Annotated in this window: 219 protein-coding genes and 1 tRNA gene; 138 read left to right on the top strand and 82 right to left on the bottom strand. The window is 70.0% G+C overall.

Annotated features, from left to right (window positions below):
- Positions 1-360: 360 nt before the first annotated feature.
- Both DMC61_RS09220 and DMC61_RS09215 read right to left on the bottom strand, forming a co-directional pair.
- A complete protein-coding gene (locus DMC61_RS09220) occupies positions 361-1,278 on the bottom strand; it encodes a DUF4097 family beta strand repeat-containing protein (protein ID WP_125688445.1) in 918 nt (305 codons plus the stop codon).
- A gap of 11 nt (positions 1,279-1,289) precedes the next feature.
- Positions 1,290-1,820, bottom strand: coding sequence for a toxin-antitoxin system HicB family antitoxin (locus tag DMC61_RS09215; protein ID WP_125688443.1), 531 nt, complete (start codon positions 1,818-1,820; stop codon positions 1,290-1,292).
- A gap of 133 nt (positions 1,821-1,953) precedes the next feature.
- Between DMC61_RS09215 and thyX the strand changes: the two genes are divergently transcribed.
- The 6 genes from thyX (at position 1,954) to DMC61_RS09185 (ending at position 9,396) form a co-directional block, all read left to right on the top strand.
- Positions 1,954-2,706 (top strand): FAD-dependent thymidylate synthase, encoded by a 753-nt coding sequence (gene thyX, locus DMC61_RS09210; protein ID WP_125688441.1) that lies wholly within the window; start codon positions 1,954-1,956, stop codon positions 2,704-2,706.
- Complete coding sequence (locus DMC61_RS09205) at positions 2,706-3,098, top strand: ACT domain-containing protein (protein WP_016332627.1); 393 nt, start codon at positions 2,706-2,708, stop codon at positions 3,096-3,098. Before thyX ends, DMC61_RS09205 begins: the two co-directional genes overlap by 1 nt.
- A gap of 82 nt (positions 3,099-3,180) precedes the next feature.
- Positions 3,181-4,683, top strand: coding sequence for a serine/threonine-protein kinase (locus tag DMC61_RS09200; protein WP_125688439.1), 1,503 nt, complete (start codon positions 3,181-3,183; stop codon positions 4,681-4,683).
- 110 nt (positions 4,684-4,793) lie between these two features.
- On the top strand, positions 4,794-5,807 hold the full coding sequence (gene dapA / locus DMC61_RS09195) for a 4-hydroxy-tetrahydrodipicolinate synthase (RefSeq protein WP_043847989.1): 1,014 nt from the start codon (positions 4,794-4,796) through the stop codon (positions 5,805-5,807).
- Positions 5,804-7,501 carry a ribonuclease J gene (locus tag DMC61_RS09190; RefSeq protein ID WP_043847990.1) on the top strand — a complete coding sequence of 566 codons (1,698 nt, stop codon included), beginning with the start codon at positions 5,804-5,806 and terminating at the stop codon, positions 7,499-7,501. Before dapA ends, DMC61_RS09190 begins: the two co-directional genes overlap by 4 nt.
- A 335-nt stretch (positions 7,502-7,836) precedes the next feature.
- Positions 7,837-9,396 (top strand): substrate-binding domain-containing protein, encoded by a 1,560-nt coding sequence (locus DMC61_RS09185; RefSeq protein WP_125688437.1) that lies wholly within the window; start codon positions 7,837-7,839, stop codon positions 9,394-9,396.
- Here DMC61_RS09185 and DMC61_RS09180 read toward each other — a convergent pair.
- Entirely contained in the window at positions 9,326-10,735 is a 1,410-nt protein-coding gene (locus tag DMC61_RS09180) for an amino acid permease (protein WP_125688435.1), read from the bottom strand. The genes DMC61_RS09185 and DMC61_RS09180 overlap by 71 nt on opposite strands.
- A gap of 153 nt (positions 10,736-10,888) precedes the next feature.
- Between DMC61_RS09180 and DMC61_RS09175 the strand changes: the two genes are divergently transcribed.
- On the top strand, positions 10,889-11,479 hold the full coding sequence (locus tag DMC61_RS09175; RefSeq protein ID WP_016332632.1) for a DUF305 domain-containing protein: 591 nt from the start codon (positions 10,889-10,891) through the stop codon (positions 11,477-11,479).
- On the opposite strand, the gene DMC61_RS09170 is transcribed toward DMC61_RS09175, so the two are convergent.
- The 6 genes from DMC61_RS09170 to DMC61_RS09145 form a co-directional block, all read right to left on the bottom strand.
- On the bottom strand, positions 11,456-12,427 hold the full coding sequence (locus DMC61_RS09170; protein ID WP_125688433.1) for a DMT family transporter: 972 nt from the start codon (positions 12,425-12,427) through the stop codon (positions 11,456-11,458). The two genes, DMC61_RS09175 and DMC61_RS09170, sit on opposite strands and share 24 nt — an antisense overlap.
- A gap of 562 nt (positions 12,428-12,989) precedes the next feature.
- Positions 12,990-13,538 carry a hypothetical protein gene (locus tag DMC61_RS09165; protein ID WP_125688431.1) on the bottom strand — a complete coding sequence of 183 codons (549 nt, stop codon included), beginning with the start codon at positions 13,536-13,538 and terminating at the stop codon, positions 12,990-12,992.
- Positions 13,539-13,603: 65 nt separating this feature from the next.
- A complete protein-coding gene (locus DMC61_RS09160) occupies positions 13,604-15,139 on the bottom strand; it encodes an alpha/beta hydrolase (RefSeq protein WP_125688429.1) in 1,536 nt (511 codons plus the stop codon).
- Entirely contained in the window at positions 15,139-15,429 is a 291-nt protein-coding gene (locus DMC61_RS09155) for a hypothetical protein (RefSeq protein ID WP_125688427.1), read from the bottom strand. The genes DMC61_RS09160 and DMC61_RS09155 overlap by 1 nt, the downstream gene beginning before the upstream one ends.
- Before the next feature lie 70 nt (positions 15,430-15,499).
- On the bottom strand, positions 15,500-16,114 hold the full coding sequence (gene wrbA, locus DMC61_RS09150) for an NAD(P)H:quinone oxidoreductase (RefSeq protein ID WP_125688425.1): 615 nt from the start codon (positions 16,112-16,114) through the stop codon (positions 15,500-15,502).
- Positions 16,115-16,162: 48 nt separating this feature from the next.
- Positions 16,163-16,972 carry a 1-acyl-sn-glycerol-3-phosphate acyltransferase gene (locus DMC61_RS09145; RefSeq protein WP_199749942.1) on the bottom strand — a complete coding sequence of 270 codons (810 nt, stop codon included), beginning with the start codon at positions 16,970-16,972 and terminating at the stop codon, positions 16,163-16,165.
- Positions 16,973-17,099: 127 nt separating this feature from the next.
- On the opposite strand from DMC61_RS09145, the gene DMC61_RS09140 reads away from it, so the two are divergent.
- Together DMC61_RS09140 and DMC61_RS09135 are read left to right on the top strand one after the other, a co-directional pair.
- Positions 17,100-19,598 carry a DNA translocase FtsK gene (locus DMC61_RS09140; protein ID WP_123798355.1) on the top strand — a complete coding sequence of 833 codons (2,499 nt, stop codon included), beginning with the start codon at positions 17,100-17,102 and terminating at the stop codon, positions 19,596-19,598.
- 57 nt (positions 19,599-19,655) lie between these two features.
- Entirely contained in the window at positions 19,656-20,114 is a 459-nt protein-coding gene (locus DMC61_RS09135; protein ID WP_125688421.1) for a hypothetical protein, read from the top strand.
- On the opposite strand, the gene DMC61_RS09130 is transcribed toward DMC61_RS09135, so the two are convergent.
- Positions 20,111-20,752, bottom strand: a complete 642-nt coding sequence (locus tag DMC61_RS09130) for a nitroreductase family protein (RefSeq protein WP_125688419.1) — start codon at positions 20,750-20,752, stop codon at positions 20,111-20,113. The two genes, DMC61_RS09135 and DMC61_RS09130, sit on opposite strands and share 4 nt — an antisense overlap.
- An 11-nt stretch (positions 20,753-20,763) precedes the next feature.
- On the bottom strand, positions 20,764-21,609 hold the full coding sequence (locus DMC61_RS09125; RefSeq protein ID WP_125688417.1) for an alpha/beta fold hydrolase: 846 nt from the start codon (positions 21,607-21,609) through the stop codon (positions 20,764-20,766).
- A 58-nt stretch (positions 21,610-21,667) separates the two neighbouring features.
- On the opposite strand from DMC61_RS09125, the gene DMC61_RS09120 reads away from it, so the two are divergent.
- Positions 21,668-22,195, top strand: coding sequence for an ABATE domain-containing protein (locus tag DMC61_RS09120; RefSeq protein WP_125688415.1), 528 nt, complete (start codon positions 21,668-21,670; stop codon positions 22,193-22,195).
- Here DMC61_RS09120 and DMC61_RS09115 read toward each other — a convergent pair.
- Positions 22,192-22,719, bottom strand: coding sequence for an amino-acid N-acetyltransferase (locus DMC61_RS09115; RefSeq protein ID WP_016332644.1), 528 nt, complete (start codon positions 22,717-22,719; stop codon positions 22,192-22,194). The genes DMC61_RS09120 and DMC61_RS09115 overlap by 4 nt on opposite strands.
- An 88-nt stretch (positions 22,720-22,807) precedes the next feature.
- On the opposite strand from DMC61_RS09115, the gene rimO reads away from it, so the two are divergent.
- The 4 genes from rimO (at position 22,808) to DMC61_RS09095 (ending at position 25,903) form a co-directional block, all read left to right on the top strand.
- Positions 22,808-24,256 (top strand): 30S ribosomal protein S12 methylthiotransferase RimO, encoded by a 1,449-nt coding sequence (gene rimO, locus DMC61_RS09110; RefSeq protein ID WP_125688413.1) that lies wholly within the window; start codon positions 22,808-22,810, stop codon positions 24,254-24,256.
- Entirely contained in the window at positions 24,253-24,894 is a 642-nt protein-coding gene (gene pgsA / locus DMC61_RS09105) for a CDP-diacylglycerol--glycerol-3-phosphate 3-phosphatidyltransferase (protein WP_016332646.1), read from the top strand. The genes rimO and pgsA overlap by 4 nt, the downstream gene beginning before the upstream one ends.
- Positions 24,891-25,352, top strand: a complete 462-nt coding sequence (locus DMC61_RS09100; protein ID WP_125688411.1) for a CinA family protein — start codon at positions 24,891-24,893, stop codon at positions 25,350-25,352. The genes pgsA and DMC61_RS09100 overlap by 4 nt, the downstream gene beginning before the upstream one ends.
- A 101-nt stretch (positions 25,353-25,453) precedes the next feature.
- Positions 25,454-25,903, top strand: a complete 450-nt coding sequence (locus DMC61_RS09095; protein WP_043847994.1) for a helix-turn-helix domain-containing protein — start codon at positions 25,454-25,456, stop codon at positions 25,901-25,903.
- Positions 25,904-25,957: 54 nt separating this feature from the next.
- Here DMC61_RS09095 and DMC61_RS09090 read toward each other — a convergent pair whose 3' ends face one another.
- Positions 25,958-26,437 (bottom strand): carboxymuconolactone decarboxylase family protein, encoded by a 480-nt coding sequence (locus DMC61_RS09090; RefSeq protein WP_125688409.1) that lies wholly within the window; start codon positions 26,435-26,437, stop codon positions 25,958-25,960.
- A gap of 174 nt (positions 26,438-26,611) precedes the next feature.
- Here DMC61_RS09090 and DMC61_RS09085 point away from each other — a divergent pair, with 174 nt between their 5' ends.
- The 4 genes from DMC61_RS09085 to DMC61_RS09070 all read left to right on the top strand — a co-directional run bounded on the left by DMC61_RS09085 (position 26,612) and on the right by DMC61_RS09070 (position 31,609).
- On the top strand, positions 26,612-27,493 hold the full coding sequence (locus tag DMC61_RS09085) for an RNA polymerase sigma-70 factor (RefSeq protein ID WP_125688407.1): 882 nt from the start codon (positions 26,612-26,614) through the stop codon (positions 27,491-27,493).
- A 194-nt stretch (positions 27,494-27,687) separates the two neighbouring features.
- Positions 27,688-28,530, top strand: coding sequence for a PspA/IM30 family protein (locus DMC61_RS09080; protein WP_007029352.1), 843 nt, complete (start codon positions 27,688-27,690; stop codon positions 28,528-28,530).
- Positions 28,531-28,603: 73 nt separating this feature from the next.
- Positions 28,604-29,578, top strand: coding sequence for a hypothetical protein (locus DMC61_RS09075; protein ID WP_125688405.1), 975 nt, complete (start codon positions 28,604-28,606; stop codon positions 29,576-29,578).
- A gap of 396 nt (positions 29,579-29,974) precedes the next feature.
- Positions 29,975-31,609, top strand: a complete 1,635-nt coding sequence (locus DMC61_RS09070) for an amidase family protein (RefSeq protein ID WP_125688403.1) — start codon at positions 29,975-29,977, stop codon at positions 31,607-31,609.
- Here the strand turns inward: DMC61_RS09070 and DMC61_RS09065 are convergent.
- The 5 genes from DMC61_RS09065 to DMC61_RS09045 all read right to left on the bottom strand — a co-directional run bounded on the left by DMC61_RS09065 (position 31,569) and on the right by DMC61_RS09045 (position 36,414).
- Positions 31,569-32,618, bottom strand: a complete 1,050-nt coding sequence (locus tag DMC61_RS09065) for a quinone-dependent dihydroorotate dehydrogenase (RefSeq protein WP_125688401.1) — start codon at positions 32,616-32,618, stop codon at positions 31,569-31,571. The two genes, DMC61_RS09070 and DMC61_RS09065, sit on opposite strands and share 41 nt — an antisense overlap.
- Before the next feature lie 23 nt (positions 32,619-32,641).
- Positions 32,642-33,202, bottom strand: a complete 561-nt coding sequence (locus DMC61_RS09060) for a GNAT family N-acetyltransferase (RefSeq protein WP_125688399.1) — start codon at positions 33,200-33,202, stop codon at positions 32,642-32,644.
- Positions 33,203-33,563: 361 nt separating this feature from the next.
- On the bottom strand, positions 33,564-34,613 hold the full coding sequence (gene add / locus DMC61_RS09055) for an adenosine deaminase (protein WP_125688397.1): 1,050 nt from the start codon (positions 34,611-34,613) through the stop codon (positions 33,564-33,566).
- 124 nt (positions 34,614-34,737) lie between these two features.
- On the bottom strand, positions 34,738-35,541 hold the full coding sequence (locus tag DMC61_RS09050; RefSeq protein ID WP_125688395.1) for a DNA-formamidopyrimidine glycosylase family protein: 804 nt from the start codon (positions 35,539-35,541) through the stop codon (positions 34,738-34,740).
- Between the two features lie 6 nt (positions 35,542-35,547).
- Positions 35,548-36,414 (bottom strand): ParA family protein, encoded by an 867-nt coding sequence (locus tag DMC61_RS09045; protein ID WP_125688393.1) that lies wholly within the window; start codon positions 36,412-36,414, stop codon positions 35,548-35,550.
- A 109-nt stretch (positions 36,415-36,523) separates the two neighbouring features.
- Between DMC61_RS09045 and DMC61_RS09040 the strand changes: the two genes are divergently transcribed.
- From DMC61_RS09040 to DMC61_RS09030, 3 genes are all read left to right on the top strand, one after another.
- Entirely contained in the window at positions 36,524-37,258 is a 735-nt protein-coding gene (locus DMC61_RS09040) for a methyltransferase domain-containing protein (RefSeq protein ID WP_125688391.1), read from the top strand.
- Between the two features lie 73 nt (positions 37,259-37,331).
- On the top strand, positions 37,332-38,549 hold the full coding sequence (gene dinB / locus DMC61_RS09035) for a DNA polymerase IV (RefSeq protein WP_125688463.1): 1,218 nt from the start codon (positions 37,332-37,334) through the stop codon (positions 38,547-38,549).
- A gap of 197 nt (positions 38,550-38,746) precedes the next feature.
- The gene (locus tag DMC61_RS09030) at positions 38,747-39,163 is read left to right on the top strand and encodes a DUF3040 domain-containing protein (RefSeq protein ID WP_016332659.1); all 417 of its coding nucleotides are present in this window, start codon (positions 38,747-38,749) and stop codon (positions 39,161-39,163) included.
- A gap of 142 nt (positions 39,164-39,305) precedes the next feature.
- Here the strand turns inward: DMC61_RS09030 and DMC61_RS09025 are convergent, their stop codons facing one another.
- From DMC61_RS09025 to DMC61_RS09015, 3 genes are read right to left on the bottom strand one after another with little or no spacing between them, the layout of a single operon-like run.
- Positions 39,306-41,816 (bottom strand): DUF3488 and transglutaminase-like domain-containing protein, encoded by a 2,511-nt coding sequence (locus DMC61_RS09025; RefSeq protein ID WP_125688389.1) that lies wholly within the window; start codon positions 41,814-41,816, stop codon positions 39,306-39,308.
- Positions 41,813-43,087 carry a DUF58 domain-containing protein gene (locus tag DMC61_RS09020; RefSeq protein ID WP_125688387.1) on the bottom strand — a complete coding sequence of 425 codons (1,275 nt, stop codon included), beginning with the start codon at positions 43,085-43,087 and terminating at the stop codon, positions 41,813-41,815. Before DMC61_RS09020 ends, DMC61_RS09025 begins: the two co-directional genes overlap by 4 nt.
- Positions 43,088-43,105: 18 nt before the next feature.
- On the bottom strand, positions 43,106-44,182 hold the full coding sequence (locus tag DMC61_RS09015) for a MoxR family ATPase (RefSeq protein ID WP_016332662.1): 1,077 nt from the start codon (positions 44,180-44,182) through the stop codon (positions 43,106-43,108).
- 285 nt (positions 44,183-44,467) lie between these two features.
- Here DMC61_RS09015 and DMC61_RS09010 point away from each other — a divergent pair, with 285 nt between their 5' ends.
- The 16 genes from DMC61_RS09010 to DMC61_RS08935 all read left to right on the top strand — a co-directional run bounded on the left by DMC61_RS09010 (position 44,468) and on the right by DMC61_RS08935 (position 62,425).
- Entirely contained in the window at positions 44,468-44,821 is a 354-nt protein-coding gene (locus tag DMC61_RS09010; protein WP_125688385.1) for a hypothetical protein, read from the top strand.
- A gap of 4 nt (positions 44,822-44,825) precedes the next feature.
- A complete protein-coding gene (locus tag DMC61_RS09005) occupies positions 44,826-45,359 on the top strand; it encodes a DUF3558 family protein (RefSeq protein WP_370456394.1) in 534 nt (177 codons plus the stop codon).
- Between the two features lie 8 nt (positions 45,360-45,367).
- Entirely contained in the window at positions 45,368-45,946 is a 579-nt protein-coding gene (locus DMC61_RS09000; RefSeq protein ID WP_125688383.1) for a PPE domain-containing protein, read from the top strand.
- On the top strand, positions 45,943-46,695 hold the full coding sequence (locus DMC61_RS08995) for an ESX secretion-associated protein EspG (RefSeq protein WP_125688381.1): 753 nt from the start codon (positions 45,943-45,945) through the stop codon (positions 46,693-46,695). Before DMC61_RS09000 ends, DMC61_RS08995 begins: the two co-directional genes overlap by 4 nt.
- A 532-nt stretch (positions 46,696-47,227) precedes the next feature.
- Positions 47,228-47,659: a division/cell wall cluster transcriptional repressor MraZ gene (mraZ, locus tag DMC61_RS08990; RefSeq protein ID WP_005156436.1), complete on the top strand. Its 432-nt coding sequence runs from the start codon at positions 47,228-47,230 to the stop codon at positions 47,657-47,659.
- A 204-nt stretch (positions 47,660-47,863) separates the two neighbouring features.
- The gene (gene rsmH, locus DMC61_RS08985; protein ID WP_125688379.1) at positions 47,864-48,823 is read left to right on the top strand and encodes a 16S rRNA (cytosine(1402)-N(4))-methyltransferase RsmH; all 960 of its coding nucleotides are present in this window, start codon (positions 47,864-47,866) and stop codon (positions 48,821-48,823) included.
- Positions 48,820-49,527, top strand: a complete 708-nt coding sequence (locus DMC61_RS08980) for a hypothetical protein (protein WP_125688378.1) — start codon at positions 48,820-48,822, stop codon at positions 49,525-49,527. Before rsmH ends, DMC61_RS08980 begins: the two co-directional genes overlap by 4 nt.
- Positions 49,527-51,455, top strand: a complete 1,929-nt coding sequence (locus DMC61_RS08975) for a penicillin-binding protein 2 (RefSeq protein ID WP_125688376.1) — start codon at positions 49,527-49,529, stop codon at positions 51,453-51,455. Before DMC61_RS08980 ends, DMC61_RS08975 begins: the two co-directional genes overlap by 1 nt.
- A 592-nt stretch (positions 51,456-52,047) precedes the next feature.
- Positions 52,048-53,553, top strand: a complete 1,506-nt coding sequence (locus DMC61_RS08970; protein ID WP_125688461.1) for a UDP-N-acetylmuramoyl-L-alanyl-D-glutamate--2,6-diaminopimelate ligase — start codon at positions 52,048-52,050, stop codon at positions 53,551-53,553.
- Complete coding sequence (gene murF, locus DMC61_RS08965; protein ID WP_125688374.1) at positions 53,550-55,082, top strand: UDP-N-acetylmuramoyl-tripeptide--D-alanyl-D-alanine ligase; 1,533 nt, start codon at positions 53,550-53,552, stop codon at positions 55,080-55,082. Before DMC61_RS08970 ends, murF begins: the two co-directional genes overlap by 4 nt.
- Positions 55,079-56,164 carry a phospho-N-acetylmuramoyl-pentapeptide-transferase gene (gene mraY, locus DMC61_RS08960; protein ID WP_125688372.1) on the top strand — a complete coding sequence of 362 codons (1,086 nt, stop codon included), beginning with the start codon at positions 55,079-55,081 and terminating at the stop codon, positions 56,162-56,164. The genes murF and mraY overlap by 4 nt, the downstream gene beginning before the upstream one ends.
- 3 nt (positions 56,165-56,167) lie before the next feature.
- Positions 56,168-57,571 (top strand): UDP-N-acetylmuramoyl-L-alanine--D-glutamate ligase, encoded by a 1,404-nt coding sequence (gene murD, locus DMC61_RS08955; RefSeq protein WP_125688370.1) that lies wholly within the window; start codon positions 56,168-56,170, stop codon positions 57,569-57,571.
- Positions 57,558-59,036 carry a putative lipid II flippase FtsW gene (gene ftsW, locus DMC61_RS08950; RefSeq protein ID WP_016332675.1) on the top strand — a complete coding sequence of 493 codons (1,479 nt, stop codon included), beginning with the start codon at positions 57,558-57,560 and terminating at the stop codon, positions 59,034-59,036. Before murD ends, ftsW begins: the two co-directional genes overlap by 14 nt.
- On the top strand, positions 59,033-60,160 hold the full coding sequence (gene murG / locus DMC61_RS08945) for an undecaprenyldiphospho-muramoylpentapeptide beta-N-acetylglucosaminyltransferase (protein WP_125688368.1): 1,128 nt from the start codon (positions 59,033-59,035) through the stop codon (positions 60,158-60,160). Before ftsW ends, murG begins: the two co-directional genes overlap by 4 nt.
- Positions 60,153-61,562, top strand: a complete 1,410-nt coding sequence (gene murC / locus DMC61_RS08940; protein WP_125688366.1) for a UDP-N-acetylmuramate--L-alanine ligase — start codon at positions 60,153-60,155, stop codon at positions 61,560-61,562. Before murG ends, murC begins: the two co-directional genes overlap by 8 nt.
- Before the next feature lie 26 nt (positions 61,563-61,588).
- Entirely contained in the window at positions 61,589-62,425 is an 837-nt protein-coding gene (locus tag DMC61_RS08935) for a cell division protein FtsQ/DivIB (protein WP_125688364.1), read from the top strand.
- Between the two features lie 29 nt (positions 62,426-62,454).
- On the opposite strand, the gene DMC61_RS08930 is transcribed toward DMC61_RS08935, so the two are convergent.
- Positions 62,455-63,204: a TetR/AcrR family transcriptional regulator gene (locus DMC61_RS08930; RefSeq protein WP_125688362.1), complete on the bottom strand. Its 750-nt coding sequence runs from the start codon at positions 63,202-63,204 to the stop codon at positions 62,455-62,457.
- Between the two features lie 95 nt (positions 63,205-63,299).
- Here DMC61_RS08930 and DMC61_RS08925 point away from each other — a divergent pair, with 95 nt between their 5' ends.
- Positions 63,300-64,133, top strand: a complete 834-nt coding sequence (locus tag DMC61_RS08925; protein ID WP_125688360.1) for an NAD(P)H-binding protein — start codon at positions 63,300-63,302, stop codon at positions 64,131-64,133.
- Between the two features lie 58 nt (positions 64,134-64,191).
- Here the strand turns inward: DMC61_RS08925 and DMC61_RS08920 are convergent, their stop codons facing one another.
- Both DMC61_RS08920 and pknB read right to left on the bottom strand, forming a co-directional pair.
- A complete protein-coding gene (locus DMC61_RS08920; protein WP_016332681.1) occupies positions 64,192-64,956 on the bottom strand; it encodes a hypothetical protein in 765 nt (254 codons plus the stop codon).
- 123 nt (positions 64,957-65,079) lie between these two features.
- Positions 65,080-67,137, bottom strand: a complete 2,058-nt coding sequence (gene pknB / locus DMC61_RS08915) for a Stk1 family PASTA domain-containing Ser/Thr kinase (protein ID WP_125688358.1) — start codon at positions 67,135-67,137, stop codon at positions 65,080-65,082.
- A 185-nt stretch (positions 67,138-67,322) separates the two neighbouring features.
- Between pknB and DMC61_RS08910 the strand changes: the two genes are divergently transcribed.
- Entirely contained in the window at positions 67,323-67,691 is a 369-nt protein-coding gene (locus DMC61_RS08910) for an Rv2175c family DNA-binding protein (RefSeq protein WP_016332683.1), read from the top strand.
- Here DMC61_RS08910 and DMC61_RS08905 read toward each other — a convergent pair.
- Positions 67,660-68,826 carry an MFS transporter gene (locus DMC61_RS08905; protein ID WP_125688356.1) on the bottom strand — a complete coding sequence of 389 codons (1,167 nt, stop codon included), beginning with the start codon at positions 68,824-68,826 and terminating at the stop codon, positions 67,660-67,662. The two genes, DMC61_RS08910 and DMC61_RS08905, sit on opposite strands and share 32 nt — an antisense overlap.
- A 22-nt stretch (positions 68,827-68,848) precedes the next feature.
- Here DMC61_RS08905 and DMC61_RS08900 point away from each other — a divergent pair, with 22 nt between their 5' ends.
- Positions 68,849-69,409: a CGNR zinc finger domain-containing protein gene (locus DMC61_RS08900; protein WP_125688354.1), complete on the top strand. Its 561-nt coding sequence runs from the start codon at positions 68,849-68,851 to the stop codon at positions 69,407-69,409.
- A gap of 59 nt (positions 69,410-69,468) precedes the next feature.
- Here DMC61_RS08900 and DMC61_RS08895 read toward each other — a convergent pair whose 3' ends face one another.
- From DMC61_RS08895 to DMC61_RS08875, 5 genes are all read right to left on the bottom strand, one after another.
- On the bottom strand, positions 69,469-70,257 hold the full coding sequence (locus DMC61_RS08895; RefSeq protein ID WP_125688352.1) for an LLM class F420-dependent oxidoreductase: 789 nt from the start codon (positions 70,255-70,257) through the stop codon (positions 69,469-69,471).
- On the bottom strand, positions 70,254-71,183 hold the full coding sequence (locus DMC61_RS08890; RefSeq protein WP_125688350.1) for a phytoene/squalene synthase family protein: 930 nt from the start codon (positions 71,181-71,183) through the stop codon (positions 70,254-70,256). The genes DMC61_RS08895 and DMC61_RS08890 overlap by 4 nt, the downstream gene beginning before the upstream one ends.
- A complete protein-coding gene (gene crtI, locus DMC61_RS08885) occupies positions 71,180-72,655 on the bottom strand; it encodes a phytoene desaturase family protein (protein ID WP_125688348.1) in 1,476 nt (491 codons plus the stop codon). The genes DMC61_RS08890 and crtI overlap by 4 nt, the downstream gene beginning before the upstream one ends.
- The gene (locus DMC61_RS08880) at positions 72,655-73,746 is read right to left on the bottom strand and encodes a polyprenyl synthetase family protein (protein ID WP_125688346.1); all 1,092 of its coding nucleotides are present in this window, start codon (positions 73,744-73,746) and stop codon (positions 72,655-72,657) included. Before DMC61_RS08880 ends, crtI begins: the two co-directional genes overlap by 1 nt.
- Positions 73,747-73,868: 122 nt before the next feature.
- Positions 73,869-74,417, bottom strand: a complete 549-nt coding sequence (locus DMC61_RS08875) for a CGNR zinc finger domain-containing protein (protein WP_125688344.1) — start codon at positions 74,415-74,417, stop codon at positions 73,869-73,871.
- 47 nt (positions 74,418-74,464) lie between these two features.
- Here DMC61_RS08875 and DMC61_RS08870 point away from each other — a divergent pair, with 47 nt between their 5' ends.
- Both DMC61_RS08870 and DMC61_RS08865 read left to right on the top strand, forming a co-directional pair.
- A complete protein-coding gene (locus DMC61_RS08870) occupies positions 74,465-75,133 on the top strand; it encodes an AzlC family ABC transporter permease (RefSeq protein ID WP_125688342.1) in 669 nt (222 codons plus the stop codon).
- Positions 75,130-75,435 carry an AzlD domain-containing protein gene (locus DMC61_RS08865; protein ID WP_125688340.1) on the top strand — a complete coding sequence of 102 codons (306 nt, stop codon included), beginning with the start codon at positions 75,130-75,132 and terminating at the stop codon, positions 75,433-75,435. Before DMC61_RS08870 ends, DMC61_RS08865 begins: the two co-directional genes overlap by 4 nt.
- Here DMC61_RS08865 and merB read toward each other — a convergent pair.
- Positions 75,432-76,109, bottom strand: a complete 678-nt coding sequence (gene merB / locus DMC61_RS08860; RefSeq protein ID WP_125688338.1) for an organomercurial lyase — start codon at positions 76,107-76,109, stop codon at positions 75,432-75,434. The two genes, DMC61_RS08865 and merB, sit on opposite strands and share 4 nt — an antisense overlap.
- Before the next feature lie 136 nt (positions 76,110-76,245).
- On the opposite strand from merB, the gene DMC61_RS08855 reads away from it, so the two are divergent.
- The 3 genes from DMC61_RS08855 to DMC61_RS08845 all read left to right on the top strand — a co-directional run bounded on the left by DMC61_RS08855 (position 76,246) and on the right by DMC61_RS08845 (position 80,034).
- Positions 76,246-77,130: a methylenetetrahydrofolate reductase gene (locus DMC61_RS08855; protein WP_125688336.1), complete on the top strand. Its 885-nt coding sequence runs from the start codon at positions 76,246-76,248 to the stop codon at positions 77,128-77,130.
- 42 nt (positions 77,131-77,172) lie between these two features.
- Entirely contained in the window at positions 77,173-78,858 is a 1,686-nt protein-coding gene (locus DMC61_RS08850; protein WP_199749941.1) for a DUF885 domain-containing protein, read from the top strand.
- Positions 78,859-79,152: 294 nt separating this feature from the next.
- Positions 79,153-80,034, top strand: coding sequence for a DMT family transporter (locus DMC61_RS08845; RefSeq protein ID WP_125688332.1), 882 nt, complete (start codon positions 79,153-79,155; stop codon positions 80,032-80,034).
- Here DMC61_RS08845 and DMC61_RS08840 read toward each other — a convergent pair.
- Together DMC61_RS08840 and DMC61_RS08835 are read right to left on the bottom strand one after the other, a co-directional pair.
- Entirely contained in the window at positions 80,031-80,594 is a 564-nt protein-coding gene (locus DMC61_RS08840) for an N-acetyltransferase (RefSeq protein WP_016332697.1), read from the bottom strand. The genes DMC61_RS08845 and DMC61_RS08840 overlap by 4 nt on opposite strands.
- Positions 80,591-81,112 carry a YbaK/EbsC family protein gene (locus tag DMC61_RS08835; RefSeq protein WP_125688330.1) on the bottom strand — a complete coding sequence of 174 codons (522 nt, stop codon included), beginning with the start codon at positions 81,110-81,112 and terminating at the stop codon, positions 80,591-80,593. The genes DMC61_RS08840 and DMC61_RS08835 overlap by 4 nt, the downstream gene beginning before the upstream one ends.
- 221 nt (positions 81,113-81,333) lie before the next feature.
- Between DMC61_RS08835 and DMC61_RS08830 the strand changes: the two genes are divergently transcribed.
- The 4 genes from DMC61_RS08830 (at position 81,334) to DMC61_RS08815 (ending at position 84,623) form a co-directional block, all read left to right on the top strand.
- Positions 81,334-81,816: an SAV_6107 family HEPN domain-containing protein gene (locus DMC61_RS08830; RefSeq protein ID WP_016332699.1), complete on the top strand. Its 483-nt coding sequence runs from the start codon at positions 81,334-81,336 to the stop codon at positions 81,814-81,816.
- Between the two features lie 24 nt (positions 81,817-81,840).
- Positions 81,841-82,605: a maleylpyruvate isomerase family mycothiol-dependent enzyme gene (locus tag DMC61_RS08825; RefSeq protein WP_125688328.1), complete on the top strand. Its 765-nt coding sequence runs from the start codon at positions 81,841-81,843 to the stop codon at positions 82,603-82,605.
- 153 nt (positions 82,606-82,758) lie between these two features.
- Positions 82,759-83,442, top strand: coding sequence for a VOC family protein (locus DMC61_RS08820; RefSeq protein ID WP_125688460.1), 684 nt, complete (start codon positions 82,759-82,761; stop codon positions 83,440-83,442).
- 95 nt (positions 83,443-83,537) lie between these two features.
- A complete protein-coding gene (locus DMC61_RS08815; protein ID WP_125688326.1) occupies positions 83,538-84,623 on the top strand; it encodes a GNAT family N-acetyltransferase in 1,086 nt (361 codons plus the stop codon).
- Between the two features lie 18 nt (positions 84,624-84,641).
- Here the strand turns inward: DMC61_RS08815 and def are convergent, their stop codons facing one another.
- Together def and DMC61_RS08805 are read right to left on the bottom strand one after the other, a co-directional pair.
- A complete protein-coding gene (gene def / locus DMC61_RS08810) occupies positions 84,642-85,145 on the bottom strand; it encodes a peptide deformylase (RefSeq protein WP_016332703.1) in 504 nt (167 codons plus the stop codon).
- 37 nt (positions 85,146-85,182) lie between these two features.
- Complete coding sequence (locus DMC61_RS08805) at positions 85,183-89,805, bottom strand: ATP-dependent helicase (RefSeq protein ID WP_199749943.1); 4,623 nt, start codon at positions 89,803-89,805, stop codon at positions 85,183-85,185.
- Between the two features lie 171 nt (positions 89,806-89,976).
- On the opposite strand from DMC61_RS08805, the gene DMC61_RS08800 reads away from it, so the two are divergent.
- The 7 genes from DMC61_RS08800 to DMC61_RS08770 all read left to right on the top strand — a co-directional run bounded on the left by DMC61_RS08800 (position 89,977) and on the right by DMC61_RS08770 (position 96,001).
- Entirely contained in the window at positions 89,977-91,887 is a 1,911-nt protein-coding gene (locus DMC61_RS08800; protein ID WP_125688324.1) for an Hsp70 family protein, read from the top strand.
- Between the two features lie 46 nt (positions 91,888-91,933).
- A complete protein-coding gene (locus DMC61_RS08795; RefSeq protein ID WP_016332706.1) occupies positions 91,934-92,128 on the top strand; it encodes a DUF3046 domain-containing protein in 195 nt (64 codons plus the stop codon).
- 207 nt (positions 92,129-92,335) lie between these two features.
- Complete coding sequence (recA, locus tag DMC61_RS08790) at positions 92,336-93,376, top strand: recombinase RecA (RefSeq protein WP_125688322.1); 1,041 nt, start codon at positions 92,336-92,338, stop codon at positions 93,374-93,376.
- Between the two features lie 79 nt (positions 93,377-93,455).
- The gene (locus DMC61_RS08785) at positions 93,456-93,983 is read left to right on the top strand and encodes a regulatory protein RecX (RefSeq protein WP_125688458.1); all 528 of its coding nucleotides are present in this window, start codon (positions 93,456-93,458) and stop codon (positions 93,981-93,983) included.
- A 376-nt stretch (positions 93,984-94,359) separates the two neighbouring features.
- Complete coding sequence (locus DMC61_RS08780; RefSeq protein WP_125688320.1) at positions 94,360-94,983, top strand: glyoxalase; 624 nt, start codon at positions 94,360-94,362, stop codon at positions 94,981-94,983.
- A 50-nt stretch (positions 94,984-95,033) separates the two neighbouring features.
- A complete protein-coding gene (locus tag DMC61_RS08775) occupies positions 95,034-95,474 on the top strand; it encodes an iron chaperone (RefSeq protein WP_125688318.1) in 441 nt (146 codons plus the stop codon).
- Positions 95,475-95,563: 89 nt separating this feature from the next.
- Positions 95,564-96,001: a GNAT family N-acetyltransferase gene (locus DMC61_RS08770; RefSeq protein WP_125688316.1), complete on the top strand. Its 438-nt coding sequence runs from the start codon at positions 95,564-95,566 to the stop codon at positions 95,999-96,001.
- A 45-nt stretch (positions 96,002-96,046) separates the two neighbouring features.
- On the opposite strand, the gene eda is transcribed toward DMC61_RS08770, so the two are convergent.
- On the bottom strand, positions 96,047-96,667 hold the full coding sequence (gene eda / locus DMC61_RS08765) for a bifunctional 4-hydroxy-2-oxoglutarate aldolase/2-dehydro-3-deoxy-phosphogluconate aldolase (RefSeq protein ID WP_016332712.1): 621 nt from the start codon (positions 96,665-96,667) through the stop codon (positions 96,047-96,049).
- Entirely contained in the window at positions 96,664-98,553 is a 1,890-nt protein-coding gene (edd, locus tag DMC61_RS08760) for a phosphogluconate dehydratase (protein WP_125688314.1), read from the bottom strand. The genes eda and edd overlap by 4 nt, the downstream gene beginning before the upstream one ends.
- 264 nt (positions 98,554-98,817) lie before the next feature.
- Between edd and DMC61_RS08755 the strand changes: the two genes are divergently transcribed.
- From DMC61_RS08755 to DMC61_RS08735, 5 genes are all read left to right on the top strand, one after another.
- A complete protein-coding gene (locus tag DMC61_RS08755) occupies positions 98,818-99,105 on the top strand; it encodes a hypothetical protein (protein WP_016332714.1) in 288 nt (95 codons plus the stop codon).
- Entirely contained in the window at positions 99,102-99,932 is an 831-nt protein-coding gene (locus tag DMC61_RS08750) for a hypothetical protein (RefSeq protein ID WP_125688312.1), read from the top strand. Before DMC61_RS08755 ends, DMC61_RS08750 begins: the two co-directional genes overlap by 4 nt.
- Before the next feature lie 51 nt (positions 99,933-99,983).
- Positions 99,984-101,900: a fumarate reductase/succinate dehydrogenase flavoprotein subunit gene (locus DMC61_RS08745; protein ID WP_125688311.1), complete on the top strand. Its 1,917-nt coding sequence runs from the start codon at positions 99,984-99,986 to the stop codon at positions 101,898-101,900.
- A complete protein-coding gene (locus DMC61_RS08740) occupies positions 101,897-102,649 on the top strand; it encodes a succinate dehydrogenase/fumarate reductase iron-sulfur subunit (RefSeq protein ID WP_005164720.1) in 753 nt (250 codons plus the stop codon). The genes DMC61_RS08745 and DMC61_RS08740 overlap by 4 nt, the downstream gene beginning before the upstream one ends.
- A 306-nt stretch (positions 102,650-102,955) precedes the next feature.
- Positions 102,956-103,027: transfer RNA gene (locus tag DMC61_RS08735), tRNA-Glu, on the top strand.
- 147 nt (positions 103,028-103,174) lie between these two features.
- On the opposite strand, the gene DMC61_RS08730 is transcribed toward DMC61_RS08735, so the two are convergent.
- The 6 genes from DMC61_RS08730 to DMC61_RS08705 form a co-directional block, all read right to left on the bottom strand.
- The gene (locus tag DMC61_RS08730; RefSeq protein ID WP_125688309.1) at positions 103,175-103,618 is read right to left on the bottom strand and encodes a class I SAM-dependent methyltransferase; all 444 of its coding nucleotides are present in this window, start codon (positions 103,616-103,618) and stop codon (positions 103,175-103,177) included.
- A gap of 101 nt (positions 103,619-103,719) precedes the next feature.
- Positions 103,720-104,073, bottom strand: a complete 354-nt coding sequence (locus DMC61_RS08725) for a hypothetical protein (RefSeq protein WP_125688307.1) — start codon at positions 104,071-104,073, stop codon at positions 103,720-103,722.
- A gap of 754 nt (positions 104,074-104,827) precedes the next feature.
- The gene (locus tag DMC61_RS08720; RefSeq protein WP_125688304.1) at positions 104,828-105,697 is read right to left on the bottom strand and encodes an amino acid ABC transporter permease; all 870 of its coding nucleotides are present in this window, start codon (positions 105,695-105,697) and stop codon (positions 104,828-104,830) included.
- The gene (locus tag DMC61_RS08715; protein WP_072028053.1) at positions 105,694-106,341 is read right to left on the bottom strand and encodes an amino acid ABC transporter permease; all 648 of its coding nucleotides are present in this window, start codon (positions 106,339-106,341) and stop codon (positions 105,694-105,696) included. Before DMC61_RS08715 ends, DMC61_RS08720 begins: the two co-directional genes overlap by 4 nt.
- Positions 106,342-106,425: 84 nt before the next feature.
- Positions 106,426-107,343, bottom strand: coding sequence for a glutamate ABC transporter substrate-binding protein (locus DMC61_RS08710; protein ID WP_125688302.1), 918 nt, complete (start codon positions 107,341-107,343; stop codon positions 106,426-106,428).
- 56 nt (positions 107,344-107,399) lie between these two features.
- Positions 107,400-108,128 carry an amino acid ABC transporter ATP-binding protein gene (locus tag DMC61_RS08705; RefSeq protein WP_007029281.1) on the bottom strand — a complete coding sequence of 243 codons (729 nt, stop codon included), beginning with the start codon at positions 108,126-108,128 and terminating at the stop codon, positions 107,400-107,402.
- A gap of 396 nt (positions 108,129-108,524) precedes the next feature.
- On the opposite strand from DMC61_RS08705, the gene DMC61_RS08700 reads away from it, so the two are divergent.
- A complete protein-coding gene (locus DMC61_RS08700; protein ID WP_125688300.1) occupies positions 108,525-109,214 on the top strand; it encodes a response regulator transcription factor in 690 nt (229 codons plus the stop codon).
- A 4-nt stretch (positions 109,215-109,218) separates the two neighbouring features.
- Positions 109,219-110,619: a HAMP domain-containing sensor histidine kinase gene (locus tag DMC61_RS08695; RefSeq protein ID WP_125688298.1), complete on the top strand. Its 1,401-nt coding sequence runs from the start codon at positions 109,219-109,221 to the stop codon at positions 110,617-110,619.
- Here DMC61_RS08695 and DMC61_RS08690 read toward each other — a convergent pair.
- The gene (locus tag DMC61_RS08690) at positions 110,605-111,516 is read right to left on the bottom strand and encodes a TAXI family TRAP transporter solute-binding subunit (protein ID WP_125688296.1); all 912 of its coding nucleotides are present in this window, start codon (positions 111,514-111,516) and stop codon (positions 110,605-110,607) included. The genes DMC61_RS08695 and DMC61_RS08690 overlap by 15 nt on opposite strands.
- A gap of 16 nt (positions 111,517-111,532) precedes the next feature.
- Here DMC61_RS08690 and miaB point away from each other — a divergent pair, with 16 nt between their 5' ends.
- Complete coding sequence (gene miaB, locus DMC61_RS08685; RefSeq protein WP_016332724.1) at positions 111,533-113,047, top strand: tRNA (N6-isopentenyl adenosine(37)-C2)-methylthiotransferase MiaB; 1,515 nt, start codon at positions 111,533-111,535, stop codon at positions 113,045-113,047.
- Positions 113,044-113,505 carry a hypothetical protein gene (locus DMC61_RS08680; RefSeq protein ID WP_063275009.1) on the top strand — a complete coding sequence of 154 codons (462 nt, stop codon included), beginning with the start codon at positions 113,044-113,046 and terminating at the stop codon, positions 113,503-113,505. The genes miaB and DMC61_RS08680 overlap by 4 nt, the downstream gene beginning before the upstream one ends.
- On the opposite strand, the gene DMC61_RS08675 is transcribed toward DMC61_RS08680, so the two are convergent.
- On the bottom strand, positions 113,502-113,954 hold the full coding sequence (locus tag DMC61_RS08675) for a hypothetical protein (RefSeq protein ID WP_125688294.1): 453 nt from the start codon (positions 113,952-113,954) through the stop codon (positions 113,502-113,504). The two genes, DMC61_RS08680 and DMC61_RS08675, sit on opposite strands and share 4 nt — an antisense overlap.
- A gap of 173 nt (positions 113,955-114,127) precedes the next feature.
- Positions 114,128-115,441 (bottom strand): DUF349 domain-containing protein, encoded by a 1,314-nt coding sequence (locus DMC61_RS08670; protein ID WP_063275011.1) that lies wholly within the window; start codon positions 115,439-115,441, stop codon positions 114,128-114,130.
- A 235-nt stretch (positions 115,442-115,676) separates the two neighbouring features.
- Between DMC61_RS08670 and DMC61_RS08665 the strand changes: the two genes are divergently transcribed.
- Genes DMC61_RS08665 through dapF form a run of 3 tightly spaced genes read left to right on the top strand, consistent with a single transcriptional unit; the run spans position 115,677 to position 118,097 of the window.
- A complete protein-coding gene (locus tag DMC61_RS08665) occupies positions 115,677-116,363 on the top strand; it encodes a class III extradiol dioxygenase subunit B-like domain-containing protein (RefSeq protein WP_125688292.1) in 687 nt (228 codons plus the stop codon).
- Positions 116,360-117,262, top strand: a complete 903-nt coding sequence (gene miaA, locus DMC61_RS08660; RefSeq protein WP_125688290.1) for a tRNA (adenosine(37)-N6)-dimethylallyltransferase MiaA — start codon at positions 116,360-116,362, stop codon at positions 117,260-117,262. The genes DMC61_RS08665 and miaA overlap by 4 nt, the downstream gene beginning before the upstream one ends.
- Before the next feature lie 10 nt (positions 117,263-117,272).
- Positions 117,273-118,097: a diaminopimelate epimerase gene (gene dapF, locus DMC61_RS08655; RefSeq protein ID WP_125688288.1), complete on the top strand. Its 825-nt coding sequence runs from the start codon at positions 117,273-117,275 to the stop codon at positions 118,095-118,097.
- On the opposite strand, the gene DMC61_RS08650 is transcribed toward dapF, so the two are convergent.
- Positions 118,094-119,338 (bottom strand): MFS transporter, encoded by a 1,245-nt coding sequence (locus DMC61_RS08650; RefSeq protein WP_125688286.1) that lies wholly within the window; start codon positions 119,336-119,338, stop codon positions 118,094-118,096. The genes dapF and DMC61_RS08650 overlap by 4 nt on opposite strands.
- Positions 119,339-119,399: 61 nt before the next feature.
- Between DMC61_RS08650 and DMC61_RS08645 the strand changes: the two genes are divergently transcribed.
- The 3 genes from DMC61_RS08645 to DMC61_RS08635 all read left to right on the top strand — a co-directional run bounded on the left by DMC61_RS08645 (position 119,400) and on the right by DMC61_RS08635 (position 122,592).
- Positions 119,400-119,897, top strand: a complete 498-nt coding sequence (locus DMC61_RS08645; RefSeq protein ID WP_016332732.1) for a transcriptional regulator — start codon at positions 119,400-119,402, stop codon at positions 119,895-119,897.
- 43 nt (positions 119,898-119,940) lie between these two features.
- Positions 119,941-121,374, top strand: coding sequence for a GTPase HflX (gene hflX / locus DMC61_RS08640; protein ID WP_016332733.1), 1,434 nt, complete (start codon positions 119,941-119,943; stop codon positions 121,372-121,374).
- A 204-nt stretch (positions 121,375-121,578) separates the two neighbouring features.
- Positions 121,579-122,592, top strand: a complete 1,014-nt coding sequence (locus tag DMC61_RS08635; protein ID WP_125688284.1) for a hypothetical protein — start codon at positions 121,579-121,581, stop codon at positions 122,590-122,592.
- A gap of 186 nt (positions 122,593-122,778) precedes the next feature.
- Here DMC61_RS08635 and lexA read toward each other — a convergent pair whose 3' ends face one another.
- Positions 122,779-123,495, bottom strand: a complete 717-nt coding sequence (lexA, locus tag DMC61_RS08630) for a transcriptional repressor LexA (protein ID WP_037343289.1) — start codon at positions 123,493-123,495, stop codon at positions 122,779-122,781.
- A 318-nt stretch (positions 123,496-123,813) separates the two neighbouring features.
- Between lexA and DMC61_RS41575 the strand changes: the two genes are divergently transcribed.
- The 4 genes from DMC61_RS41575 to DMC61_RS08610 all read left to right on the top strand — a co-directional run bounded on the left by DMC61_RS41575 (position 123,814) and on the right by DMC61_RS08610 (position 128,680).
- On the top strand, positions 123,814-124,308 hold the full coding sequence (locus DMC61_RS41575) for a LysM peptidoglycan-binding domain-containing protein (protein ID WP_233594736.1): 495 nt from the start codon (positions 123,814-123,816) through the stop codon (positions 124,306-124,308).
- 301 nt (positions 124,309-124,609) lie between these two features.
- On the top strand, positions 124,610-125,098 hold the full coding sequence (gene nrdR / locus DMC61_RS08620; protein ID WP_034311932.1) for a transcriptional regulator NrdR: 489 nt from the start codon (positions 124,610-124,612) through the stop codon (positions 125,096-125,098).
- Positions 125,099-125,132: 34 nt separating this feature from the next.
- On the top strand, positions 125,133-127,949 hold the full coding sequence (locus DMC61_RS08615) for a vitamin B12-dependent ribonucleotide reductase (RefSeq protein WP_125688282.1): 2,817 nt from the start codon (positions 125,133-125,135) through the stop codon (positions 127,947-127,949).
- Between the two features lie 80 nt (positions 127,950-128,029).
- Entirely contained in the window at positions 128,030-128,680 is a 651-nt protein-coding gene (locus tag DMC61_RS08610; RefSeq protein WP_125688280.1) for a hypothetical protein, read from the top strand.
- On the opposite strand, the gene DMC61_RS08605 is transcribed toward DMC61_RS08610, so the two are convergent.
- From DMC61_RS08605 to DMC61_RS08595, 3 genes are read right to left on the bottom strand one after another with little or no spacing between them, the layout of a single operon-like run.
- On the bottom strand, positions 128,668-129,024 hold the full coding sequence (locus tag DMC61_RS08605) for a DoxX family protein (protein ID WP_125688278.1): 357 nt from the start codon (positions 129,022-129,024) through the stop codon (positions 128,668-128,670). The two genes, DMC61_RS08610 and DMC61_RS08605, sit on opposite strands and share 13 nt — an antisense overlap.
- Before the next feature lie 39 nt (positions 129,025-129,063).
- Positions 129,064-130,113: a DUF2293 domain-containing protein gene (locus DMC61_RS08600; protein WP_125688276.1), complete on the bottom strand. Its 1,050-nt coding sequence runs from the start codon at positions 130,111-130,113 to the stop codon at positions 129,064-129,066.
- A gap of 18 nt (positions 130,114-130,131) precedes the next feature.
- Positions 130,132-130,731, bottom strand: coding sequence for an ABATE domain-containing protein (locus DMC61_RS08595; protein ID WP_125688274.1), 600 nt, complete (start codon positions 130,729-130,731; stop codon positions 130,132-130,134).
- Between the two features lie 55 nt (positions 130,732-130,786).
- Here DMC61_RS08595 and DMC61_RS08590 point away from each other — a divergent pair, with 55 nt between their 5' ends.
- On the top strand, positions 130,787-131,185 hold the full coding sequence (locus DMC61_RS08590) for an SRPBCC domain-containing protein (protein ID WP_125688272.1): 399 nt from the start codon (positions 130,787-130,789) through the stop codon (positions 131,183-131,185).
- Here the strand turns inward: DMC61_RS08590 and DMC61_RS08585 are convergent, their stop codons facing one another.
- On the bottom strand, positions 131,186-131,770 hold the full coding sequence (locus tag DMC61_RS08585; RefSeq protein WP_125688270.1) for a TetR/AcrR family transcriptional regulator: 585 nt from the start codon (positions 131,768-131,770) through the stop codon (positions 131,186-131,188).
- Between the two features lie 94 nt (positions 131,771-131,864).
- Here DMC61_RS08585 and DMC61_RS08580 point away from each other — a divergent pair, with 94 nt between their 5' ends.
- Both DMC61_RS08580 and DMC61_RS08575 read left to right on the top strand, forming a co-directional pair.
- Positions 131,865-132,512, top strand: coding sequence for an FMN-dependent NADH-azoreductase (locus tag DMC61_RS08580; protein WP_125688268.1), 648 nt, complete (start codon positions 131,865-131,867; stop codon positions 132,510-132,512).
- Positions 132,512-132,826 carry a multidrug efflux SMR transporter gene (locus DMC61_RS08575; protein WP_125688266.1) on the top strand — a complete coding sequence of 105 codons (315 nt, stop codon included), beginning with the start codon at positions 132,512-132,514 and terminating at the stop codon, positions 132,824-132,826. The genes DMC61_RS08580 and DMC61_RS08575 overlap by 1 nt, the downstream gene beginning before the upstream one ends.
- A 65-nt stretch (positions 132,827-132,891) precedes the next feature.
- Here the strand turns inward: DMC61_RS08575 and DMC61_RS08570 are convergent, their stop codons facing one another.
- On the bottom strand, positions 132,892-134,898 hold the full coding sequence (locus DMC61_RS08570; protein ID WP_125688264.1) for a prolyl oligopeptidase family protein: 2,007 nt from the start codon (positions 134,896-134,898) through the stop codon (positions 132,892-132,894).
- Between the two features lie 85 nt (positions 134,899-134,983).
- On the opposite strand from DMC61_RS08570, the gene DMC61_RS08565 reads away from it, so the two are divergent.
- The 3 genes from DMC61_RS08565 to DMC61_RS08555 are packed head-to-tail and all read left to right on the top strand — an operon-like array spanning position 134,984 to position 136,862.
- Complete coding sequence (locus DMC61_RS08565; protein WP_125688262.1) at positions 134,984-135,904, top strand: neutral zinc metallopeptidase; 921 nt, start codon at positions 134,984-134,986, stop codon at positions 135,902-135,904.
- Positions 135,901-136,383, top strand: coding sequence for a hypothetical protein (locus tag DMC61_RS08560; protein ID WP_125688260.1), 483 nt, complete (start codon positions 135,901-135,903; stop codon positions 136,381-136,383). Before DMC61_RS08565 ends, DMC61_RS08560 begins: the two co-directional genes overlap by 4 nt.
- Positions 136,384-136,430: 47 nt before the next feature.
- Positions 136,431-136,862, top strand: coding sequence for a CBS domain-containing protein (locus DMC61_RS08555; RefSeq protein ID WP_016332748.1), 432 nt, complete (start codon positions 136,431-136,433; stop codon positions 136,860-136,862).
- Positions 136,863-136,943: 81 nt separating this feature from the next.
- Here DMC61_RS08555 and DMC61_RS08550 read toward each other — a convergent pair whose 3' ends face one another.
- Entirely contained in the window at positions 136,944-138,509 is a 1,566-nt protein-coding gene (locus DMC61_RS08550; RefSeq protein WP_125688258.1) for a DUF4139 domain-containing protein, read from the bottom strand.
- Positions 138,510-138,592: 83 nt separating this feature from the next.
- Between DMC61_RS08550 and DMC61_RS08545 the strand changes: the two genes are divergently transcribed.
- The 3 genes from DMC61_RS08545 (at position 138,593) to DMC61_RS08535 (ending at position 142,614) form a co-directional block, all read left to right on the top strand.
- Complete coding sequence (locus DMC61_RS08545) at positions 138,593-140,404, top strand: Xaa-Pro dipeptidyl-peptidase (protein WP_125688256.1); 1,812 nt, start codon at positions 138,593-138,595, stop codon at positions 140,402-140,404.
- A gap of 156 nt (positions 140,405-140,560) precedes the next feature.
- Entirely contained in the window at positions 140,561-141,415 is an 855-nt protein-coding gene (locus DMC61_RS08540) for a M23 family metallopeptidase (RefSeq protein ID WP_125688254.1), read from the top strand.
- A 149-nt stretch (positions 141,416-141,564) separates the two neighbouring features.
- Positions 141,565-142,614 (top strand): DUF4192 domain-containing protein, encoded by a 1,050-nt coding sequence (locus DMC61_RS08535; protein WP_125688252.1) that lies wholly within the window; start codon positions 141,565-141,567, stop codon positions 142,612-142,614.
- Positions 142,615-142,778: 164 nt separating this feature from the next.
- Here the strand turns inward: DMC61_RS08535 and galE are convergent, their stop codons facing one another.
- The 3 genes from galE to DMC61_RS08520 all read right to left on the bottom strand — a co-directional run bounded on the left by galE (position 142,779) and on the right by DMC61_RS08520 (position 145,747).
- Positions 142,779-143,732 (bottom strand): UDP-glucose 4-epimerase GalE, encoded by a 954-nt coding sequence (gene galE, locus DMC61_RS08530; protein ID WP_125688456.1) that lies wholly within the window; start codon positions 143,730-143,732, stop codon positions 142,779-142,781.
- A gap of 117 nt (positions 143,733-143,849) precedes the next feature.
- Complete coding sequence (galK, locus tag DMC61_RS08525) at positions 143,850-145,031, bottom strand: galactokinase (RefSeq protein ID WP_125688250.1); 1,182 nt, start codon at positions 145,029-145,031, stop codon at positions 143,850-143,852.
- Complete coding sequence (locus DMC61_RS08520; RefSeq protein ID WP_016332755.1) at positions 145,028-145,747, bottom strand: metal-dependent transcriptional regulator; 720 nt, start codon at positions 145,745-145,747, stop codon at positions 145,028-145,030. The genes galK and DMC61_RS08520 overlap by 4 nt, the downstream gene beginning before the upstream one ends.
- Positions 145,748-145,855: 108 nt before the next feature.
- Here DMC61_RS08520 and DMC61_RS08515 point away from each other — a divergent pair, with 108 nt between their 5' ends.
- From DMC61_RS08515 to DMC61_RS08505, 3 genes are read left to right on the top strand one after another with little or no spacing between them, the layout of a single operon-like run.
- Positions 145,856-146,704 carry a sulfurtransferase gene (locus DMC61_RS08515; RefSeq protein ID WP_125688248.1) on the top strand — a complete coding sequence of 283 codons (849 nt, stop codon included), beginning with the start codon at positions 145,856-145,858 and terminating at the stop codon, positions 146,702-146,704.
- A 47-nt stretch (positions 146,705-146,751) separates the two neighbouring features.
- Positions 146,752-147,924: an acetoin utilization protein AcuC gene (locus tag DMC61_RS08510; protein WP_125688246.1), complete on the top strand. Its 1,173-nt coding sequence runs from the start codon at positions 146,752-146,754 to the stop codon at positions 147,922-147,924.
- 2 nt (positions 147,925-147,926) lie between these two features.
- Complete coding sequence (locus tag DMC61_RS08505) at positions 147,927-150,620, top strand: bifunctional GNAT family N-acetyltransferase/acetate--CoA ligase family protein (protein WP_125688244.1); 2,694 nt, start codon at positions 147,927-147,929, stop codon at positions 150,618-150,620.
- Here DMC61_RS08505 and DMC61_RS08500 read toward each other — a convergent pair.
- Positions 150,604-151,041: an SgcJ/EcaC family oxidoreductase gene (locus tag DMC61_RS08500; protein ID WP_125688242.1), complete on the bottom strand. Its 438-nt coding sequence runs from the start codon at positions 151,039-151,041 to the stop codon at positions 150,604-150,606. The two genes, DMC61_RS08505 and DMC61_RS08500, sit on opposite strands and share 17 nt — an antisense overlap.
- Before the next feature lie 63 nt (positions 151,042-151,104).
- Between DMC61_RS08500 and DMC61_RS08495 the strand changes: the two genes are divergently transcribed.
- Positions 151,105-151,710 (top strand): TetR/AcrR family transcriptional regulator, encoded by a 606-nt coding sequence (locus tag DMC61_RS08495; protein WP_125688240.1) that lies wholly within the window; start codon positions 151,105-151,107, stop codon positions 151,708-151,710.
- Here DMC61_RS08495 and DMC61_RS08490 read toward each other — a convergent pair.
- The 4 genes from DMC61_RS08490 to DMC61_RS08475 all read right to left on the bottom strand — a co-directional run bounded on the left by DMC61_RS08490 (position 151,662) and on the right by DMC61_RS08475 (position 156,673).
- Complete coding sequence (locus DMC61_RS08490; protein ID WP_125688238.1) at positions 151,662-152,759, bottom strand: alpha/beta hydrolase; 1,098 nt, start codon at positions 152,757-152,759, stop codon at positions 151,662-151,664. The two genes, DMC61_RS08495 and DMC61_RS08490, sit on opposite strands and share 49 nt — an antisense overlap.
- Positions 152,760-152,900: 141 nt before the next feature.
- Positions 152,901-154,412 (bottom strand): long-chain-fatty-acid--CoA ligase, encoded by a 1,512-nt coding sequence (locus DMC61_RS08485; protein WP_125688236.1) that lies wholly within the window; start codon positions 154,410-154,412, stop codon positions 152,901-152,903.
- Entirely contained in the window at positions 154,409-155,482 is a 1,074-nt protein-coding gene (locus DMC61_RS08480; protein WP_125688234.1) for an acyl-CoA dehydrogenase family protein, read from the bottom strand. Before DMC61_RS08480 ends, DMC61_RS08485 begins: the two co-directional genes overlap by 4 nt.
- 9 nt (positions 155,483-155,491) lie before the next feature.
- Complete coding sequence (locus DMC61_RS08475) at positions 155,492-156,673, bottom strand: acyl-CoA dehydrogenase family protein (protein ID WP_125688232.1); 1,182 nt, start codon at positions 156,671-156,673, stop codon at positions 155,492-155,494.
- Between the two features lie 103 nt (positions 156,674-156,776).
- Here DMC61_RS08475 and DMC61_RS08470 point away from each other — a divergent pair, with 103 nt between their 5' ends.
- From DMC61_RS08470 to DMC61_RS08410, 13 genes are all read left to right on the top strand, one after another.
- Complete coding sequence (locus DMC61_RS08470; protein WP_063275041.1) at positions 156,777-156,968, top strand: ferredoxin; 192 nt, start codon at positions 156,777-156,779, stop codon at positions 156,966-156,968.
- A 71-nt stretch (positions 156,969-157,039) separates the two neighbouring features.
- Complete coding sequence (locus DMC61_RS08465) at positions 157,040-157,924, top strand: 3-oxoacyl-ACP reductase (RefSeq protein ID WP_125688230.1); 885 nt, start codon at positions 157,040-157,042, stop codon at positions 157,922-157,924.
- Between the two features lie 16 nt (positions 157,925-157,940).
- Entirely contained in the window at positions 157,941-158,702 is a 762-nt protein-coding gene (locus DMC61_RS08460; protein ID WP_125688228.1) for a glucose 1-dehydrogenase, read from the top strand.
- 91 nt (positions 158,703-158,793) lie between these two features.
- On the top strand, positions 158,794-159,579 hold the full coding sequence (locus tag DMC61_RS08455) for an ABC transporter permease (protein ID WP_125688226.1): 786 nt from the start codon (positions 158,794-158,796) through the stop codon (positions 159,577-159,579).
- Between the two features lies 1 nt (position 159,580).
- Positions 159,581-160,429 carry an ABC transporter permease gene (locus DMC61_RS08450; protein ID WP_016332769.1) on the top strand — a complete coding sequence of 283 codons (849 nt, stop codon included), beginning with the start codon at positions 159,581-159,583 and terminating at the stop codon, positions 160,427-160,429.
- Between the two features lie 8 nt (positions 160,430-160,437).
- Positions 160,438-161,760, top strand: a complete 1,323-nt coding sequence (locus tag DMC61_RS08445) for an MCE family protein (RefSeq protein ID WP_125688455.1) — start codon at positions 160,438-160,440, stop codon at positions 161,758-161,760.
- A gap of 109 nt (positions 161,761-161,869) precedes the next feature.
- Positions 161,870-162,907, top strand: a complete 1,038-nt coding sequence (locus DMC61_RS08440) for an MCE family protein (RefSeq protein ID WP_125688224.1) — start codon at positions 161,870-161,872, stop codon at positions 162,905-162,907.
- Positions 162,904-163,935 (top strand): MCE family protein, encoded by a 1,032-nt coding sequence (locus DMC61_RS08435; protein WP_199749939.1) that lies wholly within the window; start codon positions 162,904-162,906, stop codon positions 163,933-163,935. Before DMC61_RS08440 ends, DMC61_RS08435 begins: the two co-directional genes overlap by 4 nt.
- Positions 163,932-165,167 carry an MCE family protein gene (locus tag DMC61_RS08430; RefSeq protein ID WP_233594735.1) on the top strand — a complete coding sequence of 412 codons (1,236 nt, stop codon included), beginning with the start codon at positions 163,932-163,934 and terminating at the stop codon, positions 165,165-165,167. The genes DMC61_RS08435 and DMC61_RS08430 overlap by 4 nt, the downstream gene beginning before the upstream one ends.
- The gene (locus DMC61_RS08425; RefSeq protein ID WP_125688220.1) at positions 165,164-166,366 is read left to right on the top strand and encodes an MCE family protein; all 1,203 of its coding nucleotides are present in this window, start codon (positions 165,164-165,166) and stop codon (positions 166,364-166,366) included. Before DMC61_RS08430 ends, DMC61_RS08425 begins: the two co-directional genes overlap by 4 nt.
- A complete protein-coding gene (locus tag DMC61_RS08420) occupies positions 166,363-167,598 on the top strand; it encodes an MCE family protein (RefSeq protein ID WP_199749938.1) in 1,236 nt (411 codons plus the stop codon). The genes DMC61_RS08425 and DMC61_RS08420 overlap by 4 nt, the downstream gene beginning before the upstream one ends.
- The gene (locus tag DMC61_RS08415; protein WP_125688218.1) at positions 167,598-168,086 is read left to right on the top strand and encodes a hypothetical protein; all 489 of its coding nucleotides are present in this window, start codon (positions 167,598-167,600) and stop codon (positions 168,084-168,086) included. Before DMC61_RS08420 ends, DMC61_RS08415 begins: the two co-directional genes overlap by 1 nt.
- A complete protein-coding gene (locus DMC61_RS08410; protein ID WP_125688216.1) occupies positions 168,083-168,577 on the top strand; it encodes a hypothetical protein in 495 nt (164 codons plus the stop codon). The genes DMC61_RS08415 and DMC61_RS08410 overlap by 4 nt, the downstream gene beginning before the upstream one ends.
- Here the strand turns inward: DMC61_RS08410 and DMC61_RS08405 are convergent.
- A complete protein-coding gene (locus tag DMC61_RS08405; protein ID WP_125688214.1) occupies positions 168,574-169,044 on the bottom strand; it encodes a hypothetical protein in 471 nt (156 codons plus the stop codon). The two genes, DMC61_RS08410 and DMC61_RS08405, sit on opposite strands and share 4 nt — an antisense overlap.
- Positions 169,045-169,219: 175 nt before the next feature.
- Here DMC61_RS08405 and DMC61_RS08400 point away from each other — a divergent pair, with 175 nt between their 5' ends.
- From DMC61_RS08400 to DMC61_RS08385, 4 genes are all read left to right on the top strand, one after another.
- Positions 169,220-170,464 (top strand): aminotransferase class I/II-fold pyridoxal phosphate-dependent enzyme, encoded by a 1,245-nt coding sequence (locus tag DMC61_RS08400; RefSeq protein ID WP_016332779.1) that lies wholly within the window; start codon positions 169,220-169,222, stop codon positions 170,462-170,464.
- Positions 170,465-170,551: 87 nt separating this feature from the next.
- Complete coding sequence (locus tag DMC61_RS08395) at positions 170,552-171,502, top strand: ferritin-like domain-containing protein (protein ID WP_125688212.1); 951 nt, start codon at positions 170,552-170,554, stop codon at positions 171,500-171,502.
- 66 nt (positions 171,503-171,568) lie between these two features.
- Entirely contained in the window at positions 171,569-172,666 is a 1,098-nt protein-coding gene (locus DMC61_RS08390; RefSeq protein WP_125688210.1) for an NAD(P)/FAD-dependent oxidoreductase, read from the top strand.
- 106 nt (positions 172,667-172,772) lie between these two features.
- On the top strand, positions 172,773-173,153 hold the full coding sequence (locus DMC61_RS08385; RefSeq protein ID WP_016332782.1) for a hypothetical protein: 381 nt from the start codon (positions 172,773-172,775) through the stop codon (positions 173,151-173,153).
- A gap of 67 nt (positions 173,154-173,220) precedes the next feature.
- Here the strand turns inward: DMC61_RS08385 and DMC61_RS08380 are convergent, their stop codons facing one another.
- Complete coding sequence (locus tag DMC61_RS08380) at positions 173,221-175,011, bottom strand: long-chain fatty acid--CoA ligase (protein ID WP_125688208.1); 1,791 nt, start codon at positions 175,009-175,011, stop codon at positions 173,221-173,223.
- Between the two features lie 125 nt (positions 175,012-175,136).
- Between DMC61_RS08380 and DMC61_RS08375 the strand changes: the two genes are divergently transcribed.
- Genes DMC61_RS08375 through DMC61_RS08345 form a run of 7 tightly spaced genes read left to right on the top strand, consistent with a single transcriptional unit; the run spans position 175,137 to position 180,237 of the window.
- Complete coding sequence (locus DMC61_RS08375) at positions 175,137-175,547, top strand: polyketide cyclase / dehydrase and lipid transport (RefSeq protein ID WP_072028015.1); 411 nt, start codon at positions 175,137-175,139, stop codon at positions 175,545-175,547.
- 8 nt (positions 175,548-175,555) lie between these two features.
- Positions 175,556-176,344: a metallophosphoesterase gene (locus DMC61_RS08370; protein ID WP_125688206.1), complete on the top strand. Its 789-nt coding sequence runs from the start codon at positions 175,556-175,558 to the stop codon at positions 176,342-176,344.
- Between the two features lie 26 nt (positions 176,345-176,370).
- Positions 176,371-176,811 (top strand): SRPBCC family protein, encoded by a 441-nt coding sequence (locus DMC61_RS08365; RefSeq protein WP_125688204.1) that lies wholly within the window; start codon positions 176,371-176,373, stop codon positions 176,809-176,811.
- A gap of 14 nt (positions 176,812-176,825) precedes the next feature.
- Positions 176,826-177,968, top strand: a complete 1,143-nt coding sequence (locus DMC61_RS08360; protein WP_125688202.1) for an ArsA family ATPase — start codon at positions 176,826-176,828, stop codon at positions 177,966-177,968.
- Positions 177,965-178,384, top strand: coding sequence for a hypothetical protein (locus DMC61_RS08355; protein ID WP_016332788.1), 420 nt, complete (start codon positions 177,965-177,967; stop codon positions 178,382-178,384). Before DMC61_RS08360 ends, DMC61_RS08355 begins: the two co-directional genes overlap by 4 nt.
- 16 nt (positions 178,385-178,400) lie before the next feature.
- Entirely contained in the window at positions 178,401-179,360 is a 960-nt protein-coding gene (locus DMC61_RS08350; protein ID WP_016332789.1) for an ROK family protein, read from the top strand.
- Between the two features lie 4 nt (positions 179,361-179,364).
- Positions 179,365-180,237, top strand: a complete 873-nt coding sequence (locus DMC61_RS08345) for an NUDIX domain-containing protein (protein ID WP_125688200.1) — start codon at positions 179,365-179,367, stop codon at positions 180,235-180,237.
- A 20-nt stretch (positions 180,238-180,257) separates the two neighbouring features.
- Here DMC61_RS08345 and DMC61_RS08340 read toward each other — a convergent pair whose 3' ends face one another.
- The 3 genes from DMC61_RS08340 to DMC61_RS08330 are packed head-to-tail and all read right to left on the bottom strand — an operon-like array spanning position 180,258 to position 182,691.
- Positions 180,258-181,400, bottom strand: a complete 1,143-nt coding sequence (locus DMC61_RS08340) for a glutamate--cysteine ligase (RefSeq protein ID WP_125688198.1) — start codon at positions 181,398-181,400, stop codon at positions 180,258-180,260.
- A 20-nt stretch (positions 181,401-181,420) separates the two neighbouring features.
- Positions 181,421-181,924, bottom strand: a complete 504-nt coding sequence (locus DMC61_RS08335) for a hypothetical protein (protein ID WP_125688197.1) — start codon at positions 181,922-181,924, stop codon at positions 181,421-181,423.
- Positions 181,921-182,691 (bottom strand): carboxylesterase, encoded by a 771-nt coding sequence (locus DMC61_RS08330; RefSeq protein WP_125688195.1) that lies wholly within the window; start codon positions 182,689-182,691, stop codon positions 181,921-181,923. Before DMC61_RS08330 ends, DMC61_RS08335 begins: the two co-directional genes overlap by 4 nt.
- A gap of 214 nt (positions 182,692-182,905) precedes the next feature.
- Between DMC61_RS08330 and DMC61_RS08325 the strand changes: the two genes are divergently transcribed.
- Both DMC61_RS08325 and DMC61_RS08320 read left to right on the top strand, forming a co-directional pair.
- Positions 182,906-183,667, top strand: coding sequence for a 1-acyl-sn-glycerol-3-phosphate acyltransferase (locus DMC61_RS08325; protein ID WP_016332794.1), 762 nt, complete (start codon positions 182,906-182,908; stop codon positions 183,665-183,667).
- A gap of 20 nt (positions 183,668-183,687) precedes the next feature.
- Positions 183,688-184,173 carry a polyadenylate-specific 3'-exoribonuclease AS gene (locus tag DMC61_RS08320; RefSeq protein WP_016332795.1) on the top strand — a complete coding sequence of 162 codons (486 nt, stop codon included), beginning with the start codon at positions 183,688-183,690 and terminating at the stop codon, positions 184,171-184,173.
- 184 nt (positions 184,174-184,357) lie between these two features.
- On the opposite strand, the gene DMC61_RS08315 is transcribed toward DMC61_RS08320, so the two are convergent.
- On the bottom strand, positions 184,358-185,434 hold the full coding sequence (locus DMC61_RS08315) for a 3-deoxy-7-phosphoheptulonate synthase (protein ID WP_125688193.1): 1,077 nt from the start codon (positions 185,432-185,434) through the stop codon (positions 184,358-184,360).
- A gap of 283 nt (positions 185,435-185,717) precedes the next feature.
- On the opposite strand from DMC61_RS08315, the gene DMC61_RS08310 reads away from it, so the two are divergent.
- The gene (locus tag DMC61_RS08310) at positions 185,718-186,743 is read left to right on the top strand and encodes a 6-phosphofructokinase (RefSeq protein ID WP_125688191.1); all 1,026 of its coding nucleotides are present in this window, start codon (positions 185,718-185,720) and stop codon (positions 186,741-186,743) included.
- Positions 186,744-186,877: 134 nt separating this feature from the next.
- Positions 186,878-188,380 carry an amidohydrolase family protein gene (locus DMC61_RS08305; RefSeq protein WP_125688189.1) on the top strand — a complete coding sequence of 501 codons (1,503 nt, stop codon included), beginning with the start codon at positions 186,878-186,880 and terminating at the stop codon, positions 188,378-188,380.
- Between the two features lie 74 nt (positions 188,381-188,454).
- Here the strand turns inward: DMC61_RS08305 and DMC61_RS08300 are convergent, their stop codons facing one another.
- Both DMC61_RS08300 and DMC61_RS08295 read right to left on the bottom strand, forming a co-directional pair.
- Positions 188,455-189,897, bottom strand: coding sequence for an aromatic amino acid ammonia-lyase (locus tag DMC61_RS08300; RefSeq protein ID WP_016332799.1), 1,443 nt, complete (start codon positions 189,895-189,897; stop codon positions 188,455-188,457).
- Between the two features lie 38 nt (positions 189,898-189,935).
- Positions 189,936-190,406: a group II truncated hemoglobin gene (locus tag DMC61_RS08295; protein WP_016332800.1), complete on the bottom strand. Its 471-nt coding sequence runs from the start codon at positions 190,404-190,406 to the stop codon at positions 189,936-189,938.
- A gap of 105 nt (positions 190,407-190,511) precedes the next feature.
- On the opposite strand from DMC61_RS08295, the gene DMC61_RS08290 reads away from it, so the two are divergent.
- Positions 190,512-190,853, top strand: a complete 342-nt coding sequence (locus DMC61_RS08290; RefSeq protein ID WP_125688187.1) for a helix-turn-helix domain-containing protein — start codon at positions 190,512-190,514, stop codon at positions 190,851-190,853.
- On the opposite strand, the gene DMC61_RS08285 is transcribed toward DMC61_RS08290, so the two are convergent.
- Positions 190,847-191,155, bottom strand: coding sequence for a metalloregulator ArsR/SmtB family transcription factor (locus tag DMC61_RS08285; RefSeq protein ID WP_016332802.1), 309 nt, complete (start codon positions 191,153-191,155; stop codon positions 190,847-190,849). The two genes, DMC61_RS08290 and DMC61_RS08285, sit on opposite strands and share 7 nt — an antisense overlap.
- Positions 191,156-191,319: 164 nt before the next feature.
- Between DMC61_RS08285 and DMC61_RS08280 the strand changes: the two genes are divergently transcribed.
- The 8 genes from DMC61_RS08280 (at position 191,320) to DMC61_RS08245 (ending at position 201,015) form a co-directional block, all read left to right on the top strand.
- Positions 191,320-192,540, top strand: coding sequence for a glycoside hydrolase family 18 protein (locus DMC61_RS08280; RefSeq protein WP_125688185.1), 1,221 nt, complete (start codon positions 191,320-191,322; stop codon positions 192,538-192,540).
- A gap of 71 nt (positions 192,541-192,611) precedes the next feature.
- Complete coding sequence (locus tag DMC61_RS08275; RefSeq protein ID WP_005166098.1) at positions 192,612-193,277, top strand: DUF2461 domain-containing protein; 666 nt, start codon at positions 192,612-192,614, stop codon at positions 193,275-193,277.
- Between the two features lie 111 nt (positions 193,278-193,388).
- Complete coding sequence (gene pyk / locus DMC61_RS08270) at positions 193,389-194,813, top strand: pyruvate kinase (RefSeq protein ID WP_043848002.1); 1,425 nt, start codon at positions 193,389-193,391, stop codon at positions 194,811-194,813.
- Between the two features lie 289 nt (positions 194,814-195,102).
- Complete coding sequence (locus DMC61_RS08265; protein ID WP_043848003.1) at positions 195,103-196,002, top strand: acyl-CoA thioesterase II; 900 nt, start codon at positions 195,103-195,105, stop codon at positions 196,000-196,002.
- Between the two features lie 441 nt (positions 196,003-196,443).
- Positions 196,444-197,358, top strand: coding sequence for a helix-turn-helix transcriptional regulator (locus DMC61_RS08260; protein ID WP_125688183.1), 915 nt, complete (start codon positions 196,444-196,446; stop codon positions 197,356-197,358).
- Entirely contained in the window at positions 197,342-197,551 is a 210-nt protein-coding gene (locus tag DMC61_RS08255; protein ID WP_125688181.1) for a DUF397 domain-containing protein, read from the top strand. Before DMC61_RS08260 ends, DMC61_RS08255 begins: the two co-directional genes overlap by 17 nt.
- Before the next feature lie 161 nt (positions 197,552-197,712).
- The gene (locus DMC61_RS08250; protein WP_125688179.1) at positions 197,713-197,925 is read left to right on the top strand and encodes a hypothetical protein; all 213 of its coding nucleotides are present in this window, start codon (positions 197,713-197,715) and stop codon (positions 197,923-197,925) included.
- Between the two features lie 63 nt (positions 197,926-197,988).
- A complete protein-coding gene (locus DMC61_RS08245; RefSeq protein WP_125688177.1) occupies positions 197,989-201,015 on the top strand; it encodes a LuxR family transcriptional regulator in 3,027 nt (1,008 codons plus the stop codon).
- Positions 201,016-201,063: 48 nt separating this feature from the next.
- Here DMC61_RS08245 and DMC61_RS08240 read toward each other — a convergent pair whose 3' ends face one another.
- The 3 genes from DMC61_RS08240 to DMC61_RS08230 form a co-directional block, all read right to left on the bottom strand.
- On the bottom strand, positions 201,064-202,677 hold the full coding sequence (locus tag DMC61_RS08240; RefSeq protein WP_125688175.1) for a succinic semialdehyde dehydrogenase: 1,614 nt from the start codon (positions 202,675-202,677) through the stop codon (positions 201,064-201,066).
- A gap of 118 nt (positions 202,678-202,795) precedes the next feature.
- A complete protein-coding gene (locus DMC61_RS08235; RefSeq protein ID WP_125688173.1) occupies positions 202,796-203,608 on the bottom strand; it encodes a hypothetical protein in 813 nt (270 codons plus the stop codon).
- Positions 203,609-203,711: 103 nt separating this feature from the next.
- The gene (locus DMC61_RS08230; protein WP_063275095.1) at positions 203,712-204,326 is read right to left on the bottom strand and encodes a TetR/AcrR family transcriptional regulator; all 615 of its coding nucleotides are present in this window, start codon (positions 204,324-204,326) and stop codon (positions 203,712-203,714) included.
- A gap of 104 nt (positions 204,327-204,430) precedes the next feature.
- On the opposite strand from DMC61_RS08230, the gene DMC61_RS08225 reads away from it, so the two are divergent.
- Both DMC61_RS08225 and DMC61_RS08220 read left to right on the top strand, forming a co-directional pair.
- Positions 204,431-205,582: an acyl-CoA dehydrogenase family protein gene (locus DMC61_RS08225; protein WP_043848699.1), complete on the top strand. Its 1,152-nt coding sequence runs from the start codon at positions 204,431-204,433 to the stop codon at positions 205,580-205,582.
- Between the two features lie 26 nt (positions 205,583-205,608).
- Complete coding sequence (locus DMC61_RS08220) at positions 205,609-206,757, top strand: CaiB/BaiF CoA-transferase family protein (RefSeq protein WP_063275096.1); 1,149 nt, start codon at positions 205,609-205,611, stop codon at positions 206,755-206,757.
- A gap of 260 nt (positions 206,758-207,017) precedes the next feature.
- Here the strand turns inward: DMC61_RS08220 and DMC61_RS08215 are convergent, their stop codons facing one another.
- On the bottom strand, positions 207,018-207,542 hold the full coding sequence (locus DMC61_RS08215; protein ID WP_125688171.1) for a GNAT family N-acetyltransferase: 525 nt from the start codon (positions 207,540-207,542) through the stop codon (positions 207,018-207,020).
- 10 nt (positions 207,543-207,552) lie between these two features.
- Positions 207,553-208,338: a crotonase/enoyl-CoA hydratase family protein gene (locus DMC61_RS08210; RefSeq protein WP_125688169.1), complete on the bottom strand. Its 786-nt coding sequence runs from the start codon at positions 208,336-208,338 to the stop codon at positions 207,553-207,555.
- A 133-nt stretch (positions 208,339-208,471) separates the two neighbouring features.
- On the opposite strand from DMC61_RS08210, the gene DMC61_RS41375 reads away from it, so the two are divergent.
- The 5 genes from DMC61_RS41375 (at position 208,472) to DMC61_RS08190 (ending at position 211,319) form a co-directional block, all read left to right on the top strand.
- Positions 208,472-208,627: a hypothetical protein gene (locus tag DMC61_RS41375; RefSeq protein ID WP_162182762.1), complete on the top strand. Its 156-nt coding sequence runs from the start codon at positions 208,472-208,474 to the stop codon at positions 208,625-208,627.
- A gap of 354 nt (positions 208,628-208,981) precedes the next feature.
- Positions 208,982-209,464: a hypothetical protein gene (locus DMC61_RS08205; RefSeq protein ID WP_016332819.1), complete on the top strand. Its 483-nt coding sequence runs from the start codon at positions 208,982-208,984 to the stop codon at positions 209,462-209,464.
- Positions 209,465-209,595: 131 nt separating this feature from the next.
- The gene (locus tag DMC61_RS08200) at positions 209,596-210,480 is read left to right on the top strand and encodes a lytic transglycosylase domain-containing protein (RefSeq protein ID WP_016332820.1); all 885 of its coding nucleotides are present in this window, start codon (positions 209,596-209,598) and stop codon (positions 210,478-210,480) included.
- 94 nt (positions 210,481-210,574) lie between these two features.
- Positions 210,575-210,943 carry a hypothetical protein gene (locus DMC61_RS08195; RefSeq protein ID WP_125688167.1) on the top strand — a complete coding sequence of 123 codons (369 nt, stop codon included), beginning with the start codon at positions 210,575-210,577 and terminating at the stop codon, positions 210,941-210,943.
- Positions 210,944-210,965: 22 nt separating this feature from the next.
- On the top strand, positions 210,966-211,319 hold the full coding sequence (locus DMC61_RS08190; protein WP_016332822.1) for a DUF3817 domain-containing protein: 354 nt from the start codon (positions 210,966-210,968) through the stop codon (positions 211,317-211,319).
- Here the strand turns inward: DMC61_RS08190 and DMC61_RS08185 are convergent.
- Positions 211,316-212,737 carry an MFS transporter gene (locus DMC61_RS08185; RefSeq protein WP_125688166.1) on the bottom strand — a complete coding sequence of 474 codons (1,422 nt, stop codon included), beginning with the start codon at positions 212,735-212,737 and terminating at the stop codon, positions 211,316-211,318. The two genes, DMC61_RS08190 and DMC61_RS08185, sit on opposite strands and share 4 nt — an antisense overlap.
- Positions 212,738-212,874: 137 nt before the next feature.
- Here DMC61_RS08185 and DMC61_RS08180 point away from each other — a divergent pair, with 137 nt between their 5' ends.
- Complete coding sequence (locus DMC61_RS08180; RefSeq protein WP_063271422.1) at positions 212,875-213,444, top strand: TetR/AcrR family transcriptional regulator; 570 nt, start codon at positions 212,875-212,877, stop codon at positions 213,442-213,444.
- 53 nt (positions 213,445-213,497) lie between these two features.
- Here the strand turns inward: DMC61_RS08180 and DMC61_RS08175 are convergent, their stop codons facing one another.
- On the bottom strand, positions 213,498-215,072 hold the full coding sequence (locus DMC61_RS08175; protein ID WP_125688164.1) for a cation acetate symporter: 1,575 nt from the start codon (positions 215,070-215,072) through the stop codon (positions 213,498-213,500).
- On the bottom strand, positions 215,069-215,494 hold the full coding sequence (locus DMC61_RS08170) for a DUF485 domain-containing protein (protein WP_125688162.1): 426 nt from the start codon (positions 215,492-215,494) through the stop codon (positions 215,069-215,071). The genes DMC61_RS08175 and DMC61_RS08170 overlap by 4 nt, the downstream gene beginning before the upstream one ends.
- Before the next feature lie 978 nt (positions 215,495-216,472).
- Between DMC61_RS08170 and DMC61_RS08165 the strand changes: the two genes are divergently transcribed.
- Genes DMC61_RS08165 through DMC61_RS08150 form a run of 4 tightly spaced genes read left to right on the top strand, consistent with a single transcriptional unit; the run spans position 216,473 to position 221,675 of the window.
- Positions 216,473-219,880, top strand: a complete 3,408-nt coding sequence (locus DMC61_RS08165) for a nitrate- and nitrite sensing domain-containing protein (RefSeq protein WP_125688449.1) — start codon at positions 216,473-216,475, stop codon at positions 219,878-219,880.
- Positions 219,877-220,329 (top strand): roadblock/LC7 domain-containing protein, encoded by a 453-nt coding sequence (locus DMC61_RS08160; RefSeq protein WP_005166055.1) that lies wholly within the window; start codon positions 219,877-219,879, stop codon positions 220,327-220,329. Before DMC61_RS08165 ends, DMC61_RS08160 begins: the two co-directional genes overlap by 4 nt.
- A 7-nt stretch (positions 220,330-220,336) precedes the next feature.
- Positions 220,337-221,083 carry a DUF742 domain-containing protein gene (locus DMC61_RS41370; protein ID WP_199749937.1) on the top strand — a complete coding sequence of 249 codons (747 nt, stop codon included), beginning with the start codon at positions 220,337-220,339 and terminating at the stop codon, positions 221,081-221,083.
- 28 nt (positions 221,084-221,111) lie between these two features.
- Positions 221,112-221,675 carry an ATP/GTP-binding protein gene (locus DMC61_RS08150; protein WP_007033694.1) on the top strand — a complete coding sequence of 188 codons (564 nt, stop codon included), beginning with the start codon at positions 221,112-221,114 and terminating at the stop codon, positions 221,673-221,675.
- Between the two features lie 37 nt (positions 221,676-221,712).
- On the opposite strand, the gene DMC61_RS08145 is transcribed toward DMC61_RS08150, so the two are convergent.
- The 3 genes from DMC61_RS08145 to DMC61_RS08135 form a co-directional block, all read right to left on the bottom strand.
- Positions 221,713-222,270 (bottom strand): dihydrofolate reductase family protein, encoded by a 558-nt coding sequence (locus DMC61_RS08145; RefSeq protein WP_125688160.1) that lies wholly within the window; start codon positions 222,268-222,270, stop codon positions 221,713-221,715.
- 110 nt (positions 222,271-222,380) lie between these two features.
- Positions 222,381-223,034 carry a DUF899 domain-containing protein gene (locus tag DMC61_RS08140; protein ID WP_125688158.1) on the bottom strand — a complete coding sequence of 218 codons (654 nt, stop codon included), beginning with the start codon at positions 223,032-223,034 and terminating at the stop codon, positions 222,381-222,383.
- Positions 223,027-223,365, bottom strand: a complete 339-nt coding sequence (locus DMC61_RS08135; RefSeq protein WP_125688156.1) for a helix-turn-helix transcriptional regulator — start codon at positions 223,363-223,365, stop codon at positions 223,027-223,029. Before DMC61_RS08135 ends, DMC61_RS08140 begins: the two co-directional genes overlap by 8 nt.
- 135 nt (positions 223,366-223,500) lie before the next feature.
- On the opposite strand from DMC61_RS08135, the gene DMC61_RS08130 reads away from it, so the two are divergent.
- A partial coding sequence (locus tag DMC61_RS08130) for a cobalamin-dependent protein (RefSeq protein ID WP_199749936.1) occupies positions 223,501-223,863 on the top strand: 363 nt, incomplete at its 3' end.

Raw genomic sequence — 223,863 nt, 5'->3', positions numbered from 1 at the left:
CGCATCGCCACCGAACTCAACGAACGCCCCCGCCAAACCCTCAACTGGCACACACCCACCGAAGCCCTCGAAGCACTACTGTTCAACCAACAAACAATGCGTGTTGCAACCACCACGTGAATCCGCCAGGCCTTCACGGACCGGAGCCGGAGCGACCGAAGCCGGACTTCACGGAGGTAGCGCCCGCCCCTCCGCCGAGGTTGCGAAAGTGGCTTTCGCAACGCGCCGCCTGAGGGTCACGCCTCGGCGGCGACCGGTCAGGGCGGCGGGACATCCACGTGAAATGAGCAAGGGACCTTTGCTCCCACCCCCGTGGAAAAGTGCGAGCAAAGGTCCCTCGATCCCCCTGCGGTCCGCGGCTCAGCCGGCCGCGCTGGTCACCACCGCGTCGCCGGTGCCGGTGCGCGCCCGCACCTTCAGCGAGACCTCCGAAGGCGCGCTGTCCGCGACCTCCAGTTCGCTCGACACCGAACCGGTCGTCGACGAGAGGTCGATCTCGGCCTGGACACCGCCGCGGATGGCGACCCGGACCTCACCCGATCCGGTGGTCAGCTCCAGCGTCCCGGAGGCGGCGTCCGCCACCGAGAGGGAGCCGCTGCCGGTGCGCGCCAGGACCTCGCCCGCGACCTCGCCGAGCCAGACGTCACCCGTGCCGGTCGCGACCGTGGCCGAACCGTTCACCGAGGCCGCCTCGACCGAACCGCTGCCGGTGCGCAGTTGCAGGCCCGACAGGGTCGGCCCGAGTTTGATGTCGCCGGTGCCGGTGCGGACGATCGCCGAACCGTCGGCCCGCTCCAGGCCGACCTTGCCGGCGCCGGTCATGATGTCGGCTCGCCCCGCGATACCGGTCACCGTGACGTCGGCCGCCCCGGCCCGCACCTCCAGATGCGAACCGGCGGGCGCCCGGACGGTCACTGCGAGCGGGACGTTTTTCAGCTGCCAGGCCTTCGGCGCCTGGACGACCAGCCGGTTGCCGACCTTCTCGATCCGCGTCTGCGCCACGGCATCACCCACGGAGCCCGGCGACCCCACCGGTGAGCCGCCGAGCTGGTCGCCGAAACGTTCCCCGACCCAGCTGAGCAGGCTCGTCATCCCGTCGACCCACGGCTGCTGTTCGCCGCCGTCCCGGCGGACCTCGGTGTGGACCCCGTTCTCGTCGGTCAGTTCGATGGTCACCCGGCCGATGGCCACGCTCACGTCGACCTCGATGGGGCCTTCGGCCTCGAAGTCCTCGACGCGCACGGTCTCTTCACCGGCGGGAGTGCTTTCCTCGGTCATTTCCGTCCCCCTCAGCCCTGGACCCAGCCGTGCAGGTGCGAACCGGCACCGCCGCCCGGCTTCTGCTTGTGCTGCCAGTGCTCGCTCCCGCTCTTGCCCAGCGCGCCCTGGACGGCCTGCGAGACGAACGTGTTCAGCGAAACCCCCTGCGAGGCGGCCGCGGCTTCGGCCTGGCCCTTGACCTGCTCGAACAGGCGCAGCGTGATGCGGGTGATGTCGCCCGTGTCCACCTTGGGCGCGCGCGGGGTCTCCCGCGGCGGCTCCTGGCGGGGCGCGGACCGCTCGGCGCCCTCCGCGGAGCCGGAGCCGGTGACGACGACGCGCACGTCGCGGCCGTCGAGACGGACGTCGACGACGTGCCCCGGCAGCGCCGAAGTCACTTCGGCGGCGAGGTCGGCGAGGGCGTTCATGATGGTCAGGCGGGCGGCGGGCTCCAGCGCCGACGACAGCAGCGCGGCAGCGCGCCGCGTCTGCTCGTCGCCGGCCGAAGCCGTGTTCGCGAGGTCCTCGCGAAGGCTTGTGATGTACGGCGTCAGATCCATGACACCACTATGACGTCACTTGTGGTGTCAGTCAAGGAAGCCATGACGTCACCGTGATGTCGCCCCGGCGTCAAAGTCGCTTGCGGTTACGCTGCCCGGAGTCGTGGAGCAGGGGTCGAAAAGGAGTGCGAACGTGGCCGAGACCGTGTCACCCAAGGTTCAACTGATCGCGAAGACGGAGTTCTTCCCGCCGTCCGACGTACCGTGGTCGACCGATGCCGACGGTGGTGAGGCGCTGGCCGAATTCGCGGGCCGGGCCTGCTACCAGTCCTGGAAGAAGCCGAACCCGAAGACGGCGACCAACGCGGGCTACCTCGAGCACATCATCGACGTCGGCCACCTTTCGGTGCTGGAGCACGGCTCCGTCAGCTTCTACATCACCGGCATCTCCCGGTCGCTGACGCACGAGCTGATCCGCCACCGCCACTTCTCCTACTCGCAGCTTTCGCAGCGCTACGTGCCGGAGCGCGACGCCGCGTTCGTCGAGCCCGACGTCATCGCGCAGGACCCGGAGCTGCACGCGAAGTTCCTCGCCGCCTCGCAGGCCGCCGTCGACGCCTACACCGAACTGCTCGCCGGGCTGGAGGAGAAGTTCGCCGACGTGCCGAGCGCCACCCTGCGCCGCAAGCAGGCCCGCCAGGCCGCCCGCGCCGTGCTGCCGAACGCGACCGAGACCCGCATCGTGGTCACCGGCAACTACCGCGCCTGGCGGCACTTCATCGCGATGCGCGCCACCGAGCACGCCGACGTCGAGATCCGCGCCCTGGCCATCGAGTGCCTGCGCGAGCTGCAGAAGGCCGCCGGCAACGTCTTCGCGGACTTCACCATCTCCGCGCTGCCCGACGGCACCGAGGTCGCGTCCAGCCCGAAGGTTCTCGAGGGCTGATGCGGCGCCTCGCGATCGACGTCCGGCCCGGCGAGTACGCGGTCGCCCGCCTCGCCCCGGACGCGCCGGTTCCGGCGAATCTGCTCGACCCCGGCGAGCCCGTGCTGATCTCCCTCACGCGGACGCCGGAGGAGCTGTCGGTGATCTGCCCGGCCGGTCTCGCGCCGGCCGGGGCCACCGTCGAGGACGGCTGGCGGCTGCTGTCGGTCCGCGGACCGCTCGCGTTCACGCTGACCGGCATCATCGCGGCGTTGTCGAGCGAGCTCGCCGCCGCCGGCGTGGCGCTGTTCTCGATGTCCACGTTCGACACCGACCACGTGCTGGTCCGTGCCGCCGAACTGGAGCGCGCGGTGAAGGCGCTCCGGGAGGCCGGGCACGAGGTCACGGTCTGATTCACCGGCCGGGCGAAGGAACCTTTCGGGACGCGAACGGGTCCGAGTTAGCATCCTGCGCGAACCGAAGGAGCACCGAACCTTGACCGACGAACAGACCCGTCCGTACGGGCCGCCCCAGCAGACGCAGCAGGCCACCGGCGCGCGGATCGTCGCCGGCCGATACGCCCTGCTGGGCGAGCTCGGCCGCGGCGGGATGGGCATCGTCTGGCGTGCGCAGGATCAGGTGATCGGCCGCCAGGTGGCGATCAAGGAGCTCAAGTTCCCGAACGCCCCCGAGGACGCCTCGGTGCTGTCGGAGCGGATGCTGCGCGAGGTCCGCTCCGGTGGCCGCCTCAACGACCCGGCCGTCGTCACCGTGTACGACGTCGTCACCGAGAACGGCGCCACCTACATCGTGATGGAGCTGGTCGAGGCGCCGACGCTGGCCGATCTGGTGCGCGAACGCGGGCCGCTGCCCGCCCAGCAGGTCGCGCTGGTGGGGGAGCGGGTGCTGTCCGCGCTGCGGGCCGCGCACGCCGCCGGGATCGTGCACCGCGACGTCAAACCCGCGAACATCATGGTCGCGCCGGACGGCCGGGTGAAGCTCACCGACTTCGGCATCGCGCACGCCGCCGACGACCCGCGCCTGACCACCAGCGGCATGATCGTCGGCTCGCCCGCGTTCATGGCGCCGGAACGGGTCGAGGGCCGCGACGCGATGCCCGAATCCGACCTCTGGTCGCTGGGCACGACGCTGTTCTTCGCCGCGGAAGGCATCGTCGCGTTCGAACGGTCGACCACCGCGGCGACCCTGCACGCGATCATGACCGAGGCGCCGTACCTGACCCGGGTCCAGGGCCCGCTGGCCGCCGCGATCCTCGGCCTGCTGGTCACCAAACCCGAGGCGCGGATGTCGTATGACCAGGTGCGCAGCCTGCTCGCGGCCGCGCAGGGTGTGCAGGCCCAGCCGACGCCGCCCTCGGGTGGCACGGCGATGATGCCGCAGTCCGGCCAGCCGATGACCCGGCTCGCCCCGGCCCCGGCGAAGCGCAACCTGCGCCCGCTGTGGCTGAGCCTCGTCGCGGTCGCCGTGATCGGCGCCCTGGTCGGCGGGATCTTCCTCGGCCGCTGGATGGCCGCGCCCGAGGGGAATGCGCAGGCGCAGCCGACGCTGACGTACGGCATCGACGGCCAGGTCAAGCTCGGTTCGTCGGGGGACTGCTACAACGTGCCGCTCAAAGAGGGCATCAACCTGAACGACGGGGTCAGCTGCGACAAGGACCACCTGCTGGAGATCTTCGCCAAGCGGGCCCTGCTCGAAGTCGAGTCCTCCAGCGACGACGACGCGCAGATCGTCGACTATCCAGGAGTGGAAACGGTCAACCGGATCGCCGAGGCGACCTGCTCGGCGACCTTCAACTCGAAGGTCGTGCCCGCGGCGCAGCGGGCCTCGCTGACCTGGCGGGCCCTCGTCCCGACCGAGGCGGAATGGAAGCGGCCGCCCAACGAGGAGGTCCGCGACTATTCGCGGGGCTACTACTGCCTGCTCGCCAAGACCGACGGGAGCCAGATCCCCTCGCAGATCACGACCAAGGTCAAATAGCTCACAGAGAGTTTGCGCCGAGTTCGCCCTCATCGCGGAAAATCTCCCGCATTCGGCGGGAACGACCACGTCGGCAAGGGTTCGGCGCTCGCAGGAGGTACCTTCACAGCATGTCCACTCCACCCACCGCAGCGCCGGGAAGACCGTTCGGGCGCGTGCTCACCGCGATGGCCACCCCCTTCGACGCCGACGGGGCGCTGGACCTGAAGCGAGCCCAGGAGCTGGCCGAACACCTCGTGGAACTGGGCAACGACGGTCTCGTCGTGAACGGCACTACGGGGGAGAGCCCCACCACCACCGACGCCGAGAAGGCCGAGCTGGTCCGCGCCGTCGTCGAGGCCGTCGGCGACCGCGCGACGATCGTCGCCGGGGCGGGCACGAACAACACCGCGCACAGCATCGAGCAGGCGAAGCAGGCCGAAGCGGCAGGCGCCCACGGCATCCTCGTCGTCACGCCGTACTACTCGCGGCCCAGCCAGGCCGGGCTCTACGCGCACTTCACCACGGTCGCCGACGCTTCCGGCCTGCCCGTGATGCTCTACGACATCCCGCCGCGCTCGATCGTGCCCATCGAGGTCGACACGCTGCTGCGGCTCGCCGAGCACCCGCGCATCCTCGCGGTCAAGGACGCCAAGGGCGACCTGATCGCCGGCTCCGAGGTCATCGCGAACTCGCAGCTCGCCTACTACTCCGGTGACGACGGCCTCAACCTGCCGTGGGTCTCGGTCGGCGGCGCGGGTGTGGTCAGCGTGATCGGGCACGTCGTGGCGGGCCGGATCCGCGGCATGATGGACGCCTACGAATCCGGCGACACCTCCACCGCGCGCACCAACCACCGCGGCATGCTGCCGGTCCTGCGGGCGATGTCCCGCGTCGGCGGGGTCGCGTTCTCGAAGGCGGCGCTGAAGCTGCGCGGATTCGACATCGGCGACCCGCGGCTGCCCATCGTGGCCGCGAACGACGAGCAGCTCCAGGCGATTTCCGCGGATCTCGCCCAGGGGGGCGTGCCGCTCGGGGAAAGCGCGGCCAGTGACTGGCATGGTGCACGGGTGGCACAAGCAGATTCAGCGGCGGCCTACACGGCGCCGACCTCACATACCAGCGTAGGGACCATGCCTCGGTGAGTTCATTGCCAACCGGACCCGGACCGACCACCCCACCGCCCGCGCTGCCCGAAGGCGCCTTGCGCGTGGTCGCGCTCGGCGGGATCGGCGAAGTCGGCCGCAACATGACCGTCTTCGAATTCGACGGCCGTCTGCTGATCGTCGACTGCGGGGTTCTCTTCCCCGAGGACGACCAGCCCGGCGTCGACCTGATCCTGCCCGACTTCCGCGCGATCGAAGACCGCCTCGAGGACATCGACGGTCTCGTCCTCACCCACGGGCACGAGGACCACATCGGCGCGGTCCCGTTCCTGCTGCGGCTCGTGCCGGACCTGAAGATCTACGGTTCCCGGTTCACGAACGCGCTGCTCGCGGCCAAGGCCAAGGAGCACCGCCAGCGGCCGAACCTGATCGAGGTCCGCGAGGGCGAGCGGCGCAAGGTCGGCGAGTTCGACCTGGAGTTCTTCGCGGTCAACCACTCGATCCCGGACGCGCTCGCGGTGGCCATCCGCACGCCGGCCGGCGTCGTGCTGCACACCGGCGACATCAAGCTCGACCAGCTCCCGCTCGACGGCAGGCTGACCGACCTCGCCGGGTTCTCCCGGCTCGGCGACGAGGGCGTGGACCTGTTCTGCGTCGACTCGACCAACGCCGAGGTGCCCGGTTTCGTCATGCCGGAACGCGACATCGGCCCGGTGCTCGACGATGTCGTCCGCAAGGTCGGCCAGCGCGTCATCGTGGCCTGTTTCGCGAGCCACGTGCACCGGGTCCAGCAGGTGCTCGACGCCGCCGTGCGGCACGGGCGCCGGGTCGCGTTCGTCGGCCGTTCGATGGTCCGGAACATGGGCATCGCGGCCGAGCTCGGCCTGCTGAACGTGCCCGACGGTCTGCTGGTCAACCTCGACCAGGCCAGTGACCTGCCCGAGGGCAAGGTGCTGTTCGTGTCGACCGGTTCGCAGGGCGAGCCGCTGTCGGCGCTGTCGCGGATGGCGCGCGGCGAGCACCGGCAGATCTCGATCCGCGCCGGCGACACCGTCGTCCTGGCCAGCTCGATGATCCCGGGCAACGAGACCGCGGTCTTCGGGGTCGTCAACGGCCTCACCCGGCTCGGCGCGAACGTCGTGCACCAGGGCAACGCCAAGGTGCACGTGTCCGGGCACGCGTCCGCGGGCGAGCTGCTGTACCTGTACAACGCGGTGCGCCCCAGCAACGTCATGCCGGTGCACGGCGAGTGGAAACACTTGCGCGCCAACGGAGAGCTGGCCGTGCGCACCGGTGTCGCCCCGGAGAACGTGGTGATCGCCGAAGACGGCGTCGTGGTCGACCTCGTCGACGGCAAGGCCACGCGGACCGGCCGGGTCGAGGTCGGGCACGTGTACGTCGACGGCCTCTCGGTCGGTGACGTCGGGGAGTCGACCCTGTCCGACCGGCTCGTGCTCGGCGAGGGCGGGTTCATCGCCATCACCGTCGCCGTGGACACCAGCACCGGCCGCGCGGTGACGCGGCCGACGGTGTCCGGACGCGGGTTCTCCGACGACCCGAAGGCGCTCGACGCCGTGGTCCCGATGGTGGAGATGGAACTCGCCAGGACCGAGGCCGAGGGCATCACCGACACGCACCGCATCGCCCAGGCCGTGCGCCGCGTCGTCGGCCGTTGGGTCGCCGACACCTACCGGCGCCGCCCGATGATCGTGCCGACGGTCATCCCCGTCTAGTCCCGAACGCGCGTGAAGGCCCCCTTCACTCGGCTGAGCCGAGGGAAGGGGGCCTTCACGCGCGAGTGGCGGCAGCGAGCAGCAGCGCGAAGGCGACCGTGATCGCCTGACCGAAGAGGGCGTTGCGTGCTTTGCGCTGTTCCGCACGGGTGGGCCGGTTCATCACGAATTCCCCCGGTTTCGAGTGCTTTCCTTACCCGGCAAGTGTTTCGCGAGCCGCGTCGGCGCACCTCCCGCCTCGGTAGGGTTTCTCTACGCCGAAAGTCGTAGCCTTCCCCTAGGGGGGCTCTCGGCGTACCCTCGGACGCTCCTCGAGCCCCATGCCGGGAGAGCCGATGGGACGCCACGCCACCACCCGGACCCGAAGACGGATACTGGTGCCGCTGCTGGCGCTCGCGCTGGCGGCCGTGCTCGGCGCGGCTATCTGGGTCGCCGTGGCCATGGAGCGATCCGAACCCGACTGCGAGCCCGAGCGGGTGGTCGTCGCGGCGTCGCCCGACATCGCCCCCGCCGTCGAGGGGGCGGCGGGCGCCCTCCAACTCGCGTGTGTCACGTTCGATGTCCAGCCCAGGGAATCGCTCCAGCTGGCGGACGAGCTGGCCGGAACCGCGCCCGAGCCCCAGGTCTGGATCCCGTCGTCGACGCTGTTCTTGAGGCGCGCCAAGGGGGTTCCCGCCTCCGGGCCGTCGATCGCCAGTTCGCCCGTGGTGCTCGCGGTCGCGGAACCGGTCGCGCAGGCGCTCGGCTGGCCGCGCAAGCCGCTGACGTGGCCGGAGGTACTCGGCGGAGCCGGTGTCGTCGCCGGGATGCCGGACCCGGTACGCGATCCCGCCGGTGTTTCCGCGCTGCTGGCGCTCCGAGAGGTCACGAAGGACGCGCCGGATCCCGCCGCCGCGTACGTCGCCCTGCTCCGGAAGTTCTCCGCCACGACAACGGGTGCGACGGTTTTCCCGGCGTCGGAGAACGCGGTGCTGCGGCACAATTCCGCGCTTTCCGAAGGCGAGACCGCGCTGGTGGCCGCGTACTCGCCCGCGGCTCCGGCGCTCGACTACCCGTTCGTCGAGATCGCGGGGGCGACCCCGCGGCAGGCCGAGGCGGTCGCCGGACTGAAACGTGTCCTTCTCTACGGCGCCGCGACCGGCCCGCGGTCCGAACTGCGTGCTCCGGGCGGACAAGCGTTGCGGCTAGCCGAAACCGATCGGCGCGTCGAGTCGCACGGGCAGCGCAGTACCGAGATCCCGGCGGCCGCCGAAGTCGACAAGGCGCTCAGCCAGTGGGCCGGAGTGAACGCGAGCGCCCGGGTCCAGGTGCTGATCGACGTGTCCGGATCGATGAGCGCGCCGGTCCCGGGAACCGGGAAGTCCCGCCTGGCGATCACGCTGGAGGCGGCGGAGAACGCCCTGCACTTGTTCAAACCCACGTCACAGGTCCGTTTCCTGGCTTTCGCGACCAAAGTGGACGGTGAGCGGGACTACCGGGAGATCCTGCCGATGGCGCCGGTCGGGCGGCAGCTGGCGGCGGTCGGCCGGTTGCGCGCCGTCCGCGCCGTGCCGGACGGGCAGACCGGGCTCTACGACAGCGTCCTCGACGTCCAACGGCTGGCGCACAGGGAATTCGAGCGGGGGAAGCTGAACCTCGTCATCGTGATGACCGACGGCCGCAACACCGATCCTGGCGGGATCAGCCGCGAGAACCTGGTGGCCGAGCTGGGAAAGCTGCGTGACCGGGAGCGTCCGGTGCCGTTGATCGCCATCGGGATCGGCCCGGACGCCGACGAGACCGAACTCGGGCAGCTCGTCGCGCCCGCCGGTGGCCAGGCCTTCCTCAGCCGTGATCCCGCGAAGATCGAAGAGGTGTTCTACGGGGCTCTCGGCCGGATCGCCGGCGCTGGATGAAGTAGACGGCGAGGATCACCGCCAGGCTGATCAGGCTCAGGTAGAGCTGGGCCCGCGTGTCGTCGTCCACGAACAACATCGACGCGACCACGGCCAGCGTTCCGGCGAGGGTGAGCCAGCTCAGCCAGGGGTAGCCCCACATGCGGAGTTTCAGCCGTTCCGGCGCTTCGGCCTCCAGGCGGCGCCGCATCCGCAGCTGCGATCCGGCGATGATCGCGTACACGAACAACGCGACCGCGCCGGCGGAGTTGATGATGAAGTAGAAGATCTTGTCCGGGGACACGAAGTTCATCACCACGGCCACGTAACCGACCGAGGTGGACACCAGGATCGCCTTCCATGGAACGCCGCGCCGGTTCGTGTCCGCGATCCACTTCGGCGCCCAGCCGTTGCCGCGCAACGCGAACAGCATCCGGGAAGCCGTGTACAGCCCCGAATTCAGCACCGACAGCACGGCCGTCAGCACCACCGCGCTGACGACGGTCTCGGCGGCGGGGATGCCGAACCGGCCGAACGCGGCGGCGAACGGGCTGGTCGTGGTCGGGATGTCACGCCAGCCGGTGATCATCACCAGCAGGGTCACGGAGCCGACGTAGAACACGATGACCCGCCACACGATCGACGAGGTCGCCTTGCGCACGGCGGTCTCGGGCTCCCGCGATTCGGCGGCGGCGATGGTGACGATCTCCGCGCCGAAGTAGGAGAAGATCACGATCACCACCCCGTGCACCACCGAGAACGGGCCGTTGGCGAGGAAACCGTCCTGCGCGATGTTGCCGACCGAGAACGATCCGCCGGGCCAGGCGCCGAGTACGAACAGGATGCCCACCACCAGGAACACCACGATCGTGGCGATCTTGACCGAAGCGAGCCAGAACTCCGTCTCCCCGAACGAACGGGCGGAGGCGAGGTTCGTCGCGGTCAGCAGCAGCATCAGCACCAGCGAGAAGATCCATTGCGGCACAACGGGAATCCAGGTCTGGAGGATCTTCGCGCCGGCGACGGCCTCGAACGCGACCACGCCGACCCAGAAGTACCAGTACAGCCAGCCGACGGTGAAGCCCGCCCAGCCGCCGAGCGACGTCCGCGCGTACTCCATGAAGGATCCTTGCGACGGCGAGGCGGTCGCCATCTCGCCGAGCATCCGCATCACCAGCACGACGATGAGGCCGCCGATGGCGTAGGAGAGGACGGCCGCCGGGCCGACGGTGTGGATGACCGCGCCGCTGCCGATGAACAGGCTCGCGCCGATGATGCCGCCGAGGGCGATCATCCGGACGTGGCGTTGCCGCAGGTCCGGGCGCAGACCCGGCCGTTCGCGCGTGGTTTCGGAGTCCATGTCGCGGTTACCTCCTGTCGGAGCGGCGGCGGATCGCGGGATTGTCGCACCGTGGGCCGGGGAGGAAAAGTGTTTGCGCAACCCCAGGTGAACCGGCCGATGTGGACTCTGCCAACCTAGGCACCTCCACCGCGCGTTCCGAGGAGCTCTTCGATGCCGCACGCCGTCCTCCGGTTCCTGCCCGCCGTCGCCCTGGCCGCCGTCGTGCTCGCGGGCTGCTCGGACGAGGCGCCCCAGTCACAGACGGCGCCTCCCGGGTCGTCCCCGGTGGCACAGCAGGCCGCCGTTCCGTTCAACGACGCGGATCTCGCCTTCGCGCGGCAGGCCCTCGCGCACCACCAGCAGGGCATGGATCTGGCTTCCCTGGCCGAATCCCGCGCGGCGAACGATCAGCTGAAGGCGCTCGCGAAGCGGATCATCGACACGCACGAACCGGAGATCGCGCGGCTCTCCAAGCTCATCGAGGCGTGGGGGCAGCCCGCGCCGGACGACCCGAACCTCGAACACGTCCAGCGCGACGGATACGTCAGCCCCGGCGACATGGCGCAACTGGCCGGACTGTCCGGAAAGGACTTCGACCGCCAGTTCGTCGCGCGGTTGCTGCGCCAGCGCGAGGCCGGCGTCCGCATCGCCGACACCGAGACCCAGCACGGCCGCAACCCCGACGCCCGCGATCTCGCCGCGACGACTTCGCGTTCGCAGCAGCAGGAGATCGGCGAACTACGGGGCTTCCAGCAGGGTTGAGTCCGTCTGGACCACGTTCGAATTCAGCTGGACGATGTACGCGCCGGTCAGCAGCACCACCGCGCCGGCGGCCTGGATCCAGCTGAGCGCCTCGCCCAGCAACAGCCAGGCCGCGGCGGCGGCGATCAACGGCTCGACCAGCCCGACGACGCTCGCCACCGACGCCGGAAGATGACGCAGCGCCGCCATACCCGTCGCGTAGGCGAGGACGGTCGCGATCAGGACCAGCGCGATCAGCAACGACCACACCGGCGGCTCCCACGGCCCGAACGTCGTCGGCGCGCCGAGGACACCCCACGGGATCGTCCACGGCGGGGCGACCGCGCACACCAGGACCGCGCCGATCGTCATCCCCCAGGTGACCATGCCGAGCGGATCCCGGTCCGCGACGCCGCGCTCGCCGAGGAGGAAGTAACCCGCCGAACAGACGGCCGCGCCGAGCCCGGCGAGCAACCCGAGGACGTCCAGGCTGAGCCCCTCCCAGACCTGGGCGACCAGCACGAGCCCCGTCATCGCCAGCGCGATCCCCGCCCACATCGCCCTCGGCAGCCGCACGCGGCGCACGAACCGCACCCACAGCGCGATCAGCACCGGCGAGGTGAACTCGAGCAGGATCGCGATCCCGACCGGGATCCGGCCCGCCGCCAGGAAGTACATGAGCTGGACGCCCGCGACCCCGAGGGAGCCGTACGCGAGCAGCAGCGGCCACTCGTTCTTCGTGACTTTGAGGAGCTTCGGCCGGAAAACGGCGACCAGGGCGAGCAACACGATCGCCGACAGCCCGATGCGGATCGCCGCGACCTGCTCCGGCGACATCCCGGCCTGCATCGCCGGTTTGCCCAGCACACCCGAGGTGCCGAAGAAGAGCGCGGCGAGCAGGATCAGCGTGATGCCCCGGCCGCGGTGCGCGACGTGCTGGCTGGGGGCGGCGGCGAGTTCGGCGGTCACGGCCGGAGGGTAGAGGCCGGGTGACGGCGGGGCGACCCGTTTTCCCAACCGCTGGTCTCCGGCCGGGCCCACGGGCGTGGCGTGAGGGAAGGCGTGACTCGCGTGATCAGGGACGTGACTCGCGTGATTGGAGGCCGCACTCGCGTGTTCCGCCGCTGATCACGCGAGTTTCGCCTTCGATCACGTGAGTGCCGCCTTCGATCACGCGAGTGCCGTTCCACGTCCTAGTGAGTGGCGATTCGGGTTCCGCGGCTGCCGGGCGCGACGATGGAGGATTTGGGACGTTCAACGTCCCAAATCCTCCATCGTCGCCGGGGAGGCCGGTCTTGGACCTTGACCAACGGAAGGTTCGGGACACTCGACGTCCCCGATCCTCCGTTGATCAAGGTCGCGCCAGGCGCGACCGGTGGCAGACGAGGTGACGGGGGAAGATTCCGGACGTTCAACGGCCGGAATCTTCCCCCGTCGACCACCAATCACCCCAGTGGTTAGGTAAATACGAGTCCGTTAGGGCCGTCTTTGCCACCTATATGCATCAGCAGTCACAGCGGCAAGGGGACGGTCAGAAGGAGGTACCGCCGTCGGTCCAGTTCGTCTGGGCGAAGTCCTCGTCGTCCACGGGGGCGCGACGCGGTTTGCGCACGGGTTCCGGCTCCGGGGGAGCGGCGACCGGCTGGTCGGGCTCGGTGGCTTCGAGGGCCTGGGGTTCGGGGGTGCCGTTCGGCCAGACGCAGGGGGAAGTGGCGCCGACGTAGAACTTGCCCAGGTCGTTCGCCTGCACGGTCATGTCGAATGCGTCCGTCTTGTTCCTGACGAACACGTATTGATCCTTGGGCCGCGAATCCGTCAGGACCGCGAAGTCGTGAGCCGACCACCATTGGACGATCGCGTCGAAGTACTCGCCGAACCGTGCGGCTTCGAGACCGGTCACTTCGTAGGTCGCGGAAATCTCGTAGCGCCCTTGCGGGCCGTCATCGGTCGGGTCTGTGCACTCCGACCTGTGCTGGGTGAACGGTTTCCGTTCCGCGGTGCCGGGAAGTGCGGAGAGCGCACCCTCGATGTACCGCTCGACCCTGTCTTTCGCCTCGTGTTCGGTGATGGTCGGTTTCATGGCGTCTCCACCTCCGGGGGAACAAGCGGACAAAAGCACGAGAAGAGCGGTCAGAAGCGGGAGTTTCACGACGAGGGTTTCCCGGCGATGATCAAGCCGAGGTTCCGGAGCGACGGGTTGTTGTCTTCCCAGTATTCGCTGTGCGCTTCCTTGCTGTACCCACCCCATCCGTCCGTGCCCGGCGCCGACGTGAACACCTGCCCGCCGAAGTCCGCGTCGGCCGGGTCCTGGCCGAGGATCGGGTCGTACCCGGCGATCTCGAGGTTCGCCAGGTTGATCATGTCGTGTTCGGCCACCGTCGCGTGCACGTGCTTGCCGATCTCGTCCTGATTCACCCCGTCGAGATGCAGTTCGCTCACGTCGTGCGCGCCGACGCCGGGGCTCGCCACGAAGACGAGTTCGTCCGCGGCGAGGCCGCCGTCGACGGCGGCGTGCCCGACGACGGTGGTCCCGTAGCTGTGCCCCATCACCGTGTTGTGCGAGGGCGCTCCTTGATGCGTTTCCCGGAGCCCATCTTGGAATTGCGCGAGGGCCGCCTTGCCGCCGTCGGCGTACTTGGGGCTCGCGGCGTCGGTGATCTCGTTCGGCGCGTCGTAGCCGAGCCAGGTGATCACGGCCGTCGAGGGGGAGCCCGACGTGGTCGCCGCGGCCCACATCTTGTCGGACCGGTTGAGGTCGCCGCCGATCTTCGACAGCTCCGAGCCGGTCCCCGGCACGTACGTCGCCACGTTCACCGCGGTGTCGGGATTTCCCGCGGAGACGATCGCCTTCCCGTCGCCGCCGGTGTCCAGCCCCAGCAGGAACGCCTGCGGGTCCGACCGGTCCAGCCGCTGTTGGATCGCTTCCAGACCCCGGAGTTTGGGATCGCCTTGGAGCCGCGCGATCTCGCGGGCGAGGACGGCGCGGTTGGCGGCGTCGCGGTCGGCCGCCGGGATACCGTCGAGATTCCCGATGAGGCCAGGATTTCCTTGCAGCAGAGCGACTTTCGCCGTGTCCGACAGGCTCGCCCACCACGCCTTGTTGTCGCCGGGCGTGCCGTTCTCCGGTGGGCCGATGATCGACAGTCCGCTTTGCGCGGCTCCGGCGTCGGCCGCTTGGGCGAGCGTGCCGCCACCCTGTTCGGTGATCTCGCCGCGAAGGGCCCGCCGCAGGATCTCGGCGAAATCGGCGTCGACGTCGGTCGCGCGGCGCAGGCCCTGTTCGACCCTGCCCGCCAGTTCCGCCAGCACGCGGGGCTGATCGGGCGACGGGACACCCGCCGGCGTGATCTCGCCGCCGGGACCGATGGCCAGTCCGTTCCGCCGCGCCAGTTCGTCGGTCTCCCGCACGAACGCGACGATCCGGTCCAGCGCGATCTGCACCTCGTGCGCGCCCCGCCGGACCGCGGCCGCCTGGGCGACGAGCCCCTCCAAGGTGGAGGTCAGCGATGCGCCCCGCGTCGACGCGGCGATGGCCGCGTCACCGGTCCAGCCGGTGAAGCGCGCCATGGCATCGACGTCGTCGTTCGCGGCGATGATCCGGGTGCAGCCGTCGTTGAGCGCGTCGGCGACCTGGCCGATCGCGGCCGGATCCCACCGGCGCACCTCGCCCCAGGTGAGCATCAGACGGCGAGTTCCCGTGACGCCGCCAGTTCGTTGGCGCGGTAGCGGACGGCCGCCGCGTCGAGCCGTTCGGCGTAGTCCGCGGTGTTCCGCGCCCACCCGGGCACCGCGCGCCCCCAGGCGTCCGCGAGCAGCCGGGCCGCTTCACCGGAGACGCCACCCGGCAAGCTTGCCGCGACACCGGCGAGCGTGGCCGCGAGGTCGACCTTCCCGACGTCGGCCGAAGCCCGTTTCGCCGCGCCTGACGCCGCGCCGATCGACGCCAAGGCCACCTCGTACCCGCCGGTCATCCCGCTTCCTCCCCGTAGCGTGACGCTGTGTGACCACCCTACGACGCGGGAGACGGACGCGCGGTTCCCTTCACCCGTCCTTGAAAAGCCCGTCGGCGATGTAGCGCGAGACGGTGGCGAGCCGTCGCCCCTGCAGACGGAGGGCGTCCAGGGCGAGGTCGTCGGGTTCGGCGGACTTGCGCGAGACGAACGAGCCGCCGTACGGATTGCCCGATTCGAGCAGGTGGGGATCGGTGTAGCCGAGCGGCAGGACGATGGCGCCCCAGTGGTAGAAGATGTTGTTCGTCGCCAGCACGGTCGATTCGAGCCCGCCGTGCGCGGTGGACGCGGTGGTGAACGACGTCGCGACCTTGTTCACGAGCTTTCCCTTGGCCCACAGGCCACCGGTGCTGTCCAAAAAGGACTTCAGTTGCGCGGCAGGGCCGCCGAACCGGGTCGGGCTGCCCGCGGCGAAACCGTCGGCCCACTCCAGGTCTTCCAGCGTCGCCGTCTCGTGGTGCGGCCCCGCGTCCACCCACGCCTGCCAGCGCGGATTGCTCGCCACCGCACCGGGCGGGGCGGTTTCGGGAACCGTGCGGACGCGGACGTCGGCTCCGGCCTCGCGGGCGCCGTCGGCCAGCGCCGACGCCAGTTTCGCGGTGTTGCCGGTCGCGCTGTAGTAGACGACGAGGATGCGGGTGCTCACGTCCGCCGACCCTAGGCGAGCGTGAGCCCCCGTCTCAGGATTCGGGACTCAGTGCTTCTTCCAGGGGCTGACGGTGTCCGTCGGCCGCGTCGGGTCGTGGAATCGGGGCTTGTCCAGTTCGTCGCGGCGCAGCGGGACCAGGCCGTCGGTGATCGCCTGCATGATCTTGGCGTGCGCGCGGACCCCGGCGCCCGGCCGCTCCGGCTCGACCTCCGACAGGTCCACCGGCTCGCCGAAATGCACCTTGAACCGCGGTCGCCGCATGGGCGCGCTCAGCCCGGACTTGGCGAGCGGCACCAGATCGGCGGGGCCGTTGACGGTCTCCGTCCCCCAGTAGACGGCTTCGTGCGCGCCCCACTGGCTGATCGGGATCACCGGCACCCCGGCGGCCAGCGCCAGCCGCGCCGCGCCGGTCTTGCCGCGCTCCGGCCACAGGCCGGGATCGTGGCTGATCCGGCCCTCGGGGTAGACGATCAGCGGGTCGCGGGTGGTCCGCAGCGCTTCGGCGGCCTCGGCGAACTGGCCGATGGCCGTCGACGCCTCTTTGCGGTCGACCCGCAGGTGACCGCTGACCCGCAGCGCCGGCCCGATGACCGGCGCGTCGAGGATGCCGCCCGCCAGCATGAACCGCGGGTTGATGCCGATCCGTTTGCAGGCCGCCATCAGCACGAACGCGTCGAACACGCCGATGTGGTTGGCCGTCATGAGCAGGGGCTGCCGTCGCAGTTCCGCCGAAACACCGCCGGTCACGGTCAGTTTGCCGACGAAGTTGACCAGCCCCCGGTCGATGTTCAGCATCGTGCGCCAGATGGCCGGGGCGCGGCGAGCCGAATTCTCATCCTGATGCAGCGCGAACATGGGGCAGAGCATGTCATGAACCGCTTTTCACCCGGATGGCCGCTCAAGCTGTGACCTGAGACGAATGTTCCGGATGTGCTCCGAGTGGCGGCCGGGGCTGGAGGGTCGAGGCGGTTACCGTGGAGACATGGCTAGCGGGTCGACGACCAGGAAGCGGAGTACGGCGCGAAGCGGCGGCAGCAAGGGGCCGGCGCGCAAGCCGCGTACCCCGGCGAAGCCCAGGTCAACGGCTGCGAGGAAGCCCGCTCCACGACGTCCCGCGCCGCGGAAGCGCTCGTCCGGCACGTTCGCCAAGGGCGTGCGCGGCACCTGGAACCTGCTCGCGAAGGGCCTCGGCACCCTCGCGCGGACGGTCGGCCGCGGCCGCGAACTGGAACCCGAGCACCGGCGCGACGGTCTCGCCCTCGGTCTCATCGCGCTGGCGCTGGTGATCGCGTTCGGCGTGTGGTGGCGGGCCGCCGGCCCGATCGGCGGCTGGGTGGAGGTCGGCACCCGCTCGCTGCTGGGCGCCGGAGCGGTGACGCTCCCGCTGGTGCTCACCGTGGTGGCCGTGGCGCTGATGCGGTCGGAACCGGTGCCCGAGGCCCGGCCGCGGATGGTCATCGGCACCCTGCTGGTGGTGCTGGCGGTTCTCGGCCTGCTGCACATCTTCACCGCGCTGCCCGAGACCAACGACGGCCGCATGTACGCCGGTGGCGTGATCGGCGCGTTCTCCGGCGGCCTGCTGACCATGGGGGTCACCACCTGGGTCGCCGTACCGCTGCTGGTGCTGGCGCTGCTGTTCGGCACGCTCGTATTCACCGGGACCCCGGTCCGGGAGATCCCGCACCGCCTGCGCACCTGGGGCCTCGACCCCGAGGAGATCGAGGAAGCCGAGGCCGAGCGCAAGGCCATCCACGAGGAACGCGACGCCGTCACCGAAGCCGACCCGAAATCGGTCCGCCTGCGGAAGCCGTCGCGGCGCCGCCAGGCCACGGGCGACCACGAGGGCGAGCAACTCGACATCGAAGCCGCGCTGGCCGAAGCGCCCACGCCGCTGCGTGCGCCGAAGCCCGCACCCAAGCCTGTCGAGGAGAAGAAGCCGAAGAAGGCCGAGGCTCCGCTGTCGGTCACCAGGACCGTCGAAGGCGACTACAAACTCCCGCCGCCGGACCTGCTGAAGCTCGGCGACGCCCCGAAGTCCCGCAGCAAGGCCAACGACGCCATGATCGAGGCGATCACCGGCGTGCTGGAGCAGTTCAACGTCGACGCGCAGGTCACCGGCTTCACGCGGGGGCCGACGGTCACCCGGTACGAGGTCGAACTCGGCCCCGGCGTGAAGGTCGAGAAGATCACCGCGCTGACCAAGAACATCGCCTACGCGGTGGCGACCGACAACGTCCGGCTGCTGGCGCCGATCCCCGGCAAATCCGCGGTCGGCATCGAGGTGCCGAACTCCGACCGCGAGATGGTGCGCCTCGGCGACGTGCTGCGCGCGCCGTCGACGGTCAAGGACAACCACCCGATGGTCATCGGGCTCGGCAAGGACATCGAAGGCCACTTCGTCACCGCGAACCTGACGAAGATGCCGCATCTGCTGGTGGCGGGGTCCACCGGTTCCGGTAAGTCGAGCTTCGTGAACTCGATGCTGGTGTCGCTGCTCGCGCGGTCGACGCCCGACGAGTGCCGGATGATCCTGATCGACCCGAAGATGGTCGAGCTGACCCCGTACGAGGGCATCCCGCACCTGATCACGCCCATCATCACCCAGCCGAAGAAGGCCGCCGCCGCGCTGGCCTGGCTGGTGGAGGAGATGGAGCAGCGGTATCAGGACATGCAGGTCAACAAGGTCCGGCACATCGACGACTACAACAAGAAGGTGCGCTCGGGCGAGATCACCGCGCCGCCGGGCAGCGAGCGCGTGTACGCGCCGTACCCGTACATCATGGCGATCGTCGACGAGCTCGCCGACCTGATGATGACCGCCCCGCGCGACGTAGAGGACGCGATCGTCCGGATCACCCAGAAGGCGCGTGCCGCCGGTATCCACCTGGTGCTGGCGACGCAGCGCCCGTCGGTCGACGTCGTGACCGGCCTGATCAAGACCAACGTGCCGTCGCGGCTGGCGTTCGCGACGTCGTCGCTCACCGACTCGCGGGTCATCCTCGACCAGCCGGGCGCGGAGAAGCTCATCGGTATGGGTGACGCGCTGTACCTGCCGATGGGTGCCGGGAAACCGGTCCGCATCCAGGGCGCCTTCGTCGGCGACGAGGAGATCGCCGCGGTGGTGAACTTCGCCAAGGAGCAGGCGCAGCCGGACTACACCGACGGCGTCACCGCGGCGAAGGCGGGCGAGAAGAAGGAGATCGACTCCGACATCGGCGACGACCTCGACGTGCTGTTGCAGGCCGCCGAGCTGATCGTCACCTCGCAGTTCGGTTCGACGTCGATGCTGCAGCGGAAGCTGCGGGTCGGCTTCGCCAAGGCCGGGCGCCTGATGGACCTGCTGGAAAGCCGGGGGGTCGTGGGTCCTTCGGAAGGCTCGAAGGCGCGGGACGTGCTGATCAAGCCGGAGGAGCTGGAGTCGGTGCTGTTCATGATCCGCGGCGGCGGGGACGCGAACGGCGGCGACGTCTCCGACGACTGAACCGGCTTTTCGGAAGACCGGTGCAACGGACCGGAGCCTCCGCTACGTCCATGACCCGTGGACCTCAAGAAGCTGCTCGTCGTCCTCTGCGCACTGCTCGGCCTCGCCTGCGGGGCCGGTAGCTCCGCCGCGCGCGAACAACCTGCACCGGCCCAGCCCGCGCCGGTGCAACGGCCTCAGCCCGCCCGCGACGCCCAGACCAGCGTCGAGCTGGGGGAGACCGTCGTCCTCAAGGCCGGTGACACGACCGAGGTCGCGTCGAAGGACGTCAGCATCCGCTTCGCTCGCCTGGTGTCCGATTCCCGCTGCGCCACGGGAATGGTCTGCGTCTGGGAAGGGGAGGCCGTGGTCGAGCTGACCCTGGCCGAACCGGGACGCGGCGAGCGGACGACGGCGGCCCTCGCCTCCACCGGACGTGGTGGCAGGCAGTCCGCCGAGTTCGCCGCCTGCCGGGTGGACCTGGTCGCCGTGAGTTCGGGGGGCGACCAGGTCACCCTGCGGGTGTCCAAGGCTTAGAGCGGGTTGCCCCACCCGTCGAGATACGCGACTTCGGACAGCGGCACCCGCGCCGCGGGTTTGAAGTCCGGCACCGTCGTGTAGGCGACCGGCAGCAGCCCGACCTGCGTGACGTTGGCGGGGATGCCGAGGATTTCGGCCGCCTCCGCCTCGTGGGTCAGGTGGTACGTCGTGAGTGTCGAGCCGAGGCCGCGTGACCGCAGCGCCAGCTGGAAGTTCCACACCGCCGGGAAGATCCCGCCGTAGAAGGCGGCGTCGGTCGCGTTGTCGCCGCTCGGCCTGCCGGTCAGGCAGGGGATGACGAACACGGGCACCCGGTCGATCACGTCGATCAGGTGCTGTCCCGAAGCGAACGCCCGCGCCACCGAGGGCTCGGTGATCGCCTCGCCCAGCGCCGCCGCGTTCGTCTCCAGGTATGCCTTCCCGACCCGCCGGAACAGCTCGGACAGCCGGTCCTTCACGCCCTGATCCCGCACGACTAGCCACCGCCACGCCTGCTGGTTGCCCGGCGTGGGCGCCTGCAGCGCGAGCCGCAGGCACTCGTCGAGCACCTCGGGCTCGACCGGCCGGTCCAGGTCGAGCTTGCGGCGGACCGCTCGCGTCGTGCTGAGCAGATGATCGGTGACCGAGGTGTCCATATGCCGCCCTTCTACAGATGCTTCGCCAGGAAGCGGTCGATCAGCTCGCTGATCGGTTCGAGATCCTCTTCCAGCGCGAAATGCCCGGTGTCGAAGAGGTGAACCTCCGCCGAGGGGACATCATTCCGGAAAGCCTCGGCCCCCGCCGGGACGAAGAACGGGTCGTTGCGACCCCAGACGGCGAGCACGGGCGGCTGGGCTTCACGCAGCCACGCCTGGAACTTCGGATACGCGGGCGGGTTGTTCCGGTAGTCCCAGAACAGGTCCAGCATCGCCTCCGCCCGGCCGGGCAGGCCGAGGAAGTACTCGTCCAGCAGGTAGTTCGCGGGATCGATGGTCTCCGGATCGCGTGCGCCGGTGTACTGGTAGCGGATCTGTTCCGGTTCGAGGATCGCCTCGAATCCCCGCCGTGCCTCGGTTTCGTCGGTCAGGGAAGGGAAGTCCGGCATCGCCGGGCCGAGCCCCTCGACGTAGGCGTTGCCGTTCTGCGTGATCAGCGCCGTGATCTGGGACGGCCGCGAGACGGCCAGCCGCAGGCCCGTCGGGGCGCCGAAATCGAAGACGTAGAGCGCGTACCGCCGCAGTTCCAGCGCGTCCACGAAGTCTCCGACGACCTCCGCGAGCCGGTCGAAGGTGAACGTGAAGCCCTCGGGAGTGACGGTCTGCCCGAAGCCGGGCAGGTCCGGGGCGATGAGCCGCCAGCGTCCGGCGAGACGGCGCATCAGCCGCACGAACTGGTGCGAAGACGTCGGGTAGCCGTGCAGCAGGAGCAGCACGGGCGCGTCGGGGTCGCCGGCTTCGCGATAGAAGACCTCGACGTCGCCGAGCTTGACGGAACGGTGCCGGATGGTCGCCATGAGCACTCCCTAATGGTTAAAACTGTCTCGAACCATTAGTACCTGATAGTGTCAAGGCATGCTCGATCTCGACTCGCTTCCCGGTGACGATCTCGCGGTGAACCTCGCCGACACGGTCATGCTGGCCGTCTCGCCGTCGATCGACCTGCTCGACGACGGGCACGCGAAGTTCTGGGCGACTCAAGCCTTGCCCGAAGGCGCCCGGGCACCGTCGGCCGAGCAGACGAGGCGCCTGCGTTCGGCGGTGCGTGAGCTGCTGGAGGCGGTCGTGGCGAAGCGGGAGCCCGAGGCGTGGGCGGTGGAGCGGGTGAACGCGGCCGCGGCCGCCGTCCCGACCAGCCCGCGGCTGATCGACGGGCGAGCGGAGACGTGCTGGCACGGCGAGGACGGCGGCGAGATAGCGCTCGCCGCGGTCGCGGTCGCGGCGATCGACCTCGTGTCCGGGCCGCGCGCGGCTCAGCTGCGGCGATGCGGCGCGCACGACTGCTCGATGCTGTTCGTGGCGGCCAACAGCCGCCGGGTGTGGTGCACGCCGTCGCTGTGCGGCAACCGCGTCCGGGTCGCGCGCCACGCGGCGAAGGGTTAAAGCTCCAGCAGCATCCGGCTGTTGCCCAAGGTGTTCGGCTTCACGTACGGCAGGTCCAGGAACTCCGCGACACCCGGATCCGCCGAGCGCCGCATCTCCTCGTAGACCTCCTGGGTCACCGGCGTCCCGTCGATCTCGACGAACCCGTGCCCGGCGAAGAAGTGGGTCTCGAAGGTCAGCACGAACAGCCGCTTCAGCCCGATCTCGCGCGCGAAGTCGATCAGCTGCCCCACCAGCGCGTGCCCGATGCCGCGCCCCCGGGAGTCCTTGTCGACCGCGATGGTGCGCAGCTCGGCGATGTCCTCCCACAGCACGTGGAGCGCGCCGCAGCCGAGCACGTCGTCGCCGTCCTCGACCACCCAGAACTCCTGGACGCTCTCGTAGAGGGTGACGAGTTCCTTCTCCAGCAGCACCGTCCCGGCGTCGGAGTCGACCAGCGCCTTGATCTTGCGGACGTCCGCGATCCGCGCCCGGCGGACGGTGGGGCGGCGGTGCGGGAGAGGGTCTGAGGGCACGTCCACCATTAAGCCATCCCCGGCGCCCGGCCCGGTCGAGGGCTCGCCCGAGCGAGCGATCGCCGACCCCGCGAACAGGCCAGCTACCCTAAGGCACGTGCCTTCTCCCACCACTGATCCTGTCGCCACCCGTCGCGTTTCCTTGTTGACCCTCGGTTGCGCCCGCAACGAGGTCGATTCCGAGGAACTCGCCGGACGGCTGGCGGCGGGCGGCTGGGAGCTCGCCGCCGAGCCCGAGGACTCCGACGTCGTGGTCGTCAACACCTGCGGCTTCGTCGAGTCCGCGAAGAAGGACTCCGTCGACACGCTGCTCGCGGCCTCCGACACCGGCAAGAAGGTCGTCGCCGTCGGCTGCATGGCCGAGCGCTACGGCAACGAGCTGGCAGAGAGCCTGCCCGAGGCCGACGCGGTCCTGGGCTTCGATCACTACGCGGACCTCGCGGAGCGTCTCGACGACGTCGTGGCCGGCCGCAAGGTCGAGTCGCACACGCCCTCCGACCGCCGCAAGCTGCTGCCGATCAGCCCGGTCCAGCGCCCGACCGCCGCCGAGTCGGTCGAGGTGCCGGGGCACGCGCAGCACGGCTGGGGTCCGCGCGTGCTGCGGACGCGGCTCGACACCTCGCCGGTGGCCGCGCTGAAGATCGCCTCCGGCTGTGACCGTCGCTGCTCGTTCTGCGCGATCCCGTCCTTCCGCGGTTCCTTCGTGTCGCGGCAGCCGGACGAGATCGTCGCCGAGGCCATGTGGCTCGCGGAGAACGGGGTCAAGGAGGTCTTCCTCGTCTCGGAGAACTCCACCTCCTACGGCAAGGACTTCGGCCGCGATGGCGCCCGCGCGCTGGAGCTGCTGGTGCCGCGCCTGGCCGCGGTGCCGGGCATCGAACGCGTCCGCGTCTCGTACCTGCAGCCCGCCGAGACGCGCCCCGGCCTGGTCAAGGCCATCGCGACCACCCCGGGCGTCGCCGACTACTTCGACCTGTCCTTCCAGCACTCCAGCGAGACCGTGCTGCGCCGCATGCGCCGCTTCGGCTCCACGGACTCGTTCCTCGCGCTGTGCGACCAGATCCGGGAGTTCTCGCCCAACGCCGGCATCCGCACCAACGTCATCGTCGGGTTCCCCGGCGAGACCGAGGAGGACCTCGCCGAGCTGGAGCGCTTCCTCACCGGCGCGCGGCTCGACGCGGTGGGCGTCTTCGGGTACTCCGACGAAGACGGCACCGAGGCCGAGACCTTCGACGGCAAACTCGACGGGGCCGTGGTCGCCGAGCGGGTCGCGCGGATCTCCGCGCTGGTCGAGGAGCTGACCTCGCAGCGGGCCGAAGACCGGATCGGCGACTTCGTCGACGTCCTGATCGAGCAGGCGGAGGACGGCGAGGACCCGATCGGCCGCGCCGCGCACCAGGCCCCCGAGGTCGACGGCGAATGCGTCCTCGTCGAGACCGAAGACCTGCCCAAGCTCGCGGTGGGCGACTTCGTCCGCTGCGAGGTCGTCGACTCCGAGGGCGTCGACCTGATCGTGCGGCCCGCGCCGCCCGAGGCCGACCGGTGAATGCCGCCCCGAGCGACGCCGGGGCCGGTGAGGGGACGGGCGGTGAGTCCGCCCGGGTACCCGAGGCCACCCCGGTCCCGACCCTGAACCTGGCGAACCTGCTGACGATGTCGCGGCTGGTGCTGGTGCCGCTGTTCGTGATGGCGCTGTTCGCCGGGGACGGGGAGGACACGTTCTGGCGGGCGATCGCCACCGCGCTGTTCGCGATCGCGTCGTTCACCGACCAGGTCGACGGCTGGGTCGCGCGCAAGTACGGGTTGATCACCGACTTCGGCAAGATCGCCGACCCGATCGCGGACAAGGCGCTGATCGGCGCCGCGCTGATCGGGCTGAGCGTGCTCGGCGAACTGGGCTGGTGGGTCACCATCGTCATCGCGGTCCGCGAGATCGGCGTGACGCTGCTGCGGTTCTGGGTGATCCGGCACGGCGTCATCCCGGCCAGCCGGGGCGGCAAGGCGAAGACGCTCGCGCAGATCGCGGCCATCACCGCGTACCTGCTGCCCCTGCCCGCGTCGGCCGAGCCGGTGCGCTGGGTGCTGATGGGGCTCGCGCTCGTGCTGACCGTCGTGACCGGACTCGACTACGTCGTGCGCGCGGTCCGGCTGCGCGCGGCCGGAAGGCGTGCCGCGGGCGCATGAAGGCTGAGACCTTGATCACTCACCTGATCGAGCGTGGGGAGACGGTGGCGACGGCCGAGTCGCTGACCGCCGGTCTGGTCTGCGCGACGCTGACCGAGGTCCCCGGATCGAGTGCCGTCGTGCGAGGCGGGCTGGTGGTCTACGCCACCGACCTCAAGGCGAAACTGGCCGGGGTCGACGAAGACCTCCTCGCCTCCCACGGCGCCGTGCATCCCGAGGTCGCGGCGCAGTTGGCCGCCGGCGCGAGGGATCGGTGCGGCGCCACGTGGGGCCTCGGGCTGACCGGCGTCGCGGGCCCGGACGGACAGGACGGCGTCGCGCCCGGCGTCGTCCACGTCGGCCTCGCCGGGCCGGACACGCTCACCGTCCGTACGCTGGGCTTGAGCGGTGATCGGGCCTCGGTCAGGGCGGGTGCCGTCTCCGGCGCGTTCGCCCTGCTGGGGGAACATCTCGCATGATCGCCGCGTTCGCCCTTGGCGTATTGCCGTGTCAACACCTGCGCCCAGGGCACCGCTCTGGGTAACGTAGGGGGTAGTCAGTCCTGGAAGGGAGGCGCGTGATGACCGTGCTGTTGCGCGAGGCGATCGGCGACCGGCTCCGACACGCCCGCACGAACCAGCGTCGAACGCTGCGGGACATCTCCCGCGCCGCCAGGGTGAGCCTCGGTTACCTGTCCGAGGTCGAGCGCGGGCAGAAGGAGGCGTCCAGCGAGCTGCTGGCGTCCATTTGCGAGGCCCTGGACCTTCCGCTGGGCGAACTCCTGCACAAGGTCGCGGCGGACGTCTCGGCGATGGACAACGTCGAGGTCGCCCCGGTGGACGAGAAGGTCGAAGCGGGCAAGAGGCGCGCTCCGGAGCGGGAAAGCGCCGAAGCGGGCGAGCTCGAAGGCGGCCGTCTGGTGTCCGAGCTGATCGGCAACGATCTGGCCGACCTGCGGATCTCGCCGCCGCCGCGGATGAGTCCCACGCTGCGGACGACGATCTCCGCACCGAAGATGGTCGCCGCCTAGCAAAGGTCGTGAACGGGAGAGGCCCCAGGCAGTCCGCCTGGGGCCTCTTCGGCGTCAGTTCGCGTCGAACGTGCCCGCCCGGTAGGAGCCGCCCTTGGTGTGCGTGATCACGAGCAGCCGGTTGGCGGCGTTGATCATCGCGACCAGGTAGACCAGTGCGGCGACCTGATCGTCGTCGTAGTGCTTCCGCACCAGCGCCCAGGTCTCGTCGGAGACACCAGGGTGCGCGTCGGCGATCCGGCTGCCCTCCTCCGCGAGCGCCAGCGCGGCCTGCTCGGCCTCGGTGAACACCGTCGACTCGCGCCAGGCGGCGACCAGGTTAACCCGGACCGCGGGTTCCCCGGCGGCCGCCAGGTCCTTGGCGTGGGCGTCGACGCAGAACCCGCAGCCGTTGAGCTGGCTGGCCCGCAGCGAAACCAGTTCCTGGGTGACCTTGGGCAGGGCCGAACCCTTGATGCCCACACTCACGTTGGCGAAGCGCTTGCCGAGCTTGGCGCCGAGGTCGGTGCCGTTCAGGTCGAAACGGGAATCCATGATCGCGTCCTCTTTCGTGGTCGTGTGCCGAACTTGACGACCACCAGATGCCGGCGGTCCGGCCGCGCTGACAGGCCCGGCGCGTGACGAGCGCCACGGCGTGGACGTGTCAGAAAGCGACGGGACGCGGCGTCTGGTGTGGACCACGCCGTCGCCGAGAACAGGAGCGAGTCCATGTCCGACACCGCCACGGAGGCGTTCGTCGCCCACCGGAACCTGCTGTTCACCGTCGCCTACGAGATGCTCGGTTCGGCCGCGGACGCGGAGGACGTCCTCCAGGAGACCTGGCTGCGCTGGTCGGGTGTCGACCTCGGCACCGTGGAGAACCCGCGCGCGTACCTCGTCCGCGTCACCACCCGCCAGGCGCTCGGCAGGCTGCGCACGCTCGGCCGCCGCAAGGAGTCCTACGTCGGTCCTTGGCTGCCCGAACCCCTGCTCACCAGCCCCGACGTGGCCGACGACGTCGAGCTGGCCGACAGCGTGTCGATGGCGATGCTGCTGGTGCTGGAGACCCTCACCCCGACCGAGCGCGCGGTCTTCGTGCTGCGTGAGGTGTTCGACGTGCCCTACGGCGAGATCGCCGAAGCCGTCGGCAAGACCCAGGCGGCGGTCCACCAGATCGCCCACCGGGCGCGGGCGCACGTCGCCGCCCGGCGGCCGCGTGGTGCCGCGTCCCCCGGCGAGACCAAGGACGTGCTCGACGCGTTCCACCGCGCGGTCCGGACCGGTGACCTGCAGGGACTGCTCGACGTGTTGTCCCCGGACGTCGTCTTCCTCGGCGACGGCGGCGGAATGGTGCAGGCCGTGCTGGAGCCGGTGGTGGGTGCCGCGCTGGTCGCGCCGCTGCTGGCCGCGAGCCGTCCGGTCCGCGACGAGGCGGCGACGATGGCCACGGCGCAGGTCAACGGCCATCCCGCGCTGATCCTCCGGCTCGGTGGGGAGGTCGACACGGTCGTCGCGCTGCGCGTGGAGGACGGACTCGTCACCGGGCTCTACGCGGTGCGCAATCCCGAGAAGTTGTCACGCATGCGCGAGGAGACCGCGCTGCGCCGCTGACGGAGGGTGAACCCGAAACGTCGTGGACATCACAGTCAGGGGGATCCCTGAATTCCGTCGGGGTCGCCTGGAACGCGGGACGCCGACCTGACACGATGGAACTCAACGCCGGGGTCGGGACGTTGCAACATCACAGAGGGGACGCCCCACCTCGAGGTAACAGCCCGTGGGATGCGAGAAGGCAGGCGGAGGAGATGGCCAACCCGTTCGTGAAGTTCTGGAAGTACATGATGGCGGCGTTCTCGTCGAAGATCGACGAGCACGCCGACCCGAAGGTACAGATCCAGCAGGCCATCGAGGAGGCGCAGCGCAACCACCAGGCGCTGACCCAGCAGGCCGCCTCGGTGATCGGTAACCAGCGCCAGCTGGAGATGAAGCTGAACCGCCAGCTCGGCGACGTGGAGAAGCTGCAGGCTTCGACCCGCCAGGCGCTGGTGCTCGCCGACGAGGCGCGTGCCAAGGGCGACGAGCAGAAGGCGACCGAGTTCGAGAACGCGGCGGAGAGCTTCGCCGCGCAGCTCGTCACCGCCGAGCAGAGCATCGAGGACCTCAAGACCCTGCACGACCAGTCGCTTCAGGCGGCGGAGCAGGCGAAGAAGGCCGTCGAGCGCAACGCGACCATGCTGCAGCAGAAGCTGGCCGAGCGCACCAAGCTGCTCTCGCAGCTGGAGCAGGCGAAGATGCAGGAGCAGGTCTCCGCTTCGCTGAACCAGATGAGCCAGCTGGCCGCGCCGGGCAACACCCCGTCGCTGGAAGACGTTCGCGACAAGATCGAGAAGCGCTACACCACCGCGCTCGGCTCGGCCGAACTCGCACAGAACTCCGTCCAGGGCCGGATGATGGAGGTCCAGGCCTCCACGACGCAGCTCGCGGGGCACTCGCGGCTGGAGCAGATCCGCGCGTCCATGAAGGGTGACTCCGTCGCTCAGGTGACCGACGGCAAGACCGCCGCCGCGCCGAAGGCGTCGAGCTCCGCGGACATCCAGCGTGAGATCCAGGCACGGGTTCAGGCCGAACAGGGCAAGAACCCCGCCTGACACACCACCGGGAGCCGGTCCCGCACCCCGCGCGGGTGCGGGACCGGTCTCACCAGAAGACAGGGGAGAGGGCATGGGGCAGGGCAGGCGCAAGGACTTCGGGGAGTTCACCGCCAAGCTTGAGAAGCACATCGAGAAGCTGCCCGACTACGCCCAGCGCGCGCAGGAGAAGCTGCAGCGCTACATCCCGCCCTCCGAGCAGGGTTCCTCGCGGCCCGCTCAGCCGGCGCCGCCGCGGCCCCGCCCGCAGGTGCCCGCCATGCCGAAGATCTCGCAGCAGCTGACGTCGATGGCCGCGGGACAGATCCCGGTCGTGGCCGACGCGAAGGCCAAATGGGCGCGCTGGAACGAACCCGCCGCCAAACTGGAGCGACGCAAACGCCGGGCCTCGCGGGCACTGACGTTCTGGATCCTCCTCACCTTCCTTTGTGGACTGTTCGCCGTCGTCGCGGGCACCGGCCTGTTGAAGGACGGTCAGGCCGACGTCCTCCAGGCCCTCGCGGGCGGCGCCTTCGCCGTCATCTTCGGGACTTTCGGGGTGAAGTCGGGGCTGCGGCTGCGGACGCTCAATCGCACCGTGCTGCCCGCCGCCCCCGCCACTCCGCCGCCGCTGCCCCCGGCACGGTCGGTCGCGCGGGAGCCGATGGAGCGCCTCGCCGAGAGCGAGGCTTCGCTGGCGGAGCTGCTTCGCCAGCTTTCGCAGCCGACGTCGCTCGGCACCATGCCGGTCTCGGAGATCGCCGTCGCGGACGCTCGCACCACCGCCGCCGAGGCGGCGCAGGCCCTGCGCGGGCTGGCCGGCCGGATCCAGGCCATCGAACGCGGCCGCGACGCCGCGCCCGAGCGGGAACGCGGCGCCCTCGACGCCGCCATCAAGCAACTGCGCGAGCAACTCGAAGACGGCCTCGACGGCTACGGCGGTCTCGTCGCGGCCGCCGGGCACACCGTCGCGGCGAGCTCGGACGGCATGACGTCGTCCAAGGAGCAGCTCTCCGACGCGACCGACAAGCTCGCCGGCCTCGCGATGGCCCTGCGCGAACTCTCCTGAACCCGGAACTCGCGTGATTGAAGGCGTAACTTGCGTGATTGGAGGCGCATCATGGAGTTTCGCCTCCAATCACGCGAGTTCGGCGTTCGATCACGCGAGTCGCGCCCAGCCGCACGGCGCCTGAGCAGGCGCTTTCCTGGACCATCGTCTCATTCGTCGTCGCTAATACTCCATTGCGTAACGACATGCTCACTGTGTGGTACCGAAACGCTCGCGTGACCCGAATCCGCTGGTGACGGCGACCCGCGATGCTTAACGTTTCCTACATGCACGCAGTGCTCATCCCAGCCCGGGCCTGAACCCAGCCCGCGTGAGCGGGCGTCCCAGGGTGGCGGACCGGACACAGTGGATCTCGCGCAGTGGTCTTTCTCGTCCCCACCGAGGAAAGGACGCCCAGTGACGACGCTCCCCCCGGAACCAGAGCCGACCCCCGTCCCGCCTCCCAGCTCGTACCAGCGCGTCATAGCCGCCTACGACCGGATTTCCGAAGTCGACCGCCCCGACGTCTGGATCACCCTCCGCCCGGTGGAAGACGCCCTCGTGGACGCGAAAGCCGTCGACGAGCGGCTGCGCGCGGGCGCGGACCTGCCGCTCGCGGGCACCTTGGTGGCGGTCGCGGACGTGGTCGACGTCGCCGGTCTTCCCATGGCGGGGGAAGAGGTCCGCGCCACCGGCGCCACCGCCGTGTCCCGGCTGACCGCGGCCGGGGCGGTCGTGCTCGGCAAGACCAACTGCGACCGGTTCGGCGGCGACCTCGAGCACACCCGCAGCCCGTACGGCGCCGTGAGCGCGGCGCTGAACACCGACAGGGTCTCCGGGAGCGCGAGCAGCGGTGCGGCCGTCGCCGTCGCGCTCGGCCTCGTCGATCTGGGCGTCGGCACGGACACGGCGGGCGCGGGCCGGATTCCCGCTTCGCTCAACGGGATCGTCGGGCTGAAGCCGACGCTGGGTCTCGTGCCGAAGACCGGTGCCGCGCCATGCGGCGGGATCGCTCTGTTCGCCCGCAGCCTCACCCTGGGGCAACGCGCGCTGGGCCTGATGACCGGTCCCGACGGGATCGACCCGCTCGCCCGTGACTGGCCTCCGGACGTCCGGCTGTCGGCGGGCGACCGGCCCCGGGTGGCGATCCCGGGCTCCGACACGCTCACCGGCCTTTCGCTGCAATCCCGATCCGCTTTCCTCGGCGCGGTTTCGGCGCTGAGGGCGTCCGGTGCCCTCGTGGAGACCGTGGAGGTCTCGGCTCTGCTGAAAGTGGGCGAACTGATCCACGACGACGGCTTCACCGCCGACAGGCACCGTGTCGCCGAAGCCGGGATGCTCGCGCTCCGGATGCTGTCCGAGTACGACGCCCTCGTGCTCCCGACCGTCGCGGACCATCCCGACGTCGCCGAGGCGTTGTCCGATCCGGACGGTGTCTCGAAGCGGCTGGAACGCTTCACGGCGTTCGTCAACCTGCTCGACCTCGCCGCCGTCACGGTTCCGGCGTCGCCGTCGGATCTCGGGCCGTACGGGGTTTCGGTGGTGGTGCGGCCGTTCGACGACCAGGTCGCCATCGACCTCGCCGCCGTGCTTACCGACGAACAGGCCGATTTCCCTTATCCCGCACCGGGTGCGGATCTCGTGGTGTTCGGCGCGCATCTGCGCGGGCAGCCGTTGAACGGCAGCCTGGTCCGGGCCGGGGCGCGGTTCACCGGGCCGGTCCAGACCGGCGAGGGCTACCGGATGGTGTTGCTGCCCACCGATCCGCCCCAGCCGGGGGTGGTGCCGGTGAGCGCCACGGGCGAGCACACGATGCTTTCGGGTGAACGCTGGCGGCTCTCGCCCGCCGCTCTCGGTGCCTTCGCCGCCACGCTGCCCGCCCCGTTCGTCCTGGGCCGGATCCGGCTGGAGAACGGGGAAACGCCGCTGGCCGTCCTGTGCGACCAGGCCGCCACGGCGACGGCGACGGAGCTGACGCGATACCAGTGCTGGCGTGCCTACCTCAGGTTCGTCAGTACGGCCGGGCCGCGAGACCTCGGGCGACCCGCTTGACCAGACCGGGACCGTGCAGGGCGAACCCGGTGTAGAGCTGGACGAGACCGGCGCCGGCGTCGAGCATCCGCGCGGCGGCGCCGGCGTCGAAGATCCCGCCGACGCCGATGATCGGCAGCTTGCCGCCGGTTTCGCCGTGCACGAACCGCACCACCTCGACCGAGCGCGCGGTGAGCGGGCGGCCGGACAACCCGCCCGCCTGCTCGCCGATCGCGGCCTCGGGCGGGGCGATCCCTTCGCGCGACAGCGTCGTGTTGGTCGCGATCAGCCCGGCGACGCCGTGGTCGAGGCAGACCTCCAGCAGTTCCGCGAGGGCTTCGTCGGTGAGGTCGGGGGCGACCTTCACCAGCACCGGCGTCGGCTTCGCGTCGCCGGCGAGCTCGGCCGAGGTCTCGCGCAGCTCGGCGAGAAGTTCGGCCAGCGCGGACTTGTCCTGCAGCGCGCGCAACCCCGGGGTGTTCGGGGAGCTGACGTTGATCGCGAAGTAGTCGGCGTACGGGTACAAGGCGCGCAGCGAGAACCGGTAGTCCTCGACGGCTTCGTCGAGCGGCGTCACCTTGGACTTGCCGATGCTGACGCCGAGCGGCACCGGCGGCTTCCCGGTCGCGGCGAGCCGGGCGGCGAGCGCTTCGGCGCCTTCGTTGTTGAAGCCCATCCGGTTGATCACCGCGTCGGTCTCGGCGAGGGTGAACAGCCGCGGTTTGTCGTTGCCCGGCTGCGGATACCGGGTGACCGTGCCGACCTCGACGAAGCCGAAGCCCAGCGCGGGCCAGGCGTGCAGCGCGCGGCCGTTCTTGTCCATCCCGGCGGCGAGGCCGACCCGGTTCGGGAAGCGCAGCCCGAGGAAGGTGACCGGATCGTCCGTCCGGTAGACGCGGCCGAGCGCGGCGAGCGCGGGGGAGACCCGGCTCAGCCTGGCGAGCGAACCGATGGTGCGTTCGTGCACGGTTTCGGGGTCGCTGCCGGAGACCCGGTAGAGAGCGGGGCGGACGATCTTGTCGAAGAGCACGGCCCCATCATGCCTGGTGAGCTCTAGCGCCTCGCCTTCCACTCGTCTTCGAGCATCGCGAAGACGAGTTCGTCACACCACTCGCCCTTCACGATCTCGTTCTGCCGCAGATGCGCCTCCTTCTTCATGCCGAGACGCTCCATCAGCGCGGCGGACGAGGTGTTGCGCCCGTCACAGCGGCCGATGATCCGGTGCAGGCCGAGGTCCTCGAACCCGAGCCGCAGGACTTCGACCGCGGCCTCCGCGGCGAAACCCTTCCCGTGGTGATCGGGATGGAAGACGAACCCGATCTCGCCCTGGCGGTGCTCGCTGCTGAGGTACTCGAGGTTCAGGTCGCCGATCAGCTGACCGGTCTCGGTCAGTTCCGCCGCCACTGCGAGGAACTGGCCTTCCTTGGACAGGGTGCTGCTGTGCACCCGTTTGGCGAGCGCGGCGGCGGATTCGGCCCGGCTGCGCGGGCCCCAGTAGAGGTAGCGGGCGACGTCGGCGCGGGACTGGAACGAGTTGAGTTCGTCGAGATCCGCGGAAGTGAAGGCGCGGAGGGTCAGTCGCTGGGTGATGATCGGGAAATCGGGCCTCAGCATGGCGACAGGCTATCCAGTTCGCGGGGTTCCCGGGGGCGGAACTGCGGCGGACGGTCCTTCGGGGCGGCGGATGGTCCGCCCGCCCCGGAAACAGGGGTACCCCCGAGGCGGCTCCCGGACGCCGGGAATCGGCGTCCGGGCCCGAGCCGGACCGGTGCTCGGGAACCTCGGGGGCCCGGTGACTGCCTGGTATTCGCTAGCAGGCATCACGCGAAGCAGAGACGACGAGCCGAAGGTGGCTCCAACTTGCGTTGTATCGCTGCTCTGAAGTCCTACGCGTGGGGTCCGCTAGCGGACAGCCACCTCACGAGTCCTGTTGGAATACAACTTTGGACCACCTCCTCTCTCGTGTACCGCCACGCTATGCGAGGAGTTCGGGGTCCTGCAACAAGATTTCGTCGATCTCCCGCAGCAGGATGGTCTTGTCCGCCGAGGGCAGAAAAGAGGCGTCCACGGCGTTCTTCGCGAACAGGGCGATTTCGGCCGCCGTGAGCCCGAGAGTCTCGGCCACCGCCACGTACTCGCCGTCGAGGGTGGCGCCGAACATCGGCGGATCGTCGGTGTTGAGCGTGACCGTCACGCCGTGGTCGAGCAGCCGCCGCACGGGATGCGCCGCGATCGAGGGGAACTGCCCGGTCCGCAGATTCGACGTGGGGCAGACCTCCAGCGGGATCCGTTGCACGGCAAGGTATTCCAGCAGTGCCGGATCGGTGTGCGCGCCGACGCCGTGCCCGATCCGCTCCGCGCCGAGATCGTGCACCGCCGACCAGACGGTGGCGGGCCCGGTGGTCTCGCCGGCGTGCGGGACGCTGTGCAGCCCCGCCTCCCTCGCCGCGGTGAAGAAGGGCGCGAACTGCGCACGGCCGACACCGACCTCGGGGCCGCCGAGGCCGAAGGACACCAGCCCTTCGGGGCGTTCGCGCAGCGCGAACACGACCGTCTCGCGGCCGGCGACGACTCCTTTCTCGCCGGGAATGTCGAAGCACCAGGCCAGTTCCACGCCGTGGTCCGCCCGCGCGGCCGCCCGTCCGGTGGCGAGCCCGGTGAGGAGATCGTCGGCCGGCATGCCGTCGAGGACGTGGTTGTACGGCGTCACGGTCACCTCGGCGTAGCGGGCGTTCTGCGTGGCCAGGTCGGCCGCCAGCCCGGTGACGAGGGTGTGGATGTCGCGGGCGTCGCGCACGAGCGACGTCACCGCCAGGTAGTTGCGGAGGAAATGCGGGAAATCGCGGAAGGTGAAGAACTCGGCGAGCGCCGCGGGTTCGGTGGGCACGCCCGCGGACGGGCGGCGGCGGGCCAGCTCCAGCACCGTGGGCAGGCTCGCCGAGCCGACGAGGTGGACGTGCAGTTCGACCTTGGGCAGGGCGTGCACGAACGCGCGCAGCGCCTCGCCCGTGAGGATTCCGGGCATGACAAAGCTCCCTGGGAGAAGTGAAGGGTGACGTGCGGAGGGAGCGGGCGGCTCAGGGAGCGAGGTCGCCGCGTTCGGTGTCGGCCCCGTAGAGCGGGAGCTTGAACAGCGTCACGGGTCCAGCTTAGCCGCCGGGAGCGGGCCCGGACTGGCATTTCGGGCAGAACCAGGTCGGCCTCGCCTGGTACCCGTCGCCCTGGGGCGCGACCTTCAGCCGCCCGCCGCACCGGAAGCAGCCTTGTTTGGTCCGTTCGTAGACCCAGTGCTCGCGGCCGCGCCGCAGATCGCCGGTGGTGGTCTGCGAGGTGCGCCAGGCGTTGCTCTTCAGCAGTTTGCGGCCGAGCGCGACCGCTTTCGCCGTGTCCACTTCGGACACCGGTGTCCACGGGGTGACACCGAGCAGGAAGCACATCTCGACCTTGTACATGTTCCCGATCCCGGCCATGATCCGCTGATCCAGCAGGGCGTCGCCCAGTTCGCGCTCCGGATCCGCGGCCAGCGCGGCCGCCGCCCGCCCCGCCAGTTCGTCCGTCCACTGTGGATCGAGCAGATCCGGGCCGAGATGGCCGACCAGGCGGTCTTCCTCGTCCGTGGGCACGAGTTCGAGGTCGTGCACGCGGAAGCCGATCGCCTGCAGGTCCTCGGTGGCCAGGATGACCCGCGCGTGATGCGCCGGATGCCGCCAGCGCGCTCCCGCCCGGTAGACGTCCCACTTGCCGTCCATCCGCAGATGGCTGTGCAGCGTCAGATCGCCGGAGAGACGGGTCAGCAGATGTTTGCCGACCGTGCCGACGCCGAGCACGTCACGTCCGGCGAGATCCGTCGTGGCCAGCTGGGGGACCCGGAACTCGCCGCGCAGCAAGGTCTTGCCCGCCAACGCCTTGTCGAGGACCTTGCCGGCGAGGAAGACGGTGTCGCCTTCGGGCATCGGCGCCTATCCCGTGCCGGTGTCGCTCAGCTTGGCGGGCGCCTCGGTGGTCTCGGGCTCTTCTTCGCCGCGGACGCGATGCCGCCCGGCCCGGCTCGACCGCAGGACCTTCGCGAGCACCATGTTGAAGGTGAGCGCGATCTCCTGCGCGCCGGGGGAGTGCCATTCGTGGATCGGGCTGCACGCGCCCTGCGCCTGCTGCACGGCGAGCCGGTCCGGGATGGCCGTCGGCATCACCAGCGGGCCGAAGTTCTCCCGCAGCTCGGCCACCCGGAACTGGTGCTCGTAGGAGCGCACGCGGAGCTTGTTGACCACGACGCCGATCGGCCGCAGCCCCGGGTTCTGCTCCTCGCGGATCTTCTCGATCGCGTCGAGCGCGCGGCGGGCGCCGGAGACGGCGTACATCGTGGGCTCGGTGACGATCAGGGCGCTGTCCGCGGCCACCAGCGCGGAGCGGGTCAGCCTGCCCAGCGACGGCGGGCAGTCGAGGATCACCAGTTCGTAGGGTTCCTCGCGCAGCGGGTTCGTGTGCAGCTCGTCGAGCGCCCGGGAGAGGTTCTCCAGGCGACGGCTGTCGGCGTCGGGCTCGTTGAGCATCTCCAGCTCTTCGGCGCCGACGAGGACGTCGATCTGGTCGCTCCACACGCTGGGCGCGATCGCGCGTTCGAGCACCGAACGCGCCGGCGTCTCGAGGACGTCGGCCAGCGTGCGATCGGTGAAGGGCGGGTCCAGCGAGGTGGTGGCGTTGCCTTGCGGGTCGAGGTCGGCCACGAGGGTCCGGGCGCCCCTACGCAGCGCGGCGGACGCGACACCGAGGGCGACCGTCGTTTTACCGACGCCACCCTTCAGGCTGAGAACAGCGACCGTGTGCACTCGATACAGCCTACGGGCAGTCGGCGGGGCAGCCCCGTGGCAAGGTGTCGAACACCGCATCGGACTACACCCGACGGGCCGGCGAAGGCGGGCATTACCCTGTGCGTTTATGAAGACGGACACCGTGGCCACGCGGGGATCGGGGGCGGTTCGCCGGGTTCTCGAAGCAGAACTCCGGGCCGCACGGGCGCGAGGCGCACAACAGCCGCACGTCGTCGACGTCGGCGGCGGCAGCGGCGGCTGGGCGGTGCCGCTGGCCTCGGCGGGCTGCCTGGTGACCGTGGTCGAACCGAATCCCAACGCGCTGGCGACCCTGCGCCGCCGCGCCGAGGAGGAGGGCGTCTCCGGCAGCATCACGGTGATCGCCGACGACTCCGACGCGCTCGGCGCCCACGTCGCCGCCGGATCGGCCGACCTCGTCCTCGCGCACGGCCTGCTGGAAGTCGTCGACGACCCGGCGCTCGTGCTCGCCGCGCTGGCCACCGCGGTCAAACCCGGCGGCGCGGTCTCGGTGCTGGTGGCGAACCGGAACGCCGCGATCCTGCAGCGTGCGCTGGCCGGACGCCTCGGCGAGGCGCGGGAGCTGCTCGCGGCCGAAAGCGGCGTGCTCGGCGGTGGCCGGGAGACCGTGCTGCGGCGCTTCGACGCCGAGGCCCTGCGCGCCCAGCTGATCGAGGTGGGCCTCGAGGTGACCTTGCTGCAGGGCGACGGCGTCGTCGCCGACTTCGTGCCCGGCGGGGTGCGGGAAGACGACCTGGCCGAGTTCGAGCTGGCGGCGGCGTCGGTCCCGCCGTTGCGGGACATCTCAAGCCGGCTGCACCTGCTGGCCCACCGGCCCGCCTGACCGCGCGGCCGGAATTGTCGGTGGGCCGGGCTAGCGTCTGCCCGTGGGACGAAACGCCGAACTGCCCGGAGGGATGGCCCGCTACCGCGTGACGACCGGGGCCACCACCTGGCCCGACGACACCGGCTGCGGCCTGCTGCACGTCGACATGGACGCCTTCTTCGTGTCCTGTGAGCTGCGCACCCGCCCGGAGCTTGCGGGCAAGCCGGTGGTCGTCTCCGGTGGCGGCCCGAGGTCGGTCGTCGCGGCCGCGAGCTACGCGGCGCGCGAGTTCGGCGTCCGGTCGGCCATGCCGTTCTCGACGGCGAAACGGCTCTGCCCGCAGCTGATCTGCATCACCCCGACGCCGGGGCTCTACGGCGAGGTGTCCCAGGGCGTCATGGGGATCTTCCGCGAGCTGACGCCACTGGTGGAGCCGCTGAGCCTGGACGAGGCCTTCCTGGACGTCAGCGGGGCGCTCAAACGGCTGGACTCCTCGCCCGCACGGCTCGGGGCCCGGATCCGGGAGCGGGTGTTCGCCGACTTCGGCATCAGCTGCTCGGTCGGCGTCGCGAAGGTCAAGTTCGTCGCGAAGCTGGCGTCCGGGATGGCGAAACCGGACGGCATGGTCGTCGTCCCGGCGGCCGAGACACTCGCGTTCCTGCACCCGCTGCCCGTCTCGGCGCTGTGGGGCGTCGGCAAGCGCACCGAGGAGCACCTGCGGCAACAGGGGCTCCACACCATCGCCGACGTCGCCGCCGCTCCACTGGCGAGGCTGAGGCGGTCGCTCGGGCGGGCGCTGGGGGAGCACCTGTACGCGCTCGCGAACGGGCACGACGACCGCAAGGTCGTCCCGGAGTCACCGGACAAGTCGATAGGCGCCGAAGTGACCTTCGACGTCGACCTCCACGACCGCGCGGCGCTCGGGCTGGAGCTGCTCCGGCTGTCGGAGCGCGTTGCCGCCACCCTGCGCCGACGGGGCCTTCGCGGGCGGACGGTGTCGATCAAGGTCCGGTTCGCGGACTTCAAGACCATCACCCGCGCGAGGACAACCGCCGTAGGAGTGGACGTGGCCCGCGACATCCACCGCACGGCCGTCGAACTCCTCGCCGAGCACGCGCCGACGGGCGCAGTCCGCCTGATCGGCGTAAGAGTCGAAGGGTTGGACACGGAGAGTAGTGGAGAACAACTGCTTTTCGCATCTTCCGAACCCCGTTGGCGGGATGCGGAAGTCGCCGCCGACGTCGCGCGGTCGAAGTTCGGTGCCGCCGCGGTGCGGCCCGCGTCACTGCTGACCCCTCGTGACCAGTGACATCGCCCGCTCGGTCGTCTTCGAGAGAGCCGAGTCGGGTGGTTTCGGCCAATTCGATCCCTTCTGGATACGGGATCGGGTAGTCGGACGAGCGCGGGGCTCGTATCCTGGACAGAGACACCCCGCCTGGGGTTGTCTGTTGGGTCCATGACGTTGCGCGGCCCGGCGCCCGCGACAGCTGTGCCGGAGGAGGAAAGATGCCACTCTCCGAGCATGAGCAGCGGCTGCTCGATCAGATCGAGCGCGAGCTCTATGCCGAGGACCCCAAGTTCGCATCCACGGTGCGAGGCACCCGGTTGCGCCGCCCCGCCCGCCGACGGCGTTTGCAGGGCATCGCCCTGTTCGTAGTGGGCGTCGCACTGTTGGTGCTCGGCGTGGTGGTCAACATCCGGGTGGCCGAGATCCCAGTGATCAGCGTGCTCGGGTTCCTCGTGATGTTCTTCGGAGTCATGATGGCCGTCACATCGATTCGGCAAGGAGCCGAAGCGGAGGGCGGTAAGGACAGCGGTGGCCCGGGGGCCGGCGGGGGTGGCGGCGGCAAGTCGTCCACGCGCCGGAGCTCGTTCACCCAGCGCATGGAAGAGCGCTTCCGCCAGCGCTTCGAGGAGCAATAGCTCTCACACACGCGAACATGCCGGCAGGGCGACGCCCTGCCGGCATGTTCGCGTTGTCCTGCCCCGGCAGGTGCTCTAGCGCGTGAAGGCCCCCTTCCCTCGGCTCAGCCGAGGGAAGGAGGCCTTCACGCGCACACGAGCGCTACTTGTCCCGACGCCGCAGCGACCGCGGGAACAGGCGGCCCTTCCACGACATCGGCGCGTTCCGCTTCAGGCTCTTGCGGACCTCGTCGAAGGCCGGGCCCAGCGTCGGATCGTCCGCGGGCTTGTCCGAGTACCAGGACCGCTCCACGACACCGATGACCGTCCGCAGGCCGGAACGGCCCTCCTCGTCCAGCCGGTGCTTCTCGACGACCTTCCGGCCGGCCACGCGCACCGTGTCGCCGCCGGACAGCGGCAGGCCGCGGTCCGCGCACTCGTCCATCAGCTCACGCCACGCCGCGTCGGCCGCGGCGGGGGAGCGGGACGCGATCTTCTGCAGCCTCAGCCGTCGCTTGATCTCCCGGATCGCCGTCGGCGTGCCGAGCCCGCCGAGGACGACCACCAGCGCCAGCGCGAACCACCACGACACCCACGCCGCGAGGAACGCGAACGCCGCCACCCACAGGGCGATCGCGATCAGCGGCAGCCAGTTCGTCACGTTCTGGTTGTCCAGGAACCCGTGTTCCGGTGCGGGCGAATCCGGGGAAGAGGACGACCGCATGAGCGCCCGGTATCTCAACCGCGACCGCACGATCGCGACCACGGTCAGCGCGGCCGCCAGCCCGCCGAGGATCCCGGCGAGGATCGCGGGCCACAGCGGCTCTTCCTCCTGCTGGCCGGTGCCGCCGTCGGCACCGAGGTCCTCGCCCTGGTCGCGGGGGGTACCGGTGGCGGGGGCGCTCGACGCGGGCGCGCTCGGCACCTCCTGGGTGTCGTTGGTCGTGGAGCTGCCCGCGTCGTTCTGCAGGTACGGCGGGACGACCGCGCGGCCGTCGACCAGCGGGGTCGGGTCGAAGCTGACCCAGCCCTTCGTCTGGAAGTAGACCTCGACCCACGCGTGCGCGTCTTCGGAGCTGATCGAGACGTGATCGCCCTTCGGCGTCCCGGAGGTGAAGCCGATGGCGACCCGCGACGGGATGCCGACCGACCGCAGCATCACGGCCATCGCGGACGCGAACTGCTCGCAGAACCCGCGTTTGCCCTTGAGGATGAAGTCGGCGAGCGCGTCGGAGTCGGTGGCGTCGGCGGTCTTGGTGTCGTAGACGAAGCCGTGCTGCGCGGTGAAGAACGACCAGAGCGCCTGCGCCTTGTCGAAGTTGTTGGACTCGTTCTCCGTCAGCTGCTTGGCCTTCGCGACCACGCGGGGATCGACGCGGTCGACCTGGGTGAACTGCGGCGGCACCTCGGCCAGACGGGCGTCGTCGAGGCGGAGTTCGTCCTTCGACGGTTCCTTGATGGACGCGGTCTCGGTGTAGGCGGGTGCGTTCTGCTTCGTCGTGGTGAACACGGCACCGCCGACCGGGTCGTACAGCCAGTTGTCGGCCAGCCCGGTGAGCGCCCTCGGCGCGCCGTAGATCGGCAGCCAGTTGTCGACCCAGTTCGTCGGCTCGATCCGGATCTCGCGTCCGGGCCCGGCGCCGTCGTCACCGGGAGCGGGCGGAAGCCCCTTGTTGGCCTGCACCCCCTGCTGGGCGCGGCCGTTCTGCGCCAGCCCCCAGCCCTTGTTCGGGGTGTAGGTGTCCAGGGTGAACGCGCGCAACAGCCGCTTGTCCGCGCCCAGCCCGTAGACCTTGAACAGCTCCACGTTCTCGCCCTGGTCGAGCAGGCCACGCAGCTGGGTGAACGGCTCGACGCCGAAGCCGCCCGCGCCACCGCGGCCCGAACCCTGGCCGCCGGGAAGGCTGCCGACGGTGCCGACACCGGTGACGGCGGTGCCGATCACCAGGCCCATCGCGATCGCGGCGGCCACCACGCCGACGGGGGCCGACAGCGTGCTCGCCGAGTTGCCCAGCCCGGGCGCGTCCCGGTTGCGCCAGCGGCGATGAGGGTGGTTGCCGTCGACGGCGAGCAGCCCGGCGAACGCGGCCGCGCCGAGCAGGAACGTCCACCACGGCAGCATGTCCTCGGCCAGCGCGGCCGGGACGGCGTACACGCACAGCAGGACCAGTCCGGTCGCGGCGGGCGCGGCGGCGGCCACGGCCAGCGTGTCGACCAGCACCGCGACCAGGCCGATCGCGATGGTGATCAGGCAGAGGATCGGCGGGGTGCCCTCGACCGGGGGCAGGCCGACGCGGATCTGCTCGGCCGCCGCGGCGAGGACACCGCGCAGTTCTTCGAGCGCGTCCGGGCCGGGGAAGATCTTCAGGAACCCGCTGGTGGTGAACGCCCCGGTGATCAGGAACAGCAGCACCAGCAGCTGCGCCAGCCCGACGACGATGGTCGGCGCGCGCAGCGACCGCAGGGCCAGCCCGGTCGAGGCGATCAGCACGACGGCGACCAGCAGATAGCCGAACCACGCCCAGCCGGAGACCACGCCGGTGAGCGAGGTCGAAGCGAACAACGTCGCGAGCCCGGCGGCGACCGGCGCGAGCACGCTGCTCGTCCAGACGGGCGGCGGGGCGGCGGGACGCGGTTTGGGGGTGTGCGGCAGGGGCGGCGCGGTCGCGGTCACAGGCCGCCTCCGATCAGCGTGCCCCGGCGGGTGGCCGTCTGGCAGAGCTCGGCCCAGACCTGCGGCATGGGCGAACCGGGACCGGCGACGACGACGCCCCAGCCCGCGGCTCGCAGCAGCGCCACCGATTCCTCGGTGGCGGCGGCCCGGTTCTCGGGACGGTTGACGCCGGACGACCAGCCGGGGGTGTCGAGCAGCACGGCGAGGCTCCGGATCCCGCGGGGGCGGTACCGGGACAGCTCGTGCACGGATTCGTTGCTGACGGTGCCGAGCACCGCGATGAGTTCCTGTCCCTCGGCCGGGTCGTGGCCGAGGGTGATGTCGCGCTGGTGCGCGGGCTGGAGCGCGGCGAGGCCGTCGAGCACGACGTTGTCGTAGTGCTCGCCACCCTCGCCGGGGGTGTCGGCCAGGGTCTGGCCGTGTTCGGTGATCAGGCGGACCCGGTGCCCGGAGCGGCGCAGGTGCAGCGCCACGGAAGCGGCGAACGAGACGGCCCATTCGAGGCTCGCCGCGGGGCCGGTGCCGTGATGCGCCGCCGCGCGGTGGTCCAGCAGCACCGTGGTGCCGCCGCGCCACGGCCGCTCCTCGACGCGGACCATGATCTCGTCGCGGCGGGCGGTCGAGCGCCAGTGGACCTTCCGCAGGTCGTCGCCCTGGCGGTACTGCCGGACGATCACGTCCGACTCGCCCTGCCCGGCGTGCAGTCGGATGCTGCCGTCGTCGCCCGCGCCGATCCCGGCGCCGCTGGGCAGGCCCCAGAGGCCCGCCACCTTCGGCACGACGACCAGCCGGGAATGCCCGATCAGCTCACGTTCGAACTCGCACAGCCCGAACGGGTCGGTGATCGTCGCCCGCAGCGGGCCGACCTGCTGGATCCCGCGCAGCACCGGCTGCAGCGGATACCGCAGCGCGACGCGGCGGTCGTGGGGGAGACGTTCGACGACGAACCGCGGCCGCGAGCCGAGCGCGTAGGGCACGCCGTCTTCGAGTAGCACCTCGCCTGCCGGGAGCCTGCCGTTGCGCCAGAGTTCGAGCTGGACCTCGCCCGGCGAGCCGACCGAGACCCGTTCGGGGCGGAGCGAGCGGGCCGCGCCCAGCCGCAGCCGGGTCGCCGAGATGAAGAAGGCGACCAGCAGCGGCAGGGCGATCACGAACACCGCGACCCGCAGCAGATCCCGTTCGTTGAGCACGAACGAGCACGCCGCCGCGGCGACGCCGGCGGCGAGGAGGCAGCGGCCGCGTGTGGTCAGGCCGGACAGAGCACGCAGCATGGCGCTATTCCTCGTGTGTCAGCGGTTCGAGCCCTGCGGAACGGGAACGCGGTGCAGGATCGCGCGGACCACGTCGGTGGCCGACCGGCGGGCGGCGTGCGCCTCGGTGGTGAGCACCATGCGGTGGGCCAGCACCGGGACCGCGACCGTGTGCAGGTCGTCCGGGACGACGAACTCGCGGCCGGACAGCGCGGCCTGCGCGCGGGCGGCGCGGACGAGTTGCAGGGTCGCGCGCGGCGAGGCGCCGAGGCGGATCTCCGGCATCTGGCGGGTCGCGGCCACCAGGTCGACGGCGTACCGGCGGATCTCCGGCGACATGTGCACCGAGCGCACCGTCTCGATCAGCCGCTGCACCGACTCGCGGTCGGAGACGGGTTCGAGATCGGCCAGCGGGTTGTGCCCGGCGTGTTCGTCGACCATGGCCAGCTCGGCCTGCTGGTCGGGGTAGCCGATGGACACCCGCGCGGTGAACCGGTCCCGCTGGGCCTCGGGCAGCGCGTAGGTGCCCTCCATCTCGATGGGGTTCTGGGTGGCGATCACCATGAACGGCTCTTCGAGGTGGTACGTCGAGGTGTCGACGGTGACCTGGTGCTCTTCCATGCATTCGAGCAGGGCCGACTGCGTCTTCGGCGAGGCGCGGTTGATCTCGTCGCCGACCACGATGTTCGCGAACACCGGGCCGGGGCGGAATTCGAACTCGCCGCTCTGCCGGTTGTAGATGGACACCCCGGTGACGTCGCTGGGCAACAGGTCGGGGGTGAACTGGATCCGGCTGACGGTGCAGTCGATCGAGCGGGCCAGCGCCTTCGCCAGCGAGGTCTTGCCGACCCCGGGGACGTCTTCGACGAGGAGGTGGCCTTCGGCGAGCAGGGTCACGAGCGCGATGCGGATGACGTCGGGTTTGCCGACCAGTACCCGCTCCACGTTGGCGGCGATCCGCCGCGCGGTCTCGTGCAGTTCGTCCAGCGACGCTCTGGCCTCTCGGCCGTTCTGCCGACCGCTGACCGAGCCGGCGTCCGTGGGGTACGGCGCTTGCCCGGTTGCCTGCTCGCCCTGGTGTTCGCCAGGCGTCGCAGACTGGATTCTCGACGTCACTCGACCTCCTGATGCCGCGTGGCTGGATGTCCGCTGGATCCTGCTGAAGGTCAGCTTTCAAGGCCCGAGCAGTCCCCCGGGTAGCGGTCAGCCTCCCACGAAGTGTGTCAAACTCGGGCGAACTCGTGGGGGGAACCCCGCCAACCCCAGTCGATGACTCTGTGCAACCAGAGACCTTACCTCGATCGGGTGAGGTGAGCGCGTTTTCGGGTGCTCCCGCTGACGCCTTGTTTTGTCGTATGCTCCGGTGCGAGGTCGCTCGACTACGGAGAGGCGTAATCGCATATGAGCGAGGTGAGCACCGCCAAACCCCGGTTCGATCTGAGCGGGTTCGCGGTCGCGGCGGCGCTGGCCGCCGACGCCCACGTGAAGATCTCCGCCCTGCAGGACGTGGTCGGCCAGATGGTCCGCGAGGCCAAGGTACTCGGCCGCACGGTTCCCCTCGGCGGGGGATACGCGGACGAGGTCGGCAAGTTCATGGCGCAGTACGGGATCGGCGCCGAAGGCTCCGCGGTCGAGGCGCTCACCGCGTTCGGCAAGGAACTCGAGGCGCTCAAGAACCGGATCGAGAAGGCGCTGGCGAAGTACACCCGACAGGATGAACAAGCGGCGGCGGACGTGGACTGTGTCGGCGGCTGACCCGGTGAAATCCCGCCTTGTCGCGCTCGGTCTCCTCGGCGTCCTCGCGGTGTCCGCCTGCGGGCAAGGAGCCGCCGGGCAGGCGCGGATTCCGGCCGCCGACGGCCCGGCTCCCGCGCCTTCGTCTTCGGCGGCCGCGCCGGATCGCGGCGTGGATCCATGCTCGCTGCTCGACCCGAACGACCGGTCGACCGCGGGGATCACCGTGCTCGGCGTGGCGAAGGAGATCAACGGCGCCCGCGCCTGCGACTGGACGGTGCCCGCGACCTTCGGCGTCACCATCACCGTGGACGAGAAGAACGGCTTGGCCGATCTCGAGGTCGCGCGCAAGACCGCCACCAGGACCAAGGTCGGCGGCCGGGACGCGCTCAAGGTCGCCGACAAGAAGGCCGCCGACGGGACCTGCGCGGTCCTGCTCGGCATGGGGGAGAAGGCGAGCGTCCAGATCGACGTGAGCAACACGAACTTCACCGACACCCCGCTCGCCTGCGAGCGCGCGGTGACGGTGGCGGGATTGGCCGAACCCAAACTGCCTTAGGAGAAACAGTGCCTGAAGGAGAGACGCCGGGTCGCGAGGTCCCGGTCGCGGCCACGCGATACGAGGCGTACAGCCACGAAGCGCTGGCAGCCGAGGTCGAAGCGGGCAACGACCCCGAGGCCGCGGGCGGTATCGGCGCCGGCTGGGACGCGCTCGCGCGGCGCATGCAGGACGCGACGGCCGAACTGGCCGGGCTGGTCGGCAGCAGCGAAGAGAACTGGCGCGGGGAAGCGGGCGACGCGCTCCGCGGGGTGCTGACCACCGCGTCCGGCTGGCTGGCCTGGTCAGCCGACCTCTCGTCCTCCCTTGGGAAGGCCGTGTCCGGGCAAGCCGAGGCGGCGGCGCGGGCCCGTGCCGACATGCCGCCGCCGGTGGACTACGACCCGGGCGCGATGATCCGCGGCGCCGCGGCGGGCGGGAACCTCGCGCTCCTCGCCGCGCTCGCCGACGAGATGGAGGCCAAGCACGCGGAAGCCGAAGAGGCCCGCCGCAAGGCCGTCGACGTCATGAACACCCGCGATGCCTCCCTGCGTTCGCTGACCCCGCGGGTCTCCTTCGGGAAGCCGCCCGAGCTGGGGCGGTCTTGATCCGCGTTTCCGCGTCGGCGTTCGACGTCCTCTGGTCCGATCTGGGACACGCGGCCCCGCCGTGGCCGCTGTCCGTGCGCAGCGTCGGCGTCACGGAAGCGGAACGCGCCGAGATCCGCGACGCGGTCTACGAAAACCTCGCCGAACGAGGCCTTTATGACGGGGACCGGCTCGACGCCGCCCTGGAAGCACGGCTGGACCTGCTCGCGCGAGCCGAGGTCTACGTCGAATGCGAGGCGCTGGCCGACATGACGGCTCAATCCCCGTTCCGCGCGGTCGCGGCCGCGCGGGGGCGGCACGGTGTGCTGGCCACACAGCCCGAGCAGACCATCGCGCTCTCCGGGATCGGCGACGGCGAGGTGTTCGCCGCGATCGTCGACGTCCTGCCGGAACTGCGGCCCGGTCCCGGTTACGGCATCAGCCTGCCCGCGGCGCGGTTCGGCGACGCCCTGGAGGATCCGGTGTTCGGCGACGGCGGGCGATCGTCGGCTTCGGACAGTCAGCTGCGCGAGGTGCTCGCGATCCAGGCGCGGCCGGTCTACAGCGCGGGCCAGTTCACCGTGCGGACCCGCGACCGCGACGGCCGGGCGCACCGGGCAGGCGGGCTGACCTGGTTCGACACCGACGTCGGCGCGTACTGCGCGGCGCGGACCGAGGGGCGCGGCGGGCAGGCGTGGGTGAACGTGTCCCCTGTGGACGGTCCCCGGCTGGCCGCGCGGCTGGCTTCGCTGCTGGACCCGGACCGCTAGGTGCCGGTGAGCGCCGGCGTCGTGAGTGGCGATTCGTGTTCTAACCCGAAACGCCACTCACGAGGACGGCACTTGTGATCAGACGGACGACACTCGTGTCTGGGCGGACGGCACCGGTCGTCCTCGTCACCCACGAGGGACGGGAGTCCTTTGTCGACACGGGTCATGGGATGACCCGACGTCACCCTCCACAGTGTCCTGAGTTCTCCCCACCCGCCCCCACCGGATTCCCCACTTTCACCCCCACATCGCCCCACAGCAGGGTTCCGGCGGCCGATATCCGGACGTGTCAGGCATGGATGAGGTTGCTTCGATACCCGCCCAGGGGGATCTTGGCCACCGTCCCCCACCGAGCCCCCACCAGGCCCCACCTGGCTGACCAGCGAAAACGCCTGACACGACGGAGTGGTCGCGGCTTTTGCCGCGTTGACTGTGGTGAAAAGTGGGGTACGGTGGTGCGCAGTGGGGCAGAAGGGAGCCCCGTGGCCGGGCTTGGTTGTTCGCAGCCAGGATCGGTAGGGAGGTGGAGCCGGTGTTCCTCGGCACCCACACCCCGAAACTGGATGACAAGGGGCGGCTCACGCTGCCCGCGAAGTTCCGCGACGCGCTCGCCGGTGGGCTGATGGTCACCAAGGGACAGGACCACTGTCTCTTCGTCTTTCCCCGGGCCGAGTTCGAGCAGATGGCGAGGAAGGTCGCCGACGCCCCGTTCACGAACGAGGCGGTCCGGGCCTATCAGCGTTATCTCTTCGCCGGGACGGACGAACAACGCCCGGACGGGCAAGGACGTATCGCGATCGCGTCCGAGCTCCGGCGCTACGCCGGGCTGAACAAGGAGTGCGTGGTGATCGGGGCGATCACCAGGCTGGAGATCTGGGACGCCCAAGCGTGGCAGGGCTACCTGGACGAACACGAGGACAGCTACGCGAAGGCTCGAGAGGAAGTTCTGCCGGGCGTCTTCTAGACGTGGCCGAGGAAGCACCCACGCCGTCGGGGGGCGCGGGTTCACGCTTCGGGCACGCCGGGAACCGTCCACACGGATGCCGTGAGGCCTCTGTCCGCTCAGTGGCCCTGGTACACCTTCCCCGGTACCAGGTCAGCAGGCGGGCGGACAGGGACCTGACGGCATCCGGCATCTTCCCCGGCACTACAGGAAAGGGGGGAAGACATGGCAGACGAACACGAGCACGTCCCGGTGCTGCTGGAGCGCATCGTCGAACTGTTCGCGCCGGTCTTCTCCGACCGCGAGGCCGTGCTGGTCGACGCGACCGTCGGGCTCGGCGGTCATTCCGACGCGCTGCTCACCGCGTTCCCCTCGCTGCGCCTGGTCGCCCTCGACCGTGACCCCAACGCGCTGGAACTCTCCGCGAAACGGCTTGCGCGGCACGGTGATCGTGTCGACTTCGTGCACGCCGTCTACGACGAGATGCCGTCCGCGCTGGCGGGCCTCGGACTGTCCAGAGTGGACGGAATCCTGTTCGACCTCGGGGTCTCCTCGATGCAGCTCGACCGTGCCGAGCGCGGTTTCGCCTATTCCAAGGACTCCCCGCTCGACATGCGGATGGATCCGACCACCGGATTCACCGCGGCCGACGTGCTCAACACCTACGCCCCCGGTGAGCTGATCCGGATCCTGCGCGACTACGGCGAGGAACGCTTCGCCCAGCGGATCGTCAAAGCCGTTGTGGCGGAACGGGAGAAGGAACCCTTCACGCGCAGCGGGCGGCTGGTGGAACTGCTGTACGACGCGGTCCCCGCGGCGAGCAGGCGCACCGGCGGGCATCCGGCGAAGCGCACCTTCCAGGCGCTGCGGATCGAGGTCAACGGCGAACTGGAGGTGCTGCGGCGCGCGATGCCGAGGGCGCTGTCCTGTCTCGCCGTCGGCGGCCGCATCGTCGTGGAGTCCTATCAGTCCCTCGAAGACAGGCTGGTCAAGCAGGCCTTCGCGGAACTGGCGAAATCCCGGACGCCGGAAGGGCTTCCGGTGGAACTGCCGGGCCACGGCCCGGAACTGAAACTGCTCACCAGAGGGGCCGAGAAGGCCGGCGAGGCGGAGACCGAACAGAACACGCGGGCCGCCTCCGTGCGGCTACGGGCCGCCGAACGGATCGGAGACCGAGCACGATGACCGCTCCCGCGAAGTCCCGCGGCCGCCGGACACCGCCGCCCGGACGGCGTGCCCGTGCGACCGCCACGGCCGACCAGGCACCCGACACCACCGAGACCACGACGTCCCGCGCCTCCCGCGGCCGGACGTCGGCGGCCGAGCGTGCCTACGCCCGCCGTGCCCAGCGCGCCGACCTGCTGCAGCGAGACCAGCAGCGCAACCGTCCCGACGCGGAAGGCGGCGCGGGCAAGGAAGAGCCGAAGAAGAAGCTCAAGCTGCGCTGGCCGCGTTCGCGTGCGTCGTTCGTGCTGATGATGATGGGCATGCTGGCCGTCGGCGTGGCGTGCACGCTGTGGCTGACCACGCAGGCCATCGCCGATTCGTACCGGCTAGAACAACTCCGCACGACCAACGCCGGGCTCGCCGAGGCGAAGGAGCGGCTGCAGCGCGAGGTCGCGAAGGCCGAGTCGCCCGCTTCGCTGGCGCCCAAGGCCAGGGAACTGGGCATGGTGCCCGGCGGCGACCCCGCGCATATCGTGGTCGGCCCGGATGGACAGTCCACTGTGGTCGGTGAGCCGAAGAAGGCCGAAGCCGAGGCGCCCGCCGCCCCGGCCGAATCGACGGCGCCCCCGCCCGCCGAGGGCACGCAGCAGGGCACGCCGTACGAGGGCGACCAGCCCGCGGTGCCCCAGGAGAACACGGCCCCGGCGCAGGGAGGTCAGTGATGTCACCCGGCCGCCCGGCGCAGGCCAGGGCCCGGTCGGCGGGGAGCGCGCGGCGGACCTACGCCGCCGGGACCCGCCGTGCCACCGCCCGCCGGGGCAACGGCGGGAACCGGAGCCGGTTCACCGGCGTCCGGATCCTGCTGATCGTCGTGATGGTGCTCGCCGGCCTCAAACTGGTGCAGGTGCAGTGGTTCGAGGCCGGCGCGCTGTCCGAGGCGGCGGAACGGCAGCGGACGTCGGTGATCGAAAGTCCCGCGCAGCGCGGCTCCATCCTGGACCGCAACGGGACGAAGATCGCGTTCAGCGTCGAAGTGCGGACGCTCGCGGTGAGCCTGAACTGGCTCCACAAGACGATGGACGACTTCGCCGCGAAGAACCCGGCCAAGGGCAAGAACTTCGAGTCCGAGGTGGCGGGCGCGGCGAAACTGATCGCGGCCAAGCTGCCCGGGGTGATCACCGAGCAGGAACTGCTGGACAAGTTCCACAAGCCGGACGGCTTCACCTACCTCGTCCACGACATCGAACCGTCGGTCGCCGAGGCGATCGTCAAGGAATACCCGTGGATCAGCGTCGAGAAGCGCTCGAAGCGCGAGTATCCCGGTGACTCGGTCGGCGCGAACATCGTCGGCTACGCGAACTGGCGCACCGACGACAAGGACGTGTCCAAGCACAACCTGCACGGTGGCTACGGTCTCGAAGCCTCGCGGGACAACGACCTCGCCGGAACGCCGGGCCGCAAGATCGTCAACACCCGGAACGGCAACGACAACCTCGTCATCCCGGGTACCGAACGGGACATCCAGAACGCCGTCCCCGGTTCGGATCTGCAGCTCACGATCGACACCGACCTGCAGTACGAACTGCAGCGGCAGCTGAGCGAGTACGTCGCCAAGTCGAAGGCCAAGGGCGGCCAGGCGGTCATCCTGGACTCGAAGACCGGCGAGGTCTACGCGCTGGCCAACGACAAGACCGTCAACCTCAACGACCCCGCTTCGCGCAGCGAGACGGAGAACCTGAACAACCGTGCGGTGACCACGCCGTTCGAACCCGGCTCGGTGAACAAGATCGTCACCGCCGCGGGCGCGATCGACGCGGGTATCACCACGCCGGAGGCCTCCCTGCCGGTGCCGGGTTCGTTGCAGGTCGCGGACAAGATCGTCAAGGACGCCTGGCACCACGGCACCCAGCAGTTCACCACCACCGGCATCTTCGCGAAGTCGTCGAACGTCGGCACCCTGTTGCTGGCGCAGAAACTCGGCGAGGACCGGTACGCGGATCTGCTGAAGAAGTTCGGTCTCGGCCAGCGGACGGGGCTCGGCCTCCCCGGTGAGAGCCCGGGTGTCGTGCCGCCGCGCAACCAGTGGTCGGCCACGACCTTCGGAAACCTGCCGATCGGGCAAGGCCTTTCGATGACGGTCGTGCAGATGGCGGGGATGTACCAGGCCATCGCGAACGACGGGCTGCGGGTGGAACCCCGGGTGGTCAAGGCGAAGGTCAACCCGGACGGGACCCTCGTCCCGGAGCCGGCGCCGAAGACCGTGCAGGTCATCAGCCCGCAGGCGGCGAAGACCGTACGCGAGATGATGCGCGCGGTGACGCAGAAGGGCCGCGGGCAGCAGAGCGGCACCGGGCCGAAGGCGGCGCTGGAGGGCTACCAGATCTCGGGCAAGACGGGCACCGGCCAGCAGGTCGACCCGCAGACGAAGACGTACAGCAACCACCTGTACAACATCACCTTCGCCGGGATCCTGCCCGCCGACAACCCGCGTTTCGTGGTCGGCATCCGCCTCGACGCGCCGGACGCGACCCTGCAGCAAGGACTCTCGGCCGCGCCGCTGTTCCACTCGGTGGCCGCATACCTGGCGCAGCGGTTCCAGATCCCGCTGTCGGACGGTCCGTCGCCTCAGGTGCCGCTGGTGCTTTCCTGACGTAACACGCGTGTCTGGAGCCGGAACTCGCGTGATCGAAGGCGTAACTCGCGTGCTTGAAGGCGTAACTCGGTCATGCGCACGGAGACACGCGAGTTACGGCTTCAATCACGCCAGTTACGGCCCCGGGCACGTGAGTTCCGGCTCCGGGCACGCCGGTCGAGCGGCCTCGGTACCCGCGTTGCGAAAGCCACTTTCGCAACCTTGAACGTTGCGAAAGTGGCTTTCGCTTCATCGGGCACCGCGCCGGACCGTAGTCGTCGCTGTGCGTGAACGGGTCTGCGCGCCGGGCGCCGTCCGGAAATGCCGGTCCGGCGGGGTCCGAAGTCCTCAAGCGACAGTCGGAAGCCCTTGTGTGCCAAGGGGAGCCCGCGAAACCCATTACCACGAGCATGATCGCCGCGCTCACACCCCGCACCGCTTCAGTCACCCGAATGCCGCGCCGGTAACCTCCTTGGCTGTGTCGGTGCCTACTTCAGATCCCCGCAGCGGTCCCGCCGTCGAAAGCGGGTCCGGCGCGACGGCTGCCCAGGTCCCGGACAGCCCGGTCAAGGCCGTCGCCGCACCCCCTCGTCCGGCCAGGATCGAGCCGATGCCGCTGGGCACGCTGCTCGCCAGGGCGGGCGCCCGGCTCGTGGTGGGTGGCGACGACTACCCGGCCGCGGCCGAGCTGACGGTCACGGGCAGCACGCTCCGCGCCCAGCACGTCCTCCCCGGTGACCTCTTCGCCGCGCTTCCCGGCGCCCGTGCCCACGGCGCGGACTTCAGCGACCAGGCCATCGCGGCCGGCGCGGCCGCCGTGCTCACCGACGAGGCCGGTGCCGAGCGTCCGGTGCTCCGCGACGCCGGCGTGCCGATCCTGGTGCACCCCGACCCGCGGGCCGCCCTCGGCGAGATCGCCGCCTGGATCTACGGGGAGCCGTCGCTGGAGCTGTCCGTCCTCGGCATCACCGGGACGTCCGGCAAGACCACGACGTCGTACCTGGTCGACGCCGGGCTCAAGGCCGCCGGGCTCACCACCGGGCTGATCGGCACGGTCGAGACCCGGATCGCGGGCGAGCGCCTCGCCAGCGGGTTCACCACCCCCGAGGCGCCGGATCTGCAGGCGCTCCTGGCGGTGATGGTGGAACGCGGCGTCACGCACGTCCCGATGGAGGTCTCCAGCCACGCGCTGTCGCTGGGCCGGGTCAACGGCACGCGTTTCGCGGTCGGGGCCTTCACCAACCTTTCCCAGGACCACCTGGACTTCCACAAGGACATGGAGGAGTACTTCGCCGCCAAGTCGCTGCTGTTCGACGGCCGGTCCACCGCCGAGGTGGTCGTCGTCGACAGCGCCTGGGGCCAGGCACTCCTCACCCCGCACACGGTGACCGTGTCCACCGAGCCGGGGACGGACGCGCTGTGGCGCGCCACCGACCTCAGCCCCACCCCGGCCGGCGAGCAGACCTTCACCCTGCACGGTCCCGAGGGCCTCACCGCCGCGGCCAAGATCCCGCTGCCGGGTGAGTTCAACGTGGCCAACGCCGTGCTCGCGGCCGCGATCCTCAACACCGCCGGTGTCCCGCTCGACGCCATCGCCGACGGGCTCGCCGCGGTCGAGGTGCCAGGCCGGATGGAGCGGGTCTACCTCGGCCAGCCGTTCACCGCGGTGGTCGACTACGCGCACAAACCCGCCGCGGTCGCGCAGGGGCTCGACGCGCTGCGTGCCCGCACCGAGGGCCGGATCATCACCGTCCTCGGCTGCGGCGGGGACCGCGACACCGCCAAGCGCCCGGTCATGGGCGAGGCGGCGGTCCGCCGCAGCGAGGTCCTGATCGTGACCGACGACAACCCGCGGTCGGAGGATCCGGCCGCGATCCGGGCGGCGATGCTGGCCGGTGCCCGCAACGCCGGGCCGGCCCTGGGTGGCGAGATCATCGAGATCGCCGACCGCCGGGAAGCCATCGTCCACGCGGTCGAGCTGGCCCAGCCCGGCGACATCGTGCTCATCGCGGGCAAGGGCCACGAGACCGGCCAGGAGGTCCAGGGTGTCGTGCACCCGTTCTCCGACGCCGAAGAGCTGGCCGCAGCCATCCGCAGACGTCTGGAGACAGTGTGATCGTGCTCAGCCTGGCCGAGATCGCCGCCATCGTCGGCGGGCGGCTGCATCGGACCGACGGGACCGCCGAGGTCACCGGAAGCGTCGAATTCGACACCCGTGAGGTCACTCCCGGCGGTCTGTTCATCGCGCTGCCCGGCGCGAAGGTCGACGGCCACCACTTCGCCGCGCGGGCCGTCGAGGCGGGCGCCGTCGCGGTGCTCGCGGCCCGCGAGGTCGACGCACCGGCCGTGATCGTGCCGCCGCTGGCGGCCGGCGAGGGGCACGAGCGGGCGTTCGCGCTGGTCTCGGACAAGGACGGCGCGGGCGCCGCGGTGCTGGCCGCGCTGGCCAAGCTCGCCCGGCACGTCATCCAGAAGCTCGCGGGTGACCATCTGACCGTCGTCGGGGTCACCGGTTCGGCGGGCAAGACCTCGACCAAGGACATCATCGCCCAGCTGCTGGAGCCGCTCGGCCCGACGGTGGCGCCGCCGGGCTCGTTCAACAACGAGCTGGGCCACCCCTGGACGGCGCTGCGGGCCGACGACTCGACGCGGCAGCTCGTGCTGGAGCTCTCCGCCCGCGGACCCGGCCACATCGCCGAGCTGGCGGCCATCGCGCCGCCGCGGATCGGGGTCGTGCTCAACGTCGGCACCGCGCACGTCGGCGAGTTCGGCTCCCGCGAGGGCATCGCCAAGGGCAAGGGCGAACTCGTCGAGGCGCTGCCGAGCGCGGAGGACGGCGGTGTCGCGGTCCTGAACCTCGACGACCCGTACGTCGCGGCCATGGCGAGCCGGACGAAGGCCCGCGTGGTGTTCGTCGGCGAGAGCGAGTCCGCGCAGGTCCGCGCCGCCGACATCACCCTCGACGGGGAAGCGCGCGCGTCGTTCCGCCTGGTCACCCCGGACGGCGAAGCGCCGGTGAAGCTGCCGCTCTACGGCGAGCACCAGGTCGGCAACGCGCTCAGCGCGGCCGCGGTGGCCCTGGAGATGGGCTCGACGGTCGAAGAGGTCGCCGCCCGCCTGTCGGGCCTCGAACGGCGCTCCGAACGCCGCATGGAGGTCACCACGCGGGCCGATGGCGTCACGGTCCTCAACGACTCCTTCAACGCCAGCCCCGAGTCGATGCGGGCCGCGCTCAAGGCGCTCGCGTCGATGAGCGCGAACCGCCGCTCCTGGGCCGTGCTCGGCGTGATGGGCGACCTCGGCGAGAACTCGGTCGAGGCGCACGACGGCATGGGCAGGCTCGTCGTCCGGCTCAACATCGACAAGCTCGTGGTCATCGGCCAGGCCGCCGCGGCCGCCCATCAGGGCGCCCAGCACGAGGGTTCCTGGGGCGAGGAGTCGGTACTGGTACCCGACGTCGACGCCGCCATCGCCCTGCTGCATGATCAGCTCCGCGCGGGAGACGTGGTGCTGGTGAAGGCGTCCAAGGCCGCCGCTCTGTGGCGGGTGGCCGATGCCGTGCTCGCCGCTCCCGTAACCGACGCTGAATCCCCTGTAGTAGCCCCTTCCCCCTCTCACGAACGCTCGAACGGTGGTGACGCGTGATCAGCATCCTGATCGCGGCCGCGGCGGGCCTGCTGGTCTCCATCCTCCTCACTCCCTATCTGATCCGGGTGTTCTCCCGGCAGGGCTTCGGCCAGGAGATCCGGGAGGAAGGACCGCAGGGACACAAATCCAAACGCGGTACCCCGACGATGGGTGGTGTCGCGATCATCGTCGCGATGGTCGTCGGGTATTTCGTGGCGCATCTGATCAGCGCGCTCAGCGGCGGCAACGGCACCGGCGGCCCGTCCGCCTCGGGGCTGCTGGTCCTCCTGCTGGCCGTCGGCCTCGGGCTCGTCGGGTTCCTCGACGACTTCATCAAGATCCGCAAGCAGCGCAACCTCGGGCTGAACAAGACCGCGAAACTGGTCGGCCAGCTCGTGGTCACGATCGCCTTCGCGATCCTGGCGCTGCAGTTCGCCGACGAGCGCGGGCTGACCCCGGCGTCGGAAAGCCTGTCCTACGTGCGGGACCTCGCGCTGATCACCTTCCCGTCGGTGTTCTTCGTGATCTTCTGCTACATCGTCATCTCGGGCTGGTCGAACGCGGTGAACTTCACCGACGGCCTCCAGGGGCTCGCCGGCGGCACCGCGGCGATGGTGCTGGCGACCTACGTCGTCATCGCCTTCTGGCAGACCCGCCTCTCGTGCGCGGTCACCCCGCAGGCCGCCTGCTACGACGTCCGCGACCCGCTGGACCTGGCCGTGGTGGCCGCCGCGGCGACCGGCGCCTGTGTCGGCTTCCTGTGGTGGAACGCCGCCCCGGCGAAGATCTTCATGGGTGACACCGGTTCGCTGGCCCTCGGTGGCCTCGTCGCCGGGCTGTCGATGACCACCCGCACCGAACTGCTCGCCATCGTCATCGGCGGTCTGTTCATGGTCGAGATGATCTCGGTGGTCGCGCAGATCGCCGTGTTCCGCACGACCAGGCGGCGGCTGTTCCGGATGGCGCCGTTCCATCACCACTTCGAGCTCGCGGGCTGGGCCGAAACCACCGTCATCATCCGCTTCTGGCTGCTTTCGGCCATCTGCTGCATGTTCGGTCTCGGCCTGTTCTACAGCGAGCAGCTCGGTCTCGGGGGTTAAGCGGTGGAGCTGGCCGGGCGTCACGTCCTCGTCGCCGGTGCCGGGGTCACCGGCAAGTCCATCGTCCCGGTCCTGAAGGACCTGGGCGCGCGGGTCACCGTCACCGACGGCAACGCCGAGCGGCTGGCGGAGCTCGAAGGGCTCGGCGCCGACCTGGTGCCGGGCCTGACCGAGCCGCCCGGAGACGTCGAGCTGGTCGTCACCAGCCCCGGCTGGAAGCCGACGTCGCCGCTGCTGGTGGCGGCGGCCGAAGCCGGTGTCGAGGTGATCGGCGACGTCGAGCTGGCGTGGCGCGTCGGACAGCTGCGCGACAAGCCGCCGGTGTGGCTCGCGATCACCGGCACCAACGGCAAGACGACCACGGTCGGGATGCTGGAGTCGATCCTGCGTTCCGCCGGGGTGGACGCCGTGGCCTGCGGAAATGTCGGTTTCGCGGTACTCGACGCGGTGCGCGCCGGGCACGAGGTGCTCGCCGTGGAGCTGTCGAGCTTCCAGCTGCACTGGTCGTCGACGCTGGCCCCGCTCGCGTCGGTGGTGCTGAACCTGGCCGAGGACCACCTCGACTGGCACGGCTCGATGGAGGAGTACGCGGCCGCGAAGGGCCGGGTCCACACCCACTCCCGCACCGTCGTGCACAACCTCCACGAAGAGTGGTCCGCCCGCCTCGCCGACGAACACGCGCCCGCCGACGCCCGCCGCGTCGCCTTCGGGATGGACACCCCGCGCCCCGGCGAACTCGGGATCGTGGAAGACCTGCTGGTCGATCGCGCCTTCGTGGCCGATCCGGCGACCAGCGCCGACGAACTCGGCACGCTGGCCGACGTGCGTCCCGCCGGCCCGCACAACGTCTCCAACGCGCTCGCCGCGGCGGCGCTGGCCCGCGCGTACGGCGTCACCGGCGAGGACGTCGCCAAGGGCCTGCGCGAGTACCGGCCCGCCCCGCACCGGGCCGAGGAGATCGGCGAGATCGACGGCGTCCGCTACATCAACGACTCCAAGGCGACCAACCCGCACGCGGCGAGCGGATCGCTGCGCGCGCATCTGAACGTCGTCTGGATCGCCGGCGGCCAGCTCAAGGGCGCTTCCGTGGACGAACTCGTCGGCTCGATCGCCGGAAGGCTGCGCGGAGTCGTGCTGTTCGGCGTGGATTCACCCGTGATCGCCGCCGCTGTCGCGCGACACGCGCCGGATGTCCCGGTGAACAGCCTCCCTTCGGGTGACGATGACACCATGACTGCGGCGGTGAAGGCGGCCCGCGCCCTGGCGCGCCCTGGAGATGTGGTGCTGCTGGCCCCCGCCGCGGCGTCGTTGGACATGTACTCGAGCTACGGCGCACGCGGCGACGCGTTCGCGAGCGCGGTCCGTGTCCTGCGCGACGGTGCGGGGGAGACCAGTGACGGCGGTTGAGGAAAGAAAACGCGAGCCCGCGCAGCGCAAACGGCGTGAACGCAAGGAAAGCCCGTTCGTCGCCTTCCGCACCGCGCTGACGGCCTGGCTTTCCCGGCCGCTGGCTTCGTTCCACCTGGTCCTGGCGCTCACCGGCGTGCTGACCGTGATCGGCATCGTGATGGTGCTGTCCGCGTCTTCGGTCGCCTCGTACAACCCCAAGACCGGCACCGGCGTGTACGCCCAGTTCAGCAAGCACCTCATGTTCGTCGCGATCGGCGCGGTGGTGTTCTGGATCGGGCTGCGGGTGCCGCTGGAACGCGTCCGGCGGTTGTCGGCGACGGCGACGGTGGTGTGCCTCGGGCTGCTCGTGCTGGTGCTGACCCCGCTCGGCTCCGAGGTCAACGGCTCGCAGGGCTGGTTCCGGCTCGGCGGGTTCGCCTTCCAGCCGGTCGAGGCGGCGAAGGTCGCGCTGGCCTTCTGGGGCGCGCACATCCTGGTGATCAAGTACAACATCATCAACCAGTGGCGCCATCTGCTCGTGCCGGTCGTGCCGATCGCGCTGCTGATGTTCGCGCTGGTCATGATGCAGCCCGACCTCGGCGGCACGATCACCCTCGCGGTCGTGCTGATGGCCCTGCTGTGGTTCGCGGGCGCGCCGAAACGGCTGTTCGGCGTCATCCTCGCGGGTGGCCTGGCCGGGATCCTGGTGCTGGCCATCATCGCCCCGTACCGGCTGGCGCGGGTCATGTCGTTCGTCTCCGGCGACCCGGACACCAGCGCGGACGGCTTCCAGGCCAACCAGGCGAAACTCGCGCTCGCCGACGGCGGGTTCCTCGGCAAGGGCCTCGGCCAGGGCCAGTCCAACTGGGGCTACCTGCCCAACGTGCAGAACGACTTCATCTTCGCCCTGATCGGCGAGGAACTCGGCTTCATCGGCTGCGCGGTGGTGCTCGGGCTGTTCGCCGGGGTCGCCGTCGTCGGCCTGCGGATCGCCACCCGCAACCTCGACCCGTGGATCCGCATCGTGGCGGGCACGCTGACCGTGTTCCTGGTCGCGCAGGCCGGGATCAACATCGGCTACGTCGTCGGCCTGCTGCCGGTCACCGGGGTCACGCTGCCGTTGATCTCCTACGGCGGGACGTCGCTGGTGATCACCATGCTCATCATGGGGATCCTGGCCAACGCCGCCCGGCACGAACCGGAGGCGGTGGCCGCACTGCGCTCGCAGGGGCCAGGTAAATTCGGACGCCTGCTGAGGCTTCCCGCGCCCGAGCCGTACCGCCCGCCAGCCAAGCGCAAGGGCGGCGCGGCCAGGGGAGGCGCCGCCAAGGCGGCGAGGCCCGCGCCGAGGACGGCGAGGCCTTCGCCCGCACAGGAGCGGCGCCGTTCGGTACGGGAGCCCGGCAGGAGGACGGCCGCGCGAACGGCGGTGAACCGCGGTACCGCGAAACGGGGTACCGCAAACCGGAGAGGTCATAGGTGAACAACCCCGTCAGAGGTGGCGCTTCAGGCGAGGTCGCCGGCAAAGCGCCGGTGGTCGTGGTCGCCGGCGGTGGGACCGCCGGGCATATCGAACCGGCACTCGCCCTCGCCGACGCGGTGATGCGCCTGCGTCCCGACGCGAAGGTGGTCGCGCTGGGGACCCAGCGCGGACTGGAGAACACGCTCGTCCCGGCGCGGGGCTACCCGCTGGAGCTGATCCCGCCGGTGCCGATGCCACGCAAGCCGACGCCCGAGCTGCTGAAGATGCCGCTGAAGGTCCGTGACTCGGTCAAGCGCACCCGTGAGGTCCTGGACCGGGTCGGCGCGGACGTCGTCGTCGGCTTCGGCGGCTATGTCGCGCTTCCGGCGTACCTCGCCGCGCGCGGCCGCACGCCGATCGTGGTGCACGAAGCCAACGAGAAGCCGGGCCTGGCGAACAAGGTCGGCGCGCGGTTCGCCGTCCGCGTCGCCGTCGCCGTCCCGGGGACGCCGCTGGCGAAGGCCGAGGTCATCGGCATCCCGCTGCGCCGCTCCATCACCTCGCTCGACCGGGCCGCGCTGCGCGCCGAAGCCCGCGAGCACTTCGGGCTCGACCCCGACGCCCCGACGCTGCTGGTCTTCGGCGGCTCGCAGGGCGCGGTGTCGATCAACGGCGCCGTCGCCGGCGCGGCCAAGGAGTTCGCGGACGCCGGTGTCGGCGTCCTGCACGCCCACGGGCCGAAGAACACCCTGGTCGTCCAGGAGTTCCCCGGGCGGCCCGCGTACGTCCCGGTGCCGTACCTGGAGCGCATGGACCTCGCGTACGCCGCCGCCGACGCGGTGCTGTGCCGCTCCGGCGCGATGACCGTCGCCGAGGTGTCCGCGGTCGGCCTGCCCGCGGTGTTCGTCCCGCTGCCCTACGGCAACGGCGAACAGGCGGTCAACGCCCGGCCCGCGGTCGACGCCGGTGCCGGGCTGATGGTCGACGACGCCGACCTCACCCCCGCCAAGGTCGCGGAGCTGGTGATCCCGCTGGTGTCCGACGCCGACCGGGTCGCGAAGATGAGCGCGGCCGCGGTCGGCCTCGGTCACCGCGAGGCCGACGAGACCCTTGCCAAGATCGTGCTGGAGGCCGCAGGTGCCTGATCAACTCCCCGACACGCTGACGCGTGCCCACCTGATCGGGATCGGCGGCGCCGGGATGAGCGGCATCGCCCGTATCCTGCTCGCCCGCGGTGCCCAGGTGTCCGGCTCCGACGCCAAGGAGTCGCGCGCGTTCCTCTCGCTGCGTGCCCAGGGCGCCGAGATCGCCGTCGGCCAGCGCGCCGAGAACCTCGACGCCTTCCCCGAGGGGCCGTCCTCGGTGATCGTGTCGACCGCGATCAAGGACGACAACCCGGAACTGAGGGCCGCGCGGGAACGTGGGATCACCGTGCTGCACCGCGCGCAGGCGCTGGCCGGGCTGATGGAGGGGCACCGCGTCGCCTGCATCGCAGGGACGCACGGCAAGACGTCGACGACGTCGATGCTGACCGTCGCGCTGCAGCAGTGCCGTCTCGATCCGTCGTTCGCCATCGGCGGCGACCTCAACGAGTCGGGCGCGAACGCGCACCACGGCGAGGGCGGGGTCTTCGTCGCCGAGGCCGACGAGAGCGACGGGTCGTTCCTGGCGTACTCGCCGTCGGTCGCCGTGGTGACCAACGTCGAGCCGGACCACCTGGACCACCACGGCACGGCCGAGGCGTACGTCTCGGTGTTCAGCGACTTCCTCGGCCGGATCGTGCCGGGCGGGCTGCTCATCGTCTGCGGTGACGACGAGGGCGCCTCGGAGCTGGGAGCGAGGGCGTCGGAGCAGGGCATCCGTGTCCGCCGCTACGGACGTTCGGTCACCGGCGCCGACGACGCGAAGGTGCTCGACTACGCCCCCGCGCCGGACGGCGGCGTCGTCCGGATCTCGGTGCAGGGCGAGGAGATCGTCCTCCGGGTCGCGGTGCCGGGTGAGCATATGGCGCTGAACGCGATCGCCGCGCTGCTGGCCGGGATCGAGCTCGGCGCGCCGGTCGAAGGACTCGCCGAGGGGCTCGCCGCGTTCGGCGGCGTCCGGCGGCGGTTCGAGTTCAAGGGTCGCGCGGGCGACGTCCGCGTGTACGACGACTACGCGCACCACCCGACCGAGGTCGACGCGCAGCTGCGCGCGGTGCGGACGGCCGCGGGTTCGGGCCGGGTCGTCGTGGTCTTCCAGCCGCATCTGTACTCGCGCACCAAGGCGTTCTCGAAGGAGTTCGCGGCCGCGCTGTCGCTGGCCGACGAGGTCGTCGTGCTGGACGTCTTCGGGGCGCGCGAGAAGCCGGAGCCCGGGGTGAGCGGCGCGCTCATCGCCGACCAGATCTCCGGTGTCCCCGTGCACTACCAGCCCGCGTTCGACGTCGCGGCGAAGCTCGCGGCGGATCTGGTCGAACCCGGCGACCTGCTGGTGACCATGGGCGCCGGCGACGTCACGCAGCTCGGCCCGGAGATCCTGGCCGAACTGGACCGGCGGGCGGGCTAGCCCATGACAACGCCCGGCGGCCAGCCATGACACAGACCGGGGAACGCCGCCGCCCGGCCGAACCCGGTCGGCGTCCGCGCTCCGAACGGGTCAAGCGGACCCCACGGGCCGAACGGACTCAACGGCTGAAGGAACGGCGCGGCAGGCGGACGGTGTACGACCGCCGCCGCACCGCCCGGCCGAACCGGCACAAGGAGCTGCGGCGGCGCTGGGTCGCGCTGCTCTCGGTGCTGACCGCCGTCGCGCTCGTCTACCTGCTGTGGTTCAGCTCGATGCTGGGGGTGCGGCAGGTCGACGTCGTCGGGGCGAGCTCCGTGCCCGCGGACCAGATCCGCGCCGCGGCGGCGGTGCCGGACCAGAAGCCGATGCTGCGCCTGGACACCGACGAGATCCGGGACAAGGTGGCGCAGATGCCCGGCATCGCCACCGTCGACGTCTCGCGGTCGTGGCCGAGCACCCTCGAGATCACCGTGACCGAGCGGAACGCGATCGCGTTCTTCGACAGCGGGCCCGGCGGCGACGGCGTGCACCTCGTCGACGGCGGGGGAGTGGTGTTCAAGACCGTCAAGGAACGGCCCGCCGGGCTGCCCGAGCTCAAGCTGCCGCTGGTGTCGGCCGACGACCCGGTGACCCGCGCGGTGACCGGCGTCCTCGGCGTGATCCCGCAGCAGCTGCTCAAGCAGGTCACCACCGCGACGGCGAAGACCCCCGGCAGCGTCGAGTTCGCGCTGGCCGACGGGAAGACCGTGCGGTGGGGGACCTCGGCCGACACCGAACGCAAGGCGAAGGTCCTGGCCGCGCTGCTCACCCGCGAGGGCAAGGTCTTCGACGTCTCGGCCCCCGATCTGCCCACCGTCTCCTGACGCGTTTCGTCCTCTGGATGCGGTAGTGCTCAGCGTGTGACGAGGGCTTCGATGCCGTCCAGCATGCGTTCCAGGCCGAACGCGAAGGTCTCGTCGGCGGCTTCGCAGGTGTCCGCGTCGTAGCCGCCGCTCTCCCAGATCCGCGTCATCGCCGGATGGCGCGTCACGTCGAAGTACTTCTCCCAGAACACCGACCGCTGGCCCCACCAGGCGTCCGTCGACTGCCCGGTCTCCTGCTCGACCTGCGCCGTCTCGGCGAAGAGCGTCGCGTTGGCCTGCACGTAGATCTCGATACTGTTCGCGGCCGCGGCCGCCTTGCGCGGCTCCAGCCCGATATCCGACACCGCCGCGATCACGTACTCCTGGCCGGCCATCAGCCCGGGTCCGAGCACCGGCCGCACCATCGACGTCGAACGCAGCCACGGATGCGCCCGGAACACGGCCAGGGTGCGTTCGGCGTAGAGCCGCACCTGCTCGCGCCAGCCGTCCGGCCGCGGATCGCCGGGGCCGGGGAGGTTTCGTTCGGCGAGCACGGAGTCGACCATGAGATCGAGCAGTTCCGTTTTGCCGGGGACGTAGGTGTAGAGCGTCATCGTGCCGGCGCCGAGTTCCTTGGCGATCTGGCTCATCGACACGGTCGCCTCGCCCGCGCGGTCGGCGAGCGCGACAGCGGTGGCGATCACCTGGTCGAGGGTCAGTTTGGGCTTGCGTCCCCTGGTCGGCTGCCGGGCTTCGCCGCGGTCACGCCACAACAGATCGAGGCTGCGCTCGAAGTCCATCCACACTCCACTCGGCCGTGAAGCTGGATTCTACATTCTCGTATGCGGTACGGTTAAACTGATCCCGTAGGGCGTACGAAAAGGAGTGGGGAATCGTGACGATCCTGGTGACCGGTGCGACCGGAAGCGTCGGCAGGCTGCTCGTCGACGAACTGGTGGAGGCCGGGGCGCCGGTGCGGGCGCTGACCGTCAACCCGGCGAAGGCGGCGCTGCCCGAGCAGGTGGAGGTCGCCAAGGGCTACCTGGGCAAACCGGAGACGCTGCCGGAAGCCCTCGAAGGCATCGAGACCGTGTACCTGGCACCGCTCGCGGCCAAGGTGGACGACTTCGTGAAGCTGGCGAAGGAGGCCGGAGTGCGCCGTGTGGTGGCGCTGTCGGGCAGCAACGCCGACGACCCGGCGGAGAATTCGAGCGGCGTGGACTACGCGATCATCGAGAAGGCCGTTAAGGCGGCGGGCTTCGACTGGACGTTCCTGCGGCCGGGCGCGTTCATGAACAACACGCTCGGCTGGGCGGAGACGATCAAGGCCGAGCGGGTGGTCCGCGAGGCCTACCCCGAGTCGCGGATGACGCCGATCGACCTCGCGGACATCGCCGCCGTCGCGGCGCACGTCATCCTCACCGAGGGGCACGTCGGCAAGAAGCACACGCTGAGCGGGCCGACGGCGATCAGCCAGCGCGAACAGGTCGCCGCCATCTCGGCCGCGCTCGGCGAAGAGGTGGTCTTCCAGGAGCTCACCAGGGAAGAGGCGAACAAGCAGTGGGCCGCCGCCGGGATCCCGGCCGAGATCGCCGAGTGGCTGCTCGACGGCTTCGCGTACTTCACCGAGAACCCCGACAAGCCGACCGGCGTCGTCCAGGAACTCACCGGGCGGCCCGGCGTCACCTATGCGGAGTGGGCGGTGGCGAACGTCGAAGCCTTCCGCTGATGTTTGGCCTCGTGAGTGGTAAGGACGGTTAGAACCGTCCTTACCACTCACGAGGCCCTCAGCGGGCTCGGCGCGGGAGGCGGGTCGGCAGCGGAGCGCCCCGCGGCTGGTCCGAAGCGGGCGGCGGGGACGACGGCTGGGGCAGCGGGGGAGGGGCCTGCGATTCGCGGGGCCAGGCCGGGGTGATCATCGCCTGCGCCCCGACCCGGCGGACGGGCAGCCCGTGCGACTTCCGCGCGGGCAGCCCCGGCCAGATCTCGCCCGCCTCCTTGGCGGCGTCGCGGATGGCGGTGCCGTCGAGCGAGGTGCGCGACTCCTCGATGTCGCGGTCGAGCCACTGGACGATGAACTCCAGCGGCCCGTCGGGCGGCAGCGGCCACAGGAAGATCTCGTGGTCGACGTGGAACGCCGAACCGCCCAGCCCCTGCGCGCGCAGCACCGGCTGGTCCGGTTTGGTGGCCGACGGCACGGAGATGGTCTCCGAACTGGCCCGCCTCCCGTCGGGGAAGAGCACCCCGACCAGCAACGCGTTGTAGTCCGGGACCCGGCGGTGGTCGATCAGGCCTTCGCCGGGTTCGTCGAGCAGGAGATCCCGCGAGTACACCGACAGCTGGAAGGACACCGACTCCGGCCACACCTCGATGCCGCGCAGCGCCACGATGGTCCGTTCGGCCCGGCCCAGCGGCATCGACCAGGGCAGGATCGCCGGGACGATGTACTCGTGCGGCGTCTCCACCCAGGGACGGCCGTTGTAGCCGAACAGCTCCTGTTCCGGCACCGGGAACAGGGGGCGGCTGCGCGGACCGTCCGTGAAGAAGCTCATCGCGGCGCGGCGGAACGCGGGGTGAAGCTGTCCGACCTGCCGTTCACGCCGTCGACGACCACCATGCGCTCACGGTAGCCGATGACCATGCCGGTACTGAACGGTTTCAAAGCACCTTTCGCGTCACCCGAAGCCCTTGATCTTCACTTTCGTGCCCTTGGGCACCTTGGTGCCCGGCTGCGGATCCTGCTCCAGGACGAAGTCGAAACCACCGTTTCCGCCGCCGTGACCGTTCCCGTTTCCGCGACCCTGACGGTCCGGCTCCAGACCCGCCTGTTTCAGGATCTGGATCGCCTCCTCCATCCGCTTGAAGGTCACGTTCGGTACTTCGACGGCGTTCGAAACGAACACGCCGATCCGGCGGTTGCTCGCCTTGCCGCCGCCCTTCGGGTCGGTGCGGATCACCTGACCGGCGGCGAACTGGTCGGAGAACTCCTCGCCCGCCTGGAACGGCTGGAAGCCCGCCTGCTGCAGGATCTGGAACGCCGCGTCCTTGGTCTGGCCCGTGACGTCCGGGACCGGCGGCAGCGGCTCGGGACCCTTGGACAGGATGATCGTGACCTGCCCGCCGATGTTCAGCTGAGAACCGGGGCCCGGGTCGACGCGGATCACCTTGTTCTTGGCGACGTCGCTGTACTCCTGCTCGCCCTGGACCGGGGTCAGCTGCGCGGCCTTGATCGCCGTCTCCGCGTCCTGCTGGCTCGTCCCGGCCTGGATGTCGGGCACGATCGGACGGCCCTTCGACAGCACGACGTTGACCGTGGCGCCCGGCGCGAGCGCCGTGCCCTCCGCCGGGTCGGACCGGATCACCGTGTGCTGCGCGGCGGTGTCGCTGTACTCCTCGGTGTAGGCCGGGGTCAGCTTCGCCGACCGGAGCGCGTCGCCGGCGGCGGCCTGGTTCATCCCGGCCAGCTTCGGCACCGACGACGACGTCGGGCCGGAGTCGTTGAGGATGAAGGCGAACGCGCCGATCAGGCCGCCGAGGACCAGGACCGCGGCCGCGATCATCAGGTAGAGCCGCTTGCGCGACCCCGGCTGCTCGTCGCCGGCCGCCGGTTTGGGGCGCGGGGGAGGCGTGCGGGGCGGCTGCGCGGCCGGGATCTGCGGCTCGCGGTGCAGCGCCTGCGTTCCGCGCGGCCCGGTGACCGGAAGGGTCGCCTCGGCGACCGGGGGCAGCACGGTCGTCGCGGCGGAGGCCGGAGCCACCGCGGGGACGGCGGGGATGCCGGGAGTGGTGCGCTCGGCGTCGGTCTCCCGGTCGGCGTCGGCGGGCAGCGGGACGGGCACCGGGACCGCCGGGACACCGAGGACGGTGCGCAGATGGTTCAGCTCGGCGAGGAAAGCCGCGGCGTCGGCGGGCCGCTGCTCGGGGTCGCGGCGGGTGGCGCGCAGGATCAGCTCGTCCAGCTGCGGCGGTATACCCGGCCGCAGCTCGCTCGGGCGCGGGACGTCGTCGTTGACGTGCCGGTACGCCACCGAGAGCGCGGTGTCGCCGGTGTACGGCGGGCGGCCGGTGAGCATTTCGTACAGCAGGATCCCGGCCGAGTAGACGTCGCCGCGTGAGGTGGTCGCGCCGGTGGCTACCTGCTCGGGCGAGACGTAGGCGACGGTGCCGAGGATGACGCTCGAACTCGTGGTGCCCGCGCTCGCGACCGCGCGGACCAGCCCGAAGTCGCCGACCTTGACCACGCCGCCCGAAAGCGCGGTCCCGCCGCGGCCGATGAGGACGTTCTCCGGTTTGACGTCGCGGTGCACCAGACCGGCGGCGTGCGCCGCGGCCAGCGCGGAGAGGACCGGTTCGGTGATGCTCAGCGCGAGCGCGACGTCCAGGGGACCGCGTTCGGCGAGCAGCTCGCGCAGGGTCCCGCCGTCGACGAGTTCCATCACCAGGAACGCGCGGCCGGACTCCTCGCCGCCGGGGGTGTCGAAGCCCTGGTCGTGCACCGCCACCACGTGCGGGTGGTGCAGCCGGGCCGCCGAACGGGCTTCCCGTTCGAAGCGTTCGACGAAGGACCTGTCGTCGGCGAACCGCGGGTCCATGATCTTGATGGCGACCTGGCGGTCGAGGCGGGTGTCGACGCCGCGGTACACCGACGACATCCCACCGCGTGCGAGCAGCTTGTCCACCCGGTAGCGGCCCTCGAGCAGAGTGCCCACCAGCGTGGGGTCCGTGCGTGTCACGGCTATGGATCGTACGGAAGTACCCATGTTCTGGTGTACGGGACCTGGGTCGCCGGGGATCACGATTCCCGTCATTTCGTCGAATCGGCGGTATCCGTGACCGGGTGGGTACTTTCCGTCATGGCCCGGCTCGTCACCCGTGCGCACTAACGGAGGGGGAGACGGAATGTGGCACAGTGTCACCTGTGAGTGGTATTCCCGTCGCCGACGACGTTCTCGATGCCGATGTGGCCGTCCTCCCGCTTCCGGAGGTCGCGACCGCGCTGAACGTTTCGGCCAACAAGGTCCGCCAGATGCTGCGCGACGGCCACCTGATCGCCGTCCGACGCAAGGGCGAGCTGTACGTCCCGGCCGCGTTCCTGGTGAAGGACGGCGTGGTCAAGGGCCTGGCGGGCACCATCACCGTGCTCGCGGACGCCGGGTTCAGCCGGACGGAGATGCTGCGCTGGCTCTTCGCCGAAGACGAGACCCTGCCCGGGATCACCCCGGTCAACGCGCTCCGCACCAGCCACGGCACCGAGGTCAAGCGGCGCGCGCAGGCGATGGCCTTCTAGCTCCCACCAGCGCATACGTGGCGGCCGCGAGAAGCTGGAATCCCGCCGCGGCACCCAGCGCGGCGGTTACGGAGAGTGCGCTCAGCGGCCCCGCGACCGCGGCTCCGACCGCGAGCCCGGTGATCTTCACGCTCGCCGCCGTCGTGAAGACCTGAGCCCGCACCGCCGCGGGTGCTTCGCGATGCCGGATGGCGAACAGCGCCGAAAGCTGCGGGCCTTCCGCGAAACCGGCGAGCACGGCGGCGGCCAGCAGGGGCACCACGCCGGGTCCGGCGGCCGCGAGCAGGAAACTCGCGCCCAGCAGGACGGTGCTGGCGAGCACGGTGCGATCCGGCGGTGGCGGTCTGCGGGCCAGCACGGCGTTCGCGACCAGTGACGCGGCGGCCATCACGGTGAGCAGGAGCGCGCCGAACCCCGGATTCCCCAGTCGCTGGGCGCCGAGCAGTGGATAGCAGACCACGGCGATCCCGATGCCCACGAAGGACACGGTGGACGTCGCGGTGGCCCGCAGCAGCGCGCGGTTGCGGAAGAGGATCGCGAACCCGTCGGCCAGCTGACGGCGGATCGGTCTCGTGGGCTTCGCTTCGGTGGCGGGCAACGCCCATGCGGCGGGGAAGGCGGCCGCGACCAGCGTGATCGCGAGCGCGACCGCGGCCGGTGCGCCGGCGTACGCGGCCACGAGCCCGGCGAGTCCCGGCCCGGCGAGGCTCGCTGCGGTGAACGTCATCGCGTCCAGCGTGCTCGCCCGCTCCAGCGGTGTCGCGCCGCGGACCTGCGGCAGTTGCGCCGTCCACCCGCCCGCCAACGCGGGGTTGAGCAACCCGGCCGCGACGGCCACCGCGATCGCCGCGGGGACTTCGACCAGCGCGAGCACCGCGCCGAGCCCGCCCGCGTACGCGAGCAGCGCCCACGCCAGCAGCCGTCCCGGCCGGGAACTGCGGTCGAGCAGGGCGCCGAGCAGCGGCCCGCCCGCCGCCGCGGAGATCGTCAGGCCCGCGAGCAGCGCGGATCCGGTGGCGGCCGAGCCGTCGATGCTCACGCCGAGCAGGAGCAAAGCCGGCCCGGACAACTCGTCGCCGGTCCTGGCGACCGTCGCGCCGGCCAGGTAGACGGCGAGACTGTAACGGCCTCTCATGGCTGAGACGTTACAGTGGGGTATGACTTCAGCGCAGCGGGATTTCCTGCCCGGCCGGTCGGCGCGGGCGGCGGCACAGCGGGCGGTGGATCTGCTGGTTGTGCTGCTTTCGCCGGATCCGTCGGTTTCCTCGGTCCGTTCCGTCTTGGAAGCGCACGGCGAGACGTCGGTCGAGTTGGCGCCGCCGGACGTGACGTCGTTGCGTGCGGCGGCCGCGGAACTGCGGGAGGTGTTCGCGGCGCGGGATGTCGCGGAGGCGGCCGATGTGCTCAACCGGCTGCTGGCCCGCTACGCGCATCCGCCGCGGCTGACCGATCACGCGGACGGGTTCGGCTGGCATCTCCACGTGGACGCCGACGACGACGGGCCGTGGGGCGCGTGGCTGGTGACGTCGTCCGCGCTGGCGCTGGCCGTGCTGCTGTCGGACCGTCAGGCGCCGCCGGGTGGGTTGTGTGCCGCTTCGGGGTGTGGGAAGCCCTTCGCGCACTTGGGTGGCGGGAGCCCGCGGCGGTACTGCTCGACGCGGTGCGCTACCCGGGAGCGGGTGGCGGCTCACCGGCGCGATCGGTCCCGGATGTCATGAAAGGGCCGTTCAGGACAAGAAACGTCCTGAACGGCCCTTTCATGACATTTGCGAGCGGGTCAGGACTGCTGCTTGTCCCGCCACTCGATCCAGGACCGCAGCTTGTCCAGGTTGTAGTCGGGCCCGCCGGTCGCCACGGTGAACAGCGAGACACCCAGCTCCAGCAGCTTCGGGCCCAGCTCCTCGGGCTCGCCCTCGACGGCGACCGAACGCTCGATCTCCTTCGGGTCGCGCCCGACGTCGGCGCAGTGCTGGTCGAGGATCCTGACCTTGCGCTCCACCACCTCCGGGTCGCCGAAGCCGTGCCAGATGTCGGCGTGCTTCGCGACCAGGCGCAGCGTCTTCTTCTCGCCGCCGCCACCGATCAGCACCGGGATCTTGCGGGTCGGCGCCGGGTTCAGCTTGCCGAACCGGCTCTCGATACGCGGGAGCGCCTCGGCCAGATCGTCGAGCCGCCCGCCCGCGGTGCCGAACTCGTAGCCGTATTCGTCGTAGTCCTTCTCGAACCAGCCGGAGCCGATGCCGAGGATCAGCCGTCCGTCGGAGATGTGGTCGACGGTGCGGGCCATGTCGGCGAGCAGTTCGGGATTGCGGTAGCTGTTGCACGTCACCAGCGCGCCGATCTCGACCCGCGACGTCGATTCCGCCCAAGCGCCCAGCATGGTCCAGCACTCGTAGTGCAGTCCTTCGGGCTCGCCGTAGAGCGGGTAGAAGTGGTCCCAGTTGAAGACGATGTCCACACCGAGCTCTTCGGCCTCCGAAGCCGCCCGGCGGATCGCCTTGTATTCGGCGTGCTGGGGCTGAAGCTGGACGCCGATCCGGATCTTCCTGTTCGAAGCAGAGGTCATGACCGCAGCCTAAGCCTGGAGTTGCTCCACGTGCTCGCCAACAGCCCCGGCAGAGCTACACCCAGCCGACGGCGGCGGGGGACGACCGCGCGGGTGTTCAGCACGTCGTACCCGAGGGCCACGATCTCGTCGAGGATGCCTTCGTAGAGCACGAGCGCGGTCCGCACGCATTCGCGGGATTCCGCGCGCAGCAACGGGATGCCCGCTTCGGCGCGGCGGTACACGGCGCGGTTGCGCGCCACCGCGACGGCGAGCGCGCGCCGGACGCGACGGTCGGGCAGGCCGCGGGCGCGGGAGAATTCGAGCAGCTCACGGTCGACACCGAACGCGGCCAATTCGTCGGCCGGCAGATACAGCCGCCCTCGGTCGAGGTCCTCGCCGACGTCGCGCAGGAAGTTGGTCAGCTGGAACGCCTCGCCCAGCGCGGCGGCACCGGGCACCGCCTCCTCGACCGGGACGACGGTGCCGAAGATCGGCAGCATCTGCAGTCCGATCACCTCGGCCGAACCGTGGACGTACTCCTTGAGGTCGGCGTAGGTCGCGTACTCGGTGATCTTGAGGTCCATCGCCATGGACCGCAGGAACGCGTCGAACAGTTCGCGGTCGAGGTCGTGGCGCCGCACGGTGTCGGCGAGCGCGGTCAGCACCGGGTCGGCGGGCGTGCCGCCCTCGAAGACCCGCGCGACCATGGCGGTGACCTCGTCCAGCGCGATCGCGGGATCGGTGCCGGGGGCGGGGTTGTCGACCACTTCGTCCGCCATCCGAGCGAAGCCGTACAGCGCGTGCGCGAACGGCCGCGTCCGCGGCGGCAGCAGCCGGGTCGCGAGGAAGAAGGTGCGGCCGTAGTGCGCGTTGATGCGGCGGCATTCGGTGTACGCGGCCCGCAACGCCGGCTCGGTGATCCCCGCGGCGTCGAGTTCGCTCATCGGCCGGTGACCCTTCCCGCCGCGAGCCTGCCGGAGATCACCACCGGCGGGATGCCGACGCCCGGCGTGGTCCCGCAGCCGGCCAGGACGACGTTGTCCACCGCCCGCATCAGGTTCCCCGGCCGGAACGGGCCGGTCTGGGCGAAGGTGTGCGCGAGCGAGAACGGCGTGCCCGCGGTGAGCCCGCGTTCCGCCCAGCCCGCGGGGGTGATCATCTCGTCGACGGAGAAGTCGTCCGCGAAGCCGGTGAGGCCGCGGTTTTCCAGCGTGCGCAGGAGTTCCGCGCGATACGCGGGGCCGACGCGGTCCCAGTCGATCTTGCCGCGGCGGAGGTTCGGCGCGGGGGCCAGTACCGAGAGCACCTGGTCGCCGCCGGGGGCGAGGGCCGGTTCGGTCGCCGTCGGCCGGGTCACCAGCAGCGAGGGGTCGCTCATCAGTTTGCCTTCGCGGATGATCTCCGAGAACGTCTTCTCCCAGGCGTGGCCGAAGAAGATGGTGTGGTGGCCCAGATCCGGCCACGACTTCGGCGCGTGCCCGTGCAGGACGACGGCCGACGGTGAGTACCGCAGCGGCAGCGGACGCCGGGGGCGGGCGCCGAGCAGCCGGTACGCGGTGCCGAGTTCGGTCGCGAGAACCACCGTGTCGCAAGGGATCCGCTCGCCCGTGCGGGTCCGCACCGCGCGCACCCGCGAGGAAACCCTTTCCAGCCAAGCGGCTTCGGTGCCGAAGCGCAGCTCCGCGCCGGCGCGTTCGGCCGCCTTCGCCATCGCCCGCGCGATCTCGCCCATGCCGCCCGACGGGTAGTAGACCCCGCCGACGGTGTCCATGTAGGAGATGACGCCGTACGCGCCGATCGCGCGCGCCGGATCGAGCCCCGCGTAGAGCGCCTGGAACGAGAACAGCCGGCGCACCCGGTCGTCGCGCAGGAACCCCTCGATCTTCGGACCGAGCCGTCCGAAGCCGCCCAGCGCGGCCAGTTTCGCCAGCTCCGGGCGCACGAGATCGAACGGCGAATCGAAGTTCGCGCCGATGAAATGGTCCTTCTGCACCGCGTACAGCTCGGTCAGCCAGCGGCGCAGCCGCCGGTAGCCCTCGGCCTCGGCCGGACCGGCGGCCTCGCGGATCTCGGCCTCCATCGCCGCCGCCTCGGTGTGCACGGCGATCGTGCTGCCGTCGGCGAACCTCGCGCGATAGGCCGGGTCGAGCCGCGTCAGCGTCAGGTTGTCCGCCAGGGATTCGCCGACGGCGGAGAAGGCCTCGTCGAGCAGCTCGGGCATGGTCAGCACGCTGGCGCCGGTGTCGACGGTGTTGCCGCCGAAATCGGCCTGTCCGGCTCGGCCGCCGGGGGTCTTGTCCTGCTCCAGCAGGGTCACCCGGCGTCCGGCGCCGAGCAGGTGCAGCGCCGCCGACAGCCCGGCGAGCCCGCCACCGATCACCACCACGTGGTCACTCGGACCGGTGACAGTGCGCATCAGTACGTCCGCTGGGTCGCCTTGACGACCAGCCCGGTCAGCGCGGCGGGAGCGGGTTCGGCCAGGCGGGCGCGGTCGAGCGCGGCCATCGCGGAGTCGGTGAGCTCGTCGATACGGCGTTCCACCGCGTCGACGGCGCCGACGTCCTGCAGCGCTTCCCGCACGGTCTCGACGGCGTCTTCGGACAGATGCGCGTCACCGATGGCGTCGGAGATGACCTTCGCCGCCGCGTCCTTGCCCTGTTCGGCCGCGCGCTGGAGACCCAGCGCGACCAGCAGCGTGCGCTTGCCCTCGCGCAGGTCGTCGCCCGCGGGCTTGCCGGTGACCGACGGGTCGCCGAACACACCGAGCAGATCGTCGCGCAGCTGGAACGCCACGCCGACCTCGTCGCCGAACTCGCGCAGCGTCGCGATCAGCGCGACGTCCGCGCCGCCGAGCGCGGCACCGAGGTGCAGCGGGCGCTGGACGGTGTACGCAGCCGTCTTGAGCTTGCAGATGTGCAGCGCCGCCTCGGGGGAGGCGTCGCCGGTGGCCTGGGTGCGGACGTCGAGGTACTGCCCGGCGAGCACCTCGGTGCGCATCGCCCGCCACGCCGGCCGCGCCGCCGCGAGGGCCGCGGGCGGGAGCGGGGCCTCGCCGAACATGTCGTCGGCCCAGGCCAGCGCGAGGTCGCCGACCAGGACGGCGGTCGCGAGCCCGAACGTGCTCGGCGAACCCAGCCAGCCGCTGTCGGCGTGCAGTTTCGCGCCCGCGATGTGCACCGTCGGCGAACCGCGGCGCGAATCGGAGGAGTCGATGAGGTCGTCGTGGATCAGCGCGCACGCCTGGATCAGCTCCAGGCTCGCCACCGCCTGCAGCACGCCTTCGACGTCCGGCCCGCCCGGGTCGCCGCCCGCGCCGCGCCAGCCCCACCAGGCGAACGTCGGGCGCAGGCGTTTGCCGCCGCCGAGCACGAATCCGGCCAGCGCGTCGATCCCGGCCCCGACCGTCGGCTCGGTGCGGCGGATTTCGGCACCGGCGCGCTCGAGGAACCCGGCCAGCGCCCGCTCGACGTGGGCGGGCAGATCGGCGTCGTAGGCGGACGTGTCCATGAGCACATCCTCCGGGAAGGACGTCGTCGTGACCCAGTCGGGTGCCTTCGAATGTGGCGGAACTCGCCGCATTTAGTCCTCTGAATGCGGTAGTTGCACGCGCAAGGACCGCATTCAGAGGACTAACTGCGGGTCTTGTCGTAGTGTCGCTTCGCCCGCGCCCGGTTCCCGCAGTCCGACGAACTGCACCAGCGCCGCGACCGGTTGCGCGTGTGGTCGGTGAAGATCCAGCCGCAGCCGGGGCCCTCGCACTCCCGGATCCGCTCCAGCTCCCCGGACCGGAGCAGCTCTTCGGCCGCCAGCGCGAGGAAATGCGGCAACGCGGTGCCGTCCACCAGCGGCACCGTCCACCGCAACGGCAGGGACGGCGTGAGCCCGGCGTGCCGGTACGCCGCCAGCAGCGGCTTGCGCAACGCCGTGACGTCCGGCGGATCCGACACCAGCACGCGGTACAGCGTTTCGCGGAAGTCCTTCACCGCCTCCAGGACGGCCTCGGAGATCTCCAGCCGTTCGGTGCCCGCGCCCACCAGGACGACCCACTCGGACAGCCGTTCCGGAGCGGAAAGCCGGTCTTCCCGCCGGGCCGGATCGCGCCGCCAGGAAACGGTGTTGACCAGGTCCAACGGCACGCTCCCGCCGATGCTGTCGTACCCGTCCCAGTGGGTGTCCATGACTTCTCCTAATGGTCAAAACTAGTTTAGCTTGTTAGGGTCGAACCATGACAACGCTCCGGCACAACTATCTGGCCGGCGCCCGTGTCGGGCTCGGGCTGGGTGTGGCGACCTTCGTCCTCGGAGTCACCTTCGGCGCGTACAGCCAGACCCTCGGCTGGGGGATCGCCGCCCCGATCGTCGCTTCGATCGTGGTGTTCTCCGGCTCGGCCCAGTTCGCGATGGCCACCGCGCTCGCGGGCGGCGGCAACCTGGCCGACGCGCTGCGCGCGGCCGCCCTGATCAACGCCCGGTTCCTGCCGATGGGCGCCGCCGTCGCCGCCGACCTGCGCGGCGGCCGCCTGCGCCGCGCGTGGGAAGGCCAGGCCGTCGTCGACGGTTCGTGGGTCGCCGCCCACCTCGGCGAAGGGCGCTTCGACCGCGAGAAACTCATCGGCTGCACGATCGTCCAGTTGCCCGCGTGGGTGCTGGGGACGGTGCTCGGGGTCCTGGCCGCGCCGCCACCGGACGTCGTCTCACGGTTCGGGCTCGACGTCGTGTTCCCCGGCTTCTTCCTGGTCCTGCTCATCGACGAACTGCGCCGTTCGCGCCAGGCGGTGCTGACCGCGGCGCTCGCCGCCTGCCTCGCCGGGATCCTGGTGCTGTTCGTCCCGGTCGGGCTCGCGCTGATCGGCGCTTCGGCCGCCGCACTGCTCGGGCTGGGGGTGCGGCGATGACGCTCTGGCTCGCGATCGTCCTGGTGGCGCTGGTCAGCATCGGGTTCAAGGCGGCGGGACCGGTCCTGCTCGGCGATCGGACGCTGCCGCCGCGGGTCGCGGCCGTGATCGCGCTGCTGGCGCCCGCGCTGCTGGCCGGGCTCGTGCTCACGGACGTCACCGGCCCGGCCTGGTCCGGGCTCGACTGGACGCTCTGCGCCGGCCTGGCCGCGATCGCGGTGACCTACGTGCTGCGCGTACCGGTGCTCGCCGCGATCCTCTGCGGGGTCGTCGTCACGGCCGTGCTGCGGTTCCTGGTCTAGTGCCAGAACGGGCCGCTCAGCCCGGCCTGTGCGAAATACGCGGCCGCGGCGGCCGGGTCCCGGCGGGTGTAGCCGTGGTCGAGCCTGCCGTCGTACCAGCCCGCCGCGAGCCGCCACAGCGTCGCCAGATCCATGACGTAACCCTTGTCCTGTCCCGTTTCCGTCAGCCATTCGTCCACACAGGACTCACCGCAGAACAGGCGCTGGTTGGCGCAGGTGTGCACGACGTCGTCCCACATCCGCGCCACCGGGACCAGGAAGTGCGCGACCAGATCACCCTTCGGCGGGGTCCGGTCGTTCACCATCAGCGCCTGGGGCTCGCCGCAGCCGCGGCAGCGGGTGGACACCAGCACCTCGGGCTCGGCCTTGACCAGATGCGGGATCGCGAACGCGTCCCACGCGCAGCCGCCCCACCACAACGTGCGCTCGCCCATCACCGAGAACCCGAGCGGGATCGCCGCGAACGGATGCGCCAGCACGACGTGCTCGCACTCGTCGAGCACGAGATGCCGCCGCTCCGCGAGCCGATGCAAGGCCTGTTTCGCCACCGCGAGCGAGCCGTGGGCGGCGTCGGCCAATTCCGGGGCCGTCGGCGGCCTCCCGTGCTCGGCGAACGCGCGGTAGACCGCCACGCGGACGTCTTCATCCCAGCTGGTGTCGGTTTCGGCGCTCATGGCGGCTCCCTGTGCTCACCACCGAGTCTCCCCAGCCGGGCACCGCTCGGCAACCGCTCGTACGTGGCTCAGATCGCACGTCCATAGCCTGAGAGGGGGCTCCCAACCAGCGGACAATCCCCCCTAACATGGCCGTATGACGTCGGTGGTCGAGCGGTTGCAGGGTGATGGACCCGTGTTCTCCATCGAGTTCTTCCCGCCCCGGGACACGGCCGACGAGGCCGTGCTGTGGAAGTCGATCCGGGAACTCGAGCCGCTGGACCCGGCGTACATGTCGATCACCTACGGCGCCGGTGGCTCCAGCCGGGACGGCACGATCCGCAGCATCGCCCGCGTCGCCACCGAAACCACGCTGGTGCCGATGGCGCATCTCACCGCCGTCGACCACTCGGTGGCGGAACTGCGCAACGTCATCGGCTGGTACGCCGCCGTCGGCGTGCGGAACATCCTCGCGCTGCGGGGCGACCCGCCGGGCGACGTCTACGGCGACTGGGTCCCGCATCCGGACGGGCTGAACTACGCCGAGGAACTCGTCGAGCTGGTGCGTTCGCTCGGCGACTTCTGCGTCGGCGTCTCGGCGTTCCCGTACGGCCACCCGCGTTCGGCGAATCTCGAAGCCGACACCGAGTACCTGGTGCGCAAGCTCCGCGCGGGCGCGGATTTCGCGATCGCGCAGCTGTTCTTCGAGCCGGAGGACTTCCTCCGCCTGCGTGACCGGGTGGCGGCCACCGGCTGCGAGGCCCTGGTCATCCCCGGCATCATGCCGCTGACCACGCCGCGGACGCTGCACACGTCCATCAAGCTGTCCGGCGCGCCCGCCCCGCGTCGGCTGCTGGACCGGCTCGAACCGCTGGCGGGCGACCCGAAGGCCTTCCGCGCCGAAGGGATCGACGCGGTGACCGAACTGTGTGAGCGGCTCATCGCCGAAGGCGTCCCCGACCTGCACTTCTACACGTTCAACCGGTCCAAGGCCACGCGTGAGGTGGTCGGCAGGCTCGGGCTGGTCCCCGCCCGGGCGTAACTCCGTACCGAAGTCGCGTGCGATCCCGGTAGCGTGCCGGGCATGGCTTCAACCGCGCGAAATGTGCACGAGATCTGTGACCGGTACGTCGACGAGTACGCCGCGGCCGACCCGGTCGCCGCGACGACTTTCGGTATCTCCGGATACGACGACCAGCTGACCGACTATTCGCCCGCCGGGCACGCGGCCAGGGCCGCGATCGCCACGCGCGCGCTGGCCGAGATCACCGCGGCCGAACCGGTCGACGACGGCGAGCGCGCGGCCAAAGCGGTGTTCAGCGAGCGGATCGCGCTGAACCTCGAGATCCACGAAGCCGGCCTCGACCTCGCGGCGCTGAACGTGATCGAAAGCCCCGTGCAGGAACTGCGCATGGTCTTCGACTACATGCCCACCGAGACCGCGGACGACTGGGCGACGATCGCCGCCCGGATGGCGAGGGTGCCCGAAGCGCTCGACGGTCTCCGTACCTCGCTGCTCGCGGCCGCCGACGCGGGCCGGGTGTCGGCGTTGCGACAGGTCGGCAAGGTCGCCGAACAGGCCGAAACCTGGGCCGGGCTGAAGGACGAGACCGGATTCTTCGAGACCCTCGTCGCCGACGCGAAGGACGTCGACGAGAAGCTCCGCGCCGAACTCGGCCAGGCCGCTCACGCCGCTCAGGAGGCGTACGCGGAGTTCGCCGGGTTCCTCCGCGCCGAACTCGCCCCGCTGGCGCCGGTCAAGGACGCCGTCGGCGCCGAGGTCTACCAGCTGTGGTCCCGGGTGTTCACCGGCGCCACCCTCGACCTGGACGAGGCCTACGCCTGGGGCTGGGCCGAGTTCACCCGCCTCGAAACGGAGATGCGCGAGGTCGCCGGCCGGATCAAGCCCGGCGCCACCCTCGCCGAGGCGGCCGCCGCCCTCGACGCCGATCCCAAGTACCTCGTCCGCGGCCGGGCGGAATTCCAGGCCTGGATGCAGAACCTGTCCGACAACGCGCTGAAGTCGTTGCGCGGCAAGCACTTCGACATCTCCGACCGGGTGATGGCGCTGGAGTGCAAGATCGCCCCGCCCGGCGGCACCGTCGGCGCGTACTACACCGGCCCGAGCGAGGACTTCTCCCGCCCCGGCCGCATGTGGTGGTCGCTGCCGCAGGGCCGGGACGAGTTCACCACCTGGCGCGAGGTCAGCACCGTCTACCACGAGGGCGCGCCGGGTCACCATCTGCAGATCGCGACCGCGGTCGACCAGTCGGAGTCGCTGAACAAGTACCAGCGGCTGCTGGCGTTCACCTCCGGGCACGCCGAGGGCTGGGCGCTGTACTCCGAGCGGCTCATGGAGGACCTCGGGTTCCTCGCCGACGACGGCGAACTGTTCGGCATGCTGTCCGAGCAGCTGTTCCGCGCCGCGCGGGTGATCGTCGACATCGGCATGCACCTGGAACTGGAGATCCCGGCGGGCACCGGTTTCCACGAGGGCGAGCGGTGGACGCCCGAGCTGGGCCTGGAGTTCATGCTCACCCGGACCGTCACCGACCCGGCCCACGTGCACGACGAGATCGACCGCTACCTGGGCTGGCCGGGGCAGGCGCCGTCGTACAAGCTCGGCGAACGGCTCTGGCTCACCGCCCGCGAAGAGGCCCGCGCGCGGCAGGGCGACGCGTTCGACATCAAGCAGTTCCACACGCGGGCGCTGGCGCTCGGCGGGATGGGGCTGGACACGCTGCGGGAGATGCTGGCCGCGCTGGACTGAGCCGCCGCTCTTCCCCAAATGTCATGAAAGGGTCGTTCCTGACGAAAAATGTCAGGAACGACCCTTTCATGACATCTCGCCCTCCGCGTGCCGTAATTCACGTGCCCCGCTACCGCGGCCTTGATACGTTCCCTCCCGTGCACCGGATCTTTCTCGTCACCCCACCACCCGCTTCCTGAGCGGGGTGTGTCCGGCCGCGCGGCGTTCCAGCCGCCCGGCCGATCCGTGCTGCACTGAAGCACCCCGCGTCGTCGACGTCCTTTCCGACAGACACAGACGCAGGAGCGTTTCCCCATGTCCGTTGCCGTACCCACGCGCGCCCGATCGTCGGCCGCGCTCGTCCTCGCCGGCGTCCTCTGGGGGACCGGCGGCCTCGCCGGATCCCTGCTCGCCTCCCGCGCGGGGCTCCATCCGCTGAGCGTCGCCGCGTACCGGCTGCTCATCGGCGGCGTGATCGCCACCGGCTATCTCTGGCTCACCGGAGGCCTTCGCGGCCTTCCCCGCACGCCACAGGCCCGTCGCCGCCTCCTGGCGGTCGGCGGGTTGTTCGCCCTCTTCCAGACCAGCTACTTCGCCTCGGTCTCGCTGAGTTCCGTGAGCGTCGCGACGATGACCACCATCGGCAGCGCGCCGGTGCTGCTCGCCGTCGCGACGGTCGTCAAAACCCGCCGCCTTCCCGGAGCGTGGACGGCGGTGTCCCTGGCCGGGTCGCTCGCCGGGCTCGCGCTGCTGCAATGGACACCGGGGCAGGAGGTCGACGTCGCCGGCGTGCTGTTCGCCCTGCTCGCCGCGGCCGGGTTCGCCGCGCTGACGCTCGTGACCGCGACCCGCGTCGAGGGGCTGGATCCCTTGCCCACCACGGCTTTCGGCTGCCTGATCGGCGGTGCCGCGCTCACCCCCGCCGCCTTGTGGTTCGGGATGGCCGTGCCGCTTCAGGCCGATGTGCTCGCGCTCGTCGTCTACTTCGGCGTCGTGCCCACGGCGCTGGCGTACGCCGCGTACTTCCGCGGCCTCGAAAGCGCGCATCCCGTCCTGGCCGCGTTGTCCGCCCTGCTCGAACCGCTGACCGCCGCGCTGCTGTCCATGGCCGTACTCGGGGAACGGCTCGGCGCCGTGGGCTGGTGCGGCGCGGTGGTGCTCATCGCCGCGCTCGCCGTCGCCTACACCAAACCCTAGAGCGGCAGCGTCCGGCCGAGGATCGCGAAGGGCCGCGGATCCCCGGCGAAGTGGTAGTCCCGCAGCACATCGACGAATCCGACGCGCCGGTACAGGTTCCAGGCCCGGCTGGTGCCTTCCGGCGTGGAAAGGAGGACATGCGCGCTGGGCACGCCGTCGAGCAGCCGTCGCAGGAGGTCCTCGCCGATCCGCTTCCCCTGGCTTTCGGGGCTGACGTGGATCTCGGTGAGCTCGAAGTAGTCGGACATCCAGTGCTCGGCGGCGGCCTGGCCCTCACGACGGGTCAGGCCGTGGCGGACCTGCTCGTGCCACCACTGGCCGCCGCGGCCCTTGTAGCCGTAGGCGAGCCCGAGCAGGACGCCGTCCGCGTCGAGCGCGGCCATGCAGCGCCAGCCTTCGCGCAGCGCGTGCGTGAGCCACATCGGCGCACGTTGCTCGGCCGTGCCTTCGGGATAGCGCATGGCGTTGACGTAGATCGTCAGCGCCTCGGGGAGCCGGGCACGGAACTCGTCCGCGGACAGCTGGACGTAGCGGGTGCATTCCGAGGACATCGCGGTCACGGGCGCCCATCCTGCCCGTCGCCCGCGACGTCCGCGGGAGTGCCCCCGGTCAGCGCGACGAGGCCGTCGAACGTCGTGGGGTACACCGACTTCGGATGCCCGGCGGCCGCCCAGACGACTTCGTGGGCGCGTAACGCGGTGTCGACGAGGGTGGTCAACGCCTTCGGGTGACCGACCGGGGCGACGCCGCCGATCGGCTGCCCGGTGTGCGCGCGGACGAAATCCGCGTCCGCCTTGCCGATCTCGCCGGCGCCGGTCAGCGAAGCGAGGAGGGCCGTGTCGGCGCGGTGCGCGCCGGAGGTCAGGGCGAGCAGGGCGGTTTCGGCGTCGCCGGTGCGGCTTCGGAAGACGAGGCTGTTCGCGATCGCGCCGACCTCCACACCGAGCGCTTCGGCGGCCTGGGCGGCCGTGCGGACTTCGGCGGGGAGGATCCGGATCCCGTCCGCGGCGGCCTGCTGGCCCGCCTCGGCGAGCGCGGCCGCGACCTTGGCCACCGAGGGATGGTCGATGGTGCTCATACGCCTATGAGATCACGTGGCCGGGGCCGTGTCCCGCACCACATGCGGCGATCACCCCGCTACGGGGTTGAAGAAATGAGCACTTCAGGGTTACATTGGACTTGTTCGAACAGACGTTCGACGTTCGGTGAGCGCGCACCGGTAGGTGCCCGGCGCGGGGGCGGGGGAAGCGCCTCGGCGCCGGGCACCGGCCGGCGCTCACGTACAGGAGGAGGGTCGTCATGTCCGTTTCGGTCGTGTCCCCCGACGAAGCCGAGAGGCCGGGGGGCACCGCGCAGCCCGCCCTGCCCATGTCGTTGCGCCCGCCGGCACCACCCGCGGCGGTCTCCTTGTACGCACAGGCGAGGCGGGGGCTCGCCGAAGCAGAGCGGGAAAGCGATCCCGCGGAGCGGTTCATCGGGGCCTATCTCGCCGCGCTGCGGGGCGCCGCGGCGGTGCTGGAGGCCCGCGGCCGCCCGCACCGGGGCCGTGCCCGGCCGGCGAGCGGCTGGGTGCTGCTCGACTCCGTCGCGCCCGAGCTGAAGGAGTGGGCGGCGTTCTTCGCGGCCAACTCGGCGACGCGGGCCGCCGCGCAGGCGGGGATCACCGGCAAGGTCACCGTCGAACTGGCGGACGAGCTGACGCGGGCCGCCACGGTGTTCCTGGAACTGGTGCGACGGGTGGTGCACGGGCTGCCGATGGGTGATTCGGCGTATGTGGCCTGAGCGGCCGGGGAGAGGGGGTGCCCGATGGCCGGGCAGGCCATGATCGACCAGGGCAGGTTCCTGGAGGTGATCGGCGCCGAAACCGAGCTGATGGCTCAGGTGGCGCACACCGCGTCCGCCGACGCGCCGGTCCCGACCTGCCCCGGCTGGACACTCGGCGAGGTCCTCCGGCACGTGGGCAGCGTGTACCGGGTCACCCGCCGCTGGATCACCGACGGGCGGCGTCCCGAGCACTGGCAGCGCAAACCGGGGCCGGGGCAGAGCCTGGAGGAGTTCTTCCGCGAGGGCCGGGACGAGCTCGTCGCCGAGCTGTCCGCGCACGATCCGGACGAACTGGCGCCGACCTGGTGGCCCGCGGACCGCAGTTACGGGTTCTGGCGGCGCCGGATGGCGCACGAGACGACGATCCACCGGATCGACGCGGAAAGCGCGGCCGGCCGTGAGGTCTCGGAGATCCCCGAAGACGTGGCGGTCGACGGGATCGACGAGGCCCTGGTGCTGTGGTTCGGGCAGCGGCTGCCGTTGCTCGGGCTGTCCGGCACCAAGACCGGATCGGTCGGTGTCCGCACCGCGGGCCACACCTGGATCGCCAGAGCCGGGCCCGCGGAGACGGTCGCCTGGCGGTGCTCGGCCGAGGAAGCCCAGCGCGCGGACGATCTGATCACCGGGAAACCGGACAAGATCTACCGCTGGCTCTGGGGCCGGGCGGGTCCGACGGCGGTGACGGTCAGCGGAGACCAGGACATGGCGGGACAACTCTGGGCCCTTCTGCGGCTCGCGACCCGATGACCGGTCGGTGGGGAAGCCAAACCGGTCAGAGTCGGTCGACGGAGCTGAAGATGTGTTCGTAGAGCGACCGAACACGTGAACCCCCGGCTGCCGTTGATCGCGGGTTCACCTACGACAAGGAAAGTGTCGGTGGTGCCGTCTAGGTTCACCGGTGTGGTGGCACAACTGGTGAACCTGGTCTTCGACTCGGCCCTTCCCAGAGATCTGGCGGGTTTCTGGGAAGGGCTGTTCAGCTGGGACGCGCCGTTCGAGCCGGCGTTCCGGTCCGAAACGCGGCCCAAAGGGCGCAAGAACCGGCTGCATCTGGATCTGGCGAGCCGTTCGCCCGGGCACCAGGCCGAGCTGGTGGACCGTGCGCTGTCCCTCGGCGCACGGCATATCGACATCGGCCAGGGGCCGCCGGAGGAGAAGCGGGTGCCGTGGGTGGTGCTCGCGGACCCCGAGGGCAACGAGTTCTGCGTCCTGGAGCCTCGAGAGCAGTACGAGGGCACCGGCGCGATCGCGGCGGTCGTCGTCGACGCCCTCGACCCGGAGCGGCTCGCGCGGTTCTGGGCGGCCGCGCTGGGCTGGGAGATCGGCGTCCGGGAAGAGACGATCGTGGGCCTGCGGCCGCCGGACGGTCGCGGCCCCTGGGTCGAGTTTCTCGCCACGAAAGCGGACAAGGTGGAGCGGAACCGGCTGCGCTTCGAGATAGCGCCGGTGCCGGGCGGGAGCCGGGCGGCCGAAGTCCGGCGCCTGCTGGGGCTGGGCGCGCTCGGGCGCGGTACGGCGAGACAAGGCGCCGTGTCCCTGGTGGATCCGGAGGGCAACGAGTTCAGCGTGCTCACGCCCCGCTGAGTGTTTCGCCCCGGTTGCGCGGCGGCGTCGAACGCTGACCTGAGCGAAACACCCGCGCCGTGGGCAGGCAACAACCGACCGGGACCGTTGAGGTCATGGAGACCTATCGAGCCCGGCCCACCCTGGTCCATCCCGGCGAAGAGACGGCGGCCGCGTCGGCCTGGCGTGTCCGGATCCGCGTGGACGACCGGCCCGGCACGCTGGCCAGGATCGCGATCCGGCTGGCCGACCTCGAGTGCAACATCCTCGGGCTGTCGGTGCTGCCGGTGCCCGGCGGCGTGCTCGACGAGATCGTCCTGCGTCCGGCCACCGGCCTGCCGCGGCAGCTGCTCATCGACGCGATCCGCGACGAAGGATGCGAATGCTCCGCGGTCGTCGACGCGGATCTGGCGGAACTGGTCGATCCTGCCACCGCGACGCTCACCGCGGCCAAACGAGCCGTCGAGGAACCCGGTGGCCTCGCGGAGGTGCTGCGCGGCATCCTGGCGGCCGACGTCGTCACGAAGGTCCCGTCGATCGAGTCGAACCCGGCCCGCACGGAAGGCGGGCACCGCGCGGTGTTCCCCGCGGGGGACGGCGCCGCGTTCGTCGCCCGCCGCCGGTGGTCGCCGTTCGTCGAGCTGGAATTGAGCCGTGCCGTCGCGCTGACCCGCCTGGTCGCCACCGTCCGCGACAACGTGACCGGCCCGATCGTGCTCGACCGGGCCGACGGCGCCGCGATCGTCCTGCGCAAGGGCGTCCCCGGCGACGCGGAAGCGGTGTCCGCGCTGCACCAGAGATGCTCGATGACGACGCTCTTCCACCGCTACCACACCGGAATGCGTGCCGTACCGCGTCGCTGGCTGCACCGGCTCCTGATGCCGCCGCGCGGGATCAGCCTGCTCGCGGTCTGCGGCCGCGACGTGATCGGCCTCGGTCAGCTGATCCCGCCGGCCGACGGCGGCGCGGCCGAAGTCTCGCTCCTGGTCGAGGATTCCTGGCAGCGCCAAGGCATCGGCACGGCTTTGCTGGCCCGGCTCGCCACGCTCGCCACGTCCAAGGGGGAGCGCGAACTCACCGCCGTCTGCCTGCCCGGCGACGATTCCCTGTACCGCACCGCCGTCCGCGTGGGGCTCCGCCCCGAACGCGCCCCCGGCGACCCGGGCACCCTGCGCTTCACGCTCCCCGACCCGCGCATTTAGTCCTCTGGATGCGGAGGACTACTTGCGGTTCCAGAACCAGTCTTTGCCCCGCGCCTCGCCCAGCGCGCGCTTCTTGCGCTCGGGAGTGAGCCGCTCCAGGTACAGCTTGCCGTCGAGGTGATCGGTCTCGTGCTGCAGGCACTGGGCGAGCACGTCGACACCCTCGACCTCGACGGGCTCGTTGCGCAGGTCGACACCGCGCACCACGGCGTGCTTCGCGCGCACGACCGGGAACCACAGTTCCGGCACCGACAAGCAGCCCTCGCCGATCTCGTGCGTCTCCTCGGACAGCTCGACGATCTCCGGGTTGATCACGTACCCGCTCAGCCCGCCGACGTCGTAGCTGAACACCCGCAGCCCGACCCCGATCTGTGGCGCCGCGAGCCCGGCGCGCCCGGCCGGTTTCACCCCGTCCATCAGATCGGTCACCAGCGACTCGATCTTCTTGTCGAAGGTCGTGACCGGGTCGCATACGGTCTTGAGCACGGGATCCCCGAAATAGCGCAGGTCGCGCATCACCATGTTCGAACGTCCTTTTCCGCAGGCCTGAGCGGTGATTCTAGGCCCGCAGGCGCAGACCCTTGGGAGTCGCCCGGAATCCCGCCTCCTGAAGGACGGTCGAAAGCTCCGAGGTGAGCGCCACCTCGCCGTCGGCCTTCTGCACCGCGAGCTGCCCGAGCCAGCCTTCCCGCACCGCCGTGGACAGCGCCCGCGCGGCCGACCGCAACGTCTCCTGATCCTCGGTGAAGCTCAGCAGCGACCGGCCGCCGCGTTCGACGTACATCGCCGGGACACCGTCCACGAGCACCGCCAGCGCGCCCGCTTTCCTTGCCGGACGGTGCTTCGTGTCGCCCGTCGCGGCGGGCCACGGCAACGCGGCACCGTAGGGCTGGGCCGGATCCGCGGCGGCGAGTACGACGGCGCCTTCGGTGGTCGTGCGCTGATTCCCGGATTGCGCGCGCAGCCTGTCGACGGCGCCCTTCGCCGCGAACTGCGCCGCGCCGAGCCCCTCGACCACGTACCCCCGGACGACCTGGCCCGAATCCTCCATACCGCGCAAAACCTTGTAGATTCCGGAAAAACCGCCCGTCACACGCTCGGTGTCGAGAGCTCCTCGGGTGAGGACGCCGTGCCGCTCCAGGAAGGCCTCGGTCCGCGCGTGCGCGCGCCTGGTCGGATCCGGTTCGCGAACGGGGGTCAGGGCCCAGCGTCCCGCGACCGTCGGCGGCCCGGTGCGCGAAGGCATCGCCGGACGCCCTGCCCGAAGCCGCGCGTACCGCCCGCGAGGAGCCTGCCGCCGTGGCTTGTGCGCCGCGCCGGAACCGGAGACCTGGGCCCGCAGCGGGCCCAGCGTGTCCCCGGTGACCAACCCGGCCCACACGAGATCCCACAGCGCCGCCACGACTTCGCCGTCGTTGGGCGGGGTTTCGACCAACGGCGACGCCCGGTCCACGAGCTGGCGGAAGAACTGCGCGCCACCCTCCAAAGTGGACAGAATGGCTTCGTGGAGCGGACCGGACGGCAGATCGTCGTCGAGATCCGGCAACAGCAGATCGGCGACGTCGGTGGGCGCGAGCGCCAGCCAGCCGTCCCCACCGGACAGGGAACCGCAGCCGCACCAGGTGACTTCGCCCGCCGTGGTGAGCTCGTCCAGCAATGAAGGGGTGTAGCCGGGCAACCTGCTCGGCAGGATCAGGGACTCGACCGCGCTCGCCGGGAGCGGGGCGCCGGCCAGTTGCTCGACCACGGACAGCACGTCGTCCGCCGTCGGCGCCGACCGCACCCGTGCGCCGATACCGTGCCACGACGGCAGGAAGCGGCCCAGCGCCGCCGGCTCGACCGGCTCGACTTCGGCCCGTAGCCGGGCCAGCGACGCGCGCCGGAGCCTGCGCAGCACCGACGCGTCGCAGAACTCGATGCCGACGCCGTGGGTCTCCGGATGCCCGACCGGGCTCAGCTCGCCCCGGACCAGCCTGCCCTGCGCGGTCAGCCTGTCCAGTACGCCGGTGACCACGGCCGTCCCGAGGCCGAACCGCTCGGCGGCCTGACGGGCGCTGAACGGGCCACGGCTTCGCGAATAGCGGGAAAGCAGGTCTCCGACCGGATTCTCGACCGGTTCGGTGAACGCCTCCGGCACCCCGACCGGCAGCGCGGTGCCCAGCGCGTCCCGCACCCGGCCCGCGTCCTCGATGGCGATGAACCGCTCTCCGCCACCGATGCGTACCCGGATCACCCGTCGCGCGGCTTCCAGCTCCTCCAGCCATTCCCGCTGGATACCGCGCGCGGCGGCCTCCTCGATCGAGAGATCACCGAGGAACCGCAACAGATCCGCGGCGTCCTCGGCGTTGCGGGCGTGCCTGTCCGGGTCGAGCCGCTGCAGGGAGCGCTCGACCTCGGCGACGACCTCGGCGTCCAGCAGTTCCCGGATCGCCTCGGTGCCGAGCAGTTCGGCCAGCAGCGTCGAATCCAGCGCCAGCGCCGCCGCGCGCCGTTCCGCGAGCGGGGCGTCCGTTTCGTACAGGAACATCCCGACGTAGCCGAAGAGCAGGCTGCGCGCGAACGGGGACGCCGACGGCGTCTCGACCTCGACCAGCTTGACCTTCCGCGACCGGACGTCGGTCATCAGTTCGCGCAGCCCGCCGACGTCGTACACGTCCTGCAGGACTTCCCGCATCGCTTCCAGCACCACGGGGAACCGCTCGTACTTGGCCGCGACCGAAAGCAGCTGGGACGCGCGCTGCCGCTGCTGCCACAGCGGGGTGCGGCGGCGCGGATCCCGGCGGGGGAGCAGCAGCGACCGCGCCGCGCATTCCCGGAACCGTGCGGCGAACAGCGCCGAACCGCCGACCTCGGCGACGATCAGCTGCTCGACCTCTTCCGGATCGAGCAGCACGTCTTCGACCCCGATGGTGACCTCGGCGCCGTCCATGTCCAGCGCCTCGGGCAGCCGCAGCACGATGCCGTCGTCGGAATGCGCCACCTGGGCGTCGACCCCGCGGTTCTCCCGCAGCCGGGCCGCGATCGCGAGCGCCCACGGTGCGTTGACCTGCGCGCCGAACGGCGAGTGCAGGATGACGCGCCAGTCGCCCAGCTCGTCGCGGAACCGTTCCAGGAGCACGGTTTTGTCGTTCGGCACATGGCGGGTGGCCGACTTCTGCTCTTCCAGGTACGCCAGCAGGTTGTCGCACGCGTACTCGTCCAGCCCGGCGACGGCGGCGCGTTGCCTGGCCGCCGACGGCTCCGAAGTGGACAGTTCACGGACGAACGCGCCCAGCGCCCGCCCCAGTTCCAGCGGGCGGCCGGGGGCGTCGCCCTTCCAGAACGGCATCCGGGCGGGCTCACCCGGCGCGGGGACCACGATCACCCGGTCGTGGGTGATGTCGGTGACCCGCCAGGAGGAGGTGCCGAGCAGGATCGTGTCCCCGACGCGGGACTCGTAGACCATCTCCTCGTCGAGCTCGCCCACGCGCGACCCGGGTTTGTCGTCGCCGCCCGGCGTCATCACGGTGAACAGGCCGCGGTCGGGGATCGTGCCGCCCGAGGTCACCGCCAGCCGCTGCGAACCCGGGCGGCCGTGCAGCTCGCCGGTGACCCTGTCCCAGGTGATCCGGGCGCGCAGCTCACCGAACTCCTCGCTGGGGTACCGGCCGGCGAGCATGTCGAGCACGGCGAGCAACGCGTCGTCCGGCAGGGACGCGAACGGAGCCGCGCGACGGGCCAGGGCGGCCAGTTCGTCGACCGTCCACGATTCGAGCGCCACCATCGCCACGACCTGCTGCGCGAGCACGTCCAGCGGATTCCGCGGATACCGCACCGCCTCGATCGCGCCGGACGCCATCCGCTCCGCCACCACCGCGCAGGAGACGAGGTCGCCCCGGAACTTCGGGAACATCACCCCGCTCGACACCGCGCCGACCTGGTGCCCGGCCCGGCCGACCCGCTGCAGCCCCGAGGCGACCGTCGGCGGTGCCTCGATCTGCACGACGAGATCGACCGCGCCCATGTCGATGCCCAGTTCCAAAGAGGACGTCGCCACGACGCACGCCAGCCGGCCGGACTTGAGCTCCTCTTCCACATGCGTGCGCTGCTCGCGCGACATCGAGCCGTGGTGGGCCCGCGCGATCACCGGCGCCGCGCCGGTGGTGAGCCCGGACTGGCCGATCGCCTCGGCCGGATACCGCTGATCCGGCTCCAGCTCGCTCTGTTCCGCCACGAGTTCGTTGAGCCGGGCCGTCATCCGCTCGGTGAGCCGCCGCGAGTTGGCGAACACGATCGTCGACCGGTGCGCCTGGATCAGTTCGAGGACCCGCTCCTCCACCGCGGGCCAGATCGACGGCCGCCGCGGTGCGCCGTCGATGTCCTCCAGCGAGCCGGGCAGGCGCGCGAGGCCCGCGTCGAGGTCTTCGTTCTGCTTCGGCCCCTGAGGACCGTCGAGATTGGACATGTCCTCGACCGGGACCTCGACACGGACCTCGATCGTCTTCGCGAGCTTCGGCTGGACGATGGTGACCGGCCTGCCGCCCGCCAGGAACGAGGCGACCTCGTCGATCGGCCGGACCGTCGCCGACAGCCCGATCCGCTGGGCGGGCTTCTCCAGAAGGGCGTCGAGCCGCTCCAGGGACAAGGCCAGATGCGCGCCGCGTTTGCCGCCCGCGACCGCGTGCACCTCGTCGATGATCACCGTCTCCACGCCGCGCAGCGAATCGCGGGCGGAGGAGGTGAGGATGAGGAACAGCGACTCCGGCGTGGTGACCAGTACGTCCGGCGGGGTCTTGCCGAACGAGCGCCGCTCGGCGGCCGTGGTGTCGCCCGTGCGCATGCCGACGCCGATGTCCGGCACCGGCAGCCCCAGCCGCCGCGAGGCCTGCGAGATACCCGCCAGCGGCGCCCGCAGGTTGCGCTGGACGTCGACCGCCAGCGCCTTCAGCGGCGAGACGTAGAGGACGCGGCAGCGTTTCCGCGGCTCGGAGGGCGGCGGCTCGACCGACAGCCTGTCCAGCGCCCAGAGGAAGGCCGACAGCGTCTTGCCCGAGCCCGTCGGGGCCACGACCAGCGCGTGTTCCCCGGCGTGCGCGGCACGCCACGCCCCTTCCTGCGCGCGGGTGGGCGCGGCGAAGGCCCCGGTGAACCAGTCCCTGGTCGCGGGGGAGAAGAGGTCGAGTACGTCTGCCACGCCCTCCATACTGCGCCGGACCACCGACAGTTTCGCTCCGAGGGCTGTGACGAGGCACCCGGTCGGGACGAGATCGGCGGGTTCCGCACGTGCGGTGACCTCGCTCATGGGAGCATCACGGCCAGCGCGGCCGGATCAGTACTGGGGCGGCCGCCGTTCGTCTGTGAAGGGGTATGAGCTGTGCGGATCCTGTCGGTGGACCTCGGGACGTCCAACACCGTGGCCGTCCTATCGGCGCACGGGAGGCCGCCGCGGGTGGTCGAGGTCGACGGTTCGGCCAACATGCCGTCCGCGGTGTTCGCCACCGAGGACGGCACGATCATGGTCGGCCGCGACGCCGAACGCCGGGCCCGGCTCGACCCGACCCGCTTCGAGCCCAACCCCAAACGCCGTATCGACGAGCAGACGCTCCTGCTGGGCACGGACGTCATCCCGGTCACCGAGGTGCTGGCCGCGATCCTGCGCCGCGTCCTCGACGAGACCACCCGCCAGCTCGGCGGCGAACTGCCCGACGAGGTCCGGCTCACCCACCCCGCGCAGTGGGGGCAGACCCGCCGCAACGTGCTGCTGTCCGCCGCCCGGCTCGCCGGGATGGGCGGCAACATCGTGCTCGTCCCCGAGCCGGTCGCCGCGGCCGCGCACTTCGCGTCGTTCCCCGGCAAGACGCTCGCGCCGGGCCAGGCGCTCGCCGTGTACGACCTCGGTGCAGGCACCTTCGACGTCGCGATCGTCGGCGCCACCCCGAACGGCGGCTTCACCGTCGTCGCCGAAGACGGCCTTCCCGACCTCGGTGGTCTCGACGTCGACCAGGCGCTGCTGGTGCACGTCGGCCGCGAGGTCTCGCACCGGGACCCTCAGCGCTGGCAGCGGGTCCTGCGGCCCGAGTCCACTCCGGACCGTCGTACGCGGCGCGCGCTGCAGGAAGACGTGAAGGCGGCGAAGGAAGCCCTTTCGCGGCACCCGCAGACCGAGGTCCCGATGCCGGAGCCGTTCGAGGACGTCCTCGTCACGCGAGGCGAACTCGAAGCGCTGGTGCGGCCGTCGATGCTGCGCAGTGTCGAGCTGATGTCGCGGGTGGTCCGCTCGGCCGGGATGACCCCGGACCGGCTCGCCGGTATCTACCTCGTCGGCGGTTCGAGCCGTCTCCCGCTGGTCGGCAGCCTGATCGCGGAGAAGCTCGGCGTCGTCCCCGGCAGCCTCGACCAGCCCGAGACCGCGGTCGCGCTCGGCGCCCAGCACGTCGCCTCCGACGGCATCAGCTCGCGTACGCAGGGCGTCGAAGGGCAGGTCGCGGCGGGCACCGGGGCGCATCAGGTCGGCCCCGGAGCGACGGGTCCGTACGCGCCGCCGCAGCAGGTCGCGTCGATCCCCGGCTATTCGGGCGGGGGCCCCGGCCAGTCCGGCGGTTTCCCCCAGTCGGGTTATCCGAACAGCGGCCCGCAGCCGGCGCAACAACCCGCGCCGACGAATTTCCCGACGTACTCCCTCGCCGGGCAGACCACCGCCGAGAAGGCGCCCGCGAGCAAGAAGAAGCCGCTCGTCATCGGCGCCATCGTGGCCGTCGTCGTGCTGCTCGCCGCCGGGCTCACGTTCTTCCTGACGTCCTCTTCGTCGACGACCTACACGGCCGACGAGTGCAAGGTGCCCGGCGCGGCCGACGACAAGGGCCTCACCGGCTGCCTTCGCCAGCTCGCGGGGAAGATCGCCGACACCGGGGACTGCAAACCCGGCATGGGCAACGGGCCGGCGAAACCGGCGGAAGACCTCGGCGTGACGTCGACCTGCTCCGCGCCGGGCCGTGCCGGCACCCAGGTGACCTATCTGCAGAGCGACTCGGCGGAGAAGCTCAAGGCCTACACCGACGGACTGCTCAAGTCGGCGGGCGGGGACCGCACCGAGGCCAAATGGGGCGGCAACGCGCTGGAAGGCCAGTACTCCTCGGCCGCCGGGCGGAACGCCGCCGTGCTGGTGTTCACCGTGACCGACCGGCCGCTGGTCGGCTTCATCTACCAGGTCCCGGCCGAAGGACAGACCCCGACGCCGGGTGAGCTGGCCGACTACTTCGAGAAGAGCGTCCAGCCGGGCGAGTAGCCCCTTCACGCGTTTCCCGTCGGGCGCCCGGGCTAGACTCCGCCCGATGCGTATCACGGTCTTCCGGCGGCTGATGGCCGACGAATTCGGTCCCGGACGTGCGGAAACCCTCTCCAGGGATCACGTCTTCGGCGAACTCGGGGGCCGGACCGTCGAACAGGCCCTCGACGCGGGAACCTCGGCCAAGGACGTCTGGCGAGCGGTCTGCGACGCCTTCGAGATCCCGCCCGAGCGGCGCTGACCTCGAAGAACGGGCAAGAACCCGAGCGCAACGGCGTGTCGGCGACGGCCTCGAACACACGTTCGTCTATGGTGTTGTCCACAACGGGGTCAGCGATCCACAGCTTGGGCGCGAGGCCTGGAATTGTCGGTGGTCGCCCGTAGCGTCGGACCCGACAGCTCAGAACTGAATCAAGCCCTACCCGGCTCAACCAACGAGGTGGACTCCATGGCACCAGCAGCACCCGACAAGGACAAGGCGCTCGAACTGGCCCTCGCCCAGATCGACAAGCAGTACGGCAAGGGCTCGGTCATGCGCCTCGGCGAAGAGGGCCGCGCGCCGATCGAGGTCATCCCCACCGGCGCCATCGCGCTCGACGTCGCGCTCGGGATCGGCGGCCTGCCCCGCGGCCGGGTCATCGAGGTCTACGGTCCGGAGTCCTCCGGTAAGACCACCGTCGCCCTGCACGCGGTCGCCAACGCGCAGAAGAACGGCGGCATCGCCGCGTTCATCGACGCGGAGCACGCGCTGGACCCGGAGTACGCCAAGAAGCTCGGCGTCGACACCGACGCGCTGCTGGTCTCCCAGCCGGACACCGGTGAGCAGGCGCTCGAGATCGCGGACATGCTGATCCGTTCCGGCGCGCTCGACATCCTGGTCATCGACTCGGTCGCCGCGCTCGTGCCGCGCGCCGAGATCGAGGGCGAGATGGGTGACAACCACGTCGGTCTGCAGGCCCGCCTGATGAGCCAGGCGCTGCGGAAGATGACCGGTGCGATGAACAACTCCGGCACCACCGCGATCTTCATCAACCAGCTGCGCGAGAAGATCGGCGTCATGTTCGGCTCCCCGGAGACCACGACCGGTGGTAAGGCGCTGAAGTTCTACGCGTCGGTCCGCCTGGACGTCCGCCGGATCGAGACGCTGAAGGACGGCGGCGAGCCCGTCGGCAACCGCACCCGCGTCAAGGTCGTGAAGAACAAGGTCGCGCCGCCCTTCAAGCAGGCCGAGTTCGACATCCTCTACGGCAAGGGTGTCTCCCGCGAGGGTTCGTTGATCGACATGGGTGTCGACCAGGGCATCCTGCGCAAGTCCGGCGCCTGGTACACCTACGAGGGCGACCAGCTGGGCCAGGGCAAGGAGAACGCCCGCAAGTTCCTGCTGGACAACCCGGACATCGCCAACGAGATCGAGAAGCGCATCAAGGAGAAGCTCGGCATCGGTGCCGCCGTCGGCGGCGAAGCCGCCCCCGCGCCGGTCGACTTCTGAGTTCCTCACCGCCCCGCCAGGGGTGAAGTCACCGATCGACCGTTTCGACTGGAGTGAGAGCTGAATGCGTGCGCCCAAAGTGGATCCGGCGGAGCTGCCGCCGGACGAGCGGAGGAAGAAGGCCAAGGAGATCTGCTTCGATCTCCTGGCCGCGCGCCCGCGTTCCACGGAGGAACTGCGTCAGGCCCTCAAGCGCAAGGGCTTCGACGAGGAGACGATCGAGACCCTGCTCGGTAAGCTGGACAAGGCAGGGCTCATCAACGACGCCGAGTTCGCCGAGATGTGGGTGCGTTCCCGTCATGCCAACATGGGCCTGGCACGGACCGCCCTCGTAGCCGAACTCAAACGCAAAGGAATCGATGGGGATATCGCCGTCCAGGCCGCCGAAGAGGTGGATCGAGAGGCAGAGGAGCAGCGCGCCCGAGAGCTGGTACGGAAGCGCATGCGCTCCTTGGGCAACGTCGACGAGCAGACGGCGATCCGCCGCCTGCTGGGCTTCCTCGCCCGCAAGGGCTATCCCCAAGGGCTGGCCTACACCGTGATCCGCGACGAACTCCGCGAGTTCGGCACCGAGTCGGCACTGCTGGACGACGCCACCCTCGACTGAGCTTCCTCACCTGAGCCGCTCGCCGGCCGTGCAGGCTTCCTTGCCCGCGCGGCCGGCGTTTCGCGTTCCCGGGCAGTTTCGCGTGACCAGAGGGACGACACACGTGAGCAGACGGACGACACGCGTGTCCAGGCGGACGCCTCGGGGCTACGCGCGTGTCGTCCGTCCAGTCACGTGTGTCGTCCGCCTGATCACACGCGCCGTCCGCTCAGTCACGCGAAAGTGCCGCCTGGGCGCACCGCCCTGCCGCCACGGCAGCCTGGGCCGAGTGCCCCGAACGACCCGGATCGCCCTCCGGCAGGCCGCTGAACAGCACCGATACGACCGATCAGGAATCGAGAAGCACCGGAAGCCCACCCGAAATAGCGTTACCGGCATGAACTTCATCGACGCCATCACCCTCGAAGTGGCCGACACCGAGGCCGCCGAACGCTTCTACACCACCGCCTTCGGGCTCGGCTCGGAACTGCGCTTCCGGGCGTCGCAGGAGCCGTCCACCGGCTTCCGCGGCTACACCCTTTCCCTCACGGTTTCCCAGCCCGCCAACGCCGACGCGCTCATCGAGGCCGCCGTCGCCACCGGGGCGACCGTGATCAAGCCCGCCGCGAAGTCGATGTGGGGCTACGGCGGAACCGTCCAGGCTCCGGACGGCGCGATCTGGAAGATCGCCACCTCGGCGAAGAAGAACACCGCGCCGGCCTCCCGCGAGATCGACGACATCGTCCTCCTGCTGGGCGTCGCCGATGTGGCCGCGAGCAAGAAGTTCTACGTCGAGCACGGGCTCACCGTCGGGAAGAGCTTCGGCCGCGTGTACGTCGAGTTCGACGCCGGTAGCAGCCCCGTGAAGCTGGCGTTGTACAAGCGCAAGTCGCTGGCGAAGGACGCCGGCGTGGCTCCCGAGGGCACCGGCTCGCACCGCCTCGCGATCTGTGGCGCCGCCCCGTTCACCGATCCGGACGGCTTCGCCTGGGAGACCTCGGCGCTCGCCGCCAAGTCCTGATGTGCCACTTCCGGATGCCCCCGCTCGCCGCCTACCTTGGAGAAACCACGATGAGCACCACGTACGAAGGATTCACGGCCGAAGAGAAGGCCGCGATGAAGGAACACGCCCAGGACATGAAGAAGGCCGCGCGCCGCGGCTCGGCCGCCGACAAGGCCGCGGCGGCCGAGCAGGACGTGGTCGCGAAGATCGCCGAGATGCCCGATGAGGACCGTGTGCTGGCCGAGCTGGTCCACGACGTCGTGAAGACCAACGCGCCGATGCTCGCGCCGAAGCTCTGGTACGGCCAGCCCGCCTACGCGCTGGACGGCAAGATCGTCTGCTTCTTCCAGGCGGCGGCCAAGTTCAAGACGCGGTACGCGACGCTCGGCTTCAACGAGGCCGCCCAGCTCGACGACGGCGCGATGTGGGCGACGGCCTTCGCGCTGACCGGAGCCACCCCCGCGGTGAAGAAGCGCGTCGCCGCTTTGGTGGAGCAAGCCGTCAGCTGACCGGAGTGGCAGCCCGCTTTACCGCGTGAGTGGCCACACGCGGGACGGCGGAGAAACCCTAGGCTCGGGTGATCACCGGGAGGACGGACATGATCACCATCGAGCCCTTGAAGCCCGAAGACCGCGAAGCCTGGGAACGACTGTTCCGCGCGTACATCGCCTTCTACGAACGTGTTGCGCCGCAAGAGGTCTACGACCGAGCCTGGCGTGAATTCCGGACGGGGGAGCGGATGCACGCGCTCGGTGCCCACGTGGGCGGCGAGCTCGCCGGGATCGTGCACTTCCTGGTGCACCCCAGCACTTCCGCCCTCACCGATGTCTGCTACCTGCAAGATCTGTTCACCGCGCCGGAAGCCCGCGGCAAGGGGGTCGCGCGGGCGCTGATCGAGGCCGTCGCGGACTGGGCCCACACCCGCGAATGCGGCAGGGTCTACTGGCACACCAAGGAATCCAACGCGACCGCGCGCCGCCTGTACGACCGGGTCGCGGTCAACCGGGGCTTCATCCAGTACCAGCTCCCGCTCTGAAAGCAGTGAAGGCCACCTCCGCGAAGGTGGCCTTCACAACACGGATCAGAGCTTCGAAGCCTCCGCCGCGAAGGCTTCGATCTTCCCGAAGTCCTTGGCGGCCAAGGCATCCTTCGGCGTCAGCCACGAACCGCCGATGCAGCCCACATTGGACAGTGCGAGATAGTCCGGCGCGGTCTTCACGGTGATCCCGCCGGTCGGGCAGAACTTCAGCCCGGGCAGCGGCCCGCCGATCGACTTCAGGTACGCCACGCCGCCGCTGGCCTCGGCGGGGAAGAACTTCAGCGCGGTCAGCCCGCGTTCGGCCAGCCGCATCGCCTCCGAAACCGTGCTCGCACCCGGGAGGAACGGGAGGCCGGTGTCGAACGCGGCGTCCAGCACGGCGTCCGTGCAGCCCGGGGTCACCAGGAACTTCGCGCCGGCGTCAGCCGCCTGCTTGGCGTGCTCGGGCGCCGTGACGGTCCCGGCGCCGATGACGATCTCCGGGACCTCCGCGGCGATCCGCTCGATGGAGGCGAGTGCCGCCGGGGTGCGCAGGGTCAGCTCGATCACGCCGATCCCGCCCGCGAGCAGGGCCCGTGCGGTGGGCACGGCGTCGGCGGCGTCGTCGAGCACGACGACGGGCATCACGGGGGACAGGCCGAGCAGGTCGGCGCCGGTGGTCACTGGGTTACCTCCACAGGGGTCAACGTGTGCGCCGGAGCGCCGAAGTGTTCCGGCGTGAGCGGTCCGAACACGCTCGCGCCCTGATCGGCGGGGCCGACCGCGCGGCGCAGCGCCGCGAACAGCTCCCGGCCGGTGCCGGTCCAGGATGCCTCCGAAGGCGGGGAGTCCACCAGTTCACGGCGGGCGAGTTCTTCGTCACCCACGAGGACGTCGAGCGTCCCGGCCTTGGCGTCGAGGCGGACGACGTCACCGTCGGCGATCCGCGCGATCGGGCCTCCCGCAGCGGCTTCCGGGGTCACCTGGATCGCCGCGGGGATCTTGCCGGACGCGCCCGACATCCGGCCGTCGGTGAGCAACGCCACCTGGTGCCCGCGGTCCATCAGCACTCCCAGCGCCGGGGTGAGCCCGTGCAGTTCCGGCATGCCGTTGGCCTGGGGACCCTGCTGGCGGATGACCACGACGACGTCGCGGTCCAGTTCGCCGGCCTCGAAAGCGTCCTTGAAGGACTTCTGGTCGGTGAACACCCGCGCCGGGGCCTGCACGATCCGGTGTTCCGGCGCCACCGCCGACACCTTGATCACCGCGCGGCCGAGGTTGCCCGCGACCATCCGCAGCCCGCCGTCGGCGGCGAACGGCCGCCACACGGGGCGCAGGACGTCCTCGTCGAGGCTGCGCGTGGGGACGTCACGCCAGACCAGCTCGCCCTCGGAGAGGATCGGCTCCTGCCGGTAGCGGTGCAGGCCCGGACCGGCGACGGTCTGGACGTCCTCGTGCAGCAGACCGGCGTCGAGCAGCGTGCCGACCAGGAATTGGATGCCGCCGGCGGCGTGGAAGTGGTTGATGTCCGCGCTGCCGTTCGGGTACACGCGGGCCAGCAGCGGGATCACCGAAGACAGATCGGAGAAGTCGTCCCAGGTCAGCTGGATACCCGCGGCCGCGGCGATCGCGACGAGGTGCATCGTGTGGTTGGTCGAGCCGCCCGTGGCGAGCAGCGCGATGACACCGTTGACGACGGCCTTCTCGTCGATCACGCGCGAGACCGGGGTGTACTCCTCGCCGCGCGAGAGCTTCACGACGCGACGTCCGGCCTCTTCGGTGAGCACCCGCCGCAGCGGCGAGTTCGGCTGCACGAAGCTGGCGCCCGGCAGGTGCAGGCCCATCACCTCGACGACCATCTGGTTCGAGTTGGCGGTGCCGTAGAAGGTGCACGTTCCCGCCGAGTGGTACGAAGCCGCTTCGGCGTCCAGCAGGTCTTCGCGGGTCGCCTTGCCCTCGGCGTAGAGCTGGCGCACGCGCGCCTTCTCCTTGTTCGGCAGGCCGGAGTTCATCGGCCCGGCGGGCACGAGGATCGCCGGGAGGTGCCCGAACGACAGTGCCCCGATCAGCAGGCCGGGCACGATCTTGTCGCAGACGCCGAGCAGCAGCGCCGCGTCGAACATGTCGTGGGACAGCGCGATCGCGGTCGACATCGCGATCACCTCGCGGCTGAACAGCGACAGCTCCATGCCCGGGCGGCCCTGGGTGACGCCGTCGCACATCGCGGGCACGCCGCCGGCGAACTGGGCGACGCCGCCCGCCTGGCGGACCGAGCCCTTCAGCATCGCGGGGTACTCCTGCATCGGCTGGTGCGCCGAAAGCATGTCGTTGTAGGACGAGACGATCGCGACGCCCGGTGCCCGCGCGGCGCGCAGTGCCGCCTTGTCGGCACCCTCCATCGCGGCGAAGCCGTGGGCGAGGTTGCTGCAGTCGAGGCCGCGCCGCACCGGCCCTTCTTCGTGGGCGGCGGCGACGCGCTCGAGATACGCGGCCCGGGTTTCGGCACTGCGGGCGGCGATGCGCTCGGTGACTTCGGCGATGATGGGGTGGACGTTCGGGGCGGTGCTCATTGTCCGGCTCCGGATCACTGGTCGTGGTGGTCCGCGGGACGGCAACGCTGACGTCGCTGGGTCGTGACAGTGGCCACAGTAGCTCAGGGGAAAGCCCGAATCAAAATCGATACAGAAGATCGACTCGCGTGACCTCCGTCACGCTCCTGGGTTCTACTGTGCTACTTGTCACATTGCACAACGCGCGGCAGAGTCGGGTTGGCGAGGAATCGCTTGCCCTCGACGGCTCAAGCGGCCAACCGAACCGACCATCGGGAGGTACCGATGTCCACCACAGAGATCGCCGAGCTTCGGCGAGCCATCGGTCAGTTGAGGCAGTGCGTCGGCGCGCTGCGGTCCCGATACGGCGACGCCTCGGCGGTACGGCGCCTGGCGAACGACGTCGAGCGGCTCGACATCGACGCGACCGACCTCGACACGACCCCGAACGCGGTGCCCGCCCAGGCGAAGGCCGCCGATCGGGTCCAAGTTCCCGATACGCCCTACGATCCGGCGCTCTGGCAAGGCGCCGATGACGAAGGCGTCGGCGGCTACAAGCGCGACCAGCGGTGAGCGCCCCCGCCGGCAAAGAGGCCGGACGGGGTACGGGGGTCCGCGCGCCGTCGCGGGCCCTCATCGTCGAGAAAACGCTGCGCACCGACCGATGGTGGCTGTCCCCGCTGCTGACCGTCCTCGGCCTCTCCGCCTTCATCATCTACGCGACGATCAGGTCCTTCGTGCGCACCGCGTACTGGGTGCCCGAGTACCACTACCTGACGCCGTTCTATTCGCCCTGCGTCTCGGAATCCTGCGTCGAAGGCTCCCGGCATTTCGGGGCCTGGTTCGGCGAACTGCCGGGCTTCATCCCGCTCGGCTTCCTGGTCCTGCCGTTCCTGCTGGGCTTCCGGCTGACCTGCTACTACTACCGCAAGGCCTACTACCGGGCCGTCTGGTTCTCGCCGCCCGCCTGCGCGGTCGCCGAGCCGCACGCGAAGTACACCGGGGAGACCCGGCTGCCGCTGATCATCCAGAACGCCCACCGCTACTTCTTCTACGTGGCCGTGGTCGTCTCGCTGGTCAACACCTACGACGCGATCACCGCGTTCCACGGCAAGACCGGCGGATTCGGTTTCGGGCTCGGCAACATCGTGCTGCTCGGCAACGTGATCCTGTTGTGGGCGTACACGTTGTCGTGCCATTCGTGCCGTCACGTGACCGGTGGCAGGCTCAAGCATTTCTCCAAACATCCGGTCCGCTACTGGATCTGGACCCAGGTGACGAAGCTCAACACCCGCCACATGGCGCTGGCGTGGACGACGCTCGGCACGCTCGTGCTGACCGATCTCTACGTGATGCTCGTGGCGAGCGGTGCCATTTCGGATCTGCGGTTCATCAACTAGCGGCGCGGGAATCTCCCGTCCCCGGCGACAAGCTTTGAGGTGGCTCTTTTCATGACCGAGGTCGAACGGCTCAGCTACGACGTGGTGGTGATCGGTGCCGGCGGTGCCGGCCTCCGCGCGGTCATCGAAGCCCGTGAACGCGGCTTCAGCGTCGCGGTGGTGTGCAAATCGCTCTTCGGCAAGGCGCATACCGTGATGGCCGAAGGCGGCTGCGCGGCGTCGATGGGCAACGCGAACTCGAACGACAACTGGCAGGTGCACTTCCGCGACACCATGCGTGGCGGGAAGTTCCTCAACAACTGGCGGATGGCCGAACTCCACGCGAGGGAGGCGCCGGACCGGGTCTGGGAACTGGAGACCTACGGCGCGCTGTTCGACCGCACCGCCGACGGCCGGATCAGCCAGCGCAACTTCGGCGGGCACACGTATCCGCGGCTCGCGCACGTCGGCGACCGGACCGGGCTCGAACTGATCCGCACGATGCAGCAGAAAATCGTTTCGCTGCAACAAGAGGACTTCAAGGAGACCGGTGACTACGAGGCGAGGATCAAGGTCTTCGCCGAGTGCACGATCACCGAGCTGCTGACCGAGGACGGCCGGATCTCCGGCGCCTTCGGGTATTGGCGGGAGAGCGGCCGGTTCATCCTGTTCGAGGCGCCGGCGGTGGTGCTGGCCACCGGCGGCATCGGGAAATCCTTCAAGGTCACCTCGAACTCGTGGGAGTACACCGGCGACGGGCACGCGCTGGCGCTGCGGGCCGGGGCGAAGCTCATCAACATGGAGTTCGTCCAGTTCCACCCGACCGGCATGGTCTGGCCGCCGAGTGTGAAGGGGATCCTGGTCACCGAAGGCGTCCGCGGTGACGGCGGGGTCCTCAAGAACACCGAGGACAAGCGGTTCATGTTCGAGTACGTGCCCGAGGTCTTCAAGGGGCAGTACGCGGACAGCGAGGAAGAAGCCGACCGCTGGTACACCGACGCCGACAACAACCGGCGCACCCCGGATCTATTGCCGCGCGACGAGGTGGCGCGCGCGATCAACTCGGAGGTCAAGGCGGGCCGCGGATCGCCGCACGGCGGGGTCTTCCTCGACATCGCCAGCAGGCTGCCCGCGGAGGAGATCCGCAAGCGGCTGCCGTCGATGTACCACCAGTTCAAGGAACTCGCCGACGTCGACATCACGAAGGAACCGATGGAGGTCGGCCCCACCTGTCACTACGTGATGGGCGGGATCGAGGTCGACCCGGACACCGCGTCGTCGAGCGTGCCGGGGCTGTTCGCCGCCGGCGAGTGCTCGGGCGGGATGCACGGCTCGAACCGGCTGGGCGGCAACTCGCTGTCGGACCTGCTCGTCTTCGGCCGCCGCGCGGGCCTCGGCGCCGCGTCCTACGTCGCGGAGCTGAAGGATCGCCCGAAGGTCAGTCAGTCCGATGTGGACGCCGCCGCGGCGATGGCGCTCGCGCCGTTCGACCCGCCGGGTGACGGCGTCGAGGAGAACCCGTACAGCCTGCACACCGAGTTGCAGCAGTCGATGAACGATCTGGTCGGCATCATCCGCAAGGCGGAGGAGATCGAGCGGGCGCTGGAGAAGCTCGGCGAGCTGCGCGAGCGGATCAAGCGGGTCACCGTCGAAGGGCACCGGCAGTTCAACCCCGGCTGGCATCTCGCCGTCGACCTGCGGAACATGCTGATGGTCAGCGAATGCGTCGCCAGGGCCGCGCTGATGCGGACCGAAAGCCGGGGCGGGCACACCCGCGACGATCACCCGGGCATGGATTCCCAGTGGCGCAACAAACTCCTGGTCTGCTCGGCCACGCCGGGCGACAACCCGGTGGTGCCGGAGATCGGCATCGAGGTCAAGGCCCAGGTCCCGTTGCGGCAGGACCTGCTGGAGCTGTTCGAACTGTCCGAGCTGGGGAAGTACTACACCGACGAAGAACTGGCTTCGCACCCCGGGAGTCCGGCATGAGCTACAAGGCGAGTTTCCGGGTCTGGCGCGGCGACGCCGATTCGGGTGAGCTGCAGGACTACAGCGTCGAGGTCAACGAGGGCGAGGTCGTCCTCGACATCATCCACCGGTTGCAGGCCACCCAGGCCTCGGATCTGGCGGTGCGGTGGAACTGCAAGGCGGGCAAATGCGGCTCGTGCTCGGCGGAGATCAACGGCAAACCGCGGTTGCTGTGCATGACGCGGATGTCGACCTTCACCGAGGACGAGGTCATCACCGTGACGCCGATGCGGACGTTCCCGGTGATCCGCGACCTGGTGACCGACGTGTCGTTCAACTACACCAAGGCCCGTGAGATCCCGTCGTTCACGCCGCCCCCGGAGCTGAAGCCGGGGGAGTACCGGATGCAGCAGGTGGACGTCGAGCGCTCGCAGGAGTTCCGCAAGTGCATCGAGTGCTTCCTGTGCCAGAACACCTGCCACGTGGTGCGTGACCACGAGGAGAACAAGGAGGCCTTCGCCGGGCCTCGGTACCTGATGCGGATCGCCGAACTCGAAATGCACCCCCTCGACGTCGCCGACCGGCGGGACGAGGCGCAGGAGGAGCACGGTCTCGGGTACTGCAACATCACCAAGTGCTGCTCGGACGTGTGCCCGGAGGGCATCCACATCACCGACAACGCGCTGATCCCGATGAAGGAACGCGTCGCCGACCGGAAGTACGACCCCATCGTGTGGCTGGGGAACAAGCTTTTCCGGCGGGACAAGTAGGCACCTCTCGTGAGTGGTAAGGACGGTTCTAACCGTCCTTACCACTCACGAGCTAAATCGGTTGCCGCCGCTCCCGTGCCTGACGCACACTTACCGCACACCGACCGAGGAGGACGCATGACGCAGTACCGTTTCCTTGGTATGGAGGAAAAACACGGCTCCACGCCGCCGTCCTGACCGGACGCCGCGTACGTGGAGCCGCCCTTCGGGAAACCGAACCGGGCGGCTTTTTTCTTTGCGGTGACCCTGAATTCTGGAACGAAGCAGTCCGGTGCGCGATGCGTGCCGGACTGTGTTCCAGGCCAAGGCGCGTTGGTCCAGCGGAAGGGATACCGGGTTTTCACCCCGGTGACGTGGGTTCGACTCCCACACGCGCTACGCCCCGGCACGGCGGGGAAACCTGTTCCGTCGTACCGGTGCGGCGGTGTGGGGTCCGTGTGTCCCATACCGCCAGACGCGCACGGTCCGGCGACCGGCCGGGATTCATAGCCCCGGCCAGCCTGGCTCGACACCAGGGTGCGCGACTCAGCCCGTCTTGCGGGCGCTGTGCACGTCGCCGCTCTCGTGGCGGTGCAGGACGAGGTCCTGGAAACCGTTGTCCCGCAGTCCTTCTTCCAGGTTGAGCCCGTTCGTGGCGACGACCACCAGCAGTCCGCCCGTCACCAGGCTCGCGGCGACGCGACCGAGATGGGCGGGGGAGTCCAGGAAAGCCAGCACGATGTCGAAGGCGCCCATCACCGGCAGCCGGGCTAGCTGGTGGACCTCGTAGGAGATCCCGACGGGGTCACGTTCCTCTTCGCGTTGGGCGGCCGCGATCAAGGCCTGGTCGGCGTCGACGCCGACGACACGGCGCGCGCCCTCTCGTCGCAGGAGGCGCGGATAGCGGCCATCGCCGCACCCGACGACCAGGACCGCCCTGCCCGCCAGGTCCGGCAGCGCTTCGAGCAGCGTCGCGACCTGGTCTGCCATACGGCCGACGCTAGCCGAGCGGCTGCTGTCCCGACAGGACCAAGAGGCCTATCTCGCGTCGAGGTCCTGCCGGGCAGAATCGGGCGAGCCGCTGCTGCGGTCTACTTGAACTTGTACTGGGGCTCAGGAGTGGCTTGGACCACCGAGGTGCCGACCGGACAAACCGCATTGGAGTAGTAGCTGGAGGAGTAGGTCTCGTAGTTCCCGAAAACTACCGCCCCGTTGCTGCACTTCGCTTGAGTTATGTAACCGGCGCTGTCACTTGGCCCGGAGTCGCATTTGAAGCTGGCGACACGCGGGTAGCTGTGGTCGTAGCAAACCTGGCCCTTGTATACGAATTCCACGGTCGCGGGGCTAGGGTTTTCCGAGGCGAAGGCGGATCCGGTGGCGACTGTTGCGCCTGTTGCGAGGGCAAGCATCGTCGCGGCTACGAGAATCCTCTTTGTCGAGGTCATGGTCTCCCCTGATGTCGATATGGCACGATGCGAGTGCGCATTTATATGTGATGCCGACAATGGCATTGAATGAATGGTCGAGCGATCCCTTGTGTGATTTCGGATTTGCTCGATGGATCAACGCTAGCTCTAATTCGTGGTGCTGCCAAGATGATCGTCATGGTTCACGCGTGTGGAGTAAGCGGGCGGATCCAGTGGTCTTCCTTGCAGGTGGAAGCGTTGACGGAGTGATCATCCGGATGGAGGTATGGGTGGATCCGCCGGATGCTGTACTAGTTGAACAACTTCCGTAATTCGGGCGCTGAGGGGAGAGTCTTGTGATGTCTAAATCGTTCGGCACCGCATTGGCGACAATGGCGATGATCGCGGCCAGTGTTATTTCGGCGCCGATGGCGGATGCTTCTGCGGAAACGTTGCTCTGGTCCTGTGGTTCATCGTGGAATCCGTATGACCCAGAGCAAGGTGGTGGCGCGGCATGGTCGTCGTGTTCGTCGGATGCGCCCGCGTCTCTGAGACATCGCGTAGGTATCTGGTGCAACGGTAGTGGTCCCTGGTGGGGCGGATGGACCACAAAGGATCGCCTTTCGACGACTTATTGTTCCGGCGGAGAGCGTGCGACGAATTCCGCGGTGGATTTCTACTACTGATCCGAATTCGGTGATGCGGTACTGCCGCATCCTCGGCGAAGCGCGAGCACAGCAAGAGGCCCCGTCGCGCACTGCGCGGCGGGGCCTCTTCCGGATTTCTGGACGGATCAGGCGGAGGCTGCGGCTCCCAGTCCGGTCTCCTCGGCCTTCTTCTCGTCGAGGTCGATGTGCTTCTTGCTGCGCCGGTTGCGCTTCTCCAGGTACGTCGCCAGCGCCGTCAACAGCAGGCACAGACAGATGTAGATACCGGTCGCGACCAGCGTCGACGGCACGATCGGCCGCCCGAACTCGCCCTGCGTGCCGATGTAACGCGCGTAGTACAGCAGTTCCTGGAACGTGATGATGAAGCCCAGCGCGGTGTCCTTCAGGAGCACCACCAGCTGACTGATGATGGTCGGCAGCATCGCCCGGATCGCCTGCGGCAACAGGACGGTGAACATCACCTGGGTCTTGCGCATGCCCAGGGCGTACGCCGCCTCCGCCTGGCCCTTCGGCAGGGCCTGGATGCCTGCGCGGAAGACCTCCGCGAGCACCGAGCCGTTGTACAGGGTGAGACCGAAGACCACGCCGAGGAACGGTGTCATCGGGACGCCGACGGCAGGAAGCCCGAAGTAGAACAGGAACATCAGGATCAGCGCGGGGATCGCGCGGAAGAACTCCACGATCGCCCCGGAGATACGCCGGATCCAAACGTGGTCGGAGAGTCGTCCGGCCGCGAAGACCGCACCGAAGATCAACGCGAGAACCGCTGCCGTCGCGAACGCGCGGAGCGTTTCCAGCACCGCGTTCAGCAGGTCGATCTGGACCTGCTGGTACTGCAGCCATTCCCACTTACGCGCGTCGAACTGGCCCGTGTCGTAGAACCGGTAGACGACGAAGGCGATGAACGCGGCGATGGCGAGGACACCGACGACCGCGTAGATGCGGTGGCGCATCCGCGCCTTGGGGCCGGGGACGTCGAACAGGACACTGCTCATCGGGCCACGCTCCAGCGCTTCTCCAGGCTCCGCTGGATGAGAGAAAGTACGGCGACGAGGATGATGAAGCCCAGGGCGACCCACAGCAGGCCGATCAACTGGTTGTCACCCCGCTCCGAGAGGTAGGACCGGATCGCGCCGGCCTCGGCGACCGAGAAGCCGGCGGCGATCGTGGTGTTCTTCAGCAACGCGATCAGGGTGCTGATCATCGGCGGCGCCACGGAGCGCAGCGCTTGAGGCAGGACGATCTGGCCGAGGATCTGACCGAATGTCAGTCCGAGCGCGCGTCCGGCTTCGGCCTGGCCGACCGGGACCGTGTTGATACCCGACCGGACGACCTCGCAGATGAACGCCGAGGTGTACACGATCAGCGCGACGACCGCGGCGGTGAAGAAGCTGAGCTTGACGATGTCCAGCAACGGGTACGCGAACACGAAGAACGCGAACACCAGCGTCAGCGGGGTGTTGCGGATGAGGGTCACATAGGTGGTTCCCGCTGCGCGGAACGCCAGGACCGGACTCACCCGCAGCATCGCCAGGATCGTGCCGAGGATCAGGCTGCCGACCGCCGACCAGAGGAACAGTTCGATCGTGGTGAGGAAGAACGGACCGTAGAGATCCAGGTTGTCGAGCAGGACGTTCATGGAGCCTTTCCCCGCTGCCGTCGACTGGAGGTGGGTGTGGAGCGGCCGGTGAACCCGTCACGGGTCCACCGGCCGCTGGTTACATCAGTACTTCTGCAGAGTGGGCTTCTGCGCCGCCGAACCCGACTTGCCGAGGGTGGCGTCGTAGATCTTCTGCCAGGTGCCGTCGTCCAGCGCCTTCTGCAGGGTGTCGTTGATCTTGTCGCGAAGGACCTTGTCGTCCTTCTTCAGACCGATGCCGTACGGCTCCTTCGAGAAGGTCTTGCCGACGACCTTGAAGCTGTCGGAGTCCTCCGAAGCGAAGCCCTTCAGGATCGCGTCGTCGGTGGTGACCGCGTCGACCTCCTTGGTGCTGAGCTTCTCGACGCACTGCGAGTACTTCTGGAACTCGACGATGTTGCCGGGCTCGGTCAGGTTCTGCTCGCGGACGCGCTGAATCGGGGTCGAGCCGGTGACCGAGCAGACCTTCTTGCCCTTCAAGGTCTCCGGGCCGGTGATCGCCGTCTCGTCCTTGCGCACCAGCAGGTCCTGGCCGGCCTCGAAGTACGGGCCGGCGAAGGAGATCTGCGCCTTGCGCTTGTCGTTGATCGTGTAGGTGCCGACGTAGTAGTCGACGTCGCCGTTCACGATGGCCTGCTCACGGGCACCCGAGTCGACCGTCTTGAAGGTGATCTTGTCTTCGCCGAAGCCGAGGCTCGCGGCGACGAGCTTCGCGATTTCGATGTCGAAACCGGTGAACTTGCCGCTCGTCGGGTCCTTCTTGCCGAGTCCCGGCTGGTCGTCCTTGGCGCCCAGGGTCAGCTTGCCCGCGGCCTTGATCTTCGCGAAGACCGGGGAGCCCGCGAGGTCGACGTTCGACGCCACCGTGTACTGGGGCAGCTGTGCGCCCGCGTTCGCGCCTTCGGAGCTGCCGCCCGGCGAGCTCGGCGTGCCTTCCTTGCCACAAGCGGTCAGTGCGAGACTGCCGACGAGCAGACCCACCGCAAGGGTGCGGATCCTCATGTGAACCTCTCCTGTTTCTTCCGTCGATGCGGCACGAGCCCGCGCCGCGGAAACGCTTAGTGGGTCAGGATCTTGCCGAGGAAGTCCTTGGCGCGATCCGTCTTCGGCTTGGTGAAGAAGTCGTCCGGGGTGGAATCCTCGACGATCTCGCCGTCGGACATGAACACCACCCGGTTCGCCGCGCGCCGCGCGAAGCCCATCTCGTGGGTGACGACGAGCATCGTCATCCCGTCCTTGGCGAGCGTGGTCATCACGTCGAGGACCTCCTGGACCATCTCCGGGTCCAGCGCCGAGGTCGGCTCGTCGAACAGCATCACCTTGGGGCGCATGGCCAGCGCGCGGGCGATCGCCACCCGCTGCTGCTGCCCGCCGGAGAGCTGGGCGGGGTACTTGTCGGCCTGGTTGGCGATGCCGACACGTTCGAGCAGGTCCATCGCGGTCTTGCGGGCCTCGGCCGAGTTGACCTTGCGGACCTTCATCGGCGCGAGCATGACGTTCTCGACGATCGTCTTGTGCGCGAACAGGTTGAACGACTGGAACACCATGCCGACGTCGGCGCGCAGCGCGGCCAGCGCCTTCCCCTCGGCGGGCAGCGGAACGCCGTCCACCGCGATCTCACCCGAGTTGATGGGTTCCAGCCGGTTGATCGCCCGGCACAGCGTCGACTTGCCAGACCCGGACGGCCCGAGCACGACCACGACCTGCCCACGCGGCACCTCGAGGTTGATCTCCTTGAGCACGTGCAGGTCGCCGAAGTACTTGTTCACGGCGGCCGCCTTGATCATCGGCGCCGCCACCTCCGCGGTCATCTGGCCTCCAGGAGCGTTCGTTTGCAGGGGACTGCGGGGTCAGGCACCACGCGATGGCGGAAACCTACTCCCGTCGGACCGCTTGTAAAGACGGCTTGACCAATACTTAGGGTTTCAAGTCCGTATCGTTCTCAAGCCACCGGACGGCCCCGGTCCACCTCCGTCCGGCGCTGATCAGCCTAGACAAGGCGGGGGTATCCCGTAACCGGGGTCACACGAGATCTGTGACGCATCGTGACCATTACCGCTCGCGACGGATCCCTCACTGGGCCGGACGGCCCACCGGTACGGGCAGCGCGAGGGGTGACTCACCCCATAGAGTCGTTCTTCACCTCGTCGCGGTGCGGGGACGGCGTGAAAGGGAAGACACGGGTGCGGGTACTGCTGGTGGAGGACGACGACCGGGTCGCGGGCGCCTTGACGCCCGCGCTGACCCGGCGCGGCCTGACGATCAAACGCCTGGCCTCCGGCGCCGGGGTGCTCGATCTGGTGCACGAGGTGGACGTCGTGCTGCTCGACCTGGGGCTCCCCGATATCGACGGGATCGTGCTGTGCCGCCGGATCCGCGCGGTCAGCGACGTCGCGGTGATCGTCGTTTCGGCGCGGGGCGAGGTCGACGACCGGATCCAGGGGCTGCGGTCCGGCGCCGACGACTATCTGGTGAAGCCCTACGACGTCGACGAACTGGTCGCCCGCGTCGAGGCCGTGCGCCGTCGCCGCGGGGAGCGGCCTCCCGCGCCCGAGCCGGCGGGTGTCATCCGGGCGGGTGATGTCTCGGTCGATATCGGGCGGCATGAGGTGCAGGTCGACGGGCAGCCGGTTTCGTTGTCCCGCAAGGAATTCCAGGTGCTCGCGCTGGTGGTCACCGCCCGCGGCGCGGTCTGTGCCCGCGACCACGTGCTGAACGAGGTCTGGGGGCATCGCGGCCCGGCGGAGAGCCGCTCGCTCGACGTCCACGTCGCCACCCTTCGGACCAAACTGGGCAGGCCCGCGCTGATCGAGACGGTCCGCGGCGTCGGGTACCGCCTCGGCGGCGCCTACGCCCCGGCCGAGGAGGGCTGAGCCGGTGCGCGTCCGGCTCCAGGCGATCGTGCTGACGCTGGTCGCGGCGCTCGTGTTCGGCCTCGGCATCCCGCTCTCGCTCAGCGTGGCGGCCAGCGCGCAGCTCGACCTCTTCCTCGACCGGCTCACCGACACCTCCCGGTTCGCGTCGCTGGCCCAGCGCCCGCTGGTGGAGAACCGCCCGGATCTGATCGAGGACGAGCTCCGCCGCTACACCGAGGTGTACGGGGTGCCGGTGGCGATCGTCGACCAGGACGGCGAATCCGTCGCCAGGGGGCCGGGGGAGACGGACGGGATCGACCTCAAGGACCCCGTCATCGCCTCGCATCTGCAGCAGGCGCTGGCCGGCCGGCGTTCGGAACCCGGGCCGCTGCTGATGCCGTGGGCCACCGAGCCGCTGGTGCTGGCCGAGCCGATCCTGATCGACGGCGAGGTGCGGGGCGCGGTGATCACCGTGTCCTCGACGGACAAGGCGCGTACCGAACTGCTGTGGTGGTGGCTGCTCATCGCGGCGGGCGGGGTGCCGGTGTTCGGCCTCGCGCTGCTGGTCGCGGTGCCGGTGGTGCGCTGGATCCTGCGCCCGGTCCGGCGGCTCGACGACGCCACCGGCGAGCTGGTCGCCGCCGTGGTCAGCGGCCGCGAGGTCAAACGGGTGGGGGAGACGGGCGGCCCGCCGGAACTGCGGCAGCTCGAACGCTCCTTCGACCGGATGGCCGCCAGCGTCGACGAGGCGCTGTCGGCGCAGCGCGCGTTCGTCGCCGACGCTTCCCACCAGCTGCGGAACCCGTTGACCGCGTTGAAGATCCGGCTCGGCAACCTCGACGGGCACGTCGACGACGACCTGGCCGCGGCGGATCTCGAAGCCGCCCTCGTCGACGCGCGACGGCTCAACCAGATCCTCGACGAGCTCCTTTCGCTGGCCAGGGCCGAGTCCTCGGGCGGCGAACTGGTGCCGGTCGGCCTCGACGAGACGGTGGGCGCCCGGGTCGCCGGCTGGACCGTCGTCGGCGCGGCGCGCGACATCACGCTGGTCGCGTCCGGGCTGGGCGGCGGGCTGAGGGTGCTCGCGCCCGCGCGCGGCCTCGAAGTGGTCCTCGACGCCCTCCTGGACAACGCGCTCAAATTCACCGAACCGGGGACCGAGGTGCGGGTCGACGTCACGACCGCGGACGGGAAGGTGGACATCGCCGTCCGCGACCACGGCCCCGGCCTGCGCGACGACGAACTGGACCGCGCGGCGGACCGGTTCTGGCGCAGCACCGCGCATCAGAACGTGCCCGGCTCCGGCCTCGGCCTGGCGATCGTCACCGAGATCCTGGCCCGATCGGACGGTTCGCTGCGGCTCGGTTCACCCGAAGGCGGCGGCCTTCAGGTGACCGTGACCCTGCCTCTAATCCTTGATTGACCTGAAGTAACGCAGCGCCCCAGGGTGCAGCGGCAGGGGAGCGGTCTCGATGGCGGGATGGACGTCGATCGACAACGCCGCCCCGGCGGCCTTGACCAGCTGATCGCGCGCGTCGAACAGCCCGCGCACCAGCGCCTCGGCGACGTCGTCGCGCATCGACGTGGGCACCACCAGGAAGTTCGGCAGCACCAGCGTCGTCACCGGCGACGGCAGGTTGTAGGCGGTCACCGGGATGGTCGCGGTCCGGTACACCGGGCTGGTGGCCCGCAGCGCGTCCGCGAGGTCGGTGATGTCGAGCAGCCGCAGGCCGACCGTGTGCACCTTCTCGGTGATCGACGGCGTCGGCAGGCCACCCGACCAGATGACGGCGTCGATCTGCCGGTTCTCCAGCGCGGGCAGCGCCTCGGGAAGGCCCAGGTTGCGCCGGTCGATCGCGCCGGTCAGCCCGGACGCCTTCAGCAACTGCTTCGACAGGAACTCGACCCCCGAGTCCGGCGAGCCGATCGCGACCTTGTGGCCGCGCAACTGCGCGAACGACTTGATCGACGAGTCGGCGCGCACGATGACGTGCAGGTAGTCGTCGTGCACCCGGGCCAGCGCGGCCAGCCCGGCGGTGTCGTCGGCGGCCACGTCGGCCGCCACGAACGCGACGTCCGCCTTCCCCGCCCGCACCCGTCCGACGTTGTCTGGCGAGCCCTGGGTCTCCTGGATCACGGGCCGCTCGGTGTCCAGTTGCGCGGCCCACGCGTCGGCCAGCGCCTCGGCCAGTTTGTCGTAGACGCCCCCGTTGAGGCCGGCCGCGATCCGCACCTTCGTCCCGGACAGATCCGGCCCGCACCCCGCGACCAGGGCACAGACCACGGCGATCACCGCCGCCAGCACCCCTGGTCTCCTCATGAGGGTCGATCGTGCCATGGAACCCCGCCCGCGTACCCTCGAAGGCGAGATGAGCGCGCGCACTTACCAGATCCGCACCTTCGGCTGCCAGATGAACGTGCATGACTCCGAACGTCTTGCCGGGCAGCTCGAGGACGCCGGCTACGTTCCGGGTGACGGCGAGGCCACACCCGACCTGATCGTGTTCAACACCTGCGCGGTGCGGGAGAACGCGGACAACAAGCTGTACGGCACCCTCGGCCATCTGCGCCCGCAGAAGACCGCGAAGCCGGACATGCAGATCGCCGTCGGCGGCTGCCTCGCGCAGAAGGACCGCGGCGAGATCGTCAAGCGCGCGCCCTGGGTGGACGTCGTCTTCGGCACGCACAACATCGGTTCGCTGCCGACGCTGCTGGAGCGCGCGCGGCATAACGCCGAAGCCGAGGTCGAGATCCTCGAATCGCTCGAGACCTTCCCTTCGACGCTCCCGGCGAAGCGCGACTCGGCGTACGCGGGCTGGGTGTCGATTTCGGTCGGCTGCAACAACACCTGCACCTTCTGCATCGTCCCGGCGCTGCGCGGCAAGGAACGCGACCGCCGTCCCGGTGAGATCCTGGCCGAGGTCGAGGCGCTCGTCGCCGAAGGCGTGCTGGAAGTGACCCTGCTCGGCCAGAACGTGAACTCCTACGGCGTCGAATTCGGCGACCGGCTCGCGTTCGGGAAGCTGCTGCGCGCCTGCGGTTCGGTGGACGGGCTGGAGCGCGTCCGGTTCACCTCGCCGCATCCGGCGGCGTTCACCGAGGACGTCATCGACGCGATGGCCGAGACCCCGAACGTGTGCCACCAGCTGCACATGCCGCTGCAGTCCGGTTCGGACCGGGTGCTGCGCGAGATGAAGCGGTCGTACCGGTCGGCGCGCTACCTCAAGCTCCTCGACCGCGTGCGCGAGTCCATGCCCGACGCCGCGATCACCACCGACATCATCGTCGGCTTCCCCGGCGAGACCGAGGAAGACTTCCAGGCGACGCTCGACGTCGTCGCGCAGGCGCGGTTCTCCAGCGCGTTCACCTTCCAGTACTCGATCCGGCCGGGCACGCCCGCCGCCGAGATGGACGGGCAGCTGCCGAAGGAGGTCGTGCAGGAGCGCTACGAGCGGCTCGTGAAACTGCAGAACGACATCTCCTGGGACGAGAACAAGAAGATCGTCGGACGGCGGGTCGAGCTGCTGGTGGCCTCCGGCGAGGGCCGCAAGGACACCGAGACGCAGCGGATGAGCGGCCGCGCCCGTGACGGCAGGCTCGTCCACTTCACGCCGACGGGGCCGCTGGTGGACCGCTCGGTGCGGCCCGGCGACGTCGTCGAGACCGTGGTGACCTACGGCGCGCCGCACCACCTCGTCGCCGACGGCGACCTGCTTTCGCACCGCCGCACCAAGGCGGGCGACAACTCCGAGGCCGGGCTGCGGCCGAAGACCAACGGCGTGACGCTGGGCCTGCCGGGCTTCGGCGCCCCGGCCGTCACGCCGGAACCGGTGAGCGGGTGTGCACTGTGACCGAACCGAAGATCGACGAACTCGCCGCCGAGATCGACGAGGTCGGTGAGCGCGCGGCCAAGACGATCGAGCTGGGCAGGCGCGGATTCACCATCGCCGTCCTGGTGTTCGTGCTGCTGATCGCCCAGCTGCTGCCCTGGGTCGGCGAGCACGCCGGCTGGGAGGTGCTGCTCGGCCGGGGCGGCGGGATCCCGCAGCTGTTCGCCGCGACCTCCACCGGGATCGGGGTGTTCGTCGGCGCCGTCACGCTGGTGACCCGGCGCTGGTGGCTGGCCTGGGTCTGCGCCGCGGGCGGCTGGTTCGCCTCCGTCGACGGGATGCTCGCGATCTGGTCACAGCAGTCCTCGAACGCGACCGGCGCGGCCGGTGGCGGTCCGGGCTTCGGGCTGATCGTCGCCTGGATCGCCACCGTCGCGCTGGCCATCTACTGGATGCGTGCGGCCTTCTCCCGCAGCTAGCCGACCCGAAGGGTGAGGTTGCTGGACGTGTAGGCGCTCGCGTAGAGCGTCGTTTCCGGGTGGTAGGCCCTCAGCGTGACCACCGCGCTGAAGGAGAAGCTCAGCTTCAACGAGAACGTCGAGTTCGGCCGGCAGGTGGTGTCGGCGATGTTCACCCACACGCTGCCCTGAAGCTGCTGCACGATGATCGCTTCGAGGCTGTCCGTCCCGTCGGCGCCTTCCGCGGCTTGCAGCGTCCCTTTGAGCGTGACCTTTTCGTTGACCTTGACCTGCTTCTTGCTGAGCGAGGCGTCGAGTTTGACCTTCTTCTTGCCCGCTTCGGCGGAGACCGGGGCCGGTGCCGGGGCGGCCGTCGCCGACGCGGCCGGCGCGAGCCCGGCCACCAGAGCACAACTGATCGCCAGGGCGGCGAACGCCCGGCGTACTGGGGGAATCAGTGTCTGGTTCATGATCGAAGTCGACCACGGTTGAGCGCGGAGAGCGCTCGAATACGCACGAAGGTGCTAGCCATCCCTCCACAGTGGAGTGACGCGCGTGCCCGCCCGCGAACGCCATGAAAGGTCCTTTCCTTGCAAAATTTGCAAGGAAAGGACCTTTCATGGCACTACAGAAGGCGGAAGACCTACCGGTCCGCGATGGCCGCTTCCGCCGCTTCGAGCCACTCACGCCACTGCGCGGCCTGCTCGTCCGCCTTCTTCGCGCGCCGCTCGTCGCCCGCCGCACGGGCCTTGGCCGCCTGCGACTCGAACTGCTCGACCCGCTCGCGGAACTGCGCCGCCCTGGCCTGCGCCTCCGGGTCGGTCCGCCGCCACTTGCTGTCCTCGGCCGACTTGATCGCGTCCTGAACGGCCTTCAGCCGCCCGTCCAGCTCGCGGATGCGCTCGCGCGGGACCTTGCCGATCTCGTCCCACTGGTCCTGGATGCGGCGCATGTGCTGCTTCGCCGCCTCCAGGTTCGCCGCGGGGTCGATCTTCTCGGCCTCGACGAGGAGTTCTTCCTTCTGCTGCGCGTTGGTCGCGAACTCGGCGTCCCGCTCGGAGAACACCGCGGACCGCCGGGCGAAGAACTTGTCCTGCGCGGCGCGGAACCGCTGCCAGAGCGCCTCGTCGCTGTCCTTGGGGGCGCGTCCGGCGGCCTTCCACTCGGTCATCAGGTCCTTGTAGCGACCCGCCGTCTCGCCCCAGTCCGACGACTCCGAGAGCGATTCCGCCTCGGCGATCAGCTCTTCCTTGCGGTGCTTGGCGCCCGCGCGCTGCTTGTCGAGCTCGGCGAAATGCGAGCCGCGGCGGCGGTTGAACGCCTCACGGGCCTTGGAGAACCGCTTCCACAGCTCGTCGTCGGTCTTGCGGTCGACGCCCTTGACGGTCTTCCACTCGTCCAGGATCGCGCGCAGGCGGTCTCCGGCGGCCTTCCACTGCGTCGACTCGGCGGCGAGCTTCTCGGCCTCGTCGGCGAGGGCCTGCTTGCGGACGACGGCGGCCGCGCGGGCCTCCTCACGCTCCTGCTTGGCCGAGGCCAGCGCCTTCTCGGCGTGGGCGATGACCTGCTCGATGCGGCCGCTCAGCGCGGCGATGTCGCCGACGACGGCGGCTTCGGCGAGGCCGTCACGCAGCTGCGTGGCCGTCGCCAGCGCGTGCTTCGGGTCGCCCGCGCCGGACTCCAGCCGGGTCTCCAGCAGCTCGACCTCGGTGCGCAGGTCGTCGAAGCGGCGCGCGTAGTGGAGCAGACCCTCGTCCGGGCTCCCGGCCTGCCAGACACCGACCGCGCGCTCGCCGTCGGGTGTGGTGACGTAGACCGTTCCTTCTTCGTCGACCCTGCCCCAAGCGGACGGGCTGGGCTCGGCGGGCGGCACGGGGGGTGCGGGATGCCCGCCACCGAGCGCGTGCGGTACCGGGTGCGGTGCCGGGGTACCGGTGGACGTGTTCTCCTGGGCCATCGCAGGCTCCTTATCGCCTGTACGCCCGCTGGCGCGGGCGCCCCGCCTAGCGGCGGGGCCGGGTAATGCGTTGCCGTCTTGCTTCCGGGGCATCAGCCCCTTGCGGCATTCAAGCAGCTCAGCGTCCACCGTGGAACCGGATGAACCACCAGAGGGCAGTGATCCTACTTCCGGAGGACCCTCCGTGTCGGTCGGTTGCGGGTCGTGGATGGCGGGGAAGGTAACGTCGGCGGCCGTGATCCGCCGTGTCGCCGTGCTCCCGCAACCCCCGCTGCTCATCCCCGAACTGGCCGCCGGAGCGGCCGACGAGTGCGCCGAGCTGCGCGAAGCCTGCCTCGCCGCGGCGAGGCGCCTGACCAGTGCCTCACCGGACTGGGTCGTCGTCGGCGCGGCCGCCGGTGCCCCCGAAGTGCCGGAACACGCGAGCGGCTCTTTCCGCGGTTTCGGCGTCGACCTCGGAGTCTCACTCAGCCGGGTGACGGCGCCCGAAACCGAGCTGCCGTTGCCCGCCCTCGTCGCCGGCTGGCTTCGTGAGCAGGCCGGCGCGTCCTCCGTCCGAGTCCATCTCGTGGATCCCGCCACCCCCTCCGACCAGTGCGAACAGTTCGCCCGAGCGGTAGGGGACCACCCCGCCGTGCTCGTTCTCGGCGACGGTTCGAGCAGGCACGGCCCCCGTTCCCCCGGCGGCGAGGACGCGCGCGCGGAAGGGTTCGACGCCGGCATCCGCGACGCGCTGGCCAAGGCCGACACGGGAGCGCTGGCCGCGCTCGACCCCGCCCTGGCCACCGAGCTCGGGGCCGGCGGCCGCGCGCCCTGGCAGGTCCTCGCCGGCCTGGCGGACGGCGACTGGACCGCCGAGGTCCTCTACTCGGCCGCGCCGTTCGGCGTCGGCTACCACGTCGCGGTCTGGGACCACGCGTGATCCGGCCGGTCGCGGTCGTCGGACCCACGGCGACCGGGAAGACCGCACTGGCGGTCGAACTCGCCCTCACCCTCGGGGGTGAGGTCGTCAACGCCGACGCGCTGCAGCTCTACCGCGGGATGGACATCGGGACGGCCAAGGCGACCGTCGAAGAGCGGCGCGGCGTGCCGCATCACCTGCTCGACGTCCTCGACGTCACCGAGACGGCGTCCGTCGCCGCCTATCAGCGCGATGCGCGTCAGCGCGTCGAAGAACTCCTCGACGCCGGCCGTGTGCCGATCCTCACCGGCGGGTCGGGCCTCTACGTCCAAGCCGTGCTCGACGACCTCAAATTCCCGGGCACCGATCCGGATGTGCGCGCCCGGCTGACCGCCGAGACCGACGAAATCGGCGTCCCCGCGATGCACGCCCGGCTCGCGGAACTGGACCCCGTCGCCGCCACGGCCATCCTGCCGACCAACAGCCGCCGGATCGTGCGCGCGCTGGAGGTCATCGAGATCACCGGCGAACCGTTCTCGGCGAATCTGCCGAAACCGGGGCCCGCGCGCTACGACACGGTTTTGATCGGCATCGACCGCGAACCGGCGGAACTCGACGCCCGCGTCGACCGCCGCGTGGAGCTCATGTTCGAAGCCGGGCTCGTCGACGAGGTCCGGACGTTGCTGGGCCAAGGACTCCGTGACGGGCTCACCGCATCGAGGGCGCTGGGCTACCAACAGGTGATCGCCGAACTCGATGGCGACGGTGACTTCGCGGCCGCGTCGGCGGCCACCGCACAGGCCACCCGGAGGTTCGTGCGGAGGCAACGTTCCTGGTTCCGGCGGGACAAGCGCATCCGGTGGTTCGACGGCGGTTCGGAGCGGCTGGCCGAGCGCGTCCTCGAAGCGGTGGCCCAGTAATCTTGGCGCCATGGGCGGCATCGAATTCCTCAAGGGACACGGCACACAGAACGATTTCGTGCTGCTTCCCGACCCCGACGGCCGCCTCGATCTGACCGAAGCGCGGGTGGCCGCGTTGTGCGACCGTCAGCGCGGTCTCGGCGCCGATGGTGTGCTCCGGATCGTGCGGTCGGCCGCACTGGGTGCCGAGTCCGGCGGCGAATGGTTCATGGACTACCGCAACGCCGACGGGTCCATCGCGGAGATGTGCGGCAACGGCGTCCGCGTCTTCGTCCGCCACCTGGTCGACTCCGGGCTCGTGTCCGAACGCGACTTCGTCATCGGCACCCGCGCCGGAGACCGGCCGGTGCGGATGCACGCCGACGGCTCGGTGACCGTGCAGATGGGTCCGGCGACGATCACCGGCACGTCGGTCACCGTGGTCGCGGGCAAGCCGTTCTCCGGGGTCGCGGTGAACGTCGGCAACCCGCACCTGGTGTCGGTCGTCGAGGACGACGTCGACGTGCTCGACCTGCGTGACCAGCCCGACTTCGACTCCGACGTGTTCCCCGACGGCGTGAACCTCGAGTTCATCAACCTGCTGGGCGAGGACGCGCTGAAGATGCGCGTCCACGAACGCGGCGTCGGCGAGACGCGGTCCTGCGGCACCGGCACGGTCGCCGCGGTCGCCGCCGCCCTGCACCTCGCGGGCACCGACACCGGTGAGGCGACCGTCGACATCCCCGGCGGCCGTGTGGTGGTCGAGGTCCGCCGCGGCGGGTCCACGCTGACCGGCCCGGCGGAGATCGTCGCCCGCGGGGAACTCGACGAAACCTGGTGGGCCGGGCTCGGTTAGCCGACCGCGATCGGCTCCTTCGGAAGGTCGCGAAGCTTCCGGATCGGCGAGAAGACCACCCACAGCAGCGCGGCCGTCTGACCGATCATCGCGAACCACACGGTGGCGCGGATCCCGATCGCCTCCCCGAGCGCGCCGCCGAGCAGGCCGCCCAGCGGCAGCATGCCCCAGACGATGAACCGCACGCTCGCGTTCATCCGTCCGAGTAGCCGGTCCGGGCAGACGGCCTGCCGGTAGGACACCTGCGCGACGTTGTAGATGATGATCCCGAAGCCCGTGAAGAGCAGCGCCCCGGGAATCAGCGCGACCATCCAGCCGGGCTCCGCCAGCGGGATCAGCAGTTGCAGCGGCCAGGTCAGCAGCGGTACCAGCCAGATCGACCGTGCCTGCCCGAGCCGCGCCGTGATCCTGCCCGCGACGACGGCGTCGAGGATCCCGCCGACGCCACCGATCGCGAGAACGATGCCGACGGCGGCCGGCGGCAGCCCCAGCGTCCGGTTCAGGAACAGGATCTGCACCGCGGTGAAGGCGCCGTTGAACAGGTTGCACGTCCCGGTGCAGGCGACGATCGAGCGCAGCGCGGGGTCTTTGAAGACGAACCGCAGCCCCTCGGCGATCTGGGGGAGCAGCTTCGCATCCTCGTTTCGCTCGGGAACCTCCTCGACGGTGCGGATCCGCAGCAGGCACAGCGCCGAGGTCAGGAAGCCCACGCCGGTCATCAGCACGGCGTTGGCGGCGCCCGCCAGCTGCACGAGCCCGCCGCCGATGCCCGGACCGGTCAGGAACGCGACCGACTGGCTCGCCTGGAGTTTCGCGTTGCCTTCGAGGAGGTGCTCGCGGCCGACCAGCGACGGCAGATACGACTGGTAGGCGACGTCGAAGAACACCGTCGCGACGCCGACGAGCGTGGCGACGATGATCAGCTGCGTCAGCGACAGGACCCCCGCCCACCACGCCAGCGGAATGCTGAAGAGCAGCGCGGCGCGCACGAAGTCGGCCCGCAGCATCAAGACCCGGCGTCGCATCCGGTCGACCCACACCCCGGCGGGCAGCCCGATGATCAGGAACGCGATGGTCTCGGCCGCGGTCAGCAGCCCCATCTCGAACGGGGTCGCGGCCAGCACGGTGGCCGCGAGCAGGGGAATCACGGTGTGACCGGCGAAGGCGCCTACCTGGCTGGCCGTGTCGCCCGCCCAGAGCCGCCGGAAGTCCGCGTGGAAGAAGAGGGAGTCTCTGCGCACGACGCCACCTTGGCGTGAGTGATTGGAAACTGTCAATCACTTATCGCTCTAGGCTGTCCCGGTGCCCACTCCACGACGCGCCGCCACCGAGGCCGAGATCGCCGCGATGGCCTCCGGAATAAGGCTGCGCATCATCCGGTTGACCTACTCCGAGGCGCTGACCAACAAGGAACTCGCCGAACGGCTCGATCGCGACCCGGCGACGACGCTGCACCATGTTCGGAAGCTCGTCGACACGGGGTTCCTCGAAGCGCTCCCGCCGCGACGCGGCACGCGCGGTGCGAAAGAAATTCCGTATCGCTCGACCGGGTTGTCATGGCATCTTGATTCCCGCGACAGGGGGATCGATCAGGCGATCTTCGAGGCATATCTGGCCGAGATCGCCGATGTGGGATTCGACGAGGTGCAGCAGACGCGCCTGGTCGTCCAGGTGCCCGACGAGCAGATCACCGAGTTCGAAACGCGGCTGATGGAGCTCGTCGACGACTTCATGGCACGGCCGGTCGACCCGGAAGCGAAACGCACGGCCATCTACCTGTCGAAGTATCCCAGCAGGTAATGAATTCGGTCCCGCCGCCGAAACGTGGGACCATGGAGGCACGATGACGGAACTGACACACAACGATCTGAACGACATGGACCCTTCGACCGGCGAACTGGAGCTCGAGGACCGCGCCTCGCTCCGCCGGGTAGCGGGCCTGTCCACCGAACTCGCGGATGTCACCGAGGTCGAATACCGGCAGTTGCGCCTGGAGCGCGTCGTTCTGGTCGGTGTGTGGACCGAGGGCAGCGCCCTCCAGTCCGAGGCCTCGCTCGCCGAACTCGCCCGGCTCGCCGAAACGGCGGGCTCCGAGGTGCTGGAAGGCCTGGTGCAGCGGCGGATCCGCCCGGATCCCGCCACCTACATCGGCTCGGGCAAGGTCAAGGAACTGCGCGGGATCGTGGCGGCCACCGGTGCCGACACGGTGATCTGCGACGGTGAACTCTCGCCCGGTCAGCTGCGTCAGCTGGAGGAGAAGGTCAAGGTGAAGGTCATCGACCGCACCGCCCTGATCCTCGACATCTTCGCGCAGCACGCCCGCTCCAAGGAGGGCAAGGCGCAGGTCGAGCTGGCTCAGCTGCAGTACCTGATTCCGCGGCTTCGCGGGTGGGGTGCGGCGCTGTCCCGGCAGGCCGGTGGCCGGGCGGGCGGCGCCAACGGTGGTGTGGGTCTGCGCGGTCCCGGTGAGACGAAGCTCGAAACCGACCGCCGCCGGATCAACAAGCGCGTGGCGAAGCTGCGCCGCGAGATCGCCGCGATGGACACCATCCGCGAGACCAAACGCGGTCGCCGGGTGGCCAACGAGGTGCCGAGCGTCGCGATCGTCGGCTACACCAACGCCGGCAAGTCGAGCCTGCTCAACGCGCTGACCGGCGCCGGGGTGCTGGTCGAGGACGCGCTGTTCGCCACGCTGGATCCGACGACCCGGCGGGCGCAGACGCCCGACGGCCGCACCTACACGCTGACCGACACCGTCGGTTTCGTCCGGCACCTGCCGCACCAGCTGGTGGACGCGTTCCGGTCGACGCTGGAGGAGGCGGCGAGCGCCGACCTGCTCGTGCACGTCGTCGACGGTTCCGACCCGACGCCGGAAGAGCAGGTCAACGCGGTGCGTGAAGTGCTCGCCGAGATCACGAAGCGCCGTTCCGAGCCGCTCCCGCCGGAGCTGCTGGTGATCAACAAGGCCGACGCCGCCGACGAGGTGTCGCTGGCCCGGTTGCGGCACCAGATGGCCGGTTCGGTGCAGGTGTCGGCGCGGACCGGTACCGGCATCACGGAGCTGGCCGAGGTGATCGCGGAGCGGCTGCCGAGGCCGGAGGTCGTGGTCGAGGTGCTGATCCCGTACTCGCGGGGCGAACTCGTCTCCCGCGCCCACGCCGACGGCGAGGTGCTGGAGGAAGAGCACGTCGAGACCGGTACCCGGCTGGTCGTCCGCGGCAGGCCTGAGCTGGCCGCGGCGCTGAGCGACTTCCAGACGAACGGCTCGGCTCTGTAGGCAAGTACGTGAAGGCCCCCTTCATCGCGTTGGACGCGGTGAAGGGGGCCTTCACGTACCCAGGCGCGTCGGGGCACCGCGGCCGGTCGCTGGAAGTGGCCTTCGCGACATTCCGCCGCATCTCGGCGTCCGCACCGAACTGCGCGCCGTCCCGCACGTCTCCGTAGTGTGGGGCTTCAGGGGTTCCACGGTACGGAGGTGGATGTGCGGGGGATTGTCGCGGCGGCGGTCGTGCTGGCGGCGTTCATCGGCGGGACGGCTCCCGCCCTGGCGCAGGGGGCGCCGGCGCCGCAGCCGGTGTGCAAGAACGGCGAATCCCGGCTCAGCGAGCTCTCCGGTCTGGTTTCCGACGGCGAGCACCTGTACGCCCTCAACGACGGCGGGACCAAGACGCAGGTCTTCGTGCTCGGCCGCGACTGCAAGGTCCAGAAGGTCATTTCGGCGGCCACGGACCCGTACGACCCCGAAGACCTCGCCCGGACGGCGGACGGCACCTTCTGGCTTTCCGACACCGGCGACAACCGCAAGCGGCGGGACACGGTCGCGCTGATCTCGCTGACGCCGCAAGGCAAAGCGACGCTGCACCGGCTCACCTACCCCGACGGGCAGCACGACGTCGAGGCGCTGATCATGGACCGCTCCGGCACGCCGTACCTGATCACCAAAGACTTCTTCGGCAACTCGAAGGTGTACCGGCCGACAGGGCCGCTCGCCAGTCCCGGGCCGACCCCGCTGGAGAGCGTGGGGTCATTGCAGATCAAAGAGACCTCGACACCCGGCGGACCCGCCGGATCGATCGGCTCGATGACCGTCACCGGCGCGGCGTCGACGGCCGACGGCTCGGTGGTCGCGTTGCGCACCTACACCGACGCCTACCTCTACGCCGTCACCGACGGAGACCTCAAGAGCGCGCTGCAGCGCGAGCCCGTACGCGTGCCCCTGCCGAATGAGAAACAGGGTGAGGCGATCGCCTTCGACCCGGACGGGACCCTGCTGTCCGGCGGGGAGGGCGTCGGCGAGCAGATCCGGTCGGTGAAGGGCGCGGCGGCACTCGCGGTGGACGCGGCGAAATCCGAGGGCAGCACGTCGGGCGGGACCTCCGCGGCCGGTGGCACGGGCCAGGGATCCGACTTCCCGTACGTGCAGGCCGGTATCGCCGCGGTCGTCGTGATCGGCGGCCTGCTCCTGGTCGGCAGACTCCGCAAACGCCGAGCCTGACCGAAGCTTGCCGGGTCTGAACTGCATTTACAGCGCGCTGACGAAAACGTTCCGCAGGGTGCCTCGTGATCAACCGGTCGCCGGCGGAGCAGGCACCCTGCAAAACGTTTCCGTGGGCCTCCGGCCGAAAGCGGGCGCGCGCGTGGTCTCGGACGACCCGGGATCCCGGCGTGCTCCGGCTCCGGGCTACAGCCTGCGAAGAACGGCGACGACCTTGCCGAGGATCGTGGCGTCGTCACCCGGGATGGGCTCGTACGCCTCGTTGTGCGGCATCAGCCAGATGTGGCCGTCCTTGCGCTTGAACGTCTTGACCGTCGCTTCGCCGTCGATCATCGCCGCCACGATCTCGCCCGGGTCCGCCGTGGGCTGCTGGCGCACGACGACCCAGTCGCCGTCGGTGATCGCGGCGTCGACCATCGAGTCACCGGTGACGCTGAGCAGGAACAGCTCACCCTCGCCGACGATCTCCCTCGGCAACGGGAAGACGTCTTCGATCGCCTGCTCCGCCAGCACCGGGCCACCGGCCGCGATCCGGCCGACGAGCGGTACGTACGCGGCCTTCGCGGCCGACTGCGGCTGCTCGACGTCGATGCCCATCGGGTTGTCGTCCGTCGTGGCGAGCACCCCCACCGCACGCGGGCGGTTCGGGTCGCGTCGCAGATAACCTTTGCGCTGCAGGGCCTGCAACTGGTGCGACACCGACGAAGTCGAGGTCAGCCCGACCGCCTCGCCGATCTCACGCACACTCGGCGGGTAGCCGAACCGGCTCACCCACAGTTTGATCACGTCGAGCACCTGCTGCTGCCGCACGGTCAGGGTCTCGTCCACCTCGTAGACCTCGGGCAAGGCGCGCACCTTGCCCGAGCCCCTAGGCGCGTTCCCCGCCTTGCTCTCCTTAGCCACCGTCTCGCTCCTTCATCTCCTGCGTCGCCTCCCAGTACGTCCGGTCGCCCGGACCGACTTCGCGTGTCTTCGCCGGTGGAGGACGATCTTCCCCGCCCACGGCATCGGCGGCGTCCGCGCAGCAGACGCCCTGGTCAACGACGTTAGCCCGCCGGGACGACGATTTCAAACATCTGTTCGATGGACACGCCGTGTCGCTCGATTTTTGTCGGTGGGAGGTGGTACACATTCGCACGGGCGTTCGATAGAACGCGTGTTCGATCTTGATGCCGGGTCCCGGCCCGGCGGCGAGTGCAGCAGGACTGCGAGGAGGTTCCGATGTCGATTCTGGCCGATCGAGGACTGGTGCGGCCCAGTTCCCCCGGGTCCGTTCCGGCAGGGGCGACCAGGCCCGTGCGGGTGGTGCGGGGCAGGCGTGCCGAGCCCCTGCGTCCGCCGACCAGGGCGCGGGTCGTGGCGGGCCGCCGCCCCGGCGTCGCCACCGTCGCCCCGGCGTGCCCGGCGCCGCGGCGGCTCCCGCTCAGGTGGCCCTCGCTCGCCGGGATGGCCTTGCTCGTCGCCGGGGTTGTCACCGGATTGGGTCTGTTCTTGGCCGGTGCTCCCGGCGTCGCGGTACCCGAACGGACCACCACGGTGTCCGTTTCCGCGGGCGAGACGCTGACGGATCTCGCGGCGCGATTCGCGCCAGGCAGTGACACGGGCGCGGTCGTCGCCAGGATCAAGGAGCTCAACTCCCTGGAAAACGCCGTCCTCGTGCCCGGGCTGCCGCTCACGGTCCCCGTCGCGGCAGAGGTCGCGGAAGGCGGGAGGTGATCCCGGAGGGTGCTCTCACCCGTCGTGGGTGAGCTCCTCTTTCGTGTCTGATCGACCCGCCCGTTGCGCTTGCGTGCGTCCGACCAGCGATCTAGTCTCCACCGCTATATGTAGTAGTTACATGGCTGTAGTTGGTCCATAGCTTGGGGTAGACTCGGTACCAGTTGTCCACAGCTGGCCGGTGTTCACCCACCGGATGTCCACAGATCGATCCACATGTCGATCTTTTCCGTCGTTGCGTGGCGACGGGGGCGGGCGTCCACTCGGGACCGGCCGGCGCGGAGGGGAAGGTGATCGGCGGATGAGGTGCCCGTTCTGCCGGCATGCGGACTCTCGGGTCGTCGACTCCCGAGAGGTGGATGAGGGTCAGGCGATCCGGCGGAGGCGCTCCTGCGCTGCTTGCGGCCGGCGCTTCACCACTTCGGAGACGATGGTGCTCGCCGTCGTCAAACGATCCGGGGTCACCGAGCAGTTCAGCCGGGACAAGGTGGTCCGGGGGGTGCGCCGCGCCTGCCAGGGCAGGCCGGTCGACGACGACGCGTTGCAGCAGCTCGCGCAGCGGGTCGAGGAGTCGATCCGGTCGGCGGGGCTGGCGGAGATCCCGAGTCACGAGGTCGGCCTGGCGATCCTGGGCCCCCTGCGCGAACTCGACGGCGTCGCCTATCTCCGGTTCGCCAGTGTCTACCGCTCCTTCTCCTCGGTCGAGGACTTCGAGAAGGAGATCTCGGACCTCCGCGAGGCCATGGCTGCCACACCGGACGAGAGCGATCAAGACGCGAAAGACGGCTGATGCCGCCTCCCGCGTGGGAGTGAGGGATAGACCCATGACCGAGACCGTGGGAACAGGCAACCCGGCCACAGCGCGGACGAACGGGAAGAAGAAGCAGGCGGGCGGGCTCACCGTGCGCCGCGTCTTCACCACCGAGGGCGTCCACCCGTACGACCAGGTCACCTGGGAGAACCGGGACGTCGTGATGACGAACTGGCGCGACGGCACGGTCAACTTCGAGCAACGCGGTGTCGAGTTCCCCGGCTTCTGGTCGGTCAACGCGACGAACATCGTCACGAGCAAGTACTTCCGCGGTGCCGTGGGCACGCCGCAGCGCGAGCAGAGCCTGAAGCAACTGATCGACCGCGTCGTCCACTCCTACGTCAACGCAGGCCGCGAACACGGCTACTTCGCGAGCCCCGCCGACGCCGAGGTCTTCGAGCACGAGCTGACCTGGATGCTGCTGCACCAGGTGTTCAGCTTCAACTCGCCGGTCTGGTTCAACGTCGGCACGACGTCGAAGCAGCAGGTCAGCGCCTGCTTCATCCTCGCGGTCGACGACACCATGGAGTCGATCCTCAACTGGTACCGCGAAGAGGGCCTGATCTTCAAGGGCGGTTCCGGTGCCGGGCTGAACCTCTCCCGCATCCGCTCCTCGCGTGAGCTGCTGTCCTCCGGCGGCACCGCGTCCGGCCCGGTCTCCTTCATGCGCGGCGCCGACGCCTCCGCGGGCACCATCAAATCCGGTGGCGCCACCCGGCGCGCGGCGAAGATGGTCGTGCTCGACGTCGACCACCCGGACGTCGAGGAGTTCGTGCAGACCAAGGCCCGCGAAGAGGAGAAGATCAAGGTCCTCCGCGACGCCGGGTTCGACATGGACCTTTCCGGCTCGGACATCGCCTCCGTCCAGTACCAGAACGCGAACAACTCGGTCCGTGTCTCCGACGAGTTCATGCAGGCCGTCGAGACCGAGGGCGACTTCGGCCTGCGCTCGCGGACCACCGGTGAGGTCATCGACCGGGTCGACGCCAAGAAGCTGTTCCGCACCATCGCGCAGGCCGCCTGGGAATGCGCCGACCCGGGGCTGCAGTACGACGACACGATCAACGACTGGCACACCTGCCCCGAATCGGGCCGGATCACCGCGTCCAACCCGTGTTCGGAGTACATGCACCTGGACAACTCCAGCTGCAACCTGGCCTCGCTGAACCTGCTCAAGTTCGCCACCGAGGACGGCGGTTTCGACGCGCCGCTGTTCGCGAAGGCCGTCGAGCTGGTCATCACCGCGATGGACATCTCGATCTGCTTCGCCGACTTCCCGACCGAGGCGATCGGCGACACCACTCGCAAGTTCCGTCAGCTGGGCATCGGATACGCGAACCTCGGCGCGCTGCTGATGGCGCTCGGGCACGCGTACGACTCCGACGGCGGCCGCGCGCTCGCCGCCGCGATCACGTCGCTGATGACCGGCGTCTCGTACCGGCGTTCCGCGGAACTCGCCGCGGTCGTCGGACCGTATGAGGGTTACGCGCGCAACGCCGAGGCGCACCAGCGGGTCATGCGCAAGCACGCCGCCGCCAACGAACTGGTGCGGACCTACCACTCGAACGACGCCGCGGTCCGCGCGCTCGCGACCCAGGAATGGAAGCACGGCATCGAGCTGGGCGAGAAGAGCGGCTGGCGTAACGCGCAGGCCTCCGTGCTCGCGCCCACCGGCACCATCGGCTTCATGATGGACTGCGACACGACCGGCATCGAGCCGGACTTCTCGCTGGTCAAGTTCAAGAAGCTGGTCGGCGGCGGCTCGATGCAGATCGTGAACCAGACGATCCCGCGCGCGCTGGCCGCGCTCGGCTACCAGGGCGAGCAGATCGAAGCGATCGTCGAGTACATCGCCCAGCACGGCCACGTCGTCGACGCCCCCGGCCTGCGCCAGGAGCACTACGAGGTGTTCGACTGCGCGGTGGGGGAGCGGTCCATCGCGCCGATGGGGCACGTCCGGATGATGGCCGCGGTGCAGCCGTTCCTCTCGGGCGCGATCTCCAAGACGGTCAACATGCCGGAGTCGGCGACCGTCGAAGAGGTCGAGGAGATCTACTTCCAGGGCTGGAAGTACGGCCTCAAGGCGCTCGCGATCTACCGCGACAACTGCAAGGTCGGCCAGCCGCTGTCCAGCGGCAAGAAGGAGAAGGCCGAGCCCGAGGCCGAAAAGGTCGTCGAATACCGGCCGGTCCGCAAGCGCCTGCCCAAGAAGCGCCCGAGCCAGACGGTGTCGTTCACCGTCGGCGGCGCCGAGGGCTACCTGCACGCCGGTTCGTACCCGGACGACGGCCTCGGCGAGATCTTCGTGAAGCTCGGCAAGCAGGGATCGACCCTCTCGGGCGTGATGGACGCGTTCTCGATGTCGATCTCCGTCGGCCTGCAGCACGGGATCCCGCTGGAGTTCTACGTTTCGAAGTTCTCCAACCTGCGCTTCGAGCCCGCCGGCATGACCGACGACCCGGACATCCGGATCGCCACCAGCGTCATGGACTACCTGTTCCGCAGGCTGGCGCTGGACTACCTGCCGTACGAGAAGCGTTCGCAGCTCGGCATCTTCACCGCCGACGAACGTTCGGCACAGGTCGAGGCGAGCTACGGCGGCGCACCCGCCGCGGAACCGGAAAACGTCGACATCGACGCCCTCCGGTCCACTGTGGACTCTTCGTCCGCGGAGCCCGCCAAGGTCGCGCACTCGACGGCGGAACTCGTGGAGCTGAACCTGGGCACCGCTTCTGACGCGCCGCTCTGCATGACCTGCGGCACGAAGATGCGGCCCGCCGGTTCTTGCTACGCCTGCGAAGGGTGCGGAGCGACCTCCGGCTGCAGCTAGGTCACAGCGAATGTCATGAAAGGGCCGTTCAGGACGATATATGTCCTGAACGACCCTTTCATGACACCGGAGGCGCGTGCGTGACCATCGTTGATCCTTTCGGCACACTCAAGCAAGCGCTCTGGATCTGCGGCGGTCAATGGGCGGGCAAGTCCACCGTCTCCCGTCTGCTCGCCCGCCGCCACGGCATCACCGTCTACCACTACGACTTCCACGACGCCCGCGCCCATCAGGACCGTCGCATCGCCCACCGCGTCCGGAACGGTTCGCCCGCCGAGGATGCCGACCCCGACACCGTGTGGGTCGAGCCCACACCCGAACGGATGGCCGCCGACACGATCGCCGGTTTCCCGCTGCGGTTCGAATGGGCTCTGGACGATCTGCGCGCGCTGGTGTCCGGGCGCCCGATCCTCGCCGAGGGCTGGGGGTTGCGCCCGGAACTGGTCGCGCCTCTCCTGGATTCACCCCGGCGGATGATCGTGCTGGTACCCACGGACGAGTTCCGTGAGCATCAGCTGCGGGTGCTGCCCCGTGCCGCCGCGATGGCGCAGCGGGTCAGCGATCCCGAGCGCGCGCAGCGCAACCGGGTCGCGCGAGACCGGCTTGTCGCCGAGGACGCCGTCCGGACCGCGAAGGGGCTCGGTATCCGGGTGCTGTGGGTCGACGGCTCGAAGGACGCCGAGGCGGTCGCGGACGTCGTCGCCGAGCACTTCGGTCCCTACCTGGCCTGAGCGAGATCCAAGACCAGGGTGACCGCGGCCAGCGCGAGGAGACCGCCCGGGGCGGCGATGTTGCCGAAAACGCGGGCTCGCACGTGGACGACTACCGCGCCGAGGTAGAACAGCACGAGCCCGGCGGCCCCCGCGATCCCGAGGTGCGGCACCCCGAGGAGGCCGAGGATGAGGCCCGCCGCACCCGCGGCCTTCACCAGTCCGAGGGGCACGAGCCAGGAGCGGGGTATGTCGACGGCGGCGGAGTTGTCGAGGACGAACGGGGCATACGCGAAATCGGCGATCGCGGCCCCGGCGGTGAGCACGATCGTCACCAGCGCCACGATGAGATATGCGGTGAACATGACCCCTGGACGAGCCCCGCGCCCGGAACGTGACAGCGGTCAGGAACGCCAGCGTTCGAGCACCGCGTCGATGGTCGGCCGGATGCGGTCGCGGGCGGCCTGGCGTTCCACGCCCGCCATGAGGAGGTCGTCGTACTCGGTGTCCAGATGCCGGATCGAGGCGACGACGGCGAGGAACACCGCTCGTTCGGCCAGTTCCCGCCCGGCGGCGGACCGGCCCACCCGGCCGCTGCCGCGCAGACCGGCGTGTTCGGCGATGGCGCGTGCCCGCTCCGGCGGGCAGCCGGGGAACAGTTCGATGATCGCGGCGTGGAACCGGGCGGTGAACTCGACGTCTTCGTGAGCGCGGCGTTCGCGGTCGCGGTCGCGACGCCGTTCCCGGACGTCCTCGTCGGCGAGGCATTGGTCCTCGGCGTCGCGCAGTGCCGCTTCTTCGACCAGGATCCCTTGCCGCTCATGACGTTTCCGGGACCGGTTGAACTTGGTGACGACGGCGGAAAGCCGGCTCGCCTTCTTCGCCCGGCGGGTCAGGGTGGCGTCGCCGGAGGGCAGGAAGACCAGGTGACCGAGGTCGGCGCAGTCGAGGCAATGCGGCTTTTCGTTCTCCAGGAATTGCAGATCGCCGGTGCCGCCGCAGTCGGCGCAGGTCCAATCCCGGAGTGCCACCGAAACGACGAGGTCGGGTGCTTTCCGTTGCCGGGCCTCGACTTGCGCTCGTTTGGCTTCGGACAGGCCCGGCATGATCCAGTGCGTCCGGAACAGCGGTTCGAGACCGGCGAGTTCGCCGGAGGTCACTCGCAGGGCCGCCCGGTCCCGGGTCGCGCCGACGTGCTCGATCTCCGACCCTTCGAGATCGTTCGCCGCGACCCAGCGTTGCAGGGCACCGAGCGCGAAGGTCAGCTTCTCCGGCGTCACCGGCAGCGCCGTCGACAGGTCGGGGATCCGGCCGCGCTGCCAGGCGTCGACGACGTTCTCCGAGAGCCAGCCGATGCCGGTGAGGATGCCGAGCGCGGTCACCGACTTCTTTTTGGCCAGCAGCTTTTCCGCCGTCTCGACGACGCGTTGCTCCAGTTTCGCTTCACCCTGCATCGCCGGGAATCCTAGCGATCACGCGGTTTCGGTGCGGGCCCGGTACGCCCGGATCTTGGCGCGGTTGCCGCAGCGCTCCATCGAGCACCAGCGGCGGTTGCCCGATCGCGAGGTGTCGAAGAACAGCAGGTAGCAGTCGCTCGCGGAACACTCGCGGACGCGTCCGGAGCGTTCGCCCGCGACCAGACCGATGGCGTCGCGGGCGACGGCGCCGAGGAGTTGCTTCCCGGTGACGGGCGGCGCCCAGGCGAGCCGCCGTGTCTCCGGGTCGACGAGTGGCCTCGGGGTGGCTTCGGTTGCGCTGTTCAGCACGGCGAGGTCGCCGGCCGACGGAGTTTCGCCCCGGGCGAGGGCGGGTGCGACGCGGTAGAGCGTGTCCCGCAGTTCCTTGAGCGCGGTGAGTTCGGCGGGCCGGATCCGGACGTCGGTCAGGGGAGCGGTCAGCGCCAGCCGGGAGCCGGTGAACCAGTCGGCGAGGGCGGACGGCGTATGCGCGATCTCGTAGCGCTCGTACGGGCCGGGGCCGCCGGTCAGCATGAGTTCGAGGCTGAGGCTGCCTGGATCGAAGCGGTACCGCTCACCCTGGGCGTTGACGAGCAGTCTTGTTCCCGGAGTCATGTAACCACTATAGTCGGTTTCAGAAACCAGGTAAGACGGTTACAGCGGAGGCGTGATGATCGGCAAGACGAAGGACGCGGGCTGGGAGATCGGCGTGTCCAAGACGGTGGCGTATCCGCTGGACGAGGTTTGGGAGTACCTCTCGGGTCCGGGCCTGGCGGCCTGGCTGGGTGACGTGCGGCTGGAGCCGGAGAAGGGCGCGCCGTACGAGACGGCCGAGGGCACGGTCGGCGAGGTCCGCGGCTACCGCGAACGCGAGAAGATCCGCCTCACCTGGCGGCCGAAGGACTGGGACCACGAGAGCACGGTCCAGGTCGGCCTCCGTCCGGCCGGGCCGGGCAAGACGACCGTGGTCTTCCATCAGGAGCGGCTCACCGGTCCGGAAGAGCGCGCCGCGCAGCGCGAGCACTGGCAGGCCGTGATGAAGCTGGTCGTCGACGGTCTCGCCGGCTGATCAGGAGAGCGTTCGCCGGGCGAGCTCGGCCAGGGTGTCGGTGATCCGTTCGACACTCAGGCCGAGCTCGCCTGTTTGATGCAGGAACACCTCGACGGCGAGCGGCGCCAGCAGGACGTCGGCGAGCACGTCCGGATCCGGGGCGCTCGCCTGCTCGGCGAGATGGCGGACATGGGTACGCCACAGCCGGTACGGCCCGGTCGTGAATCGCGAGTGCCCGACCTCGGTGCCGAGGACGAGATGCGCGTGCCGGGCGAGCAGCCCGGTCATCGCCGCGTAGAACGCGGCCAGCCGCTCGGCGGGTGGCGCGCCGGGCCCCAGCGGGGGAGGGCCGGTGAGCAGCCGCTCCTGGAGCTCCCGCTCGTGCTCGTCCAGCAGGGCGACGGCGATCGCCGAGCGGTCCGGGTAGCGGCGGTACAGCGTCGCGCGGCCGACTCCGGCCGCCTTGGCGATGTCCTCCATGGTGACGTCGGCCGCCGGACGTTCGGCGAAGAGCTCTTCGGCCGCCTTCAGGATCTTCGCGCGGTTACGGGCGGCATCCGAGCGTTCCCGTCCCGGGCCGTTCGCGAGCAGATCTTCCGGCATGGTCCGCAGCCTAGGGAATATCCGGACGCGGCGTCCACTTGTACCCGGCGAAGCAAGTGGACGCCGTGTCCACTTCCTGGTCCGGGAGGCCCCGATGAGCCACCTTCTCCACCTCGACTCCAGTGCCCGCAGCGCGTCGTTCTCCCGCGAGCTGAGCGCTCGGTTCGCGGACGCCTGGCGCGCCGCGAACCCGGGCGCGGGCTACACCTACCGCGACGTGGCCGCCGACCCGGTGCCGCCGATCGGCCAGGCCTGGACCGAGATCTGCGACGCCCTCCTCCAGGCGGGGATCACGGATCCGGCCGGGTACGCCTCCGTGGTGAAGACGCCGGAACAGCGCGAAGCCTGGGCGGTCATCGAGCCGCTGCTGGCCGAACTGCTCGCCGCCGACGTCGTGCTGATCGGCGCGCCGATGTACAACTTCTCGATCCCCGCAACGCTCAAACTGTGGATCGACCAGGTGACGTTCCCGAAGATGTCCTTGGCGGGCAAGGCTTTCGTGGTCACGGGAGCGCGTGGCGGCACCTACCTGCCGGGCACGCCGCGCGAGCCGGTCGACCACCACGAGCGTTACCTGCGCGACTTCTTCGCCGGGCACTACGACGTCCGGGACGTCACGTTCCTGCACTCCGAACTGACGAACGCCCTGGTCGACCCGCGGCTGAGCCCGCGTGACCCCGACCGGATCGCGTCGCGGGAACAGGCGCTCCTCGGCGCCGAAAAAGCTGGAAGGCAGGTCTGATGGGCTGGGGAATCCTGCTGCTGGCGGGAGCCGTCGAGGTCGCCTGGTCGCAGAGCATCAAGCCGACGGAGAACTTCACCCGGTTCTGGCCGACCGTGCTGTGCTTCGTGCTCGGCGTCGCCGCGGTGTACCTGCTGTCGAAGGCGATGGACTCGATCCCGGTGGGGACCGCGTACGCCGTTTTCACCGGAATCGGCGCGGTGGGCGCGATCGTGTTCGGCATCGTGATCCACAAGGACCCGGTCAGCCTCGGCCGGTTCGGCGCGATGGCGCTGATCGTGGGAGGGGTGGTGCTCGCCAAGGTGACCGAGTGAGCCCCGGATGTCATGAAAGGGTCGTTCAGGACACAAGATGTCCTGAACGACCCTTTCATGACACGTCAGGCGAGCTTCTCCCACAGGAACTCGAACATCAGCGCCCATTTGAACGCCAGCTGCTCGTTGTCGGCGGCCGCGCCGTGCCCGCCCTCGATGTTCTCGTGGTACCGCACGTCGTGCCCCTGCTCCACCATCCGCGCGACCATCTTGCGGGCGTGCGCTGGATGCACCCGGTCGTCCCGGGTGGAGGTGACGAACAGGACCGGCGGGTACCCACGGTCCGCGTGGACGTTCTGGTACGGCGAGTACTTCCCGATGAAGTCCCATTCCGCCGCGTCGTCGGGGTCGCCGTACTCGGCCATCCACGACGCGCCCGCGAGGAGCTTGTGATACCGCTTCATGTCCAGCAGCGGCACCTGGCTCACGATCGCGCCGAAGAGGTGCGGGTAGCGCGTCAGCATGACGCCCATCAGCAGCCCGCCGTTGCTGCCGCCCTGGATCCCGAGCCGGGACGGCTCGCTGATCCCGCGCTCGACGAGGTCGGCGGCGACGGCCGAGAAATCCTCGTAGACCTTGTACCGCTTGGCTTTCGTCACCGACGTGTGCCAGTCCGGCCCGTATTCGCCGCCACCGCGGATGTTCGCGACGACGTAGGTGCCGCCCCGCGCGAGCCAGCCGCGGCCGATGACGCCGCTGTAACCCGGGGTCAATGAGACCTCGAAGCCGCCGTAGCCGGTCAGCAGCGTCGGGCCGCCTTCGGCACCGGAGGGGCGTACGACGAAGTACGGGATCTTCGTGCCGTCTTCGGACGTCGCGAAGTACTGCGAGACCGTCATGCCTTCGCTGTCGAAGAACGACGGGGCGCGCTTGAGAACCTCGACGTCACCGCCGACGTGCCCGTAGCTCAGCGTCGACGGCTGGGTGTAGCCGCTGGAGTCGAGCAGGTATTCGTCGCTGACGTCGGGGTCGGTGCCGGTGATCTGCGCGGTGCCCAGTTCGGGGGCGCCGGCGAGCGGCCGCGAGGCCCAGCCGTCGGACGGCGTGAGCACGCGCAGTTCCGTCCGGACGTCGGAAAGCGTCGAGAGCAGCAGGTGGTTGTGCGTCCACACCCAGTACTCCAGCGACGTGTGCGCGTCCGGGGTGAAGAGGGTCGTGAAGGTGCGCTCGCCCGCCATGAACGCGTCGAAGCCGGATGCGAGCAGGGTGCCGGAAGGATACGTCGTGCCTTCGACGGTCCAGTCCGAGCGAAGCCGGATCAGCAGCCACTCGCGGTGCGAGGACGTCTGGGCGTCTTCGGGGACCTCGATGCGGTCGAGACCGGCGGCCGTCCGGACGTACCTTTCCGTGCGGTAGAAGTCGATCGACCGGTAGACGAAGTCGCGTTCCCAGCCCTCGGTCGGGTCGTGGTGCGCGGACACCGAGACGTCGTCCGGTTTGCCCTCGAAGACCACCGTCGCCTCTTCGAGCGGCGTGCCGCGGCGCCATTCCTTCGCCAGCCTCGGATAGCCGGAACTGGTCAGCGTCCCCGGACCGAAATCGGTGCCGATGTACACGCGGTCCTGGTCGATCCAGCCGATCCTGGTCTTGGCCTCGGGGACGAAGAACCCGTCGTCGACGAAACGGCGCTCGTCGAGGTCGTACTCGCGGACGACGGTCGCGTCGGCGCCCCCGCGCGACAGCTCGACCAGGGCGCGGTGATACCCCGGACGGAGGACGGCCGCGCCCTGCCACACCCAGTTCTCGCCGTCGGCCTCGGCCAGGGCGTCGACGTCGAGCAGCAGTTCCCACTCCGGCGTGTCGAGCCGGTACTGCTCCAGGGTGGTGCGGCGCCACAGGCCGCGAGGGTTGGCCGAGTCCTGCCAGAAGTTGTACAGATATTCGCCGCGGCGGCGGACGTACGGGATCCGGTCGTCGGCGTCGAGGACCTCGCGGACCTCGTCGCGGATCCCGGCGAACCGCTCACCGCCTGCCAGTTCCGCCAGTGCCTCGGCGTTGCGGGCTCGCACCCAGTCCAGCGCTTCGTCGCCGGTCACGTCTTCCAACCACAGGTACGGGTCCTCGTCACTCATGCCCACAGTCTCGCCGGGTGCTCCGTCCCGGCGCCACCAGGTGTGGCATTCCGTATGCTGTGGGCTCGCACGTTTGGGGGACACCATGACCGGCACCGACGAGGTACCCAGACCGTTCGCGCCCTCGCCGTCTCGCCGGAACCCGGGGGCGGCCGTCGTCGGTCTGCTCATCGTCGCCGCGCTGACGACCACCGGGATGGCGATGGCGGGCGGGCCGCGGCAGATCGACGGCCAGGCGCTCCCGGTGTCCGGCGCGTACGCCTCCGAAGGGGCCAAAGTGCCCGCCGGGAACGCGAAACCCGCGCCCAAGGAGGTGCGGGAACTGGAGACGAACCCGCTGCTGGCGGAGGGGATCTCGCTCGGCGCCGTCACCTGCCGACTGCCCCCGATCAGCCGCGAGCCCGCGAAACTGGAGACGTACTACAAGACCTTGGTGTCCTGTCTCGCCGAATCCTGGAAACCCGCCTTGGAGCAGGCGAACGAGCCCACGCTGACGGCGACCGTGCAGGTGACGCTGCCCGAGACCAGCGCGTGCGGGAAGGCGCCGAGCGAGAACGAGGCCGTCGCCTACTACTGCGGCGGCGACACGACGATCTACGCGCCGACCGCGTGGATGCTGGGCGACGCGGGCCTCGAACGGTCGCGTCACCTCGCGACGATGGCCCACGAGTACGGGCACCACGTCCAGCGGTCCAGCGGGATCCTGTCGGCGGCCGCGGAGAAGATGTCGTCGCCGGGTGAGGACAGTCCGGCCGACAAGGAACTGGTCCGCCGCATCGAACTGCAGGCGAACTGTTTCGGCGCGCTCGCCCTCGCGGCCGCCGCCGGACGCGGCTCGATCAGCAAGTCGCTGGCGAACGCGGCCCTCGACGACTACGGCCGCGCCGACGACAGCGACACCCACGGCAGCCGTCGCAACCAGCTGAAATGGGCGAAGGCCGGGTACTCCGGGAAGACGACGTCGGCGTGCAACACCTGGGCGGCGCCCGCCTCGGACGTCAAATGACCGACGAGGTGATGGCCGAGATCAACACCGGCCTCCAGCTGCACATCTCCGGCGACCGGGCAGGCGCGCGCGAGAAGTTCGCGGCGTTGTGGGCACGGATCGGCGAGGACGGCGACCCGCTGCACCGGTGCGCGCTCGCGCACTACATGGCCGACGTCCAGGACGATCCGGCCGACGAACTCGCCTGGGATCTCCGCGCGCTCGCCGCGGCCGATTCCCTCACCGACGAACGCGCGAAGGAGTACCACGCGACGCTCGCCGTGCGCGGGTTCTACCCCTCGCTGCACCTGAACCTCGCCGAGGACTACCGCAAACTCGGCGATCACGAGTCCGCGAAGAAGCATTGGGAGCTCGGCCGGGGGACGCTCGGCGCGCTCGGCGACGACCCCTACGGCCTCGGGATCATCGAGGCGTACGGCGCGCTCGCCGAACGGCTCGGTCTCGAACCGGACTCTCCGGACTTTCGCGCTCGGCGGTGAGGCCATAACCTGGAGTGACTCAGGTCACCCATCCGGGAGGAGCGCGTATGCGGATTTCCGATCTGTTGCGGAACAAGGGGGCGGCCGTCGCGACCGTCTCGCCGGAGACGAACGTAACCGAACTGCTCGAGAGACTGGCGGAGCACAACGTCGGCGCCTTGGTGGTGGTCGACCCCGAGGGCGGGATCGTCGGGATCGTCTCCGAACGGGACGTGGTGCGGCGGCTCAACGAGCGCGGACCCCAGCTGCTCGACGGATCGGTGTCCGCGATCATGACGAAGATGGTCGCGAGCTGCACCCCCGAGGACTCGGTGGACCAGCTGTCGGTCCTGATGACCGAACGCCGCATCCGGCACGTCCCGGTGGTGGTGGACGGGAGGCTCGCGGGGATCGTGAGCATCGGCGACGTCGTGAAGACCCGGATGGAACAGCTGGAGAAGAGTCAGGAACAGCTGGAGGCGTACATCTCCCAAGGCTGACCGGCCTCCTGCGAGCGCTATGAACGGTCCGTTCCTTGCAAATTTTGCAAGGAACGGACCGTTCATTGCATCCGGAGGCGGCTACTCGCGCCACCCCGACAGCTCGACCCCCTTCGCGACGTCCACCCGGTACCCGAGCGTCACAACGCCCTTCGCGCCCGAAGCGAGCGTCAGCCGCCAGGTGAACTCGCCCAGCTCGGTCCGCTCCACCGGCTCCGGCGTGGTGCGCACGTCCCGGACGGTGATCGCGTCGTCCCGGGAGACCGGCGCCTGGTCCAGCACGGTCACGACGGCTTCGCGCGGGCTGTGGTTGACGATCGTCGTGGTGTACGCGGCTTCCCGCTTGCGCACGCCGGACAGCGTCGCCTTGCTCGCCGTGCGGTGCGTGAGCTCGCGCTCGATCCGGATCCGGTCGTCCACGCCGAGGGCGAGTTCGAGTTCCTCACCCGGCGCCCAGACGTCCAGCCGCGTGGTGCCGACGAACTCCGTCTCGTGGAACACCGACGCCTTCCCCGGCCGCAGCGTGTGCTCCGAAGTGTTGACCACGGTCGCCCGCAGGAACGCCTCCGGGGACACCGCCGGAGCGGTGACGTAGCCCAGTTTCGCCGTCAGTTCCAGTTGCGCGAGCGTCGTGCGGTGGCCCTGCGCTCCCGACGGCACCGCCACCGGGCGGCCCGGCCGGTAGGTGACCGCGGTGGTGCCCTGTTCGACGGACGCCGTCCGCGCGGCCATCGGGGGGCCGGCGGGCGCGGGCATGCCCACCGACTCCGGCATCCCGCCACCCGCGGGTGCCGCGCTGCCGTACGCCGCGCGGGCCATCAGCGGCTGGACCGGACGCACGCGGTCGAGGAACCAGGGTTCGAGTTCCGGTACCTCGACGGTGTTCGCCGGCCGCGCGGTCGAGAGGGCCAGTTCGCATTCCGGCCAGTCCTCGCCGGTGTGCTGGGTGATCCGCCCGTACCAGGTCAGCGAGACGTCCTCGCCGCGGACACGCACGTCGTAGCCGGGTTCCCAGCTCGCGTTCGCGACCACATAGGACAGTTCGAGGCCGATCTCCGCGCCGTCCTCCCCGGGCTCAAGCTCGACCGTGACCGTCGCGCTGTCCACTTCGGACGCCCCTCGTTTCGCCTCGATCTCGCGGTCCAGCGCCTTGAGGTCGTCACGGAGCCGGGCGAGGCGGATGCCGAGTTCGCGGCGCTTGCCCAGCGCCTCGGCCAGTTGCGCGCCGAGCGCGTCGGTGACCTCGGCGACGCGGGGCGGCTCCGCAGTGCCCGCCGCGAGCGCCTTCGCGAAACTCTTGCCGCTGCGCGTCGCCAGGCCGGTCAGCAGGTCGACCTTCGCCGTCTCGGCGGAGACCGCGTCCGCGACCTCGTCGACCACCGCTTGATCGGCCTTGCGCTGTTCGGTCAGCGCGCGCAGTGAAGCGTCCGCCGGCGCGGGATGGCGCTCGACGGCGACGTCGACCCCGGCGATGACCGCCGGACCGGAACCGGTGACGCGGACCGAATCCGTGTCCAGGTTCCACGGCAGGCCCGCGAAGGCGAAACGCGTTTCCCCGTCGAGGGCCGCCGAAGCCCGCCTCGTGATCCGGGCGTGGTGCGGGTAGACGGTGACGGCGACGATCGGTGCTTCCAGGGTGCTCGGCATGCCTCCGACGTTAGTCTCTTGACACCCGTTCGGGTGGCCGGAAGCCTCAGCTTCGTCTTGCCCACCAGCCTTTTGGGGGTCTTGTGAGAGTCGCCAGGCTCGCCGCCCTGTTCACCGCCGTCCTGGTCCTTCCGGCGACGGCGTTGCCCGCCCAAGCCGACGCGCCGCCGGCGCCGGTCTTCAAGGACGGCCAAGCCCAGCCGGTGTTCGACCCGGCGGACGTCATCCGGGAGAACGTCTGGGTCACCGCGCCGGTCGACAGCGACCACGACGGCAAGGACGACCTCGTGCACGCGGAGGTCGTGCGGCCCCGCGCGACGCAGCAGGGCATGAAGGTCCCGGTCGTCTACCAGGCCAGCCCGTACTACGCGGGCGGCAACGACGTCGCGAACCACAACGTCGACGTGGAGCTGTACGTGCCCGGCGCGAAGCGCGCCCCGGCGGGTCCGCGGATCGCGACGAAGACCGTCGGCCCCAACGCGGCACCGATCAGCTGGCGTTACCAGGACTACTTCACCGCCCGCGGGTTCGCCGTGGTGTACGGGGAATCGCTCGGCAGCGGTCAGTCCACCGGCTGCCCGAGCACCGGCGACGTCAACGAGACCATCGGCGCGAAGTCCATTGTGGACTGGCTGAACGGCCGGGCGACGGCGCGCGACGCGGCGGGCAAGGCCGCGGTCGCGGACTGGAGCACCGGCAAAACCGGCATGACCGGCGTCTCCTACAACGGCACGCTGCCCAACGCGGTGGCCAGCACCGGAGTCGAAGGGCTGGAGACGATCGTCCCGATCGCGGCGATCTCCAGCTGGTACGACTACTACCGCAACGACGGTGCCGTCGTCGCGGCCGGCGGATTCCAGGGCGAGGACGCGGACGTGCTCGCGGACTACGTCTACACGCGCCAGGACCGCGCCGTCTGCCGCCCGCTGATCGACCGGATCGGGGTGGACCAGGACCGGGTGACCGGCGATTACAGCCGCTTCTGGGACGTGCGGAACTACCGCAACGACGTGAACAAGGTGCGGGCCTCGGTGCTCGTGGTGCACGGCCTCGGCGACTGGAACGTCAAGACCGACCAGGGCACCCGCTGGTACGAAATGCTCAAGGCGCGCGGGGTCGAGCACAAGATCTGGCTGCACCAGGCCGGGCACGCCGACCCGTACAGCCTCCGCCGCGACGTCTGGCTCGCCACGCTGAACAAGTGGATGTCGCACTACCTCTACGGCATCGACAACGGCATCGAGCGCGAGCCGAAGGCCACCATCCAGCGCGAGGACAAGTCGTGGGTGGACGAGCCGGAGTGGCCGCTGCCCGGCACCCAGGACGTCAAGCTCTACCCGTGGCCCGGCGGTTCTTCGAAGGGCAAGCTCGACACGCGTAACCCCGTCCCGGGCAAGGCCGCCGTCGAGACGCTGGCGGACGACGCGGGCAAGACGATCGAACAGCTGGCGGCCGCCGCGTCGTCGGGCAACCGCTTGCTGTACTCGACCACCGCGGCGAAGCAGCCCGTGCGGCTTTCCGGAACGGTGAAGACCGATCTATCGCTGTCCTTCGACAAGCCGGCCGCGAACGTGACCGCCGTGCTCCTCGACCGCGCCCCGGACGGGACGGCGAAGGTGATCACCCGGGGCTGGACCGATCCGCAGAACCGGCGCGACCCCGCCCGCACCGACCCGATCACCCCCGGGGAGAACTACAAGGTCGAGGTGGAACTGGTCGCGAAGGACTACCTGCTCGCGGCCGGGCACAAGATCGAGTTCCTGGTGGTTTCCAGCGACCACGACTACACGCTCCGCCCGAAGCCGGGCGCCGGTGTCTCGGTCGAGCTGAACCGCACTTCGCTGGTGCTGCCGGTGGCGGGCGGCAAGCCCGCGCTGCGTGCCGCCTTCGGCTGAGCGAGGCCGCGCCTCCCGGATGCCACGTCCCCCTCGGGACGTGGCATCCGGCGTTTCGGATGGAAAACGCCGACCCGACCTCGGGCTTGTACGGAAAATGTATTTCCCCCGGCTTTGCTCCGTCCTGTCCGGCTTCCCCACCTGATGGAGGTCTCCATGTCCAGGTTGCGCCGTTTCGCAGTGCTCGCCGCGGCCGCCGTTCTCCCCGCGCTCGGCCTGACCCTCGCCGGTACGACGCAGGCGTCGGCCGCCCCGAACTTCCAGGTCCCCTTCAAATGCGGCGTCACGGTCACGGCGGCGACGTTCAGCGGGCACAGCCCGGCGAACTCGGTCGACTTCCAGAAGTCGGGGATCACCGGGATGGCGGTGCTCGCGTCGGCGGGCGGCACCGTCACGCGGGTCGCCAACGAAGGAAGCACGAGCTACGGGCGCTGGGTCGAGATCGACCACGGCGGCGGCTGGCGTACCCGGTACGCCCACCTTTCGACGCAGTCCGTCTCGGTCGGCCAGGCCGTCAGCCTCGGCAAGCAGATCGGCACGGCCGGCGCGACCGGTGGCGTCACCGGCCCCCACCTGCACTTCGAAGAGCGGCTCAACGGAGTGGCGCAGAAGGCGGTGCTGAACGGGGTCGCGGTGCCGTACTACGGCCACACGAACTTCACCAGCAAGAACTCGTGCAGCGGCAACCCCTACGAGGCCACCGAGGTGTGCGGCAGCGGCTTCTCCGTCGTCGACTCCCAGGGGCTCGCGAACGGTTCGGGGACCGCGTACCTGCTGTACAACTCCTCGACCAAGGCCAACTGCGTCACCACGCTGAAGGCCGTTTCGCTCGGCACCGCTTCGCCGGTTTCGGCGTTCCTCGAAGTGCAGGGCTCGGCTCGCGTGACCGATTCCGGAAGCTTTACCTACTACGCCGGACCGGTGAAGAAGACGGCCGCCGCGACCTGCGTCAAGTGGGGCGGTTCGGTCGGGTCGAACGCCTACGAGAGCCCGTTCGAACACTGCGGCTGATCCCGCGGGGCCGGGCACTGTAGAACGTTCCACCGACAGGATCGGCGTCCCGCGACCGGTCCCGCGGCGGTTGTCCACAACGGTCCCGGCTGTCCACAGATCTGTCCTGCCCCCACCCAGCGGCCCCATTCCCGCCGCAGGGTGGGGGCATGACCACTTCCACCCCGACCGGCAGGACCAAGGTCGATCTGACGGATCCGGCGGACCTGCTCGCCGCGATCCCGTACCTCCTCGGATTCCACCCCGAGGATTCCGTCGTCGTCTTCGGCCTGCGCGGCCCGGGACGAATGAAACAAGGCCTCGTCATGCGCGTGGACCTGCCGCCGCCCGGCCTGGAACAAGACCAGGCGCGTGACCTGGCGATCAGGCTCGCCGTGTCCGGCCACACCGGTGCCACCCTCGCGGTGATCGGCGGCGGCACCGCGAACAAGGCGGGACGGCCCCCGCGCCGCCGGTTCGTGCGGCGCCTGGAAGCCGCGCTGGCCGAGTACGAGATCTCGGTGACGCATTCGGTGTGGGCGCCCCGGATCGCCGCCGACGTGCGTTGGGGCTGCTATCGGGAAAGAACCTGTGGCGGTCTGCTGCCGGATCCGCGGGACTCGGTGGCCGCCGCGGTCGTCACCGGTGCCGGGCACGTCACCCACGCGAGCCGGGACGAGGTCGAGCGGCTGTTCGACCCCGTCGAGCCGGAGACCCTCGCCAGACGGGCCGATCTCCTCACCAGGATGGCCGATCCGCCGTGGCGAGGGGCGGATCCCGTCCCGGCCGGAGTCGCCGAGGTGAACGCCGCCCTCACCCGTGCCGACAGTGGCGACCGGGCGATCACCGACGACCAGGCCGTCCGGCTGGCCTGGGCGCTTTCCCTGGTCGAGGTCCGCGGCGCCTGCCTGCTCACCGCAGTCCCCGCGGATTCGGCGCTCGCCCGCGTGGCGGAGGACCTCTGGCTCACCCTGGCCCGGGAGCTCCCGGCGCCCGAAGCGGCCGAGGCGCTCGTCCTGAAGGCGCACGCCGCCTATGTCCGAGGCGACCTGGCGACCGCCGGGATGGCCTTGGCCAGGGCCGGCGAGGCCGACCCCGGGCACGGGCTGGCGAAGCTGCTGGGCACGGCCCTCAACGCGATGGTGCCGCCGGACGACCTGATCGAGGTGATCCTGCGGCAGCAGGCCGAAGGACCACCGGAGATCCGGCTCAGAGCCTGATGGCGGAGCTGAGGTTTCGTCCGGAAAGTCGCCAGACGCGTGAACCCGCCCGGCCGAAGGCCCCGCGATCGCGGGGGCAGGGCGCCTTGCACGCATCCGTGACGTGGATGACCAGGTCGCGCCCTGCCGACGTCGATAGCGGACGCGGGTTCACCAACAGGCACTCAGACGTTCTGGCGGGACCGGGTGAACGCCCACGCGTCGGCCACGATGCCGTCGAGGTCGGTGCGCTCGGGCTTCCAGCCGAGTTCGTCACCGGCCCGCTCGCTGGAGGCCACGAGCACCGACGGGTCGCCCGCGCGGCGCGGCGCGACCGCGGCGGGGATCTCGTGACCGGTGGTGCGGCGGCACGCCTCGATCACCTCGAGCACCGAGAAACCGGTGCCGCTGCCGAGGTTGTAGATGCGGTGTTCGCCGTCGGCCGCGTGCCGCAGGGCCAGCAGGTGCGCGTCGGCGAGGTCGACCACGTGGATGTAGTCGCGGATGGCGGTGCCGTCCGAAGTCGGGTAGTCGTCACCGAAGATCTGGATCCGCTCGCGGTCCCCGGTGGCGACCTGGAGCACGAGGGGGATCAGGTGGGTTTCAGTGGTGTGCCGCTCGCCGAAGGAGCCGTAGGCGCCCGCGACGTTGAAGTAGCGCAGGCTGACGGCGGCGATGCCGTGGGCACGCGAGAACGACGTGATCGCGTGGTCGATGGCCAGCTTCGTCGCGCCGTAGGTGTTGGTCGGCTGGGTCGGCGCCGTCTCCGGGATGGGGGAGGACTCGGGTTCGCCGTAGGTGGCCGCGGTGGAGGAGAACACCAGCCGCTTCGTGCCGTGGTCGCGCATCGCTTCGAGGAGGCGCAGCGAGGTCAGGACGTTGCCTTCCCAGTACTTCGCCGGATCCGTCATCGATTCGCCGACCAGCGACTTGGCGGCGAAGGGGAGGACACCGTCGAAGCCGTCGCCGAGCAGGCGCCCGGCGACCTCGGCGGCGTCGCCCTCGACGAAGGTCGCGTCCGGGTGCACCGCGTCGGCGTGCCCGGTGGAGAGGTCGTCGACCACGGTGACGTCGTGCCCGGCCTCGATGAGGCGGGCCGCGCAGACACTGCCCACATAACCGGCTCCGCCCGTCACCATCAGCTTCAGGGTCTTGGTCGGTTCGTCGGTCACGTTCGCGCCTTTCTGCTGCGGATGCGGTCGCGGCCCAGTGTCCTCGCCCCCGGGCACGGTGCGCGCCCGGGGGTGGTGCGGCGGCTAAAGCCCGTCGCGGCCCGCGCCACGCGAGGGCACGGCGGTGAACAGCCTGGGGTGGCGCAGATCCGCCGCTTCGTACGCGGCCTTCACCGCTCGGCCCACGGTGTCCACATCGGACTCCCGGACCAGCGCGATCGCCGATCCGCCGAAGCCGCCGCCGGTCATCCGCGCGCCGAGCGCCCCGGCCTCGCGGGCCGAATCGACGGCGAGGTCGAGCTCGCGGGTGGAGATCCGGTAGTCGTCGCGCATGCTCACGTGCGAGGCGTCCAGCTGAGGGCCGATCTCGGTGATCCGGCCCGCGCGCAACAGGTCCACGGTGTCGAGGACGCGCTGGTTCTCCGTCACCACGTGGCGCACCAGCGGCACGAGCTCGTCCGGCAGCTTGGCGAGCGCGGTGTCCAGCCCGTCGGCACCGATGTCCCTCAGCGCCTTCACTTCGAGCAGCTCCGCGGCGCGTTCACAGCCTCTGCGGCGTTCGCCGTAGCCGCCCTCGGCGTGCGAATGCTTCGTGCGGCTGTCCATGATCAGGATCCGGACGCCGGATTCCTCCAGCGGGAACGGCACCTGCTCCATCTCGCCGGAGCGGACGTCGAGGAACAGCACGTTCGATTCCGTGCAGCACAGGGAAGCGGTCTGGTCGAGCAGGCCGGTCGGCGCCCCGACGAAGTCGTTCTCCGAACGCTGCACCCAGCGGGCCACCTCGTGCAGGGTCGGCGCACCCGCGCCGGTCCCCGGGGTGATCCCCGCCAGCCCCAGGAGGGCGAGCGCGACTGCGCATTCGAGCGCGTGGGAGGAGGACAGGCCCGCCCCCGAGGGCACGTCCCCCGCGATCACCACGTCCGCGCCGCCGCCGAGGCCCTGGTCCCGCAGGACCCACGCGACCCCGGCCGGGTACGCGGCCCACCCCTCGACCGAGCCGGGCCGCAGATCCGCGATGGCGAGCGGGCCGGATTCCTGCACCCGGCCGTCCGAGCCGAGGGTGGCCACGGTCAGCACACCGTCCTCGCGCGGCGTCGCCGCGGCGGCGAGCCGGTGCGGGAGGGCGAACGGCAGCACGAAACCGTCGTTGTAGTCGGTGTGCTCACCGATCAGGTTCACCCGGCCCGGCGCGGACCAGACGCCGGCCGGAGCCCGGCCGTGGAGGGCCCGGAAGGTCTCCGCGGCGTCGGACGCGGCGCTCACCTGGCCTGCGCCAGCACGGCGTGCAACGCCGAGACGGGCACCTGCGCGGTGCTGCTCCCGCCGGTGACCTCGATGGTCCCGCCGGGCGCCGTCTTGCCGACCTTGACCCGGCTGCCGGGCACGATGCCGACCGACTTGAGCTCCGTCATCAGCGTCTCGTCCAGCTGCACGTGCTCGGCGATGCGGCGGATCTCGACCTCGCCGCCACCCATGCGGGCGAACTCGTCGAGCCGCACGAGGTCGGCCTCGGCGGGCGGGGCGGGATCACCGTCGCCGAGCTTGTCCAGCCCCGGGATCGGGTTGCCGTAGGGCGACGTGGTGGGGTGGTCGAGCAGCTTGACCAGCTTGCGCTCGACGGCCTCGCTCATCACGTGTTCCCAGCGGCAGGCCTCGTTGTGGACGTGCTCCCATTCCAGGCCGATGACATCGACCAGGAGGCGCTCGGCCAGCCGGTGCTTGCGCATGACCGCGATGGCGAGTTCGCGACCGTGCTCGGTCAGCTGCAGGTGCCTGTCGTCCGCGACCACGACCAGTCCGTCGCGCTCCATCCTGGCGACGGTCTGGCTCACGGTCGGGCCGCTCTGCTGCAGCCGCTCCGCGATCCGGGCCCGCAGCGGGACGACACCTTCTTCTTCGAGCTCGTAGATGGTACGCAAGTACATCTCTGTGGTGTCGATGAGATCGTTCACGCTGTCCCCTTCGTCCGCGTTGCTCATCGTAGTCGCTGGCACCGACAGCGACGCAGGCGTGGGGAGAACAAGCACCGAGGCGGGAAAAGTCCCCCAAGCTGGGCATGGAGCCGTGCGTCACGGGAAGATGGGCCCATGCGCCCCATGATCACCACCAGCGAACTCGCCGAGCAGCTCTCCGGGCCGGAATCGGCACGCTCAGTAGTCCTCGACGTCCGCTGGCGGCTCGCCGGGCCGCCCGGCGCCGATTCCTACCGTGAGGCGCATCTCCCGGGTGCGGTGTACGTCGATCTCGACACGGCGCTCGCCGGGGAGCCGGGTGAGGGCGGCCGTCACCCGCTGCCCGAACCGGAGACGCTGCAGCGGCATCTGCGGGCGGCCGGGGTCCGTGCCGGTCACCCGGTGGTGGTCTACGACGACTCCGACGGTTCGGTCGCGGCCCGGGCGTGGTGGCTGCTGCGCTGGGCCGGGCACACCGAGGTCGCCGTGCTGGACGGCGGGTTCGCCGCCTGGGCCGGGGAAGAGCGCCCGCTCACCGACGAGGTCCCGTCACCCGAGGAGGGCGACATCGTCGTCGAGCCCGGCGGCATGCCGGTGCTCGACGCGGCCGGGGCCGCCACGCTCGCCAGGGACGGGCTGCTCTTCGACGCGCGGGCACGGCCGAGGTACGCGGGGGAGACCGAGCCGATCGACCCGCGCGCCGGGCATATCCCCGGCGCGGTCAACGCGCCCTTCTCCGGGCACGTCGGGGAGGACGGCCGCTGGCGCGACGCCTCGGAGCTGGCCGAGCGCTTCGAGGGGCTCGGCGTGGCCCCGGAGACACCGGTCGGTGTCTACTGTGGATCGGGCGTCACCGCCTCGTCCGTCGTGCTCGCGCTGGAGGTCGCCGGTCATCCCGAGCCCGCCGCGCTGTACGCGGGGTCGTGGTCGCACTGGTCCCGCGATCCGGAGCGCCCGGTGGCCACGGGGGATCTGCCCGGCTGACCCGCGGAACGGCGCACGAGCCGCGTCCGGGCACTAGAGTTCGGACCATGCGAGCACCGGCCGTCGTATGGGACTCCTCGCTGCTGGGTTACGACCTCGGCGGCGAGCATCCGTTCAATCCGGTGCGGCTCGAACTGACCATCCGGCTCGCCACCGAACTCGGCGTGCTCGACGGGGTCGAACTGCTGATCCCCGGCCCGGCGGGCGAGGACGAGTTGCGCCGCGTGCACCTCGGCGAGTACATCGAGGCCGTCCGGCAGGCGCCGATGACCGGTGCCGACTTCGCGCACGGGCTCGGTACCGAAGACAACCCGGTGTTCACCGGGATGCACGAGGCTTCCGCGCTGGTCGTCGGGTCGACGCTGCTGGCCGCGCGGAAGATCGCCGAGGGCGAGGCGACCAGGGCGGTGAACATCGCCGGCGGGCTGCACCACGCGATGCCGGGCAAGGCGTCGGGTTTCTGTGTCTACAACGACTGCTCGGTGGCGATCTCGTGGTTGCTGGACCACGGCTTCGAGCGCGTCGCGTACGTCGACACTGACGTCCATCACGGCGACGGCGTGCAGACGGCGTTCTACGACGACCCGCGGGTGCTGACCGTTTCGCTGCACCAGCACCCGTTCACGCTGTGGCCGGGCACGGGCTACTCGGCGGAGATCGGCAAGGGCGGGGCCGAGGGCACCTCGGTCAATCTGCCGCTGCCGCCCGGCACCCGTGACGGTGGCTGGCTGCGGGCGTTCGAGGCGGTGGTGCCGTCGCTGCTGGAGCAGTTCCGGCCGCAGATCCTCGTCACCCAATGCGGCGTCGACTCGCACGAGGAAGACCCGCTGGCGGACCTCTCGCTGTCGGTGGACGGCCATCGCGCGATCTACCGGCGGCTGCGCGAACTGGCCGAGACGCACACCGGCGGCCGCTGGCTGGCCGTGGGCGGCGGTGGCTACCAGCTGATCCGGGTGGTGCCGCGGTCCTGGACCCATCTGCTCGCCACCGTGCTCGACCGCGACGTCGACCCGGCGACGTCGCTGCCGCCGAACTGGGTCGCGTCGATCACCAGGGCGGCGCCGAAGGCCCAGATCCCGCCCGGCATGTCCGACGACCGCGACACCGCCTTCGTCCCCTGGGGGGACGGAGAGGACGAGCCGGTCGACATCGCCATCCGCGACACCCGCCGCGCGATCTTCCCCCTGCACGGCCTCGATCCGGACGATCCGAGGGACTGAACATGGCCAGTGAGGACACCAAGCGCGACCCCTACGACTACCCGCGTGAGTGGGAGGCCGACGTCCTGCTCTCCGACGGCGGCACGGTGCACCTGCGCCCGGTGATCCCGAGCGACGCCGACGGGCTGGTCGCCTTCCATGGCCGGCTGTCCGAACGCACCCGGTACTTCCGGTATTTCGGCGCCTATCCGCGGATCCCGCAGCGCGACCTCGAACGGTTCTCCGTCGTCGACCACCACGACCGGGTCGCGTTCGTCGCGTTGCTGGGCGACGACATCGTCGCGGTCGGCCGGTACGAACGGCTCGAACAGGGACCGTCGGCCGAGGTCGCGTTCGTCGTCGACGACGCCCACCAGGGCCGCGGGCTCGGGTCGATCCTGCTGGAGCATCTGGCCGCGGCCGCCTCGGAATCCGGGCTGCGCCGCTTCGTCGCCGAGGTGCTCGCCGAGAACGCGGGCATGGTCCGGGTGTTCCGTGACGCGGGCTACCAGGTCAGCCGCGAGATCGAAGAAGGCGTGCTGCACCTGGAGTTCGACATCGACCCGACCGAGGAGTCGCTCGCGGTCGCCCGTTCCCGGGAGCAGGCCGCCGAGGCCCGCAGCGTGCACAACCTGCTGCATCCGAAGTCGGTCGCGGTGATCGGCGCGTCCACCGATCCGACGAAGATCGGGTACGTCGCCCTGACCAACCTGCTCAGCGCAGACTTCGCCGGCACGGTCTACCCGGTCAACCCGGAGCACAAATCCGTCCGCGGTGTCCGTGCCTATCCGTCCGTCGTGGACATCCCGGAAGACGTCGACCTCGCGCTGGTCGCCGTCCCCGCCGAGGCCGTCGAGTCCGTTTTGGACGGTGCGCTGGCCAAGGGGGTCAAGACCCTCCTGATCGTCTCCGGCGGGTTCGCCGAGGCCGGGCCGCACGGGCTGCACGCCGAACTGAGGCTGGTCGGGGAGGCCAGGGCCCACGGCATGCGCGTCGTCGGCCCGAACGCACTGGGCGTGCTCAACACCGACGCCTCGGTCCGGCTCAACGCCACCCTCGCGCCCCGGCTGCCCGCGCGCGGGCGCACCGGGTTCTTCTGCCAATCCGGCGCGCTGGGCACCGCGATCCTGGCCGACGCCGAAGCACGCGGCCTCGGGCTTTCGACGTTCGTCTCGGCGGGGAACCGGGCCGACGTCTCGGGCAACGACCTGCTCCAGTACTGGGAGACCGATCCCGCGACCGACCTTGTCCTGCTGTACCTGGAATCGTTCGGCAACCCGCGCAAGTTCGCGCGTCTCGCGCGGCGGCTGGCGCGGACGAAGCCGGTGGTGGCGGTGAAATCCGGCAGGCACGCCGTCCGCCCGCAGCTCGCCGCGACCTCGGCGGAGGTCGACGAATCCAGCGTCCAGGCCCTGTTCGAGCAGGCGGGCGTCGTCCGCGTCGACACCCTCGCGCAACTCTTCGACACCGCGCTGGTCTTCGCCCACCAGCCGCTGCCCGCCGGCCCGCGGATCGCCATCGTGGGCAACTCCAGCGCCATCGGGCTGCTCGCCGCCGACACCGCGCGGGCCCACGGTCTCCGGCTGACCGCCGATCCGGTCGACGTCGGGCCGCAGGCGAGTCCGGAGGAATTCGCCGCCGCCGTGCGCGAGGCGCTCAACTCCCCGGAGACCGACGCGCTCGTCGTGGTCTTCGTGCCGCCCCTGGCGATCCCCGGCACCGCCTACGCTCGCGCGCTGCGCGAAGCCGTCGTCGAGATGGACAAGAACAAGCCGATCGTGTCGACCTTCCTCGCCGTCGAGGGTGTGCCGGACGAACTGGCCGTGCTGTCGGAGGACGGCGTGCCGACGCGGGGTTCGGTCCCGTCCTACCCGAGCCCGGAACGCGCGGTGAACGCGCTCGCGCGGGTCGTGCGCTACGCCGCCTGGCGGCAGCGGCCGCAGGGGAACCTGGTGCGTCCCGCCGGCCTGCACGCCGAGCAGGCGCAGGTGATCGTCGGCGAACTGCTGGCGGCCGAGGGCGGCAAGACGACGCTGCTCTCCGACGACGACGTGGTCCGGCTCCTGGGCTGCTACGGCATCGACGTCGTCCCGTTCCGGGTCGTGACGTCCGCGGACGAAGCGGTGAAAGCGGCCGGGGAGCTGGGCTTCCCGGTCACGCTCAAGGCCGTCGACGAACGGCTGCGCGGCAGGCCGGACCTCGCCGGGGTGCGGCTCGATCTGTCCTCTGTGGACGGAGTACGCCGGGCGTACCTCGACCTGCGGGAGATCTCCGGCGACGACGACGTCTACGTCCAGCGGATGGCGCCCAAGGGCCTGTCCTGCGTGATCGGGCTGCAGGACGACCCGTCGTTCGGCACGCTCGTGTCGTTCGGGCTCTCCGGTCTGGTCAGCACGCTGCTGGGTGACCGGGCCTACCGGGCCGTCCCGCTGACCGACGTCGACGCCGCCACCCTGCTGCGCGAACCGCGGACGTCGCCGCTGCTCACCGGCTACCGCGGCGACGAACCGGCGGATCTGGCCGCGCTCCAGGACATCGTGCTGCGCGTCGCGGCGCTCGCCGAGGACAACCCCGAGGTCCGGTCGATGACACTCGACCCGATCCTGGCCTCGCCGGACGGCGCTTTCGTGGCCAACGCCCGGATCGTGCTCGGCCCGCCACCGTCCCGTCCCGACACCGGGCCGCGACGGCTGCGGCCGATCAACGCCCCTGCTTGAGCTCCCACTCTTGGGGCGAGCGGGCTGCGAGGTCCTCGTCGTGATGGGTGAACGTCGCGATATCGCCCCGGATCGTGTTATGGAACGAGACGATCAGCCCGTCACGGACGAGTTTCGTCTGCACCGCCTGCTTCTCCCCGGCGAGGGGACCGGCGGGGATGGTCAGCACGGTCGCGGTGTGCACGAGGTCGAACCCGCCGCCGAGCGGGCGGCTCGACACCTGACGGATCCGCAGCGTGCTTCCCCGGTAGATGGTGTCGAAGATGTTCTGGCTCTCGCGCGCGATCGTCGCGCGGCCGCGCTGGATCCGGCCGACGACGTCGACGAAGTCCGCGTCCTCGGCGAAGTTCGCCGCCCACGCCTCGCCGTCGCCCGCGTTCCAGGCGCGTTCCAGCGCGGTGATGATCTCCTCGGTGGTCATCGCTATCCTCCTGTAACAACGATCCATTAGTTAGAACAACGTTCCAACTTTCGAGGAGCATACATGTCGGCGGACCTTCCCGGCATCGTTCGGTTGCGCGATCGGCGTGAGGCGCTGACGCTGCGCACGATCTTGACGGCGGCTCGCGGCCTGTTCGCCGAGCGTGGGTACGCGCGGACGCCGATCCGCCTCATCGCCCAGGAAGCGGGAGTCGCCCCGCAGACCATCTACGCGCATTTCGGGTCGAAGGCCGGTGTCCTCGGCGGTCTCGTCGACCTCCTCGACGACGAGGCCGGGATTCCCGACGTCGTCGCCGAGGCGCAGCGGACCGACGATCCGGTCGCGCTGCTCGGCCTGCTGGCCACGGTCGCCCGCCAGGTCCGGGAACGCTGCGGGGACATCGTCGCGATGCTGAGCTCCGGTGCGGCCGTCGATCCGGACATCGCCGCGACCAAGGCGGAGGGCGCGCGGCGCAACCGGCTGGGTGTCGAGATGGTCATGGACCGCGTCCGGAAGAGCGGCCGCACCCTGGCGCCGAGGGCCACGGACATCGCCGTGGCCCTGATGAGCGCCGACGTCCACACCAGCCTCGTCGCCGAGGCCGGGTGGAGTCACGACGACTACGAAGCCTGGCTCAAGGACACCTTGGTCGCGTCGCTGCTCCGGTGACGCAGGTGCTCGGCGAAGAACGCCGAGAGCCGGGCGCGCTGGACGGCGACGCTTCGCGCCGGGTCGATGGTGCCGACGAACGCCGCCGGGGCGTTCCCCAGTTGCGGCAGCAGGGTCTGATAGTCGGTGAAGCTGAAGTGCTCACCGTCCGGCAGCCGCGTTTCCCCGGTCCAGCCGCGCTGATTGCGCTGGAACTCCTGCCAGGACGCGTCCGACGCCGCGCTGTGGTCGCCGGCGCTCATCAGCAGGAACGGCCGGTCCAGCCCTTCGTCGGCGACACGGCCGAAGATCCGCTGAGACTGCGAGTGGGCCATGCTGCCGTCGAGGTTCGCCCCGGCGACGATGCGCCGGTCGCTCACCATGGTCTCGCCCGCGGTGAACCCGCCTGCGGAGTGGCCGAACATGCCCACTCGGGTCAGGCCGAGCGAGTCGAGGACGAAACGCGTGTCCCGCACGCGGGTCTCGATCACGCGTCGCGACACCTCGATGCTCGACGGCGGCAAGGCCCTCTTTTCGACGCGGCCGCCGGGGAACTCCACCGCTTCCGCTTCGTGGGTGTGGTCGATGGCCACCACGACGTAGCCCTCGCTCGCGAGCTGTTCCTGGTGGGTGGTGCCGTGCGAACGCGACAACGTGCCCCCGGGCGAATACAGCACGACAGGCCGCTTGCCGCCGACCGCGGGCGCGCCGACCCGGGAGTGGGTGGGGAAGCGGTAATCGAGCCGGTCTGACGGCATGCCCAGTTTGACGGCGTCGCCTTCGGCCACCACCTTCGCGACACCTGGCGCCATGTACGGCGCTTTCGGCTTCCCGCTCGGCAGTGCCGGGTACCGGACGGTGACCATCAATTCCCTTGTGGTGCCGGGAACCCACGGATCCTGGCGGGAGTGGTCGATCAGGTGGAGGTCGGTGCTGCCGACCGCGAACGGCCCGGTCGGCGCGGGGAGGCTCAACCGGACGGGGGCCGCCGACGCGGAGGGTGCGAGGAGGACGGCGGGGAGGGCGAGCACGGTGGCGAGTACGCCGATGCGGCGCGTTGTTCGTTTCATGGCACCGAACGTAGGGAGCGCGTCCGGCCGCGGACATCGGGAAGATCACCGGTCCCGACCCTGGGATCAGCCCCGGGTCGACTTCTGCATTCAGTCCTCTGAATGCGGTAGTTGCCAGCGCGAACTACCGCATTCAGAGGACTAAATGCGGGGGTAGCGGACTTCCCAGGCGTCGGTCGTGCCGTCCGCGGCCAGTTCCCGTTTGAGGACCTTGTGCGTCGCCGTCCGCGGCAGCGCGTCGAGCACGCGGACGAACCTCGGTCGCTGCTTCGGACCCAGATCGCTTTGTGCGGCAACGAAAGCGGCGAACTCGTCCGCGGCGAGCGGCGCCCGGCAGACCAGGGCGGCCAGCACCTGGTCGCCGACGCGCGGATCCGGGACGCCGTACACGGCCGCCTCGCTGACGGCGGGATGCCGCAGGAGCGCGCGTTCGATCGGGGCGGTGCCGAGGTTCTCGCCGTCGACACGCAGCCAATCGCCGAGCCTGCCCGCGAAATAGCAGTACCCGTCCGCGTCGAGGTACGCGAGATCGCCGGTGTGGTACATCCCGTCGCGCATCCGCTCGGCCTCGGCCTCGGGATCGCCGTAATACCCGGCGAAGAAACCGGGACCACCGGTGTTGACCAGTTCGCCGACCGCTTCGGCGGCGTTGAGCAGCTTCCCGCCGTCGCCGAATTCCGCCGGGGGACAGGGTTTCCCGGTCTCCGGATGGAGGACGGCCACGCCGTCGAGCAGGCGCCCGAGCGAACCGGGCGGGGTGGTGGCGTCCCTGCCGAAGTTCACGCCACCCTCGGTCGAACCGAACGCGTCGACCACGTGGCAGCCGAAGCGCCGGCCGAAAGCGGCGAGGTCGGCTTCCGCGCCTTCGTTGCCGTAGACCAGCTTCAGCGGGTTGTCGGCGTCGTCGTCCCGCGAGGGTGTGGTGAGCACATAGGACAGTGGCTTGCCGACGTAGTTGGCGTAGGTCGCCCCGAACTTCCGGACGTCCGGCAGGAAACCGGAGGCGGAGAACCGCCGTCGCAGCGCGATCCCCGCGCCCGCCGCGAGCCCGACCGACCAGCCCGCCATGATGGCGTTGGAGTGGAACATCGGCATCGACACGTAGACGGTGTCCTCTGTGGACAAACCGAACCGCGTGGCCAGCATCTCGCCGGGGTAGGCGATCTTGCCGTGGGTGCACCGGACGGCCTTCGGGTCGCCGCTGGTCCCGGAGGTGAAGATCAGCATGAGCAGGTCTTCGGGTTTCGCGGCCACCGGCACGACTGCCTCGCGGGCCGGTTCGAGATCGCTCAGCGGCAGCACCGGAACGCCGGCCTCGGACAGCAGCGGCAGGTACTTCTCCTCGGCGAACACCAGCTCGCAGTCGGCCAGTGCGATGTCACGGGCCAGCGCCGCGCCCCGGCGCGTCGGGTTCAGGCCGACCAGCACGTGCCCCGAGAGCGCCGCCCCGCCGAGCAGGAACGAGAACTCGGGGACGTTGTCCGCCAGCAACCCGAAATGCCCGCCGGGACGCAGGGTTTCGGCGAGCGCGGCCGCGTGGCCGGCGCAGGCCCGGACGTGTTCGGCCCAGGTCCAGCGCCGGTCCTCGAACAGCAACCCGGTCGAGTGGTCCTCCGCCCGCGCGAGCAGGAGTTCCGTGACCGTGGGGGTCATGCCGGAGCCGCGGCCAGGAGATCGCCGAGCCCGCCCAGCTGCGCGGTCGCCCCGCCGAGGGTGAACTCGAGCCGCTTCGCCGCGACGAAGTAGCGATGCAGCGTGTGGTCGACGTCGATGCCGACCCCGCCGTGGATGTGCACGGCGGTGTGCGCGACACGGTGCCCGGCCTCGGCCGCCCAGAACTTCGCGGTCGCGACCTCTTCGGCCGCCGGAAGCCCTTCGCTCAGCCGCCAGGCGGCCTGCCACAACGTCAGCCGGACGGCTTCGACGTCGACGTAGGCGTCGGCGAGCCGCTGCCGCACCGCCTGGAAACTCCCGATCAGGTGGCCGAACTGCTTGCGTTCCCGCGCGTACGCCGCGGTCAGCTCCAGCGCCCGTTCGACGACGCCGAGCTGCTGCGCGCAGACACCGATCGTGCCCCGGAGCCGCAGCCATTCGCCGACGTCGCCCAGCGAGGCCGTGGCCTTCGCGCCGGACAGTTCGACGAGCGCCGCGTCGGCGTGGTCGACGGTCCGCTGCGGTGAGACCGTCACGGCGTCCCGGTCGAGCAGGAACACCTGACGACCGCCGTCGATGGCGGCTTCGACGAGGAATCCGTGCGCGAACGCGCCCGACGGCACCGCGGTCTGCGCGCCGGTCAGCCGCCAGCCGTCGTCGTCGGCCTCGGCGGTGAAACCGCACGGCACGCCGTAATCCGGCAACGCCACCGCGAGGACGTGATCGCCGCGCAGGACCGGGACGATCCAGCGTTCCGCGAGCCGCCCGTCCCCGAATTCCGCTACCGCCGCTGCGCCCATGACCACCGAGGTCAGATACGGCACGGGCGCGACCGCGCGGCCGATTTCGGCCAGTACCGAACACTGCTCCAGCAGCCCGAACCCACCGCCGCCGACCGACTGCGGGAGCGCCGCGTCGAGCACGCCCGCCTGAGCCAAAGAAGTCCACAGTGGAGCGTCGAAGCCGCCGGAACCGTGTGGTCCCAGCACCTCGGGGGTGACCTTGTCCGTCAGGATCCGGCGCGTCAGCGATGCGAGGTCCCGCTGCGCTTCCGTGAGCGTGAAGTCCATCGATATCTCCTAGCGCGTGACGGGCAGGCCGAGGGCGGTCGCGGCGATCATGTCCCGCTGGATCTCGTTGGCGCCGCCGCCGAAGGTGAGGATCAGCGACGAGCGGTGCAGCCGTTCGACGCGGCCGCGCAGCTGGGCACCGGGGGAGCCCTCGCGGACCACCGCGCCCGCGCCGAGGATCTCCATCATCAGCCGGTAGGCCTCGGTCGCGAACTCCGTGCCGAACACCTTGGTCGCCGAAGCCTCTTCGGGGCCCAGCTCGCTGCTCGCGGCGGCCCAGGCGATCCGCCAGTTCCGCAGTTTCAGGTACTCGGCGTGGGCGTGGATCCGCGCCAGGTGCAGCCGCACCCACGGCTGGTCGGCGACGCGGGTGCCGTCCGGCAGCTTCGTGGTCTGCGCCCAGGCGCGTACCTCGCGCAGCGACGTCTGGATCGGCGCGGCCGAGGTCAGCGCGACCCGCTCGTGGTTGAGCTGGTTCGTGATGAGCGGCCAGCCCTCGTTCTCCCCGGCGACCCGGGAGGTCACCGGGACGCGGACGTCGTCGTAGTAGGTGGCGCTCGTGCCCGGCCCGGCGACCGTGTGCACCTTCGTCCAGGAGAAACCGGGGGCCGACGTCGGCACGATCAGCATGCTCAGGCCCTTGTGCCGATGCGCGTCGGGATCGGTGCGGGCGGCCAGCCAGATGTAGTCGGCGTACTCGATCAGGCTCGTCCACATCTTCTGGCCGTTGATGACGTAGTCGTCGCCGTCGCGGATCGCGCGGGTGCGCAGCGCCGCCAGGTCGGTGCCCGCGCCCGGTTCGGAGTAGCCGATCGCGAAGTGCAGTTCGCCCGCGGCGATCTTCGGCAGGTAGAACGCCTTCTGTTCTTCGGTACCGTAACGCATGATCGTCGGCCCGACGGTGTTCACCGTGAGGAACGGGACGGGCACCCCGGCCGCGGCCGCCTCGTCGGTGAAGATGAGCTGGTCGAGCATCGGCCGGTCCTGCCCGCCGTACTCGCGCGGCCAGCCGATCGCGAGCCAGCCCGCCCTGCCGAGGTCGCGAACGATTTCCTTGTACACCAGGCCGTTGCCGTACTCGCCGCCGTCGCCGGCCAGGGCTTCCCGGCGGTCCGGGGTCATCAGCCCGGCGAAGTACTCCCGGAGTTCGCCCGCCAGTGCCCGCTGCTCCGGCGTGTAGTCGATCCGCATCCGTCACCTCTGCCGTCGGTGCTCGTTACTGGTGCCATGGCCGCTCGCGGCGGTAGGGTAGAACCTGTTCTAGTTGTACCAGGTGTGGCGGCGAGGAGGGAATATGGAGATCGGCGTCGATCGCTCGCTCTGCGAGGCGAACGCGATCTGTGTCGGCTTCGCGCCCGAGGTCTTCGATCTCGACGACGACGAGGAGCTGGTCCTCGCGTCGGGAGAAGTTCCGCAGAATCAGGTAGAACGTGTTACTCAAGCTGTGGCGAGCTGCCCGAAGAACGCCCTGCTCATACGTGGTTAGCACCGTTCATTTAATGCTTGCATCGAGCAAGAACAGATTCTAGTGTGTGCGGAGAGGCAAGGAGGCCCGGAGTGAGTTTGGACGGCAAGACGGCCATCGTGACCGGCGCCGGCGCGGGACTCGGCCGGGCCGAGGCGCTGGCGCTGGCCGCCGCGGGAGCGTCGGTCGTGGTCAACGACGTGTCCGCCGCCGCGCGGGCGGTGGCCGACGAGATCGAGGCCGAGGGCGGCAAGGCCATCGCGGTCACCGGCGACGTTTCGGAATCCGCGACCGCCGACGCGCTGCTCACCGCCGCCGTCGACCATTTCGGCGGGCTGCACGTGCTGGTCAACAACGCGGGCGTGCTGCGCGACCGGATGCTCTTCTCGATGACCGACGACGAATGGGACACGGTGCTCCGCGTCCACCTGCGCGGGCACTTCCTGCTTTCGCGCAACGCCGGGGCGTACTGGCGTGACAAGTCCAAAGTGGACGGCGCGCCGGTGTACGGCCGGGTGGTCAACACCGCGTCGGAGTCGTTCCTGCTCGGCGCCCCCGGCCAGCCGAACTACGGTGCGGCCAAGGCGGGCATCGCCGCGCTGACCGTCTCCACCGCGCGCGGCCTCTCCCGCTACGGTGTCCGCGCCAACGCGATCTGCCCGCGCGCCCGCACGGCGATGACCGAGGGCGTCTTCGGTGCCGACGCGCCGGAGGGGATCGACCCGCTTTCGGTCGACCACGTCGCGCCGTTCGTGTCCTTCCTCTGCTCGCCGGACGCCGATCGCGTCAACGGCCAGGTGTTCCTCGTCTACGGCGGGATGGTCGCGCTGATGCGCCCGCCGTCGGTGGAACAGCGGTTCGACACCGTCAACGGCACCTGGACCGCCGAAGAACTCGCCACCAGCGTGGGCGGCTACTTCGCCGACCGCGACCCGGAACGGATGTTCTCCGCCTCCGAGATCATGTCGCTGCCGTGAATCAGAGGAGATGACGATGGGCAGGCTCGACGGCAAGGTAGCGCTGATCACCGGCGGCGCCCGCGGGCAGGGCGAGGCGGCCGCACGGCTGTTCGTCGCCGAGGGCGCGCGTGTGGTGATCGCCGACATCAACGACCTCGACGGTAAGAAGCTCGCCGCCGAGCTCGGCGAAGCGGCGGTCTACCAGCACCTCGACGTCGGCGACGAGGCCGAATGGGACGCGGCGATCGAACGCGCCCGAGCGGAGTTCGGCCCGCCGACCGTGCTGGTCAACAACGCGGGCATCCTGCACTTCTCGGAACTGGGCAAGACCACGCTCGCCGACTACGAACGCGTCATCCGGGTCAACCAGGTCGGGGCGTTTCTCGGGATGCGCTCGGTCGTTGAACCGATGACCGGGGCCGGAGGCGGCTCCATCGTCAACGTGTCCTCAGTGGAGGGGCTCGCCGGGATGCCGTTCCTCGTCGCCTACACCGCGAGCAAGTTCGCGATCCGCGGGATGACCAAGGTCGCCGCGCTCGAACTCGGCGCGAAGAACATCCGGGTCAATTCGGTCCACCCCGGCGCGATCGACACCCCGATGGTCGCCGCCGCCGCGGGCGGGCAGAAAGTCGACATGTCGTGGGTGGGCAAGAAGGTCGCCCTCGGCCGCGTCGGGCAGCCGGAGGACATCGCGAAACTCGTGCTGTTCCTGGCCAGTGACGAAAGTTCGTACAGCACGGGCGCGGAGTTCGTCGCCGACGGCGGCGCGACCGCGACGCACGCTCTCAAGTTCTGACGCGGAGGTGCCGAGAGCAAAGTGAACACCGCTAACGCAATGGGGCGTTGACAGGTGGAGTAAGACTCGGGACAGGCGACTGGGAGGTTCTGTGGGAGCGACGGTGTCCGTCCCCGGTACGGGTGCGCTCACACAGGTCGGCAGGCTCGCGACGCTGTCGTGGGAAGTGCTGCGCGCGATCTTCAAGCGACCGTTCCAGTTCCGCGAATGGATCCAGCAGTGCTGGTTCTTCGCCAGTGTCACCATCCTGCCCACGGCGCTCGTGGCGATCCCGTTCGGCGCGGTCATCGCGCTGCAGCTGGGTTCGCTGACGCAGCAGATCGGCGCGCAGTCGTTCACCGGCGCGGCGAGCGCGCTCGCGATCGTGCAGCAGGCGAGCCCGCTGATCACCGCGCTGCTGGTGGCCGGCGCGGGCGGCAGCGCGGTCTGCGCCGACATCGGTGCCCGCAAGATCCGCGAAGAGATCGACGCGATGGAGGTGCTCGGGGTCAACCCGATCCAGCGCCTGATCGTGCCGCGCGTGCTCGCCGCGATCGTGGTTTCGGTGCTGCTGAACGGTTTGGTCAGCGTCGTCGGCGTGCTCGGCGGCTACTTCTTCAACGTCGTCATGCAGGGCGGCACGCCGGGCGCCTACCTCGCCAGCTTCAACGCGCTCGCGCAGGTGCCGGACCTGTGGATCAGCGAGATCAAGGCGTTCCTCTACGGTTTCGTCGCCGGGGTGGTCGCGGCGTTCCGCGGGCTGAACCCGGCGGGCGGGCCGAAGGGCGTCGGCGACGCGGTGAACCAGGCCGTGGTCATCACGTTCCTGCTGCTGTTCCTGATCAACGTCGTGCTGACCGCGATCTACCTGCGGATCGTGCCACCGAAGGCGATGTGACATGGCAGGCGAACCCGCTGTCTCCGACCGGACGCTCGAGATCATCGCGCGTCCCGGTGCGATGCTCGAAGGCTTCGGCGGCCAGCTGTCGTTCTACTTCCGTGCGCTGGCCTGGACCCCGCGCACGATCCGGCGCTACGGCCGCGAGATCTTCCGCCTGCTGACCGAGGTCAGCTTCGGCACCGGCGCGCTCGCGGTGATCGGCGGGACGCTCGGCGTGATGATCGGGATGACGCTGTTCACCGGTCTCATCGTCGGCCTGCAGGGGTATTCGGCGCTGAACCAGCTCGGCACCGCCGCGCTCACCGGATTCATCTCGGCCTACTTCAACACCCGTGAGGTCGCGCCGCTTTCGGCCGGGCTCGCGCTTTCGGCCACCGTCGGCTGCGGGTTCACCGCGCAATTGGGCGCGATGAAGATCTCCGAGGAGATCGACGCGCTCGAAGTGATGGGCGTGCCGAGCATGCCGTATCTCGTGACGACGCGGGTGATCGCCGGCGTCACCGCGGTCATCCCGCTTTACGCCGTCGGGCTGCTTTCGTCCTATCTCGCATCGCGGCAGATCACCATCTGGCTCTACGGCCAGTCCGCGGGCACCTACGACCATTACTTCACGCTGTTCCTGCCGCCCGAGGACGTGCTCTGGTCGTTCCTCAAGGTGATCATCTTCAGCGTGCTCGTCATCCTGTCCCATTGCTACTACGGCTATACCGCCAGCGGTGGGCCCGCCGGTGTCGGCGTCGCGGTCGGCCGCGCGGTGCGGACGTCGATCGTGCTGATCTCGGTGCTCGACTTCTTCCTGAGCCTCGCGATCTGGGGCGCCACCACGACAGTGAGGATTTCCGGGTGAACAGGAGGATGCTGCTGCAGCGGCTCCGGCACCAGGTGCTGGGGCTGATCTTCCTCGTGGTGGTCGTGCTGTTCTTCGTCACCACCATCGCCTTCTACCAGAAGGCCTTCACCACGGTGACCCTGGTGAAATTGGAAACCGACCGCATCGGCAACCAGATGCGCGAGGGCGCGGACGTGAAGGTGCGGGGGATGGTCGTCGGCGAAGTCCGGTCGATCCAGGCCCACGGTGACCGCGCGACGATGGATCTGGCGCTGCAACCGGACAAGACGCCGGTCATCCCGTCCAACGTGTCCGCGCGGCTGCTGCCGAAGACGTTGTTCGGCGAGCGGTATGTCGCTTTGCAGGTACCGGAGAAGCCGGAGCGGCACATCGCCGAGGGCGACGTCATCCCGCAGGACCGCAGCAGCAGCGCGATCGAGCTGGAAACCGTGCTCGGCAACGTGATGCCGTTGCTGCAGGCCGTCCAGCCGGAGAAGATGGCCAGTACGCTCAACGCCGTCGCGTCCGCTTTGGACGGTCAGGGCAAGCAGCTCGGTGCGACGATGGCGGGGCTTTCGGAGTACCTGGGCAAGGTGAACCCGTCGCTGCCGGACCTCAAGGCCGACATCACCGGGGTCGCCGACGCCGCCGCGATCTACGACAAGGCCGCGCCGGATCTGCTGGCGGCGCTTGCGGATCTGACCACCACGAGCAAGACGCTGGTGGAGAGCCAGCGCGGTCTCGCCGACGTCTACTCGACGGTGACCGCGGCCTCGATCGACCTGATGAGCTTCCTGAAGGTCAACCAGGACAACCTGATCCGCCTCACCACCAATCTCCAGCCCACTTTGGACGTCCTCGCGAAATACGCGCCGGAGTACCCGTGCCTGCTCAAACAGCTCGCCGGATCGGTGCCGCGCGCGGAACTCGCGTTCGGCAAGGGCACCGCGCATCCCGAGGTCAGCCGGGTGACGATCGAATTCACGCCGAGCCGCGGCAAGTACCTGCCCGGCGTCGACGAGCCGAAGTACAACGACAAACGCGGGCCCCGGTGCTACCCGGAGGTCCCGCCGCCGGGCCGCTGGCCGCAGTATCCGCCGGACGGCGCGATCGACGACGGATCGTCGAAACCCGCGCCGCCGCGCGACCCCGACGGCACCCTGCCCTCGAACGGGACCATTCCCGCGGGCGGGAACGCGGGTGGTTCGGTGGTGAACTCGCCGGACGAGCAGCGGCTGATCGACCTGCTCGTGTCGCCGGCGATGGGCACGACGCCGGACCAGGTGCCGAACTGGGGCAGCCTGCTGGTGGGGCCGCTGTACCGCGGGGCGGAGGTGGAACTGCGATGAGGACTGTGCGCGCGGCGACCTCCCGCCGCCGGGGCGACCTGAAGGGGCCCTTCACCGCATGTGACGCGGCGAAAGCGTCCTTCAGCACACGAGACGGGAGGGGCGCCCGATGAGGTCCTTCGTCCCGGATCTGGTCAAGATCCTCGTCTTCGCCGTGGTGACCGTGCTGCTCACCGCGGTCCTCGGCGCCACCATCGCGAACACCAACTTCGGCGAGACCTCGGGTTACACGGCCAAGTTCACCGACGCGTCCGGTCTCAAGGAGGGCGACGACGTCCGCATCGTCGGCGTGAAGGTCGGCCAGGTCGGCAAGATCGAGGTGGAGGAGGGCGACAAGAACTTCGCCCAGGTCCACTTCGACGTCCAGACCTCGCACCGGTTGCCCGCCTCGGTGACCGCGACCATCAAGTACCGCAACCTGGTCGGGCAGCGGTATCTCTCGCTCGGCACGGACATCGGGGACGAGAAGTCGTTGCCGCGCGGCGGGATCATCCCGCCCGAGCGCACCAAACCGGCACTGAACCTGACCGTGCTCTTCAACGGGTTCAAACCGCTCTTCCGCGCGCTGAACCCCGAGGACGTCAACAAACTGTCCTACGAGATCATCCAGGTCTTCCAGGGCGAGGGCGGCACGATCACCAGCCTGCTCGCGCACACCGCGTCGGTCACGTCGGCCATCGCGGGCAAGGACAAGATCATCGGCGAGGTCATCGCGAACCTCAACACCGTGCTCGGCACGGTCGAGCGTCGCTCGCCGCAGCTGGGCGAGCTGATCGACCAGACCCAGCGGCTGGTCACCGGGCTTTCGGAACAGCGCCAGCCGATCGGGGAAGCCGTCAAGGCGCTGGGCGATCTCACCGTCGCCACGACCGGCCTGCTCGCCGACGCGCGGCCCGCGCTCAAGGACGACGTCGCCCAGCTCGGCGCGCTGTCGCAGAACCTCGGCGATTCCGAACAGCTGCTCGATCATCTCCTGCAGGTGCTGCCGGGCAACCTGCAGAAGTTCACCAGGACGCTGAGCTACGGCAGCTGGTTCAACTACTACCTGTGCGGGATCTCCGGCAGCATCGGCATCAAGTCGCTCAACATCGAACTGCCGATCACGCCGCTGCCCGGCACGCAGCGACCGGAGAGGTGCGGGCCGTGAAGCCGCTCAAGGAACGCAACCAGGCCGTGGTCGGCGGCGTGACGCTGATCCTGATCGTGCTGATCACGGCGACGACGTACTTCTCCGACCGGATCCCGTTGTTCGGCAGCGGGACGACGTACTCCGCGTACTTCGGCGAGTCGGCCGGGCTGGCGCCGGACAACGAGGTGCAGGTCGCCGGGGTCAAGGTCGGGCAGGTCAGTTCGGTCGAGCTGGCAGGCAAGAAGGTGCTGGTGAAATTCCGGGTCAAGGACGTGCGGGTCGGTGACGCGACCGCGGCGTCGATCGAGATCAAGACGCTGCTGGGCGAGAAGTTCCTCGCGCTCACGCCTAAGGGCAAGGGGAACCAGGACCCGAACACCACCATCGGGCTCGATCGCACGCGGACGCCGTTCGAACTGCAGGACGCGTTCCAGGAGCTGTCGGGCACGGTCGGCGAGATCGACACCGCGCAGCTGGCGACGAGTTTCACCGTCCTGTCCGACGCGCTCAAGGACAGCCCGCAGTACCTCAAGGACGCCCTCGGCGGGCTTTCCGCGTTGTCCAAGACGGTGTCCTCACGCGACAGTGACCTGAAGTCGTTGCTGGCCAACACGAGCAAGGTCTCCAAGACGCTGTCCGATCGCAACGCGCAGCTGAAACGGATCCTCGACGACGGCAATCTCCTGCTCGCCGAACTGCAGAACCGGAAGGACGCGATCAGCACCTTGCTCAAGGGCACGCAACAGGTTTCCGCGCAGCTGTCCGGTCTCGTCGCCGACAACCGGCAACAGCTGAAGCCGACGCTGGAGAAACTCGGCAAGGTCACCGACATCCTGCAGCGCAACCAGGACAACCTCAGCCGCAGTCTCGCGCTGATGGCGCCGTTCGCCCGCGTCGGCGCCAACGCCACCGGCAACGGGCGCTGGTTCGAGGGCTACCTGTGCGGGCTGCTGCCGCCGACGATCATCGCGGGCGCGTTCCAGGTGAACCCGGAGGGCTGCACCCCGCCGATCGCGGCGCCGAACCAGGGGGTGGGCGGACGATGAGCACCCGGACCCGCACGCTGTGCCAGCCCCTCGCCCACCACCACCCTCAACGGAGGCGCTTCGCGCCCAGCCTTCAACATGGGGTCGCGTTCGCCTGCGTCCTCGTGCTGCTCCTGACCGCCGGGCTGTGGCTGGCGTTCAAGGAACCGGGCGGAACCAGGATCAGCGCCTATTTCGGCAAGACCGTCGGGCTCTACGCGGGTTCGTCGGTCCGGGTGCTCGGGGTGAAGGTCGGGGAGATCACCGGCGTGACCCCGCAGGGTGAGGCGGTCCGGGTCGACATGCGGATCGACGGCGACACGCCGATCCCGGCCGACGCGGGCGCCGTCGTCGTCGCGCCGAGCCTGGTCAGCGACCGCTACGTCCAGCTGACCCCGGCCTACGAGAGCGGCCCCGAAATGGCGACGGGCACGGTGATCGCCAAGGAGAAGACGGCGACGCCCGCCGAACTCGACGACCTCTACACGAGCCTCGACAAGCTCTCGACCAGCCTCGGGCCCAACGGCGCCAACAAGGACGGCGCGCTGTCCGGCGTGCTCGACACCGCGGCGGCGAACCTCGCCGGCAACGGGAAGAACCTCAACACCACCGTGACGCGGCTGTCCGAACTGGCCAAGACGCTGGACAGCTCCAAGGGCGACCTGTTCACCACGGTGCAGAACCTGAACTCCTTCACCGGAGCGCTGGCCGAAAGTGACAAGCAGCTCAACGAGTTCTACCGCAGGGCGGCGGACGTGAGCGGCTTCCTGGCCGCGGACTCCGCCGACGTCGGCTCCGCGCTGAGCTCCCTGGCGACGGCGATGGGCGACGTCGAGAAGTTCGTCGCGGAGAACAAGGAGCTGCTCTCGTCCAATGTGGACAAGCTGGCCGGGCTGACGAAGGTGCTCGTGGACCAGCGTGCCTCGCTCGCCGAGGTGATCGACATCGCGCCGACCGGGGCGACGAACTTCATCAACTCCTACGACGCCGCGTCCGGCACGATCGCGGTACGGGACAACCTGAACGAGCTGACCCATCCGCCGATCCTGACCGTGTGCCGGCTGATCAGCGCGAGCACGCCGAAACCGATCCCGGACGCGCTGGGCAACATCTGCAAGCAGCTCGCGCCCGTCCTCGACGGCACCCTGAAACTCCCGTCGGTCCCGCAGGTGCTGGCCTCGCTGCAGAGCGGTGAACTGCCGCCGTTGCCGCTCCCGCTGGTCGACGTGATGACCAAAGGACTCCCGAAATGAGGCGGCAGCGGCAGAAGATCGCCGGGGTGATGGCGGGCGTCCTCGTGCTCGCCGGATGCAGTGACGGCGGGTTTTCGGGGCTGTACAACACTCCCTTGCCGGGTGGCGCGGATCTCGGCGACCATCCGTACCGCCTCACCGCGCAGTTCTCCGACGTCCTGGACCTCGTGCCGCAGGCGAGCGTGAAGGTCAACGACGTCCCGGTCGGCCGCGTCGAGAAGATCGACCTCGCGCCGGACACGCGTTCGGCGTGGGTGAGCATGGTGGTCAACGGCGACATCGCGCTGCCCGCGAACGCGCGTGCCGAACTGCGGCAGTCGAGCCTGCTGGGGGAGAAGTTCGTCGACCTGCACGCCCCCGAAAAGCCCGAAGGAACGCTCGCCGAGGGCGCGAAGATCCCACTGGACCGCACGAACCGCAACCCCGAGGTCGAAGAGGTCCTCGGCGCGCTGTCCCTGCTGCTCAACGGCGGCGGGGTCGAGCAGATCCAGAAGATCAGCCATGAACTCAACGAAGCGCTCACCGGCAACGAGGCCGAGGTCCGCTCCCTGCTGTCCCGCGTGGACAAGCTGGCCACCGAACTCGACGGGCACAAGGGCGAGATCCTGCGCGCCATCGACGGTCTCGACCGGCTGTCCAAGACCCTGACCGGCCAGACGCAGAACCTCACGAACGCGCTCGACAACCTCTCGCCGGGGCTCAAGGTCGTGACCGAGCAACGGGATCAGCTCGTCGGCATGCTGCAGTCGCTGAACACCCTTTCCGGCGTCGCGACCGAGACGATCAAGGCGAGCAAGGACACGCTGGTCGCGAACCTGCGCGCGTTGCAGCCCACGCTGAAGAAGCTGACCGAGGCGGGCCAGGACCTGCCGACGGCGCTGCGGATCCTGCTCACGTATCCGTTCCCGGACTACGCGGGCAACGTGATCAAGGGCGACTACGCGAACGTCGAGGCCAAGATCGACCTGAACCTGGACACCTTCCTGGAGAACATGAACAACTCGTCGCAGCCGATCATCCAGCTGCCGGGCACTCAGGGCACCGGCACACCTGGCGCGATCCCGTTCTCTGGCGGTGCCGCCCCGCCGGTGCTGCCGTTGCCCGGTGAGCTCCCGCAAGCGCCTCCGGCCGCGCAAGGGGACGTGCTGGGCGGCGTGCTCGGCGGGATCCTCGGGCCGCTGCTGGGAGGTGGCCGGTGATCACGCGCAAGATCAGGATCCAGCTGGCGGTGTTCGTCGTCATCGCGGTGGTTTCGGTCGTCTACGCGGGCGGCAACTACGCCGGGCTGGACCGGCTCTTCGGCACCCGCGGCTACCTGGTCACCGCGCAGCTCGTGGACTCCGGCGGGATCTTCGTCAACGCCGAGGTGTCCTACCGCGGCGTCGCGGTCGGCAAGGTCGCGTCGATGACGCTCACCGAACACGGCATCGACCTCGGCCTCGACATCGAGTCGGGTGCGCCGAAGATCCCCGCCGACACCAAGGCCGCGGTCGCGAACCGGTCGGCGGTGGGGGAGCAATACGTCGATCTGCTGCCCATGCACGAAAACGGGCCCTACCTGGCCGAAGGTTCGGTCATCAAACGTGACAAGACCTCGATCCCGCTCGCGCCGGACACCGTGCTGTCCAATTTGGACAAACTGGTGTCGAGTGTGAAGCCGGAATCGTTGCGGACCGTCGTCGACGAGACCTACGAGGCGTTCGCGAACGCCGGCCCGGATCTGCGGCAGCTGCTGAACAGCACCGGTTCGCTCACCGCGACCGCGACGCAGTACCTGCCCGACACCCAGGGCCTGCTCGCCAACTCGCGGACGGTGCTGGACACGCAGCGGCGGCAGGCGGACAACATCACCCAGTTCTCCAGCGGGCTCAAGACGATCGCCGCGCAGCTGAAGACCTCCGACCCGGATCTGCGGCGCGTGATCGACGAGGCGCCGAAGCTGAGCCGCCAGATCAGCGACGTGCTCGCGGTGTCCGGGACCGACCTCGGGGTGCTGTTCGCGAACACGCTCACGACCGCCCAGATCACCTCCGCCCGCACCGACGCCATCGAGGAACTCCTCGTGGCGTACCCGATCATCTCGGCGTTCTCGCGTTCGACGTCGCCGGACGGCACCGGCCACCTCGGCGTCGTGTTCAACTTCTTCGACCCGGTCTCGTGCACGAAGGGCTACGAGGGCACGAAACAGCGTCCCGCCAACGACACCACCGAGGCACCGGTGAACACCCAGGCGTACTGCGCCGAGCCGCCAGGAAGCCCCACAGGTGTGCGAGGCTCGCAGAACGCCCCGTACGCCGGGAAGCCGCCGGCGGTCCCGGAGCGGCCGAAGCAGACCCCGCAGGCGGCGGAATCCGCCCAGCTGCCGGGTGTGCTGAGCCTGCTCACCGGATCCGCGCCCGGCGGACTCGGCGCGTTGCTGGGCGGGAAGTGATGCTCACCCGCGCCCTCACCGTCGTGGCCGCGCTGGCGGTCCTCGCGGCCGCCTGGTTCGGCTGGTCGTGGTGGCGCGCCGCGGGCGACGACGGCCTGGCCAGGGGCCGCGAGCGTGAGGCCGTCCTCGCCGCCGCGTCCGGCCAGCTGGAGGTGCTCAACACGATCGACTACCGCAGCGGCGCGAAGGACGTCGACCGCTGGCTCGGCGTCACCACCGGACGGCTCGGGAAGGACCTCACCGGCGACCGGCAGATCCAGATCGACCGGGCGACCGCGAGCAAGACCGTCGCCACCGCGAAGCTCAAGCAGGCCGCGGTCACCGAACTCGACGCCGTCGCCGGGACGGCACGGCTGATGGCCGTGCTGGACGTGCGGGTCAGCACCGGCGGCGGGTCGGCCGTGCCGAAGGTGAGCCGGCTGACCGTGGACTACCAGCGCGTCGAGGACGGCTGGAAGGTCGGCGCGGTCCAGGCGGCGGGCTCATGACCGGACGCGTCCCGCGGATCCTGCTCGCGATCATCGTGGTGGCCACCGGCTGCGCGGTGTGGTTCGGCCTCCAGGCGTCCTCGCTGGGTTCGGACGGCAACGCGGCGCTGGTGGACCAGGCCGCCACGGCCGAGGTCGCGGACCAGGTCGGCGCCGGGGTGAAGGCCGTGTTCTCCTACGACTACAGCAACCTCGCGCGCACCGAGCGGGCCGCCGCCGACGTGCTGACCGGCGAGGCGACCGGGCAGTACCGGGACCAGTTCGCGTCGGCCCGGAAGCGGGCGGAGGAAGGGAAGCTGGTGCGCACGACGACGGTGCGGTCGCTGGGCGTCCGCTCCCTGCGCGGCGACCAGGCCGAGGTGCTGCTGTTCCTCGACCAGCAGACGCTCACCGCGGGCGGTGGCGCCCCGCAGTCTTCGGTGTCCCAGCTCTCGGTCACGGCGGTGCGGATCGACGGCCGGTGGAAGATCTCCCAGCTCGTCCCGCTCTAGGAGAGGCGTTTCATCTTCGCTCCGGTGATCACCCCGTCGGAAACGGTGTAAGAACCGGAAAAAGTGCGGAGTGAACCGTCGGTCTGCCGGGCCGAAAGGTCGACGTACACGGTGTTCCCGCTCACGCTCCGCACGGTGACGCCGGCCCACGAAGTCGTCGCGTATCCACTGGACCACGAGGCATAAGTGCCGCCTTTCGCCAGCCGTTGCCCACCGAGATTCCACGCGGTGAGGAAATCACGCCGGTTGATCGCGTCGTAGAAGGCGATCACCGTTTGCGCCACGGGAACCGCGGGGGTGACATAAACCGTCCGCGGCGGCGCCGCCACCGCGGGCGGCTGGACCACGATCGTGTTCGGGGGAACGGCCACCGTGACGGCGGGCAGCGCGGTTCCCTGATTCGGTACCGCGCAAGAGACCAGCGCGCCCGCCGCCAAGGTCGCCGTCAACCACTTCTTCGCACCCATTTTCTCCCCTTTTCCTCGTGCTATCGAGAATGCGGGAACGATGGCGAGATCAATAGGGGATTAGGCCTCGTTACGATTGCTGAAAAACGCGCCGGAACCGTTATCGGATCATGTGCGCGCGGGCCTAGGGCCACCCTCGTCTCACGCCGGACCGCCGCCGGGTTTAGCGTTAGGCATGACCACTGCACCTGTCGATGTCGAGAGCGCCCGCCGCGACTACGCGGCCCTCGTCGACCGTGGCCTCTCCCTGGACATCACCCGCGGCAAGCCGTCCCCTCGCCAGCTGGACCTCGCCGACGGGCTGCTCGCCCTCCCCGGAGACGTGCGCAAGGCCGAGGACGGCACGGACGTCCGCAACTACGGCGGCCTCAAGGGCCTGCCCGAGCTCCGCCGCATCTTCGCCGGGCCGCTGCAGGTCCCGGCCGAGCAGCTGCTGGCCGCGGGGAACTCCAGCCTGGAGCTCATGCACGACTCGATCGTGCAGGCCTTCCTCAGCAAGCTCCCGGGCGCCGAGCGCCGCTGGGCCGACGAGCCGAGCGTCAAGTTCCTGTGCCCCGTGCCGGGCTACGACCGCCACTTCGCGCTGGCCGAGCGCTTCGGGATCGAGCTGATCCAGGTGCCGCTGACCGAGACCGGCCCGGACATGGAGGTCGTCGAGCGGCTCGTCGCCGAGGACGCCGCGGTCAAGGGCATCTGGTGCGTGCCGAAGTACAGCAACCCGACCGGTGTCACCTACAGTGACGACACCGTGCGCCGCCTGGCGACGATGACCACGGCCGCCCCGGACTTCCGGATCTTCTGGGACAACGCCTACGCCGTGCACCACCTCACCGAGGACGAGGCGCCGCTGGCCGACCTGCTCGCGCTGGCCACCGAGGCGGGCAACGCCGACCGCGTGTTCGTCTTCGGCTCCACCTCGAAGGTCACCTACGCGGGTGGCGGTGTCGGCTTCTTCGGCGCGTCCGAGGCGAACCTGGCCTGGTGGACCGGCCTCATCGGCAAGCGGACCATCGGCCCGGACAAGGTCAACCAGCTCCGCCACGCGCAGTTCCTGCGCGACGAGGACGGCGTCCGCGAGCACATGCGCAAGCACGCCGAGCTCATCGGGCCGAAGTTCGCGGCCGTCGACGAGATCCTCACCAAGGAACTGGGCGAATCGGGCCTCGCGTCCTGGACCAAGCCGACCGGCGGGTACTTCATCTCGCTGACCGTGCCGTCCGGGACCGCCAAGGAGGTCGTGCGGCTGGCCAAGGAGGCGGGGATCGCCCTGACCCCGGCCGGCGCGACCCACCCGTACGGCGACGACCCCGAGGACGCCGTCATCCGCATCGCGCCGACGTACCCCGAGCTGGCCGAGGTGGAAGAGGCCATCCGCGGTCTCGCGGTCTGCGTTCGCCTTGCCGCGGCGACGAAGAAATAAGTTCGAGATCTTCTCCAATCCGGGTCACGGGTGGTTCCGAACGTCCGAGTGGGTGGGTGTGCACCGCAAAGACGAGAGGAACCACTCGTGTTCGGAAAGCCCTTCGTTCGTACCCTGATCTCCCGCAGCGCGGAGAACCGCACGGATCGCCGCCGGTTCCTGAAGGCCGCGGGCGCGGCGGGGCTCGGTGTGGTCGGCGCGACCTACCTCGGGGTCCAGGCCACTTCGTCGGCTTCGGCCACGGGTGACGCCGCCGCTGCCGCCGCGGGTGCGCCCAGCGACGCCGCCGTGCTCAACTTCGCGCTCAACCTGGAGTACCTCGAAGCCGAGTTCTACTCCTTCGCCGTCCACGGCCGCGGGCTGCCGGACGACCTCACCGGCGGCGCCGGCACCCAGGGCGGTGTCTCCGGCGGCAAGAAGGTGATGTTCCACGACAAGGCGCTGCACCAGTTCGCGAAGGAGATCGCGGGCGACGAGGTCGCGCACGTCAAGTTCCTGCGCGGGGCGCTCGGCGAGGCCGCGGTGTCGCGGCCCGAGATCGACCTGAAGAACAGCTTCACGGCCGCCGCTCGCGCCGCCGGGCTGGTCAGCGAGTACCAGCAGTTCGACCCGTTCGCCAGCGAGAAGAACTTCCTGCTGGCGGCGTTCCTGTTCGAGGACGTCGGCGTGACGGCCTACAAGGGCGCCGCCCCGCTGATCACCAACAAGACGTTCCTGGACGCGGCCGCGGGCATCCTGGCTGCCGAGGCCTACCACGCCGCCACCATCCGGACCGCGCTGTTCGACCGGGAACTCGGCGACGCGGCCGCCAAGATCTCCAACGCGCGCGACGCCCTCGACGGCCCCGGTGACGACGACCAGGGTGTCCTGCTCGGCAACCAGGCCAACATCGTGCCGACCGACCAGAACGGCATCTGCTTCGGCCGCGGCGCCGACCGCGTGCTGAACGTCGTCTACCTGAACCCGGGCGCGGTGAAGGAGGGCGGGTTCTTCCCCAAGGGCGTCAACGGCGACATCGTCGCCAGCGGCGGCGCGTGATCTCCCTCTGTCGTGTCGCCGTTTCCCGGTACCGTCGAGGACCGGCGACACGACAGGGGGTTCGCGGTGAAGGCAGTGATCATCGGCGGCGGCATCTCCGGCACGGTGACCGCGATGGCGTTGCGCCGGGCCGGGATCGAGGCGAGCGTCCACGAGGCGTACCCGTCCGGCGGCGAGGACGCGGGCGCGTTCCTGACGATCATGCACAACGGCATGGACGCCCTGCGCGCGATCGGCGCCGAGGCACCGGTGATCGACATTTCGTTCGGCGCGGGGGGTCTGGAACTCGTGACGCCGGACGGGCGGACCGTCGATCGGCGTTCCTTCGACATCGACGGCCTTGCCGGGCCGCGCACGATGAAGCGGGCGGCGCTTTACCGCGCGTTGCAGGAGGAGGTGATCTCGCGCGGGATCACCTTCGAACGCGGGAAGCGGCTGGTTTCCGCGTCGCCGGGGATCGCCCGGTTCGAGGACGGTTCCGTGGCCGAGGGCGACATCCTCATCGGCGCCGACGGCCTGCGGTCGGTCGTCCGGACGATCATCGACCCGGACTGCCCGCCGCCGCGCTCGACGGGCCTCGACGTCGTCTACGGCTACACGACCGACACGAGCATCCCGCAGGCGCCTTCCCTCTATCGGATGATCCAGAGCCTGCACGCCTACTTCGGCTACACCAGCACTCCCGACGGCTCGACGTACTGGTTCGCGCGGCTTCCCACGGCCGAAGGCGTGCGCTCCGGCCTGACCCCGGCCGAATGGCGCGCGGCCGCTTTCGCCGCTTTCGACGGGGAACCGTTGCCCGCCGCGGAAATCATCCAGTCCACCGGGGACGAGGTCTTCGGCGGACATTCCTACGACGTGCCCTCGACACCGGTGTGGTTCACCGAGTCGATGGTGCTCGTCGGCGACGCGGCGCACGCGGCGTCGCCCGCAGCCGGGCAGGGGGCGTCGATGGCGCTGGAGGACAGTGTCGTGCTGGCCCAGTGCTTGCGGGATCTTCCTGACGCGCCAACGGCTTTCGCGGCCTACGAGCGGCTGCGGCGGGCGCGGGTGGAGCAGTTGGTGGCCAGCAGCGCGGCGGTGTCTGCGAGCACGACGTCCGATCGGGACCGGAACTGGCTTTATCGGCACCATATCGAATGGGACGCGAAGATCACCGGGTGAACCACCACTGTGATGCCGGTCATACGTCGCGAGATTCCCAGGTGATGCTTGTCGATCATCAGTACGGTACGCGGCGTACCGACCAAATCACTCCTGGGGGTCAATGATGTACAACAAGGTTCGTGCGCTCCTGCTCGCCACCTTCGCGGTGACGGGGCTGGCCGTGGTGAGCGCGCCGGCCGCACACGCCGCCACGTACACGCAGGTGGGCTATGCGAGCTCGTTCGGCAGGCAGGTGTACCTGTGGCGCAACAACGACAACGGGTGCATCCACGCGCAGGGCAAGAGCATGCGCATCGGTGACGAGGTGATCCTGCAGGTGGTCAGCGGCGGCATGCTCATCGACGACGATGTGCAGCGCGCCAACGCCACCGGCGTCTCGGTCAACACGCAGTCGCTGTGCAACAAGGGTGGTGCCGGCTTCCGGGGTCTCGTGAAGGACGCGAACGCGAACGGACCGCAGACCGGGACTTACCAGAACTGGTAGCCGGAAGTACGTGAAGGCCCCCTTCCCTCGGCTCAGCCGAGGAAAGGGGGCCTTCACGCGCGAAAGGCTACTTCTTGTAGAGGGCCTCGATGTCGGTCGCGTAGTTCTTGTTCACGATGTTGCGCTTCAGCTTCAGGCTCGGCGTGATCTCCCCGCCCGCCTCGGTGAAGTCCTTCGAGAGGATCGTGAACTTCTTGATCGCCTCGGCCTGCGACACCGCGCTGTTGGCCTGGTCCACGGCCGTCTGGATCTCGGCGCGCAGTTCGGCGTCGTCGGCCAGATCGGACACCGACGCGTCGGAAGGCTTGCCGTGCTGCGACTTCCACGACGGGAAGTACTCCTCGTCGATGGTGATCAGCGCGCCGATGAACGGCCGCTGGTCGCCGACGACCATCGCCTGGCTGACCAGCGGGCTGGCCTTGATGGTGTCCTCGAGCCCGGACGGAGCGACGTTCTTGCCGCCCGCGGTGACGATGATCTCCTTCTTGCGCCCGGTGATCTTCAAGAAGCCGTCGTCGTCCAGCTCGCCGAGGTCGCCGGTGTGGAACCAGCCGTCCTCCAGCGCTTCGGCGGTCGCTTCGGCGTTGTTGAAGTAGCCGCCGAACACGACGTCGCCCTTCAGCAGGATCTCGCCGTCTTCGGCGATCCGGACCGAAGTGCCGGCGACCGGGCGGCCCACCGTGCCGACGCGGAACCCGGTCTGGGTGCCGACGCAGGCCGCCGCGGAGGTCTCGGTCAGGCCGTAACCCTCGAACACCGGGACACCGATGCCGCGGAAGAAGTGCGCCAGCCGCACGCCGAGCGGGGCACCACCGGACACCGCTGCGACGCACCGGCCGCCGAGGGCCGCGCGGAGCTTGCTGAACACCAGCTTGTCGAACAGCGCGTGCTTGACCTTCAGGCCCAGCCCGGCGCCGCCGGTGTCCTGCGCCTGGCTGTAGGCGACCGCGGTGGCTTCGGCGGCGTCGAAGATCTTGCCCTTGCCGTCGCCGTGCGCCTTCTGCTTCGCGCCGTTGTAGACCTTCTCGAACACGCGCGGCACGGCGACGACGAACGTCGGCCGGAAGGTGCCGAGGTCGGCGACGAGGTTCTTGACGTCCGACGTGTGCCCGAGGGTCACGCGCGCGCTGAGCGCGGTCACCGCGATGGCGCGCGCGAGGACGTGCGCGAGCGGCAGGAACACCAGCAGCGAGTTGCCCTGCTCCATCAGCTGCGGGAACGCGGCGATGTCGGCACGGATCTCGGCGAGGAGGTTCCGGTGGGTCAGCTCGACGCCCTTGGGGCGGCCGGTCGTGCCCGAGGTGTACACGATCGTGGCCAGGTCGCCGGCCTTCACCGTGCGGCGGCGCTCATGCAGATCGTCGTCGCCGAGGTCGGCGCCCTGCTCGGTGAGCTGGTCGACGGCACCCGCTTCGATCTGCCAGGTGTGCTCCAGCGCGTCGAGGCGGCCCTTGACGGTTTCCAGGGTCGCGACGTGCTCGTCGGTCTCGACGAAGACGGCCTTCGCGGCCGAATCCGAGAGGATCCAGTGGACCTGCTCGGCCGACGAGGTGTCGTAGATCGGGACGGTGACCGCGCCGGCGGCCCAGATCGCGAAGTCGATCAGGGTCCATTCGTAGCGGGTCTTCGACATGAGCCCGACCCGGTCGCCCGGAGCGATGCCCGCCTGTGCCATTCCCTTGGCCACGGCCAGAACCTGGGCGGCGAAGTCTTTGGCGGTGACGTCCAACCAGGTACCGTCGACCTGACGGCGGAAACTCACCACATCGGAGAACCGCTCGGCGTTCGCCCAGACGACGTCGGCGAGATTTTCGTCGTCGGTCACCGGAGTGGCGGCGGGGGCGCTGTATTCGCGCACGAGGAACCTCCGTGTTCGCGTGCAAGTGGTGTGACCGGTGTTACCCGCCAGTCAACTTAGCGTGCCGTGCACCTTAAGACCATGCTGACGAATCGGCCATACCCAGGGCATGACATTCTGCCGCTGTGAACCAGGCGCCGCCAGCTCTCGACATCGTCGACGAGACCTTCCTCGTGGTCCCGCCCTCCACCGTGGCCGCCGCTTTCGCGGATCCGCGATCTTGGTCACGTTATTGGCCGGACCTCGTCCTGGAGGTCTACACCGACCGCGGGGACCAGGGATTGCGCTGGACCGTGCGCGGTGCCTTGATCGGTACGATGGAGGTCTGGCTCGAGCCGGTGCTCGACGGCACCTTGCTGCACTACTTCCTGCGCGCCACCCCCGCCGGTCCCGACGGGGAGCCGATCGGCCTGGCACCACGGGAATTGCGCCGCGAGTTCGACCGCCGTGCCCGTGCCGCCAAGGCGATCGCGCTCGGGCTCAAAGAGGTCCTGGAGGACGGGCGGGAGCCCGGGGTCGGCCCCCGGGCCGAGTAGGGGAGAGCATGCGGGTTCACGTGGTGTCGGACGTGCACGGCAACGCCGACGCGCTCAAACGCGCGGGTGACGGCGCCGACGCGCTGATCGTCCTGGGCGACCTGCTGGACTTCGTCGACTACCGCGAGCACGACAAGGGCATCATGGGCGCGCTGTTCGGCGCCGAGAAGGTCGGCGAGTTCGCGCGCCTGCGGCGTGAGGGCACTCGTGATGAGACCGTTGCCTTCTCGCGATCGTTGTGGGCCACTTTGGCCGATCCGGCCGCCGCCGTCGGCGAGGCGATCCACGACCAGTACGGCGTCCTGTTCGGCGCGCTGACCGCGCCGACGTTCGCGACCCCCGGCAACGTCGACGACCCCTCGCTGTGGCCGGAGTTCGCCGGCGACGGCATCACCGTCCTCGACGGCGAGGTCGCCGAGTTCGGCGGCCTGCGGCTGGGGTTCATCGGCGGCGCGCTGCTCCCGCCGAACGTGGTCCCGCGCCGCAACGGCTTCTGGCGGCCGTACCTGCGCACCCGCGAGGAGTACGACGCCGCGGTCGCCGGGCTGGAGAACGTCGACGTCCTGTGCACCCACATCCCGCCCGCCGTCCCGGAACTGACCTACGACGTGATCGCGCGGCGGTCCGAGATCGGCTCGGCGGCGCTGGTGGACCTCATCCGCGAGCAGCGGCCGCGCTGGTCGGTCTTCGGGCACGTCCACCAGCCGCTGACCCCGAGGACGAGGCTCGGCAGGACCGAATGCCGTAACGTCGGTCACTTCAAAGAGACCGCACAGCCGTACGTGCTGCGCTGGTGACCCTCGGCTCCGGCTAGGCTGCGTTCATGGCCGAGCAGTCCACGCAATCCATCGAGGTCGACGCCGAGCCCGAGCGGGTCATGGCCGTCATCGCCGACTTTCCCGCGTACCCGGAATGGGCCAAGGCCGTCCGGGAGACCGAGGTGCTCGGCGAGGACGCCGACGGCCGCGCCAAACAGGTGAAACTCACCCTCGACGCCGGACCCATCAAGGACGTCTACACCCTCGAGTACGACTGGGACGCCGACGGCCACGGAGTCAGCTGGCACCTGGTCAAGGGCCAGATGCAGAAGGCCCAGAACGGCCGTTACGCCCTCGAAGCGCTGGGCGCCGGGCGCACCAAGGTCACGTATACGCTGTCCGTCGAGCTGGCGCTGCCGATGATCGGGCTGCTGCGCCGCAAGGCCGAGAAGATGGTCATGGACACCGCGCTCAAGGAGCTCAAGAAGCGCGCTGAAGCATCCTGAGTCGAAGGGTAGGCATGCGGATCCTGCTGTTCACCGGCAAGGGGGGTGTCGGCAAGACCACGCTGGCCGCGGCGACGGCGGCGGCACTGGCCGGGCGGGGCAGGAAGACGCTCGTGGTCTCGACCGACCCGGCGCATTCCCTCGGTGACGCCTTCGGCCGCCCGCTCGGCGGTGAACCGTCCGAAGTGGACACGCTGCTCCACGCCGCCCAGATCGACACCCGCGGCCTCGTGGACAGCACCTGGCGCGAACTCCGGCGGGAACTGCAGACCGCGCTCGCGGGAGTGGGCCTCGACTCGCTCGACGCCGAGGAACTCACCGTGGTGCCCGGCGTCGACGAACTCCTCGCCCTCACCGAGGTCCAGCGTCTCGCCGAGCACGGTCCCTGGGAGACGGTCGTCGTCGACTGTGGACCGACCGCGGAAACGCTGCGCCTGCTGGCCTTGCCCGAAGCCGTCTCCGGCTACCTGTCGAGGATGTTCAAACCGGGCGCGCGGCGGACGGCGGCCGCGGTGCGGCGGCTCGGCGCGCATCTGGAGTCGCTGCGCGCGCTGCTGACCGATCCGGCCACCACCACCGTGCGGCTCGTGCTGACGCCGGAGCGCGTCGTCGTCGCCGAAGCCCGCCGCACGCTCAGTTCCCTTGCCCTGCGCGGAATCCTGGTCGACGGCCTGATCGTCAACCGGCTCATGCCCGCGCCCGGGTTCTGGCGCGGCGCCGCGGCCACGTGGATGCGGACCCGGCGCACCCAGCAGAACGCCGTCCTCACCGAACTCGCCGACGCCGGTTTCGGGCCGGGACAGGTGAAACCCGTCGAGCATCGTGCCGTCGAGCCGGTGGGGCTCGAAGCCCTGCAGGAAATCGCGTACGAGCTTTACCAAGGGCTGGATCCCTTGGCAGGGAACGAAAAAGGGGTGACCCCGCTGCTGCAGGTGTCCGAATCGGACGGCGGCTACGAGCTGCGCATCGCGGTGCCCCTGCACCTCGATTCCGAAGTGGACCTGGCCAGAGTGGACGATGATCTCGCCGTCACCGTGGACGGTTTCCGGCGGCTGATCGCGCTGCCGGAGATGTTGCGCCCGTGCCGGATCACCGGTGCGGAATCCGACGCGCACGGCCTGGTCGTGAGCCTGGCCGGGAACCGGGGACCCGGGTGAGCGAGAACAACGAGTACACCGGATCGAAGCCGCTCGAACTGGCCGAAGAGATCCGGCTCCTGGTCGAACTGGTCGTCGAGCACGCCGCGCCGTGGCTGGAGGGCCTGATCTCCGCCGGGCACGGCTGCACCGACCACGACGCCGACGGGTGGTGCCCGCTCTGCGCGATCGTCGGGGTCTTCCGCGGCGAACGGCCCGAGTTCGTGGCCCGCCTGATGGAGCAGGCCGCGCAGCTCGTCGCGTTGCTGCGGGCGGTGCTCGCCGATCGGTGGGAACCCGAGGCAGGCGTACACATGCCGGGGTTCCAGCCTGCGCGGAAGGAGCCCGCGGCCGAAGATGAGCCGATGGGAGCTTCGCGGGTCCAGCACATCACGGTGACCAGGCGCGACGCTTGGCAGCCGGACCGGGAGAACTGAGTTGCTGACGGTAGGGGTGGACGTCGGGGGCACGAGTGTGCGCGCCGGCGTGGTGGACGAGCACGGCTCGCTGATGGACACCGCCAGGGTCGGGACGCCCAGCGGGGAGGACGCGCTCGAAGACGCCATCGCCGGGGTCGTCGAAGACCTCCGCAACCGGCACGACGTGTCCGGCGTCGGGCTCGCGGTCGCCGGGTTCGTCGCGAAGGACCGGCGGACGGTGATGTTCGCGCCGCATCTGTCCTGGCGTGCCGCGCCGGTCGCCGAGCGCATCGAAAAGCGGGTCGGCCTGCCGGTGACCCTGGAACACGACGTGAACGCCGCCGCGGTCGGCGAATACCGCTTCGGAGCCGCCCGCGGCGCTCATGTCGCCGCGCTGATCGCCCTCGGCACCGGGATCGGCGCGGGACTCCTGCTCGACGGCAAGATCTACCGGGGCGCGTACGGCGTCGCACCCGAACTCGGGCACCTGACCGTCGTCCCCGGCGGCAGGCCCTGCCCGTGCGGGAAATACGGCTGCTGGGAGCGGTACTGCAGCGGGACGGCGCTGGCCGCGACGGCGGTGGAACTGCTCGCCCGGCATCCCGGCCGCTCGACCGTGCTCGCGCGCGAGACCAGGGGAGACCCCGGCTCGGTCACCGGCCGCCGGGTCGCCGGGGCCGCCCGCGACGGCGACCCGATCGCCCAGCGCGCGATGACCGAACTGGCGAAGTGGCTCGCCGAGGGGCTGGCGCTGGTCGCCGACGTCTTCGATCCCGAGCTCATCGTGATCGGCGGCGGCGTGTCCGAATCGGCTCCGCTGTTCCTCGACGAGGCCCGCGAGCACTACGCGGACAAGATCACCGGCGCCGGGCACCGTCCGCTGGCACGCATCCGGGCCGCGCACCACGGCGACGATTCGGCGATCGTCGGTGCCGCCGCCCTCGCCGCCGACGCGGCGAAGGCTCCCGGTGCCGAGATCGGTGTGACACGCTGAAGCGGTGACCCGGCAGGACGGCAACGGCTTCGTGAAGTGCGACTTCGGGCATCTTCACTGGGGCTTGAACGGCGCGGCCGGCTTGCTGCTGTCCGATCCCGCACGCGGGGTCCTGCTGCAGCGGCGGGCCTGGTGGGTCCACCATGGACGCACCTGGGCGCTGCCCGGTGGCGCCGTCGAGGCGGGGGAGAGCCCGCGCGAGGCGGCCACCCGCGAGGCGCACGAGGAGGCCGACATCCCGCCCGCCCGGGTCCGGCCGCTGGCCGCGTCGCACGTCGACCACGGGAACTGGCGCTACACCACGGTGCTCGCCGCGCCGATCGGCCCGCTTTCGGCCAGGGTGAAGAGCGCGGAGAGCGCGGAACTGCGATGGGTACGCGCGGGCGAGGTCGCGGACTTCCGGCTGCATCGCGACTTCGCGGCGGCGTGGCCGGGATTGAGGGAACACTTGGATCGCGGGCTGGTACTGGTGGTCGACGGCGCGAACGTCGTCGGATCGCGGCCGGACGGCTGGTGGCGTGACCGGCGCGGCGCCGCGGAACGGTTGCGGGACAAGCTCGTGAGCCTGTCCGAGACCGGGCTCGCCGATCCGGCCCTGCCCGGGGGCGGCGGATGGTCGTGGTGGCCGAAGGTCGTGCTGGTCGTCGAGGGCAAGGCGCGGGGAGTCGAGCCGGTGCCGGGTGTCGAGGTCGTCGAGGCCGACGGCGAAGGCGACGACACGATCGTCGCCGTCACGCGTGAAGCCCGCGCCGCGGGCCCGGACGACCACGTCGTCGTGGTGACCGCCGACCGGGAGCTGCGTTCCCGCGTCGAGGCCCTGGGCGCTTCGACCTTCGGCCCCGGCACCCTTTTGGGACACCTCGACTCCCGCATTTAGTCCTCTGAATGCGGTCCTGGTCAGGGACGCGCGATCTTCCCGTCCCGCATCTCCGCGATGAGCGAAGCGACGACGGCGCGCAGGCTGCCGTTGTACTGCTTCGCCACCGCGCGCTGACGCAGGTAGCTGGGCCCGTAGGCCAGGATGGTCTCCACCGACCGCAGCTCGTCGGCGCAGTCCAGGCGCCGGGCCACCGGTTCGAGCCGGTTCAGCAGGTCGTAGGTGTCGTCGGTGACGAGCCGCTCGTTGCCCGCCGCGTCGAGGATGACGATCGCGTCGACGCCGTACCGCGCCGCGCGCCACTTGTTCTCCTGGACGTGCCACGGCGGCAGCGTCGGCAGGATCTCGCCGTCGTCGAGGCGCGCGCTGAAGTCGTCGACCAGGCATTGGGTCAGCGCGGAGATCGCGCCGACCTCCTCCAGCGTCGGCAGCCCGTCGCACACCCGCATCTCGACCGTCCCGAAATGCGGCGCGGGCCGGATGTCCCAGCGGATCTCGGAGAAATGGTCGATCACGCCCGTGGTGAACATGTCGTCGACGTAGCTCTCCAGCTCGGTCCACTTCCGGAACTGGAACGGCAGCCCGGCCGTCGGCAGCTGCTGGAACATCAGCGCGCGGTTCGACGCGTACCCGGTGTCCTCCGCGCCCCAGTACGGCGAAGACGCCGAAAGCGCTTGCAGATGCGGCGCGTACTTGAGCAGGGCGTCGAGGATCGGCAGGGCCTTGTCCCGGTGGTCGACGCCGACGTGCACGTGGACGCCGTAGATCAGCATCTGCCGTCCCCACCACTGGGTCCGGTCGATGAGCTTGGCGTAGCGCTCCTTGTCGGTGACCTTCTGCTGGTACCAGGTCGAGAACGGATGCGACCCGGCGGAGAACAGCTCGACGCCCAGCGGGTCCAGCACCGAATGCACCACGTCCAGCGAGTCGTTCAGATCGGCCTTGACCTCGGCGATCGTGTCGCAGATCCCGCTGATCACCTCGATGGTGTTGAGCAGCAGTTCCTGCTTGATCTTCGGATGCTCCTCCCGGCCGTCGGGCCGGACGGCGTCGAGCACCTGTTCCGCGACCGACGAGAGCTCACCGGTCCGCCGGTCGACGAGGGCGAGTTCCCATTCCGCGCCGACCGTCGACCGGCGCGAGGGAGTGAAGTCGATCTTCATCTTCCGAATTGTCCGGCAGATCAGACCTGGGCGCCGTTGTGCGGATCCGCGCCGGGCGGCGGCCCCTGGCGCACCCGCAGCAGGAGCAGGGCGATCGCGGTCGCGAGGGCGAGGATCCCGAGCGGCGTGCCGAGCCGGGTGCCCATGCCGATCAGGGTGGGCGCGATCAGCAGCAGCAGGCCGAGCAGGAAGAACAGCAGGACGATGAACGCGCCCTTGCGCGGACGCGGCAGGGGCGGCGGCTCGGGCGGCACGAAGTGGCCCTCGTCGTCGCCCGGCCCGGCCGGGTCGTCCTCGAAGAGGGTCTTGTCCCAGCTGGTGCCGCCGCCGCGCCAGCCCGGTTCGGGTTCGGCGTCCGACGGCTCGGGGCGGGGTGCCTTCTCGGCGGGCTTCTCCGCCGTCTTCCCGGCCGGTTTCTCCAGGTCGTCTTCCGGGAAGAGGCCGACGCCCTCCGCACGGAGGTCGGCCACGATCTCGGCGAACGTCGCGTCGACGTCCTCCGGCCCGTCCTTGCCTCTGCTCATCCGGCGTCCACCTGTCCCGCCCGGCGCACGGACCGGGCGAAGTCCACCGTACGCGTGAAGATCAGGCCCGCGTCGTGGTCTTGCGTGGCGACGTGGAAGCTGTTCTCCAGCACCACCTCGGTCACGTCGTCGCTGCCGATCCCGTCCAGGATCACCTGGGAGTTGACCGGCTCCACGATGTGGTCGACGGCCGAGTGGAGCAGGAGCACCGGCTGGGTCACCTTGCGCAGATCCGCGCGGGTGAGTTTCCACAGCTTCGCCAGGCTGGCCGCGGCGCGCACAGGCGTCCGCGAGTAAGCCAGCTCGGTCTCGCCGGGCTTCGCGATGTCGTTGGCCACGCCCGGGACCGAGGGCAGGACCCGCGAGAGGACGGGCAGCAGCTTGGCGTCCCAGCGCAGCGTCATGACCGACGGGTTCACCAGCACGATGCCGGCGATCCGGTCGCCGAACTCCTCGGCCAGCCGCAGCGTCAGCGTCCCGCCCATCGACATCCCGGCGACGAACACCGTGTCGCAGGTCGCGAAGAGCGCCAGCAGCTCTTCGCGGACCGCGCCGTACCAGTCCTCCCAGCCGGTCCGGTTCATGTCCTGCCACCGGGTCCCGTGCCCGGGGAGCAGCGGGCAGCGCACCGTGTAACCGGCTTCGGCCAGATGGTCGCCCCACGGCCGCATACTCGCGGGAGTGCCGGTGAATCCGTGGCACAGCAGGAACCCTGCTTCGGTCGAACCGGTGTGAGCGAACGGTTCCGCGCCGGCGAGGACGGCCATGCGATCGCCTTCCGTGAGAGCTGGGTAGGTCTACTATGTTCGCACGACCGGAGCGGCTTGTGGGGCCCCGGCCACTGCCGGAATCGGGCCGGATCGGGTGTGAGATCCGTCGCTGGGTGCGGGTAACCGGGTGGACTTCGTTGTGCCTGAGGTGCGCGATTCGTAGTCTTGACCATCGGGCGCAGGGGTTGAGCTGCTAGGAGGAGTTTTCGCAGTGCTGTACTGGCTCATGAAACACGTGTTTATCGGGCCACTGCTCAAGGCGCTGTGGCCCACCAAAGTCGTCGGCGCGGAGAACATCCCCGACGACGGCGGCGCGATCCTCGCGGGCAACCACCTCGCGGTGGCCGACTCCTTCTTCATGCCGCTGCGCGTCAAGCGCAAGGTGACCTTCCCGGCCAAATCGGAGTACTTCACCGAAAAGGGCTTCAAGGGCCTGCTGAAGAAGTGGTTCTTCACCGGCGTCGGCCAGTTCCCGATCGACCGCTCCGGCGGCAACGCCGCGCAGGCCGCGCTCGACACCGCGACCCGGCTGGTCCGCGAAGGACACCTCCTCGGCATCTACCCCGAAGGCACCCGCTCTCCGGACGGCCGCCTGTACAAGGGCAAGACCGGCGTCGCGCGGATCGCGCTCGAATCCGGCGGCGTCGTGGTCCCGGTCGCCATGATCGGCACCGACAAGGTCAACCCGATCGGCTCGAAGATGTGGTGGCCGCGCCGCCTCGAGATCCGCTTCGGCAAGCCGCTCGACTTCTCGCGCTACGAGGGCCTCGCCGGCGACCGCTTCATCGAGCGGTCCATCACCGACGAGATCATGTACGCGCTCATGGAACTCTCCGGCCAGGAGTACGTCGACATCTACGCCGCCAAGGCGAAGGAACTGCTCGCTGCCGAGGAGGCGGGAGTCCGCCCCAAGGTGCCCGCGCAGCCCTCCGCCCAGGACGTCGCCCGTATCCCGGACACCAAGGTCGGCTGAGGGCCCACTAGGGTTCTCCGGTGCGCTTTTTCTACGACACCGAATTCATTGAGGACGGCGTGACCATCGATCTGGTGTCGATCGGTGTCGTGGACGAAAGAGGCCGCGAGTTCTACGCGGTCTCGACCGATTTCGATCCCGGCAAGGCCGGCCCCTGGGTCCGCGACAACGTGCTCCCGAAACTCCCGTCGCCCGCCGACCCGGCGTGGCGCAGCCGCGAAAAGATCCGCACGGACCTGCTCGAGTTCTTCGGCAAACCGCCCGGCGGGATCGAACTGTGGGCCTGGTTCGCCGCCTACGACCACGTCGCGCTGGCGCAGCTGTGGGGGCCGATGCCCGCGCTGCCGCGCCAGCTGCCGCGTTTCACCCGTGACCTGCGGCAACGCTGGGAGGACGCGGGCAAGCCGAAGCTGCCGTCGGCCCCGGACGACCAGCACGACGCGCTGGCGGACGCGCGGCACAACTACCAGCGGTGGCAGATCATCGAGTCCTACTGGCACCGGTAGGCCTGTCCGGTCCGGATGTCATGAAAGGGCCGTTCAGGACGTTTTGTGTCCTGAACGGCCCTTTCATGACACCTGGCGCTGTGCCGGGCCTTCGGGGAGGCGGCCCGCCCCTGGAACGCAATGAACGGTCCTTTCCTTGCAAAATTTGCGAGGAAAGGACCGTTCCTAGCGTTCGCGAGGGCACTCAGCGGCGTGAGTCGACCGCCTCGGCGAGGGTGTCCAGCAGCTCCGCCGTCGTCTCCCACCCGAGGCAGGCGTCCGTGATCGACTGCCCGTACGTCAGCGAAGCGGCCGACCCCAGCGTCAGGTCCTGGCGCCCCTCCACCAGGAAGCTCTCCAGCATCAGCCCCGCGATACCCCGCTCACCGGCCCCGATCCGCCCGGCGAGCTCGCGCACGACCGAAGCCTGCCGCACGTGGTCCTTCGCGCTGTTGCCGTGGCTCGCGTCGATGATCACGCGTTCCGGCAGCCCCGACTTCGCCAGCCGCGCCAGCGTGTCGGCCACCGTCGCGGGGTCGTAGTTCGGGCCCGCGGAGCTGCCGCGCAGGATGACGTGGCAGTCCTCGTTGCCCGCCGTGGTGATCAAAGCGGCGAGGCCGTCGGGGTTGATCCCGGCGAAGACGTGGCTCGCGCCGGCCGCGCGGGTGGCGTCGACGGCGACCTGGACATCGCCCTCGGTCGAATTCTTGATCCCGACCGGCATCGACAGCGCGCTGCACAGCTGCCGGTGCACCTGGCTCGCCGCGGTCCGCGCGCCGATGGAACCCCAGGTCACGGTGTCGGAGATGAACTGCGGGGTGATCGGGTCGAGGAATTCGCAGCCCACCGGCAGGCCGAGCGCGGAGATGTCGAGCAGCAGTTTGCGCGCCATCCGGAGGCCCTGGTTGACCTCGTAGGTGCCGTCGAGACCGGGGTCGTTGATGAGGCCCTTCCAGCCGAGCGTGGTCCGCGGCTTCTCGAAGTAGACGCGCATGACGATGTGCAGGTCGCGGCGGTGTTCTTCGGCCTTCGCGGCGAGGCGGCGGGCGTAGTCGAGCGCGGCGTCCGCGTCGTGCACCGAGCAGGGCCCGACGACGACGAGGAGCCGGTCGTTCCGGCCGTCGAGGATGTCGACGGCCGAGGCCCGCCCGGCTAGGACGGTATCGGCGATTTCCGCCGTCATCGGATGTTCGTGCCGCAGCATCGCGGGCGACAGCAGCGGGCTGATGGCCGCCGTGCGGTGCCCGTCGAGGGCGATCAGGGTGTCAGCGGAGGGAGACATCGCGGGTCTGGTTCCTTTCGAAAGGGATACCGACCCGCGGGAACTCGCCGAGCCGGTGGGAAATCCGGCTCGGGGTGGAGGTCAGCGCAGGTTCACGCCGCCGTGCCCACCCGGGGCCGGCTTCGTAAACCAGAAATAGCGCTGCACGACGCCAAGCTAGCACATCCGCCGCGCGTACCGATTCCCGAGGTGGTCCGCCCTGCACCGATCCAGAGAACTGCCGCTACGCTGGCGTCGGGACATGTGACTGTCATCTCTACGGAACACAAGACGGAGGCTTCTGATGCGTGTCGGTGTGCTGACCGGCGGTGGGGACTGCCCGGGGCTCAACGCGGTGATCCGCGGTGTGGTGCGCAAGGGCATCGAGGTGCACGGCTGGGACATCGTCGGGTTCCGCAACGGCTGGAACGGTCCCCTCACCGGGGACAGCCGCCCGCTCGGCCTGAACGACGTCGAGGACATCCTGACCCGCGGCGGCACGATCCTGCGCTCGTCGCGGACCAACCCGTACAAGGTCGACGGCGGCGTCGACAAGATCAAGTCCGTGCTCGCCGAGCAGCAGGTCGACGCGCTGATCGCCATCGGCGGCGAGGACACCCTCGGCGTCGCGAAGCGGCTCACGGACGACGGCGTCGGCGTCGTCGGGGTGCCCAAGACGATCGACAACGACCTCGGCGCCACCGACTACACCTTCGGCTTCGACACGGCCGTCTCGATCGCCACCGAGGCCATCGACCGGTTGCACACCACGGCCGAGTCGCACCACCGCGCGCTGGTCGTCGAGGTCATGGGGCGGCACGCGGGCTGGATCGCGCTGCACTCGGGCCTCGCCGGCGGCGCGAGCGTGATCCTGGTGCCGGAGCGGCACTTCAGCGTCGACCAGGTCGTCTCGTGGGTCGAGCGCCGCTTCGAGAAGGAGTACGCGCCGATCATCGTGGTCGCCGAGGGCGCGCTGCCCGAGGGCGGCGAGGAGAAGCTGCTGACCGGGGAGAAGGACGCCTTCGGGCACGTCCGGCTCGGCGGCATCGGCACCTGGCTGGCCGACGAGATCGCCGCCCGCACCGGCAAGGAGTCGCGTGCGGTCGTGCTCGGGCACGTCCAGCGCGGCGGCACTCCGACGGCGTACGACCGCGTGCTCGCCACCCGGTTCGGGCTCAACGCCGTCGACGCCGTGGCCGACGGCGACTTCGGCGTGATGGTGGCGCTGCGCGGCACGGACATCGTCCGCGTCAAGCTCGCCGAGGCGACCGCCGAACTGAAGACCGTCCCGGTCGAGCGGTACGAAGAGGCCGAGGTCTTCTTCGGCTGAGCCCTGTTTCAGGAGAAGGCCCCTTACTTTGTGCTGACCTCGGGTAAGGGGCCTTCGCTTTTCTTGCGGCCCCGCCATCGCGGCGAGTTGAATCGGCCACCTGGGGGATCAGGGGTGGAAGGGCGGCGGTGCGCATGGGATCCAGCAGACGCGAGTTCCTGAGGTGGCTGGCCGCGGGCGGGACCGGGGTGGCGCTCGCCGGGTTGCTGCCCGGCACGGCCGCCGCGGAAACCGGCGCGATCGTCGTCATCACCCACGTCACGCTGATCGACGGCACGGGTTCGGCGCCCCGGCGTGACGTCTCGGTCGTGCTCGTCGGCGACCGGATCGCCTGGGTCGGCTCCGGTCCGGTCCCGGAAACCGGCGGCGCGCGGGTGATCGACGGCCGCGGCAAGTACCTCATCCCGGGACTGTGGGACATGCACACCCACGGCGCGGACCTCGAGGAGATCGTCCCGCCGCTGCATCTGGTGCACGGCGTCACGGGTGTCCGCGAGATGTGGGGGTACGCGGAAAACCGTGCCACGAAGGCCAAGATCGAACGCGGCGAGCTGCTCGGCCCGCGTGTCGTGCTGGCGAGCGGGATCGTCGACGGGCCGGTCACGCTCCTGGGGCCGCCGGTGCTCCAGGTGTCGACGGAGGCCGAAGCGCGGGCCGCCGTCCGTGCCGAGAAGTCCGCGGGCGCCGAGCTCGTCAAGATCTACTCCTACCTCGCACCCGAGGCCGTGCGCGCGATCGCGGACGAGGCCCGTGCCCAGGGCCTGCGGTTCTCCGGGCATTGGCCGTACAAGCTGTCGCACCTCCAGGTGAGCGACCTCGGCCAGCACAGCCTGGAGCATTTCTTCGGGGTGTCCATCCACTGCTCGTCCCGGCGCGACGAGATCCTGGCCAGGCTGAAGGCGACGCCCTACGACCCCGCGGCGCCGCGGGACTTCTTCAACCTGGCGCGGCGGCTGGAGTTCGAGTCGGTCACCACGTACGACCGCGGCGCGGCGCGGGCCTACTTCGAGCGGCTGCGGTGCAACGGCACCTGGCACTCGCCGACGCTGACGATCAACCGGGTCGTCACGCAGCCCGCCGAGACCCACCAGCGCGACCCGCGGCTGAAGTACGTCCCCGCGGACGTGCGCGAGAGCTGGGCCGTCGGCATCGAACGCTTCGCGCCGAAGACCCCGGCGGACATCGCCCTCCAGGAGCGGTACTACCGGGAGACGCTGCGGCTGGTCGGCGTCGCGCACGACGCGGGTGTCGGGCTCATCGGCGGCACCGACTGCCTCAATCCGTACACCTTCCCCGGCAGCGGGCTGCACGAGGAGCTCGCGTTCCTGGTCGAAGCCGGGCTCTCGCCGGTGCGGGCGCTGAAGACCGTCACGGCCGACGCGGCGAGGTTCCTCGGCCGGGAAGGGACGTCGGGCACGGTCGCGGTGGGGAAGGAGGCGGACCTCGTGCTGCTGGACGCGGACCCGGCCGCGGACATCCGCAACGTCGCGAAGATCGACACGGTGATCACCCGCGGCCGGGTGCTCGACAGGGCGGAGCGGCGGCGGATGCTCGACGCCGTCGAGGCCGCCGCGAACCGGCCGGCGCCGGTGAATGCCCGGCTCCGCTCCCTCGCGCGCCGCGGTTGCTGCTGTTGACCTCCCGCGTTTCGTCCTCTGGATGCGGTAGTTGGCATCCCCAACTACCGCATCCAGAGGACGAAACGCGGGGTTCAGACGCGGGCGAAGGTGTCCAAAAGGGACACGGCGCGGGCGATGTCGTCGGTCAGCGGCCGGTCTTCGACGCTCGGGTCGAGCACGGCCGCAGCGGTCTCGTAGGCGTCGCGCGCGGGCAGGGAGACGAGTTCGGCCTTGCGCATCCGCAGTGCCCGGACGGCCGCGACCAGTTCGCACGCCAGCACCTGCTGGTACGCCGCCCCGGCCGCGGTCGCCGCCCGCGCGGCCTGGGTGGAGAAGCTCGCGTGGTCCTCGATCCCGCGTGAGACGACGGCCGTGCCCAGCGTCGCCGGGAGCGCGGCCTGCCGCAGTTCGGTGAGCGCGTCGTGCGCGACGTACTCCAGGATCATCACGCCCGAGCTGCCCGACGGCCCGGCCGCCAGGAACGGCCGCAACCCGGTGAACTCCGGCTCCACCAGATCACCCAGCCGGGCCACCGACAGCTCGGCGACCTGATGGACGGTCGCGCGCACCTGGTCGAGCGCGGTCGAGACGTACGCGGTGTGGAAATGCGCGTGGTGATAGGCGTCCTGGTGCACCGTCGAGATCATCGGGTTCTCGGTGCTGGCGTTGATCTCCACCGCGAGGACGTCGCGCAGGTAGTGGATCGCGTCCAGCGCGGGCCCCTGCACCTGCGGGAAGGCGCGGAGCCCGAACGGGTCCTGGATCCGCCTGCCGGGTTTGGGCGTGCCCTCCATCCCGAGCAGCCGCCGCATCTCCGCCGCGCACGCGACCTGCCCGGCGTGCGGACGCGCCTCGTGCACGGGGGTCGCGTACGCCTCCGGATTCCCGTCGAGCGCGATGTAGGTCAGTGCCGCGACGACGTGACTCGCCCGCGTCAGCGTGTCGAGCCGCATCGCGGCGAGGGTCGCCTCGGCCAGCGTCGCGGCGTTGCTGCTCATGAACGCGAGCGCGTCACCCGCCTGCACCGGCACCGGGGGCACCCCGCCGGTCAGCCACGGCCGTTCGCCGGTGAGGGCGAGCGCGGTCTCCGCGAGCGGCGCGAGGTCGCCGGTGCCGATCGCGCCGAGCCGGTGCACGAGCGGCAGCGCCCCCGTCCTCACCGCGTCGGCGAGCGCCCCGATCAGCACGGGGCTGAGCCCGGCGCGCCCGGCCAGCAGCTGGTTGAGCCGGATGAGCATCATCGCCCTGGTCTGGCCGGGGGACATGACGTCGCCGCTGCCGCCCGCGTGACTGCGCAACAGCCGCAGCCCGTGATCCGGCGACTCGCCCTCGCCGACCGGGTCCTCTTTGTTGGCGCCGACGCCGGTGGTGCGGCCGTAGACGATCCTGCGCGTGCTCAGTTCTTCGGCGAGCTTCCACGCGCTTTCGGCGCCGCGCAGCGCGGCGATCGAAACGTCGATGCCCAGCGGGCCCTCGGTGCTCGCGGCGGTCACGACGTCCGCGCAGCGCAGGGTCCGGCCGTCCACCCGGATCACGGCGGCCTCCTTTCACGACCGCCCCACTATGAACGCCTTCAGTCCGACGGCGGCTGCCAGGGCGGCCGGTTGCCCCAGTCCCATTTCGGCATGGGCTCGGGAACGGTGACCTCGCGGCCCGGTTGCGAGAACATCACCGCGAGCCTGCTGCCCCATTCGACGTACGCGGCGAACGCGGAGCGGAACTCGGGATCGGCCGGGAGCCCGGCTTCGTCGGCGGCGTCGAAGAGCAGGTTCACCCAGCGGCGGCGCTGTTCCTCGGTGATGGCCCGGCCCAGATGCCGTCCGACCATGTGCCGGTGCCCGCCGTGTTCGCCGCTGTAGGTCTCCGGCCCGCCGAACACCTCGGCCAGCCAGACCGCGACGTGCTCGGGATGGCCGGGGTCCATGTGGCGGAAGACCGGCTCCAGCAACGGGTCCTTCAGCACGTGGCCGTAGAAGACAGTGGTCAGCCTGCGCAGGGCGTCCAGCCCGCCTGCCCATTCGTACAACGTCGGTGTCCCGGTCACGTAAGGTCCTCCCAGCGGCGACGATCTTCCGGTCCGGCAAAGGCAACCACCCCGGATCGCCGGGGACAACCGCTTACTTTCCGGTGCGTGCCAAGGGGAGCGGCGATGAAGCGGTACCACTGCGCGGTCGAGCTCGCGGTCGACGTCATCGGCGGCAAGTGGAAGCCGGTGATCCTGGCGCATCTCAAAGAGGGCGTGCACCGCTACGGCGAACTCCGGCGGCGGATGCCGGGCGTCAGCGAGAAGATGCTGACCCAGCACCTGCGCGAGCTGGAGGCGGACGGCCTCGTGCTCCGGGAGAGCCGCGAGGGCCGGGTGCCGCACGTCGAGTACCGGCTGAGCGAGGAAGGGGAGCGGTTACGCCCCGCACTCCAGGCGCTCTACGACTGGGGGACGCGGCGCGCGGCCGACCGCGGCATCGCGTTCGAGCCGTTACCTATTCACTGACTGTCGTCGTCGAGGTGCCGTTCGAGCGCGTCGATCCGTCCTTCCCAGAACCGGCGGTACGGCGCGAGCCACGCGTCGACCTCCGCGAGCGGTTCCGGGCGGAGCCGGTAGCAGCGGCGCTGGGCGGCGACGCGGACGGTGACCAGACCGGCCTCGCGTAGGACGCGCAGGTGCTTCGATACGGCCGGTTGGCTCAATTCGAGCACCTCGACCAGCTCGTTGACCGATTTCTCGCCGCCGCGCAAGAGGTCGAGGATGGTCCTCCGCCGCGGTTCGGCGAGGATCTCGAAGGTCTGCATCATCCGGGAAATGTGCCCCGTGCGGCATATTTCCGTCAAGGAATGTTCGAAAATGTCCATCCGAAAGTCTTGGTCTGAACCATTGACGGAGTGGTCTAGTCCACTTAGCTTGTGCGTGTCCCGCCGCAGTCCTCTCGTCACCCCTGGTGACCGTGAAGGGAGAACGCATGCCCCGTTCGAAAAGGCTCACCGCGGTCCTGGGTGCCGCGGCCGTCGCGCTCGGCGCGCTGGCCGTCGCCGCGCCGGCGCAGCAGGCCTCGGCCGCACCGGAAACGCCGGACGCCTCGGTCGGCAAGGTACTCGGGTACTTCGCCGAATGGGGCGTCTACCAGCGGAACTACCATGTGAAGAACATCGACACGTCGGGTTCGGCGAGCAAGCTGACGCATATCAACTACTCGTTCGGCAACGTGACGAACGGTGGCTGCGCGATCGGTGACGCCGAGGCGGCGACCAGCAAGTTCTACGACGCCGCGGGCAGTGTGGACGGCGTCGCCGACAGCTGGGACACCGGCGCGCTGCGCGGGAACTTCAACCAGCTGAAGAAGCTCAAGGCCAAGTACCCGAACCTCAAGGTGCTGTGGTCGTTCGGCGGCTGGACCTGGTCCGGCGGGTTCGGCGAGGCCGCCAAGAACCCCGCCAAGTTCGCGGAGTCCTGCTACAACCTCGTCAACGACCCGCGCTGGGCCGGTGTCTTCGACGGTATCGACATCGACTGGGAGTACCCGAACGCCTGCGGGCTCTCGTGTGACACCAGCGGCCCGGCCGCGATCAAGAACCTCGCGCAGGCCCTGCGGGAGAAGTTCGGCTCGAAACTGGTCACCGCCGCGATCACCGCGGACGGTACCGACGGCGGCAAGATCGACGCCGCGGACTACGGCGGCGCGGCGCAGTACTTCGACTGGTACAACGTCATGACCTACGACTACTTCGGCGCCTGGGCCGCGCAGGGCCCGACGGCCCCGCATTCGCCGCTGACCGGCTACGAGGGCATCCCGACCGCCGGCTTCCACTCCGACGCCGCGATCCAGAAGCTCAAGGCCAAGGGTGTCCCGGCGAACAAGCTGCTGCTGGGCATCGGCTTCTACGGCCGCGGCTGGACCGGTGTCACCCAGGAGGCCCCGGGCGGCACGGCGACCGGTCCGGCGGCGGGCACCGAGCCGGGTATCCAGGATTACAAGGTCCTGAAGACCACCTGCCCGGCCACCGGCACCGTGGCGGGCACCGCGTACGCCAAGTGCGGCAGCGACTGGTGGAGCTACGACACCCCGGCGACCATCGGCGGCAAGGTCACCTACGCCAAGAACCAGGGTCTCGGCGGTGCCTTCTTCTGGGAGCTGTCCGGTGACACGGCCGACGGCGAACTGATCACCGCCCTGGCCAAGTAAGGCTCTCCGGCGGAAGCGCGTGAAGGCCCCCTTCACGCGCTTCCGCCGGTGGCGAGGATTACGGTCACCCCATGGGTTTCGAGGGTTTCGGCGAGTACGCCATCGACTTCTACGACGGTCTCGAGGCGGACAACTCCAAGTCCTACTGGGACGCGAACCTCGCCACCTACAAGGCCGACGTGCGCGCGCCGATGGAGGCGCTGCTCGCCGAACTCGTCCCGGAGTTCGGCGACGGCTTCGGCGAGGGCAAGGTCTTCCGCCCGTATCGCGACGTCCGGTTCGCCAAGGACAAGACGCCGTACAAGACCCACTGCGGCGCGGTGATCGAGCAGGGCCGCGGCGGCGGCGCGTACTACGTCGAGGTCGGCCCGGCCGGGCTGCGCGTCGGCGGCGGCTGCTTCCACTTCGAGTCCGATCAGCTCGCCCGCTTCCGCAAGGCCGTCGACACGGAACTCCGGGGCGCCGAGCTCGCCAAGATCCTCGCGAAGCTGGAGAAGGCGGGCTGGGAGGTCAAGGGGGACAGGCTCAAGTCGAAGCCGCGCGGCTTCGCCGAAGACCATCCCCGCATCGACCTGCTGAAGTACCGCTCCGTGTACGCCGTCCGCGGCTGGGAGCCGGACGACGTCCTGCACGAACGCGGCGCCCTCGACCGGGTGCGCAAGGCGTGGCGGCAGGTCCGCGCGTTCAACGAATGGGCGCGGGATCGCGTCGGGCCGAGCGAGAAGCCGCGTCGATAACCGCCGAACCGGGTTCGGCGGTTTCCTCGTCGCCCAGGTCAACTGACACTTTTCTTGAACTTTCGGTATCGGTACAGACGTAGCCACGATGAGGGACTACGCTGTGCGAACGTGAGCCGACGCGCGAAGATCGTTTGTACCCTGGGCCCCGCGACCGCTACGCCGGAGAAGATGCGGCAACTCGTCGACGCCGGGATGGACGTCGCGAGGATGAACTTCAGCCACGGGACGCACAGCGACCACAAGCAGGTCTACGACCTCATCCGCACCGCCGCCGCCGAATCGGGCCGCGCGGTGGGCATCCTCGCCGACCTCCAGGGGCCGAAGATCCGTCTCGGCACCTTCGCGGGCGGGCCGGTCGAGTGGCACAACGGCGACATCGTGCGCATCACCGTCGAGGACGTGGCCGGTACGCACGACCGCGTCTCGACCACCTACAAGGGACTCGCCGACGACGCGAAGCCCGGCGACCGTCTCCTCGTGGACGACGGCAAGGTCGGCCTCGTGGTCAAGGAGGTCGACGGACCGGACGTCGTCTGCGAGGTCACCGAAGGCGGCCCCGTCAGCAACAACAAGGGCGTCTCCCTGCCGGGTATGGACGTCTCCGTGCCGGCGCTGTCCGAAAAGGACATCGAAGACCTCGAGTTCGCGCTGGAACTCGGCGTGGACTTCATCGCGCTGTCGTTCGTCCGCTCGCCCGCCGACATCGACCTGGTCCACCAGGTGATGGACCGCGTCGGCAAGGGCCGCCTCCCGGTGGTCGCGAAGATCGAGAAGCCCGAAGCGGTCTACAACCTCGAAGCCATCGTGCTCGCCTTCGACGCGGTGATGATCGCCCGCGGCGACCTCGGCGTCGAACTCCCGCTGGAGCAGGTCCCGCTGGTGCAGAAGCGCACCATTCAGATCGCCCGCGAGAACGCGAAGCCCGTCATCGTCGCGACGCAGATGCTCGAGTCGATGATCAACAGCTCCCGCCCGACCCGCGCCGAGGCCTCGGACGTCGCCAACGCGGTGCTCGACGGCGCGGACGCGCTCATGCTCTCGGGTGAGACCAGCGTGGGCCGCTACGCCATCGACGTGGTCAAGACCATGGGCCGGATCATCGAAGCCGTCGAGACCGACTCGCCGGTCGTGCCGCCGCTGTCGCACGTCCCGCGCACCAAGCGCGGCGTCATCTCCTACGCGGCCCGTGACATCGGGGAGCGGCTGAACGCCAAGGCCCTGGTCGCCTTCACCCAGTCCGGTGACACCGTCCGGCGGCTCGCGCGGCTGCACACGCGGCTGCCGCTGCTGGCGTTCACGCCGGAGGAGAGCGTCCGCAGCCAGCTTGCGATGACCTGGGGCACCACGACGCGGATCGTGCCGAAGGTGGGCTCGACCGACCAGATGATCCAGCAGGTCGACCACGCGATGCTCGAAATGGGCAAGTACGCCAAGGGTGACCTGGTGGTCATCGTGGCCGGTTCGCCGCCCGGGACCGTCGGGTCGACCAACCTCATCCGGGTGCACCGCCTGGGCGAGGACGACCACGCCTGACCCTCCCTGCCGACGCTATGAAGGACCCTTTCCTGGCGAAATTTGCCAGGAGAGGGTCCTTCATAGCGTTCGAGGTGTCCCGTCCGTGCGGCGAAGGGGCCTTTCGCCACATGCCATGCGGTGAAAGGCCCCTTCGGCCCGCCGGCGCGTGCTAGGAACGGTCCTTTCCTGGCAAATTTCGCAAGGAAAGGACCGTTCCTAGCGTCCCAGGTGTCCCGAAGGTGGCCTTCGCGACAAACGTCCCGCCTCACGGGGGCTCCGAGCACCCGCACGGCCTAAAGTTCAGGACATGACTGAGATGGCCAGGGAAGCCGCGGCCGGTTTCGACAACGCCGGCGGGGTGGGCGGACAGCCCGTGCTCGACCGGCTGGTCGCGCTGCTGGACTTGGAGAAGATCGAAGAGAACATCTTCCGCGGCGTCTCGCCCGCCCACTCGCCGGTGCGGGTGTTCGGCGGGCAGGTCGCGGGGCAGGCGCTGGTCGCCGCCGGCCGCACGGTCCCCGAGGAGCGGAAGGTCCACTCGCTGCACGCGTACTTCATCCGCGGCGGCGACCCGAGCGTCCCGATCGTCTACGAGGTCGACCGCATCCGCGACGGCCGCTCGTTCACCACCCGCCGCGTCGTGGGCATCCAGCACGGCAAGGCGATCTTCTCCCTGTCGGCCTCGTTCCAGAAGGACGAGGGCGGCATCGAGCATTCCGAGGCCATGCCGGACGTCCCGGCCCCCGACTCGCTGCCGACCCTGCAGGAACGCGCCGAGGGGTACTTCATGGGCCATCTCGACCGGCCGCGTCCGATCGACCTGCGGTACGTCAACGATCCGCCGTGGGTCACCAGGAAGACGGGCGACCGGCCCGCCAGGAACCAGGTCTGGATGCGGGCCGACGGCAAGCTCCCGGACGAGCAGTTGCTGCACGTCTGCGTCCTGACCTACGCCTCCGACATGACGCTCCTGGACTCGGTCCTCGCGCGCCACGGCGTCTATTGGGATCTCGACAAGGTGCTCGGCGCGAGCCTCGACCACGCGCTCTGGTTCCACCGTCCGTTCCGGGCCGACGAGTGGTTCCTCTACGACAGCGCGTCGCCGACGGCGTCGGGTGCCCGGGGGCTGGCGACCGGCCGGTTCTTCGCCGCGGACGGAACGCATATCGCCACCGTCGTGCAGGAAGGTCTTCTCCGAGTCGTGTGACGTTCCGCAGTCGAGAGCGGGAGTTGTCCACCCTTTAGAGGGAATGGCGAAACGCATTAACATCTGGAGCCAGAGCATTACGAATTAAAGGGAGGGCCGGAACCGATCGGGGGACGGCTCCGGCCCTGCACCGGGGGTGAATCCGGCTTCGACGGGTATCCTTCCGGAAGCCCATCGGTGCAGCTCGCGGCCCCGCGCCCGTGCCGCGAGCGGATCCGCTGACGCCGGTGAGGGCGGGCGTACCGCGTTGCACAATGCTCAACCTACAACGGCAATCTGCAAATTGCAGGATGAAAATCGACGCCTGGGTGAAAATGGCCGTGTGACCATCTCACCGAATGTGTCTCGGGCTGGTTAGATGTGCTTCGTGCGGGGTTCCTGAACACTGTTCTCCGCGATGTCGCGATCGTTGGTGCTCGGACAGCTTGTGGAGGTGCCGTGATGACGAGGGGTCAGGGACCCACCGTGCGCCGCCGGAGGTTGGCGAGCGAGCTGAGGCGGTTGCGCGAGGCGGCCGATCTCACCATCGACGAGGTGAGCGAGAAGCTCGAATGCTCGGCGTCGAAGGTCAGCCGTATCGAGACGGGGCACGTCGGCGTCACCCCGCGCGACGCGCGCGACATGCTGGAGCTCTACGGCATCGCCGGTGACGAGCAGGAGGCGCTCGTCCAGCTGGCGAGGGAAGCCCGTAAACGCGGCTGGTGGCATGCGTATAACGAGGTGTTCACCGGCACCTTCGTCGGTTTGGAGGCGGACGCGAGTTCGCTGCGGGCGTTCCAGGCGCTTTTGGTGCCGGGCCTGTTGCAGACCGAGCGCTACGCCAAGGCCGTGATCAGGGCGATGCGGCCCGACGCCGAGGACGCCGAGATCAGGCGCCGGGTGGCGGCGCGGATGGCGCGGCAGGAGCTGCTGACCGATCCTTCGCCCCCGGAGTACTGGGCCGTCATGGACGAGGCGGTCCTGCATCGCGTGGTCGACGGGCCCGAGGTGATGGCGGAACAGCTGTACCGGATGGTCACGATGGCCGCGCGGGCGAACGTCACCGTCCAGATCGTGCCGTTCGGCGCGGGTGCCCATCCCGGGATGGAGGGCCCGTTCCTCATCATGGGCTTCCCCGAACTGGCCGACACCGACGTGGTCTACGTCGACAGCACCTCCAGCGGGCTCTACCTGGAGGAACCCCCGGACGTCCGGCGATACGCGTTGATGTTCGACCATCTCCGTGCCGCCGCGTTGAAGCCGGACGACTCGGTCGAGGTGATCGCCGAGGCCGCCGGGAGGTTCGCCGAACAGGCGGCCCTTCCGGAAAGTCACTGGAAACAAGTAAGGAGTGGGGAGCATGACGCCCAACGATGACCTTTCCCAGGCCCGGTGGTTCAAGAGCAGCCACAGCGGTGGCGGCAACGACTGCGTCGAGGTCGCCTTCACCGGTTCCGGTGCCGCGCTGAGGGACTCCAAGGACCCTGAGGGAGGTGCCTTCCGCCTCTCCCCGCAGGCTTGGCGCGGGCTGCTCGGCGCGGTGCGCGCGAGTGGCCCGGATCACGGCTAGCCACCCTCGAACTCGACCCCTTACGCCCCCCGAGCAGGGGATGGGCCGGCGTAAGGGGTCGAATCGCGTCCGGGTGTAGGTGATCACCCGATGCCTCAGGCCACCCCTCAGGACGAATCTCTTCACTACCAACAACGCAGTGAAGTTCCTAAGGGGAAAAGATGAACACGAACGACGCCCTCCTCACCGGCGTACTGGCCGAGGTCGAATACCGGAGGGAAGAGCTGCAGCGAGCGGGCCGCAGCATGTGGGTCGAGCGGGCCCGCCGGGCGAGCAAGCGGATCCGCGCGCAGCGCGCCGAGGTCCAGGTGCCCGCCCAGGAGCGCCGCGAGGTCCGGCACGTGCCCGCCCGCAGCGGCGACATCACCCGGTAGAGGTCGAGTGCGATGAAGCTCTCGGCGAAAACACAGGCGAAGTTGTCGGTCCGGTAGGCAAGAATGCACCTCGTGCCCCGTCTTGGCTCCGGAATCCCGATCGTCGCCCGCACACAGGAGATGCGGCAGCTCCGCGCCGCCTTCGCCCGTGCAGAACGGGCCGAGGCCGGCGCGGTGCTGCTCTCCGGTGACGCCGGCGTCGGCAAGACCCGCCTGCTGACCGCGCTCGGCGAGTACGCCGCGGGCGCGGGCGCCCTGGTGCTCACCGGGCGCTGTATCGACGTCCATGAGGGCGGTCTTCCTTATCTTCCGTTCGCCGAGGCGCTGGCGCCGCTGGCGACGACCTCCGATCCCGCGGTCACCGCCGCGGTCCGGGCCCGGCCGGCGCTGGGCAGGCTGCTCCCGCAGATGCAGCAGGCGGAGGACTATCCCGCCATCGAAGACGGTCAGCTCACCGCGAGCGAACGGATGTCGACGCAACGGCTCGGGCCCGAGCAGGACCTCGGCCAGCTCCAGCTGTTCGACGCGGTACTGGGGGTGCTGACCGTCATCGCTCAGCGCCGGCCCGTGGTGATCCTCCTGGAGGACCTGCACTGGGCCGACGGTTCCACCCGGAACCTGCTGTCCTTCCTCTTGACGAGGCTGCGCACCCAGCGGCTGCTGGTGGTGGCGAGCTATCGCGAGGAGGACGTCCACCGGCGGCATCCGCTCCGCGCGCTGCTGTCCGAGGTGGTCCGGCTGGGCGCGGTCGAACGTGTCGAGGTCAAGCCGTTCAGCGCCGAGGACGCGCGCGCCTTCGTCGAGGCACTGGCCGACGAGCCGATCGGCCAGGACATGATCGCCGACATCGTCTCCCGCTCCGAGGGCAATCCGTTCTTCGTCGAGGAGCTGCTCGCGTCCGCGAAGGACTGCCGGGACCTCCCCGCCGGGCTGGCCGAAGTGCTCCTCGCCCGGGTAGAACAGCTTTCCCAGATCACGCGCCGGGTGCTGCGCGTGGTCTCGGTCGCCAAGGATTCGGTGGCGCACGCCGCGCTCGCCGAGATCTCCGGGCTGGACGAGCTCGAACTCGACGAGGCGCTGCGCGAGGCCGTGCAGCATCACGTCCTGGTGATCGAGAACGGTTTCTACACCTTCCGCCACGCCCTGTTGCAGGAAGCGGTGTACGGCGACCTGCTGCCGGGGGAGCGGGTCCGCATGCACGCGGCGTACGCGGCGCGGATCCGCGACCGGGCACAGGGCCGCGGCCAGCAGGCGCGGCTCGCGCACCACAGCCTGGAGAGCAAGGATTTCGTCTCCGCGCTGGCCGCGTTGCTGCGCGCGATGGACGAGGCGGAGAAGCTGGGCGCGCCCGGTTCCGCGTTGCGGCACGTGGAGCAGGCACTGTCCATTTGGGACGCCGTGCCCGCGGCGGACCGGCCGTCGGACGTCGACGAGCTCCGCCTCCTGCACGAGGCGTCGTATTTCGCGAGCACGTCGGGGGAGCCGGAGCGCGCGGTCGCCTATTCGCGATCCGCGACCGAGGCCCTCGGCCCGGACACCGGCAACGAGCGGGCCGCCAAGGTCTGGCGACGGCACGCGGAGGCGCTGCTTTCGGTCGACGGCACGCTCGACGAGGTCGTCGAGGCGATCGACAAGGCCTGGGAGCTGGTCGAACACACCGAGGCGAGTGCCGCGCGGGCCTGGGTGCTCGCCACCCGCGCCGGGATCCTGCGGCTGATCGACCGGCACGACGAGGCACTGCAGTGCGCGCTGGCCGCGGTCGCCGACGCCAGGGCCGTCGGCGCGGGCGGGGCGGAGGCGGCGGCGCTGGTCTCGCTCGGGACGCTGGCCGATTCGGCGGGCGACGTCGAGCTGGCACGGGAGCGGCTGCGCGAGGCTGAGCGGAAGGCCAGGGATTCCGGCGCCCTCAACGGCGAGCTGCGGGCGCTGCACTTCCTCGGGCTGAGCTACGACGACCGCGCCGAGATCCGGTCCGCGCTGAAGTACTACGCCAAGGGCATCCAGCGGGCCAAGGAGACCGGGCTGACCTGGAGCTCGTTCGGCATCGAGCTGCGGACCAAGCACCTCACGCTGCGGTACGTCAGCGGGGATTGGCCGGAAGACGACGACGCGGGCCGCGCGGGCCGCGGGGTGTCGAGTGTCGTCGCCGGACGCTTCCTGGGGATCTGGGCGCAGTTCGTGGTCGGCCGCGGCCGGTTCGCGGACGCGGACAAGATCCTGCCGAGCCTGCGCCAGCACTGGGCCGCGGACTACTCGATCGCGCTCGCGTCGGCCGACGCCGCGATCCAGCTCGCGTCATGGCGAGGCGACCACGCGGGCGCGGTGCGGCAGGCGCGGGAACTGATCGACTGGCTCGAAGAGATCGAACCCGCGCTGCTCGGCGGGATCCGGATCAGTGTGCACGGCCTCACCGCGGCCGTCGCCCAGGCCGCCGAAGCCCGGGTGCGCGGCGATCTGGCGACGGCCGAGGCCGCGGTGGAAGCCGGTGAGAAGCTGCTCGCCCACGGCCGGCACTGCGCCGAGCACGGCATCCCGCGTTCGGTGTCGCTGGGCCCGGAGGCACTGGCGTGGCTCGCCCGGATGGAGGCGCTCGGCGCCTGCCTGCGCGGCGCGGGGGATCCCGAGTTGTGGGCGAAGGCGGTCGAGGCGTTCGGGTACGGCGCGGTGTACGAGCAGGCCATGTGCCGCCTGCAGCACGCGAAGTCGTTGCTGGCTTCGGACGGCGACACCGCCGACGCCGCGTCGGAGCTGCTGGCCGCGCACGCGGTGGCCGACCGGCTCGGCGCCTGCCCGCTGCGGGAAGCCGTCCGGGAGCTCAGCCACCGGGCGCGCGTCGAGCTGCCCGGAGAGGCCGTGGCGCCGCGTCGTGACGTCGTCGACCCGCTGACCGACCGGGAACGGGACGTGCTGGAGCGCGTCGCGCTCGGTCGCACCAACCGGCAGGTCGGCGAAGAGCTGTACATCAGCGAGAAGACGGTGAGCGTCCACCTTTCGCGCGTGATGGCGAAACTCGGCGCGAGCCGCCGGGCCGAGGCCGTCGCGATCGCCTACGACCGAGGCCTGCTGGCCGCTCCGTCTTCCTCCTCCTGATCGCGTTTCGTCCTCTGCCGCATTCAGAGGACGAAACGCGGGGGAGGGTCAGCGGCGGGGGAGGCGGCGAAGGGCCTTCAGGCTCGTGCTCAGGGTCCGCACCCACAGCTTCGGCGGGATTCCCTTGCCGGGGCGCAGCGGCATCCCGCGCTGCACCGCGATCGCCTGGGCCTCGGTGTACTTGAGCAGCCCTTCGGCGCCGTTGCGCCGTCCGACACCCGACTCCTTCATCCCGCCCATCGGCAGCCCCACGGTCCCGAAGGTCGCCGCGAAGCCCTCGTTGACGTTGACGGTCCCGGCCTTCAGTCGCGCCGCGACCTCCCAGCCCGCCCGGCCGTTACGCGACCAGACGCTCGCGTTCAGCCCGAACTTCGTGTCGTTGGCGCGTTCGATCGCGTCGGTGACGTCGGTGTAGCCGTAGATCGACACGACCGGCCCGAAGGTCTCCTCGGCGAACAGCTTGACGTCCTCGGTGACGTCGGTGAGCACGGTCGGCTCGTAGAACAGCGGGCCGAGGTCGGGCCGGGCCTTGCCGCCGGTGAGCACCTTCGCGCCCTTGGACCGGGCGTCCTCGACGTGCGCCGAAACGGTCTCCAGCTGGGCCTCGGAGGTCAAAGATCCCATCTGCGCCTGGTAATCCAGCGCGCCACCGAGCCGCAGCGCGGCGGTCTTGGCGACGAAGGCGCGGGTGAACTCCTCGCGGATCGACTCGTGGACGTAGATGCGCTCGACCGAGACGCACAGCTGCCCAGCGGAGGAGAAGCACGCGGTCACCGCGCCCGTGGCGGTCTTGGCGATGTCCGCGTCGGGCAGCACGATCATCGGGTTCTTGCCGCCGAGTTCCAGCGAGTAGCTCGTCAGCCGCTCCGCCACCTTCGCGGCGAGCCCCTTACCTGTCGGCGTGGACCCGGTGAAGCACAGGTAGTCCGACTCCTCGACCAGCGCGTCGCCGATCTGCGAACCCCGGCCGAGCACGATCTGCCAGACACCGGCGGGCAGCCCGGCCTCCTCGGCGAGCTCCTGCAGCCACAGCGCCGAAAGCGCGGTCTGGTTGTCCGGTTTCTGCACGACGGCGTTGCCGGCCGCGAGCGCGGGCAGGACGTCCATCGCGGTCAGCGCGAGCGGGTAGTTCCACGGCGAGATGATCCCGACGACACCCTTGGGATGCCGGATCTCGCCGACCTTGGTCAGCACCGGGATCAGCCCGGCCGCACGGCGCGGTGAAAGGAACTTCGCGCTGTGCTTGCCGTAGTAGGCGGCCACGAGCGCGGTGGCGCTGACTTCGTCGAAGGCGTCCATCCGGGCCTTGCCCGCCTCGATTTGCACGAGGTCGAGAGCCTCTTCCTGACGCTTCAGGACCAGATCGTGCAGGCGGATCAGGATGCGCTGGCGGTCCTCGACCGGTCGCTCGGCCCAGGCGCGCTGCGCTTCCCTCGCCTGGTCGAACACGGCGCGGACGTCGGCGTCGGTGGCCTGGGGGAGGGTCGCGATCGGCTGCCCGGTGAAGGGCGCGCGCATCTGGACCGGCGCGGAGTCCGCACCGCCCACGACCCGGCGCACGAGCCGTTCCGCCCTGGCCGCGGCCGGGGCGCCGGGGACGTCGCCGATGGTGGCCGGTCCTTCGGTGTGGTGGCCCGCGCTCGCCGGTGTCGTGCTCGTCATGCCGTCTCCGTTCCATACCGCGCGGAGCCGGGGGAGGCGCCACGCAGAGCCCAGGTGTTACCGACGAGTACAGCATACTGCCGGTATGGAGACTGTCCACCGCTGATATGAATAAGTTTCACATATTGTCGGTGCGGGGCGGGTTGTCCGGGGACGGGCGCAGGATGTCCTGCTGCTGCAACGCGGACCCCGCGGGCGGGGTCGGGGGAGACGGCGGCTCCTGGGGCCGGGCCTGCTGTTGCTGCTGATATTGCTGCTGGGGGACGCCGGGTGCGTACGGCGGGTACGCACCCGGATAAGGGACTTGCCGGGGCGGCGCCGGTTCACGCCGGTTGGCCACGACCGCCAGCGCGATGGTGAGCAACGCCACGAGCCCGCCCGCGAGCAGGATCCAGAAACCGCTGCCGGTCCCATACCGCGAGACGAAGCGGCCGGTGTCCTGTCCGAAGCTCAGGCTCGCCGAGATGTCCATGCCGAGCATCCAGACGCCGATCGCGGTCCCCGCCCCGCCGGCGACCAGCAGCGTCCTCGACGTCGTCGCGGCGATCGAGGTCGAACTCCGCCGGTACGCGGCGAAACCCACCGCGGCCCCCGCGAACAGCGTCAGCGCGGCGGCCGACAGCGGGATGCCGTAGCGGGCGACATGGGTCTTGTCGTAGAACTCCTTTTCCTCCGCCGAAGGTTCGATGTCGAAGGTCCGCGTCCAGCCGGTTTCGGCGAACTTCGACACCGGCTTGCCGTCGGAAAGCTGTTCGTAGGTCGATTGCGGGAGAAAAGTCGCGAGAAGGACCAGCAGGCCGGCGAAAACCCCCATCATCGCGGCGAAAAGGCGGGGAAGCCGCGTGTCGGCGGGCGGGCGCGGCGGGGCGGCGGGCGGGATTGCGCTGAACGGGCCAGTCGGTTGGTACGGCTGCTGCTGCGGCGCGCTCATGGTCGGCTCCTCCGCCGGTTTTGTTGGCCAGCAAGGAATTCCACCACGAATCGGCCGGGGAGATAAGTGTCACCAGTGCTCTGGTCAACCGCTTTCGCGCGTGCTACGCGGAGGTGTCCTCGTACAACATGACCGCGACGCGCTTCCACTCGTCGAGCAATTGCCGCCGCCGCTGGGGATCACCGCCGAGTTCGGCGTCCAGCGCCAGCCCGCGGGTGAGGTTCACGGTGAGCCAGAAGAGGATCTCCGCGCGTTCCTTCGGGAGATCGCCGGCGACCGCGGTGACGTGCTCCAGGGTCGAGCGGCCCAGCGCCCGGTCGACCGGGCGGATCGCCTCGCGGAGTTCGGGGTCGGTGCGCGCCGCGACCCACAGTTCCGTGGCGGCCGTGGACAGCGTGCCGGAGTAGCCCTCCCAGAGTAGGTCGATGGCCGCCGCGACACCCGAGGCGCCGCCGGGGAGCGCTGAGATCGACTTCGCGAGGCGTCCGCGCAGCTTCTCCGTCAGATGCTCGACGGCCGCGGCCATGAGTTCGGCCTTCGCGGAGAAGTGATGCTGCACGGCGCCCTTCGAGACGCCGGCGCGGGCACAGATCTCCTGCACCGAGGTGCGCGCGTAGCCGAGGTCGACGAGACAGTCGATGGTCGCGTCGAGCAGGGCGGTGCGGGTCTGCTCCCGGCGCTCGGCCTGCGTGCGGTGGGTCCTGCCGAGCACACTCACCGGTTCCGGCCCCCTTTACGTGCAGCTCGGTACGGATGTACATTCCGCATGGAACTTACATCCTAAGCGTCATGTTTTCCAGGTCCGATCAGGAGGCGTTGGCCGTGCCCTTGCAGATCCAGAAGAGTTCGTGGAGCACGACGGAGCTCGAAGACCTCCGGGACCTCGCCCGGACCTTCTGCCAGAAGGAACTCGCGCCGAACCAGGAGCGCTGGGCGGCCGAGAAGAAGGTCGACCGCGAGCTGTGGACGAAGGCGGGCGAGGTCGGCCTGCTGGCACTGTCCATCCCGGAGGAGTACGGCGGTGGCGGCGGCACGTTCGCCCACGAGGCCGTGCTCTACGAGGAGCAGGCCCGGTCCGGTGACAGCGCGTGGGGCGTGACCGTCCACAATGGAATCGTCGCGCACTACATCCTGGAGTACGCGAACGAAGAGCAGAAGAAGGCGTGGCTGCCGAAGTTCGCCTCCGGCGAGATGGTCGGCGCGGTCGCGATGACCGAACCCGGCACGGGTTCGGACCTGCAGAGCATCAAGACCCGCGCGGTGCGCGACGGCGACCACTACGTGATCAACGGCGCGAAGACGTTCATCACCAACGGTTTCCACGCCGATCTCGTCGTCGTCGCGGTGAAGACCGACCCGGACGCGGGCGCGCAGGGTGTCTCGCTGATCGCCGTCGAGACCGACACGCCGGGCTTCAGCCGCGGCCGTGTCCTCGACAAGATCGGCCTCAAGGGCCAGGACACCGCGGAGCTGAACTTCGACGACGTCCGCGTCCCCGCCGCCAACCTCCTCGGCGCGCAGGAAGGTCTCGGCTTCATCCAGCTCATGCAGCAGCTGCCGCAGGAACGGCTGATCATCGCCGTCACCGCGGTCGCCGGGATGGAGGCCGCGATCGACCAGACCATCGCCTACACCAAGGACCGCCAGGCCTTCGGCCGCCCGGTCTACAACTTCCAGAACACCAAGTTCAAGCTCGCCGAGGCCGCGACCGAGGCCGCGGTGTCCCGCGCCTTCCTCGACCAGTGCATCGAACGGCATCTGCGCAAGGAACTCGACGTGCAGGGCGCGGCGATGGCGAAGCTGTGGACCACCGAACGGGTCAACAAGGTCGTCGACGACTGCCTGCAGCTCTTCGGCGGCTATGGCTACATGACCGAGTACCCGATCGCGCGCGCGTGGGCCGACATCCGGATCTCCCGGATCTTCGGCGGCACCAGCGAGATCATGAAGGAAATCATCTCCCGCACGCTGTAGAAACCGTTGGCGTAGGAAGGAAAGACGTGGCGAAGAAGGCCGGCCCGCTGAGCGGGCTCAAGGTCGTCGAACTGGCCGGGCTCGCCCCGGCGCCGTTCGCCTGCACGATCCTCGCCGATCTCGGCGCGGAGGTCGTCCGGATCGACCGGGCGACACCGGGCAACGACGTCATCGGGTTCCCGAACGATCCGCTCGCCCGGGGCAGGCGGTCGATCGGGATCAACACCAAGACCCCCGAGGGGGTCGAGCTGGTGCTGAAACTCGCCGACGACGCCGACGTGCTCATCGAGGGTTTCCGTCCCGGTGTCGCCGAGCGGATGGGCATCGGGCCGGAACAGGTCCACGCCCGCAACCCGCGGCTGGTCTACGGCCGGATGACCGGCTACGGCCAGGACGGCCCGCTGGCGACCGTCGCCGGGCACGACATCAACTACATCGGCATCTCCGGCGCGCTCGAACCGATCGGGCACGCCGGGCAGCGGCCGGTGGTGCCGCTCAACCTCGTCGGCGATTTCGGCGGCGGTGGCCTCCTGCTCGCGATGGGTGTGCTCGCGGCGTTGTTCGAACGCCAGACGTCCGGCAAGGGGCAGGTGGTCGACGCGTCCATGGTGGACGGTGCGGCGCTGCTGACCACCAGCCTGCACGGACTGCTGGACTCCGGGCTGTGGTCCGGCGGGCGCGGCGAGAACATGCTCGACGGCGGCGCGCCGTTCTACGACACCTACGAGACCTCCGATGGCAAATACGTCGCCATCGGCGCGATCGAGATGCGGTTCTGGGGCGATCTGGTGAAGGTCCTCGGGCTCGACCCCGAGGAGACGCCGGTCCACGTCGACAAGAACGAGTGGCCGAAGCTGCGCAAGATCGTCGCCGAGGCCGTCGCGAAGCACACTCGCGACGAGCTGGTGGCGAAGGCCGAGGGCACCGACGCGTGCCTGACGGCGGTGCTCTCCCCGAAGGAGGCGCCGTCGCATCCGCACAACGTCGCGCGCAAGACGTTCGTCGACGTCGGGGGCATGCTGCAGCCCGCTCCGGCGCCGCGGTTCGACCGCACGCCGGCCGAGACGCCGGAACCGCCGCGCCCCAAGGGCGGCGACACCGCCGAGGTCCTCGCCGAACTCGGCGTGGACGCCGACGGGATCGAACGGCTCCGGGCCGCGGGCACCATCGCGTGACCTGAAAGCTCCCTTCACCGCGGCCGATGCGGCGAAGGGAGCCTTCAGCCCGTCCGGCGCCGACACACGCGTGATTGAGGCCGTAACTCACGTGACTGAGGCCGGAACTCGCGTGATCAGAGGCGGAACACCGAGTGCGGCATCCAGTCACGCGAGTTACGTGCCCGATCACGCGAGTTACGTGTCTGATCACGCGAGTCACGGGCTTCGGACCAGTAGGTACAAAGGGCACAGTTGGCTCTAGCCTGAATCGGCCCGCTTCAGTCCGCGTCGAGATCGGACCGCAGCATTGAGTAGAGGACGTGGTCGCGCCAGGCCCCGTCCCGGAACCCGTAGCCGCGCAGCACACCCTCCCGGGTGAAGCCCGCCTTCGCCAGGGAGCGCTGCTCGGCGACGTTGCCGGCCTCGGTCGACGCCTCGACCCGGTTCATCTGCGTGTGCGCGAAGAGATAGCGGACCAGCAGCCGCTGCGCCTCGGTCCCGTAGCCGTGGCCGCGTGCCTCGGGGATGAGCACGAGCCCGGCGTTCCAGCAGTACGACGTCGAGCCGGTCCTGGTCTTGTGCCACGAGACGAACCCGAGCCGCTGCCCGCCGAGGTCGATCATCAGCATCCCGTTGTCCGCCGCGAGCATGCCGGTCTCGGACCAGCGGCGGCGCAGGAAATGCGGATCGTGCCAGCCGTGCCACTCGAACGGGCCCGCGGCCCGTGGATCGTTCGTGAGCGCTTCGAGCATCGGCAGGTCGGCTTCGGACACCGGTCTGAGCGCGACTCCGGTTTCTGTCATCCGACAGACCCTAGGGTCGAGGGCCGTCGAAACTGCCGTGACGCCCCGCGCCGTCACTGAATCGGCTGGCGCCCGCGACAGCCTCCTCGGCGAGCCCGCCGCCGATCAGCGCGTTCGAGAACTCCGCCCGCATCGCCTCGTCTTCGGTGAGCCCGTACTGGCCGTACGCGGACTTGCGATCCGCGCGCAGGCACGCCTGGGGGAACGCGGCGAGTTCGCGCGCCAGCGCTTGCGCGGCCGCCAAGGCCTCGCCGTCCGGCACGACCCGGTTCGCAAGCCCGATGGCGAGCGCCTCGTCGGCGTCGACCGGCCTGCCGGTGAGGATCAGGTCCATCGCCCGCGAGTGGCCGATCAGCCGGGGGAGGCGCACCGTACCCCCATCGATGAGCGGCACGCCCCAGCGGCGGCAGAAGACGCCGAAGACGACCGTCGTGTCGGCGACCCGCAGGTCGCACCACAGCGCCAGCTCCAGCCCGCCCGCGACGGCGTGCCCGCGGACCGCGGCGATCACCGGCTTCGACAGGGCCATGCGCGTCGGGCCCATCGGCCCGTCACCCGCCGGGCTGAGCGCGTTGGTGCGGTCGGTCCCGACGGCCTTCAGATCGGCTCCGGCGCAGAAGGCGTCACCCGAACCGGTGAGGACGGCGACCGCGGCCTCCTCGTCCGTGTCGAACGCGCGGAACGCGTCCGCCAGCGCGGCCGCGGTCGGCCCGTCCACCGCGTTGCGGGACGCGGGACGGTTCAGCGTGATCGTCGTCACCGGCCCTTCCCGGTGGACGAGAACGTTTTCGCTCATCGATCGCTCCCTCAGGCGGATACGGGTGGGCAACGGGGCCCGATTCTCCTTAAAGTGGTGACAAAGTCCGCAGTGCGCGCGGAGTCATCGTCTGGACACTACGGTGTGATGGGATGGAGCCATGTCGCCCGGCTTGAAGAAATTCGTTGTGATCGCCGTCGTCGCGCTCGTGCTCTTCTTTCTGATCAGCAGGCCGACGCAATCCGCCGATGCCGTCCACACCGCGCTCGGCTGGCTCCGGTCCGGTGCCGAAGCCATCGTGACCTTCGTCCGGAGCCTCTTCTCCTGACCCCTCGTCCGGGTGATCACCGGCGTCCTCGGCGACGCCGGTGATCACCGTGCGCAGCCACCTGCGGTTATCACTCAGCGTCACCCGTCTCGGATTTCGGTCGGACGACTCGACCATCCGGGTGGATTGCCCCCGAAAACCCGCTGGTCGACGAATTCGTGCCCTGGAAGCTCTGGCGGAAGAGACCTCCGCGCCCCTACGGTGCTCACATTGCGTGATCGGTTGGTCCTCCAGGCGCCGGAGCCGGCCTCCTGGGCGAGGAGTTTTCGCAGGTGCAAGCCCCAGGGCAGCGGGAACTTCCAGCCGGGCAAGTAAGTCAGGACTTGTCAGTCGGGGAATCATGAGGAGGCAGGGATGACCGGAGATCCCGGAGTCGATGCGTTGATCCGGCAGTGGGCGGCCGAGCGTGAGCAGACCCCCGAGGAGCAGGAGGCCGACCGCATCGCGTCGGCGTGGCTGGCCGACGTGCCAAGGCAGGCTCCCGGAATCCCCGGCCAGCGTCAGCAGTCCGGCCAGGCGCGCTGGGCGCCGGTCGAGGCCGCCGACCCCGGCTACCTCGACGCCATGAGCCGCCGTCTCCCGGAGGTCCCGCAGGAGCTGCTCGTCGCGGCCGCCGGCTGGTGGCAGATGGTGGGCGGCGTCGCCGAGGCCGAAGCCTGGTGGGACGCCGGGATCAGCCCGCTCGACCAGCGCGCGCTCGACTACCGCGCGGCCGGGCTCGCCCCGTCCGACCTGAGCCGTCGTCTCGGCCCGATGACCGTTTTGCAGCACCTCCGCCGCGGCAGTGCCCCGGCCTGGTGCGTCGCGCGGCTGGCGAGGCAGCAGAAGTCCGCCTGATGAGAACTTCTCGCACGCGCGGGTGAACCGGCGTGGCAAGGGCGATCTCGGCTACCGCGTAACGCTAACCTGCGCGGGCTCGTTGTTCGAGCATCGGTCGTGATCGCCGCCCACGCTGGAGGACCCGCTTCGTGCGCACCACCCCGGAAAACGACGAGCTCGTCGACGACCCGGCCACGCCCGCTCCGCCACGCCGCGGGGTGGGCGCCGCCGTACTCGGCAGGCTGGTGATCGTGCTGGCCGTGCTCGGCCTCGCCGGGGGCGGGATCTGGCTGGTGACTAAGGCGTCCGCCCCGGTCGCGAGCCCCACGACGATGGAGATCCCCGCGCTGCAGGTCAAGGCGGCGGACGTCAAACCCGGTTCGGTCGCCCCGGTGAACGCCACCCTCGCGGGTGGTGCGACCCAGCAGACCTCGCCGCAGCAGGCGCAGCCGAAGCCGGGCAAGGACCCGCTGACCGCCTGGACCGAGCGGGCCGCGCAGGCCACCGGCATCCCGGCCAGGGCACTGCTCGCCTACGGCAACGCCGAACTGGCGATGCGGCAGATGCAGCCGAACTGCAAGATCTCGTGGGCGACCCTGGCGGGCATCGGCCGGATCGAGTCGAACCACGGCCAGTACGGCGGCGCCGTCCTCGGCCAGGACGGACGGCCGTCGAAGCCGATCATCGGCGTCCCGCTCGACGGATCGCCCGGGGTGAAGGCGATCGGCGACACCGACGGCGGCCAGTTCGACGGCGACGCGTCCGTCGACCGGGCGGTCGGCCCGATGCAGTTCATCCCCAGCACCTGGCGCCGGTACGCCGCCGACGGCAACCGCGACGGCCTCGGCGACCCGCAGCAGATCGACGACGCGACGCTGGCGGCGGCGCGCTATCTGTGCGTGAACAACCGCGACATGTCGGCCGCCTCGGGGTGGTGGCAGGGGATCCTGTCGTACAACAACTCGACCGAGTACGCGCAGAAGGTCTTCGGGCTGGCGGACGGCTACGCGAAGTCCGTGGCCGCCGCCAAGTGACCCCGACGCGGGACGCGTAGGAGCGGCCGGGACCAAGGTCCCGAACGCCCAGGTCGGCGACGATTCGCCGCGCACCCAGTGCTAGCGTCGATGTGTGTCCGCTTCGTCCGTCATCCTGCGCCGTCTCGGCATCGCCGGCGTCTGCCTGGTGAGCCTGGCGCTGTGCTGCGGGCTCGCCTGGTGGCAGTGGGAGCGGTTCTCCTCGGCCAGCGGGACGTTCCAGAACCTCGGCTACGTCCTGCAGTGGCCGTTGTTCGGGCTGTTCCCCGCGTTCATGTTCTGGCGGATCCGCAAGCTCCGCCGCCGCGCCGCCGAGGCCGACGCCCAGGAGACGGTGGCCGAGACCGCCGTGCCCGAGGTGCCCGCGCCCCGGCGGCGTGCCCCGGTGCCGCCGCCCCCCGAGGACGACGAGCTCGCCGCGTACAACAGGTACCTGCGCGAACTCAACGCCCGCGACAAGTAAGTCCCCAGAGAGGTTCGACCCTATGACCACCCGAACTGACGACGCCGCCCCGGCCCGCCCGGTCTCGCTGGGCGGACCGCTGATCCGGTTCCGCGTCGCGGCGTACGCCACCGGTGTGGCCCTGCTCGGGCTGGTCGTCGAGATGCTGCTGCAGTACGTCTTCCGCGTGGAGCTTCCCCAGTTCGTGAAGCTGATCCCCATGGTCCACGGCGGGCTCTACCTGATCTACCTGCTGCTCGCGGTCGACCTCGCGATCAAGGCCCGCTGGTCGATGAAGGGCACCCTGCTCGTGCTGATCGCCGGCTGCATCCCGTTCTTCTCGTTCGTGATGGAGCGCAAGGTCACGCACAAGGTCCAGGCGGGCGCGAAGCTCTAAGCCCGGCGCCGGAAGGTCAGCGCCACCAGGAAGGACAGCGCCGTCACCACGGCCGCGGCGGTGAAGGCCGCGGTCATCCCGTCGACGGTGGTCTCGGCCGGGCTTCCGGACGGCGTGCGGGTCACCGCGCCGAACACGGTGATCAGGATCGCCAGTCCCAACGTGCCCCCGACCTGCTGCAACGTCTGCAACGCGCCGCCCGCGGCCCCCGCGTCGCCGGTGGGCACGGTCGCCATGATGATCACGCTGAGCGGGGAGAACGCCATCCCCGCGCCCACGCCCATCAGCAGCATCGGCCCGAGCAGATGCGAGAAGTAGCCGCTGTCCGTGGTGAGCGTGGTCAGCCAGGCGACCCCGCCGGTCATCAGCGCGGTGCCGGTGAGCGCGAGCGGTTTCGGCCCGAACCGGGGGAGCAGCTTCGGGATCAGCCTGCTCAGCAGGAACATGCAGACCGCCATCGGCAGGAACGCGAAACCGGTCTCCAGCGCGGCGAAACCCGCGATGTCCTGCAGGAACTGGGTCAGGAAGAAGAACATCGACATCATCGCCATCGGCCCGAGGAAGAAGTTGACGTAGGCCGCGGCCCGGTCTCGTTCGGCGAACAGGCGCAACGGGATCAACGGCTCGCTCACCCTGGTCTCGATGGTGAGGAACGCGGCCAGCAAGGCGAGCCCGGCGGCGAGGCTGCCGAGGGTGATCGTGTCGCCCCAGCCGTGCGACGCGGCGTGGGTGAAGGCGAACACGAGCGAGCCGACACCGAGGGTGCCGGAGAACGCGCCGGGGAGGTCGAGCCGGGCGCGCCGCCGGGGAGGATCGGCCACGTACCGCGTGGCGAGCAGGACGATCGCGAGCCCGAACGGGACGTTGATGTACAGCGCCGCGCGCCACGAGATCCATTCGGTCAGCAGCCCGCCGAGCAGCAGGCCGATCGCGAAACCGCTGCTGGACATCGCCGAGAACAACGCCAGCGCGCGCACCCGCGCCTTGGCATCGGTGAACGTGCTGGTGATCAGCGCCAGCGTGCTCGGCCCGGCGAGCGCGGCGCCGACGCCCTGCGCGACCCGGGCGGCGATCAGCAGTTCCGCCGACCCGGCGAGACCGCCGAGCAGGGAGGCGGCGGTGAACACGGCCGCGCCGGCGACGAACGTCCGGCGGCGGCCGAACAGGTCGCCCGCCCGGCCGCCGAGCAGCAGCAGACCGCCGAAGACCAGGCTGTACGCCGTCATCACCCAGGACAGGCCGGTGTCGGTGAAGCCCAGTTCGGACTGGATGCGGGGGAGCGCGACGTTCATCACCGTCGCGTCGAGGATGAGCATGAGCTGGCAGGTCAGGATGATCGGGAGGACCAGCCGGTGCGGAGTTGGTGGGGACCCGGCCGTCTCCGGCCTAGGCTCGGCACGCAGGGTTCGCTCGGTCAAGGAATACTCCAAAGACGTAACGAGATGAAGCGGAGAGACTCTCCACTTGAGGTCGTGAGCGATGATATGGAGACAGTCTCCGCTTACGCAAGTGAATTCGGAGAGCTTCTCCGTTTTCGTCGCCCGAGGAGGTGCAGATGGTCACGGCCGATCCGGCCCGCCCCATGCGTGCGGACGCGCGGCGCAACTACGAGCGCATCGTGGCCGTGGCGAAGGAGGCGTTCACCGCCGATGGCATCGACGTGCCCGCCGACGACATCGCCAAACGCGCCGGGGTCGGCGCGGGCACGTTGTACCGCCACTTCCCGACCCGCGACAAGCTGATCGAGGCCGTCTACCGCGACGAGATCGACGGGCTGGCACAGCAGGCGTACGACCTCCTCGACGAGCTGCCGCCGGGGAAGGCGCTCGAGACGTGGCTGGCCACGCACGTCATCTACGTGGTCGAGAAGCACGGGCTCGCGATGACGCTGAAGGCGTCGGTCGACGCCGGCTCCGAGGTCTTCGCCTGGTGCCAGGCACGGTTGCGGGCCGCGGCCGACACGATCGTGAAGGCGGCGCAGGACGAGGGAGTGCTCCGGGCCGACGTCGCCGGTGTCGACATCCTGCGACTCGGGCACGGGCTGGGGTCGGCGGCGAGCAAGGCTTCGGAGGAGGACACGAAGCGGCTGCTCACGATCGTGCTGGACGGCCTCCGGATGCAATGAACGGTCCGTTCCTTGCAAAATTTGCAAGGAACGGACCGTTCATGGCGCGTGCGTCAGGAGCCGATCCCGGTGAGGGACCGCACCTCCATCTCCGCGTGCTTGACCGGATCGGCCTTCGACCGGCCGACGAACGTGCCCACGAACCCGCAGAGGAACGAGAACGGGATCGACACCAGGCCCGGATTCTTCAGCGGGAACCAGTGGAAGTCGACGCCGGAGATGATCGAGTCCGCGGAGCCGGACATCACCGGCGAGAAGAACACGAGCACCAGGCTGGCGATCAGCCCGCCGTAGATGCCCCACAGGGTCCCGGTGGTGTTGAAGCGTTTCCAGAACAGCGAGTACAGCAGCGTCGAGAGGTTCGCCGACGCCGCGACGGCGAATGCCAGCGCCACCAGGAACGCGATGTTCTGCCCGTTCGCCAGGATGCCGCCGATGATCGCGAGCGCCCCGACGGCGACCGCGGTCAGCCGCGCGACGCGGACCTCCGCGGCCGGTTCCGCCTTGCCGCGCTTGAAGATGTTGGCGTAGACGTCGTGGGCGAAGGAGGCCGAGGCGGTGATCGTCAGCCCGGCGACGACGGCGAGGATGGTCGCGAACGCCACCGCCGACACGATGCCGAGCAGCAGGGTGCCGCCGATGTTCAGCGCGAGCAGCGGCGCCGCCGAGTTCTCCCCGCCGGGCGCGTTCTTGATCGCCTCCGGGCCGACCAGCGCGGCCGCGCCGAAGCCGATGACCAGGGTGCAGAGGTAGAAGATCGTCATGCACGCGGTCGCCCACACCACCGAGCGCCGCGCCTCGCGCGAGTTCGGCACCGTGTAGAAGCGCATCAGCACGTGCGGGAGCGCGGCGGCGCCCAGTACCAGCGCCAGCGCCAGTGAGACGAAGTCGAGCTTCGTGACCTCGCTCTTGCCGTAGGAGCCGCCCGGCTCCAGCAGTTCGTCGCCGAGCGGGCTGTTGTCGGCGGCGGCCGAGAGCAGGTTCGAGAAGCTGAACCCGAACTTGCCGAACAGGAACACGGTGATCAGCGCGCCGGTCAGCAGCAGGATGGTCGCCTTGATGATCTGCACCCACGTGGTGCCCTTCATCCCGCCGACCAGCACGTACAGCACCATGACGACACCGACCACGCCGATCACGAGCGCCTGGCCGATCCCGCCGTGGATGTCCAGCAGCAGCGCCACCAGCCCGCCGGCGCCCGCCATCTGCGCGAGCATGTAGAAGAAGGAGATCACCAGGGTCGACGTCGCGGCCGCGGCGCGGACCGGGCGCTGCTTCATCCGGAAGCTCAGCACGTCGCCCATGGTGAAGCGGCCGGTGTTGCGCAGCAGTTCCGCGATCAGCAGCAGGTCGACCATCCACGCGACGAGGAACCCGATCGAGTACAGGAAGCCGTCGTAGCCGTGGATCGCGATCGCCCCGGCGATGCCGAGGAACGACGCCGCCGAGAGGAAGTCACCCGACAGGGCGATGCCGTTCTGGCGTCCGGTGAAGGCGCTTCCCGCCGCGTAGTAGTCCGAAGTGGACGAGTTCCGCGTGCTGACGCGGTACACCACGTACAGGGTGATGGCGACGAACAGCGCGAAGACCGCGATGTTCAGCACCGGGTCGTTGTCGGGGATGCTCATCGCTCACCCGCCCGGACGGAGGCGCGCAACGCCTCGACCTTCGGGTCGAGCCGCTTGTTCGCGAACTTCAGGTAGGCGATCGTGATCAGGATCGTGCTGGCGAACTGGCCGAGCCCGAGCAGCATGCCGACGTTGACCTCGCCCCACACCTTCCGGCTCATGAAGTCGTGCGCGTAGGCCGCCAGCAGCACGAACGTCATGTACCAGGTGAAGAAGAGCAGGCTCATCGGGAACACGAAGCGGCGGAAGGTCTTGCGCAGCGCGACGAACTCCTTGCCGTGCTGGATCCGGTCGAAGTCCGGGCCGGTGGCGCGCGGCGGCGGCGGGGGAGTGGGCCGGCGCTCGCGGACGAACAGCGCGGGCATCTGCCCGGTGTCCTCCAGGGCGTTGCTCGCCGCGTAGGGACGCGCGACGTCGGGCATGGGTTCCTCCGGGGCTTGCATCCGTGGCGCGGTACGGGGAGCGCACATACTAACTACGGCTTCACCCGCTCTGAATAGGCGACCCCGGTTCCGCGAAGGCGTGAGGCGGTATTCCGTTTTACCTCGTATTAGTGTTTCGGAAAATCGTTTCGGCCGGAATGAACCGGCTTTCTCACTCGTCATAGTGAGCGGGGTTGTCACGCGCGGTCGTCGCCCGAACGGCCCACTGCGGCAAACGATGGACGATGACCACGCTCTGTCGCTCAAATTGGTGACAGATCGTAGTTTCGCTACCCGTGGGCGCCGGGTTTCGATACCGTGCCGCCATCCCGGACCGGGGAAGATCCCCCGCTTCACGGGGCTGTCTCGAAAGAAATCACCATGTCGGGCGACATCGAACCGGCTTGGGCGGCAAGGCCACAACATCGGGCACATATTTGAGCTTGACCCACCCGTTGGGGGCACGGAAAGTAGTTCGACCGGGCGACGCGGCTACCGTACGTAGGCTGATCGGGTGATTAGGACACCCTGTGCATCCGCGCAACCCGTAACCGGAATTCCCTCGTTTGTGACGCACGGGCGGTTTTCCGGCCTCGCGGATCGTTCGGAAGCACACTTTTCGCTGGTCAGCACCCGTGTACTGAACGGAATTGACGGCACCCGGATTGGTGTACGATTCTTTGGCCCGGCCGACCCGCAGTGATCGATTGGCAAAGAAAAGTTGATCTCGACGACCATGCACTTCGCAGGTTGCGACCTGCACGTGCAGGTGCAAGACCTCCCGAAGCGGACCGGTGTTCCTGGGGACACAGAGAACACCAGGATCGCCGGACGGGGTCCCTCACGTCGCGATCGATCACGTGGTCAGGCCGGGGTCGAGTTCCCCGCAGGCAGGTACCTCGCGGGAACGGACGCCTCAGACCGTGCCAGGACGCCGGACAGGGAGTCACCTACGTGACCGTTGCAGGAGAAGGCCAAGTGCCGGTCGGGGAGCTGCTGGGACGCACTCCCCGGCCATCTCGGTGGGCCACCGGCTGGCGCACGCTCGTGCGCTGGCGGGACTGGAGCCTGCCGGTGAAGCTGTCGGCCGTGACGCTGGTGCCGATCCTCATCGCGCTGGCACTGGGCATCGCCACCATCGCCGGCCAGGTCGGCCGTTCCGACGGCTACCAGCGGCTCGACCGTCTCGTCGCGCTGAGCGGGCATATCCGCACGCTCGCCGACGGCCTCGGCCGCGAACGCACCCAGTCCGCCGCCGGGCTGACCGCCGGCACCGTCGGCGGGACCCTGGAGCTCGGCTCGGCCCGCGCCGACGTCGACACCGCCATCCCCCTCTACGGTGCCGCCGCGTCGCGGGCGGTGGAGAACGAGCCGTCGCTCCGCCAGGCGCGTGAAGCGGCGGCCGCCCAGCTCGACCGGCTGCCCGACATCCGGCAGCGGGCGTCCTCCGGCCAGCTCGACCCCGTCCAGGCGATCGGCGAGTACACCGAGGTGACCACCGCGCTGCTCGCCCTCGACACCGCGCTGGCCGCCGGTGCCGGCCAGGACGACCTCGGCGGCACCCCGACGGCGCTGCACGACCTCGCGATGATGAAGGAACAGCTGTCGCTGAGCCAGGCGCTGGTCTCCTTCGGCATCGCGCGGTCGAGCCTCGCGCCGAGCGAGCTCGACCAGCTGCGCACCGCCGAACTCCGGCTGACCGACCGGCTCACCGACTTCCGCGCCGCCGCGTCGGAACAGCAGCGCCGGGAATTCAGCGCCGCCGTCACCGACCAGGCGATGGAAAACCGTGACAGGCTGGCGAAAACCGCGCTCGGCGAGCAGGGAACCCCGTCGGCGCAAGCGTTCCGCACGTTGTCCGCGCAGGGCTGGACCGACGCGTCGACCGCGGTGATCGGCAAGGTCGGCGAGGTCGCGAACAAATTCGGCGCCGAGACGAGCGCGGTGTCGGCCGAACTGGTCGACGACGCCAGCAGCGGCGCGGGTCTGCTCGCGGTCCTGCTGTTCGGCGCGATGGTGCTCGCCGTCGCCGTCGTCTTCCTCATCACCCGTCAGCTGCTGCGTTCGCTGAAGGTGTTGCGCGCCAGCGCCCTCGACGTCGCCGAGAAGCAGCTGCCCGACGCGGTCCGCAACATCCAGGAGGGCCGTTCGCAGGGCACCGACGTGCGGCCGGTGCCGGTCGGCAGCGACGACGAGATCGGCGAGGTCGCCAGGGCCTTCGACAAGGTGCACCACCAGGCACTGCGCCTGGCCACCGAGCAGGCCTCGATGCGCACCGGCTACAGCAACGTGTTCGTGAACCTCTCCCGCCGCAGCCAGAGCCTCGTGCAGCGGCAGCTGCAGCTGATCGAGCGGCTGGAGCGCGACGAGGAGGACGCCGACCAGCTGGCCACGCTGTTCCAGCTGGACCACCTCGCCACCCGCATGCGCCGCAACAACGAGAACCTGATGGTCCTCTCCGGCGCCGAGCCGGGCAGGCGCTCCGGTCAGCCCGTCTCCGCCACCGACGTGGTGCGCGCGGCGGTATCCGAAATCGAGCAGTACCAACGGGTCACCGTGCAGAACCCGCCGCCGGTGCGGCTGGTCGGGTACGCGGCCAACGACCTGATGCGCCTGATCGCCGAACTGCTGGACAACGCCACGGCGTTCTCCGCGCCGGAGACCCAGGTGACCGTCGCGACCAGGCTCGTCGAAGACGGCTCGTTCGGCATCGACATCCTCGACAAGGGCATCGGCATGAACGAGGCCGAGGTCGCCGAGGCCAACGCCCGGCTCACCGAAGCCCCCAACGTCGACCTCACCACTTCGCGCCGGATGGGCCTGTTCGTCGTCGGACGGCTGGCCAGCAGGCACCGCATCGGTGTCTCGCTGCACGGCGGCAAGGACATCGTCGGTGTGCGCGCCACCGTCTCGGTCCCGGCGGATCTGGTGATGGTCCCGCCCGGGGGAGACCCCGGCCCCGCGACCGGCCCGATCACCCAGCGGCTCGCGCCGTTGCCGCCGCAGCAGCCGGGTGGCCTGCCCCGCCGCCAGCGGCCCGCGAACGGTGCACGCCCGGCGATGCCGAGCGTCCCGTCGCAGGGCGGCGAGCGGTGGCCGTCGGCGGGCGATCTGGCCGGGCACACCAAATCCGGGGTGAACGGGCACAGCCACCCGCAGGAGGCGCGGCCGCCGTCCGATCTGGAGATCTCGGGAACGGCGCTGTTCAGCCCGATCCCCAAGGACGAGACGACGCCGCCCGCGCCGGAGCCCCGCCGTCCCGAACCGGAACCCGCCGCCGAGCCCGAGCCGGTCGCCAAGGAAGCGGACAAGCCCGCCCCGGCGGACGGCGATCTGCCCAGTGGCAAGGAACTGTTCGAGGCCAAGAACAACACCACGCTGAGCGAGTGGTGGAACCAGGCGGCCACCCCGGCCCCGGCGCCTGCCGCACCGGCGGCGCCCAAATCGGAGACGACGCCGATCTTCGACGAGATGCTCTCGGCGTGGTTCCGTTCGCCCGCGCCGGCCCCGGAAAAGGCCGCGGCCGAACCCGCGGCCAAGAAGGAGAAGCCGGGCGCGAAGGAGCCCGAAGCGGAGAAGGCGGCCGAGGCCGCGCCTACCGCCGAACAGGAAGCCCGCAACTGGGACTTCGCCAGTGACAAGGCCTTCCGCACGGTGCAGGAGGTCTCCCAGAACGCCCCGTCGACGTTCACCCAGGCCGGATTGCCGCGTCGCCGCAAGGGCGAGCAGCTTCTGCCGGGCAGCGCGGCGTCCTCGATCCCGGCCGCGGAACCCGCCGCCAAAGCGGAACTGCCGGTCCGCGACCCCGCGAACGTGCGCGGCAGGCTGAGCAGCTTCCAGCAGGGCGTCAAACGAGGCCGCAAGGAAGCCGCGGACAAGGCGGCGCCGGCCGCCGAGGCGGCGACCGCCAAGCCGGACACGAAGCCCGAGCCCGCGAAGGCGCCCGAGCCGTCGAAGGCACCGGAAGCGGCGAAGGCGGCCGAGCCCGCGAAGACGCCGGAGACGGCCGAGTGTCCGGCGGCCCCGCCCGCCGCGTTGCCCAGCCGGAAACCGCAGGCAGCGAGCCCGGAACCGGAGCCGGTCGCCGCCACCGAGCGGACGGACGCCTGGAACTTCGGCTCCGACGAGGGCTGGAAAGCCGCCCAAGCGGTGTCCCAGTCCGTGCCCTCGCGGATGACTTCGGCAGGATTACCCAGGCGCCGTCGCGGGGAGCAACTGCTCCCGGGCAGCGCGGGACCGCCCTCCGGGGCGGTCACCCCCCGACCACAGCGAGACGCGCACGACGTGCGCGGTCGCCTGAGCAGTTTCCAGCAGGGCATCCAGCGCGGACGGCACCACACAGCCCAGGCGACCGAAGCCAACCACGAAACCCTGGAGGGTGAATGACCTCGCCGAACCCGGCCCAGCCCCAGCAGAACCAGTTCGGGTGGCTGGTGAACGACTTCGCCGAGCGGGTACCCGGAGTGGCGCACGCCGTGGTCGTGTCGGCGGACGGCCTCCTGCTCACGGCGTCCAGCAGGCTTCCGCTGGACCGCGCCGATCAGCTGGCCGCCGTCGCGTCCGGCCTGGTGAGCCTGACCCAGGGCGCCGCGCGCTGCTTCGAGGCGGGCGCGGTCAACGAGACCGTCGTCGAGATGGAACTCGGCATCATGGTGCTGATGTCCATCAGCGACGGCTCCTGCCTGGCCATCCTCGCCGCGCCCAACTGCGACATCGGACAGGTCGCCTACGAGATGACGATGCTCGTCGATCGCGTCGGCCAGATCCTCACTCCGGAACTCCGCGCACAATTGCAGGGCGCCGGTGGGTCGCTGATCGGCGAACCGGTGGGATGATGTCCCGATGAGCACCGGATCCGGATCCTTCGGCGAACCGCCGGGGACGGGTGAACACCAGCCTCCGCACGCGGGGGCTGTCAATCCTGCCGGTTCACGGGACGACGGCACGTTCGCCGACGTCCTGAACGGCTTCACCTTGGATTCGGGTCGTGGTCGTCGGAAGCGCAAGAAGAGCAAGCAGTCAGAGGATTCCCAGGTGGGCGGGGCACACGCCACCGGGGATCCGGCAGTCCCGCAGCCGACCGATCAAGGAGACCGCGTGACCTCACTTGCCTCTCCACCCGACAGCGGCGCAGGTGCCGTCGGGCCGAGACCAGGTGGTCTTTTCGACCCGGGCCCGCCCAGCGGCGAGTTCATCATGCCCGCCGTCTTCGAGCAGTCGCCGTCACCGCTCGAAGAGACGGCGATCGTCCGCCCCTATGCCCTCACCGGGGGCCGGACCAAGGCGAACTACGCTCTCGAGCTGGAGACCCTCATCTCCACCAAGGACCATGTCGCGGCGGGTAGCCTCCCCGCGGTGGCCGCGGACCAGATCGAGTGCATCTCGATCATCGAGGAGTGCCGCACCCCGCGTTCGGTCGCCGAGATCGCGGCGACCCTGCGTGTACCACTGGGTGTGGCACGCGTGCTGATCAGCGACGCGGCGGACGCGGGGCTGGTCAGCGTGCACAAGACGATTTCGGGCAATGACGGCGCCGAGGCACATCTGGTGTTGATGGAAAGGGTTTTGAGTGGACTCCGTCGGCTTTAAGGCACCGCGGGAAACCGCGCCCCCGACCATGACATCCGCGAAGATCGTCGTGGCGGGTGGCTTCGGTGCGGGTAAGACGACCTTCGTCGGTTCGGTGTCGGAGATCGTCCCGCTCACCACCGAGGCGATGATGACGGACGCCAGTCGGGGGATCGACAACCTCGACCAGACGCCCAACAAATCGACCACCACGGTCGCGATGGACTTCGGCCGGGTCTCCCTGGACGCGGACCTGATCCTCTACCTGTTCGGCACGCCCGGGCAGCAGCGGTTCTGGTTCATGTGGGACGACCTCGTCCGCGGCGCGATCGGCGCCGTGGTGCTGGCCGACACGCGACGGCTGGCCGACTCGTTCGCGCCGATCGACTTCTTCGAGGACCGGGGCCTGCCCTACATCGTCGGGGTGAACACCTTCGACGGCATCCTCGAGCACGACATCAACGACGTGCGTGAAGCGCTGTCCATCGACCCCAACATCCCGATCGTCCGCTGTGACGCGCGGGAGCGGGAGTCGACGAAGCAGACGCTGATCACGCTGGTCGAGTACGCGATGCGGCAGTGGATCGCGTTGCGGGCGAGCAACGCGAGGTGATCCTGACGGCGGCAGCGTAGGGGCTGCCGCCCAGGTTTCACGCCTTTTCGTAGGTCAGCAGTACCGCGCGCCCGTCCATCGTCCGGGTGCCGGTGAGCCGCAGGTCCGTGCGCACGCCGCCCCCGAACACCTGCTTCCCGCCGCCGAGCACCACCGGGTGCACGACCACGTGGGCCTCGTCGATCAGGCCGCGGTCCGACATCGCCGTGGCGAGTCCGGCCCCGCCCATCAGCAGCAGATCCTTGCCGGGCTTGCTTTTGAGCTCGGTGACCTGTTCGGTGAGGTCACCGCCGATCACCTCGGTGTTCCAGTCGGCCTTGTCCAGCGTCCGGGAGAACACGATCTTCGGCGTCTCGCGCCAGATCGGGGCGTACTCCAGGTCGTGCGGGTGGTCCGAGATCGTCTCGGCCTCCGGCCAGTACGACGACATCATCTCCCAGACGCGCCGCCCGTAGACGAGGGTGTCGGCGCGGTCGGTGAGTTCCTGCGAGTGGGCGGACAGCTGCGGGCCCATGTCGGCCCAGTCGAACTCGCCGCCGGGGCCTTCGATGCGGCCGTCGAGCGAGGTGTGGACGGCGTAGACGAGCTTGCGCATGGCTTGATCCCTTCGGTGTGGCGCCCGCCTTCCGGGCGCCGGACACCGAGGGGTCGGAGCGGCCGAGGAGTTCTCGACATGCCCCCGACACATTCAGAGGACTAAATGCGTCAGTACTCGTCGTGGCGCTTCCACCAGTACCCGGGGCCGTCGGTCCCGCGGCCGCCTTCCTCCCAAGCCTCCTGCCGTCCGAGCGGCGTCAGGTCCAGGTAGCGCAGCGTCCCCACCAGCTGATCCCCGCCGCGACCGGTGGTGAAGTAGGTCCGGAACACGTCGTCGCCGTCGCGCAGGAAGACGCTGACGCCGAACCCGCCGTCGACACCGCAGTCCCGGTTGAAGTCGCCGAGGGTCGAGACCCAGGGCACGGTCCAGCCCATGCGCTCCTTGTACCGCTCGATCTCGGGCAGCGTCGCCGGCGCGACGACGTAGAGCGTGGTGTCGCGGGCGTGCAGATGGGCGGGGTGGCCGATGTTGTCCACGAGCATCGAGCAGCCGGGGCAGCCCGCCTTCTGCCCGGGCGCGAGCATGAAGTGGTAGACGATCAGCTGACGTCGTCCCTCGAAGAGGTCCAGCAGGGTCATCTTGCCCTGGGGGCCTTCGAATTCGTATCCGGAGTCGAAGCGGACCATCGGCAGCCGTCGCCGTTCGGCGGCGATCGCGTCCGCGGCGCGGGTGAGTTCCTTTTCCTTCACCAGCAACGCGTCTCGGGCGATCTGCCACTCGTCGTGCGAAACGACCGCGGGCAGGGTGGTGGTCTCAGACATCGTTTTCGCCTTTCTGAAGTTCGGCCAGGTGTTCTTCCATGCGGTCGAAACCGCCTTCCCAGAAGCGCCGGTAGCGCTCGACCCACTCGGAGACGTCGCCGAGCGGTCCGGCCTCCAGCCGGCAGGGCCGCCATTGCGCCGTCCGGCTCCGGCTGATCAAGCCCGCGCGCTCGAGCACCTTGAGGTGTTTCGAGATGGCCTGGAGGCTGACCGGAAAGGGTTCGGCCAGCTCGTTGACGCTGGCCTCGCCGGTGGCGAGCCGGGCGAGGATCGCCCGCCGGGTGGGGTCCGCCAAGGCGGCGAACGTGGCGCTGAGCTGATCAGTGGTCATCGCTGCTCAATCAATCGGTTGTTTAACCCTTAGGTTGAATATACTGGTGCGAGTCGATCTGTCAAGGACGAGTGAGAGCGCCGTCACGCGAGTGGATGGGTTTAAAACAGTAGGAAGTCCTAGTATTTTGAAGGGATGAGCAGCGACCTGCACCGCCCGGTGAACCCCGTTCGTTTCGTGACGGCGTCGAGCCTCTTCGACGGGCACGACGCGTCCATCAACATCATGCGGCGGATCCTGCAGTCGCAGGGCGCGGAGGTCGTGCACCTCGGGCACAACCGGTCGGTCGACGAGGTCGCCACCGCGGCCATCGCCGAGGACGTCCAGGGGGTGGCCATCAGTGCCTATCAGGGTGGGCACGTCGAGTACTTCAGCTACCTGGTCGAGCTGCTCAACGAGCGCGGCGCGGGGCATATCAAGGTGTTCGGCGGCGGTGGCGGCGTCATCGTCCGCGAGGAGATCGACCTGCTGCACTCGCGGGGTGTGGTTTTTTTTTTC

The sequence above is a fragment of the Amycolatopsis sp. WAC 04169 genome, from assembly GCF_003947535.1.
GTDB lineage: Bacteria > Actinomycetota > Actinomycetes > Mycobacteriales > Pseudonocardiaceae > Amycolatopsis > Amycolatopsis keratiniphila.
Note: the sequence above shows the minus strand (reverse complement) of the source record. Positions and strands in the feature narration are given on the sequence as shown.

What these genes read in the sequence shown, in the direction of transcription:
- DMC61_RS08595 (WP_125688274.1), bottom strand. Translation starts at nt 130,731, where the DNA reads ATGACTCCGGGAACAAGACTGCTCGTCAACGCCCAGGGTGAGCGGTAC.
- DMC61_RS09155 (WP_125688427.1), bottom strand. Translation starts at nt 15,429, where the DNA reads ATGACCGGCGGGTACGAGGTGGCCTTGGCGTCGATCGGCGCGGCGTCA.
- DMC61_RS08450 (WP_016332769.1), top strand. Translation starts at nt 159,581, where the DNA reads ATGGCAGGCGAACCCGCTGTCTCCGACCGGACGCTCGAGATCATCGCG.
- DMC61_RS09100 (WP_125688411.1), top strand. Translation starts at nt 24,891, where the DNA reads ATGAAGGCTGAGACCTTGATCACTCACCTGATCGAGCGTGGGGAGACG.
- DMC61_RS08585 (WP_125688270.1), bottom strand. Translation starts at nt 131,770, where the DNA reads ATGCCGGAAGATCTGCTCGCGAACGGCCCGGGACGGGAACGCTCGGAT.
- DMC61_RS08415 (WP_125688218.1), top strand. Translation starts at nt 167,598, where the DNA reads ATGCTCACCCGCGCCCTCACCGTCGTGGCCGCGCTGGCGGTCCTCGCG.
- DMC61_RS08880 (WP_125688346.1), bottom strand. Translation starts at nt 73,746, where the DNA reads ATGGACACGTCCGCCTACGACGCCGATCTGCCCGCCCACGTCGAGCGG.
- DMC61_RS08570 (WP_125688264.1), bottom strand. Translation starts at nt 134,898, where the DNA reads ATGAGTGACGAGGACCCGTACCTGTGGTTGGAAGACGTGACCGGCGAC.
- DMC61_RS09030 (WP_016332659.1), top strand. Translation starts at nt 38,747, where the DNA reads ATGCCACTCTCCGAGCATGAGCAGCGGCTGCTCGATCAGATCGAGCGC.
- DMC61_RS08310 (WP_125688191.1), top strand. Translation starts at nt 185,718, where the DNA reads ATGCGTGTCGGTGTGCTGACCGGCGGTGGGGACTGCCCGGGGCTCAAC.
- DMC61_RS08245 (WP_125688177.1), top strand. Translation starts at nt 197,989, where the DNA reads ATGCACCTCGTGCCCCGTCTTGGCTCCGGAATCCCGATCGTCGCCCGC.
- DMC61_RS08255 (WP_125688181.1), top strand. Translation starts at nt 197,342, where the DNA reads ATGACGCCCAACGATGACCTTTCCCAGGCCCGGTGGTTCAAGAGCAGC.
- nrdR (WP_034311932.1), top strand. Translation starts at nt 124,610, where the DNA reads ATGAGGTGCCCGTTCTGCCGGCATGCGGACTCTCGGGTCGTCGACTCC.
- DMC61_RS08510 (WP_125688246.1), top strand. Translation starts at nt 146,752, where the DNA reads ATGCGAGCACCGGCCGTCGTATGGGACTCCTCGCTGCTGGGTTACGAC.
- DMC61_RS09080 (WP_007029352.1), top strand. Translation starts at nt 27,688, where the DNA reads ATGGCCAACCCGTTCGTGAAGTTCTGGAAGTACATGATGGCGGCGTTC.
- DMC61_RS09185 (WP_125688437.1), top strand. Translation starts at nt 7,837, where the DNA reads ATGGGACGCCACGCCACCACCCGGACCCGAAGACGGATACTGGTGCCG.
- DMC61_RS08705 (WP_007029281.1), bottom strand. Translation starts at nt 108,128, where the DNA reads ATGATCAAGGCGGCCGCCGTGAACAAGTACTTCGGCGACCTGCACGTG.
- DMC61_RS08520 (WP_016332755.1), bottom strand. Translation starts at nt 145,747, where the DNA reads ATGAGCAACGCGGACGAAGGGGACAGCGTGAACGATCTCATCGACACC.
- DMC61_RS08160 (WP_005166055.1), top strand. Translation starts at nt 219,877, where the DNA reads ATGACCTCGCCGAACCCGGCCCAGCCCCAGCAGAACCAGTTCGGGTGG.
- DMC61_RS08745 (WP_125688311.1), top strand. Translation starts at nt 99,984, where the DNA reads ATGACCGAGGTCGAACGGCTCAGCTACGACGTGGTGGTGATCGGTGCC.
- DMC61_RS08305 (WP_125688189.1), top strand. Translation starts at nt 186,878, where the DNA reads ATGGGATCCAGCAGACGCGAGTTCCTGAGGTGGCTGGCCGCGGGCGGG.
- dapA (WP_043847989.1), top strand. Translation starts at nt 4,794, where the DNA reads ATGTCCACTCCACCCACCGCAGCGCCGGGAAGACCGTTCGGGCGCGTG.
- DMC61_RS08805 (WP_199749943.1), bottom strand. Translation starts at nt 89,805, where the DNA reads ATGGAGGGCGTGGCAGACGTACTCGACCTCTTCTCCCCCGCGACCAGG.
- DMC61_RS08470 (WP_063275041.1), top strand. Translation starts at nt 156,777, where the DNA reads ATGGAGATCGGCGTCGATCGCTCGCTCTGCGAGGCGAACGCGATCTGT.
- DMC61_RS08580 (WP_125688268.1), top strand. Translation starts at nt 131,865, where the DNA reads ATGAGCCACCTTCTCCACCTCGACTCCAGTGCCCGCAGCGCGTCGTTC.
- DMC61_RS08475 (WP_125688232.1), bottom strand. Translation starts at nt 156,673, where the DNA reads ATGCGGATCGACTACACGCCGGAGCAGCGGGCACTGGCGGGCGAACTC.
- merB (WP_125688338.1), bottom strand. Translation starts at nt 76,109, where the DNA reads ATGAGCGCCGAAACCGACACCAGCTGGGATGAAGACGTCCGCGTGGCG.
- DMC61_RS09090 (WP_125688409.1), bottom strand. Translation starts at nt 26,437, where the DNA reads ATGGATTCCCGTTTCGACCTGAACGGCACCGACCTCGGCGCCAAGCTC.
- DMC61_RS09130 (WP_125688419.1), bottom strand. Translation starts at nt 20,752, where the DNA reads ATGGACACCTCGGTCACCGATCATCTGCTCAGCACGACGCGAGCGGTC.
- DMC61_RS08170 (WP_125688162.1), bottom strand. Translation starts at nt 215,494, where the DNA reads ATGCCCGACGTCGCGCGTCCCTACGCGGCGAGCAACGCCCTGGAGGAC.
- DMC61_RS08485 (WP_125688236.1), bottom strand. Translation starts at nt 154,412, where the DNA reads ATGACCCCCACGGTCACGGAACTCCTGCTCGCGCGGGCGGAGGACCAC.
- DMC61_RS08175 (WP_125688164.1), bottom strand. Translation starts at nt 215,072, where the DNA reads ATGAGCATCCCCGACAACGACCCGGTGCTGAACATCGCGGTCTTCGCG.
- DMC61_RS08405 (WP_125688214.1), bottom strand. Translation starts at nt 169,044, where the DNA reads ATGGGTGCGAAGAAGTGGTTGACGGCGACCTTGGCGGCGGGCGCGCTG.
- DMC61_RS08720 (WP_125688304.1), bottom strand. Translation starts at nt 105,697, where the DNA reads ATGAGCAGTGTCCTGTTCGACGTCCCCGGCCCCAAGGCGCGGATGCGC.
- DMC61_RS08135 (WP_125688156.1), bottom strand. Translation starts at nt 223,365, where the DNA reads ATGACCACTGATCAGCTCAGCGCCACGTTCGCCGCCTTGGCGGACCCC.
- DMC61_RS08675 (WP_125688294.1), bottom strand. Translation starts at nt 113,954, where the DNA reads ATGAACCAGACACTGATTCCCCCAGTACGCCGGGCGTTCGCCGCCCTG.
- hflX (WP_016332733.1), top strand. Translation starts at nt 119,941, where the DNA reads ATGACGGAACTGACACACAACGATCTGAACGACATGGACCCTTCGACC.
- DMC61_RS08615 (WP_125688282.1), top strand. Translation starts at nt 125,133, where the DNA reads ATGACCGAGACCGTGGGAACAGGCAACCCGGCCACAGCGCGGACGAAC.
- DMC61_RS08335 (WP_125688197.1), bottom strand. Translation starts at nt 181,924, where the DNA reads ATGAGCAGAGGCAAGGACGGGCCGGAGGACGTCGACGCGACGTTCGCC.
- DMC61_RS41575 (WP_233594736.1), top strand. Translation starts at nt 123,814, where the DNA reads ATGTCGATTCTGGCCGATCGAGGACTGGTGCGGCCCAGTTCCCCCGGG.
- dapF (WP_125688288.1), top strand. Translation starts at nt 117,273, where the DNA reads ATGGGCGGCATCGAATTCCTCAAGGGACACGGCACACAGAACGATTTC.
- DMC61_RS08430 (WP_233594735.1), top strand. Translation starts at nt 163,932, where the DNA reads ATGAGCACCCGGACCCGCACGCTGTGCCAGCCCCTCGCCCACCACCAC.
- DMC61_RS08900 (WP_125688354.1), top strand. Translation starts at nt 68,849, where the DNA reads ATGACTTCAGCGCAGCGGGATTTCCTGCCCGGCCGGTCGGCGCGGGCG.
- DMC61_RS08865 (WP_125688340.1), top strand. Translation starts at nt 75,130, where the DNA reads ATGACGCTCTGGCTCGCGATCGTCCTGGTGGCGCTGGTCAGCATCGGG.
- DMC61_RS08265 (WP_043848003.1), top strand. Translation starts at nt 195,103, where the DNA reads ATGACTGAGATGGCCAGGGAAGCCGCGGCCGGTTTCGACAACGCCGGC.
- DMC61_RS08290 (WP_125688187.1), top strand. Translation starts at nt 190,512, where the DNA reads ATGAAGCGGTACCACTGCGCGGTCGAGCTCGCGGTCGACGTCATCGGC.
- rsmH (WP_125688379.1), top strand. Translation starts at nt 47,864, where the DNA reads ATGGCAGACGAACACGAGCACGTCCCGGTGCTGCTGGAGCGCATCGTC.
- DMC61_RS08725 (WP_125688307.1), bottom strand. Translation starts at nt 104,073, where the DNA reads ATGACCTCGACAAAGAGGATTCTCGTAGCCGCGACGATGCTTGCCCTC.
- DMC61_RS08400 (WP_016332779.1), top strand. Translation starts at nt 169,220, where the DNA reads ATGACCACTGCACCTGTCGATGTCGAGAGCGCCCGCCGCGACTACGCG.
- DMC61_RS08480 (WP_125688234.1), bottom strand. Translation starts at nt 155,482, where the DNA reads ATGGACTTCACGCTCACGGAAGCGCAGCGGGACCTCGCATCGCTGACG.
- recA (WP_125688322.1), top strand. Translation starts at nt 92,336, where the DNA reads ATGGCACCAGCAGCACCCGACAAGGACAAGGCGCTCGAACTGGCCCTC.
- DMC61_RS09145 (WP_199749942.1), bottom strand. Translation starts at nt 16,972, where the DNA reads ATGTTCGCGCTGCATCAGGATGAGAATTCGGCTCGCCGCGCCCCGGCC.
- DMC61_RS08370 (WP_125688206.1), top strand. Translation starts at nt 175,556, where the DNA reads ATGCGGGTTCACGTGGTGTCGGACGTGCACGGCAACGCCGACGCGCTC.
- DMC61_RS08410 (WP_125688216.1), top strand. Translation starts at nt 168,083, where the DNA reads ATGACCGGACGCGTCCCGCGGATCCTGCTCGCGATCATCGTGGTGGCC.
- miaB (WP_016332724.1), top strand. Translation starts at nt 111,533, where the DNA reads ATGGAACCCCGCCCGCGTACCCTCGAAGGCGAGATGAGCGCGCGCACT.
- DMC61_RS08515 (WP_125688248.1), top strand. Translation starts at nt 145,856, where the DNA reads ATGCGCCCCATGATCACCACCAGCGAACTCGCCGAGCAGCTCTCCGGG.
- DMC61_RS08240 (WP_125688175.1), bottom strand. Translation starts at nt 202,677, where the DNA reads ATGACGAGCACGACACCGGCGAGCGCGGGCCACCACACCGAAGGACCG.
- DMC61_RS08830 (WP_016332699.1), top strand. Translation starts at nt 81,334, where the DNA reads ATGTCCGTTTCGGTCGTGTCCCCCGACGAAGCCGAGAGGCCGGGGGGC.
- DMC61_RS08330 (WP_125688195.1), bottom strand. Translation starts at nt 182,691, where the DNA reads ATGGCCGTCCTCGCCGGCGCGGAACCGTTCGCTCACACCGGTTCGACC.
- DMC61_RS08920 (WP_016332681.1), bottom strand. Translation starts at nt 64,956, where the DNA reads ATGAGCTTCTTCACGGACGGTCCGCGCAGCCGCCCCCTGTTCCCGGTG.
- DMC61_RS08340 (WP_125688198.1), bottom strand. Translation starts at nt 181,400, where the DNA reads ATGAAGATCGACTTCACTCCCTCGCGCCGGTCGACGGTCGGCGCGGAA.
- DMC61_RS09175 (WP_016332632.1), top strand. Translation starts at nt 10,889, where the DNA reads ATGCCGCACGCCGTCCTCCGGTTCCTGCCCGCCGTCGCCCTGGCCGCC.
- DMC61_RS08935 (WP_125688364.1), top strand. Translation starts at nt 61,589, where the DNA reads ATGACACAGACCGGGGAACGCCGCCGCCCGGCCGAACCCGGTCGGCGT.
- DMC61_RS08690 (WP_125688296.1), bottom strand. Translation starts at nt 111,516, where the DNA reads ATGAGGAGACCAGGGGTGCTGGCGGCGGTGATCGCCGTGGTCTGTGCC.
- DMC61_RS08235 (WP_125688173.1), bottom strand. Translation starts at nt 203,608, where the DNA reads ATGAGCGCGCCGCAGCAGCAGCCGTACCAACCGACTGGCCCGTTCAGC.
- DMC61_RS09120 (WP_125688415.1), top strand. Translation starts at nt 21,668, where the DNA reads ATGCTCGATCTCGACTCGCTTCCCGGTGACGATCTCGCGGTGAACCTC.
- dinB (WP_125688463.1), top strand. Translation starts at nt 37,332, where the DNA reads ATGGCCCGCTACCGCGTGACGACCGGGGCCACCACCTGGCCCGACGAC.
- crtI (WP_125688348.1), bottom strand. Translation starts at nt 72,655, where the DNA reads ATGCGCACTGTCACCGGTCCGAGTGACCACGTGGTGGTGATCGGTGGC.
- DMC61_RS08490 (WP_125688238.1), bottom strand. Translation starts at nt 152,759, where the DNA reads ATGAAACGAACAACGCGCCGCATCGGCGTACTCGCCACCGTGCTCGCC.
- DMC61_RS08845 (WP_125688332.1), top strand. Translation starts at nt 79,153, where the DNA reads ATGTCCGTTGCCGTACCCACGCGCGCCCGATCGTCGGCCGCGCTCGTC.
- DMC61_RS08565 (WP_125688262.1), top strand. Translation starts at nt 134,984, where the DNA reads ATGACCGGCACCGACGAGGTACCCAGACCGTTCGCGCCCTCGCCGTCT.
- DMC61_RS08445 (WP_125688455.1), top strand. Translation starts at nt 160,438, where the DNA reads ATGCTGCTGCAGCGGCTCCGGCACCAGGTGCTGGGGCTGATCTTCCTC.
- add (WP_125688397.1), bottom strand. Translation starts at nt 34,613, where the DNA reads ATGCCCGGAATCCTCACGGGCGAGGCGCTGCGCGCGTTCGTGCACGCC.
- DMC61_RS08190 (WP_016332822.1), top strand. Translation starts at nt 210,966, where the DNA reads ATGACCACCCGAACTGACGACGCCGCCCCGGCCCGCCCGGTCTCGCTG.
- DMC61_RS09050 (WP_125688395.1), bottom strand. Translation starts at nt 35,541, where the DNA reads ATGCCCGAAGGCGACACCGTCTTCCTCGCCGGCAAGGTCCTCGACAAG.
- DMC61_RS08560 (WP_125688260.1), top strand. Translation starts at nt 135,901, where the DNA reads ATGACCGACGAGGTGATGGCCGAGATCAACACCGGCCTCCAGCTGCAC.
- DMC61_RS08425 (WP_125688220.1), top strand. Translation starts at nt 165,164, where the DNA reads ATGAGGCGGCAGCGGCAGAAGATCGCCGGGGTGATGGCGGGCGTCCTC.
- DMC61_RS09125 (WP_125688417.1), bottom strand. Translation starts at nt 21,609, where the DNA reads ATGGCGACCATCCGGCACCGTTCCGTCAAGCTCGGCGACGTCGAGGTC.
- DMC61_RS09165 (WP_125688431.1), bottom strand. Translation starts at nt 13,538, where the DNA reads ATGAAACCGACCATCACCGAACACGAGGCGAAAGACAGGGTCGAGCGG.
- DMC61_RS08460 (WP_125688228.1), top strand. Translation starts at nt 157,941, where the DNA reads ATGGGCAGGCTCGACGGCAAGGTAGCGCTGATCACCGGCGGCGCCCGC.
- DMC61_RS08275 (WP_005166098.1), top strand. Translation starts at nt 192,612, where the DNA reads ATGGGTTTCGAGGGTTTCGGCGAGTACGCCATCGACTTCTACGACGGT.
- DMC61_RS08250 (WP_125688179.1), top strand. Translation starts at nt 197,713, where the DNA reads ATGAACACGAACGACGCCCTCCTCACCGGCGTACTGGCCGAGGTCGAA.
- DMC61_RS08710 (WP_125688302.1), bottom strand. Translation starts at nt 107,343, where the DNA reads ATGAGGATCCGCACCCTTGCGGTGGGTCTGCTCGTCGGCAGTCTCGCA.
- DMC61_RS08260 (WP_125688183.1), top strand. Translation starts at nt 196,444, where the DNA reads ATGACGAGGGGTCAGGGACCCACCGTGCGCCGCCGGAGGTTGGCGAGC.
- DMC61_RS09115 (WP_016332644.1), bottom strand. Translation starts at nt 22,719, where the DNA reads ATGGTGGACGTGCCCTCAGACCCTCTCCCGCACCGCCGCCCCACCGTC.
- DMC61_RS08770 (WP_125688316.1), top strand. Translation starts at nt 95,564, where the DNA reads ATGATCACCATCGAGCCCTTGAAGCCCGAAGACCGCGAAGCCTGGGAA.
- DMC61_RS08555 (WP_016332748.1), top strand. Translation starts at nt 136,431, where the DNA reads ATGCGGATTTCCGATCTGTTGCGGAACAAGGGGGCGGCCGTCGCGACC.
- DMC61_RS08600 (WP_125688276.1), bottom strand. Translation starts at nt 130,113, where the DNA reads ATGCAGGGTGAAGCGAAACTGGAGCAACGCGTCGTCGAGACGGCGGAA.
- DMC61_RS08730 (WP_125688309.1), bottom strand. Translation starts at nt 103,618, where the DNA reads ATGGCAGACCAGGTCGCGACGCTGCTCGAAGCGCTGCCGGACCTGGCG.
- DMC61_RS08930 (WP_125688362.1), bottom strand. Translation starts at nt 63,204, where the DNA reads ATGGACTTCGAGCGCAGCCTCGATCTGTTGTGGCGTGACCGCGGCGAA.
- DMC61_RS08855 (WP_125688336.1), top strand. Translation starts at nt 76,246, where the DNA reads ATGACGTCGGTGGTCGAGCGGTTGCAGGGTGATGGACCCGTGTTCTCC.
- DMC61_RS08875 (WP_125688344.1), bottom strand. Translation starts at nt 74,417, where the DNA reads ATGGACACCCACTGGGACGGGTACGACAGCATCGGCGGGAGCGTGCCG.
- DMC61_RS08535 (WP_125688252.1), top strand. Translation starts at nt 141,565, where the DNA reads ATGACCACTTCCACCCCGACCGGCAGGACCAAGGTCGATCTGACGGAT.
- DMC61_RS09180 (WP_125688435.1), bottom strand. Translation starts at nt 10,735, where the DNA reads ATGGACTCCGAAACCACGCGCGAACGGCCGGGTCTGCGCCCGGACCTG.
- DMC61_RS08755 (WP_016332714.1), top strand. Translation starts at nt 98,818, where the DNA reads ATGTCCACCACAGAGATCGCCGAGCTTCGGCGAGCCATCGGTCAGTTG.
- DMC61_RS08835 (WP_125688330.1), bottom strand. Translation starts at nt 81,112, where the DNA reads ATGAGCACCATCGACCATCCCTCGGTGGCCAAGGTCGCGGCCGCGCTC.
- DMC61_RS08815 (WP_125688326.1), top strand. Translation starts at nt 83,538, where the DNA reads ATGGAGACCTATCGAGCCCGGCCCACCCTGGTCCATCCCGGCGAAGAG.
- DMC61_RS08150 (WP_007033694.1), top strand. Translation starts at nt 221,112, where the DNA reads ATGACATCCGCGAAGATCGTCGTGGCGGGTGGCTTCGGTGCGGGTAAG.
- DMC61_RS08780 (WP_125688320.1), top strand. Translation starts at nt 94,360, where the DNA reads ATGAACTTCATCGACGCCATCACCCTCGAAGTGGCCGACACCGAGGCC.
- DMC61_RS08605 (WP_125688278.1), bottom strand. Translation starts at nt 129,024, where the DNA reads ATGTTCACCGCATATCTCATCGTGGCGCTGGTGACGATCGTGCTCACC.
- DMC61_RS09095 (WP_043847994.1), top strand. Translation starts at nt 25,454, where the DNA reads ATGACCGTGCTGTTGCGCGAGGCGATCGGCGACCGGCTCCGACACGCC.
- DMC61_RS09085 (WP_125688407.1), top strand. Translation starts at nt 26,612, where the DNA reads ATGTCCGACACCGCCACGGAGGCGTTCGTCGCCCACCGGAACCTGCTG.
- DMC61_RS08210 (WP_125688169.1), bottom strand. Translation starts at nt 208,338, where the DNA reads ATGAGCGAAAACGTTCTCGTCCACCGGGAAGGGCCGGTGACGACGATC.
- DMC61_RS08970 (WP_125688461.1), top strand. Translation starts at nt 52,048, where the DNA reads ATGCCGCTGGGCACGCTGCTCGCCAGGGCGGGCGCCCGGCTCGTGGTG.
- DMC61_RS08205 (WP_016332819.1), top strand. Translation starts at nt 208,982, where the DNA reads ATGACCGGAGATCCCGGAGTCGATGCGTTGATCCGGCAGTGGGCGGCC.
- DMC61_RS08740 (WP_005164720.1), top strand. Translation starts at nt 101,897, where the DNA reads ATGAGCTACAAGGCGAGTTTCCGGGTCTGGCGCGGCGACGCCGATTCG.
- DMC61_RS08215 (WP_125688171.1), bottom strand. Translation starts at nt 207,542, where the DNA reads ATGACAGAAACCGGAGTCGCGCTCAGACCGGTGTCCGAAGCCGACCTG.
- DMC61_RS08895 (WP_125688352.1), bottom strand. Translation starts at nt 70,257, where the DNA reads ATGACCTCTGCTTCGAACAGGAAGATCCGGATCGGCGTCCAGCTTCAG.
- DMC61_RS08495 (WP_125688240.1), top strand. Translation starts at nt 151,105, where the DNA reads ATGTCGGCGGACCTTCCCGGCATCGTTCGGTTGCGCGATCGGCGTGAG.
- DMC61_RS41370 (WP_199749937.1), top strand. Translation starts at nt 220,337, where the DNA reads ATGAGCACCGGATCCGGATCCTTCGGCGAACCGCCGGGGACGGGTGAA.
- DMC61_RS08440 (WP_125688224.1), top strand. Translation starts at nt 161,870, where the DNA reads ATGAGGTCCTTCGTCCCGGATCTGGTCAAGATCCTCGTCTTCGCCGTG.
- DMC61_RS08180 (WP_063271422.1), top strand. Translation starts at nt 212,875, where the DNA reads ATGGTCACGGCCGATCCGGCCCGCCCCATGCGTGCGGACGCGCGGCGC.
- galE (WP_125688456.1), bottom strand. Translation starts at nt 143,732, where the DNA reads ATGGTGACGGGCGGAGCCGGTTATGTGGGCAGTGTCTGCGCGGCCCGC.
- DMC61_RS08500 (WP_125688242.1), bottom strand. Translation starts at nt 151,041, where the DNA reads ATGACCACCGAGGAGATCATCACCGCGCTGGAACGCGCCTGGAACGCG.
- DMC61_RS08365 (WP_125688204.1), top strand. Translation starts at nt 176,371, where the DNA reads ATGGCCGAGCAGTCCACGCAATCCATCGAGGTCGACGCCGAGCCCGAG.
- DMC61_RS08975 (WP_125688376.1), top strand. Translation starts at nt 49,527, where the DNA reads ATGTCACCCGGCCGCCCGGCGCAGGCCAGGGCCCGGTCGGCGGGGAGC.
- DMC61_RS08775 (WP_125688318.1), top strand. Translation starts at nt 95,034, where the DNA reads ATGAGCACCACGTACGAAGGATTCACGGCCGAAGAGAAGGCCGCGATG.
- DMC61_RS08870 (WP_125688342.1), top strand. Translation starts at nt 74,465, where the DNA reads ATGACAACGCTCCGGCACAACTATCTGGCCGGCGCCCGTGTCGGGCTC.
- DMC61_RS08850 (WP_199749941.1), top strand. Translation starts at nt 77,173, where the DNA reads ATGGCTTCAACCGCGCGAAATGTGCACGAGATCTGTGACCGGTACGTC.
- DMC61_RS08575 (WP_125688266.1), top strand. Translation starts at nt 132,512, where the DNA reads ATGGGCTGGGGAATCCTGCTGCTGGCGGGAGCCGTCGAGGTCGCCTGG.
- DMC61_RS08385 (WP_016332782.1), top strand. Translation starts at nt 172,773, where the DNA reads ATGTACAACAAGGTTCGTGCGCTCCTGCTCGCCACCTTCGCGGTGACG.
- DMC61_RS09040 (WP_125688391.1), top strand. Translation starts at nt 36,524, where the DNA reads ATGAAGACGGACACCGTGGCCACGCGGGGATCGGGGGCGGTTCGCCGG.
- DMC61_RS08140 (WP_125688158.1), bottom strand. Translation starts at nt 223,034, where the DNA reads ATGTCTGAGACCACCACCCTGCCCGCGGTCGTTTCGCACGACGAGTGG.
- DMC61_RS09010 (WP_125688385.1), top strand. Translation starts at nt 44,468, where the DNA reads ATGAGCGAGGTGAGCACCGCCAAACCCCGGTTCGATCTGAGCGGGTTC.
- DMC61_RS09160 (WP_125688429.1), bottom strand. Translation starts at nt 15,139, where the DNA reads ATGCTCACCTGGGGCGAGGTGCGCCGGTGGGATCCGGCCGCGATCGGC.
- DMC61_RS08280 (WP_125688185.1), top strand. Translation starts at nt 191,320, where the DNA reads ATGCCCCGTTCGAAAAGGCTCACCGCGGTCCTGGGTGCCGCGGCCGTC.
- DMC61_RS08795 (WP_016332706.1), top strand. Translation starts at nt 91,934, where the DNA reads ATGCGTATCACGGTCTTCCGGCGGCTGATGGCCGACGAATTCGGTCCC.
- DMC61_RS08540 (WP_125688254.1), top strand. Translation starts at nt 140,561, where the DNA reads ATGTCCAGGTTGCGCCGTTTCGCAGTGCTCGCCGCGGCCGCCGTTCTC.
- DMC61_RS08905 (WP_125688356.1), bottom strand. Translation starts at nt 68,826, where the DNA reads ATGAGAGGCCGTTACAGTCTCGCCGTCTACCTGGCCGGCGCGACGGTC.
- DMC61_RS08715 (WP_072028053.1), bottom strand. Translation starts at nt 106,341, where the DNA reads ATGAACGTCCTGCTCGACAACCTGGATCTCTACGGTCCGTTCTTCCTC.
- DMC61_RS09220 (WP_125688445.1), bottom strand. Translation starts at nt 1,278, where the DNA reads ATGACCGAGGAAAGCACTCCCGCCGGTGAAGAGACCGTGCGCGTCGAG.
- def (WP_016332703.1), bottom strand. Translation starts at nt 85,145, where the DNA reads ATGGTGATGCGCGACCTGCGCTATTTCGGGGATCCCGTGCTCAAGACC.
- DMC61_RS08505 (WP_125688244.1), top strand. Translation starts at nt 147,927, where the DNA reads ATGGCCAGTGAGGACACCAAGCGCGACCCCTACGACTACCCGCGTGAG.
- DMC61_RS09205 (WP_016332627.1), top strand. Translation starts at nt 2,706, where the DNA reads ATGCGGCGCCTCGCGATCGACGTCCGGCCCGGCGAGTACGCGGTCGCC.
- DMC61_RS09140 (WP_123798355.1), top strand. Translation starts at nt 17,100, where the DNA reads ATGGCTAGCGGGTCGACGACCAGGAAGCGGAGTACGGCGCGAAGCGGC.
- DMC61_RS08285 (WP_016332802.1), bottom strand. Translation starts at nt 191,155, where the DNA reads ATGATGCAGACCTTCGAGATCCTCGCCGAACCGCGGCGGAGGACCATC.
- DMC61_RS08315 (WP_125688193.1), bottom strand. Translation starts at nt 185,434, where the DNA reads ATGTCTCCCTCCGCTGACACCCTGATCGCCCTCGACGGGCACCGCACG.
- DMC61_RS08590 (WP_125688272.1), top strand. Translation starts at nt 130,787, where the DNA reads ATGATCGGCAAGACGAAGGACGCGGGCTGGGAGATCGGCGTGTCCAAG.
- DMC61_RS09060 (WP_125688399.1), bottom strand. Translation starts at nt 33,202, where the DNA reads ATGCTGAGGCCCGATTTCCCGATCATCACCCAGCGACTGACCCTCCGC.
- DMC61_RS08980 (WP_125688378.1), top strand. Translation starts at nt 48,820, where the DNA reads ATGACCGCTCCCGCGAAGTCCCGCGGCCGCCGGACACCGCCGCCCGGA.
- DMC61_RS08890 (WP_125688350.1), bottom strand. Translation starts at nt 71,183, where the DNA reads ATGAGCGAACTCGACGCCGCGGGGATCACCGAGCCGGCGTTGCGGGCC.
- edd (WP_125688314.1), bottom strand. Translation starts at nt 98,553, where the DNA reads ATGAGCACCGCCCCGAACGTCCACCCCATCATCGCCGAAGTCACCGAG.
- DMC61_RS08550 (WP_125688258.1), bottom strand. Translation starts at nt 138,509, where the DNA reads ATGCCGAGCACCCTGGAAGCACCGATCGTCGCCGTCACCGTCTACCCG.
- DMC61_RS08145 (WP_125688160.1), bottom strand. Translation starts at nt 222,270, where the DNA reads ATGCGCAAGCTCGTCTACGCCGTCCACACCTCGCTCGACGGCCGCATC.
- DMC61_RS09020 (WP_125688387.1), bottom strand. Translation starts at nt 43,087, where the DNA reads ATGCTGCGTGCTCTGTCCGGCCTGACCACACGCGGCCGCTGCCTCCTC.
- DMC61_RS08825 (WP_125688328.1), top strand. Translation starts at nt 81,841, where the DNA reads ATGGCCGGGCAGGCCATGATCGACCAGGGCAGGTTCCTGGAGGTGATC.
- DMC61_RS08670 (WP_063275011.1), bottom strand. Translation starts at nt 115,441, where the DNA reads ATGGCCCAGGAGAACACGTCCACCGGTACCCCGGCACCGCACCCGGTA.
- DMC61_RS08360 (WP_125688202.1), top strand. Translation starts at nt 176,826, where the DNA reads ATGCGGATCCTGCTGTTCACCGGCAAGGGGGGTGTCGGCAAGACCACG.
- DMC61_RS09075 (WP_125688405.1), top strand. Translation starts at nt 28,604, where the DNA reads ATGGGGCAGGGCAGGCGCAAGGACTTCGGGGAGTTCACCGCCAAGCTT.
- DMC61_RS09215 (WP_125688443.1), bottom strand. Translation starts at nt 1,820, where the DNA reads ATGGATCTGACGCCGTACATCACAAGCCTTCGCGAGGACCTCGCGAAC.